Raw genomic sequence first — 230,686 nt, forward strand, 5'->3', positions numbered from 1 at the left:
CGCCATAGCTCCAAAACAGCACATAGAAGAGGCCGACGCAGAAGGCGATCCACAGCTGATAAACACCCTTGTATAGCGGTGTGCCGTTCAGCAGATCTGAGACATGTTCGAAGCCATTCATGGCCAGCAGGCCACTGCTGGTAAGGGCGGTAAAGATACCGAAGCCTATGGCTCCGGCCACCATGTAGACGGCAACCGCCAGCAGCAGGTCGTACACTATCGCGCCCAGGCGGCGAAAGAAGCCGGCTCTGGGAAAATTGGCATGTTCAATATTAGACATTCAGGGCCTACATCATCTGGTAAAAGGCGAAAATGGGTGGCTTATTCTAGCGAACTTGGCCTTAGCTTTCATCCTGAGCGTTTTCATCTCGAATAAAGTGGATGTCGCTAAAGCCGAAGCGGGCGAACTCCTTCTGGCGATAGTCTTTCACCGCCTGGGAGCCCTTGGAGGTCATGGCTACCTGCGCCTCCATGGCGAGGTAGCGGGTCAGATCGATTCCCTCGGCCGCGGCTACGGCTTCGTAGATGTCGTGAAACTTGTCGTAGACGAAGTTGATCTCTTTGTATTGACTCTTAAAGGTATAACCGACTCTGCGGGCCATAGTGTCCTCTTAAATTAGGTTTCTCTTAATTTTGCTTCGAGATATGGAGCGCTACGCATCGATGGCATACACCATGTAGCAGGCATCTTCCGGGTAGCTATCCAAGGATTTGTCGATTATACGCGATTTAAAGCCCAAACGTTGCCAATATGTGTGGGCGCCGCCCACGGCCACTAGCGAGATGCTATCCAGTGCCTTGTTTCTGGCCTGTTCGATGAGGCGATTAAATACCGCCGCGCCGGCTCCCAGGCCTCGGGCCTTGGCGGAAAAGGCGATATCGTGCAGGTAGAGGGTCTCCTGTTTGGGCGCTTCATCCAGCACCTGCTCCAGGCTCGGTGGCAGGTCGCGCTGCCAGGGGTGCGCCAGGCAATAGCCTATGACGGCATCATCTTGCGTGACTACAAAACAGGTCTGAGTGGAGAGCCTAGCCTTACTCTGCAGGGCGGCGAGGGACTCGGGCTCGATATTGGGATAGCACTCATCTTGAATGCGTAAAATGGCTGGCCAATCCTGGGCCTGTATCTCTCGTATTTGCATTACTAATGTTTCTAGTTTCGAGGGGCTGGAGCCTTTAAGGGCGCTTTGGGGCAAAGGTTAGATGTTCGCACAGCTTTTAGGCCTTATCAATGGCACAGGTAAGGGGATTAAGATTAGTAAAAACAAATGTGAATATTGGCTATTTACTCAATTATTCAGTCTGTTATTCTCTAACCTCGGTGGCTCGCCTGCCTTGGCAAGTCGTATCTTGTCTGAGCCGCCAATAGGAATACTAGCAAGGACTATCAGTTAAGAACTATTCGTTTAGGACTATCAGTTTAACAATCGACGTATAGCAATATACGTGCGCGATATTAAGCGGGCCTTAAATCCCCACTAGGGGTTTTGGCATTATCTCATGGAGAGAGACAGTGGATTTTTTACTGCTTACCGATAACTTACCCTACAGCCTGGCGCTGGCCTTGGTGATCCTCTTGGGCCTGGTCGAAGGCTTCTCTATGGTCTTCGGCCTTAGCCTGTTTGGCCTGCTGGATGATCTGACGCCCATGGAGATGGACGCCGACGTCGATACCGGCGTGTCTGGGGTCACAGGTGTGGCCGGTTGGCTCTGCCTGGATCGCCTGCCGCTGCTTATCTGGCTGGTGCTGGCCCTGACCAGCTTCGCCATCGCCGGCTTTGCGATCAACTATCTGGCGATCTCCTTTCATGGTGCCTTGCCGGCGCCCTTGAGTATTCCGCTCGCCATAGTGCTCGGAGCGCTCTCCTGTCGTATCCTCGGCGCCCGTCTCGCCAATCTGCTGCCCAAGAACGAAACCTCGGCTGTCTCGGTCGACGAACTCAGCGGTCTTGTAGGCGTGGTGACCTTAGGCTGTGCCCGCAAGGGATTTCCCAGTGAGGCCGTGGTGAAAGATGCCTATCAGCAGAAGCATTATGTGCTGGTGGAACCCGAGCTGGCGGGTGAGGCCTTCTCTCAGGGTACCTCTGTGGTGCTGCTCAATCGCAATGGCCAGGTCTGGTCTGTGGTGCAATTTAACGATGAAATTTAGGCAGCCTCGCTGCCGGAAACCTGCTTACAACAAGCTTAGATTAAGGATGAAACATGAATGAAGTTGAAGGAATAGGCCTGTCTTTTGGGGGCAGCTTTGTGTTTATTGCCGCTGGCGCGGCGTTAATTGGTATCTTGGTGATCGGCCTGATCTTCGCCAAGTTGTATCGACGAGCCTCGAAAGAGACCGCCTTTGTGAGGACAGGTTTTGGCGGAGAGAAGATCATCAAAGATGGCGGCGCCATAGTGCTACCTGTGCTGCACGAAACCATAGCTGTTAACATGAACACCCTGCGTATCGAGGTGGAGAAGATGCAGAAAGATGCGCTGATCACCAAAGATCGCATGCGGGTGGATGTGCGAGCCGACTTCTATCTGCGCGTGGCGCCGAGTGTCGAGGGGATCTCCATGGCGGCGCAGACCTTAGGTACCCGTACCACACGGGTCGAAGAGGTGAAGAAGTTGATGGAGTCTAAGTTTGTCGACGTGCTGCGTGCGGTGGCGGCCGAGATGACCATGACAGAGATGCATGAGCAGCGCGCCGACTTCGTGCAGCGGGTGCAGAACAACGTCGCCAACGATCTGGAGAAGAACGGTCTCGAGCTCGAATCTGTGTCTCTGACAGGTTTCGACCAGACAGACCTGCAATTCTTCAATGAAAATAACGCCTTCGATGCCGAGGGGCGCGCACGTCTTGCTAAGATCATCGAAGAGAAGCGCAAAGAAACCAACGACATCGAACAGGAAAACCGTATCAAGATAGAGCAGCGTAATCTGGAAGCAGAGAAGGAGTCGTTGGAGATCGAGAAGGCGGAAGAGGAAGCGCGTCTGGTGCAGCAACAGGCACTGGAATTTAAGCGCGCCGAACAGAAGGCGGAGATCCTCAAGAAGCAGGAGCAGAAGAGCCGCGAAGAGCGTGAGGCGGAGATCGCCAAGGAGCGCGCGGTAGAGACGGCGCAAATTGAGAAGACCAAAGATATCGAGACCCGCGAGATCGAGAAACGTAAGGCGATCGAGCAGTCACGCATTCAGCAGCAGCGCGATATCGAGGTGGCCGAGCAGGACAAGCAGATCGCGGTAGCGCAGAAGTCGGAAGAGGAATCTGCCGCTCGTGCCAAGGCGGCCGAGGCAGAGAAGCTCAAGGTAGAGAAAGAGGAAGCGGTTATTACCGTGCGTCAGGTGGCCGAGGCTAACCGTCGCAAGGAGATCGAGGTGATCGATGCCCGTAAGGAAGCCGAGCGTGATGCGGTGGGCGTGACGGTCGAGGCGGAAGCCGAGAAACGCGCCGCTGAAGATAAGGCGAGTGCGATCCTTACCGAGGCGAAGGCGGCGGCGGATGCTAAGAAGCTCAAGGCCGAGGCAGACGAGAAGGTATACGCCGTCGAGGCGGCCGGTAAGCAGGCATTGCACGAGGCGGAAAACGTGCTCAGCAGCGAGCAGATCGAACTGCAAAAAGCGCTGGCCATGCTCAAAGCCCTGCCGGAAGTGGTGGCTCAGGCGGTCAAGCCGCTGGAGAACATCGAAGGGATCAAGATCCTCCAGGGGTACGGCACCTCGGGAGCGACTCAGGGCAATGGCGAGGCTGTACTTAGCCAGGGCGGTATCGCCGAGCAGGTGACCTCTGCGGCGCTGAATTACCGCGCCAACGCGCCTATCGTCGATGCCATGCTCAGAGAGCTGGGCATGGTGGATGGTAAGCATGGCGGACTCAACGACCTGCTTAAAGGCCACAACATGATCACCCAGGAGATGCTGGGCGCCGGCGAGATTAGCGACGAGAGTCAAGGGGCGCACTCTCCCTTGAACGGTAAGACGCCGCGCGAGGGCGATGCCGCCAACTAGGCGAATGGGGCTGACGATATTTAGCTGTTAGAAAAGTTAGCTGTCAGCAAGAAATAGCTGTCGGTAATAGAAGGAAAAAGGCTAGCGCATTGCGCTAGCCTTTTTGTTTGCCTTATTGCGAGTTTAACCTAACTTAACCGAACTTAACTTAAGTAGCGCTGCTCCAGATGACGCTTGAAGTGAATAGGGTTAAGCACCTCGCCGGTCACTTGCGTCACCAGCTCATCTGTGGTCAGAAGCGATCCTTGAGACCAGATGTTTTGGTTGAGCCAATCCATAACTTGGGTGATATTCTCCTGTTCAATCAGGCTGTCGATATCGCCCAGCGCCTGGACCATGCTCGCCTTAAACTGGGCCGCGTACATGGCGCCCAGGCTGTAACTTGGGAAGTACCCCAGCTCGCCTACAGGCCAGTGGATATCCTGCATGCAGCCGTTGCGATAATCTCCCTTAGTGGATAGCCCCAAAAGGCTCTGCATCTGCTGGTCCCAAAACTCGGGAAGGTCGGCGACTTGCAGGCTGTTGTCGATCAGACCTTTCTCCACCTCATATCTCAGCATGATATGGCAAGGGTAAGTCACCTCGTCGGCATCGACTCGGATAAGGCCAGGCGTCACTCGCTGCACCAGGTGTGTCAGGGATTCACTGCTCAGGGCTGTGTTCAGATTAGCGCCCAAGTGCTGGTTGATCTTATCGGCAAGCAGGGCGATCATCGCCGGGCTTCGGGCGAGCTGCATCTCGAAGAACAGGCTCTGACTCTCGTGAAGCGCCATGGAGCGCGCCAGCCCCACAGGTTGGCCGCGCCAGTCGATGGGCAGGCCCTGCTCGTAGCGGGCATGGCCTACCTCGTGGATGGTGCTGTAGAGGGAGGTGATAAAATCGGCTTCATCATAGCGGGTGGTGATGCGCACATCGCCGGGTACGCCGCCCGAGAAGGGGTGGCTGCTGGTGTCCAGGCGCCCCTGATTGAAATCGAAGCCAAGCAGCTTCATCACATCCAGGTTGAGCGCCTGCTGAGACGCCGCGCTGCTGTGGGGGATGACCACCTTCTGCCAGCTCTGCTGCTTGGCTTGTACTTGCTGGATCATCTCTGGCAGCCAGGTCCTTAGCTCGCCAAATACCTTATCCAGCGCCGCCGTTCGACAACCTGGCTCAAACTTATTGAGCAGGGCGTCATAGGGGGAGAGTCCCTGCACCTCGCCGAGGATCTGCGCCTCTTCGCGCACCAGGGCGATCACCTTCTCAAGGTTTGGCCGAAAGCCCTGCCAGTCGTTGTCTTTGCGTTGCTGACGCCAGGCATGCTCGCAGGCGTAGGTGAGCGCCGTCTTCTGCTGCACCAGCTCGCCGGGTAGGGCGGTGGCCTGTAGCGTGTGATAACGCATCTCTCTCAGGTTGGCCTTCTGCTGCGCGGTTAAGGCCTCTTCGCCTGCCGCGGCTAATCCATCCACCAGAGTGGGGGCGGTCTTGAGTGTGTGAATATGCAGAGCCAGCTCGGCCATCGCCTCGCCCCTTCCTTGGCTGCCGCCACTTGGCATCATGGTGGCCTGATCCCAGTCGCCCAGGGCTTGCAGGTGCTGGAAGTGATGGATCTGTTTAAAGGCGGCGCACAGGGTGTCGTAGTGCGGCGTCGCCGAATCTTGCTTGTTTGCTGTCATAGTGGCTGTCGACCTTAAGTTAACCTGGCAGACATGCTAACACGAGAATGGCCGAAAACGAGTGTTGATATGCGAGTGTCGATAAGCAGGGCCGTCTTAGTTAAGACGGCTTGTAACAGAAGGCGAGCTAAAGCGTGTTTAGGCTTTCAGCAGTGCCAATGCGGGCTGGCGGTTGCCCGGATAGAGGCGATAGGCCTTATGGTGTTTGATGCAGCTGGCTTTCTTGTCGCCCTGGCTCAGCAGCAGCGCGTGCTTAACTGCATACTGGGCGATCAGCTGCTCGTCGGCGCGCATATAGAGGGTGATGGACTTGATAAGCTTACCCTCGACCAGATGCTGCTCATACTGCTCGACCGAGATCACCAGGCTGTTTTGCCCGTCGCTGTCGAGCCTGAGCTTGCCACTCACCTCACAGTCGAGGATGACCAGCCAACCCTGGGCCTCGAGGTCGGCAATCAGCGCCTGTAGCGACTGACCTACCTCGGCATTTTCCATGGCCGGCAGGTATTGGTTTTCGATTCGTTGCAGCAGCTGGGGGAGCTGGGCACCGGCGCCCTTGCTGCGCCCTTCTCGGATCCAGCGGGTCAGGTCATCGGCCACTAACTTGGAGAAGCGTCGCTCCTTGAGTGATTGCACCATCCAGTTGCAGAGGAAATGGCTCTCTGCCGCCGGGGTCTTGATGCTGCCTGGATTGGCGTTACGCGCCGCCAGGTCGGCGAGGCCCGCCTGGGCTAATGCAACTAGGGCCTGGTTGTAGCTTTGCTCTGTCATTGCGTCTCCACGCAAAAGAAAAAAGGGATGCGGCGCCAAGTATACCCTATCGGCGCGCTTATCAATATCGGCAGGATAAAGAAAACCGCCGCGCTTTGGCTACGCGGCGGTTTGTCTATATACAAGCTCTATTATTTACTAGGGCAGGTGGCGCAGTCGCTGTCGGCACTTTTGCCTACTGGCGGATGAGGCTCGCCGCGGTGAGGATAAGCTTAGGCTCGGCGCGCACCTTGTAGTTAGGGTTTATGTATTGAAAGTGCACCAGTCCCGTCTTGTCTGTGATATAGACGGCGGGCACCGGCAGCACCAGGCGGGACTCGCCGGCGGCGTTCCTCCACAGCTTGTTTTTTAGCTGCATCTTGGCCATGTATCTATCCGAGATGGTCTGACTGGTGAAATAGGCCAGGCCGAAGGCGCGCATGGCATTGAGGTCTGCATCCGAGACCAGGGTGTAGTTGAGATCGTTCTTGGTCATGGAGGCGCGCAGCTCCTCTGGTGCATCGGGCGAGATGCCGATTAGTTGAAAGCCCATCTTGAGGAGATCGCCTTCGATCGCCAGCAGCTGACCCATCTGGGCGTTACAGAAGGGGCACCAACCACCGCGGTAGAAGAAGAGCACACTGGGTTTGCCCTGGATAAGTTGCTGCAGATCCACAGACTTGCCCTTAAGATCCTTTACCTGAATCGAGGGCACCGACTGTCCATTCAGTAGCGGCGAGATAGATGTCGGGCTTTCAGCTATTGGCTTAGCTGATACTGAGGGGGTGATGAGCGCCAGAGTCATCAGTGTAAAAAGTAGGGCGCTCGGCAGGGCGCCAGCGCGTGAATTTAGTGTATTGGTCATAGGGTGGCCTTCTCGTGATTGTTTTATCTGTCGAACAGACCCAGGCGGCGGCCGTAAACTTTCACCCTGATGTGGAATTAATCGATGCGAACAAAAAAGGCACTGTTAAGTGCCTTATTTGATTAGATAATAATTTTGTGACCGTACGTCGATTATTTTTGCTTCTTTATTTTCGCGTTGGATGAGTTCTTCACCTTCACCCGGCGAGACCCCATGTTCTTCTCGGCTATCACCTGAGCGCCCACGTTGTCGCTGCGCTGCTGTTTCTTGGCGAAGCTGCGACGCTTCTGCAGCTGTTTGATCAAGAGATCGCGGCTGCCCACCTCATAGCCTGGGATGGTGATGCGGCGGATCTTATTACCGATCAATTTCTCGATGTCGGCTAAGGTGCGCTCTTCCTCACGGCTCACCAGCGAGATGGCGACGCCAGTGCGACCGGCGCGGCCGGTACGACCGATACGGTGGACATAGTCCTCAGCTAGGAAGGGCAGGTCGAAGTTGACCACATATTCCAGCTCGGGGATGTCCAGGCCGCGGGCGGCGACCTCGGTGGCCACCAGGGCGCGTACCTTACCCTCTTTAAATTCTCGCAGCGCACGGCGACGATTGCCCTGGGCCTTCTCGCTGTGAACTACAGCCGATGGGATGCCGTCCAGGTTGAGTTCTTTCACCAGGACATCAGCGGCCTCACGGGTGGCCGTAAATACCAGCACCTGTTGCCAGTTCTTCTTGCCGATTAGCTCTGAGAGGAGTTCACGCTTGCGGCGCTGCTCCACAGGGTAGACCACCTGGCTGACGGTCACCGCCGTGGTGTTTTGCTTGTCGACGGCGATCAGCTTAGGTTTGACCAGCATCTCGTTGGCCAGCTGCTTGACGGCGCTCGAGAAGGTGGCAGAAAACAGCAGGTTCTGACGGTCGCGATTAACCTGCTGCAGTATCTTCTGAATGTCTGTGATGAAGCCCATGTCCAACATGCGGTCGGCCTCATCCAGCACCAGAAAGTCGACGTTAGACAGGTTGAGGTTACAGGCTTGCAGGTGCTCCAGCAGACGACCCGGGGTGGCGACTATGATGTCGGCGCCTTTTTTTACCTTAGCCGCCTGGGTATCCATCTTGACGCCGCCATAGACGGTCAGCACTGAGATGGGCAGGTAACGGCTGTACTGCTTGATGTTGTCGGCCACCTGAGCCACCAGTTCGCGGGTAGGGGCTAGGATTAGCGCACGGGTGTTGGAGCGCTGAGTGTCGCTTGGGCTATCGAACATCTTCTGCAGGATAGGCAGGGCGAAGGCCGCCGTCTTGCCGGTACCCGTCTGGGCGCTGGCCAGCACATCCTGTCCGCGACGGATCGCCGGGATGGCCTCTTTTTGAATGGGCGTCATTTTTTGGTACCCACATTCTGAGATGGCGTGCAAAATCTCGGGAGCAAAACTGAAAGATTCAAATCTCATGGGATATCCTGTTGTTTACCTTTTAAAATAACGACATATCAAATTGAGTTTAGTCCAGACTCGAGCTGTACCTTAACCCATTACCACCCTGGGCCACAAAGGCGGCCGCGGAGTATAGCAAAATTTTCGGTTAAAACCTGCACTTTTATCTGCCGCAATTATCGCCGATGCCGACAATTTGGGTCAATTTGACACTTAAGCGCGCTGAACTAACCTTATTAAGTTAACGTTTGGAGGTTGTCACAGGCATGGAGGCTTAGGTGTATATTTGGTATGCCCCAACTGCGAGGCAGCATCCTGCTTTGGATGAGGGGATGTCATGTCGATAAATGTCTTGATCGTCGATGATTCACTGAGCGCCTGTCGCGTGCTCAGTCGTCACTTTTTGCTGCTGGATGTGGACAAGGTAGAGTTCTGCCGCGACGCCCGCAGCGCCATTCGTACCTTAAGCAAATATAGCGATGACTACCAGATAGTGGTGGTGGACCTGCATATGCCCGAAGTCGACGGCATAGAGTTTCTGATGCGTCTGAGCAAGATGGAGTTTAAGGGGGGGATCATCATCGCCTCTGGCATGGAGTCGCGTATCGTCGAAGCCGCCTCTCAGCTGGTGGAGGCTTCTAAGCTCAGGCTGCTGGGCGCCCTGATGAAACCGGTCACCACAGAGCAGCTCAGGGTCTGTGTCGAGCGTTATCGCCTGATGGCCTTTCAGGGCAACGGTGTGCGCCACAAGGGATTGATGAGTATCGACGAGATCCGCCGCGCCATCAACTCCAATAAGATCATTCCCTATTATCAGGCGCAGGTGGATATCGCCAGCGGCAAGATAAAGGGGTTCGAGGTGCTGTGTCGCCTGCAGCAGGGCACTCGCTTGCAGTTGATCACCCCAGATAAGTTTATCGATGTGGCCGAGTGCAACAACGCCCTTAATAGCCTGACCACTAAGCTGCTGAACAATGCCATCCCTGAGTGGGCGCTGATCAGCCAGTTCGAATCTTGCAAACAGTGCCACCTGTCGATCAACCTGACTCCCAAGCAGCTCAATCAGAGCGGCTGGCATACCCGCCTGATGCAGTATTGCGAGCAAAATCTGTTGTCGCCGTCGCGCCTTACGGTGGAGATCACCGAAAATCAGGTGCTGGATAAGCAGCGTCAGCACTCTACCATCAGCCAGCTGAGGATGAACCGTATTGGCGTGGCCATAGACGACTTCGGTACAGGTTATACCAATCTCTCCCAGCTGTGCACCCTGCCTATCAGCGAGTTGAAGCTGGATCGCAGCTTGGTTCATGGCATACATAAAGACCCTGTCTCCCAGACTATACTGAAATCTATGCAGGCGATTAGTGGCAAGCTCGGGATTCATCTGGTGGCCGAGGGAGTAGAGGATATCCATGATCTCAACTACCTGGAGCAGATAGAGGATATCTCCTTGCAGGGCTATCTCATCTGCCGTCCTAAACCCTACAGCGAGTTGGTGCGCTGGCTAAAGGCCCGCGAGCGCCTGGTTCAGGCCTAAACAGAAACAGCACCCTAGGGTGCTGTTTTTTATGGGGCAAATTCCCCAGTCTTAAAAGGCCAAGGCTTTAAATGGCCAAAGCTTTAAATAGCTAAAGCTTTATATAGCCAAAGTCTTATATAGCCTCGGTCGCCTCGAGTAGCCAGTCGAGCTCAGCGCCCTGCATCAGCGGGCTCAGGGTCTCTCTGACTCTCTGATGGTAGCCATTGAGCCAGTTGATCTCGGCGTCATTCAGCAGCTGCTTATCGATAAGACGTGTGTCGATCGGGATCAGGGTGAGGGCATGGAACTCATACATCTCACGTTCGGCACCGGCGAGAGCCTCGCAGGCCTGCACTGTGATGAGGTTTTCGATACGAATACCGAAGGCATCGGCGCGGTAGTAGCCCGGCTCGTTCGACACCACCATGCCCGGCAGCAGGACGACGGCATTGCTGTTCTTGGCGATGCGCTGCGGCCCCTCATGGACGCTGAGGAAGTGGCCCACGCCGTGGCCAGTGCCGTGGTCGTAATCGAAGCCGTGCTGCCACAGGTATTGACGGGCGAAGCCGTCGAGTTGCTGGCCCGTAGTGCCCTTAGGGAATCTGGCCTGATCCAAAGCGATATGCCCCTTGAGTACCAGGGTGACCATCTTACGCTGCTCGTCGGTGACCTCGCCGATGGCGATGGTGCGGGTAACATCTGTGGTGCCATCCAGATACTGGGCGCCCGAGTCCACCAGATAGATGCTGTCCATGGTCATCATGGCGGGGGTGCCATTGTTGTGGTTGTAGTGGCACATGGCGGCGTTAGCACCGGCGGCCGAGATGGTATCGAAGCTTGGCTCGCGATACTGGGGATCTTCCAGGCGGAAGCTCTCTAGTTTATCGGCCAGGGTGCCTTCGTCATAGAGACGCTGGGCGGCCACCTCGGCGTCGAGCCAGGCGAGGAAACGGCTCACGGCCACGCCGTCGCGAATATGACAGGCGCTAAGGCCGGCGAGTTCGGCCGGATTCTTCTGCGCCTTGGGCAGGGCAACTGGATCTTGTCCGGCGATCAACCTGGCGCCGGCTTGCTTAGCTGTGAGCTGCATCCAGGCGTTGGCGCTGTCTGGGTCGGCCAGCAGCTTGACGCCATCGAACTTAGATAACACGCCTTCGAGTTCGGTCTCGGCCATGAAGCTCACACCTGCTCCCACATGGGCCTGGATCCCCTCTGGCAGTTTGGCGAGATCGGTAAAGAGTGTCATTTCGCCATTCTTATACAGCAGGGCCGTGCCTAAGACCACGGGCAGACGAGGTACGTCGTTGCCGCGAATGTTCAGCAGCCAGCAGAAGGAGTCCAGCGCGCTGATGAGCGCCACATCGGCGCCGGCTGCGGCCACGGCCTTACCTATCTGCTCACGCTTCACGGCGCTGCTGACGCCGGCGCTCTGCTCGCTAAACAGGCTGATGGCGGCGTTGGAGGCGGCGGGACGCTCTTGCCAGTGGTGATCGATAGGGTTGTCTTTCACCGCAATGAGTTCGATACCGGCGCGCTGACACTGGGCCTCGGCCTGTTGCTGCCAGCTCAGGGTATGCAGGCGCGGGTCGTAGCCGATGCGAGCGCCTTCGCTTAGCTGGGCGATGAGCCAAGGGATCTGCGGCGTGTCAGTGAGACTCTGATAATCGAACTGAGCACTGTTTACCTGCTGCTTGACCTGAACCGTGTAACGGCCATCGACGAAAATGGCGGCCCTTTCTTTGAGCACTATGGCCATGCCCGCCGAACCGGTAAAGCCGGTGAGCCAGTGCAGTCTTTCGTTACGCTCGGGGACATACTCGCCCAGATATTCGTCGGCCCGGGGCACGATGAAGGCATCGAGGGTTTGGCTGAGCATGTCACTTCTTACGGCGTCCAGACGTTGTGCGGTTACAGATATCATGAAGTCTCCTTTAGTACCCAATTGCGGGGCCATCTAAGCGTGGCCTTCTGGGCTTGAGCGAATAGGCTTGGCCTTATCTCCAGAGGTGAGATATTGGCTGAGTTGCCGCCGATTATCGCAGCTCAGCGGGTGAGTTGGAAGGGAGGGGCGAAAAAGCTGATCGAGGACGGCGTAAAGCCTGGTGTGAGTCGCTAGGTTTCCTGTGGATATTGAATCAGATAGCGCTGAGGGGCAGAGATACAGCGCGCAATATCCGCCAATATCCGCTTTCTAGGCTGGTAAAGTTAGTCGCGAGTCAGTATTTTGCTTATAAGTGAACGATTTGTGATTAGGGGCAGTTGACCTTTTGAGCACAAATTTTGTTTTCAAGATGAAGCCTAGGGGCAGCGTCTGTATCATTTTTCTACTGGGTTATCGCTTATTTATCTAGCGTACTAGATTGCAAGTGCTCTGCCTTGCCTAGAATGAATACAGAATGCTGCAAAATGAACGCAGAAGATCAGTAGATCCTACCTTTATGCCAAGAAATGTATGGGTATTAACCCTGGCTCAGGCCTTTGCCATGAGTGCCACCCCCATGATGATGTTGCTCGGCGGCCTGATTGGCGCCGAATTAGCGCCAACCCCGGCGCTGGCCACCCTGCCGATTGCCATCATGGTAATAGGCGTGGCCATCTCTGTGGTGCCTGTTAGTCGTTTGATGCGTCGCTTCGGCCGCAAGAAGATCTTTCTGCTGGGCAGTGGCTTGGGGGCAAGCGGGGGGCTCCTGGCGGCCTTCGCCACCCAGGCACAGCTATTTGTGCCTTTCTGTCTCAGTGGCTTGCTCTTGGGCTCTGCCGGGGCGATAGTGCAGCAATACCGCTTCGCGGCCATGGAGTCGGTGGCGGCACTAGATAGTGCCAAGGCGGCCTCCCGGGTCTTGGTAGGTGGTTTGGTGGCCGCCATCATGGGGCCAGAACTTGCGGTGCTGGGTGAAAACCTGTTTGCCACGCCTCATGTGGGCGCCTTCCTGTTTCTGATCTGCGTCTGCCTGATGGCGGGGCTGGTGCTCTGTTTCTATCAGGAAAATCGCCAGGACAAACCGGCCCATGCGGCATCCCATCAGGCCGTGCGTCCCCTTGGGAACATCTTGTTGCAGCCTTCTATCTGGACCGCCATCGGCGCCGCGACCATAGGCTATGGCATGATGAGCTTCATCATGACGGCCACGCCCCTGCATATGCATCACATGGAGCACTATTCCCTGGCCGATACCAAGTGGGTGATCCAGAGTCACATCATCGCCATGTATTTTCCATCGCTGTTTAGCGGCTACCTGGTGGCCAAGTTTGGCACCAGCCGCATGATGCTGGTGGGCCTGGCGGCCTATGGAGTGACCATCACGGTTGCCTTGCTCGGGCGGGAGCTGCTGAACTACTGGGTGGCCCTGGTGCTGTTAGGCGTCGGCTGGAACCTGCTGTTTGTGGCCGGAACCGTCTTGTTGCCACGTTATTACCACAGTGAAGAACGCTTTAAGGTTCAGGCCTTTAACGATGCCTTCGTCTTCGGTTCCCAGGCCCTAGCCTCCTTAAGCGCCGGCTGGGTGCTGCACTGGCTAGGCTGGGAGGTGATGCTGCTCACCTGTATCACGCTGCTGGCCATTCATCTACTCTTGATGGCCTGGGGACGGGTGCCCCTGAGGCTGGCAAATGAGCAGAAAATAGATGAAACCTGATAGGCCTTGATGGAAATTCAATCAAAGCAAGGTGTTAGTCGCATTTTATATAGCCTTAGTAGATGGTTTTTGTGATAAAATTTAGCGATACACAACTCTTCTACTCATCGCGCCGAGAGGCTCTCGCCGTGATGAGCTAGTCGGCTACGGAGCTCGTTATGCAATCCCTGACCATAGATATTGGCGCGACTACCGCCCTGTTCGAAATTGAGACTCAGGGGCGCACCGAGCAATATAAAATCGCCACCGGCGAGCACTTCACCCTGGCCGACCTCAACCGTCACATCGCCGACATCGAAGCCGACTATGGCCTGAGTGACTATGCCTTAGGGGTGGCGGTGCCCGGACTGGTGAAGCAAGATACCTTGATCGCCTGCAAGGTGGCACCCAAGCTCAACGGTCTGTCGCTGGCTAAGCTCAAGACTCAGGCCCGCTTTAGCCTGCTCCACAACGATATCGATGCCGGCATGCTGGCGGTCTGCGACCCTAAAAATGCCTGCGAATTGCTGCTGATGAGCGGCGCCGGCATCGGCATGGCGATCGCCATCAAGGGCGAGCCGTTTCTTGGCGCCGGCGGGGTAGCCGGCGAGCTGGGTCATTGCCGGGTGATGAGTGAAGGAGGCGAGTACAGTCTGGAGCAGCTGGCCAGTGGCGAGTCGATTCGCATTCGCGGCCTCAAGAGTCCGCAAGAACTCTACCGCGCCGGTAGTTACCTGGGGATGGGGATCGCCTGGGCCATCAACCTACTGAACCCTAATCGTATCTGGCTTGCGGGCCCTATGATGAATCAGCCGGACTATTACAAGGGCTGTGTCGAGTCCCTGAGACAACTGGCGCTAACGGCGCCGCTGGGGGATGTGAACATCGCCCGGGTCGATGATATGGAGACCCTGGTGTGCCGCGGCCTCAAGGTACTGCTAGCCCAGCACGCCGAGTGAAGCTATTACTTGTAAAGCAATAACTTGTAGAGTCATTGCGAGTAAAAGCATTGCGAGCAAAATCAAAATGTACTAATCCGATTTAGTCGTTATTCAGCTTTTACATTTGTCGATTAGATTGCGTTAGCTCTTGAGTTCCCCCTTAAGCCTTGCTTGCCTACCTTGAAGATTTTTCTTTCTGTTAGCTACTGCTTTTTTGTATACATTATGCTAAAAAGGCTACCTATCATTCTTCTTTTCCATGGTGGTTGCGGGTTGGCCCCGCGACTGCCATCAAAGGTGTTAACTATGAGTGTAAATACCACAGGCTTAATTTCTACGATGGGTGTTGGCGGCTCGACGCCCGAGCAGGAGCTGGCCAAGTTGTCTGATATGACCCAAGGGGTCGAAGGGATCTCGGCGCAGGAGTACCGGGCGCGTATCGACAAGGCGCAGCAGCTGATGCGTCAGCAGGGCATTGCGGCCATCTATCTCAACGCCGGCACTAACCTCTACTACTTTACCGGCACGCGCTGGTACGCCAGTGAGCGTATGGTGGGTGCCATACTGCCCGCCGAGGGTGAGCTTGAATATATCGCTCCCGCGTTCGAACTCGACACACTTAAGGGCTACATGGTTATCGAGGGGCGGGTGAACTGCTGGCATGAGGATGAGAGTCCCTATGGCTTGTTCGTTCAGCGACTCGGTGAACTTGGCATAAGCCAAGGCAAGCTGGCGATGGATGAGTCGGCGGCGTTTTTCATCTTCGATGGCGTGCGTCAACTGGCGCCGGCATTTGAATTCGTTAACGGTAAGACGGTTACCGCCGCCTGTCGCATGATCAAGTCTGAGACAGAGCTAGCCCTGTTGCAGCGCGCCAAGGATATGACCCTTGAGGTGCACAAGGCCGCCGCACGCATCCTGCATGAAGGGATCACAGTCGGCGAGGTGGAGAGCTTTATTAACCAGGCCCACAAAGCCGTAGGCGCCCCGGCGGGCTCCTATTTCTGTATCGTGCTCTTTGGTGAAGACTCGGCCTATCCCCATGGGGTCAAGTCGCCTAAGGCGCTCCAGCTTAATGATACCGTGCTGATCGACACCGGCTGTCAGCTACACGGTTATAACTCAGACATTACCCGCACCTATGTCTACGGCACGCCGAGCGAGCGTCAGCGTCAGCTGTGGCAACTGGAGCAGGATGCTCAGCTAGCCGCCTTCGAGGCCGCTAAGGTGGGGGCACCTTGTTCAAGCGTAGATCGCGCCGCCCGCGACGTACTCGAGCAGGCAGGTTTCGGCCCTGGCTATGACCTGCCGGGTCTGCCCCATAGGACGGGACATGGCATAGGCCTGGATATCCATGAGTGGCCCTACTTGGTGCTGAATGACCATACGCCGCTAGCTCCAGGCATGTGTTTTAGTAACGAGCCCATGCTGTGTGTGCCGGGCGAGTTTGGAGTGCGCCACGAGGATCACTTCTATATGACACAGAGCGGTCCGAAATGGTTTACCCAACCGGCTCACTCTATCGATAACCCCTTCGGGTACTGATACCAATCGTAGTAAATAACTGAGCATGCTAGCTTGTTAAAACGTTCGATAACTGCGTTACTATTTTTGATTGTAGAATAACTACTTATCGAAAAATTTCGCCTTGTTCTCGAACGTTTTTCCTGCGCTATTTCTGATCACTCATTTCCGTGATTGGTATGATACAAAAAACGCGCCTTAGGGCGCGTTTTTCATGTCGTAAGTCACTGTCTCTACCTATCTATGCTAATCAACTCAACATCGAAGATAAGCACAGAACCGCCGGGGATCTTGCCGGCGTTGCGGTTGCCATAGGCCAGGCTGCTAGGAATAAAGAAGCGGGTCTTTTCCCCTTCGACCATCAGCTGTACCCCCTCGGTCCAGCCCTTGATGACGCGATTAAGCGGGAAGGCGATAGGCTCGCCGCGCTCGACCGAGCTGTCGAACACTGTGCCGTCGATCAGTGTGCCGTGGTAGTGAACCGTCACTGTATCGCTGGCCTTGGGATGGACACTGCCGTCACCCTTTGCCAAAATCTTGTACTGGAGCCCCGAAGCGGTCTCGATAACCCCTTCCTCTGTCTTGTTCTGGGCTAGAAAAGCTTCGCTCTTGGCGATATTCTCCTTAGCCGCCTTCTGATTGTTCATGCTGGTAAAGAAGTAAAACAAGACGCCGGCGATCACCACGACTGCTAATATCATTCTCATCTTTGATTTTCCTATAAAAGTGCGGCCTTCATCATAGCCAATTGTGCCCTGTGGGTAAACGAGGAGGGCTCATCTGGATCAATAGGCTAGTTAACCCCTAGCTGTGTCAGCAGGGCTTGCCCCTTTGGTGATACCAGAGCGCCTAACAGGCTGAGATTGATGATCACCGTCAGCCAGAGCACAACACGAAAAGCACGCTTACTGGACTTGTGTCTCAGGTGCTGCTGGCCCAGCATGGCCCCCGGCCAGCCGCCGAGCAGAGAGAGGAGATGTAAGCTGCTTTCCTGCACGCGCCAGTTGCCTTTCTGGGCGGCGCTCTTATCCACGGCATAGGCCATATAGGTGATGAGACTCAAGACGGCGAAGTAGAGCAGACTTGCCATGGGGAGTCGCTGCATTGCGGCTGCGAAGAAGAGGCCGATAAACATGGCGGCTGTGAGTAGCAGGCGCAGGGCAAACTTTAGGCCGAGCCGGGAAGAAGCTGTCTTGTTCGATACCCGCCTTGCCTTTGAAAGGATAAGTTCGGCGCAGGGACGGCCTTGCTTGTCCTGACTGAGGTGATATTTGAGGGCCTGCCCCTTCTGTGGCACATGGCCTTTGAAGCTGCTGATGTGGACAAATAGTTCGGCGCCTGAGCCATTAGGCTTGATAAAGCCATATCCCTTGTCGTCGTGCCATTGGCTTAAGGTGCCGGTAAAAATTTTGCTGCTCATGCGAGTTCCTTGCATCGAGTAAAGCCTGCATCTTACTGCATTGTCTGAGCAATGCACATCAGGGTCGATACAAATACTTAAGGCCGCATTAAGGTTGCACTTTGGTCGTACTGCGGCCTCTTAGAATTGAGATCATTTCTTGGGTGGCTTGAGGGATATCCACAGCTTGATGTGGCCCTTGACCACCACCACATCATTCTCATCCAAGGCGGTAACATTGACCAGCATGTCGCCCTCGACCCACTGTTCGGGCGTGACCTCGGCGATGCAGCGGATGTCGCTGCCTGCCTTGGCGGTATAGTCGACGCTCATTCCCTTGGGGATCCAGCGTAGGTGGGCGGGAATTGACGCCTCGGCCATGGTGCCCATGGCCATCTCCAGGCCATTACAGATGGCGATGACATGCACTGTGCCTATGTGGTTCTGCACCGCCTTGCGCTTTCGCACCAGCACCTGGCAGTAGTTGGGTCTCAGCTCTGTGACCAGGGGCTTAACGGTGGCGAAGTAGGGCGCCATGCGTGACACCATGAGGGAGAAAAACTTATGGCCCAGAGGCCACTTGGTTAGGCGGTGGTAGAGGGCCATCACTCGTGTCGGTTTGTTATTCATTGGCTTACTCGTTATTAAAATGCTTTGCTGGTTTAAGAAAAAGCTTGTCTGGTCAGATGAGTTTTTAGACTAGCCGAATAACAAGTGGTTAACAATAGGCCCGTGATTTGGCCGCCTAAACCAAACTTCATTTTCCTTTGGCTGCACCGGGCGCGTATAATCGGGCGCTAAGGCTTTTGGCTTAAAGAAAATCATTAACTTAAGGATCTTGAGTGAAATATCTGCTGACTTATTTCAAAGGGATGGCCATGGGGGCCGCCGATGTGGTGCCCGGCGTTTCCGGTGGCACCATTGCCTTTATCACGGGGATCCTCGCCCCCCTGCTCAACAGCATACGTAAGGTTAACCCTAACCTCATCGGGGTGATCCGCCAGCAGGGGCTGAAGGCCGCCTTTATGCATATTAACGGCCCCTTCCTGATCGCCGTGTTCGGCGGTATCCTCACCAGCATCTTTACCCTGGCCAAGCTGATCACCTATCTGCTGCATAGTCATCCGATCCCCGTGTGGTCCTTCTTCTTCGGTCTCATCATCATCTCTGTGGTGCACATGCTCAAGCAGGTGAAGGGCTTTTCTGTGGGACGCCTGGCCCTGTTTGCCCTGGGCGTGGCCTTTGCCTGGGGGATCACTGTGCTGCATCCAATCGATATGCAGATGACCTATCTAAATGTCTTCATCGGTGGCAGTATCGCCATCTGCGCCATGTTGCTGCCGGGGATCTCTGGCAGTTTTATCCTGCTGCTACTCGGCCTCTACACCTCGGTGCTGGGCGCCGCCAAGAGCCTGGATATCCCCGTGTTACTGACGTTCGCCAGTGGCTGTGTGGCAGGCTTGCTCTCATTCAGTCATCTGCTGTCGGCGCTGCTGCGTAAATACCATGACGCCACGCTGATCTTCCTCACCGGCTTGATGCTCGGCACCCTAGGTAAGATCTGGCCCTGGAAGCAGGTGCTCACCTGGCGAGAAAACTCGGCGGGCGAGCAGGTGCCTCTGCTGGAACAGAACTTGTCGCCTATGAATTTTGAGCAACTGACCGGGCAACCGGCGCAGCTTGGGCTGGCCATCTGCGCCATGTTGGCGGGTATCGCCCTGGTATGGGCACTGGAATATTTTGCTGGCGACAATGCTGCTAGCACTAAAAGTAAGAATACTGCTAATAACTAGGAGTGGGGGCGAGAGATGAATAAATGGATACTGCTGGTGGCGCTTGGTTTAAGCGCCTGTTCGACCGGGATAAACATGAGTGTGACGGCTGAGCCAGAGCCTCAAGGGGATCCGCTGGAGGTCAAGGACCCCATGTCACAGGATAATCAACGCATCATAGACGATGCTAAGCAAGATGGCCGCCTGGATCAGTATCTGAATCCGTAACTCGGGGCGGCCTCTGCTTAGGCTAGGTTTAGCTTAGGCTAGGTTTAGCTTAGGGCGGGCCTAGCCTGCCTGACGCGAATTATCGACGGTTTTCTTGTCGTAGTATTCGAACGGAAATTGGTTGCGGATGCGCTGAATGATGGCATCGCTGACGTTGGCCGATACATGCAGCCTGACGCCGCCACTCTTCTCGGCGCGTACCACACAGGTCAGTTTCTCACTCTTGGCGATGGCTTTACATTCCCGCTGAAACTTCTCCGGGATCTTGCCCTTGTGGGAGATGAGACGGCCATCTTTAAAATGCATCTCAAAAAGGCTTACGCCACGTTTGCCTGAGAAGATCAGCTTGTAGATTAGAAAGAGGCCCACCAGGATAAAGGCGATTTTCAATAGGGTTTCAGTCATAGTCACTCCTTAGCGTTATAGTTTGAAGATACTCCCGGCTAAGGTTTTTTCCTAGCGGCTTAGATCAAATTTTTAATAAACTGGCTATACTCTTCGAAGGAGTTTAATACGTTAAGGAAAACACTATGCACCTGTCTAATGCCCGCCGCTGGGAAAAACTCTGTCATCAGCAAGCCAATATTTTGCAAGGGTTATCGCAAACCTTTCCCGAACGCGCACAGGCGCATCAGGAGCTAGTGAATTACTGGCGCGCCTTGGCTGAGCGAGTCCGCCGGGGGGAGAGCCTGAAGCTGTAATGTTAGAGATTGTCGAGTTAGGAGTAGATTGTCCTTAAATTCGTAAATATACCCCTAATAAAAAACCGCCAATGAAGGCGGTTTTTTTACAATCACTTGGTTGGGGAGGAAGGGAGTTAGAAGGCGTAGCTGGCGGTGGCCAGAATAGTGCCTTCGTTCTTCCATGGACCGTCCTTGATCTCGTTGTCGCTGCTCAGGTTAGTGTCTAACCAGGCCAGCGACAGGCCGACACCGCCGATCTCGGTGGAGACGCCGATGGAGTAATCGACATAGTTCTCACCCCAGTCTAGGTCCGCACCGTCGCCATAGTTGTAGCCCACGTGAGCATCTATGCTCCAGTTCTCGATAAACTCGTAGGAGTAGTTCAGCTCGCTGTAGTGCAGAGACACATCGGCATTGGCGTAGTCGTTGGTGTACCACTGGGCGAAGTGGAAGTCGGCAAAGTAGAAGCCCAGTGAGGCCTCGAGATACTTAGTGCTCTCATCCTGTCCCGGATAGGTGTAGTAGGTCAGGGTGAAGTCATATTCCACCGCGTCGTCTTCGCCGAAGGCACCGGCGTAACCGGCATAGAAGTCGACTTCGACATCGGCATCATAACTTTCATCATCGACATTACTGCCCCAGGCACCGATGAAGAAACCACTTTCCATACTGTAATCTATGCTGGCTTGAACGGCAAAATCGCCTGCGGTTTGTGAGATACCGCGGAAGCGGTAATCGTTGGTGACGCCAATTTCTCCCGAGACTTCAGCCTGTGCCAAAGGTGTGATTAGCGCGGTTGCCAAGGTTAAGCCAGCTAGCTGGGCTATCCGTTTCTTATTAAATTTTTTATACACGGTGGTTTCTCCATTTCACTTTGTTGACACCGATCCGGTTAGCAAGCTATCCGGATCAGATTAAGCCAAACAACAGCTAGTTCGCTGAGACTACATGGCAATGATTTTAGTTATTTTTGCTCAAATACGACGTAAATCTTGCGACACTCCTGCAGCACTCGCCATACGCCCTTAAAACCGGCGGGGATGACGAAGCGATCGCCCTTGCTGACCGTCAGGCTGTTGCCTGCTTCATCAATGATCTCGCTGCTGCCCGATAGGATCTCGCAATACTCATGTTCGCTGTAGTTGACCTTCCAACTGCCGACCTGGCCCTGCCAGATCCCGGCGTGAAATTGATCGCAGGGGCTGGAGTAATGGTTCTCCAGTTGCTGCTTAGGCTCCCCGCTTAATACCTTTTCCGGTGCCACCTCATAGTGTTCCGTCTTAACCTTATGCTGGCCAAAGTTGATGATGGCATCAATAGTCTGTGTCATTTCTGCTCCAATTTACAGATAGACTTAAGGCGCAGCGCGGCGCCTTAAGCTTAGTTTATTTCATGGTCGGCATGACAAATTCTGCCTGACTGCCTTTGCCCTTGGGCCAGCGGGCGGTGATCGCCTTACGCTTGGTATAGAAGCGTACGCCGTCTGGGCCATGCATGTGCAGCGGGCCGAAGAGGGAGCGTTTCCAGCCGCCAAAGCTATGGAAGGCCATAGGCACAGGGATGGGCACATTGACCCCAACCATGCCGACCTGCACATGGTGGCAGAAGTGTCTCGCTGCCTCGCCGCTCTGGGTAAAGATGGCGGTGCCGTTACCAAACTCGTGCTCGTTGATCAGGGTCAGCGCCTCGGCATAATCCTTCACCCGGACGATAGCCAGCACAGGGCCGAAGATCTCTTCCTTGTAGATGGTCATCTCTGGTGTGACGTGGTCGAACAGGCAGCCGCCGAGGAAGTAGCCCTGCTCATGATCGGCGACCGTGAGTTGACGACCATCGGCCAGCAGGATTGCCCCTTCGCTCACGCCTGTGTCCACATAGCCGCGCACTTTCGCGAGATGCTGCGCCGAGATTAGCGGCCCCATCTCCATCTCGCCTTCCAGGCCGTTCCCAACCTTGAGCGCCTGGATCTGTGGCAGCAGTTTCTCTACCAAGGCATCACCCACTTCGCCGACGGCCAGCACGACAGAGATCGCCATGCAACGCTCGCCGGCGCTGCCATAGGCGGCGCCCATCAGGGCGCTGACCGCCTGGTCGAGATCCGCATCTGGCATCAACAGCATGTGGTTCTTCGCGCCGCCCAAGGCCTGTACGCGTTTGCCGTGGGCCGCCGCCGTCTGATAGATATACTCGGCAATTGGCGTGGAGCCAACGAAGCTCACCGCCTGAATGTCCTTGTGGGTCAGCAGGGTGTCGACCGCTTCCTTGTCGCCGTTGACCACGTTAAACACGCCATCCGGCAGGCCTGCCTCGGTGAGAAGTTCGGCCATGCGCATCACAGAGGTCGGATCCTTCTCCGATGGCTTCATGATAAAGGTATTGCCCGCGGCGATGGCGATGGGGAACATCCACATAGGCACCATCACAGGGAAGTTAAAGGGGGCGATGCCGGCCACTACGCCCAGGGATTGGTTGAGTGTCCAGGCATCGACGCCACCACCGACCTGCTCTGTGTGTTCGCCCTTGAGTAGATGAGGGATGCCACAGGCAAACTCCACCACCTCGAGGCCGCGGATGATCTCGCCCTTGGCATCGTCGAGTACCTTGCCGTGTTCGCGGGTGATCATGGCCGCCAGCTCATCCATGTTGGCTTCGACCAGTGCCTTAAACTTAAACAGAATGCGTGCGCGGTTAAGGGGGGTCATCTCTGACCAGGGGCCGTGGGCCTTCTTGGCCAGCTCGATGGCCGCATCTACCTCGAGCGCGCTGGCCAGGGAGACGTTGGCCTTGTGCTCGCCGGTGGCGGGTTCGAAGACGGCGGCGCTGCGGGCGCTGGGCTGTGTGTGCTGGCCGTTGATGTAGTGGTTTATCTGCTGCATAGCGCGTAATTTCCCTGCAAAAATCTCTAATGTGTCTTGTTTATTCTGGGTTAGCCAACTGTGGTGATGGCATCGCTTAGTGTGTTGACCATCTGGTCTATCTGGGTCTCGTCGACGATCAGTGGCGGCGACAGGGCGATGGTGTCGGCTGTTGCCCTGACCAGGGTGCCGTTCTTGAAACAGGTCTCGAAGATGCCGAAGCCACGCTTGCCTATGCCTTTATCGCTCGGACTAAACTGGATACCGGCCACCAGGCCAGTGTTACGAATGTCGATAAGATTCGGCAGTCCCTTGAGGCTGTGCACTGCTTTTTCGAAGTAGCCTTCCAGCGACTTGGTGCGCTCGAACAGCTGCTCCTCCTGATAGATATCTAAGGTGGCGATGGCGGCAGCTGCGGCTACCGGATGGCCCGAATAGGTGTAGCCATGGTAGAGCTCGATGGCGCCCTCTGGGGCATCCATGCTGGCATCATAGATGGCATCGTCGATCAGCACGGCGCCCATGGGGATGGTACCGTTGTTGAGCGCCTTGGCTGTGGTGATCATATCCGGTGTGACGCCCCAGCGCTGGCTGGCGAAGGCGTCGCCCACACGGCCAAAGCCGGTGATCACCTCATCGAAGATCAATAGGATGCCGTACTTGCGGGTGATCTCTCGCAGGCGCTTGAGGTAGCCCTGAGGTGGGAGTATGACCCCGGCCGAACCCGACATGGGCTCGACGATCACCGCGGCGATATTTTCGGCGCCATGTAGGGTAACGAGCTGCTCCAGCACCTCGGCCTTCTCTGCACCGGTTTCCGGCAGCCCCTTACAGAAGGCGTTTTGCTGGATATCCAGAGTATGGGGCAGGTGGTCGACCCCCTGCAGTAGCTGCTGGCTGAAGGTACGGCGGTTACCGCCTATGCCACCAACCGAGATGCCGCCGAAGCCGACGCCATGGTAGCCAAGTTCACGACCGATGAAACGGGTACGGGTCGCCTCACCACGGGCCCTGTGGTAGTTGAGGGCGATCTTCAGCGCCGTGTCGACAGACTCAGAACCAGAGTTGGTGAAAAATACCTTGTTGATCCCTTTAGGGGCGATGGCGGCGAGACGCTCGGCCAGCTCGAAGGCCAGTGGGTGGCCCATCTGGAACGAGGGTGCGTAGTCCATCTCGTGGATCTGTTTGCTGACCGCTTCGGAGATCGCCTTGCGACCGTGTCCGGCATTACAGCACCAGAGACCGGCAGTGCCGTCGAGTACCGGACGGCCGTTTACATCCTTGTAGTACATCCCCTCTGCCTGCGCGAGGAGGCGGGGACTTTGTTTAAACTGTCTATTGGCGGTAAAAGGCATCCAATAGTGTTCCAGCGTGCCTGTTGCTACCTGGTCAGCTTTATTAAAATCTTCCATATCATCTACCCTGGTTCTGTGTAATTGTTGTTTTATTGAGTGGTTGATATTCGCTATGCTATGTCAGAAATAATGAACATGAAAGCTTTTTGTTCATTATTTATAGCAAAAAATAACTTTTTGTAAAAAATATTGAAATTGATTGAGGGTTGAGCGTAATCTAGGGCATGCACAGTCGCGCCAGAGAGGGCGTGGACGTGCATTAGCATTGACGCTAGAGCAATTATCACCCGTTAAGAGGTCAGAATGAGTACTCCACAAAATCGCGAACAATGGCAAGAGATGGCGGACAACCTGGTGATTCAGGGCCAGGCATTTATCAATGGCGAATACTGCGCCGCCGATTCGAATGACACCTTCGACTGTATCAGCCCTATCGATGGCAGGGTGCTGACCCAGGTGGCCAGTTGCGATCTGGTGGATGCCAACCGTGCCGTTGCCAATGCCCGCGAGGTGTTTGAGCGCGGCGACTGGTCGCAGCTGCCGCCGGTAAAACGCAAGCAGGTGATGATTCGCTTCGCCGATCTGCTCGAGGCAAACAGGGATGAGCTGGCCCTGCTGGAAACCTTGGATATGGGTAAGCCTATCCGTTATTCCGGCGCCGTCGATGTGGCGGGCGCGGCCCGTGCCATACGCTGGTCGGGCGAGGCGGTGGACAAGATTTACGATGAAATTGCCCCAACGGCCCACAATGAGATCGGCATGATCACCCGCGAGCCCGTGGGGGTAGTGGCGGCTATCGTGCCCTGGAACTTCCCACTTTTGATGGCCTGCTGGAAGCTGGGCCCTGCGCTGGCCACAGGCAATAGCGTCGTATTAAAGCCCTCAGAGAAGTCACCGCTGACCGCCATCCGCATGGCGCAGCTGGCGATAGAGGCGGGGATCCCTAAAGGGGTGCTTAACGTGCTCCCTGGATACGGCCATACCGTGGGTAAGGCGCTGGCGCTGCATATGGATGTCGACACTCTGGTGTTTACCGGCTCGACCAAGATTGCCAAGCAGCTGATGATCTATGCCGGCGAGTCCAACATGAAGCGTGTCTGGCTGGAGGCCGGGGGCAAGAGCCCGAACATCGTCTTCAACGACGCGCCGAATCTCAAAGAGGCGGCCATCGCCGCAGCCTCGGCCATTGCCTTCAACCAGGGCGAGGTCTGCACCGCAGGCTCACGTCTGCTAGTGGAGTCGGGGGTGAAGGAAGAACTCATTAACCTTATCGAAGCCGAGATGCAGGCCTGGCAGCCGGGACACCCGCTGGATCCTGCCACCACCTGTGGCGCCGTGGTGGACCAGCAGCAGCTGGAGAATGTGCTGCGCTACATTCGCGCCGGGGTGGCTGAAGGGGCGCAGCTGCGTCAAGGTGGTCAGCAGGTGCTGGCCGAGACCGGTGGTGTGTATGTGGCACCGACCATCTTCGCCAACGTGAAGAATGAGATGACCATCGCCAAGGAAGAGATCTTTGGCCCCGTGCTGTCGGTGATCACCTTCGACGGCATGGAGGAGGCGATTCGTATCGGTAACGATACCATCTATGGCCTGGCGGCCGGTGTCTGGACCTCTGATATCAGCAAGGCACACAAGACCGCCAAGGCGCTGCGTAGCGGCATGGTGTGGATCAACCACTATGACGGTGGTGACATGACGGCGCCGTTTGGTGGCTATAAGCAGTCGGGTAACGGCCGCGACAAGTCCTTGCATGCCTTCGACAAGTATACCGAGATCAAGGCGACCTGGATTGCGCTTTAGGAAAGCCTTTCTGGGAAAGCCCCTGTCTTAGTGGCAAGCAACCCGCTATACAAAACGCTTTAATCACAGCCCTTTAGCGATAAAGGGCTTTTTTTATGCCAGTTTGTTAGCAGGGTTAGAATAAGTCACTTGTCCTTGGCCCCTCCCATCGTATATTGTCTTTACAGATAAGCGTCATACTATTGATAAGAGGGGCGGGCAGATGCTGATTAGCCCCCACATTGGGAGTCACTATGGAATTGGAATACCCGTTAGTTACCACCGCCTGGCTTGAGGCGAATCTGTTTGAGGGTAATCTGGTGTTGCTCGACGCCAGTATGCAGAGTGTGGTGGGCAAAGAACCCATACTCTACGATGAGTTTGTCTGTATTCCCCGGTCGCAAAAGTTTGATATCGAGCAGGTATTTTGCGATACCACTTCATCGCAGCTGCACGCCATGCCGACCCCTGAGCAGTTTGAGCAAGGGGCCACGGCCCTTGGCATAGACAGAGACAGCCTGGTGGTGATCTACGATAACCAGGGGATCTACAGCGCGCCGCGTGCCTGGTGGATGTTTAAGCTGATGGGCCACGAGAATGTCTATGTGCTCGATGGTGGCCTGCCCCAGTGGCTCAGCGAGGAGCGCATGACCAGCGAGAGCTATCAGCCCACGGTAATAGATGAAGAGTCTGTGCCCTATGTGGCGGATTTCCAGCCGGGCCTTATCTGTGACGCCAACTATGTGCTCGAATCCCTGGGAGGCGACAGCGTTATCTTGGATGCGCGGGCAGCGGGGCGTTTCGCAGGCGAGGTAAGCGAGCCTCGACCCGGCGTGCGCTGCGGTCATATTCCCGGCTCGGTAAATCTGCCCTTTGGTGAGCTGCTGCGCGAACATAGGATGAAGCGGGTCGAGGACCTGCAGGCCATGTTTGAGCAGTTGGTAGGAGAGCAGGTGGGTGAGCAGGAAGCAGAGCGGATCTTCAGCTGCGGCTCAGGCATCACCGCCTGTATCCTGATCTTAGCCTCTGTGGCCTCGGGCCATGACAAGGCGATGCTCTATGATGGCTCCTGGGCGGACTGGGGCAGCAATGCCGACTTGCCTATTGAGCAGGGGGCGTAATCGTTACTAACAGAAAAGGTGCCTAGGGCACCTTTTTTTATGCTGACTGTTTTATTTTAGTTTTTAGGCTAAAACAGGTCTTTCAGCCTGTGATACAGCATGCCCGCCGCCAACATGGGGGAGCGGAATCTCGGCCCGCCGGGGAAGGTCATGTGTTGTACCCTGTCGAAGATATCGAACCTTTCGGCCTGAGCCGTCAGGGCTTCGCCGATGAGCCTGGCGGCCATATGGGTGGCATTGACGCCGTGACCGGCATAGGCCTGGGCGTAGAGGATGTTGGGACAGTCCGGCAGCCGACCTATCTGTGGCAGGCGGTTGGCACCTATGCCTATCATGCCGCCCCATTCATACTCTATCTTCACCCCCTTGAGCTGGGGGAACACCTTCTCCAGGTTGGGGCGCAGGGCCGCGTCGATATCTTTGGGATCTTTACCCGAATAGGTGCACAGGCCGCCAAACAGCAGGCGATTGTCCTGGGAGAGGTGGAAGTAGTCGAGATCGATACGCATGTCGGCGAAGGCCATGTTTTGCGGGATAATCTCATCGCACATCTCCTGGGACAAAGGCTCGGTGGCCAGCAGATAACTGCCCGCGGGCAGCACCTTACCACCTATATAGCCGTTGAGCTCATGGCCGATATAGGCGTTACCAGCGAGCACCAGGTAGCGACAGTCGACGCGGCCATGCTCCGTATGTACGCAGGGGCGCTCGCCCTTGACGATTTTGGTGGCGGCGCTGTATTCGAACATCTTGACCCCCAGGCTGCGAGCCACCTTGGCCTCGCCCAGTGCCAGATTGAGGGGATGCAGGTGGCCGCTGTTCATGTCGACCAGGGCGCCGCAGTAGAGATCTGAGCCGATCACCTCGCCAAGCTGGTGCTTCTCCAGCAGCTTAAAGCCCTCACGCCCCTGATGGAGCATCTCCTGATAGTCGGCGGCGAGCTCCTTCATGTGTCTCGGCTTGGTAGCCAGATCGCAGTAGCCCATCTGCAGGTTACAGTCGATATTGTGCTTGGCGACGCGGTTACGCACTATCTCAACCGCCTCGAAGCCCATCTGCTCGATGGCCGCGACGCCTTCTGAGCCTATCTCGTTGCGAAACTGTTCGACATTATGGCCTATGCCGCGGATCAGCTCGCCGCCGTTACGGCCCGACGCGCCCCAGCCGATCCGTTTCGCCTCCAGCAATACCACCTCGAAGCCTCTCTCGGCCAACTCGATGGCGGTGTTGATGCCGCTGAAACCGCCGCCGACGATGCAGACATCGGCGCTGATCCGCTCTGTGAGTTGCGGCAGCGCTTCCAGGGCATTGGCGGTGGCATGATAGAAAGAGTCGGGATATTGGTCACTGTGGACAGGGCGCTTGGTGGTCATTTGGGCTCCGAGTGAGGGTTTTATTCTTGTTATTCGACTATATTGGCCAGAGTAAGTATACTTTTGACCCTTGAGTTGGTTATAATTCACACCTGTTGATTATATTTAACATGCTTTTTAGTTTGATACAAACTAGTATGGAAAATTGTTTCTTCCTGAGTCTTGTTGGATAGGAGATGTTTTTTGGATATAGGCGCAAATCTCAAAGCTGTTCGTAAAATGAAAGGGTTATCGCAACGCGAGTTGGCCAAGCGTGCCGGCGTGACCAACAGCACCATCTCCATGATCGAGAAGAACAGCGTCAGTCCTTCGGTGAGTTCCCTGAAGAAAGTCTTGTCGGGTTTACCTATGTCACTGGTGGATTTCTTCTCTATCGAGGAGAGCATGCCTACTGAGCAGAAGGTGGTCTACCGCTCCGGCGAGCTGCTGGATATCGGCGATGGCAACCTAGACTACAAGTTGATCGGCAGAGATTACCCCAACCGCGCCATGTCTGTGATGAATGAGGTCTATCCACCTGGGTCGGATACCGGTGAAGAGATGCTGCAGCACGAGGGTGAAGAGGCGGCCATGGTGATCGAGGGGCAGCTGGAGATCACCATAGGCGATGAGGTCTATGTGCTCAGCGAGGGCGACAGCTACTACTTCAACAGCGAACTGCCCCACAGATTCCGCAACCCCTTCGACAAGCCGTGTCGTATCGTCAGCGCCACCACGCCGGCAAACTTCTAACTAAACATTCCTGTTAGGCTGGGCGTCGCCCGGCCTCTGCAAACCCCTTCCTCTTTATTGAAACTCCCGTGACACTGCCTGCGCCGCCGCGTGTGTGCCTTTTCCCATGCCGTGAGGCTGAGTCACCCCTGCGCCTTTTTGTAAATAATTTTGTCCATTAAGGCCGCCAAGCCAAAATCTCAAACGGACTTTTCCGTGGGAGCTGGTTCACAAAAGCCGTGACCTGATTTTCGCCTATTTTTGGCTTTACATTAATTTTAATTGCCTTTTGATGTTGTTTTAATTGGCTTTTATTCTAATTGTTGTTCTATTGTATATTTTGTTTTCAGCGGCCTATTGCCTCGTTCATTATTTCAGTGTAGTGTGTGAAAAAATGAACATTGATTGAAGTCTGTTCATTGCTATAACTATAAGAAGACGCAACAAAGCTAAAGGTGAACTATGTCCGATGAAGGACTTGCTGTTATCGGTGTCACGGCCTGTAATCAACAGATAGGCCTGCACCCATTCAATATCGTTGGCGAGAAATACCTGCTGGGTATTGCCGATGCCACCCAAGGTTGGCCCTTGGTGATCCCCGCGCTTGGCCATTGCCCGGCCGAGACGATATTGCCCAGACTCGATGGCCTGCTGTTCACCGGTTCGCCCTCCAATATCGAGCCCCACCACTACGACGGTGTGGCGAGTGACCCAGATACCCTACACGATCCCAAGCGCGACGCGACCAATCTGCCACTGCTGAAGGCGGCGATTGACGCCGGCGTGCCTGTGCTGGCCATCTGCCGGGGATTTCAGGAGATGAATGTGGTGTACGGCGGCAGCCTGCATCAGAAATTGCATGAAGTTGGCGATTATATTGAACACAGAGAAGACAAGACGGCTGACGTCGAGGTGCAATATGGCCTGTCTCATCCGTTGAAGATAGAACCGGGGGGATTGCTCCACGAGGCTTGGGGCCGCAATTTGGCAGAGGTGAACTCTGTGCACACTCAAGGTGTTGACCGTTTGGGTGTTGGATTGCGGCCAGAAGCCTATGCCCCCGATGGATTAATCGAGGCGTTTTCGGTCAAAGATGCGAAAAATTTTGCGCTGGGGGTGCAGTTCCACCCCGAATGGAAGGTGTTAGAGAACCCTTTCTACCGCTCGATTTTTAGCGCCTTTAGTCAAGCCTGCCAAGCCAGAGCAGCTCAACGCAAGAGATAGTGAAGCATGAAGAAGTTAATCGATTATTTGAAAGCCAATAAGATCACCGAGGTGGAGTGTGTCATCAGCGATATGACGGGGATCGCCCGCGGTAAAATCGCCCCGGTGGATAAGTTTATCGACGAGAAGGGGATGCGTCTGCCCGAGAGTGTGCTGCTGCAGACCGTGACCGGCGACTATGTGGATGACGACCTGTACGACAGCCTGCTGGACAAGGCGGATATCGACTTTGTCTGTGTGCCCGATGAAAATGCAGTATTCATGTTGCCTTGGACGGTCGAAGCTACCGCCCAGGTGATCCATGACACCTTCGATAAGATGGGTAACCCGATAGAGTTGTCGCCCCGTAACCTGCTCAAGAAGGTGCTCAAGCTCTATGAAGATAAGGGCTGGAAGCCGGTGATCGCCCCCGAGATGGAGTTCTATCTGACCCACAGAAACTCAGATCCCGATATGCCATTGATTCCACCTGTTGGCCGCAGTGGCCGCAAGGAGTCGGGCCGTCAGTCGTTCTCTATCGACGCCGCAAACGAGTATGACCCGCTGTTCGAAGATATGTATGACTGGTGCGAGGCCCAGGGACTGGATATCGATACCCTGATCCACGAAGAGGGCACGGCCCAGATGGAGATCAACTTCAGCCATGGCGACGCCCTGTCGCTGGCGGATCAGGTGTTTGTGTTTAAGCGTACCCTGCGTGAGGCGGCGCTCAAGCATGACGTTTGCGCCACCTTTATGGCCAAGCCAGTCACCGACGAGCCGGGCAGCGCCATGCATATTCACCAGAGTGTGGTGGATATCAAGACGGGCAAGAACATCTTTACCAATGAGGACGGCACGAAAAGTGCTAAGTTCCTGTGCTACATAGGCGGTCTGCAGAAGTATATTCCCGAGTTGTTACCGCTGATGGCCCCGAACGTCAACTCCTTCAGACGATTCCTGCCGGGCACCTCTGCGCCGGTTAACCTGGAGTGGGGCGATGAGAACCGCACCTGTGGTCTGCGGATCCCCGAGTCGTCACCTCAGAACCGTCGTATCGAGAACCGTATCGCCGGTGCCGATGCCAACAGCTACCTGGCCATCGCCGCTACTCTGTTGTGTGGTTACATGGGCATGGTGGAAGATGTGAAGCCATCGACGCCGGTACAGGGACGCGCTAACGAGAATCGTCAGGGGATCAGCCTGCCGCTCACGCTGGAAGAGGCGCTGGCGGTGATGTCGGAAAGTTCGGCGGTGAGGGAATATCTGGGTGACACCTTCACCTCAGGCTATATCGCGGTGAAGCAGGCGGATCTGGAAAACTTCCGCCGGGTGATCAGCTCATGGGAGCGTGAGTTCCTGCTGCTGACCGTTTAGCCTCTTTGCACCAGATTGGGGCAGGGCCGGCGACAAAATGAAGCAAGATTGCCGGGGGATTAACCCCCTGGTGGAGTCATGGGTAACTAACCGGTGTAATTAGATATAAATTCATATTGATGGTGAAATTATTCGATTTTACACTAGCGATGAATGTTAAACAGGTTCGATGCAGTTGTAAGCTGTAGCATTGGCAATAATAACAATGAAAGCCGTCACAAGCGGCAATGCAATGGCAGTAATCATCAGACTACTGGCAAGCTAACAAGGAGATAGCATGAAGCTTTTAAAGAAAATGACAACACTCGCTCTGGTCACCGCCGGGGTATTTGCAAGCTCTGTCGCCAGTGCTGAAGAGGTGGTTAGGGTCTATAACTGGTCTGATTATATCGCCGAAGACACCTTGGCTAATTTCGAGAAAGAGACAGGCATCAAGGTGATCTACGATGTGTTTGACAGCAACGAAGTGGTCGAGGCCAAGTTGCTATCGGGTCGTTCAGGCTATGATATCGTGGTGCCGTCAAACAACTTCCTGGCTAAGCAGATCAAGGCGGGCGCCTTCCAGAAGTTGGATCAGTCACAGCTGACCAATCATAAGAACCTCAATCCAGAGCTGATGAAGCAGCTGGAAACCGCCGATCCACGTAACGAGCACGCCGTGCCTTATCTGTGGGGCACCACTGGCATAGGTTACAACGAGGCTAAGGTGAAGCAGGTGCTGGGTGAAGACGCGCCGGTCGATTCTTTGGAGCTGATCTTCAATCCTAAGTATGCCGAAAAGATTGCTAAGTGTGGTTTCTCACTGCTGGACAGCGCCGACGAGATGCTGCCGATGGCGATGATCTACCTGGGGCTGGATCCTAACAGCACTAAGAGCGAAGACTACGCCAAGGCTGGCGAAGTGATGGCGAAGATCCGTCCCTTCGTGACCTATTTCCACTCATCACGTTACATTACCGATCTGGCCAACGGTGACATCTGTGTGGCATTCGGTTACTCGGGTGACGTCTTCCAGGCCGCCGCGCGCGCCGAAGAGGCTGAGAATGGTAATGTGATCGGCTATGCCATCCCGAAAGAGGGTTCTAACCTTTGGTTCGATATGTTGGCGATTCCTGCCGATGCCAAGAACGTGAAGAACGCTCACACCTTTATCAATTACCTGCTGCGCCCAGAGGTGATTGCCCCTATCACTAACTATGTGGCGTACGCTAACCCTAACGTGCCGGCCCAGGAGCTGGTGGATGAAGAGATCCGTAACGACGCGGCTATCTATCCAACCCCTGAAGTGCTGTCACGTCTCTATGTGGCCGATGTACGTCCGATGAAGGCCCAGCGCGCCATGACTCGCGTATGGACCAAAGTCAAATCTGGCATGTAATGCCTACACTCGAGGGCAAGTTCGCTTGCCCTCCATTTCTTAGATCATCTTAACTATTGCAGTAGGTGCCTTAGCGGTGCTTTTTGTGGAGAAGTATTATGGCTAGCAATTCGGGCGTCACCAACAAACCGACAACAAAGACGCAAGGAGAGGTGTTGCTGAAGATAGAGAGAGTCAGCAAGCTATTTGACGATGTTCGTGCAGTGGACGACGTCTCGCTAAATATTAATCGTGGGGAAATTTTTGCACTGCTTGGCGGCTCAGGTTCGGGGAAATCGACGCTGCTTCGCATGCTGGCCGGCTTTGAGAAGCCGACCGAGGGACGCATCTATCTCGATGGGCAAGACATCACCGACATGCCGCCCTATGAGCGTCCTATTAATATGATGTTCCAATCTTACGCCCTGTTTCCACACATGACGGTGGCGCAGAATATCGCCTTCGGCCTCAAGCAGGACAAGATGCCCAAGGCCGAGATTGAGCAGCGGGTGAAGGAGATGCTCAAGCTGGTTCACATGGAGCCTTATGCCAAGCGTAAGCCGAACCAACTCTCAGGCGGTCAGCGTCAGCGTGTGGCCCTGGCCCGTTCACTGGCCAAGCGTCCAAAGCTTTTGCTACTGGACGAGCCCATGGGGGCGCTGGATAAGAAACTCCGTACTCAGATGCAGCTCGAGGTGGTGGACATTCTCGAGGCGGTTGGGGTGACCTGTGTGATGGTAACCCATGACCAGGAAGAGGCCATGACCATGGCCGAGCGTATCGCCATCATGAACGATGGCTGGATAGCCCAAACCGGTTCGCCAATGGATATCTACGAGAGCCCGGCTAACCGCATGGTGGCCGAGTTTATCGGCAGCGTTAACCTGTTCGAGGGCGATATTGTCGAGGATGAGGTGGATCACGTTGTGATCAATGTGGCCAACATTCCTCAGCCCTTCTACGTGGGTTACGGGGTGTCGACCAGTGTGGATACTACCCAGGTGTGGGTGGCGATTCGTCCCGAGAAGACCCATATCAGCCGCGAGCAGCCAGAGGATGCACGCAACTGGTGTGCGGGTAAGGTAGAAGATATCGCCTATCTGGGCGGCATCTCGGTTTACTACATACGCCTGTGTAACGGACAGCTCATTCAGTCTGTGATGACCAACAGTGACCGCCGCGCCGACTCGCCCACCTGGGAAGAGGATGTCTTCGTCAGTTGGGAAGCGACCAGTGCCGTTGTACTGAGATCTTAACGGGGGCGTTATGAAGAAGTCATTGAAGTTTCGTTTGCCCAAGGGGCAGTGCTGGACGATAGGCGTGCCCTATTTCTGGCTGCTGATGTTCTTTGCCTTGCCGTTTGCCATCGTATTGAAGATCAGTCTGTCGACCCCGGCCGTGGCGATTCCGCCCTATGAGGCCTTGTATCAGTATGCCGACGAGTCGCTGCAGATCATGCTCAATCTGGGCAACTATATTCTGATCTTCGAAGATCATCTCTATATCAATGCCTATCTGGGCTCGCTCAAGATGGCCTGTGTTACCACCATCGGCTGTCTGCTTATCGGTTACCCCATGGCCTATGCCATTGCCAGGGCGCCTAAGCAGCATCAGACTGTGTTGATTCTCTTGGTGATGTTGCCATCCTGGACCTCGTTTCTTATCCGGGTGTATGCCTGGATGGGCATCTTGAGTAACAACGGGGTGATCAATAACCTGTTGATGTGGCTGGGGGTGATCTCCGAGCCGATTCAGATGCTTAACACTAATTTCGCCGTCTATATCGGTATCATCTACACCTATCTGCCCTTTATGATCTTGCCGCTGTACGCCAACCTGTCGCAGCTCGATGGCAGCCTGCTCGAGGCCGCGGCGGATCTTGGCTCACGCAGCCTCAATACCTTCTGGAAGGTGACGCTGCCGCTGTCGAAAGGTGGTGTGATTGCCGGGTCTATGCTGGTGTTTATTCCTGTGGTCGGGGAGTTTGTGATCCCTGAGCTATTGGGCGGTCCTGATTCGCTCATGATAGGTAAGGTGCTATGGCAGGAGTTCTTCAACAACCGTGATTGGCCGGTCGCTTCGTCGCTCGCCATCGTGATGTTGGCACTTCTGATCATCCCTATCACCCTATTCCATCGTTATCAGTCCAGAAGTATGGAGAAGACGATATGAGCAACAGACTAAGAAAATTGAGTTTCTCCACCCTGATGCTCTGGGGCGGGATGTTTTTCCTCTACGCACCCATGTTCATCCTGGTGTTCTACTCGTTCAACGAGTCTAAGCTGGTGACGGTTTGGGGCGGCTTCTCGGCCAAGTGGTATGGCGAGCTTTTCCGCGACGACCAGATCCTCGATGCGGTGGCGACCAGCTTAAAGGTGGCGTTCTTCGCCTCCACCATGGCGGTGATCCTCGGCACCATGGCGGCCTTCGTGATGACGCGCTTCGCTCGCTCCTGGGGCAAGATGACGCTGTCGAACATGATCACCGCACCCCTGGTTATGCCAGAGGTGATCACGGGTCTGTCGCTGTTGCTGCTATTCGTGCACATGGCGGATCTACTGGGCTGGCCCGCGGAGCGTGGCATGTTGACCGTGTGGATCGCCCACTCGACCTTCTGCGCGGCCTATGTGGCCGTGGTGGTCTCATCCAGGTTGCGTGAGCTGGATATGTCTATCGAGGAGGCGGCCCAGGATCTGGGGGCGACGCCGCTCAAGACCTTCTTCCACATCACAGTGCCTATGATCTCGCCGGCGCTGATCGCGGGTTGGCTGCTCTCCTTCAGCCTGTCGCTGGATGACCTGGTGATTGCCAGCTTCGCCTCGGGACCGGGCGCGACGACCCTGCCTATGGTGGTCTTCTCCTCGGTGCGCATGGGGGTCTCGCCTAAGATCAACGCTTTAGCGACACTGATCATTCTGATCGTCTCGCTGATCGCCTTCATCTCCTGGTATCTGGCCCGCCGCGCAGACAAACGCAGCCGTATGGTCAGCGACTAGGATCGCAGCGTTAGCTCAAGACGACAGGCGACCGCGCCGCGGCGCCTGTCTACCCAAGCCATTATTATAACGATTCAGGGTGAATGATATGACCTGTACACCTCATGCAAATTCCTATTATGCGGCATCTGCCAATACCAAGGCGCTGCGCGACAAGTTAAGCGATAACATAGAGACCGACGTCTGTATCATAGGCGCCGGCTATACCGGGCTGTCTTCTGCGATCCACCTGCTGGAGGCGGGCTTTAAGGTGACGATACTGGAAGCCGCCAGGGTTGGCTTCGGCGCCTCAGGGCGTAACGGCGGTCAGATAGTCAACAGCTTCAGCCGGGATATCGACACCATAGAAAAGGTTGTGGGCACAGAGCAGGCCAAGTTGTTTGGTCAGATGGCCTTCGAAGGTGGCCGCATCCTCAAGGGGCTGGTGGCTAAATACAAGATCCAGTGCGATCTGAAAGATGGCGGCGTGTTTGCGGCGCTAAACAAGAAACAGATGGGCCATCTCGAGGCGCAAAAGGCGCTGTGGGAGAAGCATGGTCATCTGGGGCACTTAGAGCTGCTGGATGAGCAGGGCATTCGCGACGTGGTGGATACCGAGCGTTATGTCGGTGGTTTGCTTGATAAGAGCGGCGGCCATATTCATCCGCTTAACCTGGCGCTGGGTGAGGCCGATGCGGTGGAATCCTTGGGCGGACAGATCTTCGAAGATTCGGCCGTTGTTCGTGTCGATCAGGGTGAGAGCCCTGTGGTGCATACTCAGGAAGGCTCGGTGAAGTGTAAGTTTGTCATCGTCGCCGGTAACGCCTACCTCAAGGGACTGCTGCCTGAGCTGCAGGCCAAGTCTATGCCCTGTGGTACTCAGGTGATCACCACAGAGCCCCTGGGTGAGGAGCTGGCTCACTCGCTGCTGCCCCAGGACTACTGTGTCGAAGATTGTAACTATCTGCTGGATTACTTCAGGCTCTCGGGTGACAAGCGCCTCATCTATGGCGGCGGCGTGGTCTACGGTGCTCGGGATCCTGCCAACATAGAGGCGATCATCCGTCCCAAGATGCTGGCGACCTTCCCGCAGCTTAAGGATGTGAAGATAGACTTTACCTGGACGGGCAACTTCCTGCTGACCCTGTCGCGCCTGCCGCAGGTGGGGCGTATCGGTGGTAACATCTATTACTCTCAGGGTTGTAGCGGCCATGGGGTGACCTATACCCATCTGGCGGGGCAGATACTGGCCGAGACCATCAATGGCCAGGCGAAACGCTTCGATGCCTTCGCCCAGTTGCCCCATTACCCCTTCCCGGGCGGTCATCTGCTACAGGTGCCTTTCTCGGCGATCGGTGCCTGGTACTACACAATGCGCGACAAGTTGGGCGTCTAGCCAAGTTATTGCCAATAAAAAAGCCCGCTCGATGCGGGCTTTTTTGTGTTGGTTCATGCTTGCAAGCGCAATCAGAGTGTCGATGACTGTTTCTAGTTACTGTTTCTTGCTGGTCATGTTCCACAGCACGCTCTGGTCGCTGCCCATGATGGTGGTCGGCATCTGGCCATTCCACTGCTGAGCGCGCACATAATCCACCAGAGTCTGAGACTCTCTCAGCGCCTCGGCCTTCTTCTTGATCGCCTCTGCTTCGGCGATACCCTTCAGGCGAATCGCTTCGGCTTCGGCAATTGCCTCGGTCTGAATGGCGTAAGCCTTACCGTCGGCGGTGGCCTTGGCGGCGTCACGCTTGGCGTTGGCCGTGTTCACCTCACGCTGGGCCTCCAGGTTCTGCCTTTCAAGACGATGCTTCTCGGCGGCCGCCAGGTTTTTCTCTGTCTGTTTGGTCTCGATAGACTGGATATATTTCTGCGGCAGGCCGAGGTTTTCCAGCTGGGCCGAGTCCAGCTTGACCGGATATTCCTTCATCTCCTCGACAAGAAAATCTTCTATCTGGGCGATCACCCGGCTGCGGTTTTGGATGATCTCCTCGGCCTTGTAACGCGCCAGGGCGTCCTTGGCGGCGGATCTCAGCTTAGGGTCCAGGATGCGCGACTCGAACTGGCTCAGGCCACCATAGCTCTTGAACAGGTCGAATGCCTGATCACGATTGACCGTCCAGTTGATAGACACCTCGGCGGTGACCGGCATCTGCTCGTGGGTCGAGGCGTTGAGTTTCTCGACGTTCTTGCGGGTACGTATCTCTAAGACCTCGACCTTGTCGACGAAGGGGATCTTCACGTGTAGGCCGGGATTAACCTGTTCTGTGGCCTGGCCGAAACGCTTGATGATGCCCACATGGCCCTCATCGACCGTGTACATGGTCTGGCTGAATAGGACGAGGGCGAAAAGCAGGCCGGCGATTAACACCAGGGCGCCTTTGCCTTTGGTCTTTATCGTCGATAGGTTGGCGATATCCTTAGGTAGTGTGGTCATTCTCTCTCCTTGTGACTGTGTCTCTTGGCGGCAACCTTGGGTTGGCGATAGGTGTTACGCCAAGGTTATGCCTGGGTTAATGCGCTGAGGATATTACGTTATTTACCCTTTGAGTCAAGGGAGAGGAGCGTTAGTGGCTGAGGAGTTGGTCGAACTCTTTGAGGGGCAGAGGCTTGCTGAACATATAACCCTGGCCCTGCTCGCATTCCAGCGCCACCAGTTTTTGCAGCTGGTCGGCATCTTCTATGCCTTCGGCGATAAGCTTGAGCTTGAGGGACTTGGCCAGATGGATCACCGCCTTGACGATATCCAGGCTCTGCTCATCCCCCAGCATATCCTTGACGAAGGATTGATCTATCTTGAGGGTGTTGACCGGGAAGAACTTGAGATAGCTGAGGCTGGAGTAACCTGTGCCGAAGTCGTCGATGGCGATGCTCAGTCCCAGTGAGGAGAGGGTATTGAGCACATTTAACGCCTCGTCGAAATCATACATGAGAGAACTCTCTGTCACCTCGAGCTCGAGGAAGCTGCTGTCGAGCCCGGTGAGCTCCAGCACCTTGGCCACCGAGTCGCAAAACTCGGGGTTGGTGAACTGTTTGGCGGCGATGTTGACGGCGATCTGCAGCGGCCGACCTCTTTTCTGCCAGGCCTTAGCCGCCATGCAGCTTTGTTTGAGGATAATTTCACCCAGCTGATGGATGAGGCCTGTCTCCTCGGCAAGGGGAATAAAGTCCAGCGGTGAGATCAGCTTGCCGCTAGGGTCGTGTAATCGGGCCAGTGCCTCCGCGCCTATGATCTCCTTGGTCTTCAGATCCACTTTTGGTTGGTAGTAGACCTCTATCGCTTCCGTGTCGATGGCGGTGCGCAGCAGGGTGACCAGCTCGTGGCGTTTCGTTAGCTCTTGCTCGAGATCCTCGGAGAAGTAACAGAAGCGGTTGCGCCCCAGATCTTTGGCGCGGTACATGGCTGCATCCACATGGGTCATCAGCTCCTCGGCCCTGAGGGCGTCCGAGGGGTAGATGCTGATCCCGACGCTAACCGACAGGGTATATTCCTGGCCGTCGATACGAAACGGCGTGTTGAGGCTGCGGACGATATCTGTGGCGATAGAGTCCACCTGGCTGGTGGCGGTGAGCGAAGGCAGCAGCAGGACAAACTCGTCGCCGCCGATGCGCCCCAGGGTGGCGTTGGGGTCGATGAGGGACTGCAGTCGTTTCGCCACCTGCTTGATCACCTGATCCCCATAGCTGTGGCCCAGGGAGTCGTTGAGGTATTTGAAGTGATCTATGTCGATCAGCATCAGGGCGACGCTCTTGTCATAGGAGTCGGCCACGGCGCAGGCGTGGTTGATTCTGTCATGGAGCAAGATGCGATTAGGCAGGTCGGTCAGCTGATCATGGTTGGCCAGGTGGCTCATCTTCAGCGACATGGCCACAGACTCACTGCAGTCGTGAAAGACTATGATGCCGCCTGTGACCTTGCCTTCACTGTCTGTGATGGGGGCGGCGGAGTCTTCAATCTGGAAGATGGTGCCATCCAAGCTGTTGAGCTGACAGTTGAGGGCCATGGCGACGTTGCGTTTCTCCTTGATGGCGATGGTGACCGGATTGGGGCTGCGGTATTTGGTCTTGGCATCGCACAGATCCATCACCTGTTCGATATGCAGGCCGATGGCGTCGCGACACACCCAGCCGGTGAGGCGTTCTGCGATGGGATTCATGAAGGTGATCATCGCCTCGCTATTGGTGGCGATGACGGCGTCGCCGATGGCGTTGAGCATGATCTTCAGGCGCCGATTCTCGGTATCCAGTTGGCTCTTGGCCCGCTTGATGGAGGTGATATCCGTCAGGGTCAGCAGCATGCCTGCCACGTGTCCATCTTGTTTCCTGATGGTGAGATGGGCCTGGGCATAATCTATCTTGCCCGGGGTATCTTCCAGGGCAACCTCGAACTGATGCTTAGGTTTATTGCTTGCAATACGGGCCAGTATCTCCTCATACAGGGCCTTAGGGAGCAGGCTAGAGGCGGGCTTACCCAGTGCATCTTGGGGGATAGTGCCGAACCATCTGCCGTTATAGTCGTTATGAAAGCGGTTGAGCAGATCCTTGGACCAATAGGAGATGTAAGAGGGGATCTGATTGACCAGGGCCTGCATATCCTGGCGCGCCTCTATGATGGTCTGCTCCTGACGTTTGAGCAGCAGATGATTCTTGACCCGCAGGCGACAGGTGGCGAGATCGATAGGCTTATGGATGAAGTCTATGCCGCCCGAACTGAGGGATTTATATTCGAAGCTGCTCTCGCTGTGGGCGGTCACGAAGATCACCGCGCTGTTGCAGGTCTTGGGGTTATTCTTCAGGCGCTTACACATCTCGAAGCCATTCATCTGTGGCATCTCGATATCCAGCAATATGATGGCGGGTTGGTGTTGCTCGGCCTTATCCAGCGCGTCCTGACCACCCGTACTACAGATGATCTCGGCCAGATCTGTGAGGGATTGCTCCAGCAGATGTAGGTTGGCGCTCTCATCGTCGACAACTAATATTTTTTGTCGAGTCTCTACATCGTTGCCGAAAAGCATAGAAGAATTCCTTTTCAAATCTGCCGTCTATATTCAGCTTAGCCGACTATAATCAGTTTGCTTAAGGTTTTTCGCGCTTAATGCTGAAAACCAGATTAAATACTACTTTTTAGTTAGTTAGCTGCGGGTAATTGACCATATTCTCCGATAGAACACCGCGCAGTTTATCGCCTATGCTGAAAGCGTATTGATTGAATAACAGTGTGTTACTGAGGCTGGATAGTAAAAGGAGTTATAGTCCATGGTGCGACAGATTTCACGCTTATCTTCTCTCTTTGGCGGACGCTCACTGCTGCTGGCCGCCTCCATGCTGGTGCTTGTGGTGGCGCTTGTTATCATCGCCAGCTTCGAATCTCAATTAAATCAGAATATTGTTGGCAATCTGCATTCGGATCTCGAGGCCCAGAGTGAGCAGGTCAACAACCAGGCCCAGGACAGGCTTAACCGCTACTTCAACAACCTACGTTTTCTGTTTGAGACCCCGCCTATCTCCGGCCTCTCCCGGGCCAGAAATAATCAGGGGATCGACCCTGTGGACGAGACCCGCTACGACCAGTGGCGTCACCGACTGGAAACCATCTTTGTTGCCTTCTTGCAGAACAATCGCGAGTATGAACAACTGCGCATATTGAGCAGTGATGGCATGGAGCTTATCCGGGTAGACAGGCGCGGCGGCGCCGTGCAGGTGATAGATGATAACAACTTGCAGAATAAGCAGGGGCGGGATTATTTTCAGGCCAGTAAAGATCTGCAGCAGGGGGAGATCTATACCTCGCCCATCAACTTAAACCGTGAGTTTGGCAAGATAGATTATCCCTACCGCCCCATGTTGCGCCTGGCGACGCCGATCTTCGATGATAATGGCGGTCGCTTCGGCCTGCTTATCGTCAACATCAATGCCAATGACTTACTCGCCTCTTTCAAGCGCTTGGTGCCTGCGCCCATAGAGCTTGTGCTGACCGACAGCGATGGCTATTTCTTGGTGCATCCCGATGAGGAGATGCGTTTTAGCCGCGACCTGCATCCAGACCTGGTATGGGATAAACATTATCAGCAGAGCAAGACACTTAAACGTAACTTCGAGTTGGTGCTCGATAGCTATCACGATAATAAGCCCTATTATGCCTATCGCCGCGCCATTACGCTCTCTAACGATGCCCAGAGCGGTCGGCTTACCGCGACCCTAATGGCGCCCAAGCAATATGTGCAGGAACTCGCGGTCTCCCGGCGCATTAGTGTCTACAGCTTCATGTTGGCCGTGGGGGTGTTGTTTCTGTTTGTGGTCATCATACTGGGGCGCAGTGCCCGTAGCAGTCAGGCACTGGCCAAGGAGAAGGCGCAGTCGGCGGCGATCATCGATGGCTCCAAGGATGCCATCATAGGAGTAGGCACCAGCGGCGTGGTCAACAACTGGAACCGCGCCGCCGAGTTACTGTTTGGCTATGACGCCGACTATGCCAAGGGCCACTTTATCAATCAGCTGGCGCTTTTGCCCGAGGTCGACCTGGCGGCCTTGGTCTCAAAGGCCAATCAGGGTAACAAGACGCTTAATCTGGACGCCGAGCTGCCGCTGAACGAGGGGCGCATCGTCGATCTCTATGTGTCGGTTTCCCCCATCCTAGGTGAGAACAAGCATGCCCTGGGGGTGGCCATAATCATACGCGATGTCTCCATCGAGAAGCAGGCCGCCAAGAAGATCCAGCTGGTGAACGCCGAGCTCGAGAAGAAGGTGGCGATAAGAACCCAGGAGCTGCAGAAGGCCAGCCTAGTCAAGAGCAGCTTCATCTCCAACATCAGCCATGAGATGCGTACGCCGCTAAATGGCATAGTGGGCACTTTGAATCTGGTGCGTAAAGACTCGCTTACCGAGCGCCAGGCGAGGTATCTCGAGATGGCCGAGGTGAGCGTTAATACGCTTTCTGCGCTGATTAACGATGTGCTGGATCTCTCCAAAATAGAGGCGGGCAAGCTGGATTTAGACATGAGCAGCTTTAATCCCCTCAACCTGATCGAGAGTGTCTGCAGCAGCATGGCGGTGAAGGCACAGGAGAAGGGGATAGAGTTTGTCATCGACGTGGTCGACCTTCGCTGCCAGAGCGTAGACAGCGACCCCCACAGGATCACTCAGATCCTTACCAATCTGATAAACAACGCCATCAAGTTTACCGACCATGGCTATATCAAGGTCAGGGCCCACAGCCGCCTGCGAGAGACGGGGGAGCTAGAGTTTATCTGTGAGGTGTCTGACACAGGGATAGGGATCGCCGAGGAGAATCAGGCCAAGCTGTTTACCGCTTTCTCTCAAGCCACCTCGAGTATTGCGGCCCAGTATGGTGGCACAGGGCTGGGACTCTCTATCTGTAAGGAACTCAGCGAATTACTCAACGGCAAGATGAGTTTCGAGTCCCACAAAGGGCAGGGGAGCTGCTTCATCTTCACCATGGTGTTGCATCAGGGCGAGTTTAAGCTGATGGCGCCCGAGGCGCTGCTGCACGAGATGACCTGTAGCGTCTTGCTGGTGAATGAGGCGCAGCAGGCCTGCGTCGAGGCGGCAATTGCCCGGCTCGGTGGTAAGCTGCTACCGGGCTCGCCCATACGCGACTGGCTCAATCAGGATGCTCCTGTGCCCGATATTCTGCCCCATGTGTTAATCGTCGAGCAGCGTCACTCCCTGCTTACCGATCTCGACAGCCTCTGGCCGACACTGACGGCGACTCATAAGCGACTGCCGAGAGTGTTGGCGTTTCAAAAGAGCGCCGATGGCAATAAGGCGCTGAGAAATATTGAGCTTGAGTATCTCAATAATCCGCTACTCTTCTCCGAATTTATGCAGAAGTTTGGCGCGCCCAAAGTGAGTTCTGGCGTCGAACAAGTTCATCCCCAAGTGACTCAGATAATCTCTGAGGAGGAGGCCCATCGCATCAAAGGTGCTCGGGTGCTGGTAGTCGATGATAATGAGATCAACATAGAGGTTGCCCTGGGGATCTTGTCCGAGCTGCCACTGGAATTTGTCAGGGCCATCAATGGTCAGGAGGCGTTGACCAGGCTGAGGGAGTGCGAGCAAGAGGGGCTGGGCGTGCATTGCATCTTGATGGACTGTCAGATGCCGATCCTCAATGGCTATGACTGCACCCGGGCGATCCGTGCCGGAGAGGCGGGCGAGGCGTTTGTCGATACGCCCATTATTGCCATGACAGCCAGTGCCATGATGGGCGAGCGTGACAAGTGCATCGAGGCGGGCATGAATGACTACATCACCAAGCCTATCGTGGCCGAGCGTCTGCAGGAGAAGGTGGTCGATTGGCTGATCTCTGTCTGTGAGTTTGGTGACTTGCCTACTTTAGTTGAGGCTGCGCCCCATGAGGAGATCCAGGTGAAGGATGAGGACTATGTCTGGAACCGTCAACTGGCGCTGAGCCGGTTGATGAACAATGAGGTGCTGTTCGCCGAGATCTGCCAGATGTATCACGACACGTCGCCGGCACAAGTTGGTGAGCTGGAGGAGGCGATCGCGGCTAAGGATTATGAGAAGGTGCGTCAGCTCAGTCATGGCCTTAAGGGGTTATCCAGCAGCATAGGTGCCATCCAGCTACAGGAGCAGTTTTTAAGCCTGGAGATGGAGGCGAAGATGAAGAACTGTGATAAGTTGAACCTACTCTTCGGGGTGATAAAACCTTGCTATGCCAAGCTAATGGAGCGGCTGCAGGAGACGCTCGAGCCCAAGGAAGAGGTACAAAACGCCTCTGCCCAGACTTAAGGAGTTTCAATAAAAAATGTCGATAGGTAGATAATGGAACAGAATAACGATATGTCTCCATTAGTTTTTTCTCGTAAGGGGAGAATTCTGATCGTCGATGATATGCAGGTCAATATCATCATACTCAGACAGCTCCTGAGCCAGGAATATGAGATAGCCACGGCCCTGAGTGGTCAGGAGGCGCTGGCCCTGTGCCATAGCTTCAAGCCGGATCTCTTGCTCCTGGATATCGAGATGCCGGGGATGTCCGGCTTCGAGGTCTGTCGCCGTTTGAAATCTGAACCTGGCACCCAGGAGATTGCGGTGATCTTTGTCTCGGCTCATCATGACGAGGAGCAGGAGGTGAGCGGCTTTGTGTTGGGCGCGGTGGACTTTATCCATAAGCCGCTCAATGCCGTGGTCACCCAGGCCAGGGTAAAGAATCAGATGCTGTTGAAACGCCAATCGGATCTGCTGCGCTTCATGCTCAAACAGGAGGCGATTCGCGATGTTTCAAGCTAAGCGTGTCGAGCTGGGTATGTCGAGCTAGTTTTAGTGAGAATAGGCTGAGAGAGCCCGAATAACAAAAAAGCCTGCAAGATGCAGGCTTTTTTGTTTGAATTGGTGGCCCCTCACAGACTTGAACTGTGGACCTAACGATTATGAGTCGTGTGCTCTAACCAACTGAGCTAAGGGGCCGACTTAAGATAGTCGTCACTATCGAAAGCGCAAAGAAGTATACGAGGTTTAAAAGCGCTTGTCACCACCGATCTGGCAAGAATTCTGAACTTTGAATTCAACTGCTTATCTGTTGTTCAATCGGCTTATAAGCAGGGGCATAAAATAGAAAAGCCAGCACTGTGGCTGGCTTTTCTGCTCTGTTTTAGACGCTGCTAGCGAGTCTATTCATCCAGGAAGGATTTCAAGATCTCTGAGCGAGACGGGTGACGCAGCTTACGCAGTGCCTTAGCCTCGATCTGACGAATACGCTCACGGGTCACGTCAAACTGCTTGCCCACTTCCTCTAGGGTGTGGTCGGTGTTCATATCGATACCGAAACGCATACGCAGTACTTTGGCTTCACGGGCGGTCAGGCCGGCGAGCACTTCGTGGGTGGCGTTCTTCAGGCTCTCACCTGTGGCGCTGTCCAATGGCAACTCGAGGGTAGTATCCTCGATGAAATCACCTAAATGTGAATCTTCATCATCACCGATAGGCGTTTCCATTGAGATAGGCTCTTTGGCAATCTTGAGTACCTTGCGGATCTTATCTTCTGGCATCAACATGCGCTCAGCCAGCTCTTCCGGTGACGGCTCGCGTCCCATCTCTTGAAGCATCTGGCGGCTGATACGGTTGAGCTTGTTGATGGTCTCAATCATATGCACCGGAATACGAATGGTACGCGCCTGGTCGGCAATCGAACGCGTGATCGCCTGACGGATCCACCAGGTTGCATAGGTCGAGAACTTGTAACCACGACGGTATTCAAACTTGTCTACCGCCTTCATCAGGCCGATGTTACCTTCCTGGATCAGATCCAGGAACTGTAGGCCACGGTTGGTGTATTTCTTCGCGATAGAAATTACCAGACGCAGGTTAGCCTCAACCATCTCTTTCTTAGCGCGGCGAGCCTTGGCTTCACCGATAGACATGCGACGGTTGATATCCTTGATGGCGGCAATGGCCAGACCGGTTTCATTCTCGATGGCGTCGAGCTTGGCGCGGCAACGCTGAACGTCTTCGGCAACCATCTCCAGCCCTTCGGCATAAGGCTTCTTGGCGGCAATCTCTTCGTTGAACCATTCGATGCTGCTCTCGTTAGAGGTGTAGACCTTAACGAAGTTCTTCTTCGGCATCTTGGCCTGCTCGACACACAGCTTCATGATGAGGCGCTCTTGAATACGCACCTTGTCCATCATTTCGCGCATGTTCTTCACCAGGCGGTCGAACTGCTTAGGTACCAGACGGAACTCTTTGAAGATCTCGCCAATTTCAAACAGGGCGGCAGTCGCTTCAGGGTGTTCACGACCTTTAAGCTCAATTACTTTTAGGGCTTTTTCGTGTGCTTCACGCAGCTGGGTGAAACGCTCGCGCGCTTCTTCCGGATCCGGGCCTTTTGGCGAATCTTCTTCATCGCCGTCTTCGTCCTCGTCATCGCCCTCGTCATCTTCGTCGTCGAGATCATCGTCCGACAATTCAGAGCCGATATGGGTCGCCGTCGGCGCCATGTCTTCGGCATTAGGGTCAACAAATCCAGAGATAATGTCTGATAGTCTGACTTCTTCAGCTTCGTAGCGGTCGTACTGCTCAAGGATCATGGCGATCGCTTGAGGATATTCGGCTACAGACGCCTGAACCGTGTTGATACCTTCTTCGATACGCTTGGCGATTACGATTTCGCCTTCGCGGGTCAGAAGTTCTACCGTACCCATCTCGCGCATGTACATACGTACGGGATCTGTGGTACGACCCAGTTCAGCTTCAACCGTAGCCAGAGCCGCGGCAGCTTCTTCGGCAGCATCTTCATCGGTGCTGTCTTCAGACATCATGATCTCATCGGCATCCGGCGCCTGCTCATAGACGCGAATACCCATGTCATTAATCATCTGGATAATATCTTCGATCTGGTCTGAGTCGACCATATCTGCAGGCAAGTGATCGTTCACTTCTGCATAGGTTAAATAACCTTGCTCTTTACCTTTGGCAAGCAACAATTTAAGTTGCGACTGCGGAGTTTGCTCCATAGATATCATCCAAGTTGGGTAACTGTTACAACGACGGGCATTGTGTGCCGCGCAAATCGTCAATTATAGCCGTGTGCACTGTGCTGTGCTAGTCCAAGTGTTTACTTTGTGAGACAAATTTTGCTCTAAGCTTGCCCTTGGATTACTGCGATGAGCTTTTTAAGTTGCATCCGCTCTTCTTTAGTATGGTGCTGTTTTAAGCTCAATTCCTGATAACGTTGCTCAATATATTGATTGTTCAACCAAATCAGGGCTTTTTTGAACTCTTGCTGAAGGTTTTCATCCGCCACTTGATGCTCCCATTGGGCTAATTTCTTCAGGGTGTCTAGCTGTTCGTCACCCCTGAACTGTTCAAGTAGTTGTGCGCTGTTGACCTTCTCGGCGCGAGTTCTGTCGAGTAAGAGGCTGAGCAAATCTATGCCAGCCATCTTGATATGTTTTAGCGCAGGCTGCACAGGCAGGTTATTGCCTAGGTGCGGGTGCTGTACCAACAGGGCGATGGCTAATCGCAGTGGGGTACCGCGTCCCTTAAGCGCTTTGTTTTGCAGGGGCTTATTTGCATCAATGCGTTTAAAGCCGAGCTTACGCTGCAATTCTTCTGCACTGTTCATGCCGAGCTTATAGGCGAGATTCTCAAGTAAAAGGCTCTGCAGAACTGTGTCTTGTACTTTCTCTATCAGGCTCATGGCCTGTTTGGCCAGGGTGCCCTTGTCTGTGCCATAGCGGCTGGCTAAGGTATCGAACAGAAATTCCGGTAGTAGTTTGGCCTCGGCAATCAGCTGCTCGAAGGCCGGTTTGCCTATCTGACGCACCAGCGAGTCGGGATCTTCCCCCTGAGGCAAGAACATAAATTTTACCTGGTCGCCGGGCTTGAGCAGTGGCAGGGCGGTTTCAAGTGCCCGCCAGGCCGCCTCGGTACCTGCCTTGTCGCCGTCGTAACAGCAGATCACCTCTTTGGCGCTGCGCAGCAACAACTGAAATTGATCCGCCGTGGTCGAGGTGCCGAGTGATGCTACAGCATAGTCGACGCCAAATTGCGCCAGGGCCACCACGTCCATATAGCCTTCGACAATCAGGATCTGACTGGGATCCCTGTGTCTCTGTTTGAGTTCATACAGGCCATAGAGTTCATAGCCCTTATGAAATATGGGCGTTTCCGGCGAATTCAAGTATTTCGGCGTGCCTTCACCTAAGACTCGGCCGCCAAAGCCAATTACTCGGCCGCGGCGATCGCGAATGGGGAACATGAGACGGTCGCGGAACCTGTCGTAACGCTTGCCGCTGTCGTTCTCGATCACCATGCCAGCGGTGAGCAGCTTGTCCTGGGCATCCTGGTTTTGACGATAACGGCCTAAAAGGCCATCCCAACCATCGGGGGCGAAGCCGATGTTGAAGTGCTCGATCACCTCATCGGAGAGGCCTCGGTGGGCGAGGTAGTCGAGCACCTTCTGCTTGTCCGTGTGCTGTTTCAGCTGGCTTTGAAAGTAGCGGCTGGCCTCTTCCATCAGTTGGTAGAGGTCGCGGCTTAGGCCTTCGTCGCGGCGTTTGCCTGTGCCTTGCTCTCTGGGGACTTCAAGGCCTAAACGGCCGGCGAGTTCCTCGATGGCATCGACAAAGTCGAGCCTGTCATATTCCATGACGAAATCGATGGCATTGCCATGGGCGCCACAGCCGAAGCAGTGATAAAACTGTTTGTCTCTGCTGACGGTAAAAGAGGGTGACTTTTCGCTATGGAAGGGGCAACAGGCAGAATGATTTTTGCCCGCCTTTTTCAGGGGGACCTTGGCGTCGATGAGATCGACTATATCGGTGCGAGCTACAAGCTCATTGATAAACTCACGAGGTATCGCCATTGCTGTATAAATGCCGCCTTTTCGCGAAATTAAACCGAAAGAGTAGAAACAAACAAGCCGTGCGTAGGCACGGCTCATTCATACATTGAACTTAAGATTACTTGAGTTTTGCCTTGATCAGAGCGCCAATTGACGCCATGTCGGCTCGCCCTTGTACCTTAGGTTTCAATGCTCCCATTACTTTGCCCATATCCGCCATGGATGATGCGCCTACCTCTTGGATAGTGGCATCGACTAGCTCGGCAACCTCTTCTTCAGAAAGAGGCTTAGGCAGGAAAGTCTCGAGAACTCGAATCTCTCCGGCTTCTGCTTGGGCTAGTTCGTCACGACCTGCCGCTTCATATTGAGCGATAGAGTCGCGACGTTGTTTAACCATTTTGGTTAAGACAGCTATGGCTTGATCATCATTCAGCGTCTCGCGGTTATCCACTTCGATCTGTTTGATGGCAGCCAGCGCCATACGAATCGTACCCAGACGCACCTTATCTTTGGCGCGCATGGCTTCTTTCATCTGGTCTTTTAGCTGATCAACTAGGCTCATAAGAGATTAGTATAAACGTACGCGACGCGCGTTTTCGCGAGAAAGCTTCTTAGCAAGACGCTTAACTGCAGCAGCTTTAGCGCGCTTACGTGCAGTAGTTGGCTTCTCGTAGAATTCACGAGCACGAACGTCGGCTAAGATACCAGCTTTTTCACAAGAGCGCTTGAAACGACGTAGAGCTACGTCAAATGGTTCATTCTCACGTACTTTAATAATTGGCATACGCCATCACCCCTTAGGTGTAGTTTGTATTGAGTTAATTTCTTAACCCAAGTTAATTTAAAAATGGTGCGGAATTCTATACCGACTGTCGACCTTTTGTAAACCCCCTTGTGGCGATCCTTTCGGGATCCTTTTTCGGGGCAACGTCCTTAAGTCTAGCATTTCCTTGTGTCTATATCGTGGCAGACATCATGACAGGCCAGTTGAGGGCGCCTGGTGCATGCCCCATCAAGTCTGGGCTCAGCCGGGATCGTCGGGCGATACTAGGTGAGTGTGCAATCCATTGGTATTTCCGCGGGCAAGCAGGTAAAATTGGCCGCCACTTTATTTAGCGTGATGAGGAAAAATGCGAGTTTTAGGTATAGAGACATCTTGTGATGAGACAGGTATCGCCGTCTATGATGACGAAAAAGGCCTGTTATCTCATGCGCTTTACAGTCAAGTTAAACTACACGCCGATTACGGCGGGGTAGTGCCTGAGCTCGCATCGCGCGACCATGTGCGCAAGATCATTCCGCTGATAAGGCAAGCCCTGAAAGAGGCTAACTGCACTCAAGATGATATCGATGCCATCGCCTATACCAAGGGCCCTGGCCTGGTGGGCGCCCTGTTAGTGGGGGCCTGTGTCGGCCGCTCGCTGGCCTTTGCCTGGGGCAAACCCGCGGTGGGCGTGCATCATATGGAAGGCCACCTGCTGGCGCCTATGCTGGAAGAGGATGTGCCGGAATTTCCATTCCTGGCGCTGCTGGTCTCAGGCGGTCACTCTATGATGGTGGCGGTCGAGGGGATAGGTCGCTATCAGGTGCTGGGCGAATCTGTGGATGACGCCGCCGGTGAAGCCTTCGATAAGACGGCTAAGCTGATGGGGCTGGATTATCCTGGTGGACCAAGACTCGCTAAGCTGGCCGCCCAAGGCGAGCCCAACTGCTACCGTTTCCCGCGTCCGATGACAGACCGTCCAGGGCTGGACTTTAGCTTCTCTGGCCTTAAGACCTTTGCCGCCAATACCATCGCCGATGAACCGGATGATGAGCAGACCCGCGCCAACATCGCCCGCGCCTTCGAAGAAGCCGTGGTCGACACCCTGGCCATCAAGTGTAAACGCGCCCTGAAACAGACCGGCTATAACCGTCTGGTGATCGCCGGTGGCGTGAGCGCCAACAGTCGTCTGCGCGAGAGCCTGGCGGAGATGATGCAGGGACTCGGTGGTAGGGTCTATTACCCCAGAGGCGAGTTTTGTACCGATAACGGCGCCATGATCGCCTATGCCGGCATGCAGCGACTCAAGGCCGACCAGCTAGAGCCGCTTTCCGTTAAGGGGATGCCTCGCTGGCCGCTGGACTCGCTACCGCCGGTCTAATCAACTTGCTCTTTATCGTTGCGCCAAAAGCCCTTCCTACGAAGGGCTTTTTGTTATCAGCGATCCTATGACTTTTGCTTAAGCGAAAGGCTGAGATAACTGCTGAGCTATTGTATGGGGTAGCTAACTATGCGGGTTAGTTATTGTTTGGGTTAATTGGGATAAGACTTAGTTGCCGTCGGTGCGCTTCTTGCGGGATACCTTAGACTCTTCGCCCTTGAGCAGGCGATGAATGTTTTCCTTGTGGCGTATGATGATCAGCAAGGAGAGCATGGCCACGGGCACGGTAAAGCGCTCGTCGAAATACCAGGTATAGGCGGGGGCCAGTAGGGCGGTGACTATGGCGGCCAGTGAGGAGTAGCGGCAGATCAGTACCACTATGACCCAGGTGGCGATCAGTGCCAGAGACAGATCGGCACCTATGGGCGCCATGGCGCCGAAGGCGGTCGCAACCCCCTTGCCGCCCTTAAACTTAAAGAAGATGGGGAAGATATGCCCCAGACAGGCGGCGATGGCGATCACCCCGAGGGAGACTGCATCGACGCCGAGACGGAAGGCGACATAGGCGGGCACCGCGCCCTTGAGCATATCGAACAGCAACACCATGGCGGCGGCGCTGGCGCCACCGATACGCAGCACATTGGTTGCGCCTGGATTGCCTGAGCCTTGGCTACGAGGATCGGGTAATCCTCTGAGTCGACAAACTAGCACGGCACTGGATATCGAACCTGCCAGATAGGCGGTCAATATCATCGCTAGAGTCAGCAGCGTTAAGCTCAAATTGGTTTCCTTATCCTTCTTAAGGTATTATCCCGCCCTAGTTGTTGAGGCGGCTGACTAAACCTTGTATTTTACGCACTGGTTGATTGGCCATGTAATGATAACGGGCGATTTTGGCATCCGTATTCCTATCCCTGATTCGTTGTCATTACAGTCGCTTATCCTACTTGGGTTTTCGGCTGCACGAAAGGGGAAATCACAGATATCTGTGTGATCCGGGGCATTATAACCATATTGGTCCTTGTAGCTTATTAGACCTCTTCTATTACCTAATTTTTTGCCTATCGGGAGGCATCATGGACAAGGTACTTATTTCACAGCTGAAAGTCGAAACCGTGATCGGTATTTACGAGTGGGAAAAGCAGATCCATCAAAACCTGCTGATTGACCTCGAGATGGCCTGGGACAACAGCCTGGCGGCCGCCAATGACGACTACCAACATGCTCTGTGTTACGAGACCGTCTCAAACCGGCTCACGGCCCTGATCACCGAGAAGCCAATAGAACTCATCGAGACGGTGGCGCAGATCTGCGCCGACTGTGTGATGGATGAGTTTGACGTGCCTTGGGTGAAGGTGAGGGTGATGAAGCCCGGCGCCGTGCCCAGTGCGCAGGCCGTGGGTGTCGAGATAGAGCGAGGTCATCTGTAACCTTATGGCACGCATCTTCATCAGCATTGGCAGTAATATTCGCCCTGAGGGCTACTTTAACGCCGCCCTCAAGGCATTAAGCACTCACTTTGATAACCTGTGCCTCTCCAGCGTCTTTGAGAGCGAGGCGGTCGGTTTCGATGGCAGCAATTTTCTCAACATGGTGGTCGCCGCCGATACCCAGCTTGGTATCGCCGAGGTGGTGGCGCTGTTTAAGCAGATAGAGTCGGATAATGGCCGGCTGCCGGGGGCAAAGAAGTTTAGCCCTCGCACCCTAGATCTCGACCTGTTGCTCTATGACGACTTGGTGACCGAGACGCCCATAGTGCTGCCGCGCGCCGAGATCACCACCAACGCCTTCGTGCTCTGGCCGCTGGCGGAGATCGCTCCCGAGCGGATCCATCCCGTGGCGCAGCTTTCTTATCAGACCCTATGGGACAATTATGATAAGTTGCAGCAGAAGCTGTGGCCTGTCGAATTTCAATGGTCTTATTAATTTCATTAGCCGACCCAAATCGTAAAGGATAATCATGGATATTTTTCAGGTAATAGTCTTGGCCCTTATCCAAGGCCTGACTGAGTTTTTACCTATCTCTAGCTCTGCCCACCTCATCTTACCCGCCCAGCTGCTTGGCTGGCAGGATCAGGGGCTAACCTTCGACGTGGCGGTGAATACCGGATCCTTATTGGCCGTGGTGATCTATTTTCGCCGTGAGCTCTTCTCCATGTTTACCGCCTGGACCGGCAGCCTGGTGACACGTCAGCAGACCCAGGAGAGCAAGCTGGCCTGGTGGATCATTCTGGCAACCATTCCTGCGGTGATCTTTGGTTTTACCGCCAAAGACTTCATCTCGACTCATCTGAGAAATATCGAGGTGATCGCCACCACGACTATCGTCTTCGGTCTGCTGCTGTGGTGGGCGGATAAGTTAAACCGTGAAGGCTTTAGTGAGTTTCAGGTGGGCTGGAAGAAGGCGCTACTGATCGGTTTCGCTCAGGCGATGGCGCTTATCCCAGGTACCTCACGTTCAGGGGCAACCATTACCGCAGCCTTGGCGCTGGGCCTGAGCCGCGAGGCGGCGGCGCGTTTCTCGTTTCTCATGTCTGTGCCCGTCAGCCTGGGCGCGGCCATATTAGTGGTGAAAGATCTGCTCTCCAGCCAGGAGGCGATCGATTATCAGGCGCTGATCCTGGGCACGGCACTGTCGTTTGTGGCCGCCTATCTCTGTATCCATTACTTCCTGAAGATCATCAGCCGCATGGGGATGACGCCTTTCGTTATCTATCGCCTCGCCTTAGGGGCTATCCTGTGTGTAGTGATTTTTGCCTGATGGCCGCGAAGTTAAGTTATTGAGAGAGCCCTATGAATAGTCATTACTTGTGTCCCCTCTGCCAAGCGCCGCTGATGGTTCACCAAGGCAGCCAGGGGCTGCACTGCGCCAATAAACACCATTTCGATAAGGGGACGCAGGGGTACTGGGTGTTCAGTCAGCCCAAGAAGCCCCATATCGATTCGCGGCAGTTGATGCGTGCCAAACACTTCCTGTTGGAATCGGGTATCTTCGCCCCCGTGGTCGAGGCCATTCAGCGTCAGCTAAGTGAGCTATTGCCGAGTGATGCCACGCTGTCGCATCTGGATGTCGACAGCGGCGAGGGTTATTACCTGAGGGCGTTGGCAGGCGTGTTTAACGCGCTTGGCCAAGCCGTTGAACAGACAGGTGTCGCCGAGGCGGAGAACGCCCTGTTTGTGGCGGCGAAGGCGCAGCCTGAGGCCAATCTGATTCAGAGCCAGCTCAAGGTTCTGCCTTTCGCCGATGCCAGCTTCGATCTGGTGAGCCTGTTCGATAAGCCGCTCAAAGGCAAGGAGCCCCTGCGGGTGCTTAAGTCTGGCGGTACCTTTATCTGGTTATCGGCAGGCCCACGTCACTTGTGGCAGATTAGAGAATTTATCTATCCTAACTTAACCGAGAAAGGCGGAGAGCCGCAGCAACCAAAAGGCGTTACCCTGGTGGCGAGCGAGCATATTACTTATTCCTTGGCGCTCAGCGGCGAGCAGGCGCTGACGCTGCTGGAGATGACCCCCTTTGCCTGGCGGGCCAACGATAAGATAAAGCGGCAGATCGCCCAGCAGAATTTTGCGGCGCTGGAGATAGATCTCTACCTTACCCTGGCAACGAAAGATGCTTAGGTGAAAGTACATTTATTCACCACTAGAAAATCCCGGCGGCTCGGGTTACCCTTTGAGCCAAACCTTTAACTCGATTTTTGGAAAACCGTTTTGATGATGCGTAAATTGCTGTTGCTCATCTTGAGTCTCGCACCACTGCAGTTACTTGCTAATGTCTATTCCCTGCCGGCCAACGGCGGCCGCCTCATCGGCGAGCTGCAGACCCACGTGGTCGAGAAGGGCGACTACTTCAAAACCATCGCCGATAAATACAATATCGGTATCTTGGAGTTGATGGAAACCAATCCTGGGGTGGATCCTTTCCTGCCGACTCCGGGTACCCAGTTGGTGATCCCCACCCAGATGTTGCTGCCGGACGTGCCGCGCAAGGGTATAGTGATCAACCTGCCGGAGCTGCGTCTCTACTATTTCCCTAAAAATGGCCGCGAGGTGCATGTCTTTCCTGTGGGCATTGGCCGTATCGGCCGTGAAACCCCAGAGATGACCACTAAGATCAAGGCGCGTATCCCTAATCCGAGCTGGACACCGCCGGCAAGTCTGCGCGCCGAGCATCTGCGTGAGCGTGGCGAGGTGTTGCCGCCAGTGGTGCCTGCTGGCCCGGATAACCCACTGGGTAAATACGCCATGCAGCTCTCCTATGGTGATGGCAGCTACCTGATCCACGGCACCAACAAGGATTTCGGTATCGGCATGCGCGTCAGTGCAGGTTGTATCAGACTCAACCCAGATGATATCGAGTGGTTGTTCCATCAGGCCAAATATGGCGACAGCGTGCGGGTGATCAATCAGACGGTAAAGATTGCTACCGAGCCCGATGGCCGTCAGATCATCGAGGTGCATTCGCCCCTGTCTAAGACGGAAGACCAACCCCGTGAGAAGGTGATCAGTCTGAGCAGCAAGGTGGTGAAATTTATCAGCCAGCAAAGCGTCGATAACACCAAGGCAAACGATGCCCTGCTGACCCAGAACGGCATCCCTATGGTGATCTCACATCCACCGCTGACGGCGGCTCAGGATTTAAAGATCACTCCCTAGATTTAAGAAGCTTAGGTTTGAGTGATTCGTGTTAAACCATTAAGGCGTCCATAGGGCGCCTTTTTTGTGGGCGTTTTTTAGCGGAGGTCGGGAGTGAGTATCGCGAAAAGACGCGCGTGACTAGGTGCTATAGGCTAAGACGAAAACTAAGATACAGTCGGTTTAGAAAGCTTAGAGGATGAGCTGAGTCAGAGAAATTTGAGCTGAAGAGTGGGGGATGACGAGCTTAGGAGAGAATTGAAAGTTAACGCTGTGGGGGAAAACATATCGGCAACACAGACGTGTTGCCGATACAGACAAATTACTTCTTGTAAGAAGAAGCGATGTTGTCGATGCGGTCGTTAGCACGCTTAGCTTCAGCTTGTGCGTCCATCGCAGCAGCTTTTGCATCTTTAACGTCAGCAGCAAGAGCACCTTGCTCAGACTTCAGAGAGCTAACTTCAGCTGATAATTGATCAACTTTGTTGCCTAGGTTAGCAACGCTTTCTTCTAGAGCAGTAGTGTTTGCGCAACCACCAAGAAGGGCAGTCATTGCTACGCCAGCAATCATCAGTACTTTTTTGTTCATTGGGAAATCCCTTTAAATAAGTTGGATTGAGTTGGAGCAGCCGAAAAGTACAACTGCAACTGGTTAATTATGTCATAGCCATTTTATTTTGCTATGAATTTTCACCCTAAGGTCGTAATACAATATCTCATGATTGTGCAAAATCAAGCTTGTCGAGGGTTTTTGCTCAAATTTTGGCTAATGATCACTAAAACTTAACCTTCGATTAGCTATGGCTTTGCATTTACGGCGGTTTTTCGCTTGTACTGTTCGATGACCTCGACCCTTTGCTTGTGTAATTCCGCCTTGATATCAGCGCCCTTAAATCCCGCCTCTATGATAGGTTTTATCGCCACGTCGCGCGCAAGCTCAAAACAGTGCTGCACATAGGCCCCTTGGGGGTAGGGACGCTCCTCCAGGCCTGTGCGTCCCTTGCTGTCGGCTTCGCAGGCCAGCAGGAGTTGCGGCAGTCTCTCGGGCTTACGCCAGAGATCGGCCTTGTCGAACAGCTTGACTATGGTCTCGGCTCGCAGTTCGAAGGCATTGTGGATGTTCTGATGCTGGTCGCTCACCAAGAGAGCCAGATCCCGGTAGTCGTTTGGGACGCGAAAGCGCTCGCACAGGGCACGAATGAGCGGCAGGCCCTTTTGGCCATGGCCGTGATGTTTCGGCAGATGCTCCTTAGGCGATAGCGCCTTGCCAAGGTCGTGCACCAGGGCGGCGAAGCGCACCTGCTTGTCCTGGCTGAGTCTGGCGGCTTGCTCAAGCGCCATGAGGGTGTGTATGCCGGTATCTATCTCTGGGTGCCACTGCTCTGGCTGAGGGATACCAAACAGGGCTTCTATCTCGGGAAAGAGTATCGCCAGGCCGCCAGCTTCTCTGAGCACCTCGAAGAACACCTGGGGCGCCTCTGTGGTTAGCGCCTTATCCAGCTCCTGAAATACCCGCTCAGGCGTTAGCGCCTCTAGCTCACCGCTTGCGGCGATGCGTTGCATAAGTGCTATGGTCTCTGGGGCGACCTTGAAGCCCAGGGGCTGAAAACGGGCGGCGAAGCGGGCGACCCTGAGCACTCGTAGCGGATCTTCGACGAAGGCCTCCGATACATGCCTGAGCAGGCGCTGCTCGATATCGGCCTGACCGCCATAGGGGTCGAAGACTCGTCCTGTTTCATCCTGGGCGATGGCGTTGATGGTGAGATCCCGCCTCAGCAAGTCTTCCTCCAGGGTGACATCGGGCGCCGCGTAGACGCTAAAGCCGCCATAGCCGACGCCTATCTTACGCTCGGTGCGCGCCAGGGCATATTCCTGCTGTGTCTTGGGGTGGAGAAATACGGGGAAGTCTTTACCCACCTGGCGATAGCCTTTGTCGAGCATCTCTTGCACTGTCGCACCCACCACCATGTAGTCACGATCTTTAATGGGAATATTGAGTAACTGGTCGCGGACGGCGCCGCCAACTAAATAGATCTTCACGTCTCACCAAGGGAAATCTTTGTATTGGCCTAAGCTTATCATGGCAAGTTGTTAAACCGCACCCTTTCGCGGCTTAGATAGCAGGCTCGAGGCGCTGCTTTGGCGCAATTATTTGGGGGGAATTTTTGACAACGTCTCCCCTAGGGATTAATTTGAACCGTCATTATTATTTTGGGACTGAGACGGCATGTACAAGGCGTTTTACGGACTTAGCGATAACCCGTTTTCGATCGCACCCAACCCTCATTATCTGTTCCTGAGTGACAGGCATCGTGAGGCGTTGGCTCATTTAACCTATGGATTGGGTGAAACCGGTGGTTTTGTCTTGTTAACCGGCGAGGTGGGCACGGGAAAGACCACAGTGTCGCGCTGCCTGCTCAACCAACTGCCCGAAAATACCGATACCGCCTTTATCCTCAACCCCTCGCTGACCGAGCTTGAGTTGCTGGCCACCCTGTGTGACGAGCTGGGGGTGCATTATGGCGAGTCGCCCACCCTGAAACAACTCACCGATAAGCTGAGTCAGTTCCTGCTGGCCAACCATGAGAAGGGGCGCAATACCGTCCTGATCATCGACGAGGCGCAGCATCTGCGGGCCGAAGTGCTGGAGCAGCTCAGGCTGCTGACCAACCTGGAGACTGATACTAAGAAACTGCTGCAGGTGATCCTCATCGGTCAGCCGGAGCTACAACAGCTGCTTAAGCGTCAGGAGCTCAGACAGCTGGCCCAGCGCATCACGGCACGTTATCACCTGCTGCCATTGACTCAGCAGGAGATTGCCCTCTATGTGCAGCACAGGCTACAGGTGGCCGGACGTCACGAGCCGCTGTTTCACCGCAGCGCCATCAAGACGCTCCACCAATACAGCGGTGGTATTCCGCGTTTGATTAACCTCTTGTGTGAACGTGCCCTGATGGCAGGTTATGCCCAGTCTAAGGTGCCTATCGACGCCAACATGGTGAGAACCGCCGCCAGCGAAGTCCTGGGCGAGGAGATTAAGCAGCGCAAACTGCTGTGGCCGGCGACGGCCGCGACCCTGATCCTGGCGACCTTTGCCGGCGCCTTCTACTTCTTTAACCTGCAGGGGCAGGGCGGCATAGCTCAGGCAAACACAGCTCAGGCAAATATGGCCCAGACTGGCGCAGTGCAGGCCAATGAGCCGAGTGCCACCGGTGCACAGCAGGCTAATCAGAACCATTCACAAGCCGTCCAGACACAAACTCAGCCACAAACTCAGACTAATCTGGCAAGCCGCCAAGTCGAAGAGAGCAATGCCAGCCTGAGCGCGGATCAGCGCATATTACGTCAGGCGATCAATCAGAGCCGCAGTATAGACACCGCCTATGCCGCCATACTCGGCCTGTGGGATAAGGCACCTTATGTTGGCCTGACCGCCTGTCAGTCGGCCAAGCAGCAGGGGCTGGATTGCTTCCAGCAGCAGGGTAACTGGCACTCTTTGGTACGCCTCAACTATCCGGCAGTGGTCTATCTACAGGATGAGCGCGGCGAGCCCTTCTACGGAACCGTCGTGTCCCGCCAGGGCGAGCAGCTGTTGCTGCAACTGGCGGAGCAGCAGCTGTGGGTAGACAGAGACTGGTTTACCCGCCACTTTGCCGGTACCTTCGAGCTCTTGTGGCAGGCACCAAGCTATCAGCCTAAGGAGATAGGCCGAGGCTCGGCGCCGGCGCAGATCCAGTGGCTGGAGAATGCCCTGGCGCAGATCCAGAACAAGCCCGCGCGTCTGGTCGACTATTTCGATGCCGAGCTGGAGCAATCCCTAATGGACTTCCAGCGTCAGCATGGCCTGCGCGCCGATGCCATTGCCGGTAGCCAGACCTTAGTACAGCTCAATCTCTACCTCAGCGATAAGGGGCCGAGATTGCAGGAGCAGCAAGTAGGATTGCAGGGAAGAGTGCAAGGCGAGGGACGCTACTGATGTCTATCCTTCTCGATGCGGTGACCCGCGCGAAACAGCAAGATCAACAGCTAGACCCTGTGATCACCCCAAGGGCCCAGTATGAAGCGATGCAGCCCAAGTGGCCTCTGGTCGTCAAATTAGGCTTGTTAGGTACTGGTCTTGGCGGAGCCATCGCCCTCGCCTGGGTGCTCAGTGGGCAGGGAGAGCTGGGCGCGCAAAAGCAGGCCGCATCAGTATCTAACGTGTCTAGCATATCTAGCCAACAAACCACTGGGGTGCAGACACAAGCCCAGCCCCAGCCCCAGCAACAGCGCGTGGCTGAACAGCAGGCTGCTCAGCCGACTCTGGATCAGAATCCTCAGACAGGCATCAAACTGGCGGGTAAGGTTGCCCTGCCATTGCCGGTGGAGCGCCCCAGCGTTCAAACCCGGACGAGTGAACCCTTGACGGCATCTACCACTCAGCCAAGGCGTCAGCAGGCCGCGCAAAGCGGTGTAAACACTAGCCTTGCGAATACTAGCAATTTGAATAACCAGAGCTTTTCGAACAACCAGAGTGCCGAGGAGCCGATCGTCTTAGGCGCCAACGCTAACCAGCGTGGGCGAGAGCTGCTCAGCTCTCTCAAGGCGCAGGTGGATGAGGCGGCGGCCGATGTCGGCCTGGACGCTGCTTACGTTGAGGAGCAGCGCGCAAATCAGGGATTGGAGCAGGCTTTCGATCAAGCAAGCGAGCCGGCCCCCGAGCCAGTAGCCCAGCAGCGCCCGATAGTTAAGGATACCAGCAAGCTAGTGGCTGCCTTCGAGGCGGCGCTCAAGGAGGTGGAGAAGGAGAACGCCGTCGCCACGCCCGTGACTCAGCCTAAGCTGGATCCTATTCCGGCGGCCCAGCCCGACGAGCTGCCCAAGTATGGCCAGCTACCGGCGGGGATTCAGCTGCAGGTGCCCGAGTTTAATATTCTGGCCCATGTCTATGCCAACGATCCTAAGAACCGCTGGCTGAATGTGGATGGCGCCGAGCTGCAACAGGGTGACATGATTGGCGGCAAGCTGAAGATAGTCGAGATACGCCCGAGGGATGTGGTGTTAGAGGTGGCCGGTACCGAGTTTAAGGTGCCCGCTATCTAGTCGTATAGCTGATATAAATTCAGCTGAGGCAAAGTCAGTAGACGTAAACTTAGCAGATGTAAAAAAGGCGATGAATCATTCATCGCCTTTTTCGTTTGAGTCTTGTTTGGTTTCAGTAGCTAGACAAAGAACGTCTAGCCAAAGAGTGCCTAGCCAAAGAATTCGTAGGCCAGTAGCAGGGTCAGACCATAACCACAGGTATAACACAGGGCCAGCGCAGGCACATACTTGAGGTAGGTGACGAAGGTGAGCTCTTTCACCTTACTCATGGCGATGATACCCGCCGCACTACCAATCACCAGCAGAGAGCCGCCCACGCCTACAGAGTAGGTGAGGCCCAGCCACTCAGGGGTGTTAAGCACAGGTTCGGCCTTCAATAGCGCCGCGGTGAGCGGTACGTTATCCAGAATTGCCGAGCCGATACCCGTCACGAAGTTAGAGATGTTAGGGTCAAACTTGGCATAGACCTCGGTCAGCAGATGCAGGGTGCCAATCTCTTTTAGCATGCCCACGAGCAGCAAGATCCCCAGGAAGAAGAGCAGGGTTTCGAACTCTACCTGACGGATATATTCGAGGATCTGTAGCTCTTCTTTGTTGCTACGCTGCAGCGTGCCCATCAGGAACATTACCGACAGACCCGACAGGAAGGTCAGCACAGGCGGAATACCGAAGAAGATGTTGAGCACCATGGTCATTATGATGGTGATCAGGAAGATGAGGGCGATAAACACATCCAGCTTGCTGTATTGGCGCTTGATGGGGGTGGTGCTTACATAGCCTTCCGCCTTCAGCGAGAAGAGTACTGCCAGTAGCATCACACTGGCCGCCGCCGGGATAAATAGCATAAGCAGCTGCGAGATATGGACATGGCCGCCGAGGAAGATCATCAGGGTTGTCACATCACCGGTGATCAGCGCCACACCGCCCGAGTTTACGGCGAAGATGATGAGTACCGACATGCGGCGCTTCATCTGGCTCTCGAGTTGGAAGGTGGTCAACAAGCCCAGGGAAACCAGGGTCGCGGTGACGTTATCACAGATGGCCGACAGTACCAGGGAGAAGAGCGCCACTTGTATCATCAGCATGCGCACAGAGACCTTCTGGGGGAACAGCTTCTGCACCAGGATCTGAATCATGCCCTTGGCGTTCAGATAGGCCACGAAGGTCATGGTGGACATCAGGAAGAGCCAGAGGGTGGCGATTTCCAACAGGTTGTGGTCCAGTTCCTCTGCCACTAGGTGCTGGTGGCTGGGATCCCGCGCCGCAACAAACAGGGTGATCCAGGCAACACAGCCGAAGAAGAGGGTGGTTTTAGCCTTATTAATGTGGGTAACTTCTTCAAAAATAATGCTTAATAGCGCTAGCACAGCAAGTGTGATCAGGAAAATGTTGAGCATACATTTGTTCCTACGGCTGATAGTAAATCCCGTCCGGCAGAGGTGAGACGGCATGATTTACATCAAGGTTTGGTTAAGGTTGTTGTGTTAGGCGGCGATCTGACCATAGGATGGGATAATACGCAAGTGTTACCTTAGTCTAATTTCACCGAAAAATGCGATCTCGCGCACATCGAGGCTTTTGAAATAGCGGAATATTTTTTGATTCCTTGAATCTGTGGTGAAAGCTGCTGAATTCTCGCTTTTGGCTTTACTTAATTCAGTGCATCCTACTAAAGATTGTCATATACACAAGAGTCTCTACTGGTTGCGGCTGTCAAGTTGGAATAAATTGTTTACGTTTGACGACCTGCCAGGTGAATCGATGTTTAGTATCTTGAATCGAGCGGAGCTGAGGCGAGCCGATTTGAGTGACAAAGCGTGGGGCGAGCACTGGCATTGAGACGAAGGCATAGGCTTTAAGCCAAAGACTGAGGCAAGGAGTAAAGGCCTAGGCTTTGGGTAAAGCAGGGCAATAAAAAAGGACGCCTGGGCGTCCTTTCTGCTTTCGTTACGAATGCGCGTTCGAATGACTGGCGCTAGCTATTACTTAGCCATGCGGGCGAAGACGCGGTCGGCTGCGGCCAGCGTCTCTTCCAGTTCCTTCTCGCCGTGCGCCATAGAGAGGAAGCCAGCTTCATAGGCGCTAGGCGCCAGGTAAACGCCTTCGTCCAGCATGCCGTGGTAGAAGGTGCGGAAGGCTTCAGCGTCACACTGGGTGACCTGATCGAAGCGAGTCACCTGCTCCAGCTCGGTAAAGAAGAAACCGAACATGCCGCCCACATAGTTGATGCTCAGCGGGATACCATGCTTGTTGGCCGCGGCCTTGAAGCCTTCGGCGATACGCTTGGTCTTGGCGGCCAGCTCTTCATACAGGCCTTCGGCGCACAGCTCTTCCATCTGCGCCAGACCCGCCGACATGGCGATAGGGTTACCCGACAGGGTACCTGCCTGATACACGGGACCGGTAGGGGCGATGAACTGCATCACCTCTTTACGGCCACCGAAGGCGCCTACTGGCATACCGCCGCCGATAACCTTACCCAGTGTGGTCAGGTCAGGCGTGATGCCGTAGTGGCCTTGTGCACCGCTCTTAGAAACGCGGAAACCTGTCATCACCTCGTCGATGATCAGCAGGGCGCCATACTGGTCACACAGGGCGCGCAAGCCTTCCAGGAAGCCTGGAATTGGCGGGATGCAGTTCATGTTGCCGGCAACTGGCTCAAGGATGATACAGGCGATCTCTTCTGGGTACTGTTCAAACAGCGCCTTCACCGATTCCAGCTCGTTGTAAACCGCGGTCAGTGTGTGCTTGGCGAAATCTTCTGGGATACCCGGAGAGCTTGGCTGACCTAGGGTCAGGGCGCCAGAGCCTGCTTTTACCAGCAGACAGTCGGCATGGCCATGGTAGCAGCCTTCAAACTTGAGGATCTTGTCGCGATTGGTAAAGCCGCGTGCCAGACGGATGGCGCTCATGGTGGCTTCTGTGCCTGAGCTGACCATACGAACCTGCTCCATCGAAGGGACCATCTCGATCACCTTCTCGGCCATGCGCACTTCAAGCTCGGTTGGCGCGCCGAAAGAGAGACCATTCTCTACTGCGTCCAGTACGGCTTGACGGATCTTTGGATGATTATGACCCAAGATCATCGGGCCCCAAGAGCCAACATAGTCGATATAGGCCTTGCCGTCGGCATCATAGATGTAAGCGCCGTCGGCTTTTTCGATGAAACGTGGTGAACCACCAACGCCGTTGAAGGCACGCACGGGTGAGTTAACGCCACCTGGGATAGTTTTCTTAGCCTGCTCAAATAGGGTTTCAGAACGGGTCATTCTAGATCCTTTAAAGTCGTCGCCAGATTAAAAATCGGCTTTTTGTGAATACCAATTTACCGGACATTCGTGCTGTTCAAGCTGTGAATCAACACCTAATGTCAACGCAAACAGCGCCATGCGGATAAGCAATCCGTTGTCTGCCTGTCTGAAGATGGCCAAGTTTGGATGACTGTTGAGGTCATTGTCCAGCTCGTTGGCCTGCTCTCTCGAATCGCGGGGCAGCGGATGCATGATCACTGTATTCGATTTGCAATGCTGTGTGTAAATATTGTGGTTTAAGCGGAACTTGCCACGATACTTGTTGGCCTCTTCCTGCGAAGGAAAACGCTCTTCTTGAATACGCGTCAGGTAGAGTATATCAGCCTGATCTAAATTGCCTTCAAGTTGATCTGTTATTGTGATCTTATGCCCAGCATTTTCAATGTCATCGATCACATAGTCTGGCATTGCCAGCTCTTTTGGTGAGATCAGGGTAAAGCTCACATCCTTGTACATGCATAGTAGGCGCGACAGCGAATGTACCGTGCGGCCAAACTTGAGGTCGCCCACCATGGCGATGTGCATGCCGCTGATATTGCGGCCACCGGCGGCCAGCTCTTTCTGAATGGTGAACAGATCCAGCAGCGCCTGGGTCGGGTGCTCGTTCGGGCCGTCGCCACCGTTGATCACTGGTACTCGGCTGCCCTCGGCAAACTCACGTACCGAATAGGCATCGGGATGACGCATGGCGATCACATCCGAGTAGCTAGATAGCACGCGGGCGGTGTCGTACAGGGACTCACCCTTAGAGAGGGATGAGGTGCCTATGCCGACGGTTTCGTTGACCTTGCCGCCCAGCAGGTTGAAGGCACTGCCGAAGCTGACCCGGGTACGGGTGCTGGGTTCGAAAAACAGATTACCCAGAATCGCGCCGTCGAGTACCGTGGTACGTTTGCGTCTGAGGGCATAGGGAGTCATTCGCGATGCAACGCTAAAGATCTCTTGTACGGCATCTAGATTGAGTTGGTTTACCGAGAGGATGTGTGAACCTTGAAACTGAGTCATCAGCCTTTATTTCCAATTTCGGGGAGCAAAATGGCCGAAGCAGATGGTCATTTCGCCCTAAGTTATGTAGGGTGGCTGAGGCGACACTATACCAGACATAGCGAGGCGGTGGAATAACCCGCCTAGCAAATTTGCGTGTTGGCACAAGCTTTGTTTGGCTAGATCCTGTGAGCCAGATTGGCGCCGAATTTAGGGGCGAGTAACAGGGATAAGTAGTCGGGGTAAGTAGTCGGGACAAGAAGCGGGTAGGTGCGTCGAGCGACTTAGGGTGGATTAGTTCGCATCTCAGGTTAACCTATTGAAACTAAAGGCGAGTCATGCGCGTGTCGCGCTATTCTCTTGTCTGAGTCGGCAGGCGTGTCGTGCTCGAGTCGTGTATAAGTCGTGCTGATGTTTTATCAAAGTCATGCTTAAGTCACGCATAAGTCGGCTAAACGCCGTGGTGGGGCAAGCTACCCGGGGCTAAGCTGACATCTCCAATTAAACAGAGGGTTAAGGAAAACAATGATTATTCGTAAACTACGTCTTCAACGGGCCTGGTCGCAGGAGCAACTGGCGCAGCATTCAGGGCTTAATGTGCGCACTATACAGCGCCTGGAGCGGGGACAGAAGGCGAGTCTCGAGTCATTGAAATCTTTAGCTTCGGTATTTGAGGTGCCCTTGGAGGCGCTGCAACAGGAGATGGATATGAGTATGACAATGGACAAGCAAACCGATGAAGCTGTTAATGAGAGCCTGGCGCCGGTGAGCAATGATGAGCGCGCCGCCATCGAATATGTCAAAGAGCTGAAAGGCTTCTACAGTAACCTAGTGACCATGGCGATCGTCTTGCCGCTACTCTACCTGCTGAATCTGATGATAAGCCCTGGCTACATGTGGGTCTGGTGGGTGGTACTGGGATGGGGTGGCGGCCTGGTGCTGCACGCCATCTCAGTATTCGAGCCCTTCAGCCTGTTTGGGGCGAGCTGGGAGAAACGCCAGATAGAGAAGCGGCTCAAGCGTAGGCTCTAGCGTTAATATCAGATACAGGCGCCACTAGGCTCATTGGCTTTAGGCTGGCGCCTGTTAGATCTGCCCCTGGTTGATCTCTTTTTGCAGCATCACCCAGCTGATCACTCCGACCACATTGTCGCGCTTATCCTGATAGATAAACACCTCGCCGCGACGCTCCTTGGAGAGAATATCGTAGACCTCCTTCAGGGTGGCGGTATCCACTAGGCCCTCTATGGGGTGACGGGTCAGGGTACTCATCTCCTCTGTGACCTGCAGCTCTATCTGCAGCATCTCCATCTGGCCCTGATTGTTCTGCATCAACACAGATCGTCCCTCGGCGCGCTTAAGCACCTCCAGCAGCAGCTCGTCGTTGTCTTTCACGATAACGAAGCGTTTGTCCATCACGGCGCGCACCCCCTGTTTCTGCAGACCAAGTTTGACCGAGGAGACCTTGTAGTCCAGTCCCATCAGCTCTATCTGCTTGTAAAACAGAGACTTGGTATTGAACGCCTGATGAGCGATCAGGAACGCCGGTATGGTCACGAACATGGAGGGTAAGATGATGGCGGCGTTATTGGTCAGCTCCAACAGGGCGACCAGGGCCGCCAGGGGCGCGCTGAGGCAGACCCCCATCATGGCCGTCATGCCTATGATGGTGTAGAGGCCCACATAGGGGGTGATGGTAGGAAACAACATGGCACTGACCACGGCGAGGATGGCGCCAATTAACGCGCCTATGCCAAACAGCGGGCCTATGATGCCGCCTGGGATCCCAAGGCCGATGGCGGCGATGGTGGCGATGATTTTGCCCAGCAACAGGCCGACCAGTAGCGCAAGGCTGGGATGTTCGCTGATGGCGTGGCTGATGGCAAGGTCGCCGCTGCCCAGCGCCTGGGGCAGGAAGAAACCTATGATGGTGGTGATAAGCCCGGCGATGAGCAGGCGCAGGATCAGGGGATGCTGCTGCCCCTTGGCGGTGACTTTCAGCAGGGTGTGATTAAACAGGGCGGCGATACAGCCCAGGGTGACGCCGCACAGCGCCAGCACGGGATATTGCGACAGGGGAATGTGGCTCACTCCTATCTGGTCATATTCATGGATGTTGCCAAACACCAGCTGGCTGGAGAGGGCGCCGCAGATGGCCGAGAGCATGATGGGGAAGAAGTAATGCACCTTGTATTCCCTCAGTATCACCTCGAAGACGAAGATAACCGCAGCCAGCGGGGCGTTGAAGGTGGCGGCAATTCCGGCGGCGATGCCACTGGCGCACATGATGCGCACGCTGTTGTCGGGCAGTTTAAACTTCTCTGCCATCACGCTGGCGCTCACCGCGCCGAGGTGAATGGCCGGGCCCTCACGGCCTACGGAGAAGTTGGTCGCCAGGGCAAACAGTGCCTGAAAGAACTGTCCCGGCGCGGACTGCAGAGGGATCTTGCCGTAGTGCAATTTCATCCGCTGCATCACATAGGCGATCCCCATGCGTTTATAGCGCTTGGATCCCAAAACGGCCACAAACCAGATTAAGATCGCCCCTAAAAGTGGCAATAGGACTCGCCAGTCACCTAAGTTGCCAGTAAACTGCCACTCTTGGGTCTGGGTGAGCTGGTTGAGCCACAGCAGCAGAAGTCGAAACAGAATGATCACGCCAGAGGCCACCAGGGCGAAGGCGAGGGCGAGGCCACAAAGCTGCACGCTGATCTTGGCCTGGGCCAATTTGTCTTTGAGGTCGGTATTCAGGTATTTCTGGCATTGCTGTATGGCGCTGTTTATTCTGAGCTGCACAGTAACCTTCCGGATCAATCGTTAGTAACGCTTCGCGGGGCGAATGAAGAAATTATCATAAGGGGCTAGTACTTAATGCCAAATTATCATCGCTGGGTCGATCGCATGCAAGTGCTCGAACGAAAAATTAGACCTTCGAGCGTTTATCTGTTTTGTTTAGTGATCGTGGCCTTCTTACTCGGCGTGTTGACCTGGGACCTCTGGTCCGCCAATCATTCGGTGACACCGACCCAATCCAATGGCCGTGAGGCCGAGCTACGTCAGGCGCTCAAGGAGCAGGCCGAGGTGCTGGCCTCGCGTAATCTGGAGCTGTCGCTGGAGCGCGAAGCCAACAGTAACATGCAGAAGATGTTTCTCGAGCAGCATCAGAAACAGAAGTCGCTCGACAGAGAGCTGGCCTTCTATCGCAGCATCATGGCGCCAGAGCATCAGGCCGATGGCGTCGCCATTCACGGGCTGGAGATGACGCCGGGCCCACTGACCCATCAGTATCAGATCAAGTTAGTGCTTACTCAGCTGCAAAAACGCAAGCAGGCGTTGAAGGGACAGGCTAAGCTTGCCTTCGTCGGCGTGCAGCAGGGCAAGATAGTGACTCTGCCACTTTCATCGCTTACCGATGCCAAGTTTGCCTTTAGCTTCCGTTATTTTCAGACCCTCGAGGCGCAGATCACCCTGCCAAGCGATTTCGAGCTGTCTCGGGTCGAGACTGAGGTCATAGTGCCCGCCAGTCGCTGGAGTAAGGGAGCCAAGGCGCAGCAGAGCTTCAGCGCCCAGGAGCTGCTGGCCACGCCAGAGGGCGACACTGACGTAGGCGCCCGTTCAGGGGGCGAGCCCAACGCGGTAGAGGAGCCCCATGGGGAGGAGGGCTATGCCCCCGCCGAGGAGGGCGAAGGTTCACAGATTTCAACAGAGCCACGACTATTACTTGAACAAAATAGTCAGGTATCGGATAATTCCGCTCAGCAAACCGATGTAAGAGGTAGTAATGACTGAACAAGCTGAAGATACAATGCCAATTCGTTTTACCGACGCGGCAGCGGCCAAGGTAAAAACCCTATTGGAGGAAGAGCAAAACGACGCGCTTAAGTTACGTGTGTACGTGACAGGCGGCGGGTGTTCAGGTTTTCAGTATGGCTTTACATTCGATGAGAAGGTCAACGAAGGTGACTTTACCGTTGAGAAGCAAGGGGTTCAATTAGTTGTCGATCCTATGAGCCTGCAATACCTGGTAGGCGGTGAAGTGGATTACACCTCGGGCCTGGAAGGCTCTCGTTTCTTCGTTAAGAACCCTAACGCCACCACCACATGTGGCTGTGGTGCTAGCTTCTCGGTTTAGGTCTAATCTCTTAAACCGAAAGCCGCGGTGACGCCATTGAGCGCATAAAGAAAAAGCCAGCTATTGCTGGCTTTTTTGTATCTGTGTTCTTTATGACTCTAATAACTCTAGGCTGGTAGGTCACCGGCTTATTTCATGATATTCATGCTGTTCTTGATATGGCAGTAGGCCTTTACCTTAGGAGTGAAGGCAATCCATACCTGCACCACGGCCAGCAGTATCAGCACAGTGAACACTAACCAATCTGGCAGCTTGCCCTGCCAATCGCCCAGGTGAAAGGTCGAGGGACCGGCCACCAGGTTGTCAGGGTCATATAAGATCACCGGCAGCAGGCTCACAAGACCGAGCTGGATAATGGTGTAGCCCCTGAGCATATAGAGTCCGGCCTTCTGGCGGCCCAGCACGGCAATCACCATCAGCAGGGTCAGCATGCAAAACAGCACGCCTTGCTTGGCCATTAGGCCACTGACTGAGGCTAGGGTCAGCAGACTCAGCAGGGCCAGCAGGCGCTTGGGCAGCTTAGCCTTCACCTGCTGCTGACTAGCGGCTTTTGTGAGTTCAGCGGCTTGTGCCTTGTCAGCCTGGCCGTTTGTCTCAGTCATCTCTGGCATCGACACCTTATTCTCTTCCATTATCTGAACCGATAGCGTTAACGTTGGCCGATCAGTGACGCGGCTTAGGCGTCAGACGCTGCTCAAGCTCATAGGGCGGGATCACCACGCCTAGATCGTCCTGTACCGGGAAGACGGCGACAAACAGGTCATCGTCCTGCATGCCAGGCACCCAGCGCTCCAGCCACTCGTCCAGCGGGATGGCCAGTGGGATGCAGTCGGCCCAGTCGTCGACGGCCCACTGCTTGGCGGATTCTTCACATGGCCACATAGGGATGCAGTCTTCATCTTCTGTGGTCAGCATGACGCAGCCATCGACATCCTGTAGGGTCCATAGGGTCTTGGTGGCCTTGGCTTGCTCGACGAGGTAGTCGTAACGGGCCTCTGGGGTCATCTGGCTGGCTTGTTGTGCACTCTTGGTCATTGCGGTCTCTTTCATCAATTAGTGGCTGGGCCGATTGGCCGCCATGATAGCAATCTGCGCCGCCCTAGGCTAACAGTTTTGTCCTTGGGCCGGGCGGTGCAGAGCGCCGTGGATAGTGTTAGTTGTTGTGATCAGTTGCCTGTTTCAGTTGACTATTTCAGTTGCCTGGGAAGAGGCCGCCGAGGACGGTTTCCCGGCTGGCGCCCGTGACGGCTGGCAGGTTACCCGGCAGCCCCAGCTTGTGGCGCATGGCGAGCCAAGCGAAGGCGATGCCTTCCACCCACTGAGGATCGACCCCTAGGCTGGCGGTGGTATGCACCTGATAGCCGGGTAGCAATGCCGCCAGGCGTGTTAGCAGCTCTGTGTTAAAGGCGCCGCCACCGCACACATACAGCTCGGCCTTATCGGTGAGCTTGAGGCAGTCGTTGGCGATGCTGTGGCAGGTGAGATCCAACAGGGTGGACTGAATATCCGCCTCGTGCAGATAGCCGAAATCGGCGGTCTGCTGCTCCAGCCAGGCCTGGTTAAACAGCTCGCGTCCCGTGCTCTTGGGGGCGCTGAGGGAGAAATAGGAGTGGGACAACATCTGCTTTAGCAGTTGCTCATCTGTCTTGCCGCTGGCCGCCCAGGCGCCGTCCTTATCGTAAGCCTCACCCTGAACCTGCTTGATCCAGGTGTCTATCAGGGTATTGCCCGGACCGTTATCGAAACCAATTACAGCGCTGGCATCCCCAGGCAGATAGGTGATGTTGGAGATGCCGCCTATGTTGAGGATCATCCGCTGGTGGCCGGCTCTGGCAAACAGCTGCTGGTGAAAGGCGGGTACCAAAGGCGCACCCTGACCGCCCAGGGCGATATCTTTGCGGCGAAAGTCGGCTATGACATCTATGCCCGTGAGGGCGGCGATGGTGTTGGGGTCGCCAATCTGCAAAGTAAAGCCCAGTTCCAGGTTGGGCATGTGGCGCACCGTCTGGCCGTGGCTGCCGATGGCCATTATCTGATGTCTGTCGACGCCGCTCTTGGTCAGCAGCCCCTCGACCGCCTGGGCAAACAGCTTACCGACGCTGCGGTCCAGTATGCCCATGCGGTTGATCTCGTCAGATCCCGACTGACACAAGCGCTGTAGGCCGCTCAGCAGATGGCTGGGCAGTGGCTCGGTATGGGTGTCGACCAGGGTGATCTTATCGTCGGTGAAGTCGACCAATACCGCGTCGACACCATCCATGCTAGTGCCCGACATCAGGCCGATATAGTAATGTTTGCTCATCAAGGTGTCCTGGGGTCTGTTGACCCAAAAGAGAGACTCACTGGGAGGCCAATTGCACTTGCTTGTTCTGTTCAAGTTTAGCCATCAATTGCTTACTCAGGGCGAGGAAGCTGGATTTTTCCTTGCTGTCTATGGGCAGAGATTGCGGCAGCTTGACCGTACGCGGATTACGGTGCACGCCGTTAACGATAAATTCGTAGTGCAGGTGGGCGCCTGTGACGCGGCCGGTCGAGCCCAGAGTGCCGATGATCTGCCCCTGTTTCACCGTCTGGCCCTGCTTGACCTTACGTTTCTTGAGGTGGAGATACTTGGTGGTATAGGTCTCATTATGCTTGATGAAGACATAGTTACCATTGTATTGGTTGTAGCCGGACTTGATCACCCGTCCCTTACCCGCGGCCTTGATGGGGGTGCCGACGGCGGCCACATAGTCTACGCCGCGGTGGGCCTTGACCTGACCCGTGACCGGGTGCAGGCGGCGCGGGTTGAAGCTGGAGCTGACATACTTGAAGTCCACCGGCGAGCGCAGGAAAGCCTTGCGCATGCTGCGCCCCTCGTCGGAATAGTAGTTGCCGTCCTTGTAGCGCACCGCCGTGTAACGATCGCCCTGGTTGTAGAACTCGGCGGCCAGGATATTGCCGTTACGCAGGAACTCGCCGTCGGCGTACTCCTCTTCGAACAGGATGGCGAAGTTGTCGCCCTGGCGTAGATCCAGGGCAAAGTCGATATCCCAGCCGAAGATGGTGGCCAGCTGCATGATCTGGTTTGGGGTTAAGCCCGCACCGACACCGGCGTTCCAGAAGTTGCTGCTGATGGTGGCGCTGGCAAACTTGGTGCGGCTTTCCACCGTCTTCTTGATGATCTCTTCGCTGTAGCCCTTGTCATCCTTGCAGATCTTTAGGGTTGAGATGGGGTCCAAGTGGTAGACCACTCGCTTGAGCTGGCCGGCATCGTCCTTGACGATACTGATCTCTTCGCCGGGCAGGATCTTTAACAGGTTCTTCTTGGCCTTGGGGAGCTGAGTGATCTCATACACGTCGCGGGCCGTGAGTCCGGCGCGCTTAAATAGGGCGGCCAGAGTGTCGCCGCTGCGCACGGTAAACTCCTCGCTGCTCTCCTTTTCCTCTTCTGGCTCGGCGACGACTGGGTTATCGGTAACCTGGGTCAGAGCGCTCTCATTTAGGTCTAGGCTGCCATTAAGGTCTAGGCTGCCGCTCTCCTGGGTATTGCGGGCGATCTCATCGGCGCTGGGGGGCTCGGGCGTACGAAAGGCGAGGGGCACGGGATAGGCGTAGCCGTTTGTCTTGGTGTCGTTAGTAGCGTTTTCGCCTGATGCGCCGCTAGCTGCTTGTTCGCCAAGGCGAATCTTGCCCGTTAGCGAGGTATTGGTTGAACGGGAGGCCTCGGCATCGTCGGAGGGGATAAATATCACGCCTATGGTGATCATCACTAAGACACTCAATATGATTTGATGCAATCTGGGTAATAGTTTTAAGAGTGTGATGATCTTTCCCATTGACTCCGATACCAATTTCTAACACTTAAGCCGATCCTGTTAGTGTACACTCTTTCATTTGTGCTGGCTAACAAGTAACATTAGTCCCCATTATTTACCTATCGGCTCTTAGGAGTAGCTGCCAAGATGGCTAATTTAGACCAAGCATTAGCAGAAATTAAACGTGGTACCGACGAGATCTTGCTCGAATCGGATCTGCTGGAAAAATTAAAAGAGGGACGTCCTCTGCGCATCAAGTTGGGGGCCGACCCAACCGCGCCGGATATTCATCTTGGCCATACTGTGATCCTCAATAAGATGCGTGCCTTCCAGGAGCTGGGACACGAGGTGATCTTCCTGATCGGCGACTTCACCGGCATGGTGGGTGACCCGAGTGGTAAGAACAGCACGCGTCCGCCGCTGACCCGCGAGCAGGTGCTGGCGAACGCCGAAACCTATAAGGAACAGGTGTACAAGATCCTGGATCCGGCCAAGACCCGCATCGAGTTCAACTCGAGCTGGCTAGAGGAGCTGGGTGCGGCGGGCATGATCCGCTTGGCATCACAGCAGACAGTTGCGCGCATGATGGAACGTGACGACTTTAAGAAGCGTTATGCCTCGGGTCAGTCGATCGCCATCCACGAATTTATGTACCCACTGCTACAGGGCTATGACTCTGTCGCGCTGGAAGCCGACGTCGAGCTTGGCGGTACGGATCAGAAGTTCAACCTGCTGATGGGCCGTGAGCTACAAAAGGCCGCGGGTCAGAAGCCACAGGCGGTGATCATGATGCCACTGCTGGAAGGTCTGGACGGCGTGAAGAAGATGTCTAAGTCGGCCAACAACTATATCGGCGTCAGCGAGCCTGCCGGTGAGATGTTTGGCAAGATCATGTCTATCTCTGATGACCTGATGTGGCGCTACTTTGAGCTGCTCTCTTTCCGTCCACTGGAAGAGATTGCCCAGCTTAAGAGCGACGTCGACAACGGCACCAACCCAAGAGATGTGAAGATCGCCCTGGCGAAAGAGATCATCGCCCGTTTCCACGACGAGGCGGCAGCCGAGGCGGCGCATCAGGAGTTTATCAACCGCTTCCAGAAGGGCGCGATCCCAGATGATATTCAGGAGATCGAGATTGCCGCCGGTGACGGTATCGGTATCGCCAACGTACTTAAAGATGCAGGCCTGGTCAGCTCGACCTCTGAGGCGATGCGTATGATCAAGCAGGGCGCGGCTAAGCTGGATGGCGACAAGATTGAAGACAGCCGTCTAGTGCTTAACGCCGGCATGATGGGCGTGTTCCAGGTAGGTAAGCGCAAGTTTGCCAAGATCACCCTGGTTTAAAGATTTAACGTCGAATCATTTCAAGAGGCCTGCTTAATGCAGGCCTTTTTTATGTTTGGCGAAAAGTTAAAGAGTTATGCTGCTGGCGAGGTGGAAAGCTTGAAACTTGGAGAGCTTGAAAGTGGCTAGCGCAAGGCTAGACCCGCTTACTGAGTGGCGAGCTGATCCTGCATGGTCTGATAGTCCATCAGATCTTCATGCTCCTTCACCCTGTGGTTGGCCAGATCCAGCTTGACCGTGGTCACCCCGGGAATCGCCAGTTCGATCACCTTGCCCGGCTTGCCAAACAGGCTGCCGGGGCCGCGATAGTGGTAGTTGCCTATCATCACCACCAGTGAGCCCGAGTTGTACATGTGCTCTATGTTGAAATCGTATTCCAGCACGCCGCGATGGGCACGCTCGAAAAACTCTATGATATCGCGTCTTCCCGTGTAGGTCTTGCTGGCGGTGCGATCCTTAAACACGCTGTCGCGGTTGTAGAAGGAGGCCAGGGTGCGGTAGTCATGATCCGTCAGCGCTTGAATATACTTGATCGCCATCTGCTGCTCGGCGGGCATATCACCGGGAGCCGCCTGGGCAGCCAGGGGCAATATCATTAGAATGCTAACTAAAAACTGCTTGATCATCTTATGTTTTCTTTAATTCAAACGCCGGTAGTCTCAGGTGCCACTTGATGGCCGCCAAGCGAATGACGAGCGCACTTATCATGGCGATGGCCAGGGCCACCTTATCGGCCAAACCCCAGGTGATGGCACAGGTATAGCTTATTCCGCCGAAGATGGAGGCGGTCGCATAGATTTCGGTGCGCAATATCATGGGGATCTGGCGACAGAGTATGTCTCGAATAATGCCGCCTCCGACGCCAGTTATCAAGCCCATCACCACGGCAATCATGCCACTGAGGCCAAGATTGAGCGCCTTTTCCGCCCCGATCACGGTAAACAAGGCTAATCCGAAGGCATCGGCCACCGGCAGAGTGTACTGGGGCACCTTCTTGGGCTTGCGAATAAACAGCAGGGCCAGCAACACGGTTGCCAGGATCACTATGATGTAGTTGGGGTCGCGGATCCAAAATACCGGCGTGGTGCCCAGCAAGGCGTCACGTATGCTGCCGCCGCCAATGGCGGTGACCGAGGCAAGCACTATCACCCCAAAGGGATCCATGCGATGACGCCCGGCGGCTAAGGCGCCGGAGAGGGCGAATACGGCGGTACCGCAGAGGTCGAAAAAGTAGATCCACTCCTTCATTGATCTAGCTCTTGCAGGTGGTAGTTAAGGGCATCGACCGAGATGCGGATCTCCAGCACTGAGAGCAACAGGGAGTAGAGCAGGAGCAGCAGGCTGGAGCCGAAGATGATAGAGCCGGTTTTGTTAAAGCCCACATAGATGAAGATCATACACAGGACGCACAGGGCAAAGCTGGAGACGCCTGCTTCTTGCATGCGGCGAATGATGACGATGCGGCGGCGCAGGTTTTTCAGCTGGCCAGAGTGCACAGGTTTGCCCTCGGCGCTCAGGCTGCGGATCAGCGCCGCCAGCGAAAAGAAGCGGTTGGTATAGGCCAGGAGTAACAGTGAGATCGCCGGAAACAGCAACGCCGGTGTGGTCAGGGAAATGTGAAGATTCTCAAACAAAGTCGTTATGCCTATTGTGTCAATATGTTGCCGCTAGAGGGGAATAATACCAAGGGTTTTTGGCTTGTCTAGTCAAAAGACGCCGGGGGAGAGGCGACGTAGAACAGAGTGGCGATTAAGCGTGCGCCAGCAGCCGCAGCGTGGCCCACAGACAGGGGATAAGCAGCACGGAGAGCACCCAGAGTCCCTTGCTCAGACGCAGCAGCCTGAGCGCCGCCGTGATGGTGTGGGGCGTGGGCTTGGGGCCAGTGCCGATTCGTGCGATATCGACCCTCTGACCGGCAAACTTCTGTGGGCCGCCAAGCTCTGTGTTGAGCACCCTGGCCGCTAGGGCGCAGGTGGCCAGATGATTGTTTATCGGCAGCGGGCTCTTGGCGGGCCTCAACAGTTGCACTAGGGCGCCGGGGCCGCCCTGGATCGCCAGGGTGAAGTTCCAGGCCTGGGTCGGCAGCCAGTAGAGCAGGGAACTGAGCAGATAGACGGGGCGACCAAACTCGCGATATTGCGGGTTGAGCGCCGGCCAGGTGTATTCCAGCTGCTTTATCATCCTTGCGCCCAGCACCAGCGGGGCGCCGCCGACAGCGAAGAAGAGTATGGTGGCGACCGTGCCGTAGATGGAGGTGGTCATCAACTTCTCGATCACCGTCTTGCTCATGCCCACCTCGGAAAGCTCGCGGGTATCGCGATAGACCCACTGGCTCAGCAGGCGACGGGCGCGCTGCTTGTCTTGACGTGCAAGCGCCTGACCCGTCTCCTCCGCCACCTTGTGAAACTGCTCGTCGCACAGGCAGAGATAGAGAAACAGACACTCGAAGAACCAGGGGAAGGCCGCCAGCTCCAAAAGGAAGCTCAGGATCAGCCAGAAGGGCAGCACCAGGAGCAGCACAGAGAGGCTGCCCGCCACTCGCTGCTGATTTGCGGAGCGATCAGCTCTCGCCACCTTGGCCGACAGGCTGCGCGCCAGCTGAGAAAACCAGTAGAAGGCCTGGTATTCCCTGGGTAGCGGTGCCAGTAGCGCCATGAAGATGGCCACCAACAAGATAGCAGCCCCTTGATAGAAGGGGCTGTCGAGCAGTAGCTGTTGGATGAGATCGTGCATCGCGTCGTGGTCTGTGTGCCGTCCCTGAGTCTGACAGTTACAGGTGTTTCAGCAGCGAGATCACCATCAGCGCCGAATGATGCCCCGCCTTCACCAGGTAGCTGTCAAAATCTACCGGCGAGTCGTTGTTGGCGTTGTCAGACAGCGAGCGGATCACCACGAAAGGCACCTTGAACTGGTGACACACCTGGGCAATCGCCGCGCCCTCCATCTCACAGGCCGCCATGGTCGGGAAGTTACTTAGCATCACCTTAGTGCGCTCAGGGTCGCAGATAAAGCTGTCGCCGGTGCAGATAAGCCCTTCGATAGCCTTCACCTCGCCCAGATCCGCTACCGCCTTCTTGGCCGCCTCGACCAGTGTTCTGTCTGGCATAAAGGCCGCAGGTTGCTGCGCCATCTGGCCAATCTCATAGCCAAAGGCGGTCACGTCCACGTCGTGGTGACGCACCTCAGAGGAGATAACGATATCGCCGATGGCCAGGCTGTCGACGAAACCGCCAGCCGAGCCTGTGTTGATCACATAATCTGGGGCATATTTCTCAATCAGTAGTGTGGTGGCGACACTGGCGGTGACTTTGCCGATGCCAGAGCGGGTGACGATCACCTCTTTGCCCTCAAGCTGTCCGGCGACGAACTCTATGCCGGCGATGGTTTGGGTCTGAGTGTCTGTCATAGACGCTATAAGATGAGCGACTTCTGGCTCCATGGCGCCGATAATACCAATTTTCATTGAATACCCTTTATGGTCTAGGTGGATCTGGCCGCGCCAAGGCGCAGCCTGTCTTAGATAATGGCCGCTAATATAGCAATAAAGTGGTTCGGTGGCGAGATAGGGGGACTCACGCCGAGACATCAGGCGTTATTTTCAATTGCTTGCAGCAATTCGATTTCGCTAATTGCGTGTTGAACTGATTTGGTGTTTGAAAGGGTAGCGATAACCATGACCTCATGGTTGACCTATTGCCTGCGGCAGGCTTTATGTGCAAACACGCTTTTGGCACGCAGCGAGTCCATCCCTGGATGCTCTGCGAAATCATCCATGATTTCGAAGGCCAAAAGCGTGTTTACACCCGGCTATCTATCTCTTCGATTTGACGATACTGTTGAGTTGGCTATTGAGGCTCTATTCATAGGGCAATTCTTCAAAGCTTAGCGTGAAGTGGGTTTTACTTAATTCTGCCTTATAGATAGGAATTTGTTTACCTCGAATAAGCTTGCTGATCTTCTTGATATCTTGGTCAGAAGCTCTGCAACCGACAAATACAGCAGATATGCAATCAGGAGGAAGTTGAAACAGAAAAACTGAAGATGGTAATACTGCTAACGAACTGAATATTTCGTTTAGTATTGTTTCGCTAGCGCTATACTTCATCTCTTCATAGTCATCAGTGGAATTCCCATCCCTGTCTTGGTTGTTGAATCTTTCATACTCTTCTGGGTTAACTTTAAAAGTAATTGATTGTTTGTTTCTTTCTACAATATCGAACAGTTTTATGTATATGTTGTCATAAAAGTCATGAAGCTGTTCGAATAAAAGTTTATCAACTTGAACATAGTCAGCAACCATTAATTTAGGTAAAATTCTATGCTCTTTCTCATAAATCCAGTCGTCACTTTTAGTCAGAAGTAGGTCTTTAACGCAAATTTCATTTTGTAGGGGAGAGAATCGCTCTCGATTATATAATACTCGTTCTATTGTATTTGATGATGACAGTTTGTAGTTAAAGTAGTAGTTTAGTTTTTCGTAATCAAATTCAATGACTATTCCTTTGTGCTCATTTGCATAGTGCGACCACATAAGTAAGTTGTTGTAATTTTCCGTGAATGAAATGACACCTACTTCATTGAAGTTACCGTCCGTAGAAAACTGTTCTGCTTGCTCAAAAAAATCTTTACTTAGTCCGTCGCGTAGAACTTTATCGACAAGGTCTTGAGCTGGACTTAATTCAAATGGATCATTTAGTACACCTCGTTGACTAGCTCTAAGCCTAAACTTCAGGAAGAAATCTTCTCTATAAGGCATATATTTGTATATCTTTTTCATACTTGATTATACTCATTTGGCTTAGACTAAGTGTTATGTATGTTGAATGAACTTGTTTTGTATTAAAGTGAATCTTGTGTGGAATGGATTCAATTCATTTTTTTACCTTGTCGGTGATGGACTCTATCGCGTCGGAATCTGATGATTAAAATAATTTAGCCACCATAATAAATTATTTAATAATTTATTTCTCCTACATCAACATGATTTTATGGAAGTTTGAACGATTTACGAAATCTTACATATCTTGGGATTGAGTAACGCTAAATCGAAGAGAGATAATTTCCCAGTGTGAACACGTTTTTGGCCTTCGCCAGCATGGATGCTGGCACAGAGCCCACAGGGATGTGCTCGCGGCGTGCCAAAAAAGTGTTTGCACAACCCCCGCCGGGCAGGCGATAGGTAGCCATGAAGGTGTGACTTTCAAACCCCCTTTAAACCCCAATACAGCCAGACGCTACAAAATCCAAAACCAAAAAACCAGCCTGGTTTTCCCCAGGCAAAAAAAAAGCGCTTTAACTCTCACTCAAAGTTAAAGCGCCAATCACAAGCCAAATAGTGCGGCTCAGAGACTGAGCCGTTCCAGGTTTAAGCCTCGAAGCTGTTTAATATCCCGAGCGCGGCATCGCGGCCCTCGGCGATGGCGGTGACCACAAGGTCTGAGCCGCGCACCATGTCGCCACCGGCGAACACCTTAGGGTTACTGGTCTGGAAGGGGTTATCGGCCACCTTAGGTGCCACCACGCGGCCCCATTGGTCTAACTCTATGCCATAGTCGCCAAACCACTTGGCGGGGCTCGGCTGGAAGCCGAAGGCGATGATGATGGCATCGGCCTCGATCAGCTGCTCGCTGCCCTCAATCGGCTCAGGGCGACGACGACCCGAGTCGTCCGGTGCACCCAAGGCGGTCTCGACACATTCGATGCCGCTAACCGCGCCGTCGCTGGTCTTGATGGCCGTCGGCTGACGGTTAAACAGGAAGTTGACTCCTTCCTCGCGGGCGTTTTGCACCTCGCGGCGTGAGCCCGGCATGTTCTCTTCGTCGCGGCGGTAGACACAGGTTACCTCGCTGGCGCCCTGTCTGACGGCGGTGCGCACACAGTCCATGGCGGTATCGCCGCCACCGAGTACTACTACCTTCTGACCGGCCAGGCTCAGGTAAGGCGTCTCTTCGTCTGTGGTGCCCATGACGTTGTGGGTGTTACCAATCAGGTAGGGCAGGGCCTGGTAGACGCCCTTGGCATCTTCGTTTTCCAGTCCGGCCTTCATCGGGGTGTAGGTACCCATGCCGAGGAAGACGGCGTCATAGTCGGCCAGTAGGGTGTCGAAGCCGATATCTTGGCCCACGGTGATGCCCAGCTTAAACTCTATGCCCATCCCTTCCATGACGGTGCGGCGGATCTCCATGACAGACTTATCCAGCTTGAAGGCGGGAATGCCGTAGGTGAGCAGGCCGCCTATCTGAGGATGCTTGTCGAACACCACCGCCTTGACGCCGTTGCGGGCGAGGATGTCGGCGCAGCCAAGGCCGGCTGGGCCCGCGCCTATGATGGCGACGCGTTCCTGACGCTTGACCACCTTGCTCATGTCTGGGCGCCAGCCCTGGGCGATGGCGGTGTCGGTAATGTATTTCTCCACGTTGCCTATGGTGACGGCGCCAAAGTCGTCGTTGAGGGTGCAGGCGCCTTCACATAGCCTGTCCTGGGGACAGACGCGGCCACAGATCTCTGGCAGTGTGTTGGTCTCATGCACCAGCTCGGCCGCCTCGAGTATGCGTCCCTGTTTGGCCAGCTTCAGCCAGTTGGGGATATAGTTGTGCAGCGGACACTTCCACTCACAATATGGGTTACCACAGTCGAGGCAGCGGTCTGCCTGCTCGTTGACCTGAGGCTGTGCAAAGGGCTGATAGATCTCGATAAACTGCGTGGCGCGATGCTTGGCGTCATGCTTGGTCGGATCCTTACGGCCTACTTCGATAAATTGAAAATCGTTACTCATGGCCATTACCCCGCTACCACTGCTAATGCAGGTTCAGTTTGTTCCAGACGCAGGAGATCATCGAGCGCCACATTCTTAGGCTTGACCAGGACGAAACAATCGATCCAGTTTTCAAAATCGTTTAACAACATCTTGGCGTGCTCGCTGCCGGTCTCGGCCACGTGCTCTTCGATCAGTCCCTTGAGGTGCTGTTGCTGAATCGGTGCCGTCACCTTCTGCATATCCACCATCTCGGTGTTGAGACGACGGTTGAAGTGGCCGAAGCGGTCGAATACATAGGCGAAGCCGCCCGTCATGCCGGCGCCGAAGTTAACACCCGTCTTACCCAGCACTACCACGATGCCGCCAGTCATGTACTCACAGCCGTTATCGCCCAGGCCTTCGACCACGGCGATGGCGCCAGAGTTACGCACTGCGAAACGTTCGCCCGCCTGACCGGCCGCAAACAGCTTACCGCCGCTGGCGCCGTAGAGGCAGGTGTTGCCAAGGATGACGCTTTTTTCGCTCTGGAACATGCTGCCCACAGGTGGATAGAGGGTGATCTTGCCGCCCGACATGCCTTTACCCACATAGTCGTTGGCATCGCCGCACAGATCCAGTGATAGGCCAGGGGCGTTCCAAACGCCGAAGCTCTGGCCCGCGCTGCCGCTGAAGTTAAGCTGTATCGGCGCCTTGGCTCCCTGACGACCGACTTTGGTGGCAATGTAGCCAGACAGCGCCGCGCCTACCGAGCGGTCGGTGTTGTTGATCTCAAAGCGTGCGGTCAGTGGCTCGCCCTGATCGACGGCCGTTTGGCTGTGGCTCAAAATTTTCTGGTTAAGCTCGCCCTTGTCGTCGGTTGGGTTGGTCTCACGCCAGGTGAGGGCGCAGCCCTCTGGCACCTCTGGCTTGTAGAGGATGGCGGACAGATCCAGCTGTTGCTGCTTGTCTGTGGCGCCTTCAAGCGCCTCGAGCCAGTCGCTGCGCCCTACGAGCTGTTCGAACTCGGTGACGCCGAGGGCGGCCATCCACTCGCGGATCTCACGGGCCATAAACTCGAAGTAGGTCATCACACGCTCGGGCAGGCCGTGGTAGTGATTGTCCCTCAGCTGCTTGTTCTGGGTCGCCACGCCGGTGGCGCAGTTGTTCAGATGGCAGATACGCAGGTACTTACAACCCAGGGCGATCATAGGCACGGTACCGAAGCCGAAGCTCTCGGCGCCCAGCAGGGCCGCCTTGATCACGTCTGTACCCGTCTTGAGGCCACCGTCCACCTGCAGGCGGATCTTGTGGCGCAGGCCGTTGGCGACCAGCGACTGATGCACTTCGGCCAAACCCAGTTCCCACGGGCTACCGGCATATTTCACCGAGGTGATAGGGCTGGCGCCCGTGCCGCCGTCGTAACCTGAGATGGTGATCATGTCGGCATAGGCCTTGGCCACGCCTGTGGCGATGGTGCCAACGCCTGGCTCGGATACCAGCTTGACCGAGATCATCGCCTTGGGATTTATCTGCTTGAGGTCGAAGATCAGCTGAGCCAAGTCTTCGATGGAGTAGATATCATGGTGCGGCGGCGGCGAGATCAGGGTGACGCCTGGGCGCGCGTTACGCAGCGCGGCGATCTCTACACTCACCTTGTCACCGGGCAGCTGACCGCCTTCGCCTGGCTTGGCGCCCTGGGCGACCTTGATCTGCAGCACCTCGGCGTTCACCAGATAGTGCGCCGTGACGCCGAAACGGCCCGAGGCGATCTGCTTGATGGCCGAATTACGCTCAGAGTTGAAGCGGCGCGGATCTTCCCCGCCTTCGCCCGAGTTAGAGCGACCGCCGAGGCGGTTCATGGCCACGGCCAGTGCCTCGTGGGCCTCTGGGCTGAGGGCGCCGATACTCATGGCGGCGCTGTCGAATCTTGGATAGAGAGTGGCTGCGGCTTCGACCTTGTCGAGCTCGACAGCCTGTTTGTCACCCTTGACGGTGAAGAGATCCCTCAGGGTCGCCACGGGTCTGTCGTCCACCAACTCGGTGAAGCGCTTGTAGACGTCATAGTCTTGGTCACGCAGGCTCTGCTGCAGTGTGTTGACCACATCCGGGTTGAAGCAGTGGTATTCACCGCCTTCTACATATTTCAGCAGGCCGCCCTGAGGCAGGGGCTGATGAGCCTGGAAGGCAAGTTTCTGCAACGTTTGTTGATCTTTCTCCAGCAGGGCAAAGTTCGCGCCTTCGATGCGGCTGACCACACCCTTGAAGCAGAGCTCAACCACCTCAGATGACAGGCCGATAGCTTCGAACTGCTGGCTACAGCGGTAGGAGGCCACGGTACTGATCCCCATCTTGGACATGATCTTACGCAGTCCCTTGTCGATGCCCTGACGGAAATTGAGCATCAGCTGTTGGGTCTCGCGCACGCCATGACGGCTGGCCAGCGCCGAGATACTCTCGTAGGCCAGGTAAGGGTAGATGGCGGTGGCGCCAAAGCCCAGCAGTACGGCGAAGTGGTGCGGATCTCTGGCCGAGGCGGTCTCGACTATGATGTTGGTGTCGCATCTCAGGCTCTTGTCGACCAGTACGCGCTGCACGGCGCCCACGGCCATGGCGGCGGGGATCACCTGCTTACTCTTGTCGGTCGCCCTGTCGGAGAGGATCAGCAGTGTGGTGCCGGTACGTGCCAGGCGCTCGGCCTCGTCGCAGACACGGCGAATGGCTGCCTCTAAGCCTTCACTGAGGTCATAGTTAAGATCGACAGTGTTGGCGCGGTAGTAGGTCGAATCCAGTGCCAGCAGCTGGTTGAAGTCGCTGTAGAGCAAGATAGGCGAGCTGAACATCACGCGGTAGGCGTGGCCCGTGGTCTCGTTAAACAGGTTCTGCTCACGGCCGACACAGGTGGCCAAAGACATCACATGCTTTTCACGCAGCGGATCGATTGGCGGGTTGGTCACCTGGGCGAATTTCTGGCGGAAGTAGTCGTATAGGGTACGGGACTTCTTTGACAGCACGGCCATAGGCGTATCGTCGCCCATGGAGCCCGTGGCTTCTTCGCCTTTCTCGGCCAGTACCCAGATCACTTGCTCCAGTTCCTCGCGGGAGTAGCCGAACTGCTTCTGGTATTGCAACAGGGTGTCGGCGGAGAACTCGCATACGCCTTGGGCCTCGCTCGGCATCTGCTCGGCGGGGATCAGGGTCTGACTGTTCTTGGCCATCCACTCCTTGTAGGGGTGGCGGCGCTTAAGGTCGTTATCGATCTCAAACGAGGAGTAGAGCTGACCGTTGAGGGTGTCGAGCACCAACAGTTCACCCGGGCCGACACGGCCCTTCTCGACCACTTCGTCCGGGGCATAGTCCCAGATGCCGATCTCGGAGGCCAGGGTCAGGATACGGTCTTTGGTGATCACATAGCGTGATGGGCGCAGGCCGTTACGGTCTACCGCACAGGCCACGTGGCGGCCGTTGGTCATGACGATACCGGCTGGACCGTCCCAGGGCTCCATATGCATGGAGTTGAAGTCGTAGAAGGCCTTCAGCTCATCGTCCATCTCTGGGTTACTCTGCCACGCGGGCGGAATAAGTAAGCGCATGGCGCGGTAGAGGTCCATGCCGCCGGCAAGCAGCATCTCCAGCATGTTATCTAATGAGGAGGAGTCGGAGCCGCTCTCGTTGACGAAGGGCGCCGCCTGCTGCAGATCCGGCAGCAGTGGGGCATTAAACTTGTAGGCGCGGGCGCGGGCCCACTGACGGTTACCCGTGATGGTGTTGATCTCGCCGTTGTGGGCAAGATAGCGGAACGGCTGTGCCAGCGGCCACTTGGGCGAGGTATTGGTTGAGAAGCGCTGATGGAACAGGCAGATGGCGCTTTGCAGACGTATGTCGGCCAGATCCGGATAGAAGGCCGGCAGATCGGCGGGCATCATCAGCCCCTTGTAGACGATCACCTGACCAGAGAGGCTGGCAACATAGAAGTCTTCGCAGTCAGTTATCTGCTGCTCAAGGCGGCGACGGGCCATATAGAGGCGACGCTCGAGATCTTTCTCACGCCAACCTATGGGTGAGTTGATCAGCACCTGCCAGATCTTGGGCTGGCTGGCCTGGCCTATGGGGCCTAATACCTCAGGGTTGACCGGGACTTCACGCCAACCGGCCACACTCAGTGTCTCTTTCTCCAGCTCACGTTCCAGGGTGCGTTTGGTGTAGTTGGCCTTTTCCTCATCTTGGCTTAGGAACAGCATGCCCACGGCAAACTTACGGCTCAGGTGCCAGTCGTTCTCGCTGGCCACGGCTTCGAAGAATTTAATGGGGAGTTGCATAAGTAGGCCACAACCATCGCCGGTACGACCGTCGGCGGCAATACCACCACGGTGTTTCATGCGATCCAGGCCATGAATGGCTGTACGTACAATTCTATGGCTGGCTTCGCCATCCATCTGGGCGATTAAGCCAAAACCACAGTTATCTCGTTCAAAACTGGGGTGATACAAGCTCATATAAAAACTCCCTAATACTAACCAATACTACGTCGGGGAAATTCAAGCGATTGATGTGCACCCGAACCATCCAAATTAACTTTTGCCTAGTAAAAGGTCAATTCAAATTTGTGCATAAAGTATGACTAGGGTGGGGCGTTTAATACGGTTTATATTTTAACCTTACGTTAACGTCAACTGTAAAAGTTGCTGTATAACATTATGAATAAAAAGAATTTTGGGTGTAGCTTCGAATCTTTTTTACTAAAATGTAACAAAAAGGATTATTGTCTTTTAATCTAAAAAAGTGATTTTTATTGCATATACAGTGAATTATTTAACAAATCTTAGACCAATGTATTAGCCAATACTGTGCTGCGCCCCTAAGTTTGCACCGGCTTTGTGAGCTGGCGCACCGGGAAAGGCGCCAAAAATTGATGTAGCACCAAGAATAGCGCCAGCAAGCCAGTTACAATCGCCGCCCTTTTATCGATCGAGAGAATACCCCGTGGGACTGGATAGCCATGTCAACACCTTTGGCCTGCATTGCAAGCGTCAGTATGGTCAGCGCCTCAAGAAGCTGACCCTGGATGCCAAGTTTACCTGCCCCAATCGTGACGGCAGCCTGGGACGGGGTGGCTGTACCTTCTGTAATGTGGCCTCCTTCAGCCATGAGCATGGCTCGGTAGACAGCATCGCCGTGCAGCTGGCCAATGGCCGCGAGCGCGCCCAGGGCAAATCCAGCAAGTTCATCGCCTATTTTCAGGCCTATACCAGCACCTATGACGAGTATCAGTTGCTCAAGCAGCGCTATGATGAGGCGGTGGCCGACAGCGATATCGTCGGCCTGTGTGTCGGCACCCGTCCCGATTGTGTCAGCGACGAGGTGATCGCCCTGCTGGCCGGTTATCAGGCCCGTGGCCTGGAGGTGTGGCTGGAGCTCGGGCTGCAAAGCGCCAACCTTGAGACGCTTAAGCGGATCAATCGTGGACATGGTTTTGAGGAGTATCGTGATACTGTCATCCGGGCGAGAAAGGCGGGATTAAAGGTGTGTACCCACCTGATCTTAGGGCTGCCAGGTGAGAGCCATGAGGACTTTTTAGCCAGTCACAGGGCGGTGCTGGACGCCGGAGTCGATGGGCTCAAAATTCATCCACTGCATATCGTCGAGGGCAGCACCATGGCCAAGGCCTGGCGGGCCGGGCGCATGAGTTTATTGACCCAGGAAGCCTACGCAGAGAGCGTCGGCGAGCTGATTCGTCTCACGCCTAAAGAGGTGATTTTTCATCGTGTTACCGCCTACGCCAAGAAACCTATGCTGCTGGCACCCGACTGGTGTGCCTATCGCTGGGAGGGGTTAGTGGCCATCGTCAAGAACCTGGAACGCCTGGGCGGTCAGGGTCATTATTTGACCGATTCGGCAGGTGATCAATTGTCGGTTTAGGCGCAAAAAACGTGAATAATTGAGCAATTAATTTAACGCATGGTTAATGAAAGGTTAAATAAGGAGCTATTTAACTTGCATATGCTTCAATTAGTTGCGCCCGTCATTCTAGGCGCTATTATGGGGTGAATTTTATTCTTGTCCCGTCAGCTTTTTTCGAGAGGTGCCTTAAGATGGCAACAGCCGAGTTAGAATCAATATTGGATCTCAACACACTTGAGCAGTACTGCAGCGCTATCGGTGCGGGCACTTTGCTAAAGAGTGTCGTCTTGTTTGAACAGTTGATGCCCGAGTATGTTGGCAACCTGGTCAACGCTAAGGAAGCACAAGACAAAGATACCTTATGTTCTGAGGCGCACAAGTTCAAAGGCGCTGCCGGTTCTGTGGGACTGAAACGCATCCAGCAGTATGCTCAGCTATTGCAACACGGTGAGGCGGCCGAGTGGCCAGCCGAGCACGGCACCTGGCTGCAGGTGATCGTGGACAACGCCAGCCAGGATCTGGCCGAGCTGAAGGCTTATCTGGAATCTAAGGCCTAATAGGTCAAAGCCTGTAAATCAGAGCTAGCCAAATTTGATAGCGCCCTCGATGAGAGATCATCGGGGGCGTTTTTGTTTGTGCATTCTTTGGCCGCTTTTGGGCAGCGCTTCACACTTCTGGCAAAAGAGAGGGTTAATCCCGGAGCCGCTTGTGCTAGAGTTAGATTGAGTAATTGAATGTAAATGGAAGTTGGTAATCGATTTTATGAAACATCTGCCGAGCCTGAAAAACCTTTACTATCTGGTCAATCTCTATCAGGAACAGAACTTTAATCGCGCGGCCAAGCTGTGCCACGTGAGCCAGTCGACCCTGTCGAGTGGGATTCAAAACCTGGAGGAGCAGCTTGGTCATCAACTGATCGAGCGCGATCACAAGTCCTTCATCTTCACCGCCATCGGCGAGGAGGTGGTGCAGCGCTCCCGCAAGCTGCTGACCGACGTCGACGATCTGGTGGAGCTGGTGAAGCACCAGGGCCAGCCGATGACAGGGGATATTCGCCTGGGCTGCATTCCCACCATCGCGCCGTTTCTGCTTAGCCGGGTGGTGAAACATTGCCAACAGGAATATCCCGAGCTGACGCTGTTTTTGAAGGAAGACACCACGGAGCGACTATTGGACGCCTTGGGTAAGGGTGAGCTGGATCTGTTGCTGCTGGCCCTGCCGGCTGACACCAGTGGCTATCACAGCATGAAGGTGGGGATAGATCCCTTTAAGCTGGTGATGCATAAGGAGCTGAGCAGTGAGGTGCATCAGCCGATAGATTACAAGGCGCTGCCCGATGAGAGCATCTTCCTGTTGCAGTCAGAGCACTGTATTACCGGTCATGCCATCAGCGCCTGCAGTCTGGCCGATAGCGACAAGATCAACCCCTTCGCGGCGACGAGTCTGCACACACTGGTGCAGATGGTAAACAGCAAGCTGGGAACTACCTTCCTGCCACAGATGGCGATCGATGCGGGGATATTGAACGATACGGATCTCACCGCCCTGACGCCGCCGGGTGAGGCGCCTTACCGGGATATCGGTCTGGTCTGGCGTCAGACCTCCAGCCGTATCATGACCTTCAGAACCTTAGGTAAGGCGATTCAAAGCTTGTTGGAACAGGCGGAGGCGGAGAGTTAGTTTTAACTATTGCTACCCTTGGGGGAAACGCCATACACCTCGATAGAGTGTTGTTTCCCCTTGAGTTTGATTGGACCAAGGTTGGTAAAGTCGTAGTGACTGTCGCCAGTGTCAATAAGCGACTGCAGTGAGCCTGAGATCAGCATGCGCTGCCCCAGTGGGTTACACTGATCTTGAAGTCTCGCCAAGGTATTGAGCACGTCGCTGAAGAAGCTGATCTCCTGCTTCTGCACCCCAACCACAGCCGCCACCACCTGACCACAGTGGGCCGCCGCCTTGAACTTAGGCACGAAACCATACTGCTCTTCGAAGTACTTGCGCTGCCAGTTAAGTTGCTGGCTGAACTCATAATAAATATTGAAGCTGCGATCTTCTATGATGCCGTTTTCCAGCGGCCAGTGGATCAGCACGGCATCGCCCATGTAGCGATAGATCTCGGCGTCGTTGTTGACCACAGTGTCCGATAACAGGCTAAAGCAGTCCTGGATCAGGCGGCTGAAGCGATAGTCACCCAGAGATTCCGCGTGGGTGGTCGAGGCCACCATGTCCAGATAGAGAAACAGGCGCTGTTCGTATCTGGGTCTGTGGTATTTACCCAGGCCGATATTAAACAGAATACGTGGGCCGACGAGCAGAGCCATCTGCTCGATGAAGGCCAGGCCGACACGCACCACCACCAGATAGATGATCAGGGCCTGGAACGAGGGGCTGTAGAGAATATGTGCGGTCAACATCTGCCTGAGGGTCGACATATGGTTCTCGATGGCCCACATGTTGAGGAATTGGGTCATGTAGGCGAGTGTGGTCGCCCCAAGCAAGAGGAAGAGTCCCTTGAAGATCACCGAAAACAGATAGGGCAGGCGATTGATGGCGCTAAAGTCGGCGATCAGGTTCGACATCCAGTGCAGACTACCAAAGATGATCCCCATATAGATCGCCAGGGTCGCGAGATCGGCAGTGCCTACCGCCCATTGGGGCAGCTCTGGTGTTTGCGCATAGCGGAAAAACACAAAGGCCGCCATGGCAATAGCCCAAGCGAAAATGGCAAATATGAGCTTCTTTGCTTGAATGCGTGCTCTCACAGTGACAGAAAATTCCTAAATGCTGCACAAATCTCAGGATGCGCTAGTGTATAGAAAACACCCCTACAATTTCCAGTGATATTTGTGATCTAAGTCAAATGAAGTCTAGATGTGCCAAAAAAGCGACAAATTTATGTTGAACAAGTGTTAAGTTACCGTGGTGATTGTTTTTTTCTTGGGGGATGCTGACAGAAAGTGGCGCACTTTGTCGATTATCTAAAAGTCTAAAGTGTGAGAAATGACCCTTCTCTGTCACCCCTTTTAACTAGAAGGAAAATTGCGGTTCGAATCACCTTTAAATAGCGATTCGAATAGCCACGACTGGCCAGCTCAAATCGCCTAGAAATAGCGGCTCAAGATCTGCTGAGTGAAGGGGATCTTAAGATAGAAGCCCCGCGGGTTGGTGAGTTTAACCTGACCATCTTGCGCTATACTCTGGGTGAGCGCGCGGCTGTTGGCGCCTTTGGGCCTGAGCTGCAGCACCTCGCCGTGACGGGCGGTGATCTGCTCGACCTTGCCTAAGGCGATAAGCTCCATGATCTCTTCCCAGTCCTGACGTATCTGCGCCATCTCTTCTTCGCTCGGGGTCCAGAGGATGGGACTGCCGATACGCCGCTCGCCAATCGGCTTGTGGCGAATGCCTTCCACCGGGATCCACAGCACCCGCTGTAACTTATGATATACCAGACTCTCTTGCCATCTTAGGCCGTTGATATTCATTAGCGGGGCGACGGTGACATAGGTGGTCTCTAGCGGCTTACCCGATTCATCCACAGGAATGGTTTTGAGCTCGACGCCGAGATGGAGAAAGTCCTGCTCCGGCTTAGAGCCGGCGGTGGCCCCCAGTTCGAGTTCGATAAGCTGGCCTATCCAGCCTTTGTCTCGTTTCAGGTTGCTCGGCACGGCGACATGGTGAAGCTCGGCCAGCTGCCCCAGAGAGAGTCCGGCCATCTCCTGGGCGCGCTGCATCAGCTCGTCGAGGGATTCGGGGGGAAGAATTTTACTTTTCATGGGGAGGGATTTTACCCGAGTTATGCACTTAATCAATCGAGGTTAAAAATTGTGCGATCTTTTTAGGACAGGGAGATCCTTGAGCCTTTTTAAATTAAGTGACTGAAAAACATCGTTTTAGCCATGTTGTCCATTTAACCTCATCGCGAGTTATTTAAGTTACTCTGTGATTTCCCCACCCTTTCCAACACACTTATCCACAGATTTATTGGATAACTGAATAAGTCTGTCACAGGTCAGAATAAAAAAACCCTTGTCAAGGGGATTTTGATGACATTTTTCCGCTGTCAGAGTCGATAAATCTATTTATCTGTGAATAACCTTTGGGGACTTTATGTGGTTTTTTACTTGACATAGGCTTTGGGTGTTTTTTGTGCGATCTCTGAGTGTGAACAAATGATCTCACAGTGTGAACAATTTATTTTTATTTAATTACAGTTGCTTATTGATTAAATCTCGGCTGGCGTCTGCTTGGGTATTGCTCCGAGATTTGGCTGAATTGACAATTTTAACTGAGTTTCAAACAGAGATATCCACAGATTTTGTGGATATCCTCCGGTTTGCTCGCCAGGCTCTGTTGATAAAAGTAAAAATTTTAGTTTTTTATCCAAACAATATCTGTTAATGGGGAATTGCCGCCGACGCCGCTTTGTGAAACAATCGATTCATTAGATTATTTCATTTTGGAGTCCATGTGATTGATAGTGACGGCTTTCGTGCAAATGTAGGCATCATTATCTGTAATCGCTTTGGGCAGGTGATGTGGGCCAGAAGATTTGGTCAACATTCCTGGCAATTTCCGCAAGGTGGCGTAGATGAAGGCGAAAGCGCCGAGCAAGCCATGTATCGGGAGTTGTATGAAGAAGTTGGGTTAAGGCCTGAACATGTGCAAGTGTTAACCTCAACTCGTTCCTGGTTGCGTTATAGATTACCTAAACGGTTAATTAGGCAAGACAGTAAACCCTTATGTATCGGACAGAAACAGAAGTGGTTTCTATTACAATTGAAGAGTCAGGAGTCTGCCATCGATCTGGCGGCCAGCGGCCACCCGGAGTTTGATGACTGGCGTTGGGTCAGTTACTGGTATCCGGTCAGACAGGTGGTATCCTTTAAACGAGACGTGTACCGCAAGGTAATGAAAGAGTTTGCGCCGACGGCTTTGCCGTTTCAGGCTCAGGAAAATACTCAAGGCGGCAGAAGAAGAGGTCGCCGCAGGTAGCTAAGATGGCAAGCAATAGAGGGAGAGGTAGGCTGTGTTAAAGACGCTCAGAGACATCACTCAGGCAGTAGCCGCAGCCGATGATCTTCAATCAGCCCTCTCGTTGCTAGTCCGCCAGACCAAGTCGGCGATGGAGACCCAGTGTTGCTCCATCTATATCCTGGAAGAGCAGGAGCTGGTGTTATCGGCCACCGATGGCCTAGACCCCAGAGCCGTGGGCAAGGTCAAGATGCCCATGAGCCAGGGCCTGGTCGGCCTGGTAGCCGAACGCGAAGAGCCGGTCAACTTGGCCGATGCCCAGCAACATCCCAGATTTAAGCTATTCACCGAAGTCGACGAGGAAGATTTTCGTGCCTTTCTCGCCGTCCCCATCATCTATCAGAAATTAATCCTAGGCGTGTTGGTGGTGCAGCAGGCCGACGCACGCCAGTTTAGCGAGGCCGAAGAGGCCTTTCTGATGACGCTCGCCGCCCAGTTGGCGGTGGCGGTGCGTGAGCAGCGTAAGAAGGCCGAGGTGAAATCGGCGCCGGATAAGTGTGTCTATACCGGTACCTCGGCCGCCAGTGGCGTAGTGATCGCCCACGCCATGGTGCTGGGGGGCGAGATCCCCCTAGAGCAGCAGGGGCGTCGCACTAAGCAGGTCGACGAAGAACTGCTAGCCCTGAGTCAGGCGCTGGATGCCTGTCGCAACACCCTAAGCGCCCTGTCCCAGCGCTTCGATGGCGAGAATGAGAAAGAGGTGCAGTCTATCTTCTCCGCCCTGCAACTGCTGCTGGATGATACCAGCCTTGGCGGTGAATATGGGCGGGAGATCCAGGCGGGCTGGACGGCTATCTCGGCGGTGAGCCGGGTGTCGCTGCGCTACATAGATCATTTCCAGCAGATGCAAGATCCTTATATGCAGGAGCGGGCGACGGATATCCGCGATCTGGGCCAGAGGGTGCTGCGAGAGCTGATCGAGCCGCAGAAGATGCAGCTGGAACTGGATGTGCCCGTGATTTTGGTGACCAAGGAAGCCACGGCGACCATGCTCGCCGAGTTCCCCCAGCACAAGCTGGTGGGTATAGTCACAGAGCTTGGTGGGGTGAACTCCCACGCGGCTATCTTAGCGCGCGCCTTCGGCGTCCCGGCGGTGATTGGTGTCGAGGGGATCCTCAATGCCGGTATCGATGGCAAGCAGCTGATCCTGAACGCTAATCGCGGACAGGTGCTGATCTCGCCTACACCGACGCTGATCGGTGAGTATCGCAGCCTGATCTCGGCGGAGAAGGCGTTGCAGAAACGCTATGCCCAGGAGCTGTCTAAGCCTGCCATGACCTTAGATGAGCGGCGAATTCATCTCTATCTCAATGCCGGGCTGTTAAGCAGTCTGGCCTCAGAGATCGCCGAGGGCGCCGACGGCGTCGGCCTGTATCGCACCGAGATCCCCTTCATGCTGCAGACCCGCTTCCCCAGCGAGGCCGAACAGGTCGAGGTCTATCGTCAGGTGTTGAATGCAGCGCTTGGGCGTCCCGTGGTGATGCGCACCCTGGATGTGGGCGGCGACAAGCCATTGTCTTATCTGCCTATTATCGAGGAAAATCCTTTCCTTGGCTGGCGCGGGATCCGTCTGACGCTGGATCATCCCGAGCTGTTTCTGGTGCAGCTCAGAGCCATGCTCAATGCTTCGGGCGGCGGTGAGCAGCTGCATATTCTGCTGCCCATGGTCTGCTGTTTAGACGAGATAGATCAGGCCATCGCCTACCTGGAGCAGGCTTATCTCGAGGTGAAGCAAGACGTTCATCCAGACCTGCAGCGGCCTAAGATAGGCATAATGCTGGAGGTGCCTGCGCTGCTGTTCCAGCTCGAAGAGGTGGCCAAACGGGTCGACTTTATCTCTGTCGGCTCGAACGACCTGACCCAATACCTGCTGGCGGTCGATAGGAACAACCCAAGAGTCAGCACGCTATATGATTCCTATCATCCAGGGATCTTACGGGCGCTGACCCAGGCGAGGCTGGCGTGCCGAGAATACAGACTACCAATAAGCGTCTGTGGTGAGCTGGCTGGCGAACCCATGGGCGTACTGCTGCTGGTCGCCATGGGCTATACCCAGTTGAGTATGAATCAGGGCAGCCTGGCCAAGATCAATTATCTGATCCGCAGGGTGTCCTATCAGGACTTGAGCGAGCTGCTTGCCCAGGCGCTGTCACTCACCAACGGCTTCGAGGTGAGGGAGCTGCTCACGCTCTATCTGAAAGAGAAAGGCCTGGACGAATTCCTATAAGTGAGTTTCTGTAATTGAGTCTCGACTGTGAGCGCTAGGCAATTTCAATCTGTCGGTAATTCCTTTAAGCTAATGCCTCCTTTCGCCACTGCCGTCGAGGTTACATGTTCACCATAGTTGTCAGTTGTATTGCCCTGGGGGCCTTCATCGGTTTTATGGCGGGCCTGTTAGGCATCGGTGGTGGCGTGATAGCCGTACCTGTATTGCTGTTTCTTCTGCCCATGGCGGGCGTAGTGCCAGAGCATTTGACCCATGTGGCTATTGCCACCTCGTTGGCGGCGATCATCCTAACCGGGGCCTCATCGGCTAGGGCCCATCACGCCCGAGGTAATATTCCCTGGCATCTACTTACCATCATGCTGCCGGGATTGATAGTCGGCGCCCTGTCGGCAGGCTTTATCTCCTCACTGTTTTCTGCTCAGCTACTCAAGCAGGTATTTGCCGGCTTCTTGGTGTTGATGGCGTTGCAGATGGTGTTTCCCTTTAAGGCGGCAGAGGGCGAGCGTAGCTTGCCCGCGAGTCCCTATCTGTTTGTTACCGCAATGTTTGTCGCCATCATAGCTGCATTAATGGGCATAGGCGGCGGCATCTTGTTTATCCCATTCTTGAGCTGGTGCGGCGTGCAGATGCGTCACGCCATAGGTTTCTCCTCGGTAACAGGGCTGATGATCGCCTTGTTTGGTAGCCTCAGCTATGTATTTGCTGGCTGGGCGACTCAAGGGCTGCCAGAATACACCCTGGGTTATATCTATCTGCCAGCCTTGTTCGGCATCGTCTGCACCTCTATGCTGACGGCACCACTGGGGGCGAAGGCGGCAAGTGTCTGGCCGACGGCAAGGCTGAAGAAAATATTTGCCGCCATGTTATTTTTTACCGGGATCAAGTTAGCCCTCAGCTAGAGATGGCCGTAAAAAAGCGGTTGATAGAACAAAGGCTCGGCTAAAGCTAGATTAAGACTCGATTAGGGAAGGGCGCTAAAGTCCCCATCCAAGCAACAATGATAAGTAGGATAAGATGAAACAGTATTTGGCATTATGTGAACGAATCATCAATGAGGGCGTCTGGGTTGAAAACGAGCGCACGGGAAAGCGCTGCTTAACCGTGATCAATGCCGATCTGGAATACGATGTGGCCGCCAACGAGTTTCCCCTGATCACCACCCGCAAGAGTTTCTGGAAGGGGGCGATTGCCGAGCTGCTGGGTTACCTCAGGGGCTATGACAATGCCGCCGACTTCAGAAAGCTGGGTGCCAAGACCTGGGATGCCAACGCCAATGAAAACAGTGCCTGGCTGAATAACCCTCACCGTAAGGGCCATGACGATATGGGCCGGGTATACGGGGTGCAGGGCAGAGCCTGGGCAAAGCCAGATGGCGGCGCAGTAGATCAGCTGAGAAAGATAATCGATAACCTGTCAAAGGGGGTCGATGATCGCGGCGAGATCTTAAGCTTCTACAATCCAGGTGAATTTCATATGGGCTGTCTGCGTCCCTGCATGCACACCCATAACTTCTCTTTGCTGGGCGATACCTTATACCTCAACAGTTTCCAGCGCTCCTGCGATGTTCCCCTAGGGCTAAACTTCAATCAGGTGCAGGTGTTTGCCCTGCTGGCGATTGTGGCGCAGATCACAGGTCACAAAGCGGGCAAGGCCTACCATAAGATAGTCAATGCGCACATCTATGAAGACCAGTTACCCCTGATGCAGGAGGTGCAGCTTAAGCGCGAGCCCTTCCCGTCACCTAAGCTAAGCATCAATCCGGATATCAAGTCGCTGGAAGATCTCGAGACCTGGGTCACCATGGACGATTTCGAGGTGACTGGTTATCAGCACCACGAGGCGATTCAGTATCCCTTCTCTGTCTAAGAGTCAATCTTAAGACTGAGGAATTTCTGAGGTAAGGCGCGGTAGACTCTTTGTGAGTCGGCGCGCTTTATTAATTTATTCTGCATAAAAAATCCCCCTTTCAATCTTAATCTTCCTGTGATCCCCGTCACAGACGGCTTTAATCGGCACTCCCGCTAAGTAAAACTGCATGCTATTGATTAGTCCGTGGTGACTGACTACACTTAACACCTCGGAATTACCGATGTTTAATGCCGATGCAAACGATTATTCAGCTAGGTTGCATTCCGCTAGACTCAATACATTAAGTGTTTTTGGAGTTTATTTATGGAAAAGGCGATTAGAAATTTTCTGAGCCAGGAATCGGCCGGTGGCATCTTATTGATGGCGGCCGTTATCTTGGCGATGATAATGGCGAACTCCCCGCTATCAGGCCTGTATCAAGGCTTCCTGCACACAGAGATGCAGGTGCGCGTGGGCAGTCTGGATATTGATAAGACGCTGATCCACTGGATTAACGACGGCCTGATGGCGTTGTTTTTCATGTTGATCGGCCTGGAAGTGAAGCGTGAGCTGCTGGAAGGCGCATTGTCGAGCCGCGAGCAGGCATCCTTGCCAACCTTTGCTGCTATAGGTGGCATGATCTTCCCCGCGGCGATCTACCTGATCTTTAACTATGCCGACCCTATTACTCAGGTGGGCTGGGCAATTCCTGCCGCTACCGATATCGCCTTCGCGCTGGGTATCATGGCGCTACTGGGTAGCCGAGTGCCGGTGGCGCTTAAGGTGTTCCTGCTGGCGCTGGCCATCATAGATGACCTTGGTGTAGTGGTGATCATCGCCATGTTCTATAGCACAGATCTCTCGGCGATCAGCTTAGTCGTTGCCGCGCTGGCGATAGTGATCTTGGTGGGGCTAAATCGTAAGGGCGTGACCGCGCTGGCTCCTTATGGGGTGGTGGGCCTGATCCTCTGGATAGCCGTGCTCAAATCTGGGGTACACGCTACCCTGGCTGGTGTGATCATCGCGTTCTGTATTCCGCTGCGGGCCAAAGATGGTAGCTCACCGTCAGAGCATCTGGAGCATAGCCTGCACCCATGGAGCACCTTTGTCATATTGCCTATCTTTGCCTTTGCCAATGCCGGGGTCGACCTGTCGGGCATGAGCCTTGGGGATCTGTTATCGCCTGTGCCTGTGGGTATCGCACTTGGCCTACTGCTGGGTAAACCGCTTGGAGTACTGCTGTTTAGCTTCGTGGCGGTCAAGCTTAAGCTGGCTGCATTGCCCGAAGGCATGGGCTGGCGTCATATCGCCCCCGTGGCAGTGATGTGTGGTATCGGCTTTACCATGTCGATGTTCATCTCATCCCTGGCCTTTATCGGCGATGGCGAGGCTTACGGCGATCTGGCAAGGCTCGGCATTCTGACCGGGTCGATCATGTCGGCGGTGATAGGTTATTTTTGGTTATCTAAGGTGCTTCCAGAGAAAGGAGAAAAATCATGAAAAAACTCGTCGTGACACTCATGCTCTCATTCGGCTTGACCGGGGGCGCCTATGCCAGCCAGCTAGAGGCGTGCGATAAAGATGTCAACAGCGTCGCCTGTCAGCATTACTTGGAGGGGGTTGTCGACGGTGCCCTCATGTTTAAGCCCAAGTCTATGGGTAAGCGGGTCGAGACCAATGGGTATGAGTCCCGCGCGCTCAAGTACCGTAGCGGCAAACGCTTCGAAGAGGCCAACCGCACCTATTGCGAGGGACGGCTGCCGGATCGAGATAGCCTGGTGCAGGGACTCTCCGAGGCCGTCGAGGCCGGTAAGCTAGATTCGATAGAGACGCTAAGCGAAGTCATGTACAGCATGATGGATTGCCAACGTCTTAAATAGCAGGAGAGACGCGAGCCTTGATGTCGCATCTGAACTATAACCATCTCTATTATTTCTGGATGGTGCATAAGAAGGGCTCGGTGGCCAAGGCCGCCGAAACTTTATGTTTGACCCCGCAAACGGTAACCGGGCAGATCCGCGTACTCGAGCAGCGCCTCAACGGTACCCTGTTCAAGCGGGTGGGGCGTAATCTCGAGCCCACCGAGCTGGGTGAACTGGTGTTTCGCTACGCCGATAAGATGTTCAGCCTCAGCTATGAGATGTTAGATATCCTGAATTATCAAAAGGATAACAATATCTTGTTCGAGGTGGGTATCGCCGATGCGCTCTCTAAGGCCCTGGCCAGTCGGGTGCTGCTTTCGGTTGTGCCCAGCGATGGCTCCATGCATCTAGCCTGTTATGAGGCGACCCACGAGAGCCTGATGGAGCGCTTAAGGGCCCATAAGCTGGATATGATCTTATCCGACTGCGCCGGTGAGTCGCTCAAGTATCCGGAGATCCTATCGAAGAAGCTCGGCGAGTGCGGCGTGGCGTTTTTCTCCTCGACCACCTATGACAAACCCTTTCCCGCCTGTCTGGAGGAGGGCAAGTTGTTGATCCCGGGGAAACGTACCTCGCTCGGTCAGCAGTTACATCACTGGTTCGATGAGAATGGCCTAGATGTCACCATACTAGGTGAGTTCGATGATGCGGCCATGATGAAGGCGTTTGGCTTCTTCAAGCAGGGGATCTTCGTGGCGCCCTCTATCTATAAGCAGGATATTCTCGCCCACGACATGCAGATTCTGGGTGAGACTGACGACATCAAGGAGGTCTACCATGTGATGTTTGCCGAGCGGATGATCCAACATCCGGCGGTAAAATCCCTGCTGGAAACCGACTTTAGCGATCTCTTCGCCGGTAAGGATCTCGAGGTGGAGCGGCTATAAAACGGTGTGAAGCCGGTGGCCTAACTGGTACACTATCGCCAATCGAAAATAAGGGAGTAGTTGTGTGTCAGAGCCAATGAACATAGCCAGAGTAAGATGGGCGTGCCGACGGGGCATGTTAGAGCTTGATGTATTGTTTCAACCCTTTGTTGAGACCCAATATGAACAGCTGTCTATAGATGATAAGGCGGTTTTCGTTCGTCTGTTAGAGTGTGAAGATCCTGAGTTGTTTGCCTGGTTTATGGGCCATGAGGCCTGTCCAGATCCGCAGCTCGCCGAGATGGTGGTCAAAGTTCGTGGCCGGGCGGCGCCATAACTTTCACCTGACAGCCTCCTTCGACCAGCGACTCTCGCTGGTCTGTTTCGCGGCCCTGTGCCTGAGTGCTTTTCTGGTCTGGCCGCCAATCACCTCTTTCTGGTTTCTCACCCTCAAGTATGGCCTCTTACTGGCCACAATTAGTTTCTTTCTCTATCAGTTTATTGCGCTAAGACGTTGGTCTCTTGCCTTCTGGCTGGACGAGTCGGGCAGAATTGGTCTTATCCGCGACGAGTTAGATTCGCATACGCAAGTGCAGCAGGTTGAGGAAGCAATCGAGCAACAGCTTAGTTATCGCAGGATCTGGGTCAGTCCCTTGGTGGTGCTGTTCTGGTTATACGAGGGAGAGCGGAAACGCCTGGTTATCTTATGGCGAGATATGTTTGACGACACAGGTTATCGGCACCTGTGTCGCCTGCTACTAAGGTTTGGCTAACGCCCTTCCTATTGCTCTGGATGCAATATGGTTGGTAGCGGGTTATTACTCTTGTTGGGATGGTCGATATTGTAATGCAGGCCGCGGCTTTCCTTACGCTCCATGGCGCAGCGGATGATAAGCTCGGCGACCTGGACCAGGTTACGCAGCTCGAGTAAGTTATTACTCACGCGGAAGTTGCTGTAGTACTCCTGGATCTCCTGCTGCAGCATTGCACAGCGGCGCAGGGCGCGCTCGAGGCGCTTGTCTGAACGTACAATTCCCACATAGTCCCACATGAACAGACGTAGCTCGTGCCAGTTGTGGGCGATCACTACCTCTTCATCCGAGTTCGATACCTTACTCTCATCCCAGGCGGGCAGAGTACCCGGCATAGGGATCTTGGCCAGCTGGCTCTCGATATCCTCGGCTGCCGCGCGGGCAAACACCAGACACTCAAGCAGTGAGTTGCTGGCCAGACGGTTGGCGCCGTGCAGGCCGGTATAGGCCACTTCACCTATGGCGTAGAGCCCATTGAGATCCGTCTGACCATGCAGGTCTGTCATCACGCCGCCGCAGGTATAGTGGGCTGCGGGTACCACAGGGATAGCATCTTTGGTGATATCTATTCCCAGTTCCAGACAGCGTCTATAGATAGTGGGGAAGTGCTTGATGACAAAGTCGGCCGGCTTGTGGCTGATATCCAGGTAGACGCAGTCGACCCCTAAGCGTTTCATCTCATAGTCGATGGCGCGGGCCACGATGTCGCGGGGGGCGAGTTCGCCGCGCTCGTCGAAGTCTGGCATGAAGCGGCTGCCATCGGGACGCTTAAGGTAGGCGCCTTCACCGCGTAGGGCCTCGGTCAACAAAAAGTTGCGGGCATCGGCGTGGTAGAGGCAGGTAGGGTGGAACTGGTTGAACTCCATGTTGGCCACCCGGCAGCCCGAGCGCCAGGCCATGGCGATGCCATCACCCGAGGCGATATCTGGGTTCGAGGTATATTGGTACACCTTAGAGCTGCCGCCCGTTGCCAGGGCGACGAAGCGAGCCTTAACGGTTTCCACATGCTCTTCGTTACGGTTCCACACATAGGCGCCGAGGACGCGGTTGCCCGGGCGCTTGAGCTTACGTGTGGTGATAAGGTCGATGGCGTTGTAGCGCTCAAGTACCTTGATATTGGGGTGACTCAGGGCGCGCTCCTGTAGCGTCACCTGCACCTCTTTACCTGTGGCATCGGCCGCGTGCAGGATACGTCTGTGGCTATGGCCACCTTCGCGGGTCAGATGATAGGGGGCCTTGCTCTCGTCACCGTCGGCGGTTTCTTCTTTATCGAAGGCGACGCCGCAGTGAATCAACCATTCCATGGCGCTTTTGGCGTTTTCGGCGGTAAAGGTCACAACTTCTTCATCGCATAACCCGGCCCCGGCGATCAAGGTATCGGTGACGTGAGATTCGATGGTATCCTCTTCATCGAACACTGACGCGATACCGCCCTGGGCGTAGTAGGTTGAGCCTTCGCTGAGTGGGCCTTTGGAGAGTAAGATAACGTTTGATTTTTCAGCCAGATGTAGCGCTAAAGTCAGACCAGCAGCCCCGCTGCCGATAACCAAAACGTCAGATTGATGTTCAACTACTTGTTTCATCAGGTATCATGGTAAGTTATGCGAGTATTGTCTATGGTAAACCAAGACGCCATTTATGGATACTGATCTCGCCGTAGAAAATAAATGCGGATATCGCAATTTTTTTTAGAACTTTTTCGATGTGGGCTAGTCTACATATGTGAATATGATTCGAGCGACTGAGAAATCAGCATTTTAGATTTAGGAGTAGTCGGCTCGGATGAGTGGACAGATAAGTGATCAACAACTCGTTGAGCGAGTGCAACAAGGAGATAAAAACGCTTTTAACCTGCTGGTACATAAATACCAGAGCAAAGTGATTAATCTGATTGCCCGTTATGTGCGTAATCAGGCCGACGTGGCAGATGTGGCACAGGAAGCCTTTATCAAAGCTTATCGTGCGTTGCCTAACTTTAGGGGTGAGAGTGCGTTTTATACTTGGTTGTATCGCATCGCGGTCAATACCGCGAAAAATCATTTAGTGGCACAGGGCAGGCGAGCGCCTGCCAACGATGTCGATGCGGAAGAGGCCGAATATTACGACGGCAGTGATGCGCTAAAGGAGTTTGCCTCCCCAGAGCGTCTCATGTTGTCAGATGAGATTCAGAAAGTGGTCTTCGATACGCTCGATACCTTGCCGGAAGAATTGAAGATGGCTATCTCTCTGCGTGAGCTCGATGGCATGAGTTATGAAGAGATTGCCAATGTGATGGAGTGTCCTGTGGGCACAGTGCGTTCACGTATCTTTAGGGCACGTGAAGCCATCGATAAGAAGTTGCAGCCTTTGCTGGAACGATGAAGCATTTTATTCGATACACTAAATTTATATGGGTGATAAATGGATAAGTTAGGTCAGGAATGGGTTTCCGCTGCCGTTGATGGTGAAATCGACGAGCAGGAGTTGGCGCAACTCGCCGCCGATACGGATTCACATGAGAAGTGGCGTGATTATCACATGATAGGTGATGCTATGCGTGGTGAGTTGCCCGCTGCGATCAATCTCGATCTCAGTGCCAACATTGCCGCAGCGATTGAGCTTGAGCCTAGTATCCTTGTGCCTAAGCGTGTCGAAACGCCTGAGGTGGCGCCTCAACGTCAACTTGCGAGTGTGGTTCCGCTATTTAAGCAGTTTGGTCAATATGCCATCGCCGCCAGTGTCGCCTTGGTCGCCGTGATTGGCGTGCAGAATTATAATCAGGGTGGCGTCGAAGATGCGCCTATGCCAGTGCTCAATACCCGTCCGCTGATTGGCAGCGCGTCGCCTGTGAGCCTACAGACTGGCCCGGTACAACAGAATCAAAGTTATACCAATGAGCGTGTGATGGAGCAGCGTCATCGCATCAACACCTATATTCAAGATCATATGCTGCAGCAAAGATTGAATAACAGTGCCAATATAGACGACAATGGTGAGCTTACGCCTATCCCGGTGAATCACTAAAAGCTATTTATACTGGTCACACTGACTATACTCTTTGTGTCGATTGGTATTATTAAGGAGTTAGCTTGCGTCTTATTTGGTTGGCCCTGTTAGTCCTCGTCTTCCCTGCCAGCGCGCAGGAAGAGTTGTCCGCTAAGGCTTGGCTCGAAAATATGAGCCTCGCCTTGAAAGGGCAAGAATTCAAGATGTCCCTGATCCATCTGCAAGCGGACCACATACGCCCCCTGGTTTATCTTCACGGTAAGGTCGACGACCATGAAGTCGCTTTTCTCGAGCATCTCAATGGACCGCCGAAAAATGCCGTGCGCGTGGGCAATACAGTTACCTTTATCGAACACGACCAACCCGCCTACAGCGTGCGCGCCGAGCGTATTCAGGGGGTGTTGCCACCTGCGTTTGCCGGGGTTATCTCAGATCTGGAGTCGGGTTATCAGTTTGTCCTGGGTGGACGTTCGCGTCTGGCCGGGCGTCCCAGTCAGTTAGTGCGCATCATCCCCAACGATGACAACCGCTATAGCTATCAGGTTTGGCTGGATATGGATACCTATCTGCCGCTGCGTTACGACATGCTGAACCTTGAGAAGCAGCTGCTGGAGCAGGTGCTGGTGGTAGAGCTTATCGTTCTTGAAGATGCGCCGGCGATTCTGCGTGAAGCCTATAAGCAGGATTGGCCCGAGATCATGCCACAGCCCCAGCGTGAGCAGGCAGATAACTGGCAATTCAAATGGTTACCTCAAGGTTTTAAGATCTTGGTCAAGGATAATCACAGACTCATCGGCAGCCACGAGGCGGTCGAGTATATCGCCCTGAGCGATGGCCTGGTGAACATCTCTGTGTATGTGGCCAGAGCCGGCGAGACGGCGCTGCCCGACGAGCTGATGACACGCAACGGTCTCTCTTTGGCCGCCGAGCGTGTAGGCAATGCCGAGGTGGTTGCCGTGGGCAAGGTTCCGGCCGAGACACTCAGCCGCATCGCCAAAAGCATCACCATAGAGTGATCCCGCTATGATGGAAGAAACCGCCACAGTGATCAGGTGCCCGGGCGATGGCTGGGTCACGGTCGAAGTGAAAGTTAAAAATGCCTGTAATCATTGCGATAACAATGACACCTGCGGCACCTCTGCCGTGTCTAAGGCGTTCTCGCCCAAGGTGCAGCGCTTCTCGCTGCCTAGCGACACCCAGTATGAACCCGGTGAACTGTTAAAGCTTGGCCTGCCCGAAAGCGTGATCTTAAAGGCGGCCGCCATCGTCTACCTCATGCCGCTGGCTGGCCTGTTTATTGGTGCCACATTAGGACATTTCCTCGCTGATCTGGCAGGACTGGTGAGCAGCGATCTGCTGACTATCGCCCTTGGTCTGAGCGGCGCGGCAAGCGCCTGGTGGCTGGGTCGGCGCTGGGCAAAAACGCTGGAGATCAACAGTCAGCCGGTGATCCTCTCCCGCCTTGGCCGGGCCATAGACGGCATTTCCCCCGCTAACTAGTCTATTATTTTCATTGCTCGATGGATTCCAATTGGTATTAGTTTAGCGATCGGGTACAATTCGGCACTTTTAGATCAATTTCAATTTCGAGTTTAGTCATTTCGCACAATGAAGCATATTAGAAACTTTTCGATTATTGCCCATATTGACCATGGCAAATCAACCCTTTCTGACCGTCTTATTCAAGAGTGCGGCGGCCTGTCTGACCGTGAGATGGCGGCGCAGGTATTGGACTCAATGGATCTCGAGCGTGAGCGCGGCATTACCATTAAAGCCCAGAGTGTGACTCTCGATTACAAAGCTAAAGATGGTGAAACCTACCAGCTGAACTTCATCGATACCCCAGGTCACGTGGACTTCTCCTATGAAGTATCACGCTCGCTGGCTGCCTGTGAAGGCGCCCTCTTGGTGGTCGATGCCGGTCAAGGCGTTGAGGCTCAGACCCTGGCAAACTGTTATACCGCGCTGGATATGGATCTGGACGTGGTGCCTGTACTGAACAAGATAGACCTTCCCCAGGCTGACCCAGAGCGTGTCGCCGAGGAGATCGAGGATATCGTGGGTATCGAGGCTGCTGATGCGGTGCGCTGCTCGGCCAAGACAGGTTTAGGTATCAGCGACGTGCTAGAAACTATCGTGGCTCAGATCCCGCCACCAGAAGGTGACCCTGAAGCGCCGCTGCAGGCGTTGATCATCGACTCTTGGTTCGACAGCTACCTGGGCGTCGTTTCCTTGGTGCGTATCAAGAACGGTGTGCTCAAGAAGGGTGACAAGTTCAAGGTGATGTCGACCGGCCAGACCCATACGGCCGATCGCGTCGGTATCTTCACGCCTAAGCAGACAGACACGGCTCAGCTGAGTACAGGTGAAGTGGGCTTCGTGATTGCGGGTATCAAAGAGATCCACGGCGCGCCTGTGGGCGATACTTTGACACTGGCCAAGAATGGCGCCGACAAGCCGCTGCCTGGTTTTAAGAAGGTGAAGCCACAGGTTTATGCCGGTGTATTCCCTATCTCGACCGACGACTATGAGAACTTCCGTGACGCGCTCAACAAGCTGAGCCTGAACGATGCTTCGCTCTTCTTCGAGCCGGAAACCTCTTCGGCACTGGGCTTTGGTTTCCGTATCGGATACCTGGGTCTGCTGCACATGGAGATCATTCAGGAGCGTCTCGAGCGTGAATATAACCTGGATCTGATCACCACGGCACCGACCGTAGTCTACGAGGTGGTGACCACCAAGGGCGAGACCATCTACGTCGATAACCCATCGGATCTTCCGCCGATGAACAACATCGAAGAGATGCGTGAGCCTATCGTTGAGACCAACATCCTGGTACCTAAAGAGTACCTGGGTAACGTGATCACCCTGTGTATCGAGAAGCGCGGCGTGCAGACCAACATGGTCTACCACGGCAACCAAGTGGCGATCACCTATGATATGCCGATGGCCGAGGTGGTGATGGACTTCTTCGACCGCTTGAAGTCGACCAGCCGCGGTTATGCGTCGCTGGAATATAACTTCAAACGCTTCGAGGCGGCAGACATGGTGCGTCTGGATGTACTGATCAACGGCGATCGCGTCGATGCCCTAGCGATGATCCTGCACAAGGCCAACGTGCGTTACCAAGGCCTAGCCTTGGTAAACAAGATGAAGGAACTGATCCCAAGACAGATGTTCGATATCGCGATTCAGGCGGCCGTCGGCAGCCAGATCATCGCCCGTTCATCGGTCAAGGCCCTGCGTAAAGACGTAACCGCTAAGTGTTACGGCGGCGACGTCTCCCGTAAGAAGAAGCTGCTGCAGAAGCAGAAAGAGGGTAAGAAGCGCATGAAGCAGGTGGGCAACGTCGAAGTTCCACAAGAGGCCTTCCTCGCCGTGCTGAAGATCAATGAGTAATCACTTTTTAGTTAATAATTGTTAATAGTGATTGATAATGAGCGCCGCGGTTTGCGGCGCTTTGTTTGTTACAGTATAAATGGGCTAATGGCCTGCTAGGCAGGCGATAAATCCCTTATTTTGCTGGAGCATTTTTCAGGAGTTAGTTAGCGTATGGCAGCTTATTTTTCCCTTATTCTGGTCTTGGTGACCCTAGGCAGCGGCCTGATCTGGATGTTCGATGCCTTAGTCTTAGCGCCTAAGCGTCAGCAGAAGCTGGCCATGGCCCAGGCGGCCAACCAGGAGATTAGCGAAGAGAGCGCCGAAAAAATCGTGCGTGAGTCCGCCATAGTGGAGACCTCGCGTTCTATTTTTCCGGTTATCGCTTTCGTGTTGATCCTACGCTCTTTTATCTATGAGCCTTTCCAAATTCCTTCGGGATCTATGATGCCAACCCTGCTGGTGGGCGACTTCATCCTGGTGGAAAAATTTAGCTATGGGCTGAAAGATCCTGTGTGGCGTAGCAAGCTTATCGAAACGGGCAAGCCACAGCGCGGTGACGTGGCGGTATTTAAATACCCAGAAAACCCGCAGATCGACTACATCAAGCGTGTCATCGGCCTACCGGGGGATCGCATCGTCTATCGTAACAAGGACCTCTATATTCAGAAGGCCTGTCCTGAGGGGCAGAGCGAGTGTCCTAAGCTTGAGAAGATAGAGCGCGCCGGTGTCAACCAGGGCGAATATACCCAGGATAATATCCCATTGCTGCGCTACAAGGAGCAGCTGGGCGATGTGACCCACGATATCCTGATCAACCCAGGACGCGGCGAGCCGACCTCTTACTATTTCCGTGAGGGTAACCTGGCGGTGGGCGAGTTTGTTGTGCCTGAAGGTCAGTATTTCATGATGGGTGACAACCGCGACAACAGCACAGACTCACGCTTCTGGGGCTTCGTGCCCGAGGCCAATCTGGTCGGCAAGGCGGTAGCGATCTGGATTAGTTTTGAATTTGAGCGTAAGCCGTCGGACTTTTTACCGACTTGGGTACCGACAGGCGTACGCTTTAACCGTGTAGGCGGAATTGTGTAGATGGAACCCATTAAGAATCTACCGCGTTTGGGTAGAATATTAGGTTATCAATTTCAGCAGATCGCGCTGCTGGAGCAGGCGTTAACTCACCGCAGTGCGGCGAGCAAGCATAACGAAAGACTGGAGTTTTTAGGCGACTCTATTCTCTCTATCGTCATCTCTGACGCCTTGTATCATCAGTTTCCCAAGGCGACCGAGGGTGACCTGAGCCGGATGCGCGCCACCCTAGTGTGTGGCAAGATGCTAGCCGAGATCGCCAAGGAGTTTAAGCTTGGCGATTATCTTAAGCTGGGCCCTGGTGAGCTCAAAAGCGGTGGTTTTCGCCGCGAGTCTATCCTGGCCGACGCCATGGAGGCGATCATAGGCGCCATCTATCTGGACGCCGATATCGAGACCTGTCGCACTTTAGTACTAAACTGGTATAAGAGCCGTCTTGCGGTGATCGAGCCGGTCAATCAGAAAGATCCCAAGACCCTGCTGCAGGAGCACCTGCAGGGATTTAAGCAGCCGCTCCCTGTCTATACTGTGGTGAACATCAGCGGCGAAGCCCATGCGCAAACCTTCACCGTGGAGTGTAAGGTGGAGCAGCTAAAAGAAGCCGTTATCGGCGTGGCCAATTCCCGCAGAAAGGCGGAGCAGATTGCCGCAGCAGAAGTGTTGGAGCGTATTAAGAAATGAGTAACAAACCCGAGCAGCCTGAAGGCGCACAAGAGCCGAGTCTAGACGAGCTGCTGGCGAGGATGAACAGCGGCCGCAGTGGTAGCCAATATGAGGTGACCTACTGCGGCATGGTGGCCATCGTCGGCCGCCCTAACGTCGGCAAGTCGACCCTGCTGAATAAGCTACTGGGTCAGAAGATCTCTATCACCTCTAAGAAGCCGCAGACCACGCGTCACCGCATCATGGGCATTCACACCGATGGCCCGCGTCAGGTGGTGTTTATCGATACCCCTGGTCTGCATATCGAAGAGAAGCGTGCCATCAACCGTCTGATGAATCGCGCGGCGTCCAGCTCTCTCGCCGAGGTTAGCCTGGTGGTATTCGTGGTCGATGGTCTTAACTGGACCGCCGACGATGAGATGGTGCTGAAGAAGCTTCACAGCCGTGACGATGGCCGCAAGACGATTCTGGCCATCAACAAGGTGGATAACATCAAGGACAAAGAGGCGCTGTTCCCGCATCTGCAGAATCTGGCGGCCAAGTTTGAATTTGATGAGATCTTGCCTATCTCGGCAACCCATGGCACCAATGTGCAGCGCATCATGGAGCTGGCGCTGGAGTCGGTACCTGAGTCGCCGCATTATTTCCCTGAAGATTATGTCACCGACCGTTCTCAGAAGTTTATGGCCTCTGAGATAGTGCGCGAGAAGCTGATGCGTTTCCTCGGCGACGAGCTACCCTACGATGCCACGGTAGAGATAGAGCAGTTTAAGATGATGGAAAATGGCGTCTATCAGATCAATGCCTTGATCTTGGTGGAGCGCGAGACCCAGAAGCGTATGGTGATCGGCAACAAGGGCGAGCGTATCCGCACCATTGCCACCCAGGCCCGTCAAGATATGGAGGTCCTGTTCGATAACAAGGTCTTCCTCGAGGTCTGGGTCAAGGTCAAGTCTGGCTGGGCCGACGATGAGCGCGCCCTGCGTTCATTAGGCTACGGCGAGAGCTAAGCCAGTAAGAATAAAGGTAAGCCGAGGTAGTCACACAAGAGTCGTGTTTATCTCGGCTTTTTTGTCAGCATTGTTTTTGGTAAACAGGGATTAAGGAAGAGGGCAATGCACAGGGGATATGTACTGCACACCCGTCCCTATCGGGAGTCGAGCGTGCTGGTCAATCTGTTGGTCGACGGCCTGGGCAGGGTCGATGCCGTCGCGCGCCTGGGCAGTGGCAAGAGCTCAATTAAGAGCATACTGCAACCCTTTCAGCCCTTGTTGTTTCAGCTGTCTGGGCGAAGCAGCCTCAAGAGCCTGTATCAGGTGGAGGCCGCCAGCCCGGCTGTGCCCCTGAGCGGCAGCGATAGCTTTGCTGGCCTCTATCTTAACGAGCTCTTGGTGCGCTGCTTGTCGGTAGAGCATGGCGCCGAGCAGTTCTTCTTTACCTATCATAAGACACTGATGGCCATGGCCGCCGCCTTTAGCGAGGCGCAGCTCAGACAGTTTGAGCTTTCGCTGCTCAAGGAGCTTGGGGTGATGCCATCGCTGAATCTGGATATCGAAGGCAGCCCTATCGAGACCGACTTCTACTACCGCCTGTTATCTGAAGAGGGCTTTAGCACTGCTCTCGGCCCCAAGCCAAACCATTTTAGTGGCGAGATGCTGCGCGCTCTGGAGGAAGACAGGCTGGCAGAGGCCGACTTTAAACAGGCTAAGCTGCTGATGAGGCAGTTACTGTCGCCGTTGCTGGGGGACAAGCCGCTTAAGTCGCGGGCGCTGTTTTTAAAGGGCAATAGGCCATCGAGTTACAGCAAGTAGCTCCTCGTCTATGTTTGCAGCAGTGCGCTGCGCATATTCATCGGGGGTTTCCCTTGTGGCCTTCCCTCAAGCTTTAGTAAAATAGGCACAAAATTCCAATCGCGACACTCTACACTTAAGGACTTTCCATGAGCCGTATTCATCTAGGCGTTAATATCGATCACATTGCCACCTTACGTCAGGCCCGTGGGACCAGTTACCCGGATCCTGTCCACGCTGCAGCCGTTGCCGAGCATGCCGGCGCCGAAGGTATTACCGTGCATCTGCGTGAAGACAGACGTCATATCTGCGACAGAGACATCTACCTACTGGCCAAGACCATCAAGACGCGTATGAACTTCGAGATGGCGGTGACCGACGAGATGCTGGATATCGCCTGTGAGGTAAAGCCTGCATATGTCTGTTTGGTACCTGAGAAGCGTGAAGAGCTGACCACAGAAGGCGGCCTGGATGTGGCAGGCCAGCAGGAGAAGATCCGCGCCGCGGTCGAGCGTTTGACTGCCCTGGGCATCAAGGTGTCGCTATTTATCGATGCCGACCCTGTGCAGATCGACGCCACCGTCGCCGTAGGCGCGCCGGTTATCGAGCTACACACAGGCTGTTATGCCGACGCCGAGACAGATGCAGAGCAGGCCAAGGAGCTGGCACGTATTACCGAGATGGCAACTTACGCCCACGGTAAGGGGCTGGTGGTCAACGCGGGCCATGGTCTTCATTATCACAATGTGAAGCCCATCGCGGCCATTCCTGAGCTGTATGAGCTTAATATCGGTCATGCCATCATCGCCCGCGCAGCTATCGATGGCTTGGACAAGGCGGTGCGTGACATGAAGCAGCTGATGGTCGAAGGTCGCAGCGGTCAGTAATCGTCTTATCGTTAGCATTAATATCATGTCGTGGCGGGTAGGGAAGAGCTTATGATTGTTGGTTTAGGGACAGATATTGTCGAGATCGCGCGTATCGCCGACAAGGTGCCTGCGGCGGGAGACGAGGCGTCGCTGGTCAAGTGTCCGCTCGCCAAGCGGGTGTTGACCCAGGCCGAGATGGCAATATTCTTGGCTTCCTCCCAGCCCGGTCGCTATTTGGCGAAGCGTTTTGCCGCCAAAGAGGCGGCCGCCAAGGCACTGGGTACAGGCATAGGCCGCGGCGTCTCCTTCCAGCATATCGAGATCAGTAACGATGCTAACGGTGCGCCGCTTATCGCCTTTCAAGGCGGTGCGGCCGAGCGGCTGAGTCTGTTGGGCGGCAGCCGTGCCCATCTCTCTATCGCCGATGAGAAACACTACGCCACGGCGACCGTGATCCTCGAGTCAAACTAGCTATTGGCCTTGATAGATGGGTTAATGCAACTGCTGTTTAACTGGCTGTGCATTAGCCTCATCTGGGCTAAGGTTTAGAAATACTGGCTGTTTTAATTTCGTTTTCGGCGCTTTGTGTCGACGCATCACACTGGCATCTGTTAATAAAATGTTTTAGGTTAGGCTAACTGAGACGAGCGTCACACTTAGCCTGACAGTCTAAAATGGCGGTAGCCAGGATAGGGCTGGCTTTGGTTTCGCAAGATTAAAAGACGATGGAGCCGAGCCATGAAATCTGCGATCGAGCAGTTATCCACCTACAAGAGTGTTCACCTCAACCCCACTAACATCAAGACCCACTTTGTCGGTATCCCGCTGATCATCTGGTCGGCCTTCGTGATGTTAAACACCATCCCCTTTAGCCTGTACAGCTTCGATTCTATAGGGCTGGAGCTGAACGTAGCTGTGTTGTTTGCCTGCGCTGTATTGATTTATTACTTTGCGCTGCATGCCAAACTGGCGCTGGGGCTGGTGCTATTTATCCTGCCTGTGCTCTACACCTCCTTCTTGGTGTCAAGGATGGAGCAGGCCTGGACCATCGCCATCGGCGTGTTCGTGATTGGCTGGATCTTCCAGCTCATCGGCCACAAGTATGAGAAGGCCAAGCCGGCCTTTATCGACGATCTTAATCAGCTGTTGATCGGCCCCTTCTTCCTGATGGCCGAGCTCTATTTTATGCTGGGGCTGGAGCGCGACTTAGACGAAGCGATAACCCCATTGGCGAGAGATAAGCGCCGGGCCTTAACCCATGCCAGTAAGCATGACAATTAGAAATTGTGGTCGCTATGGGATAACAAAAAGGCGCCTTAGGGCGCCTTTTTTGGTGAATTGTGAGGACTAGTTGCGACTGCCCTTAGGCGCCTTGTAGTGCTGGGGCATGACCCGCACCGTCTTCACCATGTTGTCGGCCACCTCGACCACCTCAAGCGGGTAGCCCGAGAGACGCATCGAGGTGTTAGGCTCGGGGATCTCCTCGAGATACTCAAGGATCAGGCCGTTGAGCGTCTTAGGTCCATCGATGGGGAAGTGCCAGTCCATCTCCTTGTTAAGATCGCGGATGTTGATGGTGGCGTCGATGAGGAAGCTGCCATCTTGCTGCTGGTTGATATCTTCGCTAGGCGTGGTGATCATCGAGGTGGTAAAGTCGCCGACTATCTCCTCGAGAATATCTTCCAGCGTTACCAGCCCTTGAATATCCCCATACTCGTCTACTACTAGGCCGATACGTTCCTTGTTCTGCTGGAAGTTGGCCAGTTGCACGTTGAGGGGCGTGCCCTCGGGGATGAAGTAGATCTCTTTTACCGCCCGCAGCAGGGAGGACTTACTAAACTGTTGCTTGGATTGCAGGCGCAGGGCGTCTCTTAGGTGAACGAAGCCGACGGCATCGTCTATGTTATCGCGGTAGAGCAGGACCCGGGTGTGTGGGCTCTGAATCACCTGCTTATTGATGCGGCTAAAGTCGTCGTTGACGTTGATAGCGTAGAGATCCGAGCGCGGGATCATTATGTCTTCGACCGTGACCTTCTCCAGATCCATGATAGAGAGCAGCATCTCCTGGTGACGCTGGGGGATCAGGGCGCCGGCCTCGTGCACAACTGTGCGCAGCTCCTCCTGACTCAAGGCATCATCGGCCTTCACCGAGCGGATACCCAGCAGGCGCAGGAAAGTCGAGGTGATAAAGTTAACTATCTTCACCAGGGGTGAGAGCACCACCAACAGGGCTTTGAGCAGTACGCTGGACGGAAAGGCGATACGCTCAGGGTGCAGGGCGGCGACGGTTTTTGGCGTCACCTCGGCAAAGACTAATACCACCAGAGTGAGCACACCCGTGGCGATGGCGACCCCGACGTCACCAAACAAGCGAATCCCCAATATGGTGGCGATGGCCGAGGCGAGGATGTTCACCAGGTTGTTGCCGATTAGAATCAAGCCGATCAGTCTGTCTGGGCGCTCCAGCAATCTAATGGCACGCTTAGCGCCCTTATGGCCATTGTTGGCCAGATGACGCAAGCGATAGCGATTGAGCGACATCATGGCGGTTTCTGAGCCGGAGAAATAGGCGGAGATGATGATGAGTACGAACAGGATGATGACAAGTACGCTGGTGGATATAGCTTCCAATCAGTGGCCCCACTTTGGCGTTGATGAGTAAGAATAGCGTTAAGATTTAGTAAATACAGCGATTTGGGCTGTGAGTCAAGTTCACCTAGGTCGCACTTTCGTCCATCTTGACCTAGGTGAAGTGTGCGGAATTTAGCGTGTCTGGCCTATTGCAGGATCAGTTCTTTGACGATGCGGGCACCGAAGTAGGCCAGTGACAGCAGGGTTGCGCCAGTCAGGGTGTAGGCCACGGCGGTGCGGATCTTACAACCCACCCAGTACTGCTGTGCCAGCATGGCGATATAGGTAAACCAAGCCATGATAGAGAGGATCGCCTTATGGCCCTGGCCGTCGGCAAACATATCATCGAGGAAGATAAAGCCGGTCGCCAGCGACAGACTCAGGAGTACCACGCCGATAATCACCAGATGATATAGCTGCTTCTCTACCGTCATCAGCGGTGGAATCGCCGGGCTCAGCATCAGCTGCTTCTTCTTCAGCTTGTTTTGAATCATCGCCAGTTGGATGGCATAAAGCGCGGCGATCATCAGGGCGCTATAGGCCATCAGCGACAGGACCACGTGGGCCAGCACCTCGGGGTAAAGTTCGAAGTGGGTGATATATTTAGGTGGTAATAGCCACAGCAGCGCCACAGAGATGACGGAGCAGGCGTAGACCACGGGCACGACGACGATCACCTTTAGACGGAACATCAAGATGGTGAAGGTGAAGGCGATGATCCAGTTCACCATGGAGATCACATTGGTCAGGCTGAAGTTTTGACCGTCACCGGTGAAGATGGCCTGAGACAGGGCGGCGGCATGAAGTACCACGGCCACGGCGGCGAAGGCGGCTACGGCTTTACGGTTAGGGCCATCGGCATGAAACAGTCGGCTGACGACCAAGACGAGTGCGATACTGTAGAAGAAAATGGCTGAAGCCGAAAAAATCACCATCGAAAATTAACCTATCGTTATGTGAGCTTTCTTGTGGTCATCGACCTGCGCGAGGCGGTCGAGTTTTTATCCTTAGTTGATCGTTAGAATAACACGATGGATGCTATTTTGGGCAGAGGCTTTACACACAAAAATTAGCACTTTCTGAGCGTTACTCCTAAGTTTTGACATTTTTACCCTACAGCAGATAACTTGCCTAAGCCATAACTTACGCTGCGCGGTAGCATAATATCTGTGCATCGCTATAATACTGCCCCAATCATGTAAATTCTAAACGGTAAAGAACGCGATAATGTTTGAGAACCTCACCGACAGATTATCACGCACCCTGAAAAATATTAGCGGTCGTGGTCGCCTTACAGAAGACAATATTAAAGAAACGTTACGCGAAGTGCGCATGGCGCTGCTGGAAGCCGACGTCGCCTTGCCCGTTGTTCGCGCCTTCGTTAACAGCGTTAAAGAGCGCGCCGTAGGCCAAGAGGTCACCAAGAGCCTGAGCCCAGGCCAGGCCTTCATTAAGATCGTCCAGAGTGAGCTCGAAAATGCCATGGGCGAGGCCAACGAGGCGCTAAACCTCTCGGCGCAGCCGCCAGCGGTGATCATGATGGCCGGTCTGCAAGGTGCGGGTAAGACCACAAGTGTCGCCAAGCTGTCTAAGTTCCTGCGTGAAAGACAGAAGAAATCTGTATTGGTGGTCAGCGCCGACGTCTATCGTCCGGCGGCGATCAAGCAGCTGGAAACCTTGGCCAATGAGGTCGAGGTCGAGTTCTTCCCATCGGATGTATCGCAAAAGCCTATCGACATCGTCGATGCGGCCATGGCCCACGCCAAGCTTAAGTTTATCGACGTGGTGATCGTCGATACCGCGGGTCGTCTGCATGTCGACGAGAGCATGATGGATGAGATCAAGGCGCTGCACGCCGCGGTCAAACCGGTAGAAACCCTGTTTGTGGTCGATGCCATGACGGGTCAGGATGCGGCTAACACCGCCAAGGCCTTCAACGAAGCCCTGCCGCTGACCGGTGTGGTACTGACTAAGGTCGATGGTGACGCCCGTGGTGGTGCGGCGCTGTCGATTCGCCATATTACCGGTAAGCCGATTAAGTTCCTGGGTGTGGGCGAGAAGACAGATGCGCTCGAGCCTTTCCATCCGGACCGTGTTGCCTCGCGCATTCTGGGCATGGGCGATGTGCTTTCCCTGATCGAAGAGGTTGAGCGCGGCGTCGATAAAGAGAAGGCGATGAAGCTGGCCTCTAAGGTCAAGCAAGGCGGTAGCTTCGATTTAGAAGACTTCCGTGAGCAGCTACAACAGATGAAGAACATGGGCGGCATGATGAGCATGCTCGAGAAGCTGCCCGGTGTCGGTCAACTCCCTCCAGAAGCCCTGGCTCAGGTGCAAGACGGCAAGCTAACGGGACAAATGGAGGCTATTATTAACTCCATGACCCCAGGCGAGCGTAAGCGCCCAGAGATCATCAAGGGTTCTCGTAAGCGTCGTATCGCCATGGGTTCAGGTACCCAGATCCAGGACGTCAATCGTCTGCTCAAGCAGTTCACTCAGATGCAGAAGATGATGAAGAAGATGTCCGGTAAAGGCGGCATGAAGAAGATGATGCGCGGCATGAGTGGAATGCTGCCTCCCGGGATGAAGATGCCGGGACGTTAATCGTCTGACTTTGTATAGATTTAGCTAAGTCCATTAAGGGTTTTCAGCCCTTAGTGGGCTTGCTATTTTTGCGTGAAAAACGTTGCATTTGTCGCCGGTTCAGGTAGAATCGTGCGGCTTTCTATCTGGGACTCTTCGCGAACACGGGGTTCCAGTTTTTATTTTTGCTTCAGAACGAAGCAAATCATTAGAGGATAAAAGACGCATGGTTACCATTCGTTTAGCTCGAGGCGGCGCAAAAAAGCGTCCATTCTATAACATCGTTGTTGCTGACAGCCGTAACGCTCGTGACGGTCGTTTCATCGAACGTGTTGGCTTCTTCAACCCTGTTGCTCGTGGTCAAGAAGAAGCTCTTCGCTTAGATCTTGATCGTGTAGATCACTGGGTTGCTAACGGTGCTGCTACTACTGATCGTGTAGCGAAACTGATCAAAGACGCTCGTAAAGCTGCTGCTTAATAGCGTTTAGGTATAGATTGATGAGTAGTCACCAAGAACCTGTCGTACTAGGCAAATTAGGCGCTAGTCACGGCATTAAAGGTTGGTTGAAGATCACTAGCTATACCGATTCTGTCGAAGATATTTTTGACTATTCACCTTGGTTGATTAAAGAGCAAGGCGAATGGCGCGAAGTCAAGGTTGCACAGTGGCGCTACCAAGGCAAGGCGATTATCGCCGCCCTGGAAGGCGTAACCACTCGAGACCAAGCGCAAATGCTCACTAACTGTGAGATTGCCATTCCCGCCGAGGCGATGAAGGCACTGCCGGAAGATGAATTCTACTGGCGTGATCTTATCGGCTGTGAGGTGGTGAATACTAAAGGCTACAAGATGGGCAAGGTCGACCAGATCGTGGAAACAGGATCGAACGACGTGCTGCTTGTGAAGGCCAACGCGAAAGATGGCTTTGGCAAAACGGAACGTATGATTCCTTTTGTTACCGAGCAGTTCATCCTTGAGGTGAATCTGGCGGAAAAACAAATTTTAGTGGATTGGGATCCGGACTTCTAAGTCGAGGGACAACAGATGTGGTTAGGGGTAGTAACCCTGTTTCCAGAGATGTTTCGTGCCGTAACAGACTTTGGTGTAACGGGTCGGGCCGTAAGTAACGGTTTGTTAGAGTTGCAAACGTGGAATCCCAGAGATTTCACCCATGATAAACATAGAACAGTGGACGACAGGCCTTACGGCGGCGGACCTGGCATGTTGATGATGGTGCAGCCTCTACGTGATGCCATCCATGCAGCGAAAGCCGCTGCGGGTGATAAGGCTAAGGTGATTTATCTTTCTCCTCAGGGACGCAAGCTGACACAGCAGGGCGTTGAAGAGTTAGCTAAATCGGAGCGTTTGATTTTAGTGTGTGGTCGCTACGAAGGTATCGATGAACGCATTATTCAAACGGAAGTGGATGAAGAGTGGTCGATTGGAGATTACGTGCTCTCGGGCGGTGAACTCCCAGCGATGACCCTGATTGATTCGGTGTCTCGTTTGGTTCCTGGCGTGCTAGGTAAACAAGCGTCGGCAGAGCAGGATTCCTTCTCTGACGGATTACTGGATTGTCCCCACTATACTCGCCCCGAAAGTCTAGATGGTATCGATGTACCGGCGGTATTGCTTAGCGGCAACCACGAAAATATTAGACGCTGGCGATTGCAGCAGAGTCTCGGAAGAACTTTACTGCGGCGACCAGAATTATTTGAAAATCTAGCTCTGACTGATGAACAAACCAAGCTATTAGCCGAGTTTGTTAATACCGCCCAAGCAGGCGAGTAAAAATGGTCAGTTATTACTAGTATGGAGTTTATTCATGAATAACATCATTAAAATGCTCAACGATGAGCAAATGAAGCAAGACGTACCAGAATTTGGTGCAGGTGACACAGTAGTTGTAAAAGTACGTGTTGTTGAAGGCGGTAAAGAGCGTCTACAGGCGTTCGAAGGCGTTGTTATCGCTAAGCGTAACCGTGGTCTGCACTCTGCATTCACTGTACGTAAGATCTCTAATGGCGAAGGTGTTGAGCGTGCGTTCCAAACTCACAGCCCGCTCATCTCTAGCATCGAAGTTAAGCGTCGCGGCCGTGTTCGTCGTGCTAAGCTTTACTACCTACGTGAGCGTTCAGGTAAGTCTGCACGTATCCGCGAGAAGCTTGCTAAGTAAGCACTCGCTAAAACGTAAAAAAAGATGCAGTGTTCGCACAATGACCCGCCTTATGGCGGGTTTTTGTTTTTAGGCGTTCACTAATTGGGGCGCTGTCATCCTTAGCATAGCCTTGTGCATTTTCCCTTTTCCTATTCTCTTGCCTGGCTGACCCCACTTGGCTAAACCTCTCTTGGTAAATCCACTCTAGTGGCAAAATCTCTCTCTTTAGCCAGCGCTCAATGAGGCTTTTACCGCTTCGATCGTGAATTCTGCTTGAAAAGCAAATTTCTGCTTGATCTAAATTTATGCAGCAGGCATAGTTAGCTCACAGATGTAATGGTGTACCATTACGATATTGCGTTTAGGTATGAGAAAACAGATTAGGTTGGTGACAGGTATGCAGCAAGACACGATAAATAATGTTCACATCAGCTCGGAGAAGGTGCTGGTGACCCCGGAAGAGTTAAAACAACAACTGCCCCTGTCGACTGCCGCCTATCACTATGTGCTTAACGCGCGCCGCACCGTATCGGATATCGTCCATAAGCGTGACAACCGCGTGCTGGTGGTCAGCGGCCCCTGTTCTATCCACGATATCGCCTCTGCTAAGGAGTACGCACTGCGCCTCAAGACGCTACACGATGAGCTTAAAGATGAGTTCTACATCCTGATGCGGGTCTACTTCGAGAAGCCACGTACAACCGTGGGCTGGAAGGGGATGATCAACGATCCCGATATGGATGAGTCTTTCGATGTGGAGAAGGGGCTGCGTCAGGCGCGCGAGTTGATGATCTGGCTGGCGGAGCTGGGACTGCCGGTGGCGACCGAGGCGCTGGATCCTATCAGCCCGCAATACATCTCCGAGCTGGTCACCTGGTCGGCCATCGGCGCGCGCACCACAGAATCTCAGACCCACAGGGAGATGGCGTCCGGTCTCTCCATGCCTGTCGGCTTCAAGAATGGTACCGACGGCAAGCTGGGGGTGGCGATCAACGCGCTGCAATCGGCGGCCAGCAGCCATAGATTTATGGGGATCAACCAGGCGGGTCAGGTGGCGCTGCTGCAGACTGCGGGTAACCCAGATGGCCACGTGATCCTGCGCGGTGGCAAGACGCCTAACTATGACGCTTCGAGCGTGGCCGAGTGTGAGCAGCAGCTGCATGCGGCCAAGCTCAACGCCCGCCTGGTGGTGGATTGCAGCCACGGCAACTCGAGTAAAGATCACACCCGCCAGCCGAGCGTCTGTCAGGATGTGTTCGATCAGATAGCCAACGGCAACAAGTCAATCATAGGTGTCATGCTGGAGAGTCATCTGAACGAAGGCAATCAGAGCAGCGACAAGCCGATGAGTGAGTTGGCCTACGGGGTGTCGGTAACCGATGCCTGCATCGACTGGCAGACCACAGAAGATCTCCTACGTCAGGGGGCGGCACAATTGGCATCGGTTTTACCAGGCAGATTTGCTATGCTCAAGGCGGTCAATGCCTGATGGAACACGCGCAAATGAGTGAGAAAACCACTAACGAACTGGAAAAACTGAGAGAGCATATCGACAGCGTCGATCAACAGCTACTGCATCTGCTGCGTAAGCGCCTGGATCTCGTGGCCCAGGTGGGCGGGGTCAAGCATGCGGCCGGCGTGCCCATCTACGCGCCTCAACGTGAGGCCTCCATGCTGGCCAAACGCCGGGAAGAGGCGGCCAAGATGAATGTCTCGCCCCAGCTGATCGAAGATATTCTGCGCCGCCTGATGCGCGAGTCCTATCTCAACGAGAAGGACGTCGGTTTCAAGCAGGTGAAGACAGATCTGGGCCATGTGGTGATCGTCGGTGGTCAGGGCAAGCTAGGCGGCCTGTTTGCGCAGATGCTGAGCCTGTCCGGCTATCAGGTGAAATCTCTTGATAAAGACGACTGGCAGCAGGCCGAGGCGATATTCGACGGGGCAGGGATGGTGATAGTCACTGTGCCTATTAGCATCACCTGCGAGCTGATTCGCGACAGGCTTACCAGCCTGCCGAGCAGCTGCATCCTGGCCGATCTCACCTCCATCAAGGAGAAGCCGCTTGAGGCGATGCTCGCCAGCCATCAAGGCCCGGTAGTAGGTCTGCACCCCATGTTCGGCCCGGATGTGGGCAGCCTGGCCAAGCAGGTGGTGGTGGTGTGTCATGGCCGCGGCCGCGAGCAGTACGAATGGCTGCTGGAACAGATAGGGATCTGGGGGGCGCGTCTCGTCGAGGCCGATGCTCAGCAGCACGACAAGGCGATGCAGTTGGTGCAGGCGATGCGCCACTTCTCCTCCTTCGTCTATGGTCTCAACCTCTATCGCGAGGCGGCGGATATCGACAACCTGTTGCAGTTCAGCTCGCCTATCTACCGGCTGGAGCTGGCGATGGTCGGGCGCCTGTTTGCCCAGAGTCCCGAACTCTATGCCGATATCATCTTCGCCCAACAGGAGAGCATGACCGCAATAGGGGATTACCTAGATAACTATGCCCAGGCGCTCGAACTCCTGAAGCGTGGCGACAGGCAAGGTTTCATTCGCGAATTCGAGGAAGTGGCGGCCTGGTTTGGGGATTTCGCACCTCAGTTCCAGCGCGAGAGCCGGGCGATGTTGCAGTCGGTTAATGATATGAAGACAGGCTAATCGATAACCTAGGGAGGGTGTGAATAAGTCCCGTGCTTGCTCTGCGTGTGCTTAAAGTGGATAGATGCAAGGCACAGTTTGCAGCGAATGGCCCTAGTCCTTCGCAAGAACTGTAACGCAGCAAATACCGCTGTAAGCCTCGCCCTGCGGGGCTTTGATAGCAACACCATTTCGGCGTTATTCAACTTCAGCAGGCCTCGGCATGCCTTCAGTTGAATGCCTTGAACTGTCGCTGCTATCAAAGCCAGAGCTGTGCGACGACTTGTTCGCACCTTCCCTAGATTAAAACTCCCTGGCGGCGTCCGAGTGATTGACACTCAGGGCGCCGTCTTTCTTTTGGGCCCCTTTAAAGGATAACTCGCTGTTTTAAATTGTTTTACGATATTTTTTAACAACTTAGTTTCGCATAAGCTAATTTGATCCGCTTCATAGTTTCTCACATTGCTCGCAAGTTTCACTTTTGTGCCTGTGTTTACCACAGTAGACTCCGCTTAAAACATGTAAAGAAAAAGCATGATTAAATAAAGGAGCAGTATTGTGTTTTGTATTCAGTGTGAGCAAACCATTCGTACCCCTGCCGGCAATGGTTGTAGTTATTCCCAAGGCATGTGTGGCAAACTAGCGGCCACCTCAGATCTGCAAGATCTGCTAATTTATATCTTACAAGGCGTATCTGCCTATGCCGAGAAGGCGCGCGCTTTCGGCATCATTGACCCGGCCATCGACACCTTCGTGCCTAAGGCATTTTTCGCTACCCTGACCAATGTGAACTTCGACGACGAGCGCATCATGGCCTACACCCAGCAGGCCTATGCCTACCGTGCTCAGCTTCAGGCGGCCTATGAGGCGGCTTGTAAGGAGCAAGGTCTGCCAGTCGAGACATTGATCCCCGCCGCCAACCTGGTACTTGCCAGTGTGAAAGAAGAGATGCTGGCCCAGGCCGCTCAGGCGCTGCCTAATCGCGGTAAAGAGGAGGTCAACGAAGATATCATGGGCCTGCGTCTGCTTTGTCTCTATGGTCTTAAAGGCGCGGCCGCCTACATGGAGCATGCCCGTGTGCTGGATCAGACCGATAGCGATGTCGCGGCCAAGTTTCATGAGATCATGGCCTTCCTGGGCTCAGACTCTGTCGATGCCGACAAGCTGTTTGCCACCGCGATGGAGATAGGTCAGCTGAACTATCGCGTGATGGCCATGCTCGATGAGGGGGAGACACAGGCCTTCGGTCATCCGGAGCCGACTCAGGTCAACACAGTTGCGGTGAAGGGCAAGGCGATTCTGGTTTCAGGTCATGACATGAAAGATCTGGAGCTTATTCTTCAGCAGACCGAGGGTAAGGGGATCAACGTCTTCACCCACGGCGAGATGCTACCGGCGCTGGCCTATCCCGAATTGAAGAAGTATCCACACCTGGTCGGTAACTACGGCAGTGCGTGGCAAAACCAACAGAAAGAGTTCGCCAACTTCCCTGGTGCGGTGGTGATGACCTCTAACTGTATTATCGATCCTAATGTGGGCGACTATGCCGACCGTATCTTTACCCGCAGCATAGTGGGATGGCCGGGCGTTACCCACATCGTTGGAGATGACTTCTCTGCGGTGATCGATAAGGCCTTATCCCTTGAGGGCTTCACCTATGATGAGATCCCCCATCACATCACCATAGGTTTTGCTCGCAATGCGTTAATGGCCGCCGCGCCTGCCGTTGTGGAAAATGTGAAAAACGGTTCCATCAAGCACTTCTTCCTGGTCGGTGGTTGTGACGGCGACAAGGCCGAGCGCAGCTACTTTACCGACATCGCCAAGGCGGCGCCTAAGGACTCCATTATCATGACCTTAGGCTGTGGTAAGTATAAGTTCAACAAGTTGGCATTCGGTGATATCAACGGCATTCCCCGCTTGCTGGATATCGGTCAGTGCAACGATGCCTACTCGGCGATTCAGCTGGCGATCGCCCTGTCTGAGGTGTTCGAGTGCGAGATCAACGAGCTGCCGCTGAGCCTAGTGCTCTCCTGGTTTGAGCAGAAGGCGATCGTTATCCTGCTGACTCTACTGTCGCTTGGTGTGAAGAACATACGCACAGGCCCTAGCGCGCCGGCCTTCTTGACGCCAAATCTGCTTAAGGTGCTGGAAGACAAGTTTGGCCTGCGTTCTACCACCACGGTGGAGCAAGATCTTAACGCCATCTTAAACGTTGCCTAAAACGCCCCCAAACGTCCACGGTACTGCCGTGGGCGTTTTTTCTTTTTTGGTAAGTCACCCATGAATCAACAAGACTATCTATCACCCAACTGGCAAGCAGGCGAGACTAGGCTTGTCTGTGTCGAGCGCTGGCAGGAAACCCATGATGTGACCAGCTTTCGCTTTCAAGGCGCCCAGCCCGTTAAGTTTCATTTTAAGCCGGGTCAGTTCATCACCTTCCTGCTGGATATTGAGGGGGAGCGGGTCGCCCGCAGCTATACCATCTCGTCGTCACCCTCGCGTCCTTACTCCCTGGTGGTGACCGTCAAGCGTATTCCTGGTGGGCGGGTGTCCAACTATCTGGTCGATAACCTCAAGGCGGGGCACAGCGTCAACGTCAGCGGCCCGGCCGGCGCCTTTAATCTGATCGACATTCCCGCCAGTCGCTTTCTTTTCTTAAGCGCCGGCAGTGGGATTACCCCCATGTATTCCATGTCGCGCTGGTTGACGGACACTCAGGTGGGCAGTGATATCGCCTTCGTGCACAGCGCCAAGGCGAAGGAAGATCTTATTTTCCATGAGGCGCTGCTTAAGATGGCCCAGCGTCATCCCAATATGGCGCTGCACTACTGCTTGGAATCGGGCGAGGCGCTTGAGGCCTGTGCTAGTTTCGAGGGCAGATTAAACTTGGAGATGCTCGCGAAGGCCGTGCCCGATTATCTTGAGCGCACCGTGTTCGTTTGTGGCCCAGAGCCCTATATGCAGGCGGTGAAGGCAATGTTGCAAGATGCCGGTTTCGACATGAGTCGTTATCATCAGGAGAGTTTCGGCGCGCCGTCCACCGCGTCTTCACAGCAAGTAGAAGGGCAGGACGAGCTTGCCGGTTCTACTCCCTTCATGCTGCAGATCGGTGATCTGTCTACGCCCCTCACTGGAGAGCAGACGGTACTGGAGGGGATAGAGGCGAAAGGATTGCCCATTATCGCGGCCTGCCGCTCGGGCGTCTGCGGCGCCTGTAAGTGTCAGGTGCTAAGCGGCGAGACAGAGTCCAGCAGCGAGATGACGCTGACGCCGGCCGAGGTAGCGCAGGGCTTTATTCTCGCCTGCTCGACGCGATTAAAGTCTGATGTGACCCTCTCCTTGGCATAAGAGGTGTGGGCTGGATAAGAGGTATTAGTCGGCAAAGGCGAGGATTTTCAGCAAGGATATTGCCAGCTCTTACGGCATCTCTTTTAGCAGAGGCGCCATTGCCAGCGCAGACAGCTTGGACTCTGCCAGCAGAATTGTCGCGCTGGGATAAATCGATCGCAAGATTTGCGCTAAAGACGATGACACAGTATGGTTAATGATAGGACTAGGCGCAGAATGGCATCTGGTTCATTTCTTGTCCCCTGTGTGGAATTTGTGTGGAGCGCCCCTTATGGTATCGACTACGTCACAGCCTGTCGTTTTAGACGACCATAGCCTTGGCCATCTCCTGTATGCCTTGATGTCGGCCTTTCCGCTGCTGTTGCTGCCGCCTCTGTTTGCCCTGATGATCAGTCTCGGGCAGAAGGGGGATAAGATGAGCAGCCTGCTTTATTCCCACATACGTTGGCAGCGTTGGTCGATTATCTCCTTGTTTTCGCTATTATTGCTGGCCTATTTAGTGCCCCAAGGCTGGATGGCCGTGAGTCTGTCACTGCTGGCGCTCTTGTGGTTTTGTCATCGCACCATCAAAGGTTGGATGAATCTGGTGGATGGCTTGGCGATCTAATTCCCGTTAGAAATGAAGAACAAATAAAAAAGAGGGCCTGGGGTCCTCTTTTTTATGGTTTAGATAATCAGTTGCCGATACAGCAGTCTGAATGACTAGCCACGGTAGAGACGGGCCAGGATGTCGCTATGCCCCTTAAGTTGCTGTGGGTCACTCATGCCCAGCACCAGGCCATCGGCCTTGAGCGCCTTAGCTGCGCCCGCTTGGCTGGCAAGCTCCTCTTGCTGACAGGCATAGCGGGTGTTGAGCAGTACCGGTAAGTGGCTTCTCTCCTTGAGGCTGATCAGTCCCGAGAGATCTAAGGTGGGTCGCTGCTGCTCGTTGAAGGTTCTGATGCCGGCTTCACTCAGGATCAACTGTTGATTGCCCGCGGCCAAGATGACCTCGGCGGCGCCGAGCCACTCGTCCAGGCTGGCCATGGTGTTGCGCTCTAAGATCACCGGCATGTGCAGCGCGCCAATTTGTTCAAGCAGATCGCGATTGTGCATCTGCTTGCCGCTGATCAGCAGCATGTCGGCGTGATCGCTGGCGAGGGTCAGCTCGCTCTCATGTTCGATGGCGACGATACAGGCGAGATCAAACTGGTTCAGGGCTCTGCGCATCTCACTCAGTTGGCGATTGGCCATGGGGTTGGTATTTAGCTCGCTGACGGTCACCGCCTGGAAACCCGCTTCCTTTATCTGTTTCGCCAGCTGGCCGTAGTGGCCAGACTCTTGGCTCAGCGCCAATTGAGCGATGGCGCCGAACTGACCGTCGCCTATCTGTAGCTGTCTGCAGGTGACGCTGGTGACCTGTGGATGTTCGGCCAGGCTATGACGCTGGTGTATGGCATCCTGCTTCTCTTTGGCCTGTTGGTCCGCCTCGCGGCTGGTGGTGGGTTCTATCATCAGCTGACTGTTGCTTAGCTGGGTGGGGTTGACGGTTTCGCAAGGGTAGCACCCCAGCACCTTGATGAAGCGGGTGATGCGCTCCAGCTCCTTCAATGCCTGCTGCATCTCGTCACTGGCAAGATTCGCGTCGAGATCCAGATAGAACATCTCTTCCCATGGCGTGCCTGGAATAGGGCGGGATTCGAGCTTGCTCATGTTGAGATCATGGGCCTTTAGGATCAGCAGGGCTTCCACCAGGGCGCCGGGCTTCTGTCCCGTGGCCATGATGAGGGTTGTCTTGGCTGGCAGCTGCTCTGGCACCGCAATCGCCTTCCTGGCCACCACTATGAAGCGGCTCTGGTTAATCTTTTGGTTGGCCAGCTCGCGCTCGACAGCCTCGAGTTGATACAGGGCGCCTCCTTCGACGCTGCCGATGGCGGCGACGCTGTTATCGTCGGCCTCGAGTACCCGCTCCATGGCCTCGGCGCTGCTGGAGCAGTATTCCAGTTTGAACTCGCCATGTTGGCTCAGGTAGCGACTGCACTGGCTAATGGGTTGCGGATGGGCATAGATGGTCTTGATCTGCTTGACGTTGGTACCCGGCTTGGCCAGCAGGCAATGGCCTACCTCTATGGTGGTCTCGCCGACGATGGCCAGGCTGGTGTGCTGCAGCACGTCATAGACTTCGTTGATCGAGCCTGAGGAGGTGTTCTCGATCGGCAGGAAGCCATAATCCGCATGACCGGATTCCACCGCCTGCACTATCTCATCGAAGCTCTTGCAACCCAGATCCTGCATGCCCACCTGACGGCGCTCGCAGTAGCGGGTGGCTGCGAGATAGGAGTAGGAGCCGCGGGCGCCCAGATAGGCGATGTTGTATTGCTGCTTCTGAAAGTCTGGATTGGCACGGCCCTGTAGGTAGGCCTGCTGGTTCAATACCGAGTCTTCGATGATGCTCTGATAGAGAGAGAGGACATAGTGGGCGTCGAGTCCCTGTTCGCGTCCCTGCTTAACCAGGCGGGCCAGCAGCTCTTTCTCTCTCTGGGTGTCGCGTATCGGGCGAATATCGACCTCTTTGCTGCGGGCGACATCAAGACTCAGTGCCCGTCGTTTGGCCAGCAGTGCCAGCAGTTCATTGTCGAGTGCGGTGATCTGTTCCCGGGTATGGCTAAGGGGATGTGGTTTGGTCATGCTGTCCTCTGTCGTTGAACGCTTCTCGATTACTAATACAAATAACTACAAATAAAAAAGCCCCCCATAATGGGAGGCCTTGGAATTTTTACTTTCGTTTTTACACCGAAATTCCGCCTCCCTAGAAGGGTGGAATAAAAAAGAAAGTAAAAAAAGCTTGGGTGTTCATTTTCATAGCCTTCAAATTAAGCCCTGCTCAATACCCTGTCAATCAAAAAAGGGACAAAGTGAGAATTTATCCCTTTGGGAATAAGCCGCCGGCTCTGACTGGGGGAATGCCATCAATAGAAAGCGCACCTATTGAGGTGCGCCGGGAGAGTAAAAGATCAGAATTTAAGATGGGGCATCCTCCTTTGCTTGTCGCCTGCAGATGAAAGCACTGCGGCAGGTGATAAGGGAGAGGCAGCGGGCTAATCGACTAGCGGTGATCCAATGGCCTGTTAACGTCTACTACGTTGGTTTGCCTTGATTGGTTATCTGGCTGCCTCAGTTAGGGAAAAAGCACTCAATATTAAAATGGGACTGCGCTCCTTTCTCACTACTTAGGGGGCAATAGTTTGAGATTATCTCAGCGGCCACCCTATGGCTCTCGGGGACGACTTGTTTGGCGCTATGCCTGGTTCCTATTTGGGCTCATCTTAAGCCTTAGGTTGTGTGAGTCGCCTACAATAAATCAAACGTGAAAGATTAACGTCTTGCGTTTGGCTAATGTGACCTCTTACTCCTGTGTTGGCTTTTATGTGACATCAGAGACGGCACTTAATAGTAAGTATAACAAGGGCGGACAACATAGCTAGTTCGTTAGCTGAGTTCCACGGCTTCTTACTGAAGGCCTGTGGCTGGTTTGAATGTCCGTCCTCGTCTTTTGCCTGTCGCTGTACCTTTATTTAGGTGGCGATTTGATTATCCACCAAGTTTGGGTAAGTGGCTTTTGTGCCAGTTCGTTAGTGTTCGTTCCTCGGTCTATGCCTGAGGCGATGTTTCGCCACTTACCGTTAAATCTGTTACGCCGCGTATTCCTTATCTATTGTCTCGTCATACTCGTCGTCTAATTCGGCGCTTTCTGGCGTTGGGCTTGTTGCTGGAGCTGTGTAGCGAGCTCCTTCCGGTTTGTGGCTGAGGCGATTGAGCTGTTTCTCCAATTTCTGACCCATTGCATTGATTGCTGCATAGAGATCTTTGTCTTTCGCCTGAGCAAATAAGGTGTTGCTTGGTATACCGACTGAAGCTTCTATCTTAAACCCTTGCTTCTCTTGACCTATGATTACATGTGGATTTATGAGCTGTACATCGTGTCTACTTAGTTTTTCTAAACGGCTCTCGATACGTTCACGGATAGGAGTGGTGACTTCGAAATCTTTACTTGTAATCTTTATCATATGTCGAACCTTTCGTTGTTTCCTTGACTTCAGATTACCAATTTAGCTCTTACAAAACGTGATCTAGATCAACTTTTTACTGCCATTATTTTCCGTTCGTTGGTTATTTGAGCCCTTAGACAAAATTGCAAAATAAACATTAGGAATGGCTTGTATTTCTCTGTTTTAGGCTGCATATTTGACTGGATAACACTGCTTACATAAATCTATTTGCCTCTCCCTATCGCTTCAAATATCATCAATTTCATTATTTTCTAAAGCGATGAGTTATAAGATGTCCTCAGTAGAAAACCCTCAGTCTGGCCAGGTAAAAATTAAGGTATGGGATCTGCCTACGCGCCTGTTTCATTGGTCCATGATAGCGCTGCTCGGTGGTCTATGGTGGAGCGCCGAGGTGGGGGAGATGCAATGGCATCAGGTATTTGCCTATGGCCTATTGATCTTGATTGGCTTTCGTATTCTCTGGGGCATAGTGGGCAGCGAGACCTCGCGCTTTAGTCATTTCGTTAAGTCGCCGACTCAGGTGCTGGCCTATGTCAAACAGCCACAGGGTCGTAGCATAGGCCATAATCCGCTCGGTGGTTATATGGTGGTGGCGATGATCTTGGTGCTGTTGGCGCAGCTCACCACAGGCCTGTTTGCCACAGACGAAGTCTTTACCGAAGGGCCGCTATACAGTTATGTGAGCAGCGATCTTGCCGGGACCCTGACCTGGCTGCATAAGCAAAATTTTAATTTACTCCTGCTGCTGGCGCTTTTGCATATTCTTGCAGTGATCTGGCACGGTATTAAAGGTGACAAGTTGGTGGGCGCCATGATCACCGGCTATAAGAGTGTCAGCCGCGAGAGCGTTACCGAGTTTAAGTTTCGCTCAGGCCTGATGGCCCTGACCCTGGTTGGTGTGTTAGCGGGCCTAGTGGTGAACTATCTGATTTGGCCAATAGCGGCCATGCTTTAGCGCTATTAGATCTTAGTGTTGTTAGATCGTAGCTTTATTAGGTCTTAGTGCTGTTAGGTTGAAGCGATATTAAATTGAAGCGTAATTGGCCGCGCTGAAGCAAAGGATAAAAAAGGGAGCTTAACTGCTCCCTTTTTTATTCGTCTAACGAGTGCTCTTGCGGGTCGTCTGACTAGTCGTCTGCAATAGTCGAGTTTGAATTAGTCTTTCTTGTAGACGTCGTGGCAGCCCTTACAGCTCTTGCCTGTGTTCATAAAGGCTTGCTTGATAGCGTTCTGATCGCTTGATTGTGCGGCAACGGCGAGTTTAGCGGCGTTGTCTTGGAAAGCGCTCATCTTAGCGTCGAAATCGGCCTTGTCGCTCCAGATCTTTGCCAGCGCATCTGTGTGGCCCTTGTCAGAACCGGCAACGAATCCTTCGGCTGGTAGTTTGCTCAGTGCGGCAACGTTTTGTGCACGCATGGCAAAGACTTCGGCATCGAACGGCTTCTTGCCCTTAAGCATGGCGCCCATGTCGCCAAAGTTGTGAGCGATCAGGCCAAAAGCAGATTGACGATAGTGGATCGCATCGTCTGTCTCTTTGAAGTTATTGGCTTGTACCGCTGAGGCCAGTAAGGCACTGCCGGCTAGGGCTAGCAGGCTTAATTTAATCTGTTTTTTCATGGCAATCATTCTCACTACTTTGTGGTTTTATGTGATCTAACGCAAACATTCTAATCTTAATTAACTATCAGATACTATAGATTTTTCTGTAAAACACCGGCCAAAATGTGTCCGAATGTGTCTAACCCTTAGGCGCTCGACTAACAGCATCGATGGCCCAGATAGCCAGCGCGACAGGTTTCTTGGTACACTTGCTTGTACTGGTAGGCAATGACAGCTTAGGAGCCAAAGTGCGCGCAAATTGGGATCTGGTTTTAGAAAAAGTGGTCAACCATCAAGACACCGACGCCTTGATGGATCTGTTCGATTTGCTGCTCACCGAAGAGGAGCGCAGCGCCATCGCCGGGCGGCTGAAGGTGTTTCAGGCCTTGCTGCTGGGAGAGATGAGCCAGCGACAGATTGCCGCCGAGTTCGAGATCAGTATCGCCACCATCACTCGTTGTTCAAATTACCTCAAACATATGCCAGTAGAGCAGCGCGAGCGCATCAAGGTGCTCATTCTCTAACGGCAAACTTTTACACTACTCAGTCTGTTAACTATTCAGGTTGGTAACTAGCAGTTCTATCCGGAAGCTCTCTAACTAGATCACCCGAATAGTCACGGGTAGTTGGTGCTGACGATAGCTGCGGCGCTGCGCCAGACGAAACAGCGCGAAACTGGCTAATCCTGCGCCGGCAAACATCAGATAATTTGAGTCGCCATGGCGAAAGACAAATAGGGCGCCTAGCAGGTATGCATAGGGCAGCATATTGTAGAGGGCTTCGGGCAAAATTCCGCGCCTGCGACGCTTGGGATTGTCGCTCCGCCGGTTTTGCGAGCGCATGTTAAAGATACGCGCGCCGAGCAGGAAGATTATCACGGCTAGGAGCACAGGAAGGGGCGCCGGGCTCAGCAATATGGTACTTGCTGCGATGAGCAGGTAGATGGCGGGGAGTTTTTCATAGACGGGCTGAGCTATCATGTCGATATCCTTATCGTTAATACGCAGCGAGCTGATTCTGTCTTGAAGCATAAAATAAAAGAGTCGGCTTCACCTAATAAAAGGTGGCCGACTCTGTTCAGAATCCTACCTGAGATTGACGCCCCAGCGTCAAATTAAGGCTTTAGATTGAGTGGCTAATGCCTCTAGTTACTAATATCTCTATTAACTAATGCCTTTAGAGCTTAGTGCTGGCAGCCGCAACCGCCGTTGCCGTCACAACCTTCTTTGGCTGGCTTCTCAGGATCTTCGCTACAGCAACCGCCATGGTGACCATGACCTTCGCCGCCACAGCAACCACCCTCATGGCTATGCTCGTGGCTACCACAGCCGCCGGCCGCATGGATATGGCCATGGGCGATCTCTTCGGCGCTGGCGTCGCGTACTGACAGTACTTCAACGCTGAAGTTAAGGGTTTGACCCGCGAGTGGGTGGTTACCGTCAACCACGACCACATCGTCTTTCACTTCGGTGACTTGTACCGGACGTTGGCCCATCTCTGTTTCGGCGATAAAACGCATGCCTGGCACGATATCTTCGATATCGCCGAAGGCTGCTAATGGGACATCTTGGCGTAAACCATCGTGGTAAGGACCGTAAGCCTGCTCGGCTTCTACGGTAACGTCGAGCTTGTCGCCAACACTTTTGCCTTCGAGCGCCTGCTCAAGGCCTGGGATCATGTTTTCTGCACCGTGAAGGTAAAGCATTGGCTCACCTTCAAATGAACTCTCGATCAACTCACCTTGCTGGTTCGTTAAGCGGTAATGGATGCTAACAGCTTTGTGTTGGGTGATTATCATATCGCCTCCAATTCAGAATGTGGCGGCATTTTAGCTCGCTTTGTTGGCCTTGGCGATGACCTAGCGCAGCTTCTTGAGGGAAAATCGGTAAATTTTTTTTCATTCGCCTAGGCCTTGGGAGACGTCGGGCAAGCTAAACATTGTCCTTTTGAGTGGTTATTCATTATTTGTGGGAAAATATTTTATTCTGCTGGTGACCAAATTAGTGGGTTAACAGTGGGTTTTGGGTCTCTCATTTCGGTAGGCGAGTTAGTTGTATTAAAGCTAGGTTTTATACTGGGCTAGGTTGTTTGTATGTCTGTATGCTGCTGTTTAATAATGATTTATGCGTCAAATCGATGAAGGTGTTTTGACAGTGAAGCCAAGTCTAATTCACCCTCAAATGACTGGGGATCTATCTCTTGTCATATGATTTTAAGGCCCCCGGTACGCCCGGTGCCAAAAGTGTATTTTTATAAAGTTTCATTTCAGGGGTTGACACCTTGGGGCAAAAAAGGCAATTCTGTAGAGACTTCAACGAATATGTTTTGATACAACGAAAAGAATTTAAATGTTTAGCCTTAATCTCGTAGTAACCACCATTATTACAACCACCACGATTACCAGCGTGGGGGCCGGCTAAGCATACTCGAAAGAAATGATTTGAAATGACTAAGCCCGCTCCCCATCAAGGAGCGGGTTTTTTTGTTTCTGGGGCGCGGTACTAAGGAGAGAAGATGAAGGTAATGAAGTTCGGTGGTACCTCGCTGGCCAACTGGCAGAGGTTTAATAGTGCGGCGCAAATCGTCTTGGCTTCGGCCGCAGAGCGGCCGACGGCAGTGGTGTTAAGCGCCCCGGCAACCGTGACCAACGGTTTGCTGGAGATGGTCGACCTGGCGGTGGCCGGGGATGATTTCTCTCCCGTCTTGAGTCAGGTGCATGAGGTCTTTAAGACCCTCTATGGCCAGGCGGCCAGCGAGGTGCTGAGCGCAGAGCAATCCGATAGCCTAGAAGTCGTTCTGGCGGTGCAGCTTAAGCACTGGCAAGACAAGCTACAAGGCGTGGTCTTGCTGGGTGAGTGCCCAGACTCTGTTCGCGCCGAGATAGTGGTCGGTGGCGAGCGCCTCTCGGCGGCGCTGATGGAGCAGTTGATGTTGGCGGCGGGCGTGTCGGCCAATCAGCTAGTGCCACAGCAGCTGTTTGTGGCCCACGGGCCGGCGCTCGAATCGGTTGTCGATATCGCTGCCAGCAAGCAGCGTTTTGCCGAGCTTTCTCTCGATGCCCATCAGGTGTGGGTGATGCCTGGCTTTACCGCCGGCGATAAGGATGGTCGTGTGGTCACCTTGGGCCGTAACGGCTCAGACTATTCGGCGGCGGTGCTGTCGGCCTGTATCGATGCCAGCTGCTGCGAGATCTGGACCGACGTGGATGGCGTCTATAACACTGACCCGCGTGTCGTCGCCGATGCCAAGCTTTTGACTCAGCTCAGTTATCAAGAGGCGATGGAGCTGTCTTATTTCGGCGCCAAGGTGCTACACCCTAAGACAATCGCCCCAATCGCCCAGTACCATATCCCTTGCTATATACGTAACAGCTTCAACCCTCAGGCGCCCGGCACCTTAGTATCGAATCAAGTGGACGAGACAGGGCTGAACGTTAAGGCTATCTCTAATCTCGACGAGCAGACCATGTTTGATATCGCCGGTCCCGGCATGAAGGGCATGGTGGGCATGGCGAGTCGTACCCTGGGGGCCATCTCCCGCTCTGGGGTATCAGTCTCCCTCATCACTCAAAGCTCTTCGGAATACAGCATCAGCTTCTGCGTGGCGACCCAGGATGCCGAGCGGGTGCGCCTGGCGCTGGAGCAGGAGTTTGAGCTGGAGCTTAAGAGCGAGATCCTCGAGCAGATCGCCATGCGCCACAATCTGGCCATCGTATCCCTGATCGGTGACGGCATGCGCACTCACAAGGGAGTTGCCGGTAAATTCTTCCAGGCCTTGGCCCAGGCCAATGTCAACATAGTGGCTATCGCCCAGGGCTCCTCAGAGCGCTCCATCTCGGCGGTTATTGAGCTGCGTAAGACCAAGCATGCTATCGCCGCCTGCCATCAGAGTTTCTTCGATGTGCAGCACTATCTGGATGTCTTCCTGGTGGGCTGCGGTAACGTGGGCGCCGGCCTGCTCGAGCAGATCAAGCAGCAGACAGAGATGTTGAAGGCCCAGCACATTACGGTGCGCGTCTGCGGCGTGGCCAACTCTCGCCACATGCTGCTCGATGCCAAGGGGATAGATCTCAACCATTGGCAGGGACTCCTGGCCGACAGCCAGCAGGCCTGCGACCTAGATAAGATGCTCGCCTGGGCCAAAGATCAGCAGCTACTTAACCCTGTGCTGGTGGATTGTACCTCTAATGAAGCGGTATCTGACCAATATGTTGCGGTAATGAATGCCGGCCTGCATGTGGTTACTCCTAACAAGAAGGCCAACACCCGTGACTATGACTACTACCGCGCCCTGAGACAGACTGCTTTGCATCAGCGTCGCCAGTTCCTCTATGAAACCACGGTTGGTGCAGGCCTGCCGGTTATCGACAACCTGAAGAAGCTGTTGTTCGCCGGTGATAAGCTGCAGAAATTCAACGGCATTCTCTCGGGTTCACTCTCTTACATCTTCGGTATGCTCGATGAGGGGATGAGTTTGTCGGAGGCGACAGGTATCGCCCGTGAGAAATGCTTTACCGAGCCTGACCCAAGAGACGATCTCAGCGGTATGGACGTGGCCCGAAAGGTGCTGATCCTTGCCCGTGAGGTCGGCATGCAGATAGAGCTGAGCGATATCCAGGTGGAGTCTGTGCTGCCGGGTCATTTTGACGCCTCTGGTGATGTCGAGACCTTTATGGCGAACCTGAGCGCATTAGATGGTGAACTTGCCGAGCGCGTAAATAGCGCCAAGGCGGCCGGTAAGGTGCTGCGTTATGTGGGACAGATAGACGAAGAGGGCTGCCGGGTGAAGATAGCCGAGGTGGACGCGATGGATCCCCTCTACAGCGTTAAGGGTGGTGAGAATGCGTTGGCCTTCTACAGCCGTTACTATCAGCCGATCCCATTTGTGCTGCGCGGCTATGGCGCGGGCACAGAGGTGACGGCGGCGGGAGTCTTCGCCGACCTGCTGAGAACCCTTAACTGGACACGGGAGATGGGCGTATGAGTTTAACGGTTTATGCGCCGGCCTCCATGGGTAACGTCGGAGTCGGATTCGATCTGTTGGGCGCCGCCTTGGCACCTGTTGATGGCAGCCTGCTCGGTGATCGCGTCGCCATTGAATCTGCGCCCCATGGTGTCTCGCTCAGTCTCGCCGGTCATTGGGCCGACAAGCTACCGGCGGCCTGCGAAGAGAATATCGTCTACCAATGTGCGACCTTCTTTCTCGAGCAGCTAGGGAGTCGCGCTGGTGTAGCCATGACCTTAGAGAAGAACCTGCCGGTGGGTAGCGGCCTTGGCTCCAGCGCCAGCTCAGTGGTCGCTGCCCTGTACGCCCTGAACGAGCACTTCGACCGCCCCTATGATAGCGACGCCTTGCTAAGGCTGATGGGGGAGTTTGAGGGCAAGATCAGCGGCTCGGTCCACTATGATAATGTGGCGCCCTGTTACCTTGGTGGCATGCAGTTGATGCTGGATACCCCTAGCGCCGTGTGTCAGGGCCTGCCCGTGTTTAAAGACTGGTATTGGGTCGTGGCCTATCCGGGGATCTCCCTGTCGACCGCTAAGATGCGGGCACTGCTGCCGGCGCAGTATGATAAGTCGGTGGCGATCGATTTTGGCCGTTATTTGAGCGCATTCGTACACGCCAGTTACCGTCAGGATGCCAAGCTGGCCATAGAGGTATTAAAAGATGTGCTGGCCGAACCTTACCGCGCCTCGGAAATTCCCGGCTATGAGCAGGCGCGTGCCGCGCTGGCTGAGCTTGGCATGGCCACCACGGGGATCTCGGGCAGTGGCCCCACGCTGTTCTCAGTGACCGATAACCTGGAGACGGCTAACAAGGCCAAGGCCTGGCTGGATGCAAACTATGTCACCTCCGGCGCGGGTTTTTCCCATATATGTCAAATCGATATGCTCGGCACGCGCCGTGTAGATGCAGCAATTTTAGATTAATAGGCGGATCAAGATGGAACTCTATAACTTAAAGCACCCTTCACAGAAGGTTAGTTTCACTCAGGCGGTCAAGCTGGGCCTGGGGAAAGATCGTGGCCTGTTTTTTCCTGTCTCTATCCCCAAGTTAGATAATGTCGATGCGCTGTTGGCGATGGACTTTGTCGAGCGCTCTAAGGCGATCTTAGGAGCCTGGTTGGCCGACGAGCTGGGTCAGGAGATGGTAGATGGCCTGGTGGACCGCGCCTTTAATTTTGAGCTGCCGCTGACCAAGGCCGATGACAGACGTTTCTGCCTGGAGCTTTTCCATGGCCCGACCCTGGCATTTAAAGACTTCGGCGCCCGCTTCATGGCCCAGTGCCTCAATAGCCTGGCCCAGGAAGATAAACTCACCATATTGACCGCCACCTCGGGGGATACGGGCGCCGCCGTGGCCGATGCCTTCTATGGGCTGGATAAGGTGCAGGTGGTGGTACTCTATCCAAAGGGCAAGATCAGCCTGCTACAGGAGAAGATGTTTACCACCCTGGGCGATAATATTCATACCGTGGCGGTGGAGAGTGATTTCGATGCCTGTCAGGAGATGGTTAAGGCCGCCTTCGAAGACAGCGATGTGCGTGACGGCCTGCATCTTAACTCGGCAAACTCTATCAACATCAGCCGCTTGCTGGCGCAGATCTGCTACTACTTCGAGGCGGTGGCCCAGTTTAAACAGACCAATCAAGGCGATCCTGTGATCGCCGTGCCCAGCGGTAATTTCGGCAACCTGACGGCTGGCCTATTTGCCAAGGCGATGGGACTGCCGGTGAAGCGTTTCGTGGCGGCCACCAACAGTAACGATACTGTGCCGCGCTATCTGGCCGATGGTCAGTGGTCGCCTAAGGCAACCGTCGCGACCCTCTCTAATGCCATGGACGTGGCCGAGCCGAGCAACTGGCCCAGGGTTGAGACCATCATGGAGGTGATGAACTGGCCACTGAGCGAACTGGTGGGCGTTGGTCTCTCCGAGCAAGATACCGTGGAGGCACTCGATGAGCTCTATCGCGCCGGTTATCTATCCGAGCCTCACGCGGCCATCGCGGCTAAGGCGCTGTCATTAACCATGTCTGCCGATGAGCAGGGGATCTTCCTCGGTACGGCGCATCCCGCCAAGTTTAAAGAGGTGGTGGAAGAGGCGCTAGCTATCGAACTTGAGTTGCCGCCTGAGCTACAAGCGGTGAAGGATAAGCCTATCCTGTCGGCCGAACTGCCTGCCGATTTTGCCCGCCTCAAGGCTCACTTGTTTGAGACCTTGGCTTAGCTTCTACCTGGTTATTCATGCTTAAAGCCAAGGCGATAGTGCCTTGGCTTTTTTCTACCCGCTTCTGTCTGCTTTATCTTTTAGCACAGCTTTTTAGTTCAATTAGGCTCTGTCAATCCAGTTGTTTTAATCCAGTTGTTTCAATTCGGTTGTTTAGATGGGGCAGCTGCTAACCTCCGCGCCGTATTTTATCAGCAAGGCGTTTGCATCGAATCGCGCCAATTACCTAGGTTGCCAAATGTATCAATGACCTTGAGACCGGCGTGATGATTATCACAACCAAGCTCTGCTAAATCACTTATCTTACAGGCCTTTTTCTTTAGCCATTATTTGATAGAGCCGTGACGTGTTGCATCTTAGAGTGATTTTACCTGGCCTTTGTTTACTGACAGCCTGCGCCTCAAATGAGCCACAGCTCTATTCTCGAATCAATGAGGCCTATGATTTCGAGGTGACCCATTGCGATAGCTTCGCCATGGTGACTGGGATAGGCAGAGGAGAGGCGCCGCTAAGGGCGGCGCAGGATAATGCCAAGCAGCAAGGCGAGGCTCTGCAGGGCACTCATATTGTCTGGCTACAAGAAGATCACTTCGACAGGGATAATCAGGTCAGGGTGATTGCTGTGGTTTACAAGTGCCTGCTTTAGCGTGTCTGGCTACGTAGCCAGTTGATCTCTTGCTGCCAGATCTCAGGTTCTATCGTTTCTAATATGAGGGGGATCTGCCTGGTTGCCGGGTGTTTCATGATATAGCTAAAGGCGTCCATACCTATATAACCGGCGCCGAGGGAGTGGTGCCTGTCGACCCGGCTATTAAGCGGTGTCTTGCTATCGTTGAGGTGCATCGCCTTAAGATAATGGTTGCCCACTATGGCATCAAATTGGCCGAAGCTCGCCTCACAGGCCTCGAGAGTGGTTAAGTCGTAGCCGGCGGCAAACATGTGGCAGGTGTCGATACAGATACCGACCCGGCTCTTATCTTCTACCTTGTCGATGATCTGCGCCAGCTGCTCGAAGCTATGGCCCAGGTTTGAGCCCTGGCCTGCAGTGTTTTCTATGATGGCGCTGACGCCTTGCGTCTTATCCAGTGCTAGGTTGATCGATTCGCTGATGCGGGCCAGGCACTCGTCTATGCCTATCTTGTTGAGATGACTACCGGGATGAAAGTTGAGCAGGGTCAATCCCATCTGTTCGCAGCGCTGCATCTCGTCGAGAAAGGCTTCTCGCGAGCGCGCTAGCTGCTCCTCATCTGGGTGGCCAAGATTAATCAGGTAGCTGTCGTGGGGCAGAATGGCATCGGGTCGAATATTGGCCTGTTCGCAGTTGGCCTTGAAGGCGTCAATCTGCGAAGGGCAGAGCGGCGCCGCCTGCCAGCGTCTCTGATTCTTGGTGAACAGGGCAAAGGCATTGGCACCTATCTTCTGTGCGTTCAGCGGCGCGTTGGCGATACCGCCGGCGGCGCTAACATGGGCACCGACCCAATGAGTGTCTGGCATTTTTCCTCACTAACTTTAATCAAGTTTATAAATTTTATCGGTATTTTGAGCGATTTTCCTAAGCTGGACTATGCTCAATGAAAGGCATTTCGCCCGACTTCTTCATTTTTCAATAGTGGAATGGACTCTAGCGTGTTTAAGGATCTCTCTCAATCTGAATTTATGGACTTTGGCCCGGCCTTGATCGCCCAACTGGGGAAGTTACAGGGACAGTTTATTCGCGGTGACGATGTGCTCCTGCCCCTGTGTCGTATCTTGGCCGATAGCAGCGGCGCCGAATCTGTGATGATTCTCTCCCGTCGCCTTCTGGCCAGCGACGAGATGCCGGCCGATGTGACCTGCTGGTGTCGGGATTCCATGCGTTATATCACTCTGTGGCGACAGGTGAAGGACTGGCCTCTGCTGGATGGCCAGCGGGGGGCACACCAGTGGCAACGCTTTGTGGTTTGGCCCATAGAGGGGCTCGACGTCAATATCTTCTTCTATCGCCCGGGCAAGGGTTGGCTGTCGTTTCTCACCTCCTATCAGACCTTCATTGCCGACAGCATCAGCGGCATGTTGCTGCAGCAGAGCCAGGATTGGCAGCAGAGCCGTAACGCGCAGATCATCAAGTCTATCGACACCCAGATGTACCAGTCTATCGTCAGTAATAGCGAAGATATGATAGTAGTTGCGTCGCGTCAGAAGGGGATGGCACCGGTGATCATGTATGCCAATGCGGCGGCGACCGCCATCAGCCAATATCCGCGCAGTCAGCTTATTGGCAAGTCGATCGAGCTCTTCTTCGGCGATCAGGACGATAAGGCGCTGGAACTGCTGGAGGCGATTGAGCTGCGCCTGGAGTTTACCGGCGAGCTGGTCTGCTCTACCGCCACGGGGGAGAAGGTGATCCTGCATACCCATCTAATTGCCCTCAACGAGCAGTATGAAGATGGCAGCCTGTTTACCCTTGTGGGCCGGGACATTACGGAGCAGAAGCTGATGCAAAATACCATGGCCCGCACCCAGAAAATGCAGGCCATGGGCCAGCTGGTAGGGGGCGTGGCCCACGATTTCAACAACATCTTAGGTGTGCTCAAGGGCAATCTGGAGTTGATGGAACTTAAGGGCAAGGATGAGTCTATCACCCGCTATCTGGCCACGGCGCTCAAGGCCTGTCAGCGCGGAACCGACCTGACCCGGCGTCTGCTGCAGTTTTCCCGGCAGGAGCAGTTCAGTGCTCAGCCAGTGCAGGTCAACGAGGTGCTGCAGAGCTTGGAGGAGCTGCTGGAAAAATCCTTAACCACTCAGGTGAGCCTCAACATTCAGCCCCAGCCATCGATGCGGGACATCTGCGTCGATCGCGGCGACCTCGAAGATGCGCTGATCAATCTGGTGTTGAATGCCAAAGATGCCATGCATGGGGAAGGGCAGATCACCATAGTGACCGGCGAGCAGTATCTGTCTGGCTATCTTCCCGGCGTGGGCAATACCGTCAGCACAGATAACCGGGATTATGTCTGGGTGTCGGTGATCGATCAGGGCGGGGGGATCCCAGATAACTTGTTGGATAAGATCTTCGAGCCATTTTTTACCACCAAAGACAAAAGCAAGGGGACTGGGCTCGGGCTCTCCATGGTGTATGGCTTCGTTAAACGCTCCAACGGTTACATGAGCATCATGCGCACGGGTACTGATGGCACTGAGATCCGCCTCTGGTTTCCGGCCATCAAGCCGGTCGAGCGGCAAATTGAGCGCCAGCACAGTCCGCTTGAGTATCCCAAGGTCGCGCACCCCATCAAGGTGCTCATCGTCGATGATGAGCCGGATCTGCTCGAGGTGCTGTGCGATTACTGTCAGATGATGGGGATGGAGGTGCTGGCCTATACGGATCCTCTGCTGGTCAAGGAGCAGTTTAAGGATGGCATAGATAACATAGACCTCATCATCTCAGATCTCTTGATGCCGGGGGGCATTAACGGTTATGAGCTGGTGACCGACCTGAGCGTGCACCGAACGATTCCTGTGCTGCTGATCTCAGGCTATGTCGGTGATGTCGGCATCAGCAGTCGGGAAGATCTGCCGTTTCAGGTGCTGCAGAAACCCTTCGATATCCGCGCCTTCGTACGCGGCCTAGAAGAGATAGGGATTGAGTTTGTACAAGGAGAATTGCGATGAACAACATGGAGATTTGGGTTGTAGACGATGACAGGGATTATTGCGAGTTGATCGTCGAGATGTTGCAAGATGAGTTCAAGGTGAGCCCCTTCTATGGTGCGGCGGATTTTCGCGCCGCCCTGCAAACCAAGAAGCCGGATCTGCTGCTGATGGATATCAACCTGCCCGATACCGATGGCATTACCCTATGCCGTGAGCTACAGGCCAGCAACCAAGAGGTGGCCGTGCTGTTTGTCTCTGGGATGAATACCCTGGAGGAGCGCCTCAAGGCCTATGAGGTGAATGCGGTGGATTTCATCGCCAAGCCGTTTGAGCTCAAGGAGTTGCTGGCCAAGGTGCACAGCGTCGCCCACTATGTGATGAAGCAGCGGGAGCTGATCCAGGCGGAATCTGTCTCACGCAACATGGCCTTTCAGTCGATGACTGAGTCGTCACAGTATGGTTGTGTGCTGCAGTTCTTCCGTCAATGTTTTCTCTGTAACGATCATCAGACTCTGGCGGATGCCTTTTTTGATCTGATGCAGCAGCTTAATCTCAACACCTGCCTGGAGATACGTGGGGAAAACGTGGAGTATTTTGCTCCCAGGCATGCGGCCATCAGCCCCATCGAGTCGAATATTCTCGAGCTGCTGGATAAACATGGCCGCCTGTATGATTTTGGCTGCCGCACCATCTGCAACGACAAGCATGTCTCCTTCTTGATCAAGAATATGCCGATAAACGACGAGATCCTCTACGGCAGGCTGAGGGATATCATCGCCGTGGTGGTCGAAGGACTGGAGGCACGCGTCTTGGATATCAGTCGCCAGCAGACGCTGACACAGGTGTTTCTCGACATCGAATCGCTTATCGGCGATATCAACGTCGCGACCCTAGAGCATGATGAGAAATTTAGTGCGGCGCTCATTAACATGACCACAGAGATCCGTGGCAGCTTCCATGTGCTGGACATGACCATAGAGCAGGAAGATTATTTTACGACGCTTATCGAGCGTAATCTGAAGGAGGTGAAATCGGCCTCCGAGGCCTTTACCCGTCTGCAATCTGCGCTGGGCAAGGTGATGGACGTGCTCGGGGGAAGCGTATCTTAAGTGATTATTTTATGTTCGTTTTTCTTGATCTGAGTCACGTCATCATGACGGCTTACATATTAGTGTGAGTAAAAGTTCAACAATTTACTATAGTAACTAAAGGCGTCTAGAAGGTTGGAGGTGACGATGTTAGCGAGACTTCATAATGACCATAAACATATCGCGATACTGTTAAATATTCTTAAAAATAAGCAGCAGCGGCTGCAACATGGCGAGGCCGTCAACTTTAATCTGATCCGAGATATCGTCGAATATATGCAGAGCTATGCCGAGCATAGCCATCACCCGCTCGAGGATCTGATCAACGAATTCTATATTCAGACCCATCCCGAGGAGGCCTTGGAGAAGCAGTTGGGGGAAGAGCACCATAACCTTATCGAAAGCTCAACCAGTCTGATGTCTACCCTAAACCTTATCTTAAGTGACGTCCCGGTACAGAATGAAACCTTGAGTCAGGCCCTGAAGGAGTATGTCGAGGCGCAGCGCAATCACATGATGTATGAAGAGGGTAAGTTGTTCCCCATCTGGGAGGCGGGGATGACAGAGGCCCAGTGGCAGGAGGTGGCAGACAGATGCCAGGAGAAGTTGATCTGCGACCCATTATTTAGCGATGACGACAACCTACTCTTCGAAGAGTTAAAAGAGTATCTGGCCAAGGCCGACGATTAACAGCTAATAACATTCAACCTATAGATACAAAAATAGCGCCTAAGGCGCTATTTTTATTGTTTATTTACATCAGAAGGTTATCTAAGTCGTATTCGAAACTGCTGTCGATATCCTGAAGCTCTTTAATCAAACGCTGTTTCTCTTTGATAGCCTCTATTTCACGCCATTTTCGCTTCTTATTGGAGCTTCGCGAACGACTGTTGGGTCTTTCAATGACGGTATCATCTAGCGCACTACCATAATCTAAGCGATTCATGGCAACCTCCTGTTGTTGTATTTTTTCTCAACAATTAAATATCACACTTCCAATTTATGGTGCAAGAAAAATGTTTCAATAATGTTAAGTCTGGGTGAATCATTTATGGCGCAACGGGCGGTTTTTTGCCCGTAGGATGGGAAGTCGCGCAGGTTTGCTGGTGGATATTACTGCAGATAACAAAAAAGCCAGTGAAAACTGGCTTTTTTAATCGGCTAAGGTTGTAGGCTTAGAGGTGGCCGCGTCTAAAGAGATTGATGAGGGCATTGCTGGAGGCATCTAGCGCCTTAGCCTCTTCATCGCTCTGCAGACGTGCGAGTACATCGTTGCCTAGGGTCTTGCCCAGTTCGACGCCCCATTGGTCGAAGGAGTTGATATCCCATAACGCGCCTTGAACGAAGGTTCTATGCTCGTACAGGGCGATCAAGGCACCCAGTGTTTCCGGGGTTAGCTTATTCATCAGCAGGGTGTTGCTTGGCTTATTACCTTCCATCACCTTGTGCTTAGCAATCAATGCCTTCTCTTCCTGGCTCAGTGAGCTGCCGTCGAGTTCGGCGAGTGCCTCATCGAAGGTTCTGCCTTGCATCAGCGCCTGAGTCTGGCCAAAACAGTTGGAGGCCAGCTGCACATGGTGTTCGCCGAGCGGGTTATGGCTCTGCAGTGGCAGAATAAAGTCTGCCGGGATCAGTGCCGTGCCTTGGTGTAACAACTGGTGATAGGCGTGTTGACCATTGGTGCCTTCGCCGCCCCAGATCACAGGGCCGGTTGCATGGTCGACGTTGTCGCCATTGAGGGTGACAGATTTACCGTTACTCTCCATGTCCAGCTGTTGGAAGTAAGCCGGCAGGCCTCTGAGGTAATGATCATAGGTCAATACCACATGGGATTGTGCCTGGTAGAAGTTGCCATAGAGCAGGGAAAATAGCCCCATGATCACCGGCATACTCTGTTCGAGCGGCGCCTCGAAAAAATGCTTGTCCATCGACTTGGCGCCAGCCAGCAGCTGGTAGAAGTTGTCCATGCCGATCAACAGGGCGATAGGCAGACCTATGGCCGACCAGAGTGAATAGCGGCCGCCCACCCAATCCCACATAGGGAAGATGTTGTCCGCATCCATGCCAAATTCGGTTGCCTTGGCCACGTTTGAGGTGACGGCGACGAAATGCTTGGCGATATCCGCTTGGGTACCGCCATTTTCCAGGAACCAGGCCTTGGCACTCAGGGTGTTGGTCAGCGTCTCTTGGGTGCCAAAAGACTTAGACGACATCACGAATAGTGTGGTTTCCGGATCCACCAGACGCAGCTTCTCACACAGTGAGGTGGCATCGACGTTGGCGACAAAGTGACACTTGAGCGCCGGATTCCAGTATGGGCGCAGGGCCTGAGTGACTATCTTAGGTCCCAAGAAGGAGCCACCAATGCCGATGCTCACGATATCTGTGATCGCCTTGCCCGTGTAGCCTTTCCACTCGCCTGAGGTGACAGCCTCGACAAACTTGGCCATCTTGGCCTGAGTCTGTTTTACCTCGGGAACGATATTCTGGCCATCGACCAAAATAATCTCGTCGGCCTCGGCTCTGAGGGCCGTGTGTAGCACGGCGCGCTTTTCGGTGTTGTTGATGATCTCGCCATTGAACATGGCGCGGATCTTATCGCTTAGACCGGTGGATTTAGCCAGTTTAAACAGCTGCTCAAGCGTCTGCTCATCCGCCCGGTTCTTGGAGTAGTCCAGCAGCAGGCCGCAGGCGGACAGTGACATCTTGTCAAAGCGCTGGGGATCGGCCTCAAATAGCTCGCGCATGTGTGGCAGCTTCGCGGCTTGTGCCTCGAGATGGGCCCATGCGTCTTGCTGAGTAAGCTTAGTCATGACGTCTATTCCCTTAGGCTTCGAGTTCTGCTTTTAGCATGGTTTCAAGTTTGCCCTGATCGATGGCAAAGTTGCGGATACCTTCGGCCAGCTTCTCGACCGCCATCGCATCTTGGTTGAACTCCCAACGGAATTCGGCTTCGCTCAGCGCCGCACCAGGGGCAATCACTTCGCTGGCGGCCTGTAGTTTTTGCACGACTGGCGTGTCGCTGTTGGCCATCTCTTCAAGCAGCGCAGGACCGATAGTTAGGCGGTCACAGCCTGCCAGTTCGATGATTTCTCCCGTATTACGGAAGCTGGCGCCCATCACAACCGTCTTGTAGCCGTGACGCTTGTAGTAGTTGTAGATGTTGGTGACAGAGACAACGCCTGGGTCTTCTGCGGCGCTGTACTCTAGGCCGGTGTCTTTCTTGTACCAGTCGAGAATACGGCCGACGAAAGGCGAGATCAGGTAAACACCGGCTTCGGCACAGGCTCTGGCCTGGGCAAAACAGAAGAGTAGCGTTAGGTTACAGTTGATGCCTTCTTTTTCCAGCTCTTTGGCGGCGCAGATCCCTTCCCAGGTTGAGGCGAGTTTGATCAGGATACGAGACTTGTCTATGCCGGCTTCTTCATAGAGCTTGATCAGCTTGTGTGCCTTCTCGATAGAGCCTGCCTTGTCGAAGGATAGGCGAGCGTCTACCTCGGTAGAGATGCGACCAGGAACAATCTTTAGGATCTCCAGGCCTATATTGACCGCCAGCTTGTCACCGGCATCTTCGACCTGCTGGGCCAGATCGTCACTCTGCGCCTTGGCCCATTCGATGGCATTGGCAATCAGGTGCTTGTATTCAGGAATTTGGGCTGCTTTCAGGATAAGAGAGGGGTTGGTGGTAGCGTCTTGTGGTTGATAACGCTTGATGGCTTCGATGTCACCGGTATCGGCGACTATGGTGGTGATAGATTTGAATTGCTCTAGTGTATTAGCCATGAAAATTACATCCTTCTTAAGAAGCAGCTTAAGTGTGTGGTTTACTAACGGCTATTAGACGCGATTTTGCCGATATTTCCAACCGTGAATGAAAAAAAATTACAGAAAAGTTGCTAAATATCAGTAAAAGGCATTTTAGCCGTTGCCGTTCAGTTGACTGACGCTTGTGCTAAACGGACTTAGAGTATAACCATTAAATTATGACAGGAAAAAAAATCGCTGCCTAAGCAGCGATTTTTAGTGAGGTCGATCATTAAGTTAATCGTAAAGACTTACTTTAGAACCGGCTCTTTACGCACGCCTGTGACGTGGGCTTCGATGCGGCGGTTAGCCTTGTTGGCTTCGGCGCTTTTGCCTTCGATCAGAGGCTGAGTGATACCGTAACCTTTAGCGCTGACGCGATCTTGGCTGATACCGTACTTGCTAACCAGCAGCTCGGCAACGGCATTGGCACGACGCTCAGACAGATCCATGTTGTAGTCTGGGTTACCTACGTTAGAGGCGTGACCACCGATCAACACGGTTGCGCGTGGGTTTTGGTTCATGTAGTTGGCCAACTTTTCGATTTGACCGTAAGATGCAGAGTTAACCACGGCTGAGTTGTTGGCAAAGCGAATTGAACCTAGTTCATGCTTTTCGGTGACTTCGCGGTAAACCGTACAACCATTGGCATCAACCTTGTGGTTGCTTGGCGTGTTGGCACATTGGTCTTTGTCGTCGGTTACACCGTCGTTGTCTGAATCTTTTGGTGCAACAACCACAGGTGCTGCTACAGCGGCTGGTGCTGCGCGACCGAAGCGGTAGCTCAGCTCAAGACCCCAGTAGTTGCTTTCCATCTCAAGTGTGTTCCACTTGTCTTCGTCGAGATTTTCATAACGACGATACTTGGCTTGCAGCTTGAGGTTGTCGGTGAAGTTGTAGCCGATACCCGCACCAAAGTATGGTGCAACACCGCTGTCGCTGTAGTACTCGCTACCCCACTGTTTGTTGTTCGACAGTAGGTAGTTCATTGCACCCGCTTCGGCAGACAGGCTCCAACGGTCGGCAAATGGCCAGAAACCTACCAGGCCGAGTGTCATACCGCGAGCACCGACGTCGTTAAGATTGTTGGCATAGTCGACCCACTCGGCACGGCCTAGGTCACGATAGCCTAGCTCGACACCGAAATAGTCGTTAAAGAGGTAACCACCAAATACGTCCCAAGCATAAGGATCGTCTTCACCACACTGCTTCATGGTCTTCTGATCGCAGTTAGGCTCGTAGTTGTTAACGCCTAAACCGCCACCGACATACCAAGGGGTGAGTTCTTGTGCTGCATTGGCTGCAAATGGGAGCATTGATGTAAGCAGAATAGCTTTCAATGTATTGTTCATCATTTTCCAATTCCTTTGTTTTACTATCTTCCCCCATGCTGTTTTTATCCTGTAAAAACATGCCAGCACTTTGTGGGGGGACTCCTTAGATATTATCGCTAGCCTCTGTATTATCTTACGTGAATATAGAAATTGCCATGATAAACAGGCATTTTTTTTAGGATCATTGGTCACTTGATAATAAAAAAGGCGTTTCCGCTAGGAATCGCCTTTTTTCTAGTAGAATAATTAACGTGGCGTTAATCTATTCTTAACGTGTCCAGATCCAGTTTTCGATGCTTTCTGGGTCGACACCGTTTGCCTTGATGTAGTTACGGTGGTCAACCAGACGCTGTAGCATGTCTGTGGTGATGGCAACGTGTTGTGTCTCGTCAATCACACCTTGTTGGAATAGCTTGTAAGCCATATCGATAACCAGGTGGTAGCGAGAAGTACCGTTACGCACACCCATATCGAATGGTGTAGTGGTTGAACCTTCCTCTTCATAGCCCTTGATGCGGAATCTGTGGCTACCCTTGTAATCGAATACCAGTTTCTTGATGGTGTTCGGATAACCGTGGTAGTTGAAGACCACACCCTTATCGGCGGTGAAGATCTCATCCATCATCCAAGGCTTGCTTTGGAACTTACGGCTACCCAGACCGCTGCTGGTTAGCTCGGTTACGCTGACGAAGCGGACGCGGACTCTTGGTAGCAGCTCACGCAGGATGACCAGAGAGGCCATACATTCTTGGGTCACATAGTCACCACAGCCTGCCAGTACTACGTCTGGGTTTTCATCTGAGGCGAAGTCCCACACCATGACACCATCTTTAGCCTGTTGACGGGCTTCGTCCAGTGTTAGCCATTGTGGCAACTCTTTCTTACCGGCGGCGATGATGTTGAGTTTATCGCGATCGGCGAAGGCACGCTCTGTGTAAACCAGGGTAGAGTTAGCATCTGCTGGCAGATAAGCTGAGATGATCTCTGGGTGTTTCTCAAGCATGGCCCCCAAGAAAGAAGGGTTCTGGTGAGAATAACCATTGTGGTCTTGGCGCTCGAGCAGTGAAGAGAGCACTACGTTACAAGCTGGAACAGGCTTACGGAAGTGTACGCCTTGGCTTGCATAGACATACTTACAGTATTGGTCGGCCATAGAGGAGACCACCTGTGAGAATGACTCATAAGTTGGGAACATGCCGTGACGACCCGTTACTGTGTAGCCATGTAGCATACCGAACAGCAGGTTCTCAGATAGCAGCTCGAGTACGCGACCGTCGCGAGACATATCTTCGTCCCAGCTCTCGATAGGCCATTGCCATGCACGATCTGTCTCTTCAAACACTGCTTGTAGCTGGTTAGAGTAGGTTTCGTCAGGGCTGAAGATACGCAGGTTGCGCTGGTCTCTGTTGAGCTTGAATGCATCGCGCATCCATTGACCCATCTTGAGCATAGAGTAACCACGTTGTCCTCTAGGCGTTTCTGCACCGTAGGCCAGATCTTCCAGCTTAGGATTGTTGAGTGAACGTACCACTTCGCCGCCGTAGCTTAGGTGTTGACGGCCACAGCAAAGCTCTTTTGGTGGGAGCAATGATTGAATGTCTTTGTCGAACACGATCTGGTTTTGCTCGTTAATGCTATAGAGTTCGTTGAACTTGTAGCTGGCAAGCCATTGATCTAAGGCTTCAAGGTGTTGTTTGTCTTTCGCACACTTGTTAACGATAACCTGGTGAGATTCACAGTTGCCTTCTAGCTTCTTACCATTGTCTTCGGCAACGCCTGTCCAACCTTTTGCGGTGCGCATCAGAATCACTGGCCAGCGAGGCTTAACGACATCTTCGCCGCTACGAGCCTTGGTCTGAATGGCTTCGATCATGGCATAGGATTCATCCATCGCCTTGGTCATCTGTACGTAGACATCTTCTTCAAGGTCGCTGTCGACAATGATTGGGTGGTAGCCAAGGCCTTTAAATTCAAGTTCAAGTTCTTCGTGGCTCATGCGTCCCATACGGGTTGGGCCAGAGATCTTGTAGCCGTTGATGTGAACGATTGGCAGTACGGCACCGTTGTTGGCTGGAGATACCAGACGGTTTGCATACCAAGAGGCTGCTAGTGGGCCGGTTTCTGATTCGCCGTCACCGATAAGTACGGTAGCGATCAGGTTAGGGTTATCCAGCACGGCACCCCAGGCAACTGAGAGTGAGTAACCTAGCTCACCACCTTCGAGGATCTGACCCGGTGCTTCTGGGTTAGCGTGAGAAGGGTAGCCATAGGCGGCTGAAAATTTCTTACAGATATCTTCGATACCTGTCTCGTTGTATGGAATCGTCTCTGGATAGAAATGACTCAGCGATCCTTCCATAAATAGGTTAGCTTGTACGGCTGGGAAGCCATGGCCTGGGCCGACAAGGTAGAGGAAAGGACGGTTGGTTTTCTTGATGAGACGGTTGACGTTAGCGTAGACGAAGTTGATACCTGGACAAGTACCCCAGTGCCCTAGCAGTCTGGGTTTGATGTCGCTATGTTCTAGCGGACGCTTGTGCAGTACGTTCTGCTTCAGGTAGATTTGCGAGGTGGCCAGGAAGTTGGTCGCTCTTACAAATTTCTTTAGTGCGGTGATCTCTTGCTGTTGTGACATAAATAACCCCATTTATAGTAAGCAATAAGTTAATCAAAGCTCATGTGAGGCACTATATTTGTAATTTTATTACAAAAATGTGTTCAATATCTTATTTTTGCAAAGTCATTAAATTTGCCGAATGTTAAATTTTTGGTGGTAAACACCATGTTAGTTACGTTAATACAGTAGCTTATTTATGTCTGATTGCGTGATGGCAATGTCATGTAAATGGGTAACTGTGATCTGTATCACATGGTGCTTTTTTGATGGTATGCTATTTTGGCGTGTCGAATTCGGCAGGCATGTTGTTTTGGCATCATGAAAGGATAATTCGAAAAGATAATCCTGCCGGAAATATTCGATCAAATTGGGAAGGAAATTCAACAAAGGTGGCGGCTTGCTCGGCAAGGTCACCATAAACGTCCTAAGGGTTATAGAAGTTCTATGTTTGAATCTGTATTAAATTTAGTCGATTCGACTATCAACGCGGTAAACGGCATGCTGTGGGGCAGTGTGTTGATTTACGTGCTGGTCGCTGCGGGCGTGTTGTTTACATTGAGATTGGGCTTTATCCAATTACGTATGTTTGGTCATGGTAGCAAGTTAGTGCTACAAGGCCGTGAGAAAACCAATGGTATTTCGTCGTTCCAGGTATTTTGTACCTCTATGGCGGCCCGCGTGGGCACGGGTAACATGGCTGGTGTTGCGGTAGCAATCACAGTCGGTGGCGCCGGCGCGGTGTTCTGGATGTGGCTCATCGCCCTGCTGGGGATGGCAACCGCCTTCATCGAGTCGACCCTGGCGCAGGTATACAAGGTTAAAGACAGCGACGGTCAGTACCGTGGTGGCCCTGCCTATTATATGGAGCAAGGGTTAGGTAAGCGTTGGATGGGCTCTTTGTTCTCTGTCTTACTGATCATCGCCTTCGGTTTCGCCTTCAATGCGGCCCAGGCCAACACTATGACTGATGCACTCAACAATGCCTTTGGGTTAGATAAGACTATGGTGGGTCTGGTGATCGTTGCTGTTGCGGCCTATATCATCAGCGGCGGCCTGAAGAAAGTGGCCAAGGCCTCTGAGCTTATCGTGCCTGTGATGGCGGTGGCTTATCTGGCGATTGCCCTGATCGTTCTGGTAATGAACCTGGAGCAGGTGCCTGCGGCGCTGGCTTATATCGTCAAGAGCGCCTTCGGTTGGGAAGAAGCCGCCGGCGGCGCCATGGGCGCCATGATGGCGGGGATCGCAAGAGGATTATTCTCTAACGAAGCGGGTATGGGCAGTGCGGCCAATATTGCGGCGTCAGCATCACCAAACCCTAACCACCCCGCTTCTCAGGGCTTCGTGCAGATGATTGGCGTGTTTGTCGATACCATAGTGATCTGTAGCGCTACCGCGGCCATCATCTTGTTATCGGGCGTACTGGATGCGCCGGGTGAGCAGAAGGGCATAGGCCTGTTGCAGTTAGCGCTCACCAACGAGGTGGGTGGATGGGCTGCCTATTTTGTCGCCTTCGCTATCATTCTCTTCTGCTTCTCTTCGATCATCGCTAACTACAGCTATGCAGAGAGCAATATCATGTTCCTGAGTCGGAGCAAGAAGGTGCTCTATATCTTCCGCGCCTTGGTTTTGGCCATGGTGATGGCGGGTTCAGTGGCCTCGCTGCAGTTGGTGTGGAACTTTGCCGATGTCTCGATGGGCTTGATGGCGCTGGTGAATATTGCCGCCATCGTCATGCTCTCTAAGGTGGCCTTTGCGGTGATCAAAGATTACGAAGTGCAGCTAAAGGCTGGTAAGGTGCCGACCTTTGATGCGGCGCATTTCCCTGAGCTTAACGGTCTGGATGAGAAGATCTGGAAGGGCAAGCCCAGTGCCGATGCCTTGGCTAAAGAGGAAGGTAAGTCGATTGCCGTCCCCGAGGTGTAACCCAAGCGGGTTAATCGCGCCTCTCTATTAGTTCCATCTAAAAAACCACGCTCCAAGGGCGTGGTTTTTTACTGTCTGCGTCAGTATGATAGTCACCTCGCTTAATGTTAGATACAAAGGATAATTTATGCTGATCTTAGTCTCTCCGGCTAAAACCCTGGATTATGAAACGCCAGCAAGTACCCAAACCTTTACTATGCCTGCACTGCTCGAACACAGTGAAGCCTTGATAAAGGTGTGTCGAGAGCTAACACCAGCCGATATCGCCTCCTTGATGAAGGTTAGCGACAAGATTGCCGGACTTAATGCCGCGCGTTTCGCCGAGTGGCATCGCGATTTTAATCTGGACAATGCCAAGCAGGCGCTGTTTGCCTTTCGTGGCGACGTCTATACCGGGCTGGATGCCGATACCCTGTCTCAGGAGAGCCTAGCGCGCGCTCAGCAGCACCTACGTATCCTGTCAGGCCTCTATGGCTTGCTGCGCCCACTGGACCTGATGCAGGCCTACCGTTTGGAGATGGGCACCAAGCTGGCTAATGATCGCGGGGCGAACCTATACCAGTTTTGGAGTGATATCGTCACTCAAGAGGTCAACAAGGCGTTGGCCGAACAGGGCGATGATATCCTGGTGAATCTGGCATCGAACGAGTACTTTAAGTCGGTGAAGCCAAAGCAGATCCTGGGACAGGTGATCACGCCTATCTTTAAGGATAAGAAGAATGGTCAGTATAAGGTGATTAGTTTCTTCGCCAAGAAGGCCCGCGGCATGATGGTGCGCTACATGCTTGATAACAAGGTGAGTCGCTATGAAGAGCTGCTTAAGTTCGACACCGCGGGTTATTACTACAGTGAGGCAGACTCCAGTGTTAACGAGCCTGTGTTCCTAAGAGAAGAGCAAGCCTAAGCTCAAGAACTAATTTGCAGAGTCAAAGACTCTGTCAACGCGATAAAAAAAGCAGCCATAGGCTGCTTTTTTTAGTCTTAAGCCAACTTAACTTTCGTTGGCAATGAGCTCTCGTTGGCCATGAACTCTCGTTGGCTATCATCTGAGGCCGATTATCAAAGACTCTAGATCTTTCTCTGGCTATTTGGCCTTAGGGGTTAGCGGTCTTAACTCAATATCAGATTGCGCCATGAGGTAAGCAAACTGGGCGTAGGCCGCCGCATTTTGTGCCAGCGCCTCAGGATCGATCTTATCCAAGGTATCGTTTGGCGTGTGGTGATAGTCGAAATAGTCGCTGCCATCTTGTCTGAGTGACGCCACGGGTACGCCATAGCCTGGCAGCATGGAGACGTCAGGGCCACCAGAGGCCTTGTTATTGCCTGGCGCAACACCATTATCCTGCATCGAGCCGGTATGAGCCTGCACGGCGGCAAAGGCCTTATCGGCAACGTTAAAGTCGATCTGGTAGATACGCCCGGCGCCAAAGTCGGATTCGGCGGCTATATAGTGTTTGGCCAGCTCCGCTTGATGGTCTTTGGCGTAGCTCTTGCCGCCAATTAACCCCAGCTCTTCGGCGGCGTAGAGCACCACGCGAACCGTGCGGGCAGGTTTAACGGGTAGCTGAGAGATGTAGTGGCCTGCGGCGGTCACAATGGCCACGCCTGCTCCGTCATCGATGGCGCCAGTGCCTTCATCCCAAGAATCCAGGTGCGCGCCGATAAGCACTATCTCATCGGGTTTGCTGCTGCCGGTAACCTCGGCAATGACATTATAGGATGTGGCGTAGCCAAGGTTCTTAGGGCTCATCTCGAGATGCAGCACGACGTTGGGATCGCGCTTAAGCATCAGGGTGACCAAGTCTGCATCGGGATTGGACATGGCCGCAGCCGGGATCTTATCTACCCCTTCTTGATAGCGCATCATGCCGGTATGGGCCATTCTGTCATGGTCTGTGCCGATGGAGCGGATCACTATGGCTAGCGCGCCTTTCTCTGCAGCGGCGATGGCGCCCCGTGAGCGTCCGCCAACCGTCATGCCATAGCCTTTACCCGTCTTAAATCTAGGGGTGATGTGGTCGATAAAGACGATCTTGCCCGCAACCAGGCTTGGATCGGCTTGTTTTAGTTCGTCTAGGGTCTCGAAGCGGACGATTGGCGCACTGATCCCTTCTTCCGGCGTGCCGACGCTGCCACCTAGGGCGGTGATCACCAAAGGTTGGGCGTAAGGGGAGACTATATTGGCCTTGGCCTCGCCTCGTTGCCATACGGGCACCTGCACGGCTTCTTTATAGACCTTATCAAAACCGAGGGAGCCGAGCTTCTTCTCGGCCCACTCTACGGCGACCAAGTCTTTGTCGCTGCCCGCGAGTCTAGGGCCTACTTCAACCGTGAGTGATTCGACAATATCATAGGCCAGACTCGAAGAGAGTGCTTGCTGCTGTAGCTTGGCACTAACGCTTTGATTTGTGTCTGTTGCTGCCGCATCTTGACAGGCAAATAGGCCGCCGAAAAAGAGTGTGGATAGGAGGATGAGAGGGGAGCTTTTCATGAGTTTCCTTTATTTTTATTACGTATGTCCCATTTTTGAAAACAATCTAGCAAAAAGTGTGCTTTATGTCCCGACTATATCTTTAAGTCAACGCTATATTAGTGCCGGGGTTTGTTTTAGGAGAAATTGCTCGTAATGAATATAGAATTGATGCAGCAACGAGCGGATAATGCTGTTGTATTGCTAAAGGCTTTAGCAAATGAACGCCGGCTGTTCATCTTATGCTACTTGTTGAGCGAAGGTGAGATGTGCGTCGGTGAGATGAATAAAAAGCTGGGGCTTAGCCAATCTGCGCTGTCGCAACACTTAGCATGGCTTCGTAAAGACAATTTGGTCGAAACGCGAAAAGAAGCGCAAACGGTATTTTATTCGCTGAAAAGCAAGGAAGTATCTGAAATTATTAAGTTACTTAACACTATCTATTGTCACTAAACGGCTTGAGAATAGCGCAGATAGAAAGCTGATGGGCGACAGGCCGTCAGCTTTTTTGTTTTTTGGCTCTGGGATTTTGCCAGTATAGAGTGTTCGTGAATTTTAAAGTGACTCTAATCTAGGCGTGAAAAGTGGCGAGATTGAATTGGTGCTCGAACGACAGGCACAAAAAAACCGGCCTAAGCCGGTTTTTTTATATCGCTAAAAGATTAAGCAGCTAGTGCTTTGATCTTAGCGTTTAGACGAGCCTTATGACGGGCAGCTTTATTCTTGTGAATAAGACCTTTAGTCGCCATACGGTCAACAATTGGTTGTGCAGCATTGAATGCTTCAGTTGCCGCTTTGTGATCGCCAGTGTTGATCGCAGCGATTACTTTCTTAACGTAAGAACGTAGCATAGAACGACGGCTAGCGTTGTGCTGACGACGTTTTTCAGATTGAAGCGCGCGCTTCTTTGCAGACTTGCTATTAGCCAAGGTGCAACTCCTAAAAGGGTTAGATATTTTTAAAGGTCGAGGAATATGCCTTTTTTTCGTCAGTTTGTCAATGACAATGATCGGATCTTTATCCTAAAGATAAATTAATCAGAGCAGACTTGGCGTTCTTCAACCTAACTCGTGTAATATGGTGCGCTATTCTAGCAGTATTTGCTGCTTGGTGACAGGGGGTAGTCGACTTTTTAACTTGCTCGATACGCCTGTAGTGCTCGTTTCAGGGGGAACTTTGAGCAAGAAACTATTTAAGTCAGGCATGATCGTGAGTGCTATGACGCTGATTTCTCGTGTTTTAGGCTTAGTGCGAGACGTGGTTATCGCCAATTTGATGGGGGCCGGGAGTAGCGCCGACGTCTTCTTTTTTGCCAACAAGATCCCAAATTTTTTACGCCGATTATTTGCCGAAGGTGCCTTCGCCCAGGCCTTCGTGCCTGTCTTGACCGAATATCAAGAGAAACATGACGACCAGGCGGTTCGCGAGTTGCTGGCCAAGGTGGCCGGTACGCTCGGGCTGGTGGTGACCTTGGTGACTCTGGTGGGGGTGATCGCCTCGCCACTATTAACGGCCCTGTTTGGTGGCGGCTGGTTCCTGGCCTGGCTAAACGATGAGCCAAATGGTCAGAAGTTTGAACTTGCATCACTAATGCTGAAGATCACCTTTCCCTATCTCTGGTTTATTACCTTTACCGCCTTGGCGGGATCGATACTCAACACTCGTGGCCGATTTGCGGTATCTGCCTTTACCCCGGTGTTTTTAAACGTTGCCATCATCAGTGCGGCGCTGTTTCTGGCGCCTAAGCTCGATCAGCCGGAGATAGGCCTTGCTTGGGGCGTTTTCGCCGGTGGCCTGATCCAGTTTTTATTCCAAATTCCTTTTCTGTTCAGAGAGAAGGCTCTGGTTAAGCCGTCATGGGGCTGGCATCACCCGGGCGTCGTTAAGATCCGCACCCTGATGCTTCCCGCGCTGTTTGGCGTGTCTGTGTCGCAGATCAATCTGCTGCTCGATACCTTCATCGCCAGTTTCTTGGTGACGGGGTCGATCAGTTGGCTCTACTACTCAGATCGACTGTTGGAGTTCCCCTTAGGTCTGTTTGGTATCGCGATAGCTACCGTTATCTTGCCGGCGCTGTCGAAGAAGCATGTTAATGCCGAGGGGGATGGGTTTGCCAAGACGATGGATTGGGGGATCAAGGCAATTCTGCTGATGGGGGTGCCAGCCATGTGTGGCCTGATCGTCCTGGCTAAGCCCATGTTGATGGTGCTCTTCATGCGCGGGGCCTTCACGCTAGGTGATGTGGATATGGCCTCTTATAGTTTAATGGCCTATGGTTCGGGGTTGCTGAGCTTCATGCTGATCAAGGTGCTGGCGCCTGGCTATTACTCCCGTCAGGATACCAAAACCCCTGTGCGTTACGGCATAGTCGCCATGGTGAGTAACATGGTGTTTAACCTGATTTTTGTGTTTCCATTCGGTTATGTGGGCTTGGCGATTGCCACCTCGTTATCGGCGTTGCTCAATGCAAGTTTGCTTTACCGCGGCCTACATCGCGCCGGGGTGTATCAAATTCCTCGTCAGACCTTTGTGTTTATGGGCAAAACCTTGGTTGCCGCCGCGTTGATGATCGCCGTGCTTTATCTATTGTTACCTAGCATTGATACCTGGCTAGCGCTTTCATTTATGGGCAGGGCAACTCAGCTGGCCTATTTGATCGGTGCAGGGGCTGTGGTCTACCTGCTGGCTATGTTATTGTTAGGAATTCGCCCCTGGAGGATGAAAGCTGGCTTTTGATTGCTGATTATCCTTCTCAGCTGGTATATAATCCGCGAACTTATGCTTGCTAGTTATTGAATGTAATGGAACTGATCCGCGGTATACATAATATTTTACCCAGACACCAGGGTTGCGTGCTGACTATTGGGAACTTTGACGGCGTGCATCGTGGGCATGCCGAAGTCATTGCTGCCCTTGTAAAAAAAGCCAAGCAACATGGGGTTCCTGCAACACTCATGACATTTGAACCTCAGCCGCAAGAGTTGTTTAAGGGGGATAATGCCCCGGCTAGGCTGAGCCTGCTGCGCGATAAGATCGTCTTGCTCGATGAGCTGGGCATAGATCGTCTGCTGTGCGTCAATTTTAATCAGAAGTTTGCCGCCATGCCGGCCGAAGCCTTTATCGAGGATCTCCTGGTAAAACAGCTAGGGGTGAAATACCTGGTGGTGGGGGATGACTTCTGTTTTGGCAAGCAGCGTCGCGGTAATTTTGAGATGTTAAAGGCCGCCGGTGAAAAATATGGTTTTGCCGTGGTCAATACCCATAGCTTTATCTTAGGGGATAAGCGGGTGAGCTCGACCGAGATTCGTGGGCTGCTCGCCAAGGGGAACCTGGAGCAAGCCAGACGTCTGCTGGGCCATCCATATGCCCTGAGCGGTAAAGTTGCCCACGGCGAGAAAATCGGCCGCACCATAGGTTTTCCTACCGCCAATATCGCCTTGAAACGTAAGGTGTCGCCAGTCAGGGGCGTCTTTGCCGTCAAGCTGTATTGGGACGGTAGCGATATCTATGAAGGGGTGGCCAACGTCGGCTTTAGGCCCACGGTCAACGGACAAAATTGTCAGTTAGAAGTCCATCTGTTTGATTTTGAAGGAGACCTTTATGGTCGCACCGTCGAAGTCGAACTGGTGGCAAAGATTAGGGATGAACAGCCATTTAAGTCTTTAGATGCGCTGAAGCTACAAATTAAAGATGATGCTGACAGGGCCAAGGCCCTGCTTGGCTGCGATGCAGGCTGAGAGCAATCAGCTAAATTAACGGTATAGGATCAATGAGCGACTATAAATCTACTTTAAACTTGCCGGAAACTGAGTTTCCGATGCGTGGTAATCTGGCACAACGTGAGCCAGAGATGTTGAAATCTTGGACAGAGAAGAAACTGTACCAAAAGATTCGTGAAAGCCGCACAGGTGCCAAGCCATTCATTTTGCATGATGGCCCACCGTACGCTAACGGTAGCATTCATATTGGTCACTCAGTAAATAAGATCCTTAAAGACATTATTATCAAGTCTAAGACCCTGTCGGGTTTTGACGCGCCTTATATTCCAGGTTGGGACTGTCACGGTCTGCCAATCGAGCTTAAGGTCGAGCAGAAAGTGGGTAAGCCTGGCCAGAAGGTGTCTGCGGCCGAGTTCCGTCAGAAGTGTCGCGAATACGCTGCTGCTCAGGTAGATGGTCAGCGTGAAGACTTTATCCGTCTTGGCGTGCTGGGCGACTGGCAAAATCCTTACCTCACCATGAACTTCGATACCGAGGCCAACATAGTTCGCTCTTTGGCTAAAGTGATCGACAACGGCCACCTGCATAAAGGTGTTAAGCCGGTGCACTGGTGTACCGATTGTGGTTCTGCACTGGCTGAAGCGGAAGTTGAATATGAAGATAAGACTTCACCTGCAATCGATGTTGCCTTCGTGGCTGTCGATCAAGCAGCTGTGCTGGCTAAATTCGGATTAGAGCAATCTGACGCCGAAGTGGCGACCGTTATCTGGACCACAACGCCTTGGACACTGCCTGCTAACCGCGGGCTCTCAATGGCCGGTGATATCGATTACGATCTGGTTGAGTTCACTAAAGATGGCAGCAAGCGCGCGATTATTGTGGCGCAGGAGCTGGTTGAGTCTTGCATCGAGCGTTACGGCGCCGAGTCGCATAGCGTGCTGGGCACAGTGAAAGGTCAGGCGCTGGAACTGCTGCGCTTTAAGCATCCATTCTATAATTTCGATGTGCCTGTCATCATTGGCGACCACGTCACTGTCGATTCGGGTACCGGTGTGGTACACACGGCGCCTGGCCACGGTCAGGACGACTTTGTTATCGGTCAAAAATATGGTCTGGAAGTGGCTAACCCTGTAGGGGATAACGGTGTCTACAAGCCTGATACCGAGTTCTTCGCCGGACAACATGTCTTTAAAGCCAACAATAATGTGGTTGCACTGCTCGAAGAGAAGGGCGCACTGCTGAATCATGTGGCTTATCGTCACAGCTACCCACACTGCTGGCGCCACAAGACACCTATTATCTTCCGCGCGACGCCGCAGTGGTTCATCTCTATGGACCAAAAAGGCTTGCGTACTCAGTCGCTGAGCGAGATCGAGAAGACGCAATGGATCCCTGACTGGGGTCAGAGCCGCATCGAGAAGATGGTCGAGAATCGTCCAGACTGGTGTATCTCACGTCAACGTACCTGGGGCGTGCCTATTACCCTGTTTGTACACCGTGATACCGAAGAGTTACATCCTGACAGCGTTGCCCTGATGGAGCGAGTTGCCCATCGCATCGAACAAGAAGGCATACAGGCTTGGTGGGATCTCGACGCCGCAGAGCTGTTAGGCGAAGAAGCCGACCAATACCGTAAGGTTACCGATACCTTAGATGTATGGTATGACTCAGGTTCTACCTTCTCTTCTGTGGTTGCCGCGCGTCCTGAATACAATGGTCATCCTGTTGACCTTTACCTGGAAGGTAGCGACCAGCACCGTGGTTGGTTCATGTCATCACTGATGATTTCTACCGCCATGAATGGCAAGGCGCCTTACAAGCAGGTATTGACCCATGGTTTCACCGTGGACGGTCAGGGCCGTAAGATGTCTAAGTCGATCGGTAACGTGATCGCCCCGCTCCAAGTCACTAACAAGCTAGGCGCCGACATTCTGCGTCTATGGGTGGCGGCGACCGATTATAGCGGTGAGATGACAGTATCTGATGAGATCCTTAAGCGTAGCGCCGATGCTTACCGTCGTATTCGTAACACGGCGCGTTTCCTGCTGGCTAACCTGAACGGTTTTGAACCGGTAAACGACACAGTTGCCGTCGAAGATATGGTTGCGCTGGATCGCTGGGTGGTGCGCCGCGCTGCCGCCTTGCAGGCCGAGATCTTAGAGGCTTACGAGCAATATAACTTCCACCTAGTGACCCAGAAGCTAATGCAGTTCTGCTCTGTTGAGCTTGGCAGCTTCTACCTGGATATCATTAAAGACAGACAGTACACGGCTAAGCGCGACAGCCTGGCACGTCGTAGCTGTCAGAGCGCGCTGTTCCTGATCGCAGAAGCCATGGTGCGCTGGATCGCGCCAATCCTGAGCTTTACCGCCGATGAGGTATGGCAATCGCTGCCGGGTGAGCGTGAAGAGTTTGTCTTTACTCAGACTTGGTTCGAAGGCCTGGTCTCTGTGACCCTAGATAGTGACCTGAGCGACGAGTATTGGGCAAATCTCATCACAGTACGTGATGAGGTGAACAAGGCCATCGAGCAGGCGCGCCGCGAGCAGCGTGTCGGCGGCTCGTTAGAAGCCGAAGTGACTCTCTATGCCGATGAGGCCTTAACAGAGTCTCTGGCACTGCTGGGTGATGAGCTGCGTTTCGTGCTGCTGACCTCTAATACTCAGATTGCCCCGCTGGCGAGTGCCGGTGACGATGCGGTTGAGACAGAGCTGGCTGGTCTTAAGCTATTAGTGGCTAAGACTGAGGCGGCCAAGTGCGATCGCTGCTGGCATCACAGAGAAGACGTGGGACAGGTTGAAGCGCATCCACTGCTTTGTACACGCTGTGTGACCAACATCGAAGGTGAAGGCGAAGTTCGCCAGTTCGCATAAGGGAATCGAATGCCATCTAGCTGGAAAGAGAGTGGCTTACGTTGGTATTGGGTAGTTGTATTGGTGTTCGTTGCCGATCAACTATCCAAACAATGGGTACTAGCCAATTTTGACCTGAGAGAGTCAATTAACTTATTGCCATTTTTTAATTTCACCTATGTGAGAAATTATGGCGCCGCTTTTAGCTTTTTAAATGATGCCGGTGGGTGGCAGCGTTGGTTGTTTACCCTGGTAGCCGTCGGTTTTAGTACCTTGCTGACCGTCTGGCTGCGTAAGCAATCGAAAGGATTATGGCGGTTGAATCTGGCCTATACCTTAGTCATTGGTGGGGCATTGGGGAATTTAATTGATCGCTTGCAACATGGCTTCGTGGTCGATTTCCTCGATTTCTATTGGAAGACGAGCCATTTCCCCGCCTTCAACATTGCCGATTCGGCGATCTGTATTGGCGCCGGACTTATCATCTTGGATTCGTTTATTTCAGAGCATAAGCCAAATGGCGAAGACGTTGCAAAGGGGTAAGAAGTGACTGTTACACGTTCATTATTGTGCCATATGAATATACTGCTGGAAGATGGTTCGACCGCAGATAGCACTAAGGCCTCTGGTAAACCGGCCAAGTTAAACATTGGCGACCAGAGTCTGAGTCCGGCATTTGAGGCCGAGCTTGAGAGTTTGAAACAAGGCGATAAGCATAGTTTTACCCTGGCTGCAGCCGATGCCTTTGGTGAGTCAAACCCGGATGCTATTCACCATATGGACAGAAGTAAGTTTCCTGCCGATATGCAGCTCGAAACGGGCGTTATCGTAAGTTTCGCTGGTCCTGGTGGCAGTGAGATCCCAGGTATCGTCCGAGAGGTAGTTGGGGATTCGGTAACCGTCGATCTTAATCATCCATTGGCGGGCCGGGCAGTGACATTTGAATTGGAAGTGGTTCAGGAGCTCTAATCATGACGCAACCTCCTCAAAGTCTGCAGATTAAACTGGCCAACCCGCGAGGTTTTTGTGCCGGTGTCGATCGGGCCATCAGCATCGTCGAGAGGGCGCTAGAGCTGTTCTCGCCGCCAATTTATGTACGTCATGAAGTGGTGCATAATCGATATGTTGTGCAAAACCTCAAAGACAGGGGCGCGGTATTTGTCGACGAACTAGACCAAGTGCCGGATGACAGCATAGTTATCTTCAGTGCTCACGGTGTATCCCAGGCGGTTCGTGCCGAGGCGAAAAAACGTGGCCTGCGAGTATTCGATGCCACCTGCCCATTGGTGACCAAGGTGCATCTGCAGGTCACTCGTGCCAGCCGTAAGGGTATTGAATGCATCCTTATCGGCCATGCGGGCCATCCAGAGGTTGAAGGCACCATGGGACAATACGACAACCCTGAGGGCGGCGTGTTGTTGGTGGAGTCGCCGGCCGATGTTGAAGCCTTAGTGGTGAAAGACCCGGAAAACCTCTGCTTCGTGACGCAGACAACTCTGTCTATGGACGATACTGCAGACGTGATAGCTGCTTTGCAGAAGCGTTTCCCGTCAATCCAGGGACCACGTAAGGACGATATCTGCTACGCGACCCAGAACCGACAAGATGCGGTGCGTAACGTCGCCGATGACGTCGACCTCTTCATTGTGGTGGGTTCTAAGAATAGCTCCAACTCGAATCGTTTGATGGAACTGGCCATTAAGAAGGGCACACAGTCTTATCTTGTGGATAATGCCGACGACATTAAACCTGAGTGGTTTAACGATATCGAGAAGGTTGCCGTTACCGCTGGCGCATCGGCGCCGGAGGTGTTGGTACAACAGGTTATCGATGCTATCGCCAAGTTGGCACCTAGCGTGATCACTGAGGTGGAAGGGCGTAAAGAAGATACCGTATTTGCCGTACCGGCTGAACTTCGCTAGGTATCTTGCTGTTTTGATGAGAAAAGGAGGCTAAGGCCTCCTTTTTTATTGCCTGAAAATTTCCTGTGGCATATCGAATTTCCTTTTTAGACCTAATATTACTAGCGAGTAACATTCGACTAATCTATGATTAACTAGTATAGTTTAAAGTTATGCTAACTTTCAGATTTTAAAAGACTAAACGACTGAAACGACTGTCAAAAGTATGGCTAATATCGGAGATTTGACATCATGGTAAAACGTGGGAAAGGGTTTTCCCTAATAGAGGTGATGGTTTCGCTCGTCATTCTTGTTATTGGCCTGATCGGCATATTTAATCTACACGTTGTTTCTAAGCGAGGCAGCTTCGAGTCTTTTCAACAGACCCAGGCTTCCTACTACGCCAACGATATTATCAATCGCATGAAGTTAAATCCTAGCCAGTTAGCAACCTATGCGGGGACATATAGCGGGACACCAAGTTCGGTAAGTAAACAATGTCAGGGAGCTGCTATTTGTTCCTCTTCGGAAATGGCTGCTTGGGATCTATATGAGTGGCAAACATTATTTAATGGTACTTCGGAGAAAGTAGGTACTCAGAGTGTCGGTGGTCTGGATACGCCAACAGCCTGCATTGTGATAAACGGTAATAATGTCTCAGTTACCATGGCCTGGAAAGGTATTCGCGAAACTAAAATTGCTTCCGCTACTTCTGATTGTGGTTCTTCAACTGCTAATCGACGACTCTATTCAGTTCAAACGGTGATTTAAACGGGATGAAGATTTTAATTATGCGCACTCAGTCAGGGATGTCTCTCGTTGAGTTAATGGTAGCACTCGTTATTAGTCTGTTTTTATCGGCCGGCATTTTCACTATGTTTAGTATGTCATCCTCTAATGTAACGACTACAAGTCAGTTTAATCAGTTGCAAGAGAATGGTCGTATCGCCTTAGCGATTATGGAGCGAGATATTAGTCAGCTTGCTTTCATGGGGGATATGACAGGAACAGATTTTGTCGTGGGAACGAATACTACGATATCCTCTGCTGCCGTACCGAATGACTGTATTGGTGGTGGAGTAAATAATGCGACTCTTCCTAATGGTACCGCATCGCATTTTAGGCGGATTTGGGGCTATGAGGCTGGTGTAAGTGGCACAAGCTTTAATTGTCTTACCGGTGTGAATGCAAATACAGATGTTTTACAAATTAAGCGCTTGATTGGGCCTAATACATTAGCCCCCAATATTGCGTCTAGTCATTATGTTGCAACGACCTCGAGTCAAGCGATTTTTTTTACCGGCAATCAAGTCACTCCAGTGCTCACCAATAGTCGCTTTTGGGAATATCAGCATCATATCTATTTCGTAAAAAATGATGGAACAGTTCCTGTCTTAAGAAGAAGGACACTTTCCGTTGCAAACGGAATGAATAACGAGGAACAACTCGTTGAAGGAATAGAAAACTTAAGGGTCTTGTATGGGGTTGATGATGATGGTGATGATATCCCTAACCGATACGTACCTGTTGGCAGTGTGAATACCGTGATGTGGGATAACCAATCATTTCAACGGATCGTGGCACTAAAGGTGTTTTTGCTGGTTCGGTCAGTGGATCAAGATCCTAGCTATACTAATGAAACTCAGTATCAGCTCGGTGATAAAACGATATTAGCTCCTCAGGATCATTTTAGGCGTAAGGTTATGTCAACTACCGTCATGCTTGAAAACCCCGTGCTGATTAGGAATTAAATGAGGTTGCAAATGAATAAACAGAAGGGTGTAGTGCTATTTTTTGCCTTAATCGTTTTGATTCTTATGACGGTTATAGGCGTTGCATTGGCTGTTAACTCTACTCAATCACTCCGAATGGCTGGGGCTGGAGCCGAACGCATTGAGGCAAAAGCATTGGCTGATGGGGGGGTTGCCGCTGTGCTTCTAAATAAGACACAGGCTTTTTTGGCAACCATGACTGCGATTGATAGCCAGAACTCTTTTTCCGGAGGAAAACAGGTATTAACGCCTTTGCCATTGGTTGATGACGGTGCGGGGAACTTAATAGTGCAGCCGAAAAACGTGTCTTGTCAGAGAAGTGCTGCAGCTAGTGGAACGGATCTATTTAAATGTCGCAGAATCGAAATCTCGAGTCAGGTTAGTTTTGGTCGAGATAATCTAGGGCAAGTTTTGGTCGTAACAGGTATTGAGCAGGAAGTGCTTAGTGGGAGCGGATCATGAAGTTTAATAAAATTTTCTTTGTAAGCCTAGTTGCAGCGCTGGTTTTGCCTGTTCAGTCCTTTGCTGACGATACCGATCTTTATTTAAATCCGGCGCAGAACAATGTTCGTCCACAAGTACTGATTATTTTTGATAACTCTGGAAGTATGGACACGATAGTTGATGGTGTTGCCGGTGGTTATGATCCAGAGGAGACTTACGAAGCCGTTGGGAGTGCCAACTCGTATCAGGGTAGGATGATCTATTTTACAGTCGGTACAGGGATGGATGAATCTTCGTTGCCTGTACCCGATAGTCCTTCAGAATCGAGACGTTTTAATGACTTATTAAATGGCTGTAAAGCGGCTAGAGATGCACTGAATCAGTATGGCCGTTTCACAGGTTATATCAGAGAGTTTATTAAAAAAGGTAAGGGTAAAGCAACCTGGCAGCCTATCAAAGAGAATAGCGGCGCTGAAACGAATAATCCCATAGATTGCTGGGAGGATATTGAGTTAGGTTACAACAGCAATAATGATGATGGCAGTACTTATAAGACGGGGTTCCCTGCTGGTTTTCCAAAAGATGGGGATGTGAACGCTCCGTGGGATAATTCAGGTAATGCACAAGATAACGCGAAAAAATTAGGTTGGAATAATGGAGAGTTAGTGACCCTCTATACCGATAATTATTTACGTTGGTATACCCTTTACAAGAATGATTTATTACCTGTGCCCCCTGATGGGGAAGGGTTTACACGTTTAGAAATAGCCAAAAAGGCAATTTCAGGCGTTATCAGTTCGATTCCATCGGTTGATTTTGGTCTCGCTGTCTATAACCTGAATTTCCCCGATGAAGGAGATAGCGACGGTGGTCGTATTGTAGCAGGTATTCGTTCGAGAACATCTTCAGAAAAGGATGCTTTACTTGGTACTATTAACAACTTACCGGCGCAAACTAACACGCCACTTTGTGAAACCTTATTTGAAGCGTATCGCTACTTTTCAGGTGGCCCTATTACATTTGGGCACGCTGATGCCGATTATAACGGGAAAGATATTAAGTACACAGCTAATAGTCCAATGTACGATACGAGTGTAGAAAATGGGGCGAACTATATAACGCCATTATCAGAGTGTAATAAGGTTGCACATATTATTTACATCACAGATGGTGCTCCAGTATTAGATGATAGCGCTAATGATTTTATTAAAGCGCTAAATGATGACCCATTTGTCTACAAAGAAGCCAGTGGAGATCAACCTGCCAAAGTGAGTTATCTGCCGGCATTAGCTGAATATATGTTTGCCAACGATTTGTTGCCAGATGTAGAAAATAAGCAGCGTGTCGTGACGCATACCATAGGGTTTAGTCTAGCTGATGACTCTGATGCAGAACCATTATTGGTGGAAACTGCTGCTCGTTCATATTTGATGACTTCTGAAGGTAAGAAGGTTTTTGGTACTTACAGAAGTGCCAATGATGTAAGGGGATTGCAGGCGGCTGTTAGTAATATTATTGATTCTATTCCACAGACGGGACAACGTTTTTCGGCCCCCGGTGTGGCATTTAGTAACGCGGATCCAACGAGGACCTTAGACTCTGCCTATTATGCGCTATTTCGTCCTCAGCAGAGTCCTAAGTGGGCAGGAAATCTGAAGAAACTTAAAGTTAATTCTTCTGGGACGCTAGTTGACGCTACTGGTAAGCCTGCTATTGACAGTTCAGGCGGTATTGCCGAAAGCTCTTGTAGTCTGTGGAGTTCCTGTACCGGTGGTAATGACGGCAATGATGTCGTATTAGGTGGCGCTGCTCGTACCATAGAGCCCGATAGTCGAGTTATTTTGAGTGATATCGGCGGCGCTGGAAAATTTGCGAGACTTACCCGAACGAATGCTTCTACTTATGCGGGAGGGGACGATGCCTTAGCTACTTATCTTGGCCTACCGAAATTAGATGTTAACGCGGAATTAATTGCAACATTTGATTGGATAAAGGGAAAGAATGTTGATAGAGATTCAGAAGGAGTCTTGACCTCTGAGGATTTCTCCGGCGTGAGAGGAGATATTATGGGGGATCCACTTCACTCTCAACCATTGGCTATTGATTATGGCGGTGATGGCTCCAATGTTCGTATTTTTGTGGGTACAAACCATGGTGCGTTACATGCGTTTAGAGACTATGGCCCATCCGTGAACGAGAGCTGGGCATTTATGCCGTATCAGCTTCTACCTAATCTAGCCACTATACGTCGTGACAGCTATTTAGCCGGACATAGTGTTTATGGCATGGATGGCTCTCCTGTTGCTTATATTGAGCGAAATGCATCAGGTTCAATAACGAAAGCATGGTTGTTTGTCGGAATGCGTAGGGGAGGACAATCCTATTACGCGATTAATATTACTGACCCTGACTCTCCATCTTTGATGTGGCAAGTATCTAATAATACAAATGGTTTTACCGATATGGGACAGACTTGGTCTACACCTGTTGTGACTAAATTACCTGGCTCAGATAAACCTATAGTGATTTTTGGCGGTGGATATAATCAAGGTTATGATTCGGGGGCTGGTTCTAATTCTGTTGGTCGTTTGGTTTATCTTGTCGATGCAGAAACGGGTAACTTAATTCATAGTTTCGGTGCTAATGGTAATACTTCTCTTGCAGGCATTGAGGACTCGATTGTTGGTTCAATCGCGACCTTAGATAGTAATAGTGATGGCTACACCGACCGACTCTATGCGGCTGATTTAGGCGGAAATGTATGGCGTATGGATTTGCCTTCTGCTGATAAGAGTACTTGGAGTGGGTTTAAGTTTGCTGAGCTGGGGGGGAGTGTCGCAACAAGTGATCGTCGCTTCTTTTATGAACCGACTGTCGCACAAACCTATTTTACCAATACGACTAAAGTTACTGTGACTGATGGTTCAGGAACGACGACAACCGTCGCCTATCAAAATGTTCCTTATGATGCTGTGACTTTGGGATCTGGTAACAGGGCAGATCCATTGAGTTTAAGTACGGAAGATATGTTTTTTGTGTTGCAGGATAGATATGTGATTTCACAGCAGTTTGGAAATGGTGGTACGACAGTACCTGCACCGATAACATTTGCGAATCTTTATGACGTCACTTCGGCATCACCTTCAACCGAGACAGAAAACATTGAATTTGGTACTAAAAAAGGCTGGTATTTTAATTTTTCTGTGACAGGCGAGAAGAGCCTGTCTCCATCTGTTGTCATTAAAGGAAAGGTATATTTTACATCCTTTATTCCAACTCAACCTGCTGCAGACCAGAACGTATGTAGTGTATCTTCGGTTGGTCGTTTATATACACTTGATCTACACAAAGGAGGACGTTTCACTGAGGAGTATGTTATTGATGTTTGTGATAATTGTATTCCTCAACCTCCAAAGATAATAACCCCGCCTGTTGACCCCGATAATCCTGGTTCTGAGTCAGAGCCGGTTCTTATTATTGGTAAGGGCAAGTGTGATGAAGATGGGGAGAACTGTACAGGAACCGTAGGATTAGAGTCAGGTTTGACTACTAATAAAATTTATTACCATATAGATGAGTAGTGTTTGATGATGAAGAGTCGATTAGTTGGTTTTACCCTTATCGAAGTGATGATAACGGTAGCTATTGTTGGAATTTTGTCAGCAATAGCTTACCCATCTTATATTAATTATGTGACTAAGAGTGGCCGCTCAGAAGGGGTTGCGGCGGTAATGCGAGTCGCTAATTTGCAGGAGCAGTATTATCTCGATAATCGTGCCTATGCGACGGATATGACGAAGCTCGGATTGGGAGCGAGTCCATTTGTAACCGAACATGGGCATTATAGTGTGGCTTCATCGGGGACTAGCTCGTTTACTATTACTGCAACTGCACAAGGTGCACAGGCTAGCAGAGACTCGACATGTGACACTATTACTATGACATCTGCAGGTGTTAAAGGGCCTTCAGCGGAGTGTTGGAAATGAATAAGTTAATTAGCCTGTTATTGATGAGTGGATTACTTTCATGTGTATCATCATCGGCGTTTGCAGAGAAACAGGATTATAAGTGTTTTATTCAAAGTTCTAAGAAAGGCGAGCAAGTTGTTTTCTATCGATGGGATGTTAAAGACGCTAAATTGCGTGCTAATAGTTTGGTGGGAAAACGATTGAGTGACAGTCATGGAAAGAAGTATTTTATTAAGAGTGTTGCGGAATGCGTACCGCTAAGTGAAGAGTTTTCGAGTGGGAAAGCTCAGAAGCTTGATAGGCAAACATTGAGATAGCATTTTTAGATTTGGCGTAGGTTGATCTTAATTTATTCAAAAAGCCCCACAATGGGGCTTTTTCACCAGCATTATTAGCAGGCATTGCCGTTGGAGCCATAAGAGACTAGGCCGCTTGTGCTGATGAGAACGCTCTGCGAGTTACTGGCTTTACCGTTTGGGCAATAGATAATATTACCTCCGGAAGCTAGTCCATCAGCTGAAAAAGTCATCGAAATGGCGGAGGCCTTAACTTTGTCTTGGCCATTAAAACTGTCGATAGCTCTCAACTCATGGTCTGTATTGGTGGCATCTGTAATATAGACCCTAATGCCTCCACTCCAGTCTGTTGATGTTCCGCAGGATGTAGCCGAAGCAAAGGGGCAGACATTGACTGTTGCACCATAGCTCACAGCCTGATTGCGAGCGAAAGCAAACAAGTCATGGATTTTCTCAATATTATTGTTTACTCGAACTTGTTCATAAACTGTTGTTAGAGCAGGAACGCCAATAGCCAATAGTATGGCTGCAACAACAATAGTCACCATGAGCTCAACCAGTGTGAACCCATTTTTATTCTTCATCATGAGTAAAATCCTCTATTCACTTAACACTAGTATAAGCGAGAAGTTTTAGGATTTCAGTATATATAAGCTATTCTTTTTAATGCCAATAATTTGTCGGCTTGATTAAAATTGGCGTGAGTCGTTAGCTTTGGATCTGTTATTGGTTGCAGCTGATATTTTTCTCCTTTGAAAAGCGTATCCTACCGGCTTGATTGACTATAACGGCTTTGGAATAAGGACTGTTGGCCGAGCCAGGACAGTACCTTAAAGTTCCGTTGCTGCCTGATGCAAGTCCATCGGGTTGAAAACGAGCAGAGGCGCGGTTGTAGTAGACAAAGTCACCACTATCAAATGAACCTGTTTGCATCAACAATTTGTCTGTGCCATCGAGCTGGTTGCTGGTCCCCGAATCGGTAAATACACCCAGGCCAAGGTGCCAGTCATTGGTACATTGGTTATCTTTTATTGGGCAAACCGTTACCCTAAGCCCGTAGTTGATGGCAGTATTTCTGGCGAACTGAAGAGTCTGTTGAATCATCTTTATCGCGGCGTCGGCTCGGTAAGCCTGATAGAGATCTGTAAGACTTGGTAGGCCAACCGAGAGGAGTATGGTCGCAACGGCGAGTGTGACCATTAACTCTACGAGTGTAAATCCATTATGATGTTTCATGGCTATTCCTTGCTGTATGTAGTCTATGCTTCCTGCAATGACCTGAACTCGTTTTTGGGGCGAGTTAATTGAGTATAGAAGAGTTAGCTCAAGTTTAGGCGATGGGCATATATTGTTCTGCTCTATGAATATTGAATCATTTTATCTCTCGATATAATCATCTTTGGTGGTTTGGGTGGACGTGGTAAGCTAGTGCCTAATAAACTTAGGTTTTGTCGAATTGGGTTAGCAGAATTTTAGGGAGCGTTTGATGAAGAAGGTCGAGGCCATTATTAAGCCGTTTAAGTTAGATGATGTACGCGAATCTCTGGCGGAGATCGGTATTACCGGCATGACGGTTTCTGAAGTCAAAGGTTTTGGACGCCAGAAAGGGCACACGGAGCTCTACCGCGGCGCCGAGTATATGGTGGATTTCCTGCCTAAAGTAAAAATTGAGCTGGTTATTCAAGATGAGCAGCTAGATCAGGCGCTCGAAGTCATCGTCGATACTGCGAGAACGGGTAAGATAGGTGACGGTAAGATATTCGTTACCGAAGTTGAACGCGTGATTCGAATTCGTACCGGCGAAGAGAACGAAGAAGCCGTCTAAGTCTAAAGTTATAAAAAAACCGCTGACATATCAGCGGTTTTTTATTGCCTGTAGAAAATCATTAATCAAAGTTTGATGCCGATTCCTAGGCCTTTGGGCTTGCCGATGAGTCTCTCAGTACCGGCTCGGGAATAAAGACCTGATGAGTCGTCTCACTCTGCTTGTTGCCCTGATTCTCGATAAGTAACTCGGTTGCCGTCTGTGCTATCAACTTATTTGGTTGATGGACTGTGGTTAGCTTAGGCCAGGTCTGTCTCGAGAAGGGGCTATCTTCGAATCCCACGATCGAGAGTTCCTCGGGTATCGCAACTCCAGCTAATCTGGCCGCGAAGAGTGCCCCCGCGGCAATTTCATCGTTACAGGCGACTATGGCCGTCGGTCGATTGGCTTTCGCCAGCAGTGTTTTAGCGCCTTCTACACCCGATTCAAAAGAATACTGACCATTGATGATGTTGGACTCGTCAAGGGATAGATGATTGCTTTGTAAGGCGGCCTTAAAACCGGCGAGGCGTTCCTTGGTGGATTCGTGTTGGTGGTCACCGCTCAGAAAGGCGATATTTTTATGGCCGAGATCGATAAGGTGCTGGGTGATGGAAACCGCGCCATGTTTATCGTTGACCAGGATCGATAAGCCATCGGTTGGGCTCACCTCTTCCCCTGCAATAATACGTACATAATTGGCGTTAATCTGATCTAGGGCAGCCAAGACTTTTGGGTCTTCCGATAGCGGCGGGGTTAATACCAAGCCTGATAGCCTGGCATGGCGCACCATATCGACCAGCTCCTGACAGATATTATCTGACTTTGCATCGCAGGGATGGATGAGTAGCTCATAGCCTCTTTGCTTACAAGATGACAAAATACCATTTTGCATATCAATGACATAGTAGGCATTAGGGTTGTCGTAGACAAAGGCGATCACATAGGATTTTGTGCCGGCTAGATTACGGGCAGCGACATTAGGCTGGTAATTAAGTGCGGTAATCGCCTGATTCACTTTATCAATCGTCGCCTGACGAACCGAAGGCTCGTTATTTGTGACCCGTGAAACCGTTTTTATGGAGACGCCGGCATATTTGGCGACGTCATTAATGGTGACTTTCATCTAGCGGATACTCTTTGTGTCTGCACAGCGTCTAGCTGCTTCAGAATTCAAATATGTCTCAAACAATGTACTGTATGGTTACACAGCAGATCTCACTTCCCCTGGCGACAATATTGCTGAGTTTTACGCTATTAAGCAATCATCAAATTGATTTCTATCCCGAATTACATTTGTCCCGTTTCGAAAACTAGTGATTTTTATCCTTGTTTATCAGTACATTGCAACAAGATGCAAAGAGCGTGTTTTGTTTGATAAATGTATAAATCCAAAGAAATTCCCGCTTTTGGTTATTTTGTTGTGGCGCATCTGTTAATTGTTGTGTAATCTTTGTACTCACATGACAGCGTTGTCATTCCTTCGGGGATGGTTATGAATACGAAAAAAGATAATAAAGTTATGGAAGGGAAACGAGATGCGACCATCTACTTTTAAGAAAAGTGTACTAGCTACAAATATTGCGCTGCTGCTGAGCGGTGCAGTGTCTGTTTCTGCTCTAGCGGCAGAGGCCGATGCAGAAGCGGTTAATACTGATAATATTGAAAAAATTGAAGTACGTGGTCTGCGTGCTTCGATGAAGGCGTCAATTAACGCCAAAAGATTTTCTGATGCCGTTGTCGATGCCGTTACGGCCGAAGACATTGGTAAATTCCCCGATGGCGACGTAGGTGAGTCACTGGGTCGTATTCCTGGTGTTACCGTTAACCGCCAGTTTGGCCAAGGCCAGCAGGTGTCGATTCGTGGTGCCTCTGCTCAGCTAACTCGCACCCTGTTAAATGGTCACTCGGTTGCCTCGACCGGTTGGTTTGACCAACAGGCTATCGACCGTAGCTTTAACTATTCTCTGCTGCCACCCGAGATGATCAGTGGCATCGAAGTCTTTAAGTCTTCTCAGGCCGACATCACAGAAGGTGGTATTGGTGGTACCGTGGTTGTTAAGACCCGTAAGCCGCTGGACTTAGATGCCAATACCCTATTTTTAAGCGCCAAGGGCGATTATGGTACTGTCTCTGAGGCGACAGATCCTGCTGTCTCTGGCTTGTATAGCTGGGCAAACGAGGCCGAAACCTTCGGTGTTCTGGTTTCTGCTGCGGGCTCTCAAACCGACTATCAGCGTAACGGTATCGAAACCTTGTTGGGTTGGGGCGAAATTGTGCCGACAACCTTCCAACAAGATCGTGAGCGTACCGCCTACAACATTGCCGCTCAGTATCGTCCAACCGACAACTTAGAGTTCGGCCTAACGGTTACTAGCCTGGATCTTAAGGCAAACAACGCCAACACCTCTATCTTCCTCTTCCCTACACAGCAAGGCGTAAGCACTTGTAACAAAACCAATGCTGCGGGTGTTTGTACCGACATTACCCATACGGGCGAGGGTGGATTTGCCTGGGCACAGACTTGGGCTCGTGAAGCCGAGATGTCGTCAGATACCTATGACCTGGACTTCAAATATGAGGGTGAAGGTTTCACCCTTGAAGGCCGCGTCGGTAACACCAAGGCAGATGGTGGTACTAGCCTAACCTCTAACTATGGTAACTCTATCGGTCAGCCTGGTGACTTCGCCGGTCACTATGACGCTACTGGTGAGAAGATCATTATCGACATCGCCAACAAGTCTTTCGATGCGGGCGACTTTAACGGTCAGCTAGAAACTGCTGGTTGGGCGCTGAAGAAGCAGCCTAACACCGACGAAGAGACCTATGCTCAGTTCGACCTGACCTTCCCGGTAGATTTTGGTGCCATCACCTCGATCAAAGCCGGTGTGCGCTATGCAGACCATGACGTGACACAGCAAACTGACGCGGCAATCGTGGGTGACATTGTGGCTAAAGATGCCTCTGAATACTACTCTGGCACCATCTCATCTGGCGCAGGTTTTACCCTGCCTAAGCCGAATTTCGATGCCATGATCCGTGACGCTAAAGCCTCAGTTGATGGCTTTACCCGCGATAAGTCCGGTTACGGTACCCTGAATGAGAAGAACCTGGCCGCCTACGCCATGGCTAACTTCGAGGCGGAAGGGATCCGCGGCAACTTCGGTCTACGCTTCATCTCGACCGATATCGAATCTGATTACTATGCGCTGAGTTCAAGCGGTCAGTTCGCCGATGAGTTGAGCACTGACAAGTCGAGCTATAGCGACGTATTGCCAAGCATCAACGTGACGTTCGATTTAGCACCGGATCTCTTGCTACGTACCACGGCGGCTCAGGTGATGTCTCGTCCTAACTACGCAGATTTGTTTGCCACTTCGACTCTTCCAGGTCTGAATGATGGCACGCCAGGCAACGAGAAGCTTAACCGTGGTTCTGTTGCCCTGGATCCATTTAAGGCGACCCAGGCCGATGTGAGCTTGGAATGGTACTTCGGCGGTGAGGGGCTGGCCTCTTTGACCTACTTCATCAAAGATGTGAGTTCTTTTATTACCACTCGTCAGAAGCTTAACCAGCAGATTGGCATCGAAGACGATAACCTCAGAGATCAAGGCTACAGCGCCTGTGGTGTTGGCGTCTATGACTGCTGGACAGTCAGCGAGAAGTACAATGCTAACGGTGGTCATATCGAAGGGGTTGAGCTACAGCTGCAAGACTCGTTTGAAAACGGCCTGGGCTACTCGGTTAACTATACCTTCGCCGACGCCGGCTCTCCAGCCGAGAACTACCCAGATAAAGTGGGTGTCTTCTCTGACTCTTCTAAGCACACGGTTAACCTTGTGGGCTACTATGAGATGGAAAGCTTCTCAGCGCGTCTGGCCTACAACTGGCGCAGCGAGTATATGATGCGTGAGCTACCAGGTTTCTATGGTAACCGTCAACACCAAGACTATGGCTCGCTGGATCTGAGCATGAACTACAGCGTTACTGATTGGATGGATCTGACCTTCGAAGCCGTTAACCTCACAGAGGAAGACAGCATTCAGATAGGTGTCTCGCCAGTCGACAACCCAGATGTGATCGCTGAGTTTAAAGATAACTACCCAGTGTGGAGCTTCGAAGGCGAAGCAAGATACAAGGTGGGTGTCGCACTGCGATTCTAATCGACACATGAGTGTACAAAGCCCGGCTTAAGCTGGGCTTTTTATTAGCACCAACTTTTTATCAGCGACTTGTTATTAGCACCGACCTTTAATTAGACCAAGAGTAGGGCAGAGGTGAAACCATGGACATTAAGCGAATCCTTGTATTGGGGGGCGGCACGGCAGGATGGTTGGCGGCCAATCACCTGGGCAAGGCCCTTGAGCATCGCCAGGACGTGACCATCACGCTGGTGGAATCTCCCGATATTCCCATCATAGGGGTTGGCGAAGGTACAGTACCCGCCATTCGTCAGAGCTTGAAGCGCTTTGGGATAAGTGAATCTGAGTTTATTCGTCGGTGTGACGTCACCTTCAAACAGTCAATCAAGTTCGTCAACTGGATGGATAAGGACGGTCACGGGGCTGGGAACTTTTATCATCACCTGTTCGATATGCCGAGCCCTCTGGGGGAGGACCTGACCCAGCATTGGCTAGATAATACTAATACTGCATACGGCGACGTGGTCTCGCCTCAGCACAAGGTGTGTGAAGCCGGGCGTGCGCCAAAGCGGATCACCCACAGCGAATATGAGGGAGCGCTGGGTTACGCCTATCACCTCAATGCGGCTAAGTTTGCCAAGCTGCTTGCCGACAATGCCATCAGGCGTTTCAACGTCGAACATATCATGGCCAATGTGCAAGAGGTCACGTTAAGGGAAAATGGCGAGATCGCCTCTCTGGAAACCGATTGCCGGGGCAGTATCGGCGCCGACTTTTTTATCGATTGCAGTGGCTTTGAGTCCTTGCTTATCGACAAGACGCTCAAGGTGCCCTTTGTCGATAAGTCTCATCAGCTGTTTGCCGACAAGGCGATAGCAGTGCAGGTACCTATCGATGAGAATGAGGCGATCCCGCCTTATACTCTGGCGACGGCGCATCAGGCAGGCTGGATATGGGATATCGCCTTGACCCATAGGCGTGGTGTCGGCTTTGTCTACTCCTCTAAACATATGGATGATGACACGGCGCTTAACAAGCTCTCCCGATATCTGGGGCAGGATGTCGCCCAGTATCAGTATCGGGTCTTGCCGATGAAGCTTGGCTATCGCAGGGAGTTCTTGCATAAGAATTGCCTCTCCTTGGGGTTGGCTCAGGGTTTCCTCGAGCCCTTAGAAGCCACCTCTATCCTGCTGACCGATTTTGCCGCAGGCTTCGTGGCCAATCGCATGCCTAAGGATAGTGAGGCGCTTGCCTTGCTCTCTGAACAATTTAATCAGGTGATGACCTATGCCTGGGAGCGAGTCGTCGAATTTATCAAGATGCACTACTGCCTGTCAGACAGGAGTGATTCGCCGTTTTGGGCCGATAATCGCGATCCGGCAACGATTCCGAGTGAGCTCGCCACTCGACTCAAGCTGTGGAAAAACCATTCCCCCATAAGGCAAGACTTCTTCAGTAAGTTTGAGGTGTTCGACTTAGAAAACTATCTCTATGTCCTCTATGGCATGCATTATCCAACGGTACCTCAAGTTGCAGCTAAAGACCGCAGAGAAGCTTGGCAGGCCCAGGCGCGGCAGATAGCGAGTGTGGGTGAGCACCTGATGAAGGAGCTGCCAGAACACAGGGAGTTGCTAGAGAAGATCGCGGTATATGGCTTACAAAAATGTTGAGCTCAAAGCGCTATGATGTTTGATTTTTGAATGGGCACAATCGTTTTGGCGGGGCGCTGCTTATTCCAACGTCCCGCCATTAGCTTGTAGTGGATGCTTATTGCAGCTTATCGAACTCATTTTGCTTGGCGATAAGGCGAGACAGCTGGTTGAGCGAGGCTCTGTGAGCATAAACGATAGGCAGCAAGCCTTTCTTTCTAAGTTCGAGGAAATCCTCATCGCTTAGCTCGTTCAGCACCTTATCGTCGATCAGGTAGACACCATTGATGTTGATCTTCTGCTCAGATCTTTCCAGCTTAATCGTTAGCTGCTGAGAAACCAGTAGGTTCTTATCTGCCAGGTATTGGCAAACGGCCTGTGTCTGTTGATGCATGGCGGCAACATCCAGCAGGGCATTGGTTCGCGCCGTCAGGTATTCACTGCGCTCACCCTCGTCGGTGAAGAGTCGATTGCCAGCTTCTTCTGACACCATAGGGCTCTCCTCATCGATGCAGACGATCACGTTGTCGCCTTCTTCCGAAGTTCTGGCGATGGACAGCGGCGCATTGCTAAAGCCGATTGGGCTGATTGGCGCATCCCATTGATTGCTCTGGCAGTAGAGGTTAACTTCGGGCTCGATCCCCATGATGGCCACCGGAATAAACTGGCCGGTCTCACCATTCTTCACAAAGACGATGGGAAATTCGGCTGCCAGACTAGGGATCTCCCTGGCCAGCACTGGGATCAGGTGTTCCTTGTTGAAACGGCTGAAATCGTTTGAATGAGTCAGCTTGATGTTGAGATGTTTTTCTGTCGATAGGGGGACAATCTTTGCCATGTTTTTACCTTAGTTAATTTTAGTTTGTGGTGTTTGTTCCCTGCCCACTGTTCGTTAGGCTGGGAAACGCTGGGTTAATCTTTTACCGCTAGTGGCGGCCATAGTGCAAGCACTAATAGATCAAGCAGGCGCTAAAGTGGTGCGATAAAGGCGTTAAGTTGAGCAACTTTCACTGTTCGGCGCTTAGAATTAAATTTATCGCTGGTAGGGGATGAGTTTGCTCTTCTTAATACCTTTCTCATAGGACCTTCTATTTTCTTTAAGAAATCATCTGGCGCCACACTTATACTCATAGGCCCTTTTCGTTAGCATTGGTGCTCGTTTTCGGCGTTGAGTATCTTCTGGATGTTATCAATAGTTGACAGCGTTGTCATATTTATGTGGTGACTAATGCTGGGCACAGCCTTTGTAGCTGTGTCTGTGACTGGCGGTTTTCAACGGGCAGATAAAAAATTGCCTCAGAATGTCAAAAAAATGTAGAAATTCTGTTCTTTCTTAGGTAGATTAATGAATGACAGCGTTGTCATTTGCTTGTGTGACACGTTCGTTTTGTAAGGTTTGCATTGTTAGGAAGAGGTCTCCTAACTTGTGCATTGGCAGTAGCTATTAAGTTTGTAGCAATGGTTATTGTGTTTGTTTTTTCCTATAGTCTCTCCCCAGATACTAGAGATGGCTAGATGTGTTATGTCTCAATTGGCGCCTTTATCGGCGGCCCTTGATACATGATGCATCTAGCGCTTTTTTCTGGATTAGAGTGACGCCTGATGAGTGGGATCTAGGGAAATGCGTAAGAGCGAGCAAAGCACAGCACAGCGCGGCACAGCAGGGCGTTCGTTGTCTTGCAGAGGTTCAGATTAAAAAAATATTTCTGTCATTGTCAGATGGCTTTCCAAAGCCTGAGTGGTTTCTAAAGCCAGAACGCTTTCTATAGCCTGATTACATGCCAATTCTAGATTGCCTGTAATTGCCAGGTGGGTTTCGGGGAGCCGCAAGGTTTATAAAAGTCTGACTATGATCTGTTTTCGCCGTTGCATCTATTTGCAAATAGGCCAAGATGCGGCGGCAAATAAGACCAAGCGTAGTAAGTAAATGATCAGCAATAGCGTAGGGAAAACGTTTGAGAGCAAGGCTGGATTTTTAGGTAAATTGTTATTCTACAATCAAAAAAGTAATGCAGTTATCGAACGTTTTAACAAGTTAGCTTGAACAGTTATTTATTAGGATTGGCATAAAGTGGTGGCTATCTCAGATATCGCAATAGCAGGAAGCTAATTGCCTATGCTGACGGGGAAGGGTGGCTGCAATGAGACTTGATAGTTCAAGTCGAGAAAAGTGAGGATAACAATGAATAATAAGCTCATTCCAATAACATTACTCATGAGCCTGGGACTATTTGGGTGCAGTCAGCCAACCACTAACCAAATTGCCAAGGATGAAGGCGTCGCGCCGCAGCAGGTCAGCGAAAGTTCTGCTCAGCAGGCACTGCATCAGTTTGCTACCAGCCTTGCCGTTAATTATCACACCTTGACCAATTATCCTCAGCAGTGCACCTCAACAGGTGTCGATGGCCGCTGTTTTGCCGCCCAGATAGAATTAGTCCCGGGTGTCGATTTTGACCGTAAGGATTGGGCTATCTACTACAGCCAGATGCGGCCGGTGAAAAAGGTGTTAACCGATGCCTTTGAGTTGACTCAGGTTAAAGGGGATCTGCATCGCATCACGCCCACGGATAAATTTAGCGGTTTCAAGAAAGGTCAGCCGGTCGACATCGCCTTTCTCGGTGAGTTGTGGCAGCTGTCGGAAACCGATGCCATGCCCAACTACTATATTGTCGTGCCCGGCCTTAAGCCCGAGATCATTAGCAGCACCCAGCTGACTGTCGATGCCAGTACCGGCATGGAGCAGCGGCCCTATGTCGAGACTTATGTCAGCGCCGAGAGCCAATATAAGCGCAGCGATACGGATAAGCTTAAGTGGGCGACGCCTCAAGTCTTGTTTGATGCAAACCAGGATATCGAGAGTCGCCCTGAGCTTGCTGTTAACGCGATCATCCCAACGCCCAAGCTGCAAGTAATCAATAGTCAGAGCCCAGTGTTATCCCTGGCCTCAGGCTATCATCTGGATGCTGGCAGCGTAGCTAAGGCGTCTGTCGAGGCGGCCTTGGCTCGCCTGGCCCGCCTTGGCGTTAAGCCATCGCCTCAAGGTATCCCACTCAAGTTAGAGCCGTCGACGACTAAACTCGCCGAAGGGGGCTATCGCCTCGATATTACCTCTGATGGCATCACCATAGGCGCCAGCGACGATGCAGGTTTCTCCTATGGCTTGGCGTCGCTAACAAGTCTTATCTCTCTCGACACCCTATCGCTCAATGCCATGGAGATTGAAGATGAGCCTAGATATGGCTTTCGCGGCATGCATGTGGACGTGGCGCGTAATTTTCACAGCAAGCAGTTTATCTTAGATCTGCTGGATCAGATGGCGGCCTATAAGCTAAACAAGCTACACCTGCATATGGCCGATGATGAGGGCTGGCGCCTGGAGATAGACGGCCTGCCCGAGCTGACCCAGGTGGGCAGTCGTCGCTGTCACGACCTGCAGGAGGATACCTGCTTATTGCCACAACTGGGCAGCGGCCCAGATGGCGATAGCAAGGTTAATGGTTTCTACTCTAAGGCTGATTATATCGAAATCCTCAAGTATGCCAGCGCGCGCCAAATTCAGGTGATTCCGTCCATGGATATGCCGGGTCACTCGCGCGCCGCCATCAAGTCGATGGAGGCCAGGTATCGCCGTCTGATGGCTGAAGGCAATGAAGCCGCCGCTAACGAGTATCGCCTCATCGACCCGCTGGACAAGACTCGCTACGCCTCGATTCAATATTACGACGACAACACGCTCAACGTCTGTATGGATTCCAGCTATCACTTTGTCGACAAGGTGGTGAGCGAGATAGCCAAGCTTCACCAGGCAGCGGGTCAGAGCCTAGAGCTTTATCATATCGGCGCCGATGAGACCGCCGGCGCATGGATCGACTCACCCGTCTGTCAGACGCTGCTTGCAGACAAAGACAGCGGCCTAGATAGCGAGGCACATTTTGGGGCTTACTTCATCGAGCGGGTGGCCAATATGCTGGCCGATAAAGGGATTGAAACCGCGGGCTGGAGCGATGGCATTAGCCATACTCGCCCCGAGCGTATGCCGGCAAGGAATCAAACTAACATCTGGGATGTGGTTGCCCACGGCGGTTATCAGCGCGCCCATGCACAGGCCAACTTGGGCTGGGATACGGTATTGAGTAATCCCGAGGTGCTCTATTTCGATTTCCCCTACGAGGCCGATCCCAAAGAGCATGGCTATTACTGGGCGAGTCGCAGTACCAACGAGCGCAAACTCTTTAGTTTCATGCCAGATAACCTACCGGCCAACGCCGAGCAGTGGACGGATATCGAAGGTAAACCATTTGAGGCCGACGATACTCTTAAGCTGGATGAAGAGGGCAAACGCCTCAGTGGGCCGCTTAATCAAGGAGTTAGATTCAAAGGGATCCAGGGCCAGCTCTGGAGCGAGACCATACGCTCAGATCAAGTGGTGGAATATATGGTGTTTCCTCGCCTGTTAGTGCTGGCTGAAAGGGCATGGCACAAGGCCGATTGGGAGGTGCCATATCAATATCAGGGGGCTAAATATGGCCCAGAGACAAACTACTTCACGGCCGAGATGCGTGAGAAGCAGCGCGTGCAGTGGCAGACCTTTGCCAACACCTTAGGCTATAAGGAGCTGGCTAAGCTGGATAGGGCAGGGATAGCCTATCGTGTGCCAACCCTAGGTGCCAAGATCAAGGAAGGTTACCTGCAGGCAAACAGCATCTATCCCGGGCTCGGATTAGAGTATCGAGTCGATGGCGGCCAGTGGCAGCAATATACAGAGGCGGTTAGCGTCTCAGGTAGAGTCGAGGTCAGAGGCGTCGCCGCCGATGGTATCCGTAAGGGGCGCACACTCAAGGTCAATTAACATTTCGCTATTAGCACTAGTTTACTGACCGAAAAATAGGTCATTTAAGCCAGCTAATGAAAATGCAATGTAAGCTAGCGCGGTTATCTAAGAGCCGATAACCGCTTTCCTCCCTGTAAATAGCAAAAAAAATCTGGGCGCCTTAGAGGCGTTAACCGGGCAGTGACGGAGAAGCTTGCTGTCACAAATTTAGTGATAATTTTAAATGACAGCGTTGTCATTTTTGTTGTAACATGACATTAACTTAGTCAGTGGGCAGGGCGGGCGAAGCTAGATGCCCTGGATAATAAAACTGTGAAAGAGGTTGGTAATGGGATTTAACCAGACAGAGGAACAGGCCCTCGTCATAGGCATAGATGGTGGTGGCAGCAAGTGCCGCGCGACTATCTACGCCACCGATGACAGTGTGATCGGCACTGGTGTGGCCGGGCGTGCGAATCCGCTTTACGGCCTGACACATACCTTCGACTCTATCTCGCGCGCGACCGAACTCGCTCTACAAGACGCCGGGCTAAAAGCTGGCGACAGCAAGACACTGGTAGCGGGCGTAGGCCTGGCTGGAGTCAATGTCGCGCATCTTTATCAGGCGATCAAAGCATGGCAGCATCCCTTCGCAGAGATGTATGTCACCACAGATCTGCACACCGCCTGCATCGGCGCCCATAAAGGTGGCGATGGCGCGGTGATCATCACAGGTACCGGCTCCTGCGGTTATGCCCACGTGGGCGAGCAGTCCTTGAGCCTAGGTGGGCATGGCTTTGCTCTGGGCGATAAGGGCAGTGGCGCCTGGCTTGGCTTACAGGCCGCGCAGCAGGTACTGTTAGATCTCGATGGCTTCGGCCCGGCTACCCAGCTAACAGAGCGTCTATTGGAGCACTTTAAGGTGAACGATGCCATGGGCATAGTCGAGCACCTGGCAGGCAAATCATCCGGTTGTTATGCCACCCTGGCGCGCACGGTGTTATCTTGTGCACAGGCCCAGGATGAGGTGGCTAAGGCGATAGTGGTCGAGGGCGCCGAGTATATCAGCGCCTTGGCCCACAAGTTATTTGAGATCCACCCGCCGCGTTTTTCCATGATAGGTGGCCTCGCCGAGCCTCTAGCCCCCTGGTTGGATAGGCGGGTAGTTGACAAGATCTCGCCAATTCTTGCCCCGCCCGAATTAGGCGCCGCCTATTTTGCGCGTCAGCAGCTAGGCTCTTGCAGTTAAGCTTTAGCAGTCAGGCTTGAGCCAAGCGTAACGAGTTGTAGATGATGTTTTGCCAGGAATTGAATCGATGAAACAGACACTGATTGCCGAGCGGGTATTTGACGGCGAACACTTCCACCTTAACCAGGCCATCACCATAGAGGACGGGCGTATCGTTTCTTTCGATAGGGCTAGCGATGTCGAGCCGATTCTGCTGGCCGGTACCCTGGTGCCTGGCTTTATCGATGTTCAGGTCAATGGCGGCGGCGGTGCCCTGTTTAACGACGCGCCCAGCCTCGAGAAGATAAAGACCATAGGCCAGGCCCATGCCAGATTTGGCACCACGGGCTTCTTGCCGACCCTGATCACCGACGATATCGAGGTGATGCGCGCCGCCGCCGATGCCGTGGCCGAGGCGCTGGCGCTGAATACGCCAGGCGTGCTGGGGATCCATTTCGAGGGGCCACATCTCAGCGTGCCCAAGAAGGGCGTCCATCCGGCCAATTATATTCGTCGTATCTCTGATGAAGAGCTGGCGGTTTTTGCCCGCAATGATCTAGGGACTAAGGTGGTGACACTGGCGCCGGAGAATGTCGCGTCAGAGGTGATTCACGCCCTGGCCGAGTGCGGCGTCAGAGTCTGTCTCGGTCATTCTAATGCCGACTACGATACCGTTATTAAGGCGCTTGAGGCGGGAGCTACCGGTTTCACCCACCTGTTTAACGCCATGTCACCCATGGATTCCAGGGCGCCGGGTATGGTGGGCGCGGCGCTGGAGAGCCAGAATGCCTGGTGCGGCCTGATTGTCGATGGTCACCACGTGCATCCGGCCTCGGCTAAGGTAGCTATTGCCGCTAAGCCAAGGGGCAAGGTGATGCTGGTGACAGACGCCATGCCGCCTGTGGGCATGGATGATAACGCAAGCTTCGAGCTGTTTGGCACCCAAGTGGTGCGCCGCGGTGACAGGTTAAATGCCGTAACCGGTGAGCTTGCCGGATGTGTGCTGGATATGATCGGCGCGGTCAACAACAGCGTTAGCATGCTAGGTGTGGCCCACGAAGAGGCGCTGCGGATGGCGGCTAGATATCCCGCCGAGTTTATCGGTCATCGTCAGCGCGGCGTGTTTACCATAGGCGCCAGAGCGGATATGGTGTTGCTAGGCAGCGATAATCAAGTGGCGCGCACCTACATAGATGGCCAGTTGGTTTATCAGGCATAGCGACCACATTAGATGCATAGCCGTCGCGATAGAGAATTGCAAAAGGCGCTGAAACAAGCGCTCTATTTGTGCTCGTAATTGAGGCGCTAATTAGGCTCAGTGCTCGTGCCTATCGGGTTAAGCCTAGTGTTTGATTTATAATAATAACGATAAGAGAGAGGCTCCTGATGGAACCTAAAACAGATACCCATCCAAAACCGACCGCGAAACCCAGGCTGATGTCGCTCGATGCCCTAAGGGGCTTCGATATGTTCTGGATCCTGGGAGGCGAAGCATTGTTTGCGGCGCTGCTCGTCTGGACCGGCTGGCAGGGCTGGCGTATCGCCGATGCCCAGATGCACCACAGTCAGTGGCACGGCTTTACCTTCTATGATCTTATCTTCCCCTTATTTATCTTCCTCTCTGGCGTCGCCTTGGGCCTATCGCCCAAACGCCTGGATTCAATGCCCTGGCCCGAGCGCCTTCCCCTCTATCGCCACGCGATAAAACGTCTGATGCTGCTGCTCCTATTTGGCGTGCTCTATAACCACGGCTGGGGCACGGGCATGCCCATGGCGGCTGATGAGATAAGGTATGCCAGTGTGCTTGGACGCATCGCCTTTGCCTGGTTCTTCGCCGCCTTACTGGTGTGGCATACCGGGCTGAAGACGCAGGTATTGGTCGCCATCGGTATACTCTTCGGATACGCCGCGGTGCAGCTGTGGCTGCCGGTTCCCGGCGGTGTGGCGGGGGACTTCTCAATGTCTGGCTCGATCAACGCCTATGTGGATGGTAAGTTTCTGCCCGGTATTAGCTATCAGGGTAGGGCGACAGACCCCGAGGGGATCCTCTCGACCCTTCCTGCCATAGTCAATGCCTTGGCCGGCGTCTTTACTGGTCGCTTCATCGTTAAGCCTCATCCCAAGTGGGGAGGGGCAAAGGGAGAATGGGTCAAGGTTGGCATCTTGTTACTTGCCGGTTTGCTCAGCCTGGGGCTCGGCTGGTTGATGAACCCTTATATTCCGGTGAATAAAGATCTCTGGACCAGCAGCTTTGTCATGGTCACTTTGGGCTGGAGCCTTATCTTACTCGCCATCTTCTATGCGCTGGTGGATGTGGTAAAGCTGCACAGATTGGCATTTGCCTTTGTGGTCATAGGCTGCAATGCCATCATCATCTATTTGGCATCAAGCCTGGTTAAATGGGACTACCTTGCCAGCAGCCTATTTGGCGGCGCGATACAGGCGCTGCCGATTGAGATGCAGCCTCTGGCGTCAGCCTGCGCCTTGCTCTTGGTGCAATGGTTGCTGCTCTATTGGATGTATAAGCGCGGCATCTTCATCAAGGTTTAAGTCTTATAGAAGATAATGGCTGGGCAATTTAATAAGGAAAACGCTGTGTTAGCCTGTAAAGGCTAAAAAGCCAAAATGACAGCGTTGTCTTTTTTCTGTTTATGTTTTAACATCGATGAAACAAGGGGGCAACTTGCGCCCAAGCTGTAATGTACCAAGCCGATATCACTGAGCTGATATCCGAAGATTAATTACTATAAGAAAACAGGCTTATGGAAATGACATTAAATAGTGAAAGTAAGCGCAGCAGCGTGATCCCCATGGCGATCGTTGCCGGACTCTTCTTTATTCTGGGTTTTGCGACCTGGCTAAACGGGTCCTTGATGCCTTACCTCAAGCAGATCCTGCAACTCACCCCGCTTCAAGCCTCTCTCATTCTCTTCTCCTTCTATATCGCCGTGACCTTTACCGCATTGCCCTCGGCATGGGTGATACGTAAGGTCGGTTACAAGACGGGCATGGCGATGGGCATGGGGATCATGATGATTGCCGGCCTGCTATTCATCCCCGCGGCCAAGACGCAGGTATTTGCGCTATTTCTATTTGCGCAGCTGGTGATGGGCACGGGGCAGACCCTGCTACAGACGGCGGTGAATCCCTATGTGGTCAGAATCGGCCCCGAGGAGTCGGCCGCCGCTCGCGTGAGTGTCATGGGGATCCTCAACAAGGGCGCAGGGGTGATCGCGCCGCTGGTGTTTACTGCCCTGATCCTCGACAGCTTTAAGGACAGAGTCGGCGTTGAGCTGACCCAGGCGCAGATCGACGAGATGGCCAATGGCCTGGTGTTCCCATATCTGGGCATGGCTATCTTTATCGGTGTGCTGGCGCTACTGGTGAAGAAGTCGCCTCTGCCAGAGCTTGAAAATGAAGACGAGCAAGGGCAGGGTACCAAGGGCCATACCCGTGAGGCGCTGTCTCATCCTAATCTGGCATTAGGTGTAGTAGCACTGTTTTTCTATGTGGCGGTAGAAGTGATCGCCGGCGATACCATAGGCACCTTCGCCCTCTCTCTCGGAGTCGAAAACTATGGTGTGATGACTTCCTATACCATGATCTGCATGGTCATCGGCTACTCCCTGGGTATCCTGACCATTCCCCGTTTCATCTCTCAGCCTAAGGCGCTGATGATCTCGGCGATACTAGGCCTAATGCTGACGCTGGGGATCCTATTTGGTGACAACGAGTCCTATGCTATCGCCAATGCGTTGCTGGTTCCCTTCGGCGGCGCCATGTTGCCAGATACCCTGTTGATGATCGCCTTCTTAGGCTTGGCTAACGCCATCGTCTGGCCAGCAGTATGGCCGCTGGCGCTATCTGGCATGGGCAAACTGACCAGCACAGGCTCTGCGCTATTGGTGATGGGCATTGCAGGTGGCGCATTCGGTCCGCTGTTTTGGGGATTAACCAGCTCGGCCACATCGCTTGGTCAGCAGGGCGGCTATATGGTGATGTTGCCTTGTTACCTGTTTATCCTCTTCTATGCCGTGAAAGGCTATAAGATGCGTAGCTGGAAATAGCCGAGAGAGTTTATCGAATTAAAAGGAGCCTAGTGCTCCTTTTTTGTTGCCTAGTATCAAAAGGGGCAACTCGTTAATGACGGCTTTATTAGGAGAGGGGATGTTTGTATCAGGAGTGACATGAATCCCATCAAGAGGCGGTAAATTTCAGATATAAAAAAGCCCCGACATTGTCGAGGCTGTTTTATATGGTGCCGGCACCAAGAGTCGAACTCGGGACCTACTGATTACAAGTCAGTTGCTCTACCAACTGAGCTATGCCGGCTAAATTGTGGTGCCCGAACCCGGAATCGAACCAGGGACACGAGGATTTTCAATCCTCTGCTCTACCGACTGAGCTATTCGGGCAACTAAACTAAGTGTCTAGTTAACTACTTCAAACCAGGTCTCTGTGACCCTTGCCGTTTGGAGTGCGCGTATAATATAGCGCTGATATTTATCCTGCAAGCGCTTTTTTGGAGAAATTTAACTGCATGGCTAGTTAATGTGCAAAGTGCTGGCTTTTTGGCATTTGTGCCGTTTTTTAGCACAGTGGCTGTGGTTAAAATCCAGGTTTTAGCCACTATTTGTTTTTAAAGGCGCGTTTTTAGGCCTCTTATTTCCCAACTCCCCACTTGTAACGTTTGTCTTAGCACTACCTTTCTAAAAATTAGAAGTTTATTGGCGAAATTACGCGATATTCGTCGATATAAATCGAAGTTAATATGGTGTTAAGTGATAAATGAGGATGAATCGTGTTTAAAAATACCCAGAGCCGCTACGGCTTGGTGAGCATAGGCCTGCATTGGCTGACGGCGATTGCCGTATTAACGCTGTTCGCCCTGGGCGTGTGGATGGTCGAGCTGACCTATTACAGCGCCTGGTATAAGCGAGCCCCGGATCTGCATAAGAGCATAGGCGTGCTGCTGATGGTGTTAACCCTGTGCCGTCTGCTGTGGCGTTGGTTAAACCCGGCGCCTAAGGCGCTCCCCGGGCATCAAAGGTGGGAGAAGCTGGCCGCGGGCCTGGTGCATCGCCTGCTGTATCTGATGCTGCTTGGCATCTTGCTATCTGGGTATCTTATCTCTACCGCCGACGGCAGGGCCATTGGCGTTTTCTCACTCATCGAGCTGCCAAGCCTGGGGCTATTGTTTGAGGGGCAAGCGGATATAGCCGGCAAAGTACACCAATATCTGGCCTATGGCTTTATCGCACTGGTAACTCTGCATGGCCTTGGGGCACTTAAACACCACTTCATCGACAAAGACGCAAGCTTGAAACGCATGTTAAACATTAAGGAGACACAATGAAGAAGGCTATATTGAGCGCCGCACTTATTAGCACATTAGGCGCGGGTGCATTCATGTTACCGGCTACCGCTAACGCCGCCGATTATGTGATAGATACCCAAGGTGCCCACGCCTCGGTGCAGTTTAAGGTGAGCCACTTAGGTTATAGCTTCGTGGTGGGACGCTTTAACGAGTTTGCTGGCGACTTTAGTTTCGATAGCAAGCATATGGCTGATGCCAAGGTACATGTAACGATCAACACGGCGAGCCTCGACTCTAACCACGCCGAGCGTGACAAGCACCTGAGAAGCGAAGACTTCCTTAATGTGGCTAAGCATCCCGAGGCTAGCTTTAAGTCGACCTCGGTCAAAGAGCTGGGTGACGGCAAGTTTGTGCTCAATGGCATGCTGACCCTTAACGGGGTGACTAAGCCTGTGGCAATCGATGCCAAATTTATTGGTGAAGGGCAAGACCCTTGGGGTGGCTACCGCGCCGGTTTCGTCGGCCAGACTGAATTTGCTCTGAAGGACTATGATATCAAGATGGATCTGGGCCCAGCGTCCAGCCATGTGACCTTAGATCTCGTGGTCGAAGGCATTCGTCAGTAGTGACTACTTAAACAAACCCCCATTATAGAAAAAGCGCCTATTGGCGCTTTTTATTTTTATAGAGCGAGTAATTTATTACTCGTCATCTTTTTGCGGCACATAGCCTTCAATCTCGACCTCTTTGCCCTCAAACAGGAAGTTAACCATCTGCTCTTCGAGGAACTTGCGATCGTCAACATTCATCATGTTGAGTTTCTTCTCATTGATCAGCATGGTCTGCTTGGCCTGCCAGAGCGACCAGGCTTCCTGGCTGATGTTGTCAAAAATTCGCTTACCGAGTTCACCCGGGTAGAGCTGAAAGGCTAGGCCGTCTGCCTCTTTCTTAAGATACTGGCAGTTCACTGTACGCGCCATGATTACTCCTTATTTGATACTGAACCTAAGCTGGCGAGGATCCGCTCTGTGGCGGCGGCCAGACCAACCTTGGGTGGCTTGGCTATGTTATACCAGAGAGAGGCGCTCTCTTCCATGATCTCATGTGCGCTTGTGGCCTGGTGTGCCACAAAGGCGCTGATATCCAGATGGAAATGGCTGAAGGTGTGACGAAAACTGTCTATCGGCTCCTGACTTTCGAGTGTCAGCCCTTTTGTTTCGGCAAACTCCTCGAGCGCTTCCAGGCTGTCAAACTGCGGAAAGCACCAGAGGCCGCCCCAGATCCCCGCAGGTGGGCGTTTGCTCATCAGCACTCTATCATCATCTTTAATCACTAACATATAGCCGAGCTTTTCCGGAATAGTCTTCTTCGGCTTCTTGCCGGGAAACTCAGTCTGGCGGCCCATCAGCTGCGCCTTACAGTCGATGGCGACGGGGCACTGCTCGCACTTGGGCTTAGAACGGGTGCAGATGCTGGCGCCAATATCCATCATCGCCTGATTGTATTTGGTCACACCTGCTTTTGGAGTCAGGCTGTTGGTGAGCTGCCATAGCTGCTGCTCCACCTCGCGCTTACCGGGCCAGCCTGCTATGGCGCCGTGTCTGGCAAGCACTCGCTTGACGTTGCCATCTAATATGGGGTGATGTTGTCCAAGGGAGAGTGAGAGTACCGCCCCTGCGGTCGAGCGGCCAATGCCCGGCAGGGCGAGTACTTGCTCGAATTGGGTGGGGAACATACCATCATAGTCGCTGGCGATCAGCTGGGCGCTCTTATGTAGGTTACGCGCCCTAGCGTAATAGCCAAGGCCGGTCCAGTGGTGCAGTACCTCATCCTGATCGGCATTTGCCAAGTCCAAGATAGTGGGGAAACGCGCCATAAAGGCTTCAAAGTAGGGGATAACGGTGGCAACCTGAGTCTGCTGCAACATGATCTCGGACACCCATACCTTATAAGGGGTCTTATCTTGTTGCCAGGGAAGATGCTTGCGTCCGTGTTTGTCGTACCAGGTGACGATGCGCTGGTGAAATTGCTCTGTTTTCATGGCGCTCAGTCTATAGAGGGGTAAGGTTTTTCTCAACCAAAATGGCATCTCAAGGACGCCATGGCTCGCACGCCGTGGGATAATTGGTATACTTTGGCAACATAGGGCTTGCCTTAGCGCAGTAACTTTGGATAATGCCCTTCTTTTTATAATTTTCCAATCATATAAGTGTCAGGATCCCGTGGGATCATATGAGTTTGTGAGTCGAGCCTAGAGTCGCTTGACGCTGACTTTTTCTCGGCGCTATATGGCCAACCAATGGCAGATCTGAGGCTGAAAAATAATGAGCGAAGTGACCACCGCAGAGTTTAACGAAGAGGGTAAATACCTTCGCAAAGTGAGAAGCTTTGTTTTACGTGAAGGACGTTTGACCAAGGGCCAGGCGCAGGCGATGGAGCAGCAATGGCCTGTGATGGGATTGGACTACTCGCCCGAGCCACTGGATCTGGTCAAGGTGTTTGGCCGCGAGGCCGATACAGTGCTGGAAATTGGGTTCGGCATGGGTGCCTCGCTGGTTGAGATGGCTAAGGCGGCTCCCGAGCTTAACTTTATCGGTATCGAAGTTCACAAGCCTGGCGTGGGTGCCTGTCTTGCTGATGCGGCTGAGGCCGGCGTCACCAACCTGCGCGTGTTCCACCACGACGCCATCGAGGTGTTGGAAAACAGCATCCAAAACGGAAGCCTAGCTAGAGTACAGCTATTCTTCCCAGATCCTTGGCACAAGAAGCGTCATCATAAGCGCCGTATCGTTCAGCCGGAATTTGCCGAGCTTATCCGCCGCAGCCTTAAGATAGGTGGTGTGTTCCACCTGGCGACCGATTGGGAAAACTACAGCGAGCACATGTTAGAGGTGATGAGCGCGGCGCCTGGCTATAAGAACCAGGCGCAGGATGGCGACTTCGTGCCCCGTCCAGATCATCGACCGCTGACCAAGTTTGAGGCCAGGGGCCATCGTCTGGGACATGGCGTCTGGGATCTGATGTTCGAGCGTACCGAGTAAGCTTAATTTCTATAAAAAGAGGGAATACACATGGCAACACGTAGTCGTCGTTTACGTAAAAAATTACGCATTGATGAGTTTCAAGAGTTCGGCTTCGATGTGAATTGGACCTTCGATGATTCGGTAAGCGAAGAGCAGATCGATGCTATCGTCGATCAGTTTATCGACCAGGTGATCGAGGTGAGAAAGCTGGGTTTCCACGGTGGCGGCCATAAAGAGTGGGAAGGCATCATCGCCACTCAAACTATCGGCAAGTGCACCGAAGAAGACAGGCAGGCCGTGAGTGACTTCTGGAAGAGTCAGCCGGTAAAAGACGTCGTGGTCAGCGAGCTGTACGACATCTGGTGGAACTAATGCCACAGAAGGACCTGCTCGAGACTATTATCGAGCAGGTGCGTCCTCTGCTGGGAAAGGGCAAGGTCGCCGACTATATTCCTGCCCTGGCCGAGGTGGATCCTACCAAGCTTGGGATCGCCGTGACCACAATCGATGGTCAAACCATAGGGGCTGGAGACTATCTCGAGCCCTTTTCGATCCAGAGTATCTCTAAGGTCTTTAGCCTCACGGTCGCCCTGACCCTGTACGAGGAGGCCGAGATCTGGTCTCGCGTCGGTAAGGAGCCCTCGGGGCAGTCCTTTAACTCCCTGGTGCAGATAGAGCTCGAGCGCGGAGTACCGAGAAACCCCTTCATTAACGCCGGCGCTCTGATCATAGCCGATCTATTGCAGAGCCGCCTCGGCGCGCCTAAGCATCGTATGCTCGAGGTGGTCAGAAAGCTCAGCGCCAACCCCCATGTGATTTATGATAAGCGTGTCGCGGCCTCTGAATATGAGCATAGCGCCCGCAACGCGGCCATCGCTTACCTGATGAAGTCCTTCGGCAACTTTAATAACGACGTCGATAGGGTGCTGAGAAACTACTTTCACTACTGCGCGCTGAAGATGAGCTGCGCCGATCTATCCAAAGCCATGCTCTATCTGGCCAATCGAGGCCAGAGCCTCTCGGCAGAGCAGGTGGTTTCGCCCATACAGACACGTAAGCTTAACGCCCTGTTGGCGACTTCTGGTCTGTACGACGGTGCGGGTGAGTTTGCCTATCGCGTCGGCATGCCGGGTAAGAGCGGCGTGGGCGGCGGCATCATAGCCGTGATCCCGGGCGATATGAGCATCTGTGTCTGGTCGCCCGAGCTGGATAAGAACGGTAACTCTCTAGCGGGCACAGCCGCACTCGAGAAGCTCTCCCAAGCCCTGGGCCGTTCTATCTTCTAACAGAGCGCCAGATTAGGCGCGCTCTTCCATTTTATTCTTTGCTCTGTCTTTATCTTTCTCTGCATTTTACTTTTCATCTCTTAGCTGTATTCGCGTCGATGGTGAAATTTACTAAAAACTGGTTGAAGGCTTTACTTTTGTTAGCCCATCGCCGACTTACAGCCTTGGTCTACATCGTAATTTCTAGCTAATCCATTGATTATATTTAATTAGTCAAAATTGGCACGATACCTGTATTGTTAGTCATCAACGACACATGGTGCACCTTAAGCTTCTCATCATGTGATTTTCGATGACTTAAGGAATAAGAATATGAAGAAATTGACCGCATCTCTTGGACTGACAGCTTTCGTACTTGCCACCACCAGCGCCGCCTGGGCCGGTGAAGATAAGGACAACCATATCTCGTTCGGACGGGATGACAAACAGTGCGAGGTGAGCCTCAACTATGATGTTTCCGTCGAGCCGAGCAAGTTGGTGGTCAGTGAGGCAAAGAAAGAGGTGTATCGCATCGAACTTGGACGTCTCTATGTTAATGGTAACAAGGTTGAGCTAAACGACAAGCAGCAGGCACTGGTTAATCAATATGCCGGCGAGGTATCTAAGCAGCTTCCCGAGGTGATCGACGTGGTGCATGACGCCGTCGATATCGCGTCTACCGCAGTGAGCATGGCGCTCACGCCGCTGCTGGGCGATGCCGCCGGTGCCAAGATTGATGAGATGATGGACGGCCTGTCGAAGCGCATCGACACGGTTGCCTATCAAAATGGCGACAAGTTCTACCTGGGGGCCACCGAATCTTCTATCGAAGACACCTTCGGTAAAGAGTTCGAGCAAGAGATGGAGCAGCTGGTGCAGAGCTCTATCGGTAGCATGATGATGACCCTGGGCAGCGAGATGATGAAGGGCGACGGTGAGAGCTTCGAGGAGAAGATGAACGCCTTCTCAGCCAAGATGGACAAGGTGGGCGACGATATCGAAGCCCAGATTGAACAGCAGGCCACAGATCTCGAGGCGCGCGCCGACAAGCTGTGTGACAACTTCCAGCAGCTGGTGGCCCTAGAGTCTCAGATGCGTAGCGAAGTACCGGCCCTACGTGACTACCCACTGGTGAGCGCTAAGCAACAAACCCTGCGGGAATAGCCCGCAAACGATTTCCTCTGGCATAGCAAGATCCACATTTCCCTGCACTAACCTTGGGTGCAGGGCTTTTTTTATTCTGGGCCTGCCTTTGTTATGACTTTTCCTACACTCCTAACTGGGTGTATAGTGGCTAGAAAATAGGTATTAGAATCAAAGAGCAAATCTTTGGTATACTTGTAAAAAATAATAACAATGCTGGCGAAATTTCGATAACGAAATGGCTAACAGTCTGACTCTACTCTTAAAATAATCTGCATAGTCAAAGGGATAACTTCGCGCTTAGGAGGTATCTCTATGATTTATAATTGGTATTTATAGGGTCGCAAACACCTTAAGGCTATTTAAATGTTAGAACTTTTAGAACCTATTGCAATTTTTACTCATGTTGCTCGCGCCGGGAGCTTTAGCTCTGCCGCGCGAAAATTGGGGATTTCTAAATCAAAGGTCAGTACTCAGGTTGCCGACCTTGAGCATAAATTAGGTGTTCAGCTGATACAGCGTACCACTCGTAGCTTGAGTCTAACCGAGGCGGGACAGCTGCTTTATGCCCAGGGTGAAGAGTTGCTTCGCGATGCCGATCAGGCGGTTGCCAGCGTACACAATCTCAACGATGCCACGCGCGGCGTACTCAAGGTGGGGATCTCCCAATCCTTCGGTACCATGCACATCATTCCAGCCTTACCAGATTTTATGGCCAGACACCCTGAGTTGGAGCTACAGGTTAGCCTGTTGGACCATAAGGTTGACGTGGTCAGTGAGGGCTTAGATCTCCTGTTGACCATGTCTGAGCAGCTGCCGCTTGGCATGGTGGCCAGACCGCTGATGAAGTGTCAGTTTCTACTGGCGGCATCTCCCGAGTATGTGGCCAAGCACGGTTATCCTGAGCGTCCAGAGCAGCTGGTGGACCATAACTGTCTCGTGTATCACGGTGAGTGGCATGAGCACAGCGTGTGGCAGTTTAAGAAGGGTGATGACTATTGTGAGATTGGCGTATCGGGTAACTTCAGGGTCGACAACGCGCCGGCGCTTAAGTCTGCAGCCGTGAGTGGTCTGGGTGTGGTGTATCTCGCCAGTTACCTGCTTGAGAATGAGATAGAGAAGGGCACCTTGGTTCCCTTATTGCCAGAATGGCAGTTGACTCACCATCTGCCATTGCAGGCCGTTTACCCAAGACGTAAGCACCTGGCACCTAAGGTGAGCGCCTTTATCGACTTCATTAAGGATCATATCGGTTCACCACCATATTGGGATGAGCCATACGCCGCCCTGTATGCTCAGCGTAAATAGCAGGATGTGGCTGAAAAAACAGCATTTTATCCATGTTGCTGTTAAGGTCTTTACGATTTTCAGTTATCAATAACTTAAAAACATTGTTCTGGTAACAAGACGATAACCCCCGGTATTTTTGATGTCGGGGGTTATCTTTTTATAATCATATAGTTGCACTGGTATTACCTCTCTATTTTGCGATGGCTTATTTAGCTCAAGCTAAAGCTTGAGAGGAATTCACGTTGCAGTCTGTTCTTAATTTAATACAATGGTGGCAGTTGATATCGGGATGACCTGAATCAGTTAGCCGAGCCAGAGAATGACCCCTCTCTCGTTTGGTTACACAGGTCGGCGTTACTGCAATCTTGAATCAATGCTGGCAGCGGTTTAAGAACTAAAACAATGCTAGCCTTAAAACCATCATCCTAGTTTTGGTTTACCCCAGCAAAGATTGCTGGGGTATTTTTCTTTTAGGGCCTTGGATTATTAAGCGTCCAGATCTCCGCCCAATCTTTTCCTGTAGCGTCCTCCTTCTGTCATTGCGCTCTGGCTTTGACCAAGCATCTTCATCTTTTAGTTTTTTATGACTGAAAAATAAAGATAGTTTAATGCGCCGTGCATGGAATCTGGGTGTTACTCAGGGTATCGTGCTGATATTGTTTAATTCGGCTCGTTTCGTGTATGAGGCATTGGTGTATGAGGCATTGCATAAAGGCCATTGCATAAAAGGCATGGCACGATGAGTGCGAAGCGAGATAAAGGGAAGTCTATGGCGCGTAAGATCTTATTGTTGATTGTGGGGTTGCTGGTTCTAGTGGTGCTGGCGGGTGTCTATCGTTTTAACTTTACTAATGACGATCTCTATGTGGTTAAGGAAGATGGCAGTGTCATCCCCTTAGATGAGGATGTCGATAAGGTGATGCTTACCCTCTTTAGCATCAAGACCCATAAGGCTTGGTCTATCAAGCTGCCCGAGTCTCAGGCTGAGGCGAGACTCACCAGTATCAGCCTGAGCGGCGACAGACGCTTTGCCAGCGGCGATTACCAGGATGGCCCAGAGCGGGGCAGTGTGCACCTGGACTATATGAAGATAGTGACGCTAAACCATGTCGCCGATGGAGAAGAAGAGCGCGTGTCGGATTCAAACAGCGACGAGATGCTGTTTGTGGCGCCTTTCTTCGTCTCCAATCAGGGCAGCGGCGTGTTCGCCTATCTGGGGCTGTTTAGCATCAATCATAAGCTTGGTGATATCGAGCAGTTAGACAGCTACTTCATCGGAGACAGGGTTGAGATAAGCGCCCTGCAGACCGAGGAGCCGTTTGATCTGACCTCGAGTGTGTCGCTGAGCTATATCACCCATGGCGATCAGCAGGCGATGGCCGAGGCGCCCACCAACAAGGTGACCAAGCTTATCAAGGTGACCCCTGAGGGCTTTAGCGAGTAAGCCTTAATCCTCAGTTAAGAGGCGTTAGCCTTGATTGAGAACAGCATTAGCCGAAAAAACTAAAAAGGCCGCCCTGGTTGAGAGCGGCCTTTCTTATGGCTAACTATGTCTTAAATACTGGCTCTAGTGATGGGTTAGGCCTTGTGAGCCCAGTTCATCACCTTAGCCTCCAGCACATCCAGCGGCAGCGGTCCGTTCTTCAGTACCAGGGTGTGGAACTCGCGAATATCGAACTTATCGCCCATGATCGCCTTGGCCTTCTCGCGAATATCGACAATCTTGAGCATGCCTATCTTGTAGGCGGTTGCTTGTGATGGCATCACGATATGACGCTCCACCATCTTGATGGCGTCTGACTCGGCATTAGGGGTGTTGTTGACATAGTATTGGATCCCTTGCTCGCGGGTCCAACGCTTGGCGTGGATGCCGGTATCCACCACCAGGCGGCATGAGCGCCATAGCTCCATGGCCAGGCGGCCAAAATCAGAGTAGGGGTCTTTATACAGGCCCATCTCCTTAGGGAAGAACTCGCTGTACAGGCCCCAGCCCTCTATGTAGGCGGTGTAGCCGCCAAACTTTCTGAATTTAGGGATCCCCTGTAGCTCCTGGGCGATGGCGATCTGCATATGATGGCCAGGAGTACCCTCGTGGTAGGCCAGCGCCTCCATCTGATACTTGGGCATGGCCTCCATGTCATAGAGGTTGGCGTAGTAGGTGCCTGGGCGGCTGCCATCCGGGGTCGGTTGATTATAGAAGGCCTTACCGGCAGATTTTTCTCTGAACGCCTCGACCCGTTTTACTATCATGGGCGCCTTAGGCTTAACAAAAAATACCTCATCCAAACGAGAGGAGATGTTATCTATCAATGCCTTGGCATCGTCTAGATAGGCGGTGCGGCCTTCTTCTGTGTCGGGATAGTAGAACTGCTTATCTTCACGCATAAACTTGAAGAAGGCCTTAAGATCGCCCTCGAAGCCGACCTTCTTCATGATGGCGCGCATCTCCTGATGGATACGATCCACCTCGGCGAGCCCCAGCTGGTGGATCTCATCGGCGGTCATATGGGTAGTCGTGGTGCGTGCCAGGGAGTTGTTGTAAAACGCCTCACCATCTCTAAACTTCCATACACCATCTTTGGTGTCGGCGCGCTTTTCCAGGGTTTCGACATAGGCGATAAGCTTGTCATAGGCGGGCTTGACCTGAGCTGTCAGCGCCTGTTTGGCCTCATCGAGCAGCTTATTGCGCTGCACATCGTCTATCGCAAGCTTAGCCACCTTGCGCTGAAAATCTGCCCAGATGGCGCTGTCATCATTTTGATCGAAGGGGGCGCCGCTGATGATGTTGCGGCTGTCTGACAGCACATAGGCAAACACAAACTTAGGCGCTATGATGCCCGCCTTGGCGCGCTCTTCTAGGGCCTCTTCCAACTGCTGCATGTAGTGGGGCACACCCTTGAGGCGGCTGATATAGGCCTCGGCGTCCGAGACGCTGTCTATCTGATGTTGGTTGATCAGGAATGATGCCACCATGGAGTGGCCGCCATACATCTGGTTAACCGGGTAGGTATACAGGCGCCATTTGTAGTCGCTGATGCTCTGCTCGAGTTTCTGAGTCAGCAGGTCGTAGCTAAGCAAGGTCTGGGCATCTAACTTGCTTTTATCTATCTGCTTAAGCTGGGCCAGATGCTGCTTATCTCTTGCAAGGCTCTTCTTGTCGGCAGCTTCCCCTCGCTCATCCCACTTGCCATAGTCTGTCTTGATCCCAAGATGGGTCTGGCTGATGGGGCTGGCCATCACATTTTCCATGAAGATGGTTTCGAACAGTTGGTTGGCCTTCTCCGATTCCTGGGCGCTGATCTTCTGTACCGGTTCGCTGGCGCTAAGTAGGGGGAGTGAAACTGGCGCGGCGTGCACTGCGCCAGAAAGGAGTGTCGCCAGTGAGATGGCGAGCATAGTTGTTTTTGTTTTTATTGGCATGACTTTATTGGCCAAACTTGGCGTTTGTTGATTAGTGCCTGTTATCCTAATAAAGCCCACGATTAAATATGCAAACTAAGTGTTAGAAAATGTTTCTGTTCCCCTCGAACGAGGGGAAAGATTATTCGCAAAATAGCCCAAGTAGTTCGTTGACAAACATCTGCCCCTTGGTCGTGAGCTGCCAATGTTCATCTTGTATGATGACCAGCCCCTTGGCCGCGCCCCGCGCCATGCCTTCATCCAGCACCTCTGCCGAGAGGCCGGTGCGGCTTTCAAACTCGTGCTTAGGGATGGGCGACATCAGTCTCAGGCGGTTCATTAGGTATTCCAGCGCCCTGTCTTCCGGCTGCACCTCGCTCTTATCGAATAGATAGTCACCGGCGCCCAGATAACCCTTGGGATGCTTTATCTTCACCGTGCGGTAGATGCGCTGCTCGTCTGCCATGGTGATCTTGCCGTGGGCACCACAGCCGATCCCCAGATAGTCACCAAACTGCCAGTAGTTGAGGTTGTGACGACACTGGTAGCCGGGCTTGGCGTAGGCGGAGATCTCATACTGCTTATAGCCGAGCGCCGCCAGGCGCTGCTGGCCCTGCTCATAGATCTGCCACAGTGCCTCATCATCCGGCAGCTGGGGCGGTTTTGAGTGAAACAGGGTATTAGGCTCTATGGTGAGCTGATACCAAGACAAGTGGGGCGGATTGAGGGCCGCCGCCTTATCGATATCCCGCATCGCCTCCTCGAAGCTCTGATTGGGCAGGCCGTGCATGAGATCCAGGTTAAAACTCTGATAACCGGCCTGGGCCGCCTTGGTGGCCGCAACCTCCGCCTCATGCTTGTCGTGAATTCGCCCTAGCAGATTCAGCTTATCGCTGGAAAAACTCTGCACGCCGATGGAGAGGCGAGTCACCCCGGCGGCGCAGTAGGCGCTAAAGTCATCGTGCTCTAGTGTGCCAGGGTTGGCCTCCATGGTGATCTCTATATCCGGCGCAAAAGGGAGCTGTGCCCTTACGCCATCGAGCAGTCGCTCTATCTGGCTTGCATCGAACAGGGACGGCGTGCCGCCCCCGATAAAGATGGAGTGCAGGCTGCGTCCCTGTACATAGGCCGCATCGTTTTTCAGGTCATTGAGCAGGTCGTCAACATATTCCTGCTGCGGCAGCTCACCATGTTGGCCATGGGAGTTGAAATCGCAGTAGGGACATTTCTGCACGCACCAGGGAATGTGAATATAGAGACTGAGCGGAGGAAGCGTAAGCATTAGCCGAGTACACCCTTGGCCTTGAGTTCGCTCAGCAGCAGTTGCATCGCCTTGCCCCTGTGGCTGAGGGCATTCTTCTCATCGCTGCTCAGCTCGGCGGCGCTGCATTCATGCTCGGCCGGAATAAAGACAGGATCGTAGCCATGGCCGTTATCGCCCTTAGGCTCGAAGCCTATGCTGCCCTCCCAAGAGGCCTGGCAGATGATGGGGGTCGGGTCTTTGGCGTGGCGCATATAGACCAGGATGCACTGAAAACGCGCGCTGCGCTTGTCGTTGTCAGTCAGGGCGCCGAGCAGCTTAGTGTAGTTGTCGCTATCGCTCGCGCCTTCGCCGCCGTAGCGGGCCGAGTAGATGCCGGGGGCACCCTCTAAGGCGTCTACTTCCAGGCCGGAATCGTCGGCGATGGCCGCAAGGCCGGTTACCTGTGCGGCGTGGCGAGCCTTGATGATGGCGTTCTCGACGAAGGTGGTGCCGGTTTCCGGGACTTCTTGAACATTAAATTGGCTCTGTGGCAGGACTTCGATGCCAAATTCTGCAAGGATCTCGGCAAACTCTTTCAGTTTTCCCTTGTTGCCGCTGGCTAATACGATTTGATTCATTTTCGCTGACTCATGGTGGCAGGTTTCAATGGCCGCAATCATACCCAAGCTGGCGGGGAAACGATAGGGCATCTGCTTAAATAACAACAAGCCGCGCTAGGCGCGGCTTCAACTGGGTTTGAAGTGGCTTAATGGTGCCGCTTAATCGACGTAAAACTTCTGCTTAAACTTCAGCTGGGTGTTGAGCTTGTTGCCATACTTGATGGCTATCTGAAAGTTGATCTCCTGATCGTCCCGGTAGGGCACTTCGGCGATGTAATAGATGGCTTCGCCTTCGCGGATCTCCTTGAAGGTCAGCTCAACCCTGGCATCGAGCAGGTTGTTGGCGATCCCCGAGATCTCTACCGGAATGGCCGGCGTGCCTTCGGCGCTGGTGTCGAGCACAGAAATATTGATAAGGCCGGTATAGCTGCTGCGCTTGATGCCGTAGGTCTTGGCGATAGAGGGGGTGATAAAGGTGCTGCCCAGGGCAACATAGTGGATATCGAAATTGCCGACGCTCTGCTTCTGCTCCGCCGCGGCATTGCCCATGCTAAGCAGGGTAAGCGCCAGGGCACAAAAAAGGGTACGTATCATGGTGAACTCCTGTCACGGGATAATTGATTCTAGTATAGCTATTAAAGTCTTAGGCTGCGGTGCCTTAGTTTATTTGCTTACACATTTCATGGGATTAAGACAGATATAGCCTCGGGGATCTCCTTTGGCATCACCACGCGGATCTGCTTGTGGCGCCCAAGTTCCCCCTTCTCGATAAGGATATTGCCCTTGGCCGTCTTAAACTGCTTCGCCAGAAACTTACACAGGTGGGCATTGGCCTTGCCGTCGATGGGCGGGGCGGTAATGGCCACCTTAAGCTCGTCGCCGTGGGGACCAATAATCTGGTCCCGGCTGGCTTTAGGCTGGATATAGAGCCTGATGACGAGGTCGTCCTCTTCTTTGGTGACAACCGCCATCTAGACGTTGGCCCAGAAGGGAATGTACTGAGATAAGAGCTTGTTGATGAAGATCAGACCGAACATGAAGATCATCACAGAGAAATCCAGGCCACCCATGGGAGGGATGATCCGGCGAATAGGGGCGACCAGCGGCTCGGTCAGCTGCGCCATCACCATCTCGATGGGGTTGTGGCCCTGGCTGACCCAGCTGAGGATGGCGCGCAGGATAAGCATCCAGAACAGCAACACGCCCGCCTGTTTCACCACAGAGACCAGCGCCACCAGGAGTATGATAGGCAGGTTAATGGCAGCGCCCGCCATCAGGCTGAGGATCACAAACTTGATCACCACCACCGCCAGGGCGAGTACCACTGAAGCGGTATCAAGCCCGCCCAGTGGCGGCAGGAAGCGGCGCATGGGGCCTACCACTGGATGGGTCGCCTTGACCACAAACTGGCTGAAGGGGTTGTAAAAATCGGCGCGGGCCAGCTGCAACCAGATACGAATGATGACCACCATGAGGTACAGGTCAAACAGGGTGTTCACTAAAAAACTTAATGCATCCATTGTGTTTCTCTACTGTGCTGTATCGAATAAAACTAGGGTTAAACCTATATAAGGCCAGCCCTAAAACTGCTTCGCCATCTCCTGAGCCCTGTCCATGCAGTCGTGCATGGCGGTGCGCACTATCTCCCTGAGGCCGGCGCGCTCGAACGCCGCTAGGGCCTGAGCCGTGGTGCCGCCCTTAGAGGTGACATTTTCCCTTAATTGCGCCGGTGAAAGTTGTGGGTTCTGCTTCACCATAGCGGCCGCACCTAATGCTGCCTGCTGCACCATCTCTCGGGCGGTCTGCTCGTCGACGCCATCTTGTTTGGCACTGTCAATCATAGCCTCCATCATGAGGAAAAAATAGGCCGGAGAGCTGCCCGCCAGGGCGATCACCTGGTTGAGATCCTCTTCCTTTTCGACCCAGACGGTTTCGCCGCCGGTTCGCATCAGCTGCTCACACAGCTCGCGGTCTTGCGCGCTCACGCCCTGCTCGGCGTAGAGCCCGGTCATGCCAAGGCCTATCTGTGTCGGGGTATTGGGCATGGTGCGGATAAGCTGAATCGGCTGTTTGAAGAAGGCGTGGTAGCGCTCGGCCGTGACCCCGGCGGCTATGGTAACGATAAGCTTGTCTTTCAGCTTGAGTCCGCTCATCGCCTCGCACACCTGCTGCATCAGCTGAGGTTTCACCGCCAGTACTATAACGTCGGCCTCATCGGCAGCCTGCAGGTTGTCGTGGGAGACTCGAATGCCTAAATCCTGCTTAAGGGCGATGAGTTTGCCTTCGCTGGGGTTAGTGGCGTGAATAAGCTCTGGCGCATAGCCGCCCTTGACTAGGCCGCTGGTGATACTGCGGGTCATGTTGCCCGCGCCGATAAAACAAATCTTCTTCTGTGTCATAAGGGTCTCTATTTATTCGTCTAACTATCTATATTTGGGCGCTTAGGCTAATTACAAGGGCTAAGCCTTAGGCGCGATATTCTAGGCTTTGGCATAGTCCCGGGCGCCGAAGATGGCGCTGCCGATCCGCACCATGGTCGAGCCTGCGGCGATCGCCTGCTCAAGATCTTGGCTCATCCCCATGGAGAGGGTATCCAGGCTCGGGTGTTGCTGTTTCAGCGCCTCGAACAGGGCCTGCATCTGGCTAAACTCGGCCTGCTGCAGCGCAACATCGTCTGTGGCGGTGGGAATGGCCATAAGCCCTCTCAGGGTCAGCCTGGGCAGGGAGGCGATGATTTCGGCCAGGTGAGCGACCTCATCTGGATTAACGCCCGACTTGCTCTGCTCCTGGCTGACATTCACCTGGATGCAGACCTGCAACGGCGCAAGATGGCTGGGGCGCTGCTCGCTCAGGCGTTTGGCGATCTTCTCTCGGCTCAGTGTGTGCATCCAGTCGAAGTGCTCGGCGATGCTCTTGGTCTTGTTCGACTGTAGCGGGCCGATGAAGTGCCATTCGATGTCGCCATGGCTTTCGCGCAGGGCATTTATCTTCTCTTCACCTTCCTGAACATAGTTTTCACCAAAAAGCCGCTGCCCGGCATCATATGCCGCTACTATCTGATCTATCGGCTTGGTTTTACTGACTGCCAGCAGCTGTATCTCCCTGCTATCACGTGATGAATTTTGCGCCGCTTGAGCGATTCTTTGGTGGGCGTCGGCCAGTCTGTCTGCTATTGTTGTCATGTTGTAAGTTTTTGGTTGAATGGATATCCCATACTATGGAAATCACAGAGTTACTTGCCTTTAGTGTAAAACACAACGCGTCGGATCTACACCTTTCTGCGGGAGTCTCTCCCATGATACGTGTTGATGGTGAGGTCAGAAAGATTAATCTGCCGGCCCTGGATCATCAAGGCGTACACAGCCTCGTTTATGACATCATGAACGACAAACAGCGTAAAGATTATGAAGAGCATTTAGAGATAGATTTCTCGTTCGAAGTGCCCAACTTAGCCCGTTTTCGTGTGAACGCCTTTAACCAGTCCCGCGGCGCCGCGGCGGTGTTCCGTACCATTCCCAGCGAGATCTTAAGCCTGGAGAAATTGGGCGCCCCTGAGATTTTCAAGAAGATTGCCAGCTTTCCCCGTGGTCTGGTGTTGGTAACCGGTCCGACAGGTTCGGGTAAGAGTACCACCCTGGCGGGCATGATAGATTATGTGAACGAGAACCGTCACGACCATATCCTGACCATCGAAGACCCTATCGAATTCGTGCACCAGAACAAGCAGTGTCTGATCAACCAACGTGAGGTGCACAGACACACCCACAGCTTCAACGCCGCGCTGCGTAGCGCACTGCGTGAAGACCCGGACGTGATCCTGGTGGGTGAGATGCGTGACCTCGAAACCATACGTCTGGCGATGACGGCGGCGGAAACCGGTCACTTGGTATTTGGTACTTTGCACACCACCTCGGCGGCGAAAACCATCGACCGTGTGGTCGACGTATTCCCAGAGGGCGAGAAGAGTATGGTGCGTACCATGTTGTCTGAGTCCCTGCAGGCGGTTATCTCCCAGACCCTGATCAAGAAGGTCGGCGGCGGCCGTGTGGCGGCCCACGAGATCATGATGGGCACCCCGGCGATTCGTAACCTTATTCGTGAAGATAAGGTGGCACAGATGTACTCGGCCATTCAAACGGGTATGGCCCACGGCATGCAGACCCTAGATCAGTGTCTGCAGAATCTGGTCAACCGTGGCCTGATCACCCGTGAAGATGCGATGGCCAAGAGTTCTAATAAAAACGCTAGTTTCTAGTAAGGTTTGAGTATGGAAGTTCGTCCATTTTTAAAGGTGATGGTAGAGCGCAAGGCGTCGGATCTCTTCATCACCGCCGGCTTTCCCCCCAGCGCTAAGGTTGATGGCGAGGTGCGCCCCTTAGCCGAGAACCCTTTTACTCCGGCTCAGTCGCTGGAGTTTGTTGAGGCCTTGATGACAGAGGCCCAGCGTAAAGAGTTTCACGAGACCCGCGAGTGTAACTTCGCCTATGGCGAGAAGGGCCTGGGACGTTTTCGTGTCAGCGCCTTCTGGCAGCGCGAGTCGCCGGGCTGCGTGATGCGTCGCATCGAGACCAAGATCCCGCTGGTGGAAGATCTTAAGCTGCCACCAATCCTGAAAGACCTGGTGATGAGTAAGCGTGGCCTTATCATCATGGTGGGTGGTACGGGTACAGGTAAGTCGACCTCGCTGGCGGCGCTGGTGGGTTACCGCAACTCCCACGCCCGCGGCCATATCCTCACCATCGAAGATCCGGTGGAATTTGTCCACGACCATCGTAAGAGCATCATCACCCAGCGTGAGGTGGGCATAGATACCGACTCTTTCGATGCCGCGCTCAAGAGTTCACTGCGTCAGGCGCCGGATGTGATCCTGATCGGTGAGATCCGTACCCAGGAGACCATGGAGTTTGCTCTGTCGTTCGCCGAGACGGGTCACCTCTGTATGGCTACATTGCACGCCAACAACGCTAACCAGGCGCTGGACCGCATCATGCACCTGGTGCCCGAGAGTAAGCACCAGCAGCTGCTGTTCGACTTGTCGCTGAACCTTCGCGGCATCGTGGCGCAGCAACTTGTGCCTAAGGCAGATGGCACGGGTCGCCGGGCGGCCATCGAGGTGTTGATCAACACCCCAAGGGTTGCCAGCATTATCCAGAAGAACGAGCTGCATCTGCTTAAGGAAACCATGGCCAAATCCAACGAGCAGGGGATGCAAACCTTCGACCAGGCGCTGCTTAAGCTCTATGTGGAAGGTGAGATCAGCTACTCGGATGCGCTGCACCACGCCGACTCGCCAAACGATCTGCGCTTGATGATCAAGCTGCAAAGCTCAGAATCGGCAAGCTCAGGTTTCATGGAAGGTGTGACGCTGGATCTCGACTAGCCTCTTATTGCACTTTGAAAAAACCGATAATCCCTTTATCGGTTTTTTTATGTGTGGCGATTGATCTCTAAGGGGCCGAACCGCGTACTGATGCCCATGCATCATTAGCCTCGGCCAGGTGCCCAGGTGCAAAGAAAAAGAAAGCGCGTTGGGCAACACAGACAAAAACAAGGAATCACTTTGGCAAAATACTTTGGATTGAATAAACAGCAGGGCCATGGCGGTCGTGGCAAGACGACGGTACTGTTGATGAACCTAGGCACACCGGATGCGCCAACCACCGGCGCCGTGCGTCGTTATCTGGCGGAGTTTCTCTCGGATCCCCGCGTGGTGGAGATCCCTAAGCTGGTATGGATGCTGATACTGCACGGCATCATTTTACGCGTCCGCCCGGCAAAGTCTGCCGCCCTGTATCAGTCTATCTGGACGGAGCAGGGCTCGCCCCTGATGGCGATCACTCAGGCGCAGCGGGACAAGCTCGCGCAAAGGCTGAGTGAAAACGGCAGTGACGTCAATGTGGACTTCTGCATGCGTTACGGCAAGCCGAGCGTCAAGGAGACGCTGAGAAGGCTTCATAGCGAGGGAACCGACAAACTTATCGTCTTGCCCCTCTATCCTCAGTACGCCGCGCCCACCACGGCCTCGGCCTTCGACGCCCTGACCAAGGAGCTGACTTCGTGGCGCTACCTGCCATCGCTGCACTTTATCAACAGCTATCATGATCACCCCGACTATATCGCGGCGCTCTCTGACTCTATCGCCAAGGACTTCGAGCAACATGGCAAGCCGAAGAAGTTAGTACTCTCTTACCATGGCATGCCCGAGCGCAACCTGCACCTTGGCGACCCCTACTACTGCCTGTGTCAGAAGACTACACGCCTGGTGGTGGAGCGTCTGGGACTTCATGAGAATGACTATATAACCACCTTCCAGTCGCGCTTTGGCAAGGCCAAGTGGCTCGGCCCCTACACGGATGCCAGCCTGGAGGCGCTAGCTAAAGAGGGCGTGGATGATGTGGCCATCGTCTGCCCGGCCTTCAGCGCCGACTGTCTGGAGACACTCGAGGAGATTGAACATGAGAACCGGGATGTGTTCACTCAGGCCGGTGGCAGCAAGTATCGTTATATTCCCTGTCTCAATGACCAGGATCTCCATATCCAGATGATGGTGAATCTGGTGAGGCCTTATCTTTAACTGGGTTAGGTTAAAGGGGGCGGGCTTGGTTGCCCCAAGGTGGCCATTGGTGAAAATGCCGAGTCTTTAGAAGGACTCGGCAATTTTGTTTTTGAAGATCGAATCTTCAAGGTTTCTTCTTGTTCTGGAGGAGGCTAGTTTTTGACTTTTCGATTTGGTGGACTCGGTATGAGTTGAGAAGCAATGGTTGGGATGTTTTGCCATAAAGTTTGCTTGAGTAGCGTTTGGCAGAATGTCATTGGTTGAGTGGATTTGAAGGTCGTACTTTCATGGCGACCTAACGCCTGCCCGGCGAGGGATGTGCAAGCACTCTTTTGGCACGCCGCAAGCACGTCCGTGTGGGCTTCACGGCGGCGTCCATGCCGCCGAGAGCCAAAAGCGTGCTTACACCCGTATCTAAACGTCTCTTCGATTTAACTTCATTTGTTGCTGATAGATGGAGACTTAGCGCATTTATACTCATTTGAAGCAACTCATAACGAGTAGTTGAAACTGGACAGGCATACAGTCGTATTTAAATTGTGTGACTTTTGGGTGATTTTAGGTCGAGATCTGTGCGCGTTTTTCCATTATTGTCGAAATTAACACTTTTAAAATTAATCACTTATGATTTTGATTAAGTAGATAATAGGTTTGGAAAACGCGCATGCGCACTAATAAGCTGTTAGAAAAACAAAAACTGACTACTGTAATCGAGGATGTTAATGTTAGATATAACTTATGTGGTTCAGGGGGAGATATAGAATGTCTATGAGCTTAAATCTTGTAATTTATAAAACAAAAGAAGACAAGTTAATTGAAGATGATGTTAGGACAGTACAGTTTGAAGAGTTGTCTCCCGTCCTACTAAAACGTTTGACAGATTCCTTTCCACTTGAAGAGTTGCCTGTCTACTTTGATGAAAACCTAGAGGAACATTTTGAAATAGAGTGCTTTAACAACTCTCAAATTCAAGAAATTTTAGACATGCTTAAAAAGGATTTTTTGGAACTAATTAAGCATGAACATGATGCTTTAGTTGCAGGGAAAACTAGCAAAAATGAAGTTCAGTTGGTTGAAAATGATACCATCAATACTTCAGATGACCCGCTAAACAAGGCAGTGGCACGCTTTCATATCCTAACTGGTGTAATCAAACTTTTTGAAAAAAAACACCTAAGGTTGTCTGATGATGTTGGTGCAGTCATTAAGTTAGGGTGATTAGCTATGTGTGATGATAAGAAAAAAAACGCGATGAAAGTCGCAGATGCAGCTAGAAAGGCTGAACATCGTTGTTTAGCTGCATTATCGACTCATGCTGGCAATACTACTAGCTTGGAAATCACAAGGGCAACACCAACTAATACTCCTGACGGTGGTCATGATCTTGGTGTTACCGGTACTACGGAAGAAATTAAAAGTTTAGTTAGTGATCTAACAGGGCATTCAGTCGATAGTTTGAACTTTCTAGATCAAAGCGCTAAAAAAGGTAAGTTAAAAGTGCGTATTGATGTCAAAAATGTAAAAACTGTGAGCGGAGACATCATCGACAAACATGCTTCTGATTCAAACCGTAGTCCAGATTGCCAAGTAAACTTAATTGTGATGACAAACCAGGAAGGAAAAGTGACTCCAGACGCCCAAAAAAAATTACAACGGCATAAAGAAAACTTCAAAGAGGTTAATACTCTTTGTGATATTGCTTTACCTAATGGTATTGCAAAGATCGAGGAACAGAACAAGGGTGCTGATGAAACCAATTAGTCATCCGTATCAGTTTTTCTAACAAACATTCAAGAGTGATTCAGCACGCTTGGCATTTTGGTTTCGGGTTTAGTCCAGCGTTTACGGTGGTCAAATGAAGTGCCGTGGTCGCGTGCTTCACACCTTAATTGGGCGTTAGTTTTCAAAGGGAATACTGTGAAACATAAACCCGTATATTTAATGTTAGCCATCTTGATTTCAACTATGGGATCCTTTATCGCTATAAATGTATTATCAAACTTTTCAGGTTTTATTACTTACTTGGGATTCACTAGCGAAGGACATGGTACTCCTTTAAGCTGGTGTTTAGCTTTAATAGTAACTGTTCTTTATTGTTATAGCGCCTCTTCAATCTCTGACGTAAAGAAATACATGTTTAAAGTCGACTTTTTAAAGTTTGTTGCTGTTGTCGGGGCTATATGTGCAGGGGTTGTAGAAGAAATCCTGTTTAGAAAGTGGGTGATGGATTACCTTGCCTCTGAAGGTTTTTCTATCATTTTTCAAATTTTTGCATCTGGTTTAACCTTTGGGTTAGCTCACCTAATTTGGGGGTTAAAGAATATTAAAGCAGGTATTAATGCTGCATTATCAACATTCTTGTTGGGTATTGCATTGGGTGTTGTTTATTTGGCGAGTGACCGAAGTTTAGCGCCCTGTATTGTTGCTCATTTTTTGATAACAGCGCTAATTGAACCGGGGTTGCTGATTGCTGCGCAAAAAGACAAGCTAGGGTATTGGAAAGAGAAAACTAATAAATCAACACAACCGAGCACTAACGTGTCGGCTGATTGAGGCGTTAGTTTTCCCATGGAGGAAATCATCGAATATATTGAATTGGGTGGAGCACATTTAATATTAGAACCTAATGGTAGTGAGCCTCGTTTCAAATATGAGGCTCTTCAATTTGAGAATAGTACTGACTCTGGTTGGTTCTATATACTTAATCTTGAAGAGCTTCAACGAACTGAAGCCGGGTTTACTTGGGGGACAGGCATTTTTTCTTTTGAGTTGAAGTTTATTAAAATCGTAAATAACTTGTACAAATTTAGAATCACCAAATATATTTTTGGCTTTATTCCTTACAACGCTTATCGTGGCCAAATTGGAATTACAGATAAAAACAAGCTAATAAACTTTATTGAAAATGGAAACTAACAAGTGACTGAGACGTTATCCATACAGTGATTAGTCTCAATTTGATGATGGGACAGAGCCAAAAATCTAACTCAAACTTGTTCTGCTTGAACCTTCCCGTACCTTAAAATCAAAGAGATGGAAAACGGGGTGTAGGTACGGCTGAGGCCTTTGATTTTAGGGCCAAAAATGTTCCCTACATTTTTTGGCACTCCCTCCATCCATGTAGGTCAGATGAAATTGTAGGGCGCCCAGGGAGGATTCTTGTAAACAGAGAGCCAGCGTGCCGCAGCTGTACCTGCACGAAAAAGTCGCTATTACACACCCCTGTGTTCGCAACATTAGTGCATCCTTGCACTGCACCTGCTGCCAAGCAATTCAAAATAGTTACGGTTAACGCTGCAATTAGCCTTGCTTAGGAACAAACTAAGGTTTGGTTGTGTATTCTCAGATACACAAAGAGGTCGCTCTTACACATCCCTGTGTTCGCGACATTGGTGCGTCCTTGCACTGCACCTGCTGCCAAGCAATTCAAAACAGTAACGGTTGGCCATCAAATGACATCGAAACTGTCAGGAAGGTACGGGCTACAATCAGAGAAAAACTCAGAGAGCGAGTTTCCGCGCAGCAAAAAGGCGGCCTTGTTTGGCGGCCATGTAACGATCTAATCTTAGTAGAGATTCTCGAAATAACTCTCGATGATGAGTACCGCCGACATGGAGTCGACCTGGCCCTTGGACAGGGCCTTGTAGCCCCCCATCTCGAACAGCCTGGCCTTGGCGTCGGCTGTGGTGAGGCGTTCATCCTGGGTGGCGGTCTTGACGCCGAAGCGGCCGCTGATGCGGTTGGCAAACTTGCGGGCTCTCTGGGTCATCTCCTGCTCTGTGCCATCCATGTTGAGGGGCAGGCCGACGACGATAAGGTCGGGTTTCCACTCCTTGATAAGCGCCTCTATCTCTTCCCACCTGGGGATGCCGTCGTTTGCCTTGAGGGAGGCGAGGGGAGTGGCGCTGCCGGTGATCTCTTGGCCGATGGCGACGCCTATGCTCTTGGTGCCGAAGTCGAAGCCCAAGACGCTTGCTGAACTCATAGTGAATTTTATCCTTTACTGTTAGGCGTGACCGGCCTGGGAGGAGAGTTGCCAGATGTCGAAGCCCAATGATTCTGTGGCCTTCTGCCAGCGGCTCTCATGATCTGTGTTGAACATGAGGTCGGTATTAGCGGGGATGGAGAGCCAGGTGTTGTCGGCCAGCTCCTGTTCCAGCTGATGACGGCCCCAGCCAGCGTAGCCGAGGGCGACGATAAACTGCTCGGGCGCCTCTTTGCTACCCAGGGAGGTGAGCACGTCTCTTGAGGTGGTGAGCATGAGATCGTCGCTGATCTGCTGGCTGTTGCTCCATTGTGGCTGCGGCGTATGCAGCACGAAGCCCTTCTCCTGCCCCACGGGGCCGCCCACCAAGACTTTGCTGTTGATGCTCTCTATAGTGTGAAAATCATCCAGCTCCATCTGCCTGAGCAGCTCATTGACATCGACCCCTATGGGGCGATTGATCATCAGCCCCATGGCGCCTTGTTCGTTATGCTCACACAGGTAGATCACGCTGCGCTCGAAGAAGGTGTCCTTAAGCGAGGGCATGGCAATGAGTAAATGATTTTGCAAACTATCCATCTAGCGCTCCAATGGGTTAACCACCCGCCAGTTTCACCTGATAATTCAGTTTTTCCAGCAGTGTCTTCAGCTGCTCTCTGTTGTCTGTTTGGATCTCTATGTTGAACTCTTTTACCGTGCCGCCGCAGCCGCACTGTTTTTTCAGCTTCTGCGCCAGTGCCTTGAGTTCTTTCTCGTCCAGGCCAAGACCCTTGATCACTGAGACGCCTTTGCCTTTGCGGCCCTTGCTGTCTTTATGAATGCGCACTATGCCGTCACCTTCTGGGATGGTCTTGGTTTCCTTGGGCTGGTCGATTTTGCCGCCGTCTGTGCTGTACACCAGGGCAATATTGGGATCGATTCTCATCATCTGTCACATGCTTAACTAAGATACCCTGAGTCTATCAAATTGAAACTCCCTTGTGGGAGGAGTAATTCTTAGATACGAAAAAAAGACCACCCTAGGGTGGTCATGGATAAGCATAGATACCAAATGCAGGGAGGTATCGGTACTAGGGTCTGTTTATCTTTCAGGTTTAATTTTTGTTCAATCTAAACGCGTTTTGCTCAAGGCGCGTGCTGTGCCGCATAGTATTCTATGCAAGTAGCACGCAACACAGGGCAAGGCGCGTTTAGATGAACCCTTCGGGCAGCTTTTGTAGGCCATTTCAACGGCGTTATCGTCCGTTTATGTAACTTTGGTATATAAGAACCACTACACCACACAGGCCTCTGCCTGGTATAAATGCCCTACAAAATGCTGCAAAAACAAACAGGAAAGGTCAACAGACCCTAACATCCCAAGGCGCCGGGCGAGCTGGCGCAATCAGTGAGCAAAACTCTTTAAGCAAAAGCCCTTTGAGCGAAACCTTGAGGCTAGAGGTACTGCAGCGCCAACATCAGCAGCGACAGGCCTGTGTAGGCGGCGCAGGGGAGAATGAATCGGTGAAAACGGCTGATGGCCACGCTGCAGGCGGTGAGGGCGAAGCCGATGGCGATGCTGGCATGACTCGAGCAATAGCCCTTCGCCATGGCGATCATCATGATGACCAAGGCCAGCAGGGGCAGGGTAAAGAGTACCCACTGGGAGGTCTTTACCTTAGGGCTCTCCGCCATGGGCGTGGCCAAAGATTTAGGGGCAAACATGAAGATGGCGCTGGCGATAACAAATGCTGTGATAAACCAAGTCATGGGACAGAACTCATATGATGCTAATTGATAATCATTATCATTTAGGCTTTTGCTGAAGTCAAGCTGAACGAAACGCTATTTACAATAAAGAAGAGTTGTAGAACAGAGGTTTGCTATGTAAGCTTTAGGATAAATTCCTGTTTAAGTCATGCCTGAAACATGCTGGAGAGTCTATGAAAAAGGTGATTATCTTAGCCGCTGCACTTGCCCTGTCGGCCTGTAGCACACTGAAAACCAGCTCTGATTATGATCCCAAGGTCAACTTCGATGATGTGAAGAGCTATGCATGGGTGGTGAAGAAGACTGACGATACCACCTACAACTTAGATGGCTTGATGGATCAGCGCGTTCGCGAGGCGGTAGACCGTGAACTGCAGATGAAGGGGATCAGCAAGGTCGAGGCGGACAACGCCGACGTGCTGGTGAACTACTTCACTAAGGTCGACAAGAAGATCAATGTCGATACCTTTAATACCAACTTCGGTTACGACCCTTACTACTATGGCCCGGGTTGGGGCTGGGGCGGTAGCGTTCACACCCAGACCACGGTACGTGAGTATGAGGTGGGCACCCTGGTGCTGGACATGATCAACAAAGAGACGGGCAAGCTTATCTGGCGCGGCTCGGTAGCCGATACCATTCGTGACAAGAGCACTCCAGAGGAGCGCGTCGAGGTGGTCAACAAGGCGGTAGCGGCCATGATGCTCAACTACCCACCACAGAAAGAGGCGAAATAGCCTCTCTTTATGAGCTGAAAGTTAATATGAAAGCGGCCAAGAGGCCGCTTTTTTAATCTCCTGCTTTCTATCATTTCTCTCTCCAGTCAGTCTCTGTAGTTTCTTGCCGGCATTTCGAGGCTAATACTTCTAGCCTGGCATCTGTCCCATCGGTAAGAAGTGTGACCCGGGTGGCGCCGCCAGGGGCATATTTGCGCTTTCCTTCGACCAAAGTCCTAGTTATTCCACCGCTGGCCTGGTGTTATGCTGCCTCGACCAGGATTTTTTAAACTCATGATTTAATCGTATCTAGGGGGCAGCGTGGAACAGTTTTTACAGCAGTGGTTTCACCACTATGAGAAGGGCGAAGGCGTAGAGGCTAAGGAGCTTAGCCAGGAGACCCTGAGTCATTGGCAGCAGCTGCTGGGCGGCGCCAAGTCGGGTGACCTGGAGCATTGGCAGAAGAATCCGCCGGGGCGTCTGGCACTTATTCTACTCATGGGGCCGGTGGCACATCTGCTGGAAGACGAGGCGGCCCTGGCGCTGCAGCTTAAGGCGCGGGATCTCTGTGTCTCCGGTGTGGATCGCGGCTTCGATACTCAGCTTGAACCCCTGCAGCGTCGCTGCTTCTACGATCCTCTGTTCTATTCCAGCAAGAGTGAAGACAGGGCGCTGCTGGTTCGCTTGCTTGAAGGGATGCAATCCCACATGGCAACCACCGCTAGGCCAGCCTGGAGCCACTGGTATCAGCAGGCCTCGCTCGCTAATTAGATTGCGACTCAAGCGCAGCTGCAAATAACTAGTCCATCGCTGGCGAGTTATCCGGCTCGCTACGACTATCTCTTATCTCGGCTCTCCTACCTTAGCTGCACCGCTAATAGGTCGCCTTAGTCCGACTAGGCGATGGCCGCGCTTAAGATTTGGCGGAATACCTGACTCACTTCTTGGTTGACGCTGCTGTGCTGGATCAGATCCACGTTGGCAATCCAGCCCATCTGCTCCATATTCAGCGGAATAGGGCACAGCTGCCCCTGGGCCAAGGCGTCCTGTACCAGGTGCTCCGGCAGTAGTGTCCAGCCGAAGCCTGACTTAGCCAGATCCAACAGGGCGTAGTAGCTGTCGGCCAGCCAGAGCTGGGGCGAGTGCTCCGCCTGAAAGCTAGATTGCTGAGTCTGCTTGCTGCCTATGGTGAGCTGACGGTGAAGCTTCAATTGGTCGAGGTTGTTGGTCTCCGCCTTGGCCAGTGGGTGATTAGGGCTGACCACAGGCTCAAACTTCACCGACCCCAGAGATTCGAAGTCTATCTGCTGGGGATAGATCTCCTCGCTGAAGATCACCCCCATGTCGACGTTTTGCTGCCTCACCTGTTCGATGATCTCCTTGCTGGGCAGCATGCGCAGCTCGAGCTGCATCAGGGGGTATTTATCGGCAAACAGGCTCAGGTGCTGGCTGAGCTCGGAGAAGGGGACCCCTTCATCGATCGCCAGGCGAAACTGTTGCGGCAGGCCGGCGTCCAGCGAGCTTATGAGGGATTGCAGCCTTAGGTGCTGGGCGATCACCGCCTTGGCCTGGGGCAGCAGGGTCTGACCGGCCGGGGTGAGCACAGGATAGCGGCCGCTGCGGTCGAACAGCTGCTTGTCGCAATCTATCTCCATGTTGATGATCTGCTGGCTCACCGCAGATTGCACCTTGTTGAGGCGCCTAGCGGCGGCCGAGAAGGAACCGGTTTCCACCGTGGCCAGAAAGAGTTGTAGCTGCTCGAGTGTCGGCATATCGTAAAATGAGATGGTATCTAACTTTTATGTATCATAAATATGGATAAAAATGGTCGCAAGTTAATTTTGCGGAGCGACGACCATGTCTACTACAGAGAGAATCCTACATTCGGTGCTTTTTGAGATCTTTGCCCTGGCCTTAGTGGTGCCCATCGCCATCTGGTTCACCGGCCACGGTGTGGGTGAGATGGCCGCTGTCGGTATTGGTCTTAGCCTCTATACTGTCACCTGGAACTACTTCTACAACCTGGGGTTCGACAACTATTTCGGTGAAGATCGCACCAAGCGCTCGCTTAAACTGCGGGTGGTGCATGCCCTGGGCTTCGAAGGTGGATTAGTCTTAGTGACCGTGCCTGTGGTGGCCTGGTTTCTGGGGATCACCATATGGCAATCTTTGATGCTGGAGGCGGTTTTCTTAGTGGTGTTTTTCTTCTATGCCATTATCTTTAACTGGCTTTTTGACTGGGCAAGATCTAAGTTTTATGGGCAGCGTGCGAAGGCTTAACGAGGTGAGTGCACGCGGCGGCTAGGTGATGGCCAAAATGAGAATTAATTTCACTAGATAGATATTCTTATATTGGAGATGCAGGCAGAAGGATATAAAATGTATCCCTGTCTGCATCTTTATATTTGATTGTTTTTCATGCGTTTTGAGATAGCTCTGTTTGAGATAGCTGCATGAGTGCATTATATGACAGATATGAGTGGTCCAAGGGCCTATGCCCGCAAAATGCCGGTTAGAAGCAGTTCGTTTGCCGCTAAGCTGAGCCTAGGCTTAATCTGTGTTGTCTGCGGCTTATGCATCAGTGGCGCCGCGCTGGCTCTTGGCTGGATCGATAGCGATTTAGATGGCGTGCCAGACAGTAAAGATGCCTGCCCGCACTCTCGCCCCAATGCCGTAGTCGATGCCAAGGGCTGCGAGATTAGGCGAGATGAGATTGCTTGCTTAGCGCCCGAGGGGCAGCTGCTGGGCTTTTGTGAATCTGCCGCTCAGGCAGCCAAAAATGGGCAAGCCAGACAGAATAAGCAAGTCAAGCAAGGCGAGCAGGTTATGAGGTCGATAGGCGAGTCCAATATCGTGCGCGTCTACTTTGCCTTCGCCAGTGCCGAGGTGAGTATCGACCAGTGGCCGCAACTGGCCAAGGTGCGCGACTTTCTTAGCGCGAGTGATGCAAGGCTCACCTTGGTCGGGCACACGGATAATATAGGCAGCGAGGCGGTGAATCTGAGTTTGTCACGCCAGCGTGCCGAGCGGGTAAAACAGATTTTTGTTCAAGATTATGGTGTTAAGGCGGAGCGACTGTCTTTAGTCGCCAAAGGTGCCAGTCAGCCCGTGACCGATAACTTTGGTCCTGGCGAGCGGGCCTTGAACCGTAGAGTCGAGTTTATAGTTGAGGCCAGGTAATACTGGTCCATTTTATTAGGGAGCGTTACATGGAAAATTTGGATAAATATATCGAGCAAGCGCCTGAGCTGATCCTGACCTATGGTCTGCAGGTGGTCTTCGCTATTATCATCTTTATTATTGGTAAGTACCTGGCCAATGTGGCTAAGAAGCTTACCACTAAGTTGATGAATAAGCGTAAGATCGACAAGACTGTGGTTTCTTTCGTGGCTAACATGGCCTGGGCTTTGGTGTTTGTCTTCACAGTGATCGCCACGCTTGGGCAGATCGGTGTTCAGACCGCTTCTCTGGTTGCCGTTATCGGTGCCGCCGGTTTGGCCGTTGGTCTGGCGCTGCAAGGCTCGCTGTCTAACTTCGCCTCTGGCGTGCTTATGGTGCTCTTCCGTCCTTGTCGCGTAGGTGACTACATCGAGGCGGCGGGTATCGCGGGTACGGTCGATGAGATCACCATCTTCTCTACTAAGCTGCGCACCCCTGATAACAAGGTGATTGTGGCGCCTAACTCATCAATCATGAACGGCACCATCACTAACTACTCAGCCATGGAAACCCGTCGTATCGACTTGGTTATCGGCGTGTCTTATGATGCCGACCTTAAGCAGACCAAGGAAGTACTTAAGCAGGTATTGGACAACAACGCCTACATTCTGAAAGATCCTGCCTACACAGTGGCACTGACCGAACTGGCGGATTCTTCAGTTAACTTCGTGGTACGTCCTTGGGTTAAGGGTAGCGACTACTGGCCGGCTCGTTTCGAGATCCTAGAGCAGATCAAGCTGGCTCTGGACGAGAACAATATCGGTATTCCATATCCACAGATGGATATCTATGTCAAAGAAACGCCTGCGGCTTAAGCCTTGGCTCGATTGACAGTAAAAAGGTCGGCAATTGCCGACCTTTTTTTGTGCCTGAATTCAGGGCTGAAGGCCATCCTGCTTAGTGGGCCTGACTGTCCTGGTTGCCGTGATCGCCATGCTGATAGTCGAACTTGGGCATGCCCCAGTGGTAGCGAATGGCCAGCATGCGGAAGCTAAAGCCGACACTCAGGCTGATGGCCAGGTTGACCCACTCGGTCACCTCAAAGCTGCGCAGCAGCATGTAGAGGCTGGCGGTGGTCAGCGAGACCAGGGCGTAGAGTTCCTTCTTGAAGATCAACGGCACCTGATTACAGAGGATGTCGCGGATCACCCCGCCGAAGACGCCGGTGACCACCCCCATGACGATGGCAAGTGTCGGGCTGAAGCCCAGCAGCAGGGTCTTCTGGGCACCGACAATGGAAAATACCGCCAGGCCCAAAGCGTCTATGGCCAGAAATAGCTTGGAGAGATAGCGCATCACGGGTGAGATGATGACCGTCAGCAGCGAGGCGAAGGCGATGGCCAGCAGGTAGTGGATATTCTCTACCCAGATGAGGGGATAGTTGCCCAGGAGGATGTCGCGTAGGGTACCGCCGCCTATGGCGGTGGCACAGCCTATGATGACCACGCCAAACAGATCCATCTGTTTTCTGCCGGCGCACAGCGCACCTGTCATGGCCTCGGCCAGTATGCCGATGAGCCAGAGGAGGGTGATAAATTCAGCTTCTTGCATTGTTGATTCAGTCGGGAAAAAAGAGTGCGCATATTGCCAGTCTCTCACGGGAAATGACAGCGAGATTTTTTGAAAAATTCGGATTAGATTTTTTAATTATATTTATTGGTGGGTTCTGGCTTGTTAGTAGTTTGTTGCCTTAAATATGGCTCATTGTGGTTTTCATCCTATTAGTTTATTCAGGTTAAAGCTAAGGGTGAGTGACGCCTAATGATAATTTTCTCGGCTGGCGATAGGGCAGGCTCTAGCGAGGGCGGGCGACGAGGAGTACTATTTGCGCTCGGTGTATCATTTTAAGATGAGTAGGACGGGGAAGATGATTGATTTTCGCAGTGACACAGTAACTCAGCCCACGGCGGCGATGCGCCGCGCCATGGCAGATGCCCAGGTTGGCGACGATGTGTATGGAGACGATCCCAGTGTTAACCGACTGGAGGCGATGGCGGCCGAGCGTTTTGGATTCGACAGTGCCCTGTTTACCTCCTCGGGCACCCAGGCCAACCTGCTGGCGCTGATGTCCCATTGTGATCGTGGCGACGAGTATCTCTGTGGTCAACAGGCCCACAACTATAAGTTCGAAGGGGGCGGAGCGGCTGTGCTGGGCAGCATTCAACCTCAGCCGCTCACCAACCAGCCTGATGGCAGCATCTTGCTGTCTGATATCGAGGCGGCCATCAAGCCGGACGATTTCCATTTTGCCCGCACTCGTCTATTGAGTCTGGAAAACACCATTGGCGGCAAGGTGTTACCACAGTCCTATCTGGCCGAGGCTCAGGCGCTGGCCTTCAACAAGCGGCTCAAGATCCACTTAGATGGCGCCCGCATCGCCAATGCGGCGGTGGCTCAGAACCTGGATATCGCCGATATCACCCAGTATTTCGACTCTGTCTCTATCTGTCTCTCTAAGGGACTGTGCGCCCCCGTGGGCTCGCTGCTACTCGGTGATGAGCGGCTGATCAACAAGGCTCGCCGCTGGCGTAAGATGCTAGGTGGCGGTATGCGTCAGGCGGGGATTTTGGCGGTGGCCGGTGAAATCGCCCTGAACGAGCAGGTCTCTCGCCTGGCCGTGGATCATGAAAACGCCCGCTATCTGGCTGAGCAGTTAAGCAGCCTGGATGAGTTCGAGGTGGATCTCGCCGAGGTGCAGACTAACATGCTGTTTGCCCGTGTGGCAGAAGGTGTCGCCATCGACAAGCTGGCCGCGTCACTGAAGGCATCTGGTATCCTCATCAGCCCGGGCAAGACGCTGCGGCTGGTCACTCACGCCGATATCCTCCGCGAAGATATCGATCTCTTTATCGATAAGCTCAAGTCGCTGCTCTGAGCGATTAGCCTAGCGAGACAGCCATAGTGAAAGCAAAAAGCCATCCTCAGGATGGCTTTTTTGTTATCAGGTAAACGGCCTAGTGATGGTGGTCGTGGCCGCCTTCAAGCTGCTTGCCATCGGCCGAGTAGAAGCCTGAGCTGCCGTGCTGAATGAAGCCCTGGGTGATCATCTTGGCGATGAAAGGGTCAGACTCGCTGTCGCCCACATCGGCAAAGTCGAGGTCTTGGTAACCCGAGGTCAGCAGGTCGAAACCTTGCTGATTGATAGGGGTCAGCTTGGTGAGTTGATAGTGAAGCTGCTGCTCGCCCTGGGTAATGGTCAGGCTGGCGGGTAGCTGGAGTTCGTTTATCCAGTCAAGTTCCAGAGACTGCTGCTTGCCTTGGGCTTGTGCTTTGCCCTTATGGGAGCCGCTGTTGTGAGTGTAGCTTTGCTGGGTAAAACAGGCATCTTGATGCTGCTCGCCTTTATCGAATTGGTTCAAGGCGGCGGGGGCGATCAGATGAAACTGCTTGTCGATATCCGTATGAATATTAAGGGCCAGCAGATCGCTACGGCGATAGCTGATAGAGCGTTTCTGCTCGGGGAAGTAGCGTACATACTCGCCATTCTTCTGCCAGGCCTCATAGCTTACCGGGCCGCGCTGATAGATGATGGTGTCGTCGAAGCGGGTCAGGATCAGCTGGTGGGCTTGCGCCTTATCATCATTTCCTGCGGTTATTTGATAGCTGGCTTGAAAGCGCGTCGGCTGAGCGGCGCTGTCGCAGATCAGCGTACTGACGGCATGCTGATGTCCTTGGCTGTCTGACTGAGCGTGAGCCATGGCTAGTTTTCCAAGGAGCAGGTTGCCCATTAGCAGGCTGCCGGTGACGCCTAAGAAGAGTGAGACTGACTTGAATGTTGAGCGAGACATAATAGACCTACTGATGTTTCTCTTTAACCAAATAAGCAGCCTGGCACCCTGCCCGAAACTAAGGGGCTGCTAGGGGCGTCAGGCTGCGGGTCGCTGCGCCTTATTGCGCTGCGGCGGCTTCTGCCTTCTTGACCAGGTCACCGGCATAGTTCATCACATGGAAGATGTGATTCTGCTCTACGGTACCCTCAACCAGGCTTGCTCCTGGACCACGGGCGAAGATGGCCACATCTTCACCGGCATGGGTTTCGCTTTCCAGCGGTACCAAGGCTTCCTGGTGGAAACCGGCACTCTGGGTGTCGATGTAGTTCAGATCCACACGACCAGGCTCTGCGGCGTAGTTGTAACGCTCGTCGCCACCAGTTTCCAGTGAGCCAAAGCCCAGACCGTTGGCATAGCCAACAGTGGTGTATGGCATGCCGTTGGCATCGGTAGAGTTAGTCACAGACGGCTGACCGTTTGCGTCGTTGCTCTTAACCAGACCCAGGATAGGGTTACCACGGGTTGGATAACCTGCGATGGTGAACACATGGCTGTGGTCGGCGGTGACCATCAACAGGGTGTCATTAGCCGAGGTCTTTTCCATGGCCACACGTACTGCCTCAGACAAGGCGATGGTGTCGTGCAGGGCACGGGCCGCGTTACCGGCATGGTGAGCGTGGTCGATACGACCGGCTTCGACGATCAGCACGAAGCCTTTGTCGTTCTTGCTCAGAATGTCGATACTCTTAGCCGTCATCTCTGCCAGTGAAGGCTCGCCGTTTACGCCATCTTCGACTCTGTCATAGTCATATTCCATGTGAGACGAGTTGAACAGACCCAGGGCGTGCTCTGTGGTGCTTGTGTCCATGGCTAGGAAGCTGTCACGGTCGGTAACATAGGCGGCGTTAGGGTACTGCGCCATCCACTCGGCGGTCAGGTCGCGACCATCTTTACGCTTACCAGCCTTGCCTTCTGGATCGACAGTGGTGTTAGGGATGAAGGCGCGTCGACCACCACCCATGACCACGTTGATCCCCTTGCCGTCGTTGAAGTCCAGCATCTGGGCGGCAATGTCTTTACAGCCATTGGTAACGGCTTCGGCCGGCAGGTTGCTATCTGCTTCCCAATCACGCTCTGGCACATGGGCATAGGTCGCCGCAGGGGTAGCGTGAGTGATACGGGCGGTAGAGACCACTCCGGTAGACATGCCCGCCATGGCGGCCAGTTCCAGTGAGGTGACCAGGTCTTGGCCTGTAGTTGATGAACAGACACCGCGCTCGACGCCTTCACCCTGAGAGATCACGCCTACGTCTGTCTTCACACCTGTGACCATTGCGGTCATGGTGCCGGCAGAGTCTGGCGTTTGGCCATCGACGTTATAGGTCTTAGCCAGGCCGAGGTGAGGTAGGGTCTCGAAAGAGAGTGAGTTCTCTTCACCTGTCTGACCTTTTAGCTGACCGTCGAGGATGCGCGCCGCAGTCACGGTTGACACACCCATGCCGTCGCCCACAAACAGAATGATGTTCTTGGCGGCACCAGCTTCATTGTTGTTGGTCATACCCGACGCCTTAGTGACGCGGTTTTGGCCATCGATATACCATTGGTTAACGCCGGTCCAGTCTTTGCCGTTAGTGCCGTTGCTACCGTCGGTACCTGGCGTACCCGCGGTGCCATCTTTACCGTTATCACCGTCGCTACCACAAGCCGCTAGGCCGAGAATGGCTGCTAGAGACAGTACTAGTAGTTTCTTATTCATTTTGTTGCTCCCAATTAATACTTAGTACCGCCAAGCGCTTGGGCTTGGTTGATGATGTGGAAAATGACGTTCTGTTCCATCACGCCCTGTACCAGGTTTGAGCCTGGGCCTGTGGCGTGCAGACTGATATCTTCACCGGCGTGCGTCTCACTACCCATAGGGATGAGTGATTGCTGCATAAAGTCTTTGTCTTGCGTATCGACAGAAGATAGGTCGTCACGATTACCCACAACGGCGCCAGGACCATTGGTGTAACCTAGGGTGGTGTATGGCTTGCCATCTAGGGCGGTTGAAACAGTGCCGTCTACGCCATGTACCAGACCAAGGATAGGGTTACCACGCTTTGGATAACCTGCGATGGTGAACACGTGGCTGTGGTCGGCGGTAACCAGGATCAGTGTCTCATCTGGGTTGGTGTTTTCTACCGCGGCCTTAACGGCGTTAGAGAGTTCGACGGCGTCAGCCAGGGCGCGCTTGGCGTTGCCCGCGTGGTGACCGTGGTCGATACGACCCGACTCGACGATCAGCAGGTAGCCGTTGTCGTTCTTCTTCAGCATCTCGATAGACTTCTCAGTCATTTCGGTCAGTGAAGGCTCGCCACCTACATCGTCGGCGCGATCGGCTTCATATTCCATGTGAGATGAGTTGAACAGGCCCAGCAGGTGGTCTGTGGTGGCAACATCGATAGCGTCGAACTCTTCGCTGTTCCACACATAGGCGGCGTTATCGAAGTTTTCAACCCAAGCCTTGGTCAGATCCATGCCATCCTTACGCTGACCCTTCTTGTTTTCACCGTCGGTAACAGTGTTAGGGATGAAGGCGCGGCGACCGCCCCCCAGGGCGACTGTCAGGGCATTGTCTTTATCGCGCATGACCATCTGGTAGGCGATATCTTTACACTCGTTAGCCACAGCCTCGGCGGGCAGGTTGGCGTCAGATTCCCAGTCGCGCTCAGGGCTGTTGGCATAGGTAGCCGCTGGCGTGGCGTGGGTGATACGGGCGGTAGAAACTACGCCGGTAGACAGGCCCTTAGCGTTGGCCAGGTCAACCAGGGTGACCAGTTCGTTGCCTTTAGATGACAAACAGTTACCACGCAGTGACTGGTCAGAAACAGAGATAACACCCGCCTTAGACTTAACACCCGTGGCGATGGCTGTCATGGTGCCGGCGCTGTCAGGAGTCTGTTGGTTGGTGTTGTAGGTCTTGATCAGGGCGGTATGGTCGAACTTCTCGAAGCTTAGGAAGTTCTCTTCACCGCCTTGGTTACCGGCCATCTGTTGGCCTTGGTAGATACGCGCGGCGGTCAGGGTAGAGATCCCCATACCATCGCCCACAAATAGAATGACGTTTTTGGCCTTTGCTTTGGTTTCTAGTGTGGCCTTGTCTGACACCCGTTGGGCACTTTCCTTATACCAATGGCTGTCTGTCTGAACACTGGGTAACACGGCGCTGTTGGCGGCCATGGTTACTAGGCTGCAAGAGATCAACGCAGCTAATCTTTTTATCATCATCACTTTCATCATCCGTATTGGGTTGAAGTAAATTGTTCGCTATTTGAGATAAAGCGGCCTGATTGTCAGGTATCCAGATGACAGAATTGATGAATTAAGATTGCAGTTATGTGAAGCTAAGATGTCGAAACCCTTTTTATACCTGAGTTAACTTGGTGCAAAGGGCACTAAAACGGTGAGATAAGTGTCGAAGGTGTAACTTTAAGTTATTGTTTTTATGTGCATTTAATTCTTGGTCTGTTTCTTGTAACGCTTTCGTCTGAGTCTATCAGGGAGAGCCCAAATGAAATATTACAGTCGACGCTTTATTAAACCCGAACATTTAAATCCGGCTAATGCATTGTTCGGCGGACAGTTATTAAGCTGGATAGATGAGGAGGCGGCCATCTTCGCGGCCTGTCAGATGAATAGCCAGAGCATAGTCACCAAGATCATCTCAGAGATCAACTTCATGACCCCGGCGCGCCAGGGGGATGTGATCGAGTTCGGCTTAGCGCTCATCAGTGCCGGGGTGAGTTCCATCACCGTCTGCTGCGAGGTGCGTAACAAGGCGACCCGCCTGCCGGTGGTGACCATAGATAAGATGATCTTCGTAAACGTGGATGAGAACGGCCTGCCCAAGCCCCATGGTATGCGGGCTAATGCTGCCTAATAGCTGCTTAGTCGATGGCTAATAGCTGCTTAGCCGCTGCTTAAGAGCTGCTAAATAGAGTCTAAAGCTGCGCCAGGCGCCAGATTTAGCCAATAAAAAAGAGGGCGGATTTGCCCTCTTTATCTTTATCTTCAGAACAAGGCCACTAGGCCGGTCCGATTTAATTTTCTTTGCTCAGGTCTTCTTTGACCGATTTGACCGCATCGCGGGACGCATGACCAATCGCCTTGGTGGTGTCACGGGTGGCGTGGCCGATATCTGTGGTCACCTCTTTGGTGGTGTTACCTATTGAGCGACCTGCATGCTTAAGGTCGGCGCAGGCGCTAAGGGCGCCAAGGATCATAACCGCGCTAATAATTTTTTTCATAATGATCTCTTGTTGACAAAAGTTGTCACATTTTAACCCGTTAGCCCATCGAGCGAAAGCCTCCCCAAAAGGGAGGCTCATAATGGCTAGGGCTGGGCACTCGATTAGCGCCTCGACTGTTACTCGATTAGCGCCTCGACTGTTACTTGGTTAACGTCTTAGTGCAGCTTGAGGTGAGGGTGGATGATGCGGCTGATCCCTTTGGCAAACATCAGCAGGGTACCTTTAAAGATCCCATGTAGTTCAATTAGATGGCGCCGATAGAGCGAGGTATAAACGAACCTGGCTATCTTGCCCTCCACCAATACGCCACCGCCGATGAAGGACATCAGGTTGCCCACGGTATGGAACTTGGACAGGTTTACCAGGGAGCCGAGATCTTTATAGAGGTACTCCTTGCTGGGGGGCTGCCCGGCTAGCATCAGGCTGATGTTGTCGGCCGTCATCAGCGCCATCTGCCGTGCCGACTGGCCTCTCGGCGGCACCCAGGAGCCGTCTGGCTGTGGGCAGGCGGCGCAGTCGCCGATGGCGAAGATGTGGGGATCCCGGGTGGTCTGCATGTTGGGCTTAACCATCACCTGATTGATCTGATTGCTCTCCAGGCCACCTATTTCACGCATGAAGTCGGGCGCCTTGACCCCGGTGGACCAGATGGTCATGTCGCTGGCGATGGTCTGGCCGTCGCAGGTATGCAGCGCATTCTCATCCACCCGGTCGATACGAGTATTGGTCATGACTCGAACGCCAATCTGATTAAGCTGCTTTGTTACCGCCTGGGAGATCTCCTGCTTCTCCACCTTGGGCAGGATGCGTGAGTCGGCTTCGATCAGCGTAACCTCTAACAGGCTGGTGTCTATCTTATAGCCGAAGCCGCTGAGCTGCTCGACCGCATGATGCATCTCGGCGGACATCTCGACGCCAGTCGCCCCGGCGCCGACCACGGCGATTTTGATCTTGTCGTCCAGCTGGTGGTGGCTGGCATAACGCATAAATTTATTGAGCAGCATGGTGCGGATCTGCATCGCCTGTTGGGTGTTGTCGAGAAACACGCAGTGCTCCCTGACGCCGGGGATGTTGAAGTCGTTGGCGATACTGCCGATGGCCAGCACCAGATAGTCGTAATCTATGCGCCGGGCAGGCAGGAGTTCATTACCTTTATCATCTAAGATGGGGGCTAGGATCACTTGCTTATGTTCGCGGTCGATATCTGTCATCGCCCCCTGCTGAAAATGGTAGCCGTGAGCTGCGGCATGACCTCGGTAGCTGATGGCATCTATGCCGATATCCAGCGCCCCTGTGGCGACCTCGTGCAGCAGGGGTTTCCAGATATGGCTGTCGGCGCAGTCGATAAGGGTGATCTTGGCCTTGCCCTTACGTCCCAGTTTACGACCTAGCTTGGTCGCTATCTCCATTCCACCCGCACCACCGCCAACGATGACGATATTGGCCACTGCACCCATGAGGCTATTGCTCCTATATTCAGCTTAACTTGATGATTGGCCGGCATTGTTCTGCCAGCAAAACTGTCTCGAATCGAGAAAAGTGTAAGCTTGAGGTGATATTTTGGCAATTAGCCTAAATTGGCGTGATTAAGCGAGTAAAAATAGCGGTTTTGTGTATAAATTATTGTTTTGCAAGTGATGTTGTTTCTACTTTTTGAGATTTTATCTAGTGTTGGTCACATTTTGGTGCGGTGTAAATGTGATCTAGATTGTTTTGCGAGCAGAAAAATGTGAGCCAGATCGAGTGTGTGATCTGGCTCCGGGGGATGGCTACGCGGCAGAGTCGAGCTTAGATAATCTCTGGTGATAGTCTTTGATCAGATGCGCCATGATCTCCTGTACCGAGCTGTCTTTGGTGGCATCGTCCATGAAGATCTTAAAGGTCACTAATACATGGCCATCATTTTTCAGGCGGTCGCTCTGCATCGAGAAGTAGGCACTCTCACCATCGGCTTCTCTGACGATAAAGCCATCTTGTTCGAAGATACGGTGGCCGGATCTGTCGTGCCACTTGGTGATGCGATTCAGGCCGATTTCGCATGACTGATTGAATTCAATATGGTTTTGCCATGTAGTTGGGTGAGCGGGATCCTTAATGTGCGGGCATCTGACTGTATAGTTATAGACATGAGAAATGGCTGTCATAAATTACCTTCCTGATTATGGATACAAGGGCCATCATAGGCACTGCATTTCTTTAGGGTCAACAACTATTCGTCCTGTATTTGCCGATTTACCCGGCCATGGGAGAAGACCCTTGACCTGTTGTAGCACGATAGGATTGGCCATAACCTTGTGCTGTGTCTCATTTTTAAGCCCATTTTGCCATCTGCTTAATAAAGCATCAGCTAATAGACGTTTTTAACCCGAATCGGCCTATTTTGTTCAAACTCACGCTCAGAAAAATCCACTGACCCGCGCTGCTAATCCAAGATGAAAAATTTAAAAAATGCCAAATGAGTCAGTTAATTGGCCTTGCTATTCCTGGTGAAAGCATTAGCTTGTTACTAATATGATAAGCAGTTGTAAATGACGCTGCCCGTCATTCTCATCTGTCTGCCGTCTGATGAAAGTTATCCATGAATTGTCGCTTGGCGCTCTGGAGGCCCTAATGCTTGGTAGAAACGCTTCACCTCTCGCTCGACTCACCCTGTTTAGCGCGGCGCTGCTGCTCGCGGCTTGCGGCAAGGCGCCGGCCCCTGGGCCCGCCGTTATGCCCAGCGTGATAGTTAACACCGCCCAGGTTAAGGAGATCCGCGCCAAGACGGAGATCGTCGGTCGCACCCGGGCATCGGAAGATGTGGTGATCAAGTCGCAGATCCAGGGACAACTCCTTAAGCGCACCTTTGTCGAGGGGGAAGACATAGATGCCGGCGAGCTGCTGTTTGAGATAGACCCCTCCACCTTCGAGGCCGAGCTGGCGCAGCAACAGGCGGTGCTCAAGCAGGCCATCGCCTCTCGCGATGTTGCTGTGATGAACTGGGAGCGTGGCCGTCGCCTGCTACCCGATGGCATGATCAGCGCCCAGGACATGGATGAGCTTACCAGTCGTAAGCTGACCACGGCAGCGGGTGTGGTGCAGGCCGAAGCGGCGGTGAAGGCCGCCGAGTTGCAGCTCAGCTATACCAAGGTTTACGCGCCTATCTCGGGCCGTATCAGCGGCGCCAAGGTGAGCCAGGGGGATATCATCACGCCTCAGTCTGAGCTGGCCAGCCTGGTGCAGTTGCAGCCCATGTGGGTTAACTTCCAGGTTGCCGAGAAGACCATCATCTCCGCCAAACAGAACTTTTCCAAGGCCGCCAAACATGAGGTGAAGATCTCGGATATCGTGATCCGCCTGCGCCTGCCCAACGGCACCATGTTCGACGAGACAGGGTATATCGACTTTATCAGCAATAGGGTCGATGCCGCCACCGGCACCCTGGAGCTCAGGGCCACCTTCAACAATGAGAGCAAGCTGATGCTGCCCGGGCTGTTTGTGACTCTGGTTATCGAGTCCCCCATTAGCGAGCAGGCCATCTTAATTCCACAGGCGGCGGTGCAGGAAGATCAGCAGGGACGTTTCGTCATGGTGCTGGATGGTGACAACAAGGTGCAGAAGCGGGTGGTCGAACTGGGTGACAGATTCGGCGTCGACTGGCGCGTGCTCAGTGGCCTCAACGAGGGTGAACGTATCGTGGTGGATGGTCTGCAGAAGATCCGTCCGGGTATCGAGGTGAAGGCCGTCGAGCAGCAGGCGGTGCCTTTCCAAGAAGCTAACGATGCCTAATCGGGGGTCATTATGATCAGTGAGTTTTTTATTCATAGGCCGAAATTTGCCTTCGTGATCTCAACCGTGCTGACCCTGGTGGGCTCGATCTCCATCCCCATCTTGTCGGTGGCCGAGTTTCCCGAAATTGCGCCGCCTCAGGTGAGCGTTAGCACCAGTTATTCCGGGGCCAGCGCCGACATAGTCAAAGACACCATAGCCCAGCCCATAGAGGCGGAGGTTAACGGTGTCGAGGGGATGCTCTACATGCAGTCCAAGAGCGCCAACGACGGCAGCTACTCCCTCAACGTCACCTTCGATGTGGGCACAGACGCAGACATGGCCCAGGTGAAGGTACAAAACCGGGTGCAGCAGGCGATGCCCAGACTACCCGAGGAGGTGAAACGCCAGGGTGTGAAGGTTGAGAAGCAGAGCCCCAATATCCTCATGGTGGTAAACCTGGTTTCCCCCAACGAGACCTTCGATTCCCTGTTTATTACCAACTATGCTGGCCTTAACGTCAAAGACGCCCTGGCGCGGCAGAATGGTGTCTCTAAGGTGCAGGTGATCGGCGCCCTGGATTACGCCATTCGTATCTGGCTGGATCCCAATCAGATGGCCAGCTTCGGCGTGACCGCCAGTGATGTGATCGCCGCCCTGAGAGAGCAGAATATTCAGGTGGCCGCCGGTCGTATCGGCGCCGCGCCCGTGGATCCTCAGCAGCAGTTTCAATATACCCTGCAGACCAAGGGACGTCTGAAAGACCCCGAGGAATTTGGCCGGGTGATGATCCGCGCCAATCCCGATGGCTCTAAGGTGATCGTCTCAGATGTCGCCCGGGTCGAGCTGGGCTCTCAGACCTATGATGCCCAGGGTAAGCTGAACAACAAACCCTCAGCCATCATCGCCATCTATCAGGCGCCGGACGCCAACGCCCTGGAAGTCGCCAAGGCGATCAAGGCCGAGATGGATACCCTCGCCAGCCGCTTCCCGGACGACCTCGAGTACAAGGTGCTCTATGACACCACAGAATTTGTTGAGACCTCGATCACCGAGGTGGTGCAGACCCTGTTTATTTCGGTCGCCCTTGTGGTGTTTGTGGTCTACATCTTCCTGCAGGATGCGCGTTCGACCCTAGTGCCGGGGATTGCCATTCCCGTCTCCTTGATAGGTACCTTCGCCTTCCTGCTGGCCTTCGGCATGAGCATCAATACCGTCTCCCTGTTCGCGCTTATCTTGGCGATCGGTATCGTGGTGGATGATGCCATTGTGGTGGTGGAGAACGTCACACGCCTGATGGAGGATGAGGGCTTGTCGCCCACCGAGGCGACCTCTAAGGCGATGAAGGAGGTGACGGGCCCCGTTATCGCCACCACCCTGGTGCTGCTGGCGGTGTTTGCCCCCACGGCCGTGATGCCGGGGATCACAGGGCAGATGTATGCCCAGTTCTCTGTGACTATCTGTATCTCAGTGCTTATCTCCTCGGTCAACGCCCTGACCCTGAGTCCGGCCCTGTGCGCTTCCCTGTTGAAGCCACCCAAGAAACATACCCATGGCTTCCACTACCTGTTTAACACCTACTTCGAGCGCTTTACCGGCGGCTATATGAAGCTGGTCTCCTCACTGGTGCGTAAGCTGGTGTTGGTGGGCGTGGCCTATGCCTGTCTGATCGGCGTTACCGGCGGTATCGCCAAGGTATTGCCATCGGGTTTCGTGCCCATGGAGGATAAGAAGGCCTTCATGGTGGATATTCAGCTGCCCGATGGTGCCTCGCTTAACCGCACCGAAGAGGTGATGCGTAACCTGGTCAAGCTGACGCTGGAAGAGCCTGGGGTGGAGAATGTGATCCATGCCAGTGGCTTCAGTATCCTGACCGGCTCAGTCTCCTCTAACGGCGGCCTGATGATCGTGACCCTGTCGGGCTGGGAGGAGCGTGATTCGCCCGATATGGTGGAGGCGGCGATTGTCGCCAAGTTGCAGGCCAAGTATGCCGCCAATCCGTCGGTGAAGGCGATGGCCTTCTCGCTGCCACCTATCCCGGGTGTTGGGAGCGTCGGCGGGTTCGAGTTTGTGCTGCAGGACACCCAAGGGCGTTCGCCCCAGGAGCTGGCCTCTGTGATGCGGGCGCTTATCATGAAGGCCAACGGACAGCCTGAGATCGCCATGGCCTTTAGTAACTTCCGCGCCGATGTGCCGCAGATGTATGTGGATGTGGACAGAGACAAGGCCAAGGCACTGGGGATCTCCTTAAATGAGATCTTCTCCACCATGCAGACCATGCTCGGCTCTATGTATGTCAATGATTTCAACCGCTTCGGTAAGGTGTTTAGGGTGATACTCCAGG

General features: G+C 53.1%; 209 protein-coding genes, 3 tRNA genes and 1 other annotated feature (2 of these 213 only partly in view). Of the genes, 123 read left to right on the forward strand and 89 right to left on the reverse strand.

The genetic code is table 11. From position 1 onward, the window contains the following. From K0I63_RS04850 to K0I63_RS04860, 3 genes are all read right to left on the reverse strand, one after another. Positions 1-280, reverse strand: partial view of an RDD family protein gene (locus K0I63_RS04850; RefSeq protein ID WP_011864747.1) — the 5' portion only. 230 nt of this gene lie to the left of the window's left edge; the window shows 280 of its 510 coding nt (coding positions 1-280); its start codon is at positions 278-280; the stop codon falls past the left edge of the window. A 61-nt stretch (positions 281-341) separates the two neighbouring features. Continuing rightward, entirely contained in the window at positions 342-602 is a 261-nt protein-coding gene (locus K0I63_RS04855) for a DUF2960 domain-containing protein (RefSeq protein WP_220082733.1), read from the reverse strand. 51 nt (positions 603-653) lie between these two features. After that, the gene (locus K0I63_RS04860; RefSeq protein ID WP_220082734.1) at positions 654-1,139 is read right to left on the reverse strand and encodes a GNAT family N-acetyltransferase; all 486 of its coding nucleotides are present in this window, start codon (positions 1,137-1,139) and stop codon (positions 654-656) included. Between the two features lie 371 nt (positions 1,140-1,510). Between K0I63_RS04860 and K0I63_RS04865 the strand changes: the two genes are divergently transcribed. Both K0I63_RS04865 and K0I63_RS04870 read left to right on the forward strand, forming a co-directional pair. Beyond that, positions 1,511-2,146 carry a YqiJ family protein gene (locus K0I63_RS04865; protein WP_220082735.1) on the forward strand — a complete coding sequence of 212 codons (636 nt, stop codon included), beginning with the start codon at positions 1,511-1,513 and terminating at the stop codon, positions 2,144-2,146. A 53-nt stretch (positions 2,147-2,199) separates the two neighbouring features. Then, positions 2,200-3,987: a flotillin family protein gene (locus K0I63_RS04870; protein ID WP_220082736.1), complete on the forward strand. Its 1,788-nt coding sequence runs from the start codon at positions 2,200-2,202 to the stop codon at positions 3,985-3,987. A gap of 143 nt (positions 3,988-4,130) precedes the next feature. Here the strand turns inward: K0I63_RS04870 and K0I63_RS04875 are convergent, their stop codons facing one another. From K0I63_RS04875 to K0I63_RS04890, 4 genes are all read right to left on the reverse strand, one after another. After that, a complete protein-coding gene (locus K0I63_RS04875) occupies positions 4,131-5,642 on the reverse strand; it encodes a carboxypeptidase M32 (RefSeq protein WP_220082737.1) in 1,512 nt (503 codons plus the stop codon). A gap of 138 nt (positions 5,643-5,780) precedes the next feature. Continuing rightward, positions 5,781-6,413, reverse strand: coding sequence for a DUF2913 family protein (locus tag K0I63_RS04880; RefSeq protein WP_220082738.1), 633 nt, complete (start codon positions 6,411-6,413; stop codon positions 5,781-5,783). A gap of 175 nt (positions 6,414-6,588) precedes the next feature. Then, positions 6,589-7,257 carry a peroxiredoxin-like family protein gene (locus K0I63_RS04885; RefSeq protein ID WP_258406943.1) on the reverse strand — a complete coding sequence of 223 codons (669 nt, stop codon included), beginning with the start codon at positions 7,255-7,257 and terminating at the stop codon, positions 6,589-6,591. A 152-nt stretch (positions 7,258-7,409) separates the two neighbouring features. Then, complete coding sequence (locus K0I63_RS04890; protein WP_220080092.1) at positions 7,410-8,708, reverse strand: DEAD/DEAH box helicase; 1,299 nt, start codon at positions 8,706-8,708, stop codon at positions 7,410-7,412. A 319-nt stretch (positions 8,709-9,027) separates the two neighbouring features. Here K0I63_RS04890 and K0I63_RS04895 point away from each other — a divergent pair, with 319 nt between their 5' ends. Then, entirely contained in the window at positions 9,028-10,227 is a 1,200-nt protein-coding gene (locus K0I63_RS04895) for an EAL domain-containing response regulator (RefSeq protein WP_011864756.1), read from the forward strand. Between the two features lie 115 nt (positions 10,228-10,342). On the opposite strand, the gene K0I63_RS04900 is transcribed toward K0I63_RS04895, so the two are convergent. Then, positions 10,343-12,130, reverse strand: coding sequence for an aminopeptidase P family protein (locus K0I63_RS04900; RefSeq protein ID WP_220082739.1), 1,788 nt, complete (start codon positions 12,128-12,130; stop codon positions 10,343-10,345). A 517-nt stretch (positions 12,131-12,647) separates the two neighbouring features. Here K0I63_RS04900 and K0I63_RS04905 point away from each other — a divergent pair. From K0I63_RS04905 to K0I63_RS04915, 3 genes are all read left to right on the forward strand, one after another. Then, the gene (locus tag K0I63_RS04905) at positions 12,648-13,844 is read left to right on the forward strand and encodes an MFS transporter (RefSeq protein WP_220082740.1); all 1,197 of its coding nucleotides are present in this window, start codon (positions 12,648-12,650) and stop codon (positions 13,842-13,844) included. 158 nt (positions 13,845-14,002) lie between these two features. After that, entirely contained in the window at positions 14,003-14,782 is a 780-nt protein-coding gene (locus K0I63_RS04910; protein WP_220080095.1) for an ROK family protein, read from the forward strand. A 288-nt stretch (positions 14,783-15,070) separates the two neighbouring features. Further along, complete coding sequence (locus K0I63_RS04915; protein WP_220082741.1) at positions 15,071-16,309, forward strand: M24 family metallopeptidase; 1,239 nt, start codon at positions 15,071-15,073, stop codon at positions 16,307-16,309. Positions 16,310-16,521: 212 nt separating this feature from the next. On the opposite strand, the gene bamJ is transcribed toward K0I63_RS04915, so the two are convergent. The 3 genes from bamJ to K0I63_RS04930 all read right to left on the reverse strand — a co-directional run bounded on the left by bamJ (position 16,522) and on the right by K0I63_RS04930 (position 18,317). Next, positions 16,522-16,995 (reverse strand): BamJ family beta-barrel-assembly machinery protein, encoded by a 474-nt coding sequence (gene bamJ / locus K0I63_RS04920; protein WP_220082742.1) that lies wholly within the window; start codon positions 16,993-16,995, stop codon positions 16,522-16,524. Positions 16,996-17,081: 86 nt separating this feature from the next. After that, positions 17,082-17,708, reverse strand: coding sequence for a DUF1294 domain-containing protein (locus K0I63_RS04925; RefSeq protein WP_220082743.1), 627 nt, complete (start codon positions 17,706-17,708; stop codon positions 17,082-17,084). A 132-nt stretch (positions 17,709-17,840) separates the two neighbouring features. Then, positions 17,841-18,317: a hotdog fold domain-containing protein gene (locus K0I63_RS04930; protein ID WP_220082744.1), complete on the reverse strand. Its 477-nt coding sequence runs from the start codon at positions 18,315-18,317 to the stop codon at positions 17,841-17,843. Between the two features lie 212 nt (positions 18,318-18,529). Between K0I63_RS04930 and K0I63_RS04935 the strand changes: the two genes are divergently transcribed. Further along, positions 18,530-19,480, forward strand: a complete 951-nt coding sequence (locus tag K0I63_RS04935; protein WP_220082745.1) for a polyprenyl-phosphate transporter — start codon at positions 18,530-18,532, stop codon at positions 19,478-19,480. Between the two features lie 15 nt (positions 19,481-19,495). Then, positions 19,496-19,687, forward strand: a complete 192-nt coding sequence (locus tag K0I63_RS04940; RefSeq protein WP_220082746.1) for a hypothetical protein — start codon at positions 19,496-19,498, stop codon at positions 19,685-19,687. Positions 19,688-19,747: 60 nt separating this feature from the next. Here the strand turns inward: K0I63_RS04940 and K0I63_RS04945 are convergent, their stop codons facing one another. Next, complete coding sequence (locus K0I63_RS04945) at positions 19,748-20,092, reverse strand: DUF3634 family protein (RefSeq protein ID WP_220082747.1); 345 nt, start codon at positions 20,090-20,092, stop codon at positions 19,748-19,750. A 125-nt stretch (positions 20,093-20,217) separates the two neighbouring features. Here K0I63_RS04945 and K0I63_RS04950 point away from each other — a divergent pair, with 125 nt between their 5' ends. Further along, complete coding sequence (locus tag K0I63_RS04950) at positions 20,218-20,388, forward strand: hypothetical protein (RefSeq protein ID WP_011864767.1); 171 nt, start codon at positions 20,218-20,220, stop codon at positions 20,386-20,388. A gap of 116 nt (positions 20,389-20,504) precedes the next feature. Here the strand turns inward: K0I63_RS04950 and K0I63_RS04955 are convergent, their stop codons facing one another. The 4 genes from K0I63_RS04955 to aptA form a co-directional block, all read right to left on the reverse strand. Next, on the reverse strand, positions 20,505-21,224 hold the full coding sequence (locus tag K0I63_RS04955) for a TorF family putative porin (protein WP_011864768.1): 720 nt from the start codon (positions 21,222-21,224) through the stop codon (positions 20,505-20,507). Between the two features lie 110 nt (positions 21,225-21,334). Continuing rightward, the gene (locus K0I63_RS04960) at positions 21,335-21,700 is read right to left on the reverse strand and encodes a cupin domain-containing protein (RefSeq protein WP_011864769.1); all 366 of its coding nucleotides are present in this window, start codon (positions 21,698-21,700) and stop codon (positions 21,335-21,337) included. A gap of 55 nt (positions 21,701-21,755) precedes the next feature. Continuing rightward, positions 21,756-23,246, reverse strand: coding sequence for a CoA-acylating methylmalonate-semialdehyde dehydrogenase (locus tag K0I63_RS04965; RefSeq protein ID WP_220082748.1), 1,491 nt, complete (start codon positions 23,244-23,246; stop codon positions 21,756-21,758). 50 nt (positions 23,247-23,296) lie between these two features. After that, entirely contained in the window at positions 23,297-24,637 is a 1,341-nt protein-coding gene (gene aptA / locus K0I63_RS04970) for an omega-aminotransferase AptA (RefSeq protein WP_220082749.1), read from the reverse strand. A gap of 246 nt (positions 24,638-24,883) precedes the next feature. Here aptA and K0I63_RS04975 point away from each other — a divergent pair, with 246 nt between their 5' ends. Further along, positions 24,884-26,380 (forward strand): aldehyde dehydrogenase, encoded by a 1,497-nt coding sequence (locus K0I63_RS04975; protein ID WP_220073303.1) that lies wholly within the window; start codon positions 24,884-24,886, stop codon positions 26,378-26,380. 239 nt (positions 26,381-26,619) lie between these two features. After that, positions 26,620-27,480, forward strand: coding sequence for a sulfurtransferase (locus tag K0I63_RS04980; protein WP_220083376.1), 861 nt, complete (start codon positions 26,620-26,622; stop codon positions 27,478-27,480). A gap of 68 nt (positions 27,481-27,548) precedes the next feature. On the opposite strand, the gene K0I63_RS04985 is transcribed toward K0I63_RS04980, so the two are convergent. Further along, positions 27,549-28,853 carry an NAD(P)/FAD-dependent oxidoreductase gene (locus K0I63_RS04985; protein ID WP_144200988.1) on the reverse strand — a complete coding sequence of 435 codons (1,305 nt, stop codon included), beginning with the start codon at positions 28,851-28,853 and terminating at the stop codon, positions 27,549-27,551. Between the two features lie 183 nt (positions 28,854-29,036). Here K0I63_RS04985 and K0I63_RS04990 point away from each other — a divergent pair, with 183 nt between their 5' ends. The 8 genes from K0I63_RS04990 (at position 29,037) to K0I63_RS05025 (ending at position 37,872) form a co-directional block, all read left to right on the forward strand. Further along, complete coding sequence (locus K0I63_RS04990; protein WP_011864775.1) at positions 29,037-29,585, forward strand: cupin domain-containing protein; 549 nt, start codon at positions 29,037-29,039, stop codon at positions 29,583-29,585. A 441-nt stretch (positions 29,586-30,026) separates the two neighbouring features. Continuing rightward, complete coding sequence (locus tag K0I63_RS04995) at positions 30,027-30,788, forward strand: gamma-glutamyl-gamma-aminobutyrate hydrolase family protein (protein WP_011864776.1); 762 nt, start codon at positions 30,027-30,029, stop codon at positions 30,786-30,788. Positions 30,789-30,794: 6 nt separating this feature from the next. Continuing rightward, positions 30,795-32,144 (forward strand): glutamine synthetase family protein, encoded by a 1,350-nt coding sequence (locus K0I63_RS05000; RefSeq protein ID WP_011864777.1) that lies wholly within the window; start codon positions 30,795-30,797, stop codon positions 32,142-32,144. Between the two features lie 277 nt (positions 32,145-32,421). Further along, on the forward strand, positions 32,422-33,522 hold the full coding sequence (locus K0I63_RS05005) for a polyamine ABC transporter substrate-binding protein (RefSeq protein ID WP_220044501.1): 1,101 nt from the start codon (positions 32,422-32,424) through the stop codon (positions 33,520-33,522). Positions 33,523-33,620: 98 nt separating this feature from the next. Beyond that, complete coding sequence (gene potA, locus K0I63_RS05010; protein ID WP_011864779.1) at positions 33,621-34,757, forward strand: polyamine ABC transporter ATP-binding protein; 1,137 nt, start codon at positions 33,621-33,623, stop codon at positions 34,755-34,757. A 10-nt stretch (positions 34,758-34,767) separates the two neighbouring features. Then, positions 34,768-35,673: an ABC transporter permease subunit gene (locus K0I63_RS05015; protein WP_011864780.1), complete on the forward strand. Its 906-nt coding sequence runs from the start codon at positions 34,768-34,770 to the stop codon at positions 35,671-35,673. After that, entirely contained in the window at positions 35,670-36,497 is an 828-nt protein-coding gene (locus K0I63_RS05020; RefSeq protein WP_011864781.1) for an ABC transporter permease subunit, read from the forward strand. Before K0I63_RS05015 ends, K0I63_RS05020 begins: the two co-directional genes overlap by 4 nt. An 88-nt stretch (positions 36,498-36,585) precedes the next feature. Continuing rightward, positions 36,586-37,872 (forward strand): NAD(P)/FAD-dependent oxidoreductase, encoded by a 1,287-nt coding sequence (locus tag K0I63_RS05025; RefSeq protein WP_220082750.1) that lies wholly within the window; start codon positions 36,586-36,588, stop codon positions 37,870-37,872. Between the two features lie 96 nt (positions 37,873-37,968). Here the strand turns inward: K0I63_RS05025 and K0I63_RS05030 are convergent, their stop codons facing one another. Both K0I63_RS05030 and K0I63_RS05035 read right to left on the reverse strand, forming a co-directional pair. Continuing rightward, positions 37,969-38,907 (reverse strand): SPFH domain-containing protein, encoded by a 939-nt coding sequence (locus K0I63_RS05030; protein WP_144200997.1) that lies wholly within the window; start codon positions 38,905-38,907, stop codon positions 37,969-37,971. A 130-nt stretch (positions 38,908-39,037) separates the two neighbouring features. Beyond that, complete coding sequence (locus K0I63_RS05035) at positions 39,038-41,488, reverse strand: EAL domain-containing protein (protein ID WP_220082751.1); 2,451 nt, start codon at positions 41,486-41,488, stop codon at positions 39,038-39,040. A gap of 241 nt (positions 41,489-41,729) precedes the next feature. Here K0I63_RS05035 and K0I63_RS05040 point away from each other — a divergent pair, with 241 nt between their 5' ends. Together K0I63_RS05040 and K0I63_RS05045 are read left to right on the forward strand one after the other, a co-directional pair. Next, complete coding sequence (locus K0I63_RS05040; protein ID WP_220082752.1) at positions 41,730-45,245, forward strand: ATP-binding protein; 3,516 nt, start codon at positions 41,730-41,732, stop codon at positions 45,243-45,245. A gap of 51 nt (positions 45,246-45,296) precedes the next feature. Further along, a complete protein-coding gene (locus K0I63_RS05045; RefSeq protein ID WP_220082753.1) occupies positions 45,297-45,746 on the forward strand; it encodes a response regulator in 450 nt (149 codons plus the stop codon). Positions 45,747-45,846: 100 nt separating this feature from the next. Here K0I63_RS05045 and K0I63_RS05050 read toward each other — a convergent pair. The 5 genes from K0I63_RS05050 to rpsU all read right to left on the reverse strand — a co-directional run bounded on the left by K0I63_RS05050 (position 45,847) and on the right by rpsU (position 50,584). Beyond that, positions 45,847-45,923 (reverse strand) — tRNA-Ile (locus K0I63_RS05050). Positions 45,924-46,126: 203 nt separating this feature from the next. After that, on the reverse strand, positions 46,127-47,968 hold the full coding sequence (rpoD, locus tag K0I63_RS05055) for an RNA polymerase sigma factor RpoD (protein WP_220082754.1): 1,842 nt from the start codon (positions 47,966-47,968) through the stop codon (positions 46,127-46,129). 125 nt (positions 47,969-48,093) lie between these two features. After that, the gene (dnaG, locus tag K0I63_RS05060; RefSeq protein ID WP_220082755.1) at positions 48,094-49,821 is read right to left on the reverse strand and encodes a DNA primase; all 1,728 of its coding nucleotides are present in this window, start codon (positions 49,819-49,821) and stop codon (positions 48,094-48,096) included. Between the two features lie 97 nt (positions 49,822-49,918). Beyond that, positions 49,919-50,362: a GatB/YqeY domain-containing protein gene (locus tag K0I63_RS05065; protein ID WP_011864803.1), complete on the reverse strand. Its 444-nt coding sequence runs from the start codon at positions 50,360-50,362 to the stop codon at positions 49,919-49,921. Positions 50,363-50,368: 6 nt separating this feature from the next. Continuing rightward, complete coding sequence (rpsU, locus tag K0I63_RS05070) at positions 50,369-50,584, reverse strand: 30S ribosomal protein S21 (RefSeq protein ID WP_006080725.1); 216 nt, start codon at positions 50,582-50,584, stop codon at positions 50,369-50,371. 346 nt (positions 50,585-50,930) lie between these two features. On the opposite strand from rpsU, the gene tsaD reads away from it, so the two are divergent. Next, a complete protein-coding gene (gene tsaD / locus K0I63_RS05075; protein WP_144201041.1) occupies positions 50,931-51,944 on the forward strand; it encodes a tRNA (adenosine(37)-N6)-threonylcarbamoyltransferase complex transferase subunit TsaD in 1,014 nt (337 codons plus the stop codon). Positions 51,945-52,112: 168 nt separating this feature from the next. Here tsaD and plsY read toward each other — a convergent pair whose 3' ends face one another. Continuing rightward, the gene (plsY, locus tag K0I63_RS05080) at positions 52,113-52,724 is read right to left on the reverse strand and encodes a glycerol-3-phosphate 1-O-acyltransferase PlsY (protein ID WP_011864805.1); all 612 of its coding nucleotides are present in this window, start codon (positions 52,722-52,724) and stop codon (positions 52,113-52,115) included. A gap of 296 nt (positions 52,725-53,020) precedes the next feature. Here plsY and folB point away from each other — a divergent pair, with 296 nt between their 5' ends. The 5 genes from folB to K0I63_RS05105 all read left to right on the forward strand — a co-directional run bounded on the left by folB (position 53,021) and on the right by K0I63_RS05105 (position 56,597). Next, positions 53,021-53,374 carry a dihydroneopterin aldolase gene (folB, locus tag K0I63_RS05085; RefSeq protein WP_011864806.1) on the forward strand — a complete coding sequence of 118 codons (354 nt, stop codon included), beginning with the start codon at positions 53,021-53,023 and terminating at the stop codon, positions 53,372-53,374. 4 nt (positions 53,375-53,378) lie between these two features. Beyond that, positions 53,379-53,870 carry a 2-amino-4-hydroxy-6-hydroxymethyldihydropteridine diphosphokinase gene (folK, locus tag K0I63_RS05090; protein ID WP_220082756.1) on the forward strand — a complete coding sequence of 164 codons (492 nt, stop codon included), beginning with the start codon at positions 53,379-53,381 and terminating at the stop codon, positions 53,868-53,870. A gap of 34 nt (positions 53,871-53,904) precedes the next feature. Next, a complete protein-coding gene (locus K0I63_RS05095; protein WP_220044510.1) occupies positions 53,905-54,705 on the forward strand; it encodes an undecaprenyl-diphosphate phosphatase in 801 nt (266 codons plus the stop codon). Positions 54,706-54,737: 32 nt separating this feature from the next. Further along, a complete protein-coding gene (locus K0I63_RS05100; protein ID WP_220082757.1) occupies positions 54,738-55,562 on the forward strand; it encodes a putative RNA methyltransferase in 825 nt (274 codons plus the stop codon). 93 nt (positions 55,563-55,655) lie between these two features. Further along, positions 55,656-56,597: a L,D-transpeptidase family protein gene (locus K0I63_RS05105; protein WP_220082758.1), complete on the forward strand. Its 942-nt coding sequence runs from the start codon at positions 55,656-55,658 to the stop codon at positions 56,595-56,597. Positions 56,598-56,898: 301 nt separating this feature from the next. Here the strand turns inward: K0I63_RS05105 and K0I63_RS05110 are convergent, their stop codons facing one another. Then, positions 56,899-57,165, reverse strand: a complete 267-nt coding sequence (locus K0I63_RS05110; RefSeq protein WP_011864811.1) for an Lpp/OprI family alanine-zipper lipoprotein — start codon at positions 57,163-57,165, stop codon at positions 56,899-56,901. Positions 57,166-57,374: 209 nt separating this feature from the next. Further along, positions 57,375-58,616 carry a multifunctional CCA addition/repair protein gene (locus tag K0I63_RS05115; RefSeq protein ID WP_220082759.1) on the reverse strand — a complete coding sequence of 414 codons (1,242 nt, stop codon included), beginning with the start codon at positions 58,614-58,616 and terminating at the stop codon, positions 57,375-57,377. A 187-nt stretch (positions 58,617-58,803) separates the two neighbouring features. Between K0I63_RS05115 and K0I63_RS05120 the strand changes: the two genes are divergently transcribed. Both K0I63_RS05120 and K0I63_RS05125 read left to right on the forward strand, forming a co-directional pair. After that, entirely contained in the window at positions 58,804-60,552 is a 1,749-nt protein-coding gene (locus K0I63_RS05120; RefSeq protein WP_220082760.1) for an ExeA family protein, read from the forward strand. Then, positions 60,552-61,658: a general secretion pathway protein GspB gene (locus K0I63_RS05125; protein ID WP_220082761.1), complete on the forward strand. Its 1,107-nt coding sequence runs from the start codon at positions 60,552-60,554 to the stop codon at positions 61,656-61,658. The genes K0I63_RS05120 and K0I63_RS05125 overlap by 1 nt, the downstream gene beginning before the upstream one ends. A 149-nt stretch (positions 61,659-61,807) precedes the next feature. Here K0I63_RS05125 and nhaD read toward each other — a convergent pair whose 3' ends face one another. The 3 genes from nhaD to K0I63_RS05140 form a co-directional block, all read right to left on the reverse strand. Then, the gene (nhaD, locus tag K0I63_RS05130) at positions 61,808-63,055 is read right to left on the reverse strand and encodes a sodium:proton antiporter NhaD (RefSeq protein ID WP_011864815.1); all 1,248 of its coding nucleotides are present in this window, start codon (positions 63,053-63,055) and stop codon (positions 61,808-61,810) included. 585 nt (positions 63,056-63,640) lie between these two features. After that, positions 63,641-64,927 (reverse strand): glutamate-1-semialdehyde 2,1-aminomutase, encoded by a 1,287-nt coding sequence (gene hemL / locus K0I63_RS05135; protein WP_144201058.1) that lies wholly within the window; start codon positions 64,925-64,927, stop codon positions 63,641-63,643. 27 nt (positions 64,928-64,954) lie between these two features. Next, on the reverse strand, positions 64,955-65,974 hold the full coding sequence (locus K0I63_RS05140) for an aspartate carbamoyltransferase (protein ID WP_220082762.1): 1,020 nt from the start codon (positions 65,972-65,974) through the stop codon (positions 64,955-64,957). Positions 65,975-66,478: 504 nt separating this feature from the next. On the opposite strand from K0I63_RS05140, the gene K0I63_RS05145 reads away from it, so the two are divergent. Then, positions 66,479-66,985, forward strand: a complete 507-nt coding sequence (locus K0I63_RS05145) for a 2TM domain-containing protein (protein WP_220082763.1) — start codon at positions 66,479-66,481, stop codon at positions 66,983-66,985. 54 nt (positions 66,986-67,039) lie between these two features. On the opposite strand, the gene K0I63_RS05150 is transcribed toward K0I63_RS05145, so the two are convergent. Continuing rightward, positions 67,040-68,749: a chloride channel protein gene (locus K0I63_RS05150; protein WP_011864819.1), complete on the reverse strand. Its 1,710-nt coding sequence runs from the start codon at positions 68,747-68,749 to the stop codon at positions 67,040-67,042. 75 nt (positions 68,750-68,824) lie between these two features. Between K0I63_RS05150 and K0I63_RS05155 the strand changes: the two genes are divergently transcribed. Further along, on the forward strand, positions 68,825-69,742 hold the full coding sequence (locus tag K0I63_RS05155) for a DUF6776 family protein (protein ID WP_220082764.1): 918 nt from the start codon (positions 68,825-68,827) through the stop codon (positions 69,740-69,742). After that, positions 69,735-70,085, forward strand: coding sequence for an iron-sulfur cluster insertion protein ErpA (erpA, locus tag K0I63_RS05160; RefSeq protein ID WP_011864821.1), 351 nt, complete (start codon positions 69,735-69,737; stop codon positions 70,083-70,085). The genes K0I63_RS05155 and erpA overlap by 8 nt, the downstream gene beginning before the upstream one ends. A gap of 128 nt (positions 70,086-70,213) precedes the next feature. On the opposite strand, the gene K0I63_RS05165 is transcribed toward erpA, so the two are convergent. From K0I63_RS05165 to K0I63_RS05180, 4 genes are all read right to left on the reverse strand, one after another. Further along, entirely contained in the window at positions 70,214-70,687 is a 474-nt protein-coding gene (locus K0I63_RS05165) for a hypothetical protein (RefSeq protein WP_434086795.1), read from the reverse strand. A gap of 61 nt (positions 70,688-70,748) precedes the next feature. After that, positions 70,749-71,120: a DUF2750 domain-containing protein gene (locus K0I63_RS05170; protein ID WP_398351021.1), complete on the reverse strand. Its 372-nt coding sequence runs from the start codon at positions 71,118-71,120 to the stop codon at positions 70,749-70,751. Positions 71,121-71,277: 157 nt separating this feature from the next. Then, positions 71,278-72,387 carry an anhydro-N-acetylmuramic acid kinase gene (locus K0I63_RS05175; protein ID WP_220082765.1) on the reverse strand — a complete coding sequence of 370 codons (1,110 nt, stop codon included), beginning with the start codon at positions 72,385-72,387 and terminating at the stop codon, positions 71,278-71,280. A gap of 37 nt (positions 72,388-72,424) precedes the next feature. Next, the gene (locus K0I63_RS05180; RefSeq protein WP_220082766.1) at positions 72,425-73,903 is read right to left on the reverse strand and encodes a peptidoglycan DD-metalloendopeptidase family protein; all 1,479 of its coding nucleotides are present in this window, start codon (positions 73,901-73,903) and stop codon (positions 72,425-72,427) included. 126 nt (positions 73,904-74,029) lie between these two features. Between K0I63_RS05180 and tyrS the strand changes: the two genes are divergently transcribed. Then, positions 74,030-75,226 carry a tyrosine--tRNA ligase gene (tyrS, locus tag K0I63_RS05185; protein ID WP_220082767.1) on the forward strand — a complete coding sequence of 399 codons (1,197 nt, stop codon included), beginning with the start codon at positions 74,030-74,032 and terminating at the stop codon, positions 75,224-75,226. 146 nt (positions 75,227-75,372) lie between these two features. Here tyrS and K0I63_RS05190 read toward each other — a convergent pair whose 3' ends face one another. The 8 genes from K0I63_RS05190 to gltB form a co-directional block, all read right to left on the reverse strand. Next, on the reverse strand, positions 75,373-75,852 hold the full coding sequence (locus tag K0I63_RS05190; protein ID WP_011864827.1) for a nuclear transport factor 2 family protein: 480 nt from the start codon (positions 75,850-75,852) through the stop codon (positions 75,373-75,375). A gap of 1 nt (position 75,853) precedes the next feature. Next, positions 75,854-76,474, reverse strand: coding sequence for a trimeric intracellular cation channel family protein (locus tag K0I63_RS05195; RefSeq protein WP_011864828.1), 621 nt, complete (start codon positions 76,472-76,474; stop codon positions 75,854-75,856). Then, positions 76,471-76,860 carry a DUF2721 domain-containing protein gene (locus K0I63_RS05200; RefSeq protein ID WP_220082768.1) on the reverse strand — a complete coding sequence of 130 codons (390 nt, stop codon included), beginning with the start codon at positions 76,858-76,860 and terminating at the stop codon, positions 76,471-76,473. Before K0I63_RS05200 ends, K0I63_RS05195 begins: the two co-directional genes overlap by 4 nt. Positions 76,861-76,975: 115 nt before the next feature. Next, a complete protein-coding gene (locus K0I63_RS05205) occupies positions 76,976-77,959 on the reverse strand; it encodes a cobalamin biosynthesis protein CobD/CbiB (RefSeq protein ID WP_220082769.1) in 984 nt (327 codons plus the stop codon). Positions 77,960-77,996: 37 nt separating this feature from the next. After that, positions 77,997-78,689, reverse strand: coding sequence for a 5'-methylthioadenosine/S-adenosylhomocysteine nucleosidase (mtnN, locus tag K0I63_RS05210; RefSeq protein ID WP_220044528.1), 693 nt, complete (start codon positions 78,687-78,689; stop codon positions 77,997-77,999). Positions 78,690-79,082: 393 nt separating this feature from the next. Beyond that, a complete protein-coding gene (locus K0I63_RS05215) occupies positions 79,083-80,003 on the reverse strand; it encodes a DUF2971 domain-containing protein (protein ID WP_220082770.1) in 921 nt (306 codons plus the stop codon). 588 nt (positions 80,004-80,591) lie between these two features. Next, on the reverse strand, positions 80,592-82,001 hold the full coding sequence (locus K0I63_RS05220) for an FAD-dependent oxidoreductase (RefSeq protein ID WP_011864835.1): 1,410 nt from the start codon (positions 81,999-82,001) through the stop codon (positions 80,592-80,594). A gap of 5 nt (positions 82,002-82,006) precedes the next feature. Further along, positions 82,007-86,455: a glutamate synthase large subunit gene (gene gltB, locus K0I63_RS05225; protein ID WP_220082771.1), complete on the reverse strand. Its 4,449-nt coding sequence runs from the start codon at positions 86,453-86,455 to the stop codon at positions 82,007-82,009. 487 nt (positions 86,456-86,942) lie between these two features. On the opposite strand from gltB, the gene mnmL reads away from it, so the two are divergent. From mnmL to oxyR, 3 genes are all read left to right on the forward strand, one after another. After that, entirely contained in the window at positions 86,943-87,878 is a 936-nt protein-coding gene (gene mnmL / locus K0I63_RS05230) for a tRNA modification radical SAM protein MnmL/YtqA (protein ID WP_220082772.1), read from the forward strand. Positions 87,879-88,051: 173 nt separating this feature from the next. After that, entirely contained in the window at positions 88,052-88,417 is a 366-nt protein-coding gene (locus K0I63_RS05235) for an Hpt domain-containing protein (RefSeq protein WP_011864838.1), read from the forward strand. Positions 88,418-88,622: 205 nt separating this feature from the next. Beyond that, positions 88,623-89,540 carry a hydrogen peroxide-inducible genes transcriptional activator OxyR gene (oxyR, locus tag K0I63_RS05240; RefSeq protein ID WP_011864839.1) on the forward strand — a complete coding sequence of 306 codons (918 nt, stop codon included), beginning with the start codon at positions 88,623-88,625 and terminating at the stop codon, positions 89,538-89,540. Positions 89,541-89,542: 2 nt separating this feature from the next. On the opposite strand, the gene K0I63_RS05245 is transcribed toward oxyR, so the two are convergent. Together K0I63_RS05245 and mutH are read right to left on the reverse strand one after the other, a co-directional pair. Next, on the reverse strand, positions 89,543-90,622 hold the full coding sequence (locus K0I63_RS05245) for an adenylate/guanylate cyclase domain-containing protein (protein ID WP_220044536.1): 1,080 nt from the start codon (positions 90,620-90,622) through the stop codon (positions 89,543-89,545). A 339-nt stretch (positions 90,623-90,961) separates the two neighbouring features. Next, positions 90,962-91,633: a DNA mismatch repair endonuclease MutH gene (mutH, locus tag K0I63_RS05250; RefSeq protein ID WP_220058831.1), complete on the reverse strand. Its 672-nt coding sequence runs from the start codon at positions 91,631-91,633 to the stop codon at positions 90,962-90,964. Positions 91,634-92,327: 694 nt separating this feature from the next. Between mutH and rppH the strand changes: the two genes are divergently transcribed. The 9 genes from rppH (at position 92,328) to K0I63_RS05295 (ending at position 100,527) form a co-directional block, all read left to right on the forward strand. Beyond that, positions 92,328-92,852, forward strand: coding sequence for an RNA pyrophosphohydrolase (gene rppH, locus K0I63_RS05255; RefSeq protein WP_011864842.1), 525 nt, complete (start codon positions 92,328-92,330; stop codon positions 92,850-92,852). Between the two features lie 34 nt (positions 92,853-92,886). Then, positions 92,887-95,118 (forward strand): phosphoenolpyruvate--protein phosphotransferase, encoded by a 2,232-nt coding sequence (ptsP, locus tag K0I63_RS05260; RefSeq protein WP_220082773.1) that lies wholly within the window; start codon positions 92,887-92,889, stop codon positions 95,116-95,118. A 104-nt stretch (positions 95,119-95,222) separates the two neighbouring features. After that, positions 95,223-96,017 carry a sulfite exporter TauE/SafE family protein gene (locus K0I63_RS05265; RefSeq protein WP_220082774.1) on the forward strand — a complete coding sequence of 265 codons (795 nt, stop codon included), beginning with the start codon at positions 95,223-95,225 and terminating at the stop codon, positions 96,015-96,017. A 115-nt stretch (positions 96,018-96,132) separates the two neighbouring features. Further along, the gene (locus K0I63_RS05270) at positions 96,133-96,984 is read left to right on the forward strand and encodes a thymidylate synthase (RefSeq protein ID WP_220082775.1); all 852 of its coding nucleotides are present in this window, start codon (positions 96,133-96,135) and stop codon (positions 96,982-96,984) included. A gap of 306 nt (positions 96,985-97,290) precedes the next feature. After that, positions 97,291-98,466 (forward strand): Na+/H+ antiporter NhaA, encoded by a 1,176-nt coding sequence (gene nhaA, locus K0I63_RS05275; RefSeq protein ID WP_011864846.1) that lies wholly within the window; start codon positions 97,291-97,293, stop codon positions 98,464-98,466. Continuing rightward, complete coding sequence (locus K0I63_RS05280) at positions 98,463-98,846, forward strand: hypothetical protein (RefSeq protein WP_220082776.1); 384 nt, start codon at positions 98,463-98,465, stop codon at positions 98,844-98,846. Before nhaA ends, K0I63_RS05280 begins: the two co-directional genes overlap by 4 nt. A gap of 20 nt (positions 98,847-98,866) precedes the next feature. Further along, positions 98,867-99,775 (forward strand): transcriptional activator NhaR, encoded by a 909-nt coding sequence (gene nhaR, locus K0I63_RS05285; RefSeq protein ID WP_011864848.1) that lies wholly within the window; start codon positions 98,867-98,869, stop codon positions 99,773-99,775. 76 nt (positions 99,776-99,851) lie between these two features. Further along, positions 99,852-100,091, forward strand: a complete 240-nt coding sequence (locus tag K0I63_RS05290; RefSeq protein ID WP_220073918.1) for an FAD assembly factor SdhE — start codon at positions 99,852-99,854, stop codon at positions 100,089-100,091. Next, positions 100,072-100,527, forward strand: coding sequence for a protein YgfX (locus K0I63_RS05295; RefSeq protein ID WP_220082777.1), 456 nt, complete (start codon positions 100,072-100,074; stop codon positions 100,525-100,527). Before K0I63_RS05290 ends, K0I63_RS05295 begins: the two co-directional genes overlap by 20 nt. Before the next feature lie 8 nt (positions 100,528-100,535). Here the strand turns inward: K0I63_RS05295 and nadB are convergent, their stop codons facing one another. Next, positions 100,536-102,149, reverse strand: coding sequence for an L-aspartate oxidase (gene nadB / locus K0I63_RS05300; protein WP_011864851.1), 1,614 nt, complete (start codon positions 102,147-102,149; stop codon positions 100,536-100,538). A 199-nt stretch (positions 102,150-102,348) separates the two neighbouring features. Between nadB and rpoE the strand changes: the two genes are divergently transcribed. From rpoE to K0I63_RS05360, 12 genes are all read left to right on the forward strand, one after another. Beyond that, the gene (gene rpoE, locus K0I63_RS05305) at positions 102,349-102,927 is read left to right on the forward strand and encodes an RNA polymerase sigma factor RpoE (RefSeq protein WP_011864852.1); all 579 of its coding nucleotides are present in this window, start codon (positions 102,349-102,351) and stop codon (positions 102,925-102,927) included. A gap of 39 nt (positions 102,928-102,966) precedes the next feature. Next, a complete protein-coding gene (locus tag K0I63_RS05310) occupies positions 102,967-103,569 on the forward strand; it encodes a sigma-E factor negative regulatory protein (protein ID WP_011864853.1) in 603 nt (200 codons plus the stop codon). A 65-nt stretch (positions 103,570-103,634) separates the two neighbouring features. Then, positions 103,635-104,567: a MucB/RseB C-terminal domain-containing protein gene (locus tag K0I63_RS05315; RefSeq protein ID WP_220082778.1), complete on the forward strand. Its 933-nt coding sequence runs from the start codon at positions 103,635-103,637 to the stop codon at positions 104,565-104,567. Positions 104,568-104,574: 7 nt separating this feature from the next. Then, positions 104,575-105,051, forward strand: coding sequence for a SoxR reducing system RseC family protein (locus K0I63_RS05320; RefSeq protein ID WP_220082779.1), 477 nt, complete (start codon positions 104,575-104,577; stop codon positions 105,049-105,051). A 108-nt stretch (positions 105,052-105,159) separates the two neighbouring features. After that, on the forward strand, positions 105,160-106,950 hold the full coding sequence (gene lepA, locus K0I63_RS05325; RefSeq protein ID WP_220082780.1) for a translation elongation factor 4: 1,791 nt from the start codon (positions 105,160-105,162) through the stop codon (positions 106,948-106,950). Between the two features lie 153 nt (positions 106,951-107,103). Next, the gene (gene lepB / locus K0I63_RS05330) at positions 107,104-108,021 is read left to right on the forward strand and encodes a signal peptidase I (protein ID WP_011864857.1); all 918 of its coding nucleotides are present in this window, start codon (positions 107,104-107,106) and stop codon (positions 108,019-108,021) included. Further along, positions 108,022-108,699, forward strand: coding sequence for a ribonuclease III (gene rnc, locus K0I63_RS05335; RefSeq protein ID WP_011864858.1), 678 nt, complete (start codon positions 108,022-108,024; stop codon positions 108,697-108,699). Beyond that, positions 108,696-109,691 carry a GTPase Era gene (era, locus tag K0I63_RS05340; RefSeq protein ID WP_220082781.1) on the forward strand — a complete coding sequence of 332 codons (996 nt, stop codon included), beginning with the start codon at positions 108,696-108,698 and terminating at the stop codon, positions 109,689-109,691. The genes rnc and era overlap by 4 nt, the downstream gene beginning before the upstream one ends. Before the next feature lie 105 nt (positions 109,692-109,796). Next, positions 109,797-110,492 carry a DNA repair protein RecO gene (recO, locus tag K0I63_RS05345; protein ID WP_220082782.1) on the forward strand — a complete coding sequence of 232 codons (696 nt, stop codon included), beginning with the start codon at positions 109,797-109,799 and terminating at the stop codon, positions 110,490-110,492. 128 nt (positions 110,493-110,620) lie between these two features. Continuing rightward, on the forward strand, positions 110,621-111,358 hold the full coding sequence (gene pdxJ, locus K0I63_RS05350) for a pyridoxine 5'-phosphate synthase (RefSeq protein WP_220073338.1): 738 nt from the start codon (positions 110,621-110,623) through the stop codon (positions 111,356-111,358). Between the two features lie 51 nt (positions 111,359-111,409). Beyond that, positions 111,410-111,811: a holo-ACP synthase gene (gene acpS / locus K0I63_RS05355; protein ID WP_220082783.1), complete on the forward strand. Its 402-nt coding sequence runs from the start codon at positions 111,410-111,412 to the stop codon at positions 111,809-111,811. 267 nt (positions 111,812-112,078) lie between these two features. Then, on the forward strand, positions 112,079-112,621 hold the full coding sequence (locus tag K0I63_RS05360; protein ID WP_220082784.1) for an Mpo1 family 2-hydroxy fatty acid dioxygenase: 543 nt from the start codon (positions 112,079-112,081) through the stop codon (positions 112,619-112,621). 66 nt (positions 112,622-112,687) lie between these two features. Here K0I63_RS05360 and K0I63_RS05365 read toward each other — a convergent pair whose 3' ends face one another. After that, positions 112,688-113,971 carry an HlyC/CorC family transporter gene (locus K0I63_RS05365; RefSeq protein WP_144201113.1) on the reverse strand — a complete coding sequence of 428 codons (1,284 nt, stop codon included), beginning with the start codon at positions 113,969-113,971 and terminating at the stop codon, positions 112,688-112,690. A 146-nt stretch (positions 113,972-114,117) separates the two neighbouring features. Continuing rightward, positions 114,118-114,906 carry a cytochrome C assembly family protein gene (locus K0I63_RS05370; protein WP_220044554.1) on the reverse strand — a complete coding sequence of 263 codons (789 nt, stop codon included), beginning with the start codon at positions 114,904-114,906 and terminating at the stop codon, positions 114,118-114,120. Between the two features lie 292 nt (positions 114,907-115,198). Here K0I63_RS05370 and ffh point away from each other — a divergent pair, with 292 nt between their 5' ends. The 10 genes from ffh (at position 115,199) to K0I63_RS05420 (ending at position 125,289) form a co-directional block, all read left to right on the forward strand. Beyond that, complete coding sequence (gene ffh, locus K0I63_RS05375) at positions 115,199-116,572, forward strand: signal recognition particle protein (protein WP_220044555.1); 1,374 nt, start codon at positions 115,199-115,201, stop codon at positions 116,570-116,572. Positions 116,573-116,777: 205 nt separating this feature from the next. Continuing rightward, positions 116,778-117,029: a 30S ribosomal protein S16 gene (gene rpsP / locus K0I63_RS05380; RefSeq protein ID WP_011864867.1), complete on the forward strand. Its 252-nt coding sequence runs from the start codon at positions 116,778-116,780 to the stop codon at positions 117,027-117,029. A 20-nt stretch (positions 117,030-117,049) separates the two neighbouring features. After that, positions 117,050-117,580 (forward strand): ribosome maturation factor RimM, encoded by a 531-nt coding sequence (rimM, locus tag K0I63_RS05385; RefSeq protein WP_011864868.1) that lies wholly within the window; start codon positions 117,050-117,052, stop codon positions 117,578-117,580. Between the two features lie 15 nt (positions 117,581-117,595). Then, complete coding sequence (gene trmD / locus K0I63_RS05390; protein WP_220044556.1) at positions 117,596-118,342, forward strand: tRNA (guanosine(37)-N1)-methyltransferase TrmD; 747 nt, start codon at positions 117,596-117,598, stop codon at positions 118,340-118,342. A 34-nt stretch (positions 118,343-118,376) separates the two neighbouring features. Continuing rightward, positions 118,377-118,727 carry a 50S ribosomal protein L19 gene (gene rplS, locus K0I63_RS05395; protein WP_011864870.1) on the forward strand — a complete coding sequence of 117 codons (351 nt, stop codon included), beginning with the start codon at positions 118,377-118,379 and terminating at the stop codon, positions 118,725-118,727. Positions 118,728-119,106: 379 nt separating this feature from the next. After that, positions 119,107-120,198, forward strand: a complete 1,092-nt coding sequence (locus tag K0I63_RS05400) for a 3-deoxy-7-phosphoheptulonate synthase (protein ID WP_011864871.1) — start codon at positions 119,107-119,109, stop codon at positions 120,196-120,198. Positions 120,199-120,212: 14 nt separating this feature from the next. Then, positions 120,213-121,352: a bifunctional chorismate mutase/prephenate dehydrogenase gene (tyrA, locus tag K0I63_RS05405; RefSeq protein ID WP_220082785.1), complete on the forward strand. Its 1,140-nt coding sequence runs from the start codon at positions 120,213-120,215 to the stop codon at positions 121,350-121,352. A gap of 537 nt (positions 121,353-121,889) precedes the next feature. After that, positions 121,890-123,554, forward strand: a complete 1,665-nt coding sequence (gene hcp, locus K0I63_RS05410) for a hydroxylamine reductase (RefSeq protein ID WP_220082786.1) — start codon at positions 121,890-121,892, stop codon at positions 123,552-123,554. Between the two features lie 60 nt (positions 123,555-123,614). Then, a complete protein-coding gene (locus K0I63_RS05415; protein ID WP_220082787.1) occupies positions 123,615-124,682 on the forward strand; it encodes an FAD-binding oxidoreductase in 1,068 nt (355 codons plus the stop codon). A 271-nt stretch (positions 124,683-124,953) separates the two neighbouring features. Beyond that, positions 124,954-125,289 carry a hypothetical protein gene (locus K0I63_RS05420; RefSeq protein WP_011864875.1) on the forward strand — a complete coding sequence of 112 codons (336 nt, stop codon included), beginning with the start codon at positions 124,954-124,956 and terminating at the stop codon, positions 125,287-125,289. Positions 125,290-125,384: 95 nt separating this feature from the next. Here K0I63_RS05420 and K0I63_RS05425 read toward each other — a convergent pair whose 3' ends face one another. Continuing rightward, a complete protein-coding gene (locus tag K0I63_RS05425) occupies positions 125,385-127,349 on the reverse strand; it encodes a chorismate mutase (RefSeq protein ID WP_220082788.1) in 1,965 nt (654 codons plus the stop codon). A gap of 50 nt (positions 127,350-127,399) precedes the next feature. Next, positions 127,400-127,522: a sequence feature (Phe leader region), on the reverse strand. Between the two features lie 831 nt (positions 127,523-128,353). After that, a complete protein-coding gene (hpf, locus tag K0I63_RS05430; protein ID WP_011864877.1) occupies positions 128,354-128,728 on the reverse strand; it encodes a ribosome hibernation-promoting factor, HPF/YfiA family in 375 nt (124 codons plus the stop codon). Between the two features lie 274 nt (positions 128,729-129,002). Here hpf and K0I63_RS05435 point away from each other — a divergent pair, with 274 nt between their 5' ends. Continuing rightward, positions 129,003-129,686: a cytochrome b/b6 domain-containing protein gene (locus K0I63_RS05435; protein ID WP_258406945.1), complete on the forward strand. Its 684-nt coding sequence runs from the start codon at positions 129,003-129,005 to the stop codon at positions 129,684-129,686. A 200-nt stretch (positions 129,687-129,886) separates the two neighbouring features. Here K0I63_RS05435 and K0I63_RS05440 read toward each other — a convergent pair whose 3' ends face one another. Then, positions 129,887-130,336, reverse strand: a complete 450-nt coding sequence (locus tag K0I63_RS05440; RefSeq protein WP_041406994.1) for a c-type cytochrome — start codon at positions 130,334-130,336, stop codon at positions 129,887-129,889. Between the two features lie 242 nt (positions 130,337-130,578). Between K0I63_RS05440 and trpR the strand changes: the two genes are divergently transcribed. Beyond that, entirely contained in the window at positions 130,579-130,854 is a 276-nt protein-coding gene (trpR, locus tag K0I63_RS05445; RefSeq protein WP_220082790.1) for a trp operon repressor, read from the forward strand. 75 nt (positions 130,855-130,929) lie between these two features. Here the strand turns inward: trpR and K0I63_RS05450 are convergent, their stop codons facing one another. Next, positions 130,930-131,361, reverse strand: a complete 432-nt coding sequence (locus K0I63_RS05450; protein WP_220082791.1) for a hypothetical protein — start codon at positions 131,359-131,361, stop codon at positions 130,930-130,932. Positions 131,362-131,513: 152 nt separating this feature from the next. After that, positions 131,514-132,128 (reverse strand): peptidylprolyl isomerase, encoded by a 615-nt coding sequence (slyD, locus tag K0I63_RS05455; RefSeq protein ID WP_011864882.1) that lies wholly within the window; start codon positions 132,126-132,128, stop codon positions 131,514-131,516. 716 nt (positions 132,129-132,844) lie between these two features. Between slyD and thrA the strand changes: the two genes are divergently transcribed. The 4 genes from thrA to K0I63_RS05475 all read left to right on the forward strand — a co-directional run bounded on the left by thrA (position 132,845) and on the right by K0I63_RS05475 (position 138,203). Further along, complete coding sequence (gene thrA, locus K0I63_RS05460; protein WP_220082792.1) at positions 132,845-135,313, forward strand: bifunctional aspartate kinase/homoserine dehydrogenase I; 2,469 nt, start codon at positions 132,845-132,847, stop codon at positions 135,311-135,313. After that, positions 135,310-136,260: a homoserine kinase gene (gene thrB / locus K0I63_RS05465; RefSeq protein WP_220082793.1), complete on the forward strand. Its 951-nt coding sequence runs from the start codon at positions 135,310-135,312 to the stop codon at positions 136,258-136,260. Before thrA ends, thrB begins: the two co-directional genes overlap by 4 nt. A 13-nt stretch (positions 136,261-136,273) precedes the next feature. Then, positions 136,274-137,557, forward strand: a complete 1,284-nt coding sequence (thrC, locus tag K0I63_RS05470) for a threonine synthase (protein ID WP_220082794.1) — start codon at positions 136,274-136,276, stop codon at positions 137,555-137,557. Positions 137,558-137,906: 349 nt separating this feature from the next. Next, entirely contained in the window at positions 137,907-138,203 is a 297-nt protein-coding gene (locus K0I63_RS05475) for a hypothetical protein (RefSeq protein WP_011864886.1), read from the forward strand. Here K0I63_RS05475 and nfo read toward each other — a convergent pair. Next, positions 138,200-139,051 carry a deoxyribonuclease IV gene (gene nfo / locus K0I63_RS05480; RefSeq protein WP_220082795.1) on the reverse strand — a complete coding sequence of 284 codons (852 nt, stop codon included), beginning with the start codon at positions 139,049-139,051 and terminating at the stop codon, positions 138,200-138,202. The two genes, K0I63_RS05475 and nfo, sit on opposite strands and share 4 nt — an antisense overlap. A gap of 132 nt (positions 139,052-139,183) precedes the next feature. Between nfo and K0I63_RS05485 the strand changes: the two genes are divergently transcribed. From K0I63_RS05485 to K0I63_RS05495, 3 genes are all read left to right on the forward strand, one after another. Further along, positions 139,184-141,208, forward strand: a complete 2,025-nt coding sequence (locus K0I63_RS05485) for a hybrid sensor histidine kinase/response regulator (RefSeq protein ID WP_258406946.1) — start codon at positions 139,184-139,186, stop codon at positions 141,206-141,208. After that, entirely contained in the window at positions 141,205-142,299 is a 1,095-nt protein-coding gene (locus K0I63_RS05490) for a response regulator transcription factor (RefSeq protein ID WP_220082797.1), read from the forward strand. The genes K0I63_RS05485 and K0I63_RS05490 overlap by 4 nt, the downstream gene beginning before the upstream one ends. Positions 142,300-142,425: 126 nt before the next feature. Next, positions 142,426-142,968 (forward strand): hemerythrin domain-containing protein, encoded by a 543-nt coding sequence (locus K0I63_RS05495; protein WP_011864890.1) that lies wholly within the window; start codon positions 142,426-142,428, stop codon positions 142,966-142,968. A 64-nt stretch (positions 142,969-143,032) separates the two neighbouring features. Here the strand turns inward: K0I63_RS05495 and K0I63_RS05500 are convergent, their stop codons facing one another. The 5 genes from K0I63_RS05500 to K0I63_RS05520 form a co-directional block, all read right to left on the reverse strand. Beyond that, positions 143,033-143,224, reverse strand: a complete 192-nt coding sequence (locus K0I63_RS05500) for a DUF3545 family protein (RefSeq protein ID WP_011864891.1) — start codon at positions 143,222-143,224, stop codon at positions 143,033-143,035. A 229-nt stretch (positions 143,225-143,453) separates the two neighbouring features. Beyond that, on the reverse strand, positions 143,454-145,091 hold the full coding sequence (gene pgi, locus K0I63_RS05505) for a glucose-6-phosphate isomerase (RefSeq protein ID WP_220082798.1): 1,638 nt from the start codon (positions 145,089-145,091) through the stop codon (positions 143,454-143,456). A 13-nt stretch (positions 145,092-145,104) separates the two neighbouring features. Beyond that, the gene (gene tal / locus K0I63_RS05510; protein WP_220082799.1) at positions 145,105-146,061 is read right to left on the reverse strand and encodes a transaldolase; all 957 of its coding nucleotides are present in this window, start codon (positions 146,059-146,061) and stop codon (positions 145,105-145,107) included. Between the two features lie 272 nt (positions 146,062-146,333). Beyond that, the gene (locus K0I63_RS05515; protein ID WP_220082800.1) at positions 146,334-147,437 is read right to left on the reverse strand and encodes an OmpA family protein; all 1,104 of its coding nucleotides are present in this window, start codon (positions 147,435-147,437) and stop codon (positions 146,334-146,336) included. A gap of 247 nt (positions 147,438-147,684) precedes the next feature. Next, positions 147,685-150,051 (reverse strand): phosphoketolase family protein, encoded by a 2,367-nt coding sequence (locus K0I63_RS05520; protein WP_220082801.1) that lies wholly within the window; start codon positions 150,049-150,051, stop codon positions 147,685-147,687. 426 nt (positions 150,052-150,477) lie between these two features. Between K0I63_RS05520 and K0I63_RS05525 the strand changes: the two genes are divergently transcribed. Both K0I63_RS05525 and yaaA read left to right on the forward strand, forming a co-directional pair. Beyond that, positions 150,478-151,956, forward strand: coding sequence for an alanine/glycine:cation symporter family protein (locus K0I63_RS05525; protein ID WP_011864896.1), 1,479 nt, complete (start codon positions 150,478-150,480; stop codon positions 151,954-151,956). A 127-nt stretch (positions 151,957-152,083) separates the two neighbouring features. Continuing rightward, on the forward strand, positions 152,084-152,860 hold the full coding sequence (gene yaaA, locus K0I63_RS05530; RefSeq protein ID WP_220082802.1) for a peroxide stress protein YaaA: 777 nt from the start codon (positions 152,084-152,086) through the stop codon (positions 152,858-152,860). Positions 152,861-153,040: 180 nt separating this feature from the next. Here yaaA and K0I63_RS05535 read toward each other — a convergent pair whose 3' ends face one another. Beyond that, positions 153,041-154,447, reverse strand: coding sequence for a M28 family peptidase (locus tag K0I63_RS05535; protein WP_220073358.1), 1,407 nt, complete (start codon positions 154,445-154,447; stop codon positions 153,041-153,043). Positions 154,448-154,582: 135 nt separating this feature from the next. On the opposite strand from K0I63_RS05535, the gene K0I63_RS05540 reads away from it, so the two are divergent. Continuing rightward, on the forward strand, positions 154,583-154,879 hold the full coding sequence (locus K0I63_RS05540; protein WP_011864899.1) for an ArsR/SmtB family transcription factor: 297 nt from the start codon (positions 154,583-154,585) through the stop codon (positions 154,877-154,879). Between the two features lie 209 nt (positions 154,880-155,088). Here K0I63_RS05540 and rpsT read toward each other — a convergent pair whose 3' ends face one another. Continuing rightward, the gene (rpsT, locus tag K0I63_RS05545) at positions 155,089-155,355 is read right to left on the reverse strand and encodes a 30S ribosomal protein S20 (RefSeq protein ID WP_011864900.1); all 267 of its coding nucleotides are present in this window, start codon (positions 155,353-155,355) and stop codon (positions 155,089-155,091) included. Positions 155,356-155,602: 247 nt separating this feature from the next. Between rpsT and murJ the strand changes: the two genes are divergently transcribed. From murJ to K0I63_RS05605, 12 genes are all read left to right on the forward strand, one after another. Continuing rightward, positions 155,603-157,162, forward strand: a complete 1,560-nt coding sequence (murJ, locus tag K0I63_RS05550) for a murein biosynthesis integral membrane protein MurJ (RefSeq protein ID WP_220082803.1) — start codon at positions 155,603-155,605, stop codon at positions 157,160-157,162. A 65-nt stretch (positions 157,163-157,227) separates the two neighbouring features. Continuing rightward, positions 157,228-158,163 (forward strand): bifunctional riboflavin kinase/FAD synthetase, encoded by a 936-nt coding sequence (gene ribF / locus K0I63_RS05555; RefSeq protein WP_011864902.1) that lies wholly within the window; start codon positions 157,228-157,230, stop codon positions 158,161-158,163. A 32-nt stretch (positions 158,164-158,195) separates the two neighbouring features. Beyond that, positions 158,196-161,018, forward strand: a complete 2,823-nt coding sequence (gene ileS, locus K0I63_RS05560; RefSeq protein ID WP_220082804.1) for an isoleucine--tRNA ligase — start codon at positions 158,196-158,198, stop codon at positions 161,016-161,018. Between the two features lie 9 nt (positions 161,019-161,027). Beyond that, positions 161,028-161,540 carry a signal peptidase II gene (gene lspA / locus K0I63_RS05565; protein WP_220082805.1) on the forward strand — a complete coding sequence of 171 codons (513 nt, stop codon included), beginning with the start codon at positions 161,028-161,030 and terminating at the stop codon, positions 161,538-161,540. 3 nt (positions 161,541-161,543) lie between these two features. Continuing rightward, a complete protein-coding gene (gene fkpB / locus K0I63_RS05570) occupies positions 161,544-161,966 on the forward strand; it encodes an FKBP-type peptidyl-prolyl cis-trans isomerase (RefSeq protein WP_220082806.1) in 423 nt (140 codons plus the stop codon). Positions 161,967-161,989: 23 nt separating this feature from the next. After that, positions 161,990-162,919 (forward strand): 4-hydroxy-3-methylbut-2-enyl diphosphate reductase, encoded by a 930-nt coding sequence (gene ispH, locus K0I63_RS05575; RefSeq protein WP_186300593.1) that lies wholly within the window; start codon positions 161,990-161,992, stop codon positions 162,917-162,919. 231 nt (positions 162,920-163,150) lie between these two features. Continuing rightward, positions 163,151-163,669 carry a type IV pilus modification protein PilV gene (pilV, locus tag K0I63_RS05580; protein ID WP_220082807.1) on the forward strand — a complete coding sequence of 173 codons (519 nt, stop codon included), beginning with the start codon at positions 163,151-163,153 and terminating at the stop codon, positions 163,667-163,669. Between the two features lie 5 nt (positions 163,670-163,674). Next, a complete protein-coding gene (locus K0I63_RS05585; protein WP_220082808.1) occupies positions 163,675-164,649 on the forward strand; it encodes a PilW family protein in 975 nt (324 codons plus the stop codon). Between the two features lie 12 nt (positions 164,650-164,661). After that, entirely contained in the window at positions 164,662-165,132 is a 471-nt protein-coding gene (locus K0I63_RS05590) for a pilus assembly PilX family protein (RefSeq protein WP_220082809.1), read from the forward strand. After that, positions 165,129-168,695 carry a pilus assembly protein gene (locus K0I63_RS05595; RefSeq protein WP_220082810.1) on the forward strand — a complete coding sequence of 1,189 codons (3,567 nt, stop codon included), beginning with the start codon at positions 165,129-165,131 and terminating at the stop codon, positions 168,693-168,695. Before K0I63_RS05590 ends, K0I63_RS05595 begins: the two co-directional genes overlap by 4 nt. A gap of 9 nt (positions 168,696-168,704) precedes the next feature. Next, positions 168,705-169,100 carry a type IV pilin protein gene (locus K0I63_RS05600; RefSeq protein ID WP_220083377.1) on the forward strand — a complete coding sequence of 132 codons (396 nt, stop codon included), beginning with the start codon at positions 168,705-168,707 and terminating at the stop codon, positions 169,098-169,100. Further along, positions 169,097-169,399 (forward strand): TapY2 family type IVa secretion system protein, encoded by a 303-nt coding sequence (locus K0I63_RS05605; RefSeq protein WP_220082811.1) that lies wholly within the window; start codon positions 169,097-169,099, stop codon positions 169,397-169,399. Before K0I63_RS05600 ends, K0I63_RS05605 begins: the two co-directional genes overlap by 4 nt. A 74-nt stretch (positions 169,400-169,473) precedes the next feature. On the opposite strand, the gene K0I63_RS05610 is transcribed toward K0I63_RS05605, so the two are convergent. Both K0I63_RS05610 and K0I63_RS05615 read right to left on the reverse strand, forming a co-directional pair. Then, positions 169,474-169,965 (reverse strand): GspH/FimT family pseudopilin, encoded by a 492-nt coding sequence (locus K0I63_RS05610; protein WP_220082812.1) that lies wholly within the window; start codon positions 169,963-169,965, stop codon positions 169,474-169,476. A gap of 136 nt (positions 169,966-170,101) precedes the next feature. Further along, the gene (locus tag K0I63_RS05615) at positions 170,102-170,614 is read right to left on the reverse strand and encodes a GspH/FimT family pseudopilin (RefSeq protein WP_220080178.1); all 513 of its coding nucleotides are present in this window, start codon (positions 170,612-170,614) and stop codon (positions 170,102-170,104) included. Positions 170,615-170,864: 250 nt separating this feature from the next. On the opposite strand from K0I63_RS05615, the gene K0I63_RS05620 reads away from it, so the two are divergent. Further along, the gene (locus K0I63_RS05620) at positions 170,865-171,203 is read left to right on the forward strand and encodes a P-II family nitrogen regulator (protein WP_011864914.1); all 339 of its coding nucleotides are present in this window, start codon (positions 170,865-170,867) and stop codon (positions 171,201-171,203) included. Positions 171,204-171,288: 85 nt separating this feature from the next. Here K0I63_RS05620 and K0I63_RS05625 read toward each other — a convergent pair whose 3' ends face one another. Beyond that, a complete protein-coding gene (locus tag K0I63_RS05625) occupies positions 171,289-172,308 on the reverse strand; it encodes a LacI family DNA-binding transcriptional regulator (protein WP_220058789.1) in 1,020 nt (339 codons plus the stop codon). Positions 172,309-172,720: 412 nt separating this feature from the next. Between K0I63_RS05625 and K0I63_RS05630 the strand changes: the two genes are divergently transcribed. Next, complete coding sequence (locus K0I63_RS05630; protein WP_220082813.1) at positions 172,721-175,345, forward strand: TonB-dependent receptor; 2,625 nt, start codon at positions 172,721-172,723, stop codon at positions 175,343-175,345. Between the two features lie 122 nt (positions 175,346-175,467). After that, positions 175,468-176,994, forward strand: a complete 1,527-nt coding sequence (locus tag K0I63_RS05635) for a tryptophan halogenase family protein (protein WP_220082814.1) — start codon at positions 175,468-175,470, stop codon at positions 176,992-176,994. A 97-nt stretch (positions 176,995-177,091) separates the two neighbouring features. Here the strand turns inward: K0I63_RS05635 and K0I63_RS05640 are convergent, their stop codons facing one another. Further along, on the reverse strand, positions 177,092-177,811 hold the full coding sequence (locus tag K0I63_RS05640; RefSeq protein WP_220082815.1) for a SapC family protein: 720 nt from the start codon (positions 177,809-177,811) through the stop codon (positions 177,092-177,094). A gap of 1,344 nt (positions 177,812-179,155) precedes the next feature. Between K0I63_RS05640 and K0I63_RS05645 the strand changes: the two genes are divergently transcribed. The 5 genes from K0I63_RS05645 to nagP all read left to right on the forward strand — a co-directional run bounded on the left by K0I63_RS05645 (position 179,156) and on the right by nagP (position 187,078). Further along, positions 179,156-181,822, forward strand: coding sequence for a beta-N-acetylhexosaminidase (locus K0I63_RS05645; RefSeq protein WP_220082816.1), 2,667 nt, complete (start codon positions 179,156-179,158; stop codon positions 181,820-181,822). A 310-nt stretch (positions 181,823-182,132) separates the two neighbouring features. After that, a complete protein-coding gene (gene nagK, locus K0I63_RS05650) occupies positions 182,133-183,032 on the forward strand; it encodes an N-acetylglucosamine kinase (protein ID WP_220082817.1) in 900 nt (299 codons plus the stop codon). 67 nt (positions 183,033-183,099) lie between these two features. Next, a complete protein-coding gene (nagA, locus tag K0I63_RS05655) occupies positions 183,100-184,230 on the forward strand; it encodes an N-acetylglucosamine-6-phosphate deacetylase (RefSeq protein ID WP_220082818.1) in 1,131 nt (376 codons plus the stop codon). 167 nt (positions 184,231-184,397) lie between these two features. Continuing rightward, positions 184,398-185,561, forward strand: a complete 1,164-nt coding sequence (nagX, locus tag K0I63_RS05660; RefSeq protein WP_220082819.1) for a transmembrane glucosamine N-acetyltransferase NagX — start codon at positions 184,398-184,400, stop codon at positions 185,559-185,561. Between the two features lie 212 nt (positions 185,562-185,773). Continuing rightward, on the forward strand, positions 185,774-187,078 hold the full coding sequence (gene nagP / locus K0I63_RS05665) for an N-acetylglucosamine MFS transporter NagP (RefSeq protein ID WP_434086637.1): 1,305 nt from the start codon (positions 185,774-185,776) through the stop codon (positions 187,076-187,078). A gap of 189 nt (positions 187,079-187,267) precedes the next feature. Here nagP and K0I63_RS05670 read toward each other — a convergent pair. Both K0I63_RS05670 and K0I63_RS05675 read right to left on the reverse strand, forming a co-directional pair. Further along, a tRNA-Thr gene (locus tag K0I63_RS05670) sits at positions 187,268-187,343 on the reverse strand. Between the two features lie 7 nt (positions 187,344-187,350). Continuing rightward, a tRNA-Phe gene (locus K0I63_RS05675) sits at positions 187,351-187,426 on the reverse strand. Between the two features lie 386 nt (positions 187,427-187,812). On the opposite strand from K0I63_RS05675, the gene K0I63_RS05680 reads away from it, so the two are divergent. Both K0I63_RS05680 and K0I63_RS05685 read left to right on the forward strand, forming a co-directional pair. Then, a complete protein-coding gene (locus K0I63_RS05680) occupies positions 187,813-188,367 on the forward strand; it encodes a cytochrome b (protein ID WP_220082820.1) in 555 nt (184 codons plus the stop codon). After that, a complete protein-coding gene (locus K0I63_RS05685) occupies positions 188,364-188,954 on the forward strand; it encodes a YceI family protein (protein ID WP_220082821.1) in 591 nt (196 codons plus the stop codon). Before K0I63_RS05680 ends, K0I63_RS05685 begins: the two co-directional genes overlap by 4 nt. Positions 188,955-189,029: 75 nt before the next feature. Here the strand turns inward: K0I63_RS05685 and K0I63_RS05690 are convergent, their stop codons facing one another. Together K0I63_RS05690 and mutY are read right to left on the reverse strand one after the other, a co-directional pair. Next, positions 189,030-189,308: an oxidative damage protection protein gene (locus K0I63_RS05690; RefSeq protein ID WP_011864926.1), complete on the reverse strand. Its 279-nt coding sequence runs from the start codon at positions 189,306-189,308 to the stop codon at positions 189,030-189,032. Positions 189,309-189,310: 2 nt separating this feature from the next. Continuing rightward, complete coding sequence (gene mutY, locus K0I63_RS05695) at positions 189,311-190,369, reverse strand: A/G-specific adenine glycosylase (RefSeq protein ID WP_220082822.1); 1,059 nt, start codon at positions 190,367-190,369, stop codon at positions 189,311-189,313. 283 nt (positions 190,370-190,652) lie between these two features. On the opposite strand from mutY, the gene trmB reads away from it, so the two are divergent. The 6 genes from trmB (at position 190,653) to K0I63_RS05725 (ending at position 196,493) form a co-directional block, all read left to right on the forward strand. Then, positions 190,653-191,369 (forward strand): tRNA (guanosine(46)-N7)-methyltransferase TrmB, encoded by a 717-nt coding sequence (gene trmB / locus K0I63_RS05700; RefSeq protein ID WP_220080189.1) that lies wholly within the window; start codon positions 190,653-190,655, stop codon positions 191,367-191,369. A 30-nt stretch (positions 191,370-191,399) separates the two neighbouring features. Next, positions 191,400-191,723 carry a YggL family protein gene (locus tag K0I63_RS05705; RefSeq protein WP_011864929.1) on the forward strand — a complete coding sequence of 108 codons (324 nt, stop codon included), beginning with the start codon at positions 191,400-191,402 and terminating at the stop codon, positions 191,721-191,723. Next, positions 191,723-192,637, forward strand: a complete 915-nt coding sequence (glsB, locus tag K0I63_RS05710; protein ID WP_011864930.1) for a glutaminase B — start codon at positions 191,723-191,725, stop codon at positions 192,635-192,637. Before K0I63_RS05705 ends, glsB begins: the two co-directional genes overlap by 1 nt. Before the next feature lie 312 nt (positions 192,638-192,949). After that, entirely contained in the window at positions 192,950-193,780 is an 831-nt protein-coding gene (locus K0I63_RS05715; RefSeq protein ID WP_220082823.1) for a YggN family protein, read from the forward strand. A gap of 345 nt (positions 193,781-194,125) precedes the next feature. Then, entirely contained in the window at positions 194,126-195,067 is a 942-nt protein-coding gene (locus tag K0I63_RS05720) for a LysR family transcriptional regulator (RefSeq protein WP_011864932.1), read from the forward strand. A 721-nt stretch (positions 195,068-195,788) separates the two neighbouring features. Then, complete coding sequence (locus tag K0I63_RS05725; RefSeq protein ID WP_220082824.1) at positions 195,789-196,493, forward strand: hypothetical protein; 705 nt, start codon at positions 195,789-195,791, stop codon at positions 196,491-196,493. A gap of 134 nt (positions 196,494-196,627) precedes the next feature. On the opposite strand, the gene K0I63_RS05730 is transcribed toward K0I63_RS05725, so the two are convergent. The 8 genes from K0I63_RS05730 to K0I63_RS05765 all read right to left on the reverse strand — a co-directional run bounded on the left by K0I63_RS05730 (position 196,628) and on the right by K0I63_RS05765 (position 203,493). Further along, complete coding sequence (locus tag K0I63_RS05730; protein ID WP_220082825.1) at positions 196,628-198,469, reverse strand: DUF885 domain-containing protein; 1,842 nt, start codon at positions 198,467-198,469, stop codon at positions 196,628-196,630. Positions 198,470-198,590: 121 nt separating this feature from the next. Then, a complete protein-coding gene (hemW, locus tag K0I63_RS05735) occupies positions 198,591-199,730 on the reverse strand; it encodes a radical SAM family heme chaperone HemW (protein ID WP_220082826.1) in 1,140 nt (379 codons plus the stop codon). After that, complete coding sequence (gene rdgB / locus K0I63_RS05740) at positions 199,730-200,329, reverse strand: RdgB/HAM1 family non-canonical purine NTP pyrophosphatase (protein WP_220058771.1); 600 nt, start codon at positions 200,327-200,329, stop codon at positions 199,730-199,732. Before rdgB ends, hemW begins: the two co-directional genes overlap by 1 nt. Positions 200,330-200,470: 141 nt before the next feature. Then, positions 200,471-200,905 carry a DUF4426 domain-containing protein gene (locus tag K0I63_RS05745; protein WP_011864937.1) on the reverse strand — a complete coding sequence of 145 codons (435 nt, stop codon included), beginning with the start codon at positions 200,903-200,905 and terminating at the stop codon, positions 200,471-200,473. An 86-nt stretch (positions 200,906-200,991) separates the two neighbouring features. Continuing rightward, positions 200,992-201,282, reverse strand: a complete 291-nt coding sequence (yggU, locus tag K0I63_RS05750; protein ID WP_220082827.1) for a DUF167 family protein YggU — start codon at positions 201,280-201,282, stop codon at positions 200,992-200,994. After that, a complete protein-coding gene (locus K0I63_RS05755) occupies positions 201,283-201,831 on the reverse strand; it encodes a YggT family protein (protein WP_220082828.1) in 549 nt (182 codons plus the stop codon). It abuts the gene before it with no gap. A gap of 60 nt (positions 201,832-201,891) precedes the next feature. Next, positions 201,892-202,710: a pyrroline-5-carboxylate reductase gene (gene proC / locus K0I63_RS05760; RefSeq protein WP_220082829.1), complete on the reverse strand. Its 819-nt coding sequence runs from the start codon at positions 202,708-202,710 to the stop codon at positions 201,892-201,894. A gap of 81 nt (positions 202,711-202,791) precedes the next feature. Further along, positions 202,792-203,493 carry a YggS family pyridoxal phosphate-dependent enzyme gene (locus K0I63_RS05765; RefSeq protein ID WP_011864941.1) on the reverse strand — a complete coding sequence of 234 codons (702 nt, stop codon included), beginning with the start codon at positions 203,491-203,493 and terminating at the stop codon, positions 202,792-202,794. Between the two features lie 35 nt (positions 203,494-203,528). Here K0I63_RS05765 and K0I63_RS05770 point away from each other — a divergent pair, with 35 nt between their 5' ends. The 7 genes from K0I63_RS05770 (at position 203,529) to K0I63_RS05800 (ending at position 209,783) form a co-directional block, all read left to right on the forward strand. Next, positions 203,529-204,566 (forward strand): type IV pilus twitching motility protein PilT, encoded by a 1,038-nt coding sequence (locus tag K0I63_RS05770; protein ID WP_011864942.1) that lies wholly within the window; start codon positions 203,529-203,531, stop codon positions 204,564-204,566. Between the two features lie 12 nt (positions 204,567-204,578). Next, positions 204,579-205,691 carry a PilT/PilU family type 4a pilus ATPase gene (locus tag K0I63_RS05775; protein WP_011864943.1) on the forward strand — a complete coding sequence of 371 codons (1,113 nt, stop codon included), beginning with the start codon at positions 204,579-204,581 and terminating at the stop codon, positions 205,689-205,691. 180 nt (positions 205,692-205,871) lie between these two features. Beyond that, positions 205,872-206,885: a ferrochelatase gene (gene hemH / locus K0I63_RS05780; RefSeq protein WP_220082830.1), complete on the forward strand. Its 1,014-nt coding sequence runs from the start codon at positions 205,872-205,874 to the stop codon at positions 206,883-206,885. 744 nt (positions 206,886-207,629) lie between these two features. Next, positions 207,630-208,085: a hypothetical protein gene (locus K0I63_RS05785; protein WP_220082831.1), complete on the forward strand. Its 456-nt coding sequence runs from the start codon at positions 207,630-207,632 to the stop codon at positions 208,083-208,085. A gap of 6 nt (positions 208,086-208,091) precedes the next feature. After that, on the forward strand, positions 208,092-208,628 hold the full coding sequence (locus tag K0I63_RS05790; protein ID WP_220082832.1) for a hypothetical protein: 537 nt from the start codon (positions 208,092-208,094) through the stop codon (positions 208,626-208,628). Between the two features lie 156 nt (positions 208,629-208,784). Further along, entirely contained in the window at positions 208,785-209,420 is a 636-nt protein-coding gene (locus K0I63_RS05795) for a CPBP family intramembrane glutamic endopeptidase (RefSeq protein ID WP_220082833.1), read from the forward strand. A gap of 15 nt (positions 209,421-209,435) precedes the next feature. Then, positions 209,436-209,783 carry a hypothetical protein gene (locus K0I63_RS05800; protein ID WP_220082834.1) on the forward strand — a complete coding sequence of 116 codons (348 nt, stop codon included), beginning with the start codon at positions 209,436-209,438 and terminating at the stop codon, positions 209,781-209,783. A 649-nt stretch (positions 209,784-210,432) separates the two neighbouring features. On the opposite strand, the gene ruvX is transcribed toward K0I63_RS05800, so the two are convergent. The 4 genes from ruvX to K0I63_RS05820 all read right to left on the reverse strand — a co-directional run bounded on the left by ruvX (position 210,433) and on the right by K0I63_RS05820 (position 212,601). Then, the gene (ruvX, locus tag K0I63_RS05805; RefSeq protein ID WP_220082835.1) at positions 210,433-210,852 is read right to left on the reverse strand and encodes a Holliday junction resolvase RuvX; all 420 of its coding nucleotides are present in this window, start codon (positions 210,850-210,852) and stop codon (positions 210,433-210,435) included. 21 nt (positions 210,853-210,873) lie between these two features. Then, complete coding sequence (locus tag K0I63_RS05810; protein WP_144203232.1) at positions 210,874-211,431, reverse strand: YqgE/AlgH family protein; 558 nt, start codon at positions 211,429-211,431, stop codon at positions 210,874-210,876. 16 nt (positions 211,432-211,447) lie between these two features. Continuing rightward, positions 211,448-211,777, reverse strand: a complete 330-nt coding sequence (yciH, locus tag K0I63_RS05815; protein ID WP_220083378.1) for a stress response translation initiation inhibitor YciH — start codon at positions 211,775-211,777, stop codon at positions 211,448-211,450. 509 nt (positions 211,778-212,286) lie between these two features. Beyond that, a complete protein-coding gene (locus tag K0I63_RS05820) occupies positions 212,287-212,601 on the reverse strand; it encodes a hypothetical protein (RefSeq protein ID WP_220082836.1) in 315 nt (104 codons plus the stop codon). A gap of 173 nt (positions 212,602-212,774) precedes the next feature. On the opposite strand from K0I63_RS05820, the gene K0I63_RS05825 reads away from it, so the two are divergent. Both K0I63_RS05825 and K0I63_RS05830 read left to right on the forward strand, forming a co-directional pair. Next, entirely contained in the window at positions 212,775-213,338 is a 564-nt protein-coding gene (locus tag K0I63_RS05825; protein WP_144203236.1) for a DUF4136 domain-containing protein, read from the forward strand. 300 nt (positions 213,339-213,638) lie between these two features. Further along, positions 213,639-214,088, forward strand: coding sequence for a DUF924 family protein (locus K0I63_RS05830; RefSeq protein ID WP_220080204.1), 450 nt, complete (start codon positions 213,639-213,641; stop codon positions 214,086-214,088). A gap of 125 nt (positions 214,089-214,213) precedes the next feature. On the opposite strand, the gene K0I63_RS05835 is transcribed toward K0I63_RS05830, so the two are convergent. Next, positions 214,214-215,089: a LysR family transcriptional regulator gene (locus tag K0I63_RS05835; RefSeq protein WP_220082837.1), complete on the reverse strand. Its 876-nt coding sequence runs from the start codon at positions 215,087-215,089 to the stop codon at positions 214,214-214,216. An 85-nt stretch (positions 215,090-215,174) separates the two neighbouring features. Here K0I63_RS05835 and K0I63_RS05840 point away from each other — a divergent pair, with 85 nt between their 5' ends. The 3 genes from K0I63_RS05840 to K0I63_RS05850 all read left to right on the forward strand — a co-directional run bounded on the left by K0I63_RS05840 (position 215,175) and on the right by K0I63_RS05850 (position 217,351). Then, positions 215,175-215,597, forward strand: a complete 423-nt coding sequence (locus K0I63_RS05840; RefSeq protein WP_220082838.1) for a PACE efflux transporter — start codon at positions 215,175-215,177, stop codon at positions 215,595-215,597. A 186-nt stretch (positions 215,598-215,783) separates the two neighbouring features. After that, on the forward strand, positions 215,784-216,497 hold the full coding sequence (locus K0I63_RS05845; RefSeq protein ID WP_220082839.1) for an OmpA family protein: 714 nt from the start codon (positions 215,784-215,786) through the stop codon (positions 216,495-216,497). Between the two features lie 29 nt (positions 216,498-216,526). Then, a complete protein-coding gene (locus tag K0I63_RS05850) occupies positions 216,527-217,351 on the forward strand; it encodes a mechanosensitive ion channel family protein (RefSeq protein ID WP_011864955.1) in 825 nt (274 codons plus the stop codon). 82 nt (positions 217,352-217,433) lie between these two features. On the opposite strand, the gene K0I63_RS05855 is transcribed toward K0I63_RS05850, so the two are convergent. Further along, on the reverse strand, positions 217,434-218,087 hold the full coding sequence (locus K0I63_RS05855; protein ID WP_220058758.1) for a trimeric intracellular cation channel family protein: 654 nt from the start codon (positions 218,085-218,087) through the stop codon (positions 217,434-217,436). Positions 218,088-218,403: 316 nt separating this feature from the next. Here K0I63_RS05855 and ltaE point away from each other — a divergent pair, with 316 nt between their 5' ends. Continuing rightward, complete coding sequence (gene ltaE / locus K0I63_RS05860) at positions 218,404-219,411, forward strand: low-specificity L-threonine aldolase (RefSeq protein WP_220082840.1); 1,008 nt, start codon at positions 218,404-218,406, stop codon at positions 219,409-219,411. A 79-nt stretch (positions 219,412-219,490) separates the two neighbouring features. Here the strand turns inward: ltaE and K0I63_RS05865 are convergent, their stop codons facing one another. From K0I63_RS05865 to K0I63_RS05875, 3 genes are all read right to left on the reverse strand, one after another. Continuing rightward, complete coding sequence (locus K0I63_RS05865; RefSeq protein WP_220082841.1) at positions 219,491-220,324, reverse strand: hypothetical protein; 834 nt, start codon at positions 220,322-220,324, stop codon at positions 219,491-219,493. A 100-nt stretch (positions 220,325-220,424) separates the two neighbouring features. Then, complete coding sequence (locus tag K0I63_RS05870; RefSeq protein WP_220044616.1) at positions 220,425-222,062, reverse strand: alkaline phosphatase family protein; 1,638 nt, start codon at positions 222,060-222,062, stop codon at positions 220,425-220,427. A gap of 14 nt (positions 222,063-222,076) precedes the next feature. Then, entirely contained in the window at positions 222,077-223,573 is a 1,497-nt protein-coding gene (locus K0I63_RS05875) for an alkaline phosphatase family protein (protein ID WP_220044617.1), read from the reverse strand. A gap of 283 nt (positions 223,574-223,856) precedes the next feature. Here K0I63_RS05875 and K0I63_RS05880 point away from each other — a divergent pair, with 283 nt between their 5' ends. Next, complete coding sequence (locus K0I63_RS05880) at positions 223,857-224,225, forward strand: acyl-CoA thioesterase (protein ID WP_011864961.1); 369 nt, start codon at positions 223,857-223,859, stop codon at positions 224,223-224,225. Positions 224,226-224,385: 160 nt separating this feature from the next. Here K0I63_RS05880 and K0I63_RS05885 read toward each other — a convergent pair whose 3' ends face one another. The 3 genes from K0I63_RS05885 to K0I63_RS05895 form a co-directional block, all read right to left on the reverse strand. Next, positions 224,386-224,592, reverse strand: coding sequence for a hypothetical protein (locus tag K0I63_RS05885; RefSeq protein WP_011864962.1), 207 nt, complete (start codon positions 224,590-224,592; stop codon positions 224,386-224,388). Positions 224,593-224,750: 158 nt separating this feature from the next. Beyond that, positions 224,751-226,052: an NAD(P)/FAD-dependent oxidoreductase gene (locus K0I63_RS05890; protein ID WP_220082842.1), complete on the reverse strand. Its 1,302-nt coding sequence runs from the start codon at positions 226,050-226,052 to the stop codon at positions 224,751-224,753. Positions 226,053-226,364: 312 nt separating this feature from the next. Further along, complete coding sequence (locus K0I63_RS05895; RefSeq protein ID WP_220082843.1) at positions 226,365-226,739, reverse strand: cytoplasmic protein; 375 nt, start codon at positions 226,737-226,739, stop codon at positions 226,365-226,367. Between the two features lie 466 nt (positions 226,740-227,205). Here K0I63_RS05895 and K0I63_RS05900 point away from each other — a divergent pair, with 466 nt between their 5' ends. Then, complete coding sequence (locus K0I63_RS05900) at positions 227,206-228,363, forward strand: efflux RND transporter periplasmic adaptor subunit (RefSeq protein WP_220082844.1); 1,158 nt, start codon at positions 227,206-227,208, stop codon at positions 228,361-228,363. Between the two features lie 12 nt (positions 228,364-228,375). Further along, positions 228,376-230,686, forward strand: the 5' portion of a protein-coding gene (locus K0I63_RS05905; RefSeq protein WP_220082845.1) for an efflux RND transporter permease subunit. Its footprint extends 812 nt past the window's final position; the window shows 2,311 of its 3,123 coding nt (coding positions 1-2,311); its start codon is at positions 228,376-228,378; the stop codon falls past the right edge of the window.

The sequence above is a fragment of the Shewanella rhizosphaerae genome (assembly GCF_019457655.1).
GTDB classification, from domain to species: Bacteria; Pseudomonadota; Gammaproteobacteria; order Enterobacterales; family Shewanellaceae; genus Shewanella; species Shewanella loihica.

What these genes read in the sequence shown, in the direction of transcription:
- K0I63_RS04855 (WP_220082733.1), bottom strand. Translation starts at nt 602, where the DNA reads ATGGCCCGCAGAGTCGGTTATACCTTTAAGAGTCAATACAAAGAGATC.
- K0I63_RS04860 (WP_220082734.1), bottom strand. Translation starts at nt 1,139, where the DNA reads ATGCAAATACGAGAGATACAGGCCCAGGATTGGCCAGCCATTTTACGC.
- K0I63_RS04870 (WP_220082736.1), top strand. Translation starts at nt 2,200, where the DNA reads ATGAATGAAGTTGAAGGAATAGGCCTGTCTTTTGGGGGCAGCTTTGTG.
- K0I63_RS04875 (WP_220082737.1), bottom strand. Translation starts at nt 5,642, where the DNA reads ATGACAGCAAACAAGCAAGATTCGGCGACGCCGCACTACGACACCCTG.
- K0I63_RS04880 (WP_220082738.1), bottom strand. Translation starts at nt 6,413, where the DNA reads ATGACAGAGCAAAGCTACAACCAGGCCCTAGTTGCATTAGCCCAGGCG.
- K0I63_RS04885 (WP_258406943.1), bottom strand. Translation starts at nt 7,257, where the DNA reads ATGACCAATACACTAAATTCACGCGCTGGCGCCCTGCCGAGCGCCCTA.
- K0I63_RS04890 (WP_220080092.1), bottom strand. Translation starts at nt 8,708, where the DNA reads ATGAGATTTGAATCTTTCAGTTTTGCTCCCGAGATTTTGCACGCCATC.
- K0I63_RS04895 (WP_011864756.1), top strand. Translation starts at nt 9,028, where the DNA reads ATGTCGATAAATGTCTTGATCGTCGATGATTCACTGAGCGCCTGTCGC.
- K0I63_RS04900 (WP_220082739.1), bottom strand. Translation starts at nt 12,130, where the DNA reads ATGATATCTGTAACCGCACAACGTCTGGACGCCGTAAGAAGTGACATG.
- K0I63_RS04905 (WP_220082740.1), top strand. Translation starts at nt 12,648, where the DNA reads ATGCCAAGAAATGTATGGGTATTAACCCTGGCTCAGGCCTTTGCCATG.
- K0I63_RS04910 (WP_220080095.1), top strand. Translation starts at nt 14,003, where the DNA reads ATGCAATCCCTGACCATAGATATTGGCGCGACTACCGCCCTGTTCGAA.
- K0I63_RS04915 (WP_220082741.1), top strand. Translation starts at nt 15,071, where the DNA reads ATGAGTGTAAATACCACAGGCTTAATTTCTACGATGGGTGTTGGCGGC.
- bamJ (WP_220082742.1), bottom strand. Translation starts at nt 16,995, where the DNA reads ATGAGAATGATATTAGCAGTCGTGGTGATCGCCGGCGTCTTGTTTTAC.
- K0I63_RS04925 (WP_220082743.1), bottom strand. Translation starts at nt 17,708, where the DNA reads ATGAGCAGCAAAATTTTTACCGGCACCTTAAGCCAATGGCACGACGAC.
- K0I63_RS04930 (WP_220082744.1), bottom strand. Translation starts at nt 18,317, where the DNA reads ATGAATAACAAACCGACACGAGTGATGGCCCTCTACCACCGCCTAACC.
- K0I63_RS04940 (WP_220082746.1), top strand. Translation starts at nt 19,496, where the DNA reads ATGAATAAATGGATACTGCTGGTGGCGCTTGGTTTAAGCGCCTGTTCG.
- K0I63_RS04945 (WP_220082747.1), bottom strand. Translation starts at nt 20,092, where the DNA reads ATGACTGAAACCCTATTGAAAATCGCCTTTATCCTGGTGGGCCTCTTT.
- K0I63_RS04950 (WP_011864767.1), top strand. Translation starts at nt 20,218, where the DNA reads ATGCACCTGTCTAATGCCCGCCGCTGGGAAAAACTCTGTCATCAGCAA.
- K0I63_RS04960 (WP_011864769.1), bottom strand. Translation starts at nt 21,700, where the DNA reads ATGACACAGACTATTGATGCCATCATCAACTTTGGCCAGCATAAGGTT.
- K0I63_RS04965 (WP_220082748.1), bottom strand. Translation starts at nt 23,246, where the DNA reads ATGCAGCAGATAAACCACTACATCAACGGCCAGCACACACAGCCCAGC.
- aptA (WP_220082749.1), bottom strand. Translation starts at nt 24,637, where the DNA reads ATGGAAGATTTTAATAAAGCTGACCAGGTAGCAACAGGCACGCTGGAA.
- K0I63_RS04975 (WP_220073303.1), top strand. Translation starts at nt 24,884, where the DNA reads ATGAGTACTCCACAAAATCGCGAACAATGGCAAGAGATGGCGGACAAC.
- K0I63_RS04985 (WP_144200988.1), bottom strand. Translation starts at nt 28,853, where the DNA reads ATGACCACCAAGCGCCCTGTCCACAGTGACCAATATCCCGACTCTTTC.
- K0I63_RS04995 (WP_011864776.1), top strand. Translation starts at nt 30,027, where the DNA reads ATGTCCGATGAAGGACTTGCTGTTATCGGTGTCACGGCCTGTAATCAA.
- K0I63_RS05000 (WP_011864777.1), top strand. Translation starts at nt 30,795, where the DNA reads ATGAAGAAGTTAATCGATTATTTGAAAGCCAATAAGATCACCGAGGTG.
- K0I63_RS05005 (WP_220044501.1), top strand. Translation starts at nt 32,422, where the DNA reads ATGAAGCTTTTAAAGAAAATGACAACACTCGCTCTGGTCACCGCCGGG.
- potA (WP_011864779.1), top strand. Translation starts at nt 33,621, where the DNA reads ATGGCTAGCAATTCGGGCGTCACCAACAAACCGACAACAAAGACGCAA.
- K0I63_RS05015 (WP_011864780.1), top strand. Translation starts at nt 34,768, where the DNA reads ATGAAGAAGTCATTGAAGTTTCGTTTGCCCAAGGGGCAGTGCTGGACG.
- K0I63_RS05020 (WP_011864781.1), top strand. Translation starts at nt 35,670, where the DNA reads ATGAGCAACAGACTAAGAAAATTGAGTTTCTCCACCCTGATGCTCTGG.
- K0I63_RS05025 (WP_220082750.1), top strand. Translation starts at nt 36,586, where the DNA reads ATGACCTGTACACCTCATGCAAATTCCTATTATGCGGCATCTGCCAAT.
- K0I63_RS05030 (WP_144200997.1), bottom strand. Translation starts at nt 38,907, where the DNA reads ATGACCACACTACCTAAGGATATCGCCAACCTATCGACGATAAAGACC.
- K0I63_RS05035 (WP_220082751.1), bottom strand. Translation starts at nt 41,488, where the DNA reads ATGCTTTTCGGCAACGATGTAGAGACTCGACAAAAAATATTAGTTGTC.
- K0I63_RS05040 (WP_220082752.1), top strand. Translation starts at nt 41,730, where the DNA reads ATGGTGCGACAGATTTCACGCTTATCTTCTCTCTTTGGCGGACGCTCA.
- K0I63_RS05045 (WP_220082753.1), top strand. Translation starts at nt 45,297, where the DNA reads ATGTCTCCATTAGTTTTTTCTCGTAAGGGGAGAATTCTGATCGTCGAT.
- rpoD (WP_220082754.1), bottom strand. Translation starts at nt 47,968, where the DNA reads ATGGAGCAAACTCCGCAGTCGCAACTTAAATTGTTGCTTGCCAAAGGT.
- dnaG (WP_220082755.1), bottom strand. Translation starts at nt 49,821, where the DNA reads ATGGCGATACCTCGTGAGTTTATCAATGAGCTTGTAGCTCGCACCGAT.
- K0I63_RS05065 (WP_011864803.1), bottom strand. Translation starts at nt 50,362, where the DNA reads ATGAGCCTAGTTGATCAGCTAAAAGACCAGATGAAAGAAGCCATGCGC.
- rpsU (WP_006080725.1), bottom strand. Translation starts at nt 50,584, where the DNA reads ATGCCAATTATTAAAGTACGTGAGAATGAACCATTTGACGTAGCTCTA.
- tsaD (WP_144201041.1), top strand. Translation starts at nt 50,931, where the DNA reads ATGCGAGTTTTAGGTATAGAGACATCTTGTGATGAGACAGGTATCGCC.
- folB (WP_011864806.1), top strand. Translation starts at nt 53,021, where the DNA reads ATGGACAAGGTACTTATTTCACAGCTGAAAGTCGAAACCGTGATCGGT.
- folK (WP_220082756.1), top strand. Translation starts at nt 53,379, where the DNA reads ATGGCACGCATCTTCATCAGCATTGGCAGTAATATTCGCCCTGAGGGC.
- K0I63_RS05095 (WP_220044510.1), top strand. Translation starts at nt 53,905, where the DNA reads ATGGATATTTTTCAGGTAATAGTCTTGGCCCTTATCCAAGGCCTGACT.
- K0I63_RS05100 (WP_220082757.1), top strand. Translation starts at nt 54,738, where the DNA reads ATGAATAGTCATTACTTGTGTCCCCTCTGCCAAGCGCCGCTGATGGTT.
- K0I63_RS05105 (WP_220082758.1), top strand. Translation starts at nt 55,656, where the DNA reads ATGATGCGTAAATTGCTGTTGCTCATCTTGAGTCTCGCACCACTGCAG.
- K0I63_RS05110 (WP_011864811.1), bottom strand. Translation starts at nt 57,165, where the DNA reads ATGAACAAAAAAGTACTGATGATTGCTGGCGTAGCAATGACTGCCCTT.
- K0I63_RS05120 (WP_220082760.1), top strand. Translation starts at nt 58,804, where the DNA reads ATGTACAAGGCGTTTTACGGACTTAGCGATAACCCGTTTTCGATCGCA.
- K0I63_RS05125 (WP_220082761.1), top strand. Translation starts at nt 60,552, where the DNA reads ATGTCTATCCTTCTCGATGCGGTGACCCGCGCGAAACAGCAAGATCAA.
- nhaD (WP_011864815.1), bottom strand. Translation starts at nt 63,055, where the DNA reads ATGCTCAACATTTTCCTGATCACACTTGCTGTGCTAGCGCTATTAAGC.
- hemL (WP_144201058.1), bottom strand. Translation starts at nt 64,927, where the DNA reads ATGACCCGTTCTGAAACCCTATTTGAGCAGGCTAAGAAAACTATCCCA.
- K0I63_RS05140 (WP_220082762.1), bottom strand. Translation starts at nt 65,974, where the DNA reads ATGACTCAGTTTCAAGGTTCACACATCCTCTCGGTAAACCAACTCAAT.
- K0I63_RS05145 (WP_220082763.1), top strand. Translation starts at nt 66,479, where the DNA reads ATGATTATTCGTAAACTACGTCTTCAACGGGCCTGGTCGCAGGAGCAA.
- K0I63_RS05155 (WP_220082764.1), top strand. Translation starts at nt 68,825, where the DNA reads ATGCCAAATTATCATCGCTGGGTCGATCGCATGCAAGTGCTCGAACGA.
- erpA (WP_011864821.1), top strand. Translation starts at nt 69,735, where the DNA reads ATGACTGAACAAGCTGAAGATACAATGCCAATTCGTTTTACCGACGCG.
- K0I63_RS05165 (WP_434086795.1), bottom strand. Translation starts at nt 70,687, where the DNA reads ATGACTGAGACAAACGGCCAGGCTGACAAGGCACAAGCCGCTGAACTC.
- K0I63_RS05170 (WP_398351021.1), bottom strand. Translation starts at nt 71,120, where the DNA reads ATGACCAAGAGTGCACAACAAGCCAGCCAGATGACCCCAGAGGCCCGT.
- K0I63_RS05175 (WP_220082765.1), bottom strand. Translation starts at nt 72,387, where the DNA reads ATGAGCAAACATTACTATATCGGCCTGATGTCGGGCACTAGCATGGAT.
- K0I63_RS05180 (WP_220082766.1), bottom strand. Translation starts at nt 73,903, where the DNA reads ATGGGAAAGATCATCACACTCTTAAAACTATTACCCAGATTGCATCAA.
- tyrS (WP_220082767.1), top strand. Translation starts at nt 74,030, where the DNA reads ATGGCTAATTTAGACCAAGCATTAGCAGAAATTAAACGTGGTACCGAC.
- K0I63_RS05190 (WP_011864827.1), bottom strand. Translation starts at nt 75,852, where the DNA reads ATGATCAAGCAGTTTTTAGTTAGCATTCTAATGATATTGCCCCTGGCT.
- K0I63_RS05195 (WP_011864828.1), bottom strand. Translation starts at nt 76,474, where the DNA reads ATGAAGGAGTGGATCTACTTTTTCGACCTCTGCGGTACCGCCGTATTC.
- K0I63_RS05205 (WP_220082769.1), bottom strand. Translation starts at nt 77,959, where the DNA reads ATGCACGATCTCATCCAACAGCTACTGCTCGACAGCCCCTTCTATCAA.
- mtnN (WP_220044528.1), bottom strand. Translation starts at nt 78,689, where the DNA reads ATGAAAATTGGTATTATCGGCGCCATGGAGCCAGAAGTCGCTCATCTT.
- K0I63_RS05215 (WP_220082770.1), bottom strand. Translation starts at nt 80,003, where the DNA reads ATGAAAAAGATATACAAATATATGCCTTATAGAGAAGATTTCTTCCTG.
- K0I63_RS05220 (WP_011864835.1), bottom strand. Translation starts at nt 82,001, where the DNA reads ATGAGTAACGATTTTCAATTTATCGAAGTAGGCCGTAAGGATCCGACC.
- gltB (WP_220082771.1), bottom strand. Translation starts at nt 86,455, where the DNA reads ATGAGCTTGTATCACCCCAGTTTTGAACGAGATAACTGTGGTTTTGGC.
- K0I63_RS05235 (WP_011864838.1), top strand. Translation starts at nt 88,052, where the DNA reads ATGGCAACAGCCGAGTTAGAATCAATATTGGATCTCAACACACTTGAG.
- oxyR (WP_011864839.1), top strand. Translation starts at nt 88,623, where the DNA reads ATGAAACATCTGCCGAGCCTGAAAAACCTTTACTATCTGGTCAATCTC.
- mutH (WP_220058831.1), bottom strand. Translation starts at nt 91,633, where the DNA reads ATGAAAAGTAAAATTCTTCCCCCCGAATCCCTCGACGAGCTGATGCAG.
- K0I63_RS05265 (WP_220082774.1), top strand. Translation starts at nt 95,223, where the DNA reads ATGTTCACCATAGTTGTCAGTTGTATTGCCCTGGGGGCCTTCATCGGT.
- K0I63_RS05270 (WP_220082775.1), top strand. Translation starts at nt 96,133, where the DNA reads ATGAAACAGTATTTGGCATTATGTGAACGAATCATCAATGAGGGCGTC.
- nhaA (WP_011864846.1), top strand. Translation starts at nt 97,291, where the DNA reads ATGGAAAAGGCGATTAGAAATTTTCTGAGCCAGGAATCGGCCGGTGGC.
- K0I63_RS05280 (WP_220082776.1), top strand. Translation starts at nt 98,463, where the DNA reads ATGAAAAAACTCGTCGTGACACTCATGCTCTCATTCGGCTTGACCGGG.
- nhaR (WP_011864848.1), top strand. Translation starts at nt 98,867, where the DNA reads ATGTCGCATCTGAACTATAACCATCTCTATTATTTCTGGATGGTGCAT.
- K0I63_RS05290 (WP_220073918.1), top strand. Translation starts at nt 99,852, where the DNA reads ATGAACATAGCCAGAGTAAGATGGGCGTGCCGACGGGGCATGTTAGAG.
- nadB (WP_011864851.1), bottom strand. Translation starts at nt 102,149, where the DNA reads ATGAAACAAGTAGTTGAACATCAATCTGACGTTTTGGTTATCGGCAGC.
- rpoE (WP_011864852.1), top strand. Translation starts at nt 102,349, where the DNA reads ATGAGTGGACAGATAAGTGATCAACAACTCGTTGAGCGAGTGCAACAA.
- K0I63_RS05310 (WP_011864853.1), top strand. Translation starts at nt 102,967, where the DNA reads ATGGATAAGTTAGGTCAGGAATGGGTTTCCGCTGCCGTTGATGGTGAA.
- K0I63_RS05320 (WP_220082779.1), top strand. Translation starts at nt 104,575, where the DNA reads ATGATGGAAGAAACCGCCACAGTGATCAGGTGCCCGGGCGATGGCTGG.
- lepA (WP_220082780.1), top strand. Translation starts at nt 105,160, where the DNA reads ATGAAGCATATTAGAAACTTTTCGATTATTGCCCATATTGACCATGGC.
- lepB (WP_011864857.1), top strand. Translation starts at nt 107,104, where the DNA reads ATGGCAGCTTATTTTTCCCTTATTCTGGTCTTGGTGACCCTAGGCAGC.
- rnc (WP_011864858.1), top strand. Translation starts at nt 108,022, where the DNA reads ATGGAACCCATTAAGAATCTACCGCGTTTGGGTAGAATATTAGGTTAT.
- era (WP_220082781.1), top strand. Translation starts at nt 108,696, where the DNA reads ATGAGTAACAAACCCGAGCAGCCTGAAGGCGCACAAGAGCCGAGTCTA.
- recO (WP_220082782.1), top strand. Translation starts at nt 109,797, where the DNA reads ATGCACAGGGGATATGTACTGCACACCCGTCCCTATCGGGAGTCGAGC.
- pdxJ (WP_220073338.1), top strand. Translation starts at nt 110,621, where the DNA reads ATGAGCCGTATTCATCTAGGCGTTAATATCGATCACATTGCCACCTTA.
- acpS (WP_220082783.1), top strand. Translation starts at nt 111,410, where the DNA reads ATGATTGTTGGTTTAGGGACAGATATTGTCGAGATCGCGCGTATCGCC.
- K0I63_RS05360 (WP_220082784.1), top strand. Translation starts at nt 112,079, where the DNA reads ATGAAATCTGCGATCGAGCAGTTATCCACCTACAAGAGTGTTCACCTC.
- K0I63_RS05370 (WP_220044554.1), bottom strand. Translation starts at nt 114,906, where the DNA reads ATGGTGATTTTTTCGGCTTCAGCCATTTTCTTCTACAGTATCGCACTC.
- ffh (WP_220044555.1), top strand. Translation starts at nt 115,199, where the DNA reads ATGTTTGAGAACCTCACCGACAGATTATCACGCACCCTGAAAAATATT.
- rpsP (WP_011864867.1), top strand. Translation starts at nt 116,778, where the DNA reads ATGGTTACCATTCGTTTAGCTCGAGGCGGCGCAAAAAAGCGTCCATTC.
- rimM (WP_011864868.1), top strand. Translation starts at nt 117,050, where the DNA reads ATGAGTAGTCACCAAGAACCTGTCGTACTAGGCAAATTAGGCGCTAGT.
- trmD (WP_220044556.1), top strand. Translation starts at nt 117,596, where the DNA reads ATGTGGTTAGGGGTAGTAACCCTGTTTCCAGAGATGTTTCGTGCCGTA.
- rplS (WP_011864870.1), top strand. Translation starts at nt 118,377, where the DNA reads ATGAATAACATCATTAAAATGCTCAACGATGAGCAAATGAAGCAAGAC.
- K0I63_RS05400 (WP_011864871.1), top strand. Translation starts at nt 119,107, where the DNA reads ATGCAGCAAGACACGATAAATAATGTTCACATCAGCTCGGAGAAGGTG.
- tyrA (WP_220082785.1), top strand. Translation starts at nt 120,213, where the DNA reads ATGAGTGAGAAAACCACTAACGAACTGGAAAAACTGAGAGAGCATATC.
- K0I63_RS05415 (WP_220082787.1), top strand. Translation starts at nt 123,615, where the DNA reads ATGAATCAACAAGACTATCTATCACCCAACTGGCAAGCAGGCGAGACT.
- K0I63_RS05420 (WP_011864875.1), top strand. Translation starts at nt 124,954, where the DNA reads ATGGTATCGACTACGTCACAGCCTGTCGTTTTAGACGACCATAGCCTT.
- K0I63_RS05425 (WP_220082788.1), bottom strand. Translation starts at nt 127,349, where the DNA reads ATGACCAAACCACATCCCCTTAGCCATACCCGGGAACAGATCACCGCA.
- hpf (WP_011864877.1), bottom strand. Translation starts at nt 128,728, where the DNA reads ATGATAAAGATTACAAGTAAAGATTTCGAAGTCACCACTCCTATCCGT.
- K0I63_RS05435 (WP_258406945.1), top strand. Translation starts at nt 129,003, where the DNA reads ATGTCCTCAGTAGAAAACCCTCAGTCTGGCCAGGTAAAAATTAAGGTA.
- K0I63_RS05450 (WP_220082791.1), bottom strand. Translation starts at nt 131,361, where the DNA reads ATGCTTCAAGACAGAATCAGCTCGCTGCGTATTAACGATAAGGATATC.
- slyD (WP_011864882.1), bottom strand. Translation starts at nt 132,128, where the DNA reads ATGATAATCACCCAACACAAAGCTGTTAGCATCCATTACCGCTTAACG.
- thrA (WP_220082792.1), top strand. Translation starts at nt 132,845, where the DNA reads ATGAAGGTAATGAAGTTCGGTGGTACCTCGCTGGCCAACTGGCAGAGG.
- thrB (WP_220082793.1), top strand. Translation starts at nt 135,310, where the DNA reads ATGAGTTTAACGGTTTATGCGCCGGCCTCCATGGGTAACGTCGGAGTC.
- thrC (WP_220082794.1), top strand. Translation starts at nt 136,274, where the DNA reads ATGGAACTCTATAACTTAAAGCACCCTTCACAGAAGGTTAGTTTCACT.
- nfo (WP_220082795.1), bottom strand. Translation starts at nt 139,051, where the DNA reads ATGCCAGACACTCATTGGGTCGGTGCCCATGTTAGCGCCGCCGGCGGT.
- K0I63_RS05490 (WP_220082797.1), top strand. Translation starts at nt 141,205, where the DNA reads ATGAACAACATGGAGATTTGGGTTGTAGACGATGACAGGGATTATTGC.
- K0I63_RS05495 (WP_011864890.1), top strand. Translation starts at nt 142,426, where the DNA reads ATGTTAGCGAGACTTCATAATGACCATAAACATATCGCGATACTGTTA.
- K0I63_RS05500 (WP_011864891.1), bottom strand. Translation starts at nt 143,224, where the DNA reads ATGAATCGCTTAGATTATGGTAGTGCGCTAGATGATACCGTCATTGAA.
- pgi (WP_220082798.1), bottom strand. Translation starts at nt 145,091, where the DNA reads ATGACTAAGCTTACTCAGCAAGACGCATGGGCCCATCTCGAGGCACAA.
- tal (WP_220082799.1), bottom strand. Translation starts at nt 146,061, where the DNA reads ATGGCTAATACACTAGAGCAATTCAAATCTATCACCACCATAGTCGCC.
- K0I63_RS05515 (WP_220082800.1), bottom strand. Translation starts at nt 147,437, where the DNA reads ATGATGAACAATACATTGAAAGCTATTCTGCTTACATCAATGCTCCCA.
- K0I63_RS05520 (WP_220082801.1), bottom strand. Translation starts at nt 150,051, where the DNA reads ATGTCACAACAGCAAGAGATCACCGCACTAAAGAAATTTGTAAGAGCG.
- K0I63_RS05525 (WP_011864896.1), top strand. Translation starts at nt 150,478, where the DNA reads ATGTTTGAATCTGTATTAAATTTAGTCGATTCGACTATCAACGCGGTA.
- yaaA (WP_220082802.1), top strand. Translation starts at nt 152,084, where the DNA reads ATGCTGATCTTAGTCTCTCCGGCTAAAACCCTGGATTATGAAACGCCA.
- K0I63_RS05535 (WP_220073358.1), bottom strand. Translation starts at nt 154,447, where the DNA reads ATGAAAAGCTCCCCTCTCATCCTCCTATCCACACTCTTTTTCGGCGGC.
- K0I63_RS05540 (WP_011864899.1), top strand. Translation starts at nt 154,583, where the DNA reads ATGAATATAGAATTGATGCAGCAACGAGCGGATAATGCTGTTGTATTG.
- ribF (WP_011864902.1), top strand. Translation starts at nt 157,228, where the DNA reads ATGGAACTGATCCGCGGTATACATAATATTTTACCCAGACACCAGGGT.
- ileS (WP_220082804.1), top strand. Translation starts at nt 158,196, where the DNA reads ATGAGCGACTATAAATCTACTTTAAACTTGCCGGAAACTGAGTTTCCG.
- lspA (WP_220082805.1), top strand. Translation starts at nt 161,028, where the DNA reads ATGCCATCTAGCTGGAAAGAGAGTGGCTTACGTTGGTATTGGGTAGTT.
- pilV (WP_220082807.1), top strand. Translation starts at nt 163,151, where the DNA reads ATGGTAAAACGTGGGAAAGGGTTTTCCCTAATAGAGGTGATGGTTTCG.
- K0I63_RS05585 (WP_220082808.1), top strand. Translation starts at nt 163,675, where the DNA reads ATGAAGATTTTAATTATGCGCACTCAGTCAGGGATGTCTCTCGTTGAG.
- K0I63_RS05590 (WP_220082809.1), top strand. Translation starts at nt 164,662, where the DNA reads ATGAATAAACAGAAGGGTGTAGTGCTATTTTTTGCCTTAATCGTTTTG.
- K0I63_RS05595 (WP_220082810.1), top strand. Translation starts at nt 165,129, where the DNA reads ATGAAGTTTAATAAAATTTTCTTTGTAAGCCTAGTTGCAGCGCTGGTT.
- K0I63_RS05600 (WP_220083377.1), top strand. Translation starts at nt 168,705, where the DNA reads ATGAAGAGTCGATTAGTTGGTTTTACCCTTATCGAAGTGATGATAACG.
- K0I63_RS05605 (WP_220082811.1), top strand. Translation starts at nt 169,097, where the DNA reads ATGAATAAGTTAATTAGCCTGTTATTGATGAGTGGATTACTTTCATGT.
- K0I63_RS05610 (WP_220082812.1), bottom strand. Translation starts at nt 169,965, where the DNA reads ATGATGAAGAATAAAAATGGGTTCACACTGGTTGAGCTCATGGTGACT.
- K0I63_RS05615 (WP_220080178.1), bottom strand. Translation starts at nt 170,614, where the DNA reads ATGAAACATCATAATGGATTTACACTCGTAGAGTTAATGGTCACACTC.
- K0I63_RS05620 (WP_011864914.1), top strand. Translation starts at nt 170,865, where the DNA reads ATGAAGAAGGTCGAGGCCATTATTAAGCCGTTTAAGTTAGATGATGTA.
- K0I63_RS05625 (WP_220058789.1), bottom strand. Translation starts at nt 172,308, where the DNA reads ATGAAAGTCACCATTAATGACGTCGCCAAATATGCCGGCGTCTCCATA.
- K0I63_RS05630 (WP_220082813.1), top strand. Translation starts at nt 172,721, where the DNA reads ATGCGACCATCTACTTTTAAGAAAAGTGTACTAGCTACAAATATTGCG.
- K0I63_RS05635 (WP_220082814.1), top strand. Translation starts at nt 175,468, where the DNA reads ATGGACATTAAGCGAATCCTTGTATTGGGGGGCGGCACGGCAGGATGG.
- K0I63_RS05640 (WP_220082815.1), bottom strand. Translation starts at nt 177,811, where the DNA reads ATGGCAAAGATTGTCCCCCTATCGACAGAAAAACATCTCAACATCAAG.
- K0I63_RS05645 (WP_220082816.1), top strand. Translation starts at nt 179,156, where the DNA reads ATGAATAATAAGCTCATTCCAATAACATTACTCATGAGCCTGGGACTA.
- nagK (WP_220082817.1), top strand. Translation starts at nt 182,133, where the DNA reads ATGGGATTTAACCAGACAGAGGAACAGGCCCTCGTCATAGGCATAGAT.
- nagA (WP_220082818.1), top strand. Translation starts at nt 183,100, where the DNA reads ATGAAACAGACACTGATTGCCGAGCGGGTATTTGACGGCGAACACTTC.
- nagX (WP_220082819.1), top strand. Translation starts at nt 184,398, where the DNA reads ATGGAACCTAAAACAGATACCCATCCAAAACCGACCGCGAAACCCAGG.
- nagP (WP_434086637.1), top strand. Translation starts at nt 185,774, where the DNA reads ATGGAAATGACATTAAATAGTGAAAGTAAGCGCAGCAGCGTGATCCCC.
- K0I63_RS05685 (WP_220082821.1), top strand. Translation starts at nt 188,364, where the DNA reads ATGAAGAAGGCTATATTGAGCGCCGCACTTATTAGCACATTAGGCGCG.
- K0I63_RS05690 (WP_011864926.1), bottom strand. Translation starts at nt 189,308, where the DNA reads ATGGCGCGTACAGTGAACTGCCAGTATCTTAAGAAAGAGGCAGACGGC.
- mutY (WP_220082822.1), bottom strand. Translation starts at nt 190,369, where the DNA reads ATGAAAACAGAGCAATTTCACCAGCGCATCGTCACCTGGTACGACAAA.
- trmB (WP_220080189.1), top strand. Translation starts at nt 190,653, where the DNA reads ATGAGCGAAGTGACCACCGCAGAGTTTAACGAAGAGGGTAAATACCTT.
- K0I63_RS05705 (WP_011864929.1), top strand. Translation starts at nt 191,400, where the DNA reads ATGGCAACACGTAGTCGTCGTTTACGTAAAAAATTACGCATTGATGAG.
- glsB (WP_011864930.1), top strand. Translation starts at nt 191,723, where the DNA reads ATGCCACAGAAGGACCTGCTCGAGACTATTATCGAGCAGGTGCGTCCT.
- K0I63_RS05715 (WP_220082823.1), top strand. Translation starts at nt 192,950, where the DNA reads ATGAAGAAATTGACCGCATCTCTTGGACTGACAGCTTTCGTACTTGCC.
- K0I63_RS05720 (WP_011864932.1), top strand. Translation starts at nt 194,126, where the DNA reads ATGTTAGAACTTTTAGAACCTATTGCAATTTTTACTCATGTTGCTCGC.
- K0I63_RS05725 (WP_220082824.1), top strand. Translation starts at nt 195,789, where the DNA reads ATGAGTGCGAAGCGAGATAAAGGGAAGTCTATGGCGCGTAAGATCTTA.
- K0I63_RS05730 (WP_220082825.1), bottom strand. Translation starts at nt 198,469, where the DNA reads ATGCCAATAAAAACAAAAACAACTATGCTCGCCATCTCACTGGCGACA.
- hemW (WP_220082826.1), bottom strand. Translation starts at nt 199,730, where the DNA reads ATGCTTACGCTTCCTCCGCTCAGTCTCTATATTCACATTCCCTGGTGC.
- rdgB (WP_220058771.1), bottom strand. Translation starts at nt 200,329, where the DNA reads ATGAATCAAATCGTATTAGCCAGCGGCAACAAGGGAAAACTGAAAGAG.
- K0I63_RS05745 (WP_011864937.1), bottom strand. Translation starts at nt 200,905, where the DNA reads ATGATACGTACCCTTTTTTGTGCCCTGGCGCTTACCCTGCTTAGCATG.
- yggU (WP_220082827.1), bottom strand. Translation starts at nt 201,282, where the DNA reads ATGGCGGTTGTCACCAAAGAAGAGGACGACCTCGTCATCAGGCTCTAT.
- K0I63_RS05755 (WP_220082828.1), bottom strand. Translation starts at nt 201,831, where the DNA reads ATGGATGCATTAAGTTTTTTAGTGAACACCCTGTTTGACCTGTACCTC.
- proC (WP_220082829.1), bottom strand. Translation starts at nt 202,710, where the DNA reads ATGACACAGAAGAAGATTTGTTTTATCGGCGCGGGCAACATGACCCGC.
- K0I63_RS05765 (WP_011864941.1), bottom strand. Translation starts at nt 203,493, where the DNA reads ATGACAACAATAGCAGACAGACTGGCCGACGCCCACCAAAGAATCGCT.
- K0I63_RS05770 (WP_011864942.1), top strand. Translation starts at nt 203,529, where the DNA reads ATGGAAATCACAGAGTTACTTGCCTTTAGTGTAAAACACAACGCGTCG.
- K0I63_RS05775 (WP_011864943.1), top strand. Translation starts at nt 204,579, where the DNA reads ATGGAAGTTCGTCCATTTTTAAAGGTGATGGTAGAGCGCAAGGCGTCG.
- K0I63_RS05785 (WP_220082831.1), top strand. Translation starts at nt 207,630, where the DNA reads ATGTCTATGAGCTTAAATCTTGTAATTTATAAAACAAAAGAAGACAAG.
- K0I63_RS05790 (WP_220082832.1), top strand. Translation starts at nt 208,092, where the DNA reads ATGTGTGATGATAAGAAAAAAAACGCGATGAAAGTCGCAGATGCAGCT.
- K0I63_RS05800 (WP_220082834.1), top strand. Translation starts at nt 209,436, where the DNA reads ATGGAGGAAATCATCGAATATATTGAATTGGGTGGAGCACATTTAATA.
- ruvX (WP_220082835.1), bottom strand. Translation starts at nt 210,852, where the DNA reads ATGAGTTCAGCAAGCGTCTTGGGCTTCGACTTCGGCACCAAGAGCATA.
- K0I63_RS05810 (WP_144203232.1), bottom strand. Translation starts at nt 211,431, where the DNA reads ATGGATAGTTTGCAAAATCATTTACTCATTGCCATGCCCTCGCTTAAG.
- yciH (WP_220083378.1), bottom strand. Translation starts at nt 211,777, where the DNA reads ATGAGAATCGATCCCAATATTGCCCTGGTGTACAGCACAGACGGCGGC.
- K0I63_RS05820 (WP_220082836.1), bottom strand. Translation starts at nt 212,601, where the DNA reads ATGACTTGGTTTATCACAGCATTTGTTATCGCCAGCGCCATCTTCATG.
- K0I63_RS05825 (WP_144203236.1), top strand. Translation starts at nt 212,775, where the DNA reads ATGAAAAAGGTGATTATCTTAGCCGCTGCACTTGCCCTGTCGGCCTGT.
- K0I63_RS05835 (WP_220082837.1), bottom strand. Translation starts at nt 215,089, where the DNA reads ATGCCGACACTCGAGCAGCTACAACTCTTTCTGGCCACGGTGGAAACC.
- K0I63_RS05840 (WP_220082838.1), top strand. Translation starts at nt 215,175, where the DNA reads ATGTCTACTACAGAGAGAATCCTACATTCGGTGCTTTTTGAGATCTTT.
- K0I63_RS05845 (WP_220082839.1), top strand. Translation starts at nt 215,784, where the DNA reads ATGACAGATATGAGTGGTCCAAGGGCCTATGCCCGCAAAATGCCGGTT.
- K0I63_RS05850 (WP_011864955.1), top strand. Translation starts at nt 216,527, where the DNA reads ATGGAAAATTTGGATAAATATATCGAGCAAGCGCCTGAGCTGATCCTG.
- K0I63_RS05855 (WP_220058758.1), bottom strand. Translation starts at nt 218,087, where the DNA reads ATGCAAGAAGCTGAATTTATCACCCTCCTCTGGCTCATCGGCATACTG.
- ltaE (WP_220082840.1), top strand. Translation starts at nt 218,404, where the DNA reads ATGATTGATTTTCGCAGTGACACAGTAACTCAGCCCACGGCGGCGATG.
- K0I63_RS05865 (WP_220082841.1), bottom strand. Translation starts at nt 220,324, where the DNA reads ATGTCTCGCTCAACATTCAAGTCAGTCTCACTCTTCTTAGGCGTCACC.
- K0I63_RS05870 (WP_220044616.1), bottom strand. Translation starts at nt 222,062, where the DNA reads ATGAATAAGAAACTACTAGTACTGTCTCTAGCAGCCATTCTCGGCCTA.
- K0I63_RS05875 (WP_220044617.1), bottom strand. Translation starts at nt 223,573, where the DNA reads ATGATGATAAAAAGATTAGCTGCGTTGATCTCTTGCAGCCTAGTAACC.
- K0I63_RS05880 (WP_011864961.1), top strand. Translation starts at nt 223,857, where the DNA reads ATGAAATATTACAGTCGACGCTTTATTAAACCCGAACATTTAAATCCG.
- K0I63_RS05885 (WP_011864962.1), bottom strand. Translation starts at nt 224,592, where the DNA reads ATGAAAAAAATTATTAGCGCGGTTATGATCCTTGGCGCCCTTAGCGCC.
- K0I63_RS05890 (WP_220082842.1), bottom strand. Translation starts at nt 226,052, where the DNA reads ATGGGTGCAGTGGCCAATATCGTCATCGTTGGCGGTGGTGCGGGTGGA.
- K0I63_RS05895 (WP_220082843.1), bottom strand. Translation starts at nt 226,739, where the DNA reads ATGACAGCCATTTCTCATGTCTATAACTATACAGTCAGATGCCCGCAC.
- K0I63_RS05900 (WP_220082844.1), top strand. Translation starts at nt 227,206, where the DNA reads ATGCTTGGTAGAAACGCTTCACCTCTCGCTCGACTCACCCTGTTTAGC.